This window comes from Bradyrhizobium murdochi (assembly GCF_000472965.1).
In the GTDB taxonomy this organism is placed as follows: Bacteria; Pseudomonadota; Alphaproteobacteria; order Rhizobiales; family Xanthobacteraceae; genus Bradyrhizobium; species Bradyrhizobium murdochi.
On the sequence record NZ_AXAU01000005.1, the window covers coordinates 56,043 to 283,090 of the forward strand.

A 227,048-nucleotide genomic window follows, 5' to 3' on the forward strand; every position below is an offset into this window, starting at 1 on the left:
AAAAGTAACGCGGTGGCCGGGCCCGCCGCCTTCGCTAAAGCTTCGGCGGCCGAGCGCATTCTTGGCCCGGCGAAGCGTTAGCGGAGACGGGTCCCGGCCATTTGCTTTTGGTGCACCTCTCGCCCGACTTGCCCTCCGCATGACGTGATGTTGGGCACGGCCATTCCGCTTGCCTGCGCCGGGAACTGCCCCTATCTGAATCCCATGATTCAGTCGATTTCCACGCGAGTCCGAATGATGGCGGCGGCCCCGCATCAGGGCAGGCTCGCGTCCGTGATCGTCTGGAGCGCTGCCGGCCTCGGTGCGCTGGCCGTGCTCGGCGCGGCTGCATTGTGGTTCCATTACGGCACCACGGTGTTTTTCGAAATGATCGCCGCCGGCATCTCGGCCTGCTTCTGACCGGGCAATAAGGAATTCCTGACATGGACCGGACCATTCGCCCGCTGGTGATTATCGCTGCCTTCGCCGCGAGCCTCTTGGTCGGGCTGGTGATCATGCTGTGGGTGCTCGGTGGCTTGCGAACCGTCACGGCGCCGGCTGCGATCGGCGGGCCGTTTCAACTGACCGACCAGGCCGGCCAGACCGTCACCGAGCAGAATTTGAAGGGCAAGCCGACGCTGATCTTCTTCGGCTTCACCCATTGCCCCGATGTCTGTCCGACCTCGCTGTTCGAGATTTCGGAAGTGCTGAAGGCGATGGGCAAGGACGCCGATCGCGTCAACGCCTGGTTCGTCTCCGTCGATCCCGAGCGCGACACGACGGCCGCGATGAAGGACTATCTCTCCAGCTTCGACCCGCATTTGAAGGGGCTGACCGGCCCGCCGGACGCGGTGGCAAAAGTGCTCTCGGCCTACCGGGTCTATGCCCGGAAAGTCCCGCTCAAGGACGGCGATTACACCATGGATCACACCGCGCTGATCTATCTGATGGATCGCGACGGCAATTTCGTCGCGCCCTTCAACGTGAAACGGACACCCGAGGAAGCCGCCAAGGATCTGAAGCGCTATCTCTGAGCGGCAAGCTGGCCAAAGGTCGAAAACGGCCTCGCATCGCGGGCCGGATGGTCTATAAGGCCGTGAAATTCCGCAAAGCCATTGCCGAAGATGCCTTATCTTAACGTCCAGTTAACCAATGCAAGACTGCATCGAACCATCAGCACGTGGCTGGTCGGGCTGTCGATCGTGTCTGCATTGACGGTTCTCGGCGGTAATGCGGCGCTGGCGCAAACCCAACCGCGTCCGGCGGTCGAGGCGGCCCCGCAGGCGGTGCCCGGCTTCTGGGACCCGCGGCGGCGCCCGGACCGGCCCGACATGTCGCGCCTGACCGTGATCCGGTTCCTGACCGAGACTGACTATCCGCCGTTCAACTTTACCGGCCCCGACGGCAACCCCGCCGGCTTTAACGTCGATCTGGCGCGCGCGCTGTGCGACGAGATCAAGATCTCCTGCACCATCCAGATGCGCCGGTTCGAGACGCTGGTCGATGCGATCACAAGCAATCGCGGTGACGCCATTATCGCCTCCTTGGCGGTGACGCCGGCCTTGCGCGCAAGGCTCGATTTCACCGATCCCTATTACCGCGCGCCGGCGCGCTTCGTGTCGCGGCGTGACGCCGTGATGCCGGAGGTCCGCCCGGAATATCTCGAAGGCAAGAAGGTCGGCGTCATCGCGGGCACTTCGCACGAGGCCTATCTGAAGGCGATGTTCACCGACGCCGAGATCAAATCCTACCCGAACGACGACGCGCTGCGGCTGGCACTCAGGCGGAGCGAGGTCGACTTCATCTTCGGCGATGCGATCTCGCTGGCGTTCTGGATTAACGGCACCGATTCCGCCGAATGCTGCGCCTTTTCCGGCGGGCCCTTCGTTGAGAGCCGCTATTTCGGCGAAGGCATCGGCATCGCCGTCCGCAAGGGCAACGATCTGCTCCGGACCTCGCTGAACTGGGCGCTGTTCCGGATCTGGGAAAAAGGCCGCTTCACCGATCTATGGCTGAGGTATTTTTCGATTAGTCCGTTTTGACCGCTTCGTGGCTGTGTAGGGTGGGCAAAGCGAAGCGTGCCCACCATTCGAGCCGCAGGGTCGGTGAGATGGTGGGCACGGCGCAAGGGCGCCTTTGCCCACCCTACGGCTTGCGCACCATCCCGGAATGACGGCTCTGCCGTCATTTTGCATTTTGCCTCGGAAGCGCTAGTTTCCGCGGCCTCTGGAGAGCCTTTGAATGTCCGTCATCGACCTTGCCGCCAGCCCGAGCGATTTGCGCGCGCTCGCCGAACAATCCAACGCCTGGCCGTTCGAGCAGGCCAAGGCCATTGTCGCGCGGCTGAAGAAGAATCCGAAGGACGAGGTGCTGTTCGAGACCGGCTACGGCCCGTCGGGCCTGCCGCATATCGGCACCTTCGGCGAGGTCGCGCGCACCACCATGGTGCGCCACGCCTTTCGCGTGCTGACCGAGGACAAGGTCAAGACCCGGCTGCTCGCCTTCTCCGACGACATGGACGGCCTGCGCAAGGTGCCGGACAATGTGCCGAACAAGGAGATGCTGGCGTCACATCTCGGCAAGCCGTTGTCGCGGATACCGGATCCGTTCTCCAACGAGCACCCGTCGTTCGGCGCGCACAACAATGCTCGGCTACGCGCGTTCCTCGATACTTTCGGCTTCGACTACGAATTCGCCTCGTCGACTGACTACTACACCTCGGGCCGGTTCGACGCCGCGCTGCTGCGCATGCTGGAGCGCCTCGACGCCGTCATGAAGATCATGCTGCCCAGCTTGCGCGAGGAACGCGCGGCGACCTATTCGCCGTTCCTGCCGATCTGTCCGCGCACCGGCATGGTGTTGTATGTCCCGATCATCGAGCACGATGTGAAGGCCGGCACCGTCTCCTATGACGATCCCGAGACCAAGGAGCGCGTCACGGTCCCCGTCACCGGCGGGCATTGCAAGCTGCAATGGAAGCCTGACTGGGCGATGCGCTGGTTTGCGCTTGGCGTCGACTACGAAATGGCCGGCAAGGACCTGATCGACTCCGTGAAGTTGTCTGGCAAGATCTGCTCGGCGCTTGGCGGCACTCCGCCGGAGGGCTTCAATTACGAGCTGTTCCTCGACGAAAAGGGTCAGAAGATCTCGAAGTCGAAGGGTAATGGGCTGACCATCGACGAATGGCTGCGCTATGCCTCGCCGGAATCGCTGTCGCTGTTCATGTATCGTGAACCGAAGGCGGCGAAGCGGCTCTATTTCGACGTGATCCCGCGCAATGTCGACGACTATCAGCAATTCCTCGACGGCTTCCCGCGTCAGGATGCCAAGCAGCAGCTCGCCAATCCGGTCTGGCACATCCATTCCGGCAAGCCGCCGAAGGCGGACATGCCCGTCACCTTCCAGCTCCTGCTGACCTTGGTGTCGTCGTCGAATGCGGAGAACGCCGAAACGCTGTGGGGTTTTATCGGCCGCTATCGTCCGGGTGTCACGCCGCAGACGCATCCGAAGCTGGACGCGATGGTCGGCTACGCTATCAACTACTATCGCGACTTCGTGGCGCCGACCAAGAAGTTCCGCGAGCCGATCGCCAGCGAACGCGCTGCGCTGCAGGATCTGCGTGACGCTCTGTCGCAATTGCCGGCGGGATCGAGCGCCGAAGAGATCCAGAACGTGGTCTATGAGATTGGCCGCCGCGAGCCGTTCCTCGATCCTGTCAAGAAGGGCAAGGACGGCCGGCCCGGCGTCTCCCTCGACTGGTTCAACATGCTCTACCAGGTGCTGCTCGGCCAGGAGAAGGGCCCGCGCTTCGGCTCGTTCGTCGCGGTGTACGGCGTATCGAATTCGGTCGCGATGATCGACGGCGCGCTGGCAAGGAGTGCGTAACTCTTTCCGTCGCCCCTGCGAAAAGCAGGGACCTATAGCCACAGGCCGATGTTATCGGCTTCGCCGTGGCTCCAGCTTGATGCAAGCAACGAACGCCTGTGGTTATAGGTCCCGGCTCAAGGCCGGGACAACTCCGGGGGGCTTGGCTGCGGCTCGGACCTGCAAACCGGGATGGCAGGCCCGCCGCAATTTCAGCCATGGCGGCGCCGGATTGCGCTACACTGCTGTGCATAACAGTCGTCGAAGCCTCCACCGAGGGGCCGGCAAATAAGCGGATCAGGGAGAAAGCTCATGCAGTTCAGGGTTTCGCCACAGACGCTCAGCGAGTACGGCGCCGAGGAATGGCAGGCGCGGGTCGATCTCGCGGCCGCGCACCGGCTGGCCTTCATCCAGGGATTTTCCGAAGGCATCTTCAACCATCTGACCTTCGTGGTGCCGGGCAAGAGCGACCGCTACTACCAGATTCCGTTCGGCACGCACTGGTCCGAAGTCACCGCGTCCTGCTTCATGGAAGTCGGCATCGACGACGGCGAGGTTAAAAGAGGCGAAGGCGAGGTGGAGCGGTCCTGCTATTGCATCCATGCGCCGATCCACAAGGCGCTGCCGCAGGCGAAGGCGGTGTTTCATACCCATATGCCGCATGCCAGCGCGCTGACGCGGCTGGAAGATCCCCGCATCAAGGAAATCGGCCAGACCGAGGTCGGGCTGTCGGGCGCCATTGCCTATGACGACGAGTACACTGGACCGGCGCTCGATCCCGCCGAAGGCGCGCGGCTTGCAAAAGTCATCGGCGACAAGACCGTGCTGTTCATGGCCAATCACGGCATCTCCACCGTGGGCGCGACCATCGCGGAAGCCTATGATATGCTGTATTACGTCGAGCGTGCCGCCCAAGTGCAGATCTACGCGATGTGGACCGGGCAGAAGCTAAAACAGTTGCCGGCGCCTGTGGTGGAGAAAACCAAGCGCGATTACAAGGACGAGCATCTCTACAAGGGCCCGACCCCGGCGCAGCGGCATTTCGATGCGTTGAAACGGATGCTGGATCGCAAGGAGCCGGATTACGCGACGTAATTCTCCGTCGTCCCTGCGAACGCAGGGACCCATACGCCGCGGCCTGCGGAAAGGGCAGGCTGGGAGACGTTATTTTTCGCCACGAGCATTTGTGGTTATGGGCCCCTGCGTTCGCAGGGGCGACGCTGTGGTGAAGTTAGTGGCTCGCCGCCCTCACAGCATCCGCAAACTGGTGCCAGATCTCCGGGCGCCAGCTTCCATTTGCGGCACCTGAAGTCGACGGCAGTATCCATACCCTGGTATCGCCGATCAGCTCCAACTGCTCGCCATAGTCCCGCTTGCCGTCGAAGAATTTCTGCCCCGCCGTCTTGCTGGTGAACGCAAGGAATTGCGGACGGAATGTCGCGATTGCATTGCTCAGCCGGGCGCGATCCGCTGCCGTCAATTTGGGAAGCGCGGCGCGGTCCATCCCCGCGCCCGCTTTCACCAGATCGGTCAGGCCGATCCCATGTCGCAGCAGGCTGCGATATTGATGCGGCTGCAGTGGCTCCGACGTCAGCCCCGTCTCGTGCAAGATCGCCCAGAACTTATTTTGCCGGTGCGCGTAGTAGGCCCGCTGGGCAGCGGACGTCGTCCCGGCGGCGGTTCCGCACAACACGATGCGAAGAGAATGTTGCAGCAGGTCGCTCAGCACGTCCGTCACGGAAGGCAATCCTACTGGCTCACCCATACGATCCGGGCGATCCAGGCGACGTCGTCGGCGTCAAGCGTGCGATCGGCATGCGCTGGATTGAGCGACTGCAATTCCAGGGTCTTGGTGGTCCGGCGCTTCAATTCCTTGACCATCACTTCGCCGTCTGACGTCTTGAGCACCACGCGGTCGCCGCGCCGGATCGGCGTGGCCGGCGACACCACGATGATGTCGCCGTCGCGATAGATCGGCTTCATCGCGTCGCCAGAGATTTCCAGTGCATAGGCATGCTCGTCCGTGGTCGATGGCAGCGCCACCTCGCTCCAGCCCTTGCCGGCGGGAAAGCCGGAATCGTCGAAATGGCCGCCGTCGGCTTGCGCCAGGGCGAGCAGCGGCACCGACTGCTGGCTGCGCGCGCCGTCGCCGATCAATTGCACGAAGGTCTCGACCGACGAATTGGTCGCAGCCAGGGCCTTGGAAACGGATTCCGTCGACGGCCAGCGTTCGCGGCCGTCGGCGGCGATGCGCTTAGACTTGTTGAACGTGGTGGGATCGAGGCCGGCTTGCTTGGCAAGACCCGAGGGTGACATGCCGGCACGTTCCGCCAGCCGGTCGAGCGCGGTCCAGATCTGGCTGTGGGTCAGAATGCGTTGCGCCTTGGCCTGTCTGGCCATCGAAAATCCCTGAAGCGATCTAGGAATTATTGCCTCATTTGGCCGGTTCGCGCAATTCTTCCAGCCGAAGTCTGTGACCGCAGCGCTTGAGTTAGGCGCGGGCCGCCTTTACGGTCGGCCGCAACCCGGCCATTTCCGGGAAAATCCCAAGAGACTCAACGACAAGCAGGAAGTCCGGAAAGCCGTGCCCACGATCTATAAAATCACTCCCGCCTCGGCTTGGCGCGAGGCCGAACGGCAGGGCGTCTACCGGGGAAGTAGCGACGATCTGCGCGACGGCTTCATTCATTTTTCGACCGCGTCCCAGGTCGCCGAGACCGCACGCAAGCATTATTTCGGCCAGACCGGGCTGTTCCTGGTCGCGGTCGACGCCGACGCGCTGGGGGATGCGCTGCGCTGGGAGCGTTCGCGCAACGACGAACTGTTTCCGCATCTCTACGGCGAACTCGATCTCGGTGCGGTGACCGGCATTCTCGACATGCGCGCGCGGTCCGACGGCACGCACGACATTCCGGAGTTGCTCCCGTGATCCGCGCCTTCGACGCCTTCTCGCTACCGCTGTTGCGCTGGTTCGATCCGGAGGACGCGCATCGCATGGCGATCCAGGGCCTGCGGCTGCTGCCGTCGGTCAAGCCGCGCGCCGACGATCACAAACTGGCGGTGCGCGCCTTCGGCCTGAATTTTCCCAATCCGATCGGCATGGCCGCGGGCTTCGACAAGAGCGCGGAAGTGCCCGACGCGCTGTTGCGGCTCGGGTTCGGCTTCGTCGAGATCGGCACCGTGACGCCGAAACCGCAGGGCGGCAATCCGCGGCCGCGGCTGTTTCGGCTCGAGCGGGATGAAGCCGTTATCAACCGCATGGGCTTCAACAATGACGGCGCCGAAGCCGCATTGCGCCGGCTGGCGGCGCGCGCCCATCATGGCGGCATTATCGGCGTCAATGTCGGGGCGAACAAGGATTCGCCCGACCGCATCGCCGACTATGTCAAACTGATCGAGATCTTTGCACCCGTCGCGAGCTATTTCACCGTCAACGTCTCCTCGCCGAACACGCCGGGCCTGCGCAATTTGCAGCAAGCGGCTGCGCTCGACGAGTTGCTTGCCAAGGTGATCGATGCGCGCGAACGGGTGCGGAAGAATGCCGGCGATTCGCCGGTGCTGCTGAAGATCGCGCCCGATCTCAGCCTCGCCGAACTCGACGACGTCGTGCATATCGCGCGCTCGCGCGGGGTCGACGGCATGATCGTCGCCAACACCACGCTGGCGCGCCCTTCGATCCTGCGTGAACAGGCCCGCGCCAAAGAGCAGGGCGGATTGTCGGGACGGCCGCTGTTTCGACTATCGACCCGCATGGTGGCGGAGACCTATGTCCGCACCGAAGGCGCGTTTCCGTTGATCGGCGTCGGCGGCATCGATTCCGGCGGCGCGGCGCTGACCAAAATCCGCGCCGGCGCAAGCCTGATCCAGATCTATTCGTCGCTGGTCTACAAGGGCCTTGGGCTGGTGCACGACATCAAGAACGATCTTGCTTCCACTCTGCTCCGCACCGGACGCGACTCGCTCTCGGAAATCGTCGGCGCAGATGCCGCGACGATCACGGCCGAGGACTGGCCGGTGAGATAGGCTCTTCGCGCGCGCAAGCGCCTCCCTAGTCACCTCGCCCCGCTCTTCGCGGGGAGAGGTCGGATTGCGAAGCAATCCGGGTGAGGGGAGTTTCCGCATACTAAGTTCTATCGAATTCGCGGAGACAGCCCCTCACCCCGACCCTCTCCCCGCAAGAGCGGGGCGAGGGAGAAGAGCGTCGCCCGTCTCATCCAAACGACTTCCTCAACAGTGCCGGATACCGCAGCGCCTCTAACCCACCGCGCGCGGCGTAATGAACCAATAGCGCGCCCCACAGTCCGGCATTGCCAAACGACCGCAGCGCAAACCACGCGGTGAGGAAGATGACCAGCGAAGCCACCATGAGATTGCGCATGTCGCGCGCCCAGGTGGCGCCGATATAGATGCCGTCAAAGGCAAAGGCGAACACGCCGAGCAACGGCGCAAAAATCACGAACGGCAAATAGTCGCGCGCGATGCGCCGCACCTCCGCGCTTGCCGTCATGATGTCGACAACCGCAGGCCCGAACAGCAGGAAACAGGCGGCGACCGCGAGCGCGAAGCCAAAACCCCACATCACGACCAGCTTGACCGCTCCGGCGAAGGCCGCCTTATTGCGGGCGCCATAGGCCCGGCCGCAAAGCTGCTCGGCGGCGTTGGCGAGGCCATCGAGGAAAAAGGCGCCGAATAGCAGAAAATTGTTGAGCACGGCATTGGCGGCGAGCGTCAGGTCGCCGGCACGCGCGCCCTGTGCGGTGAAGAACAAAAACGCCGCGATCAGCGAGGCGGTGCGGATCATGATGTCGCGGTTGACCGAGAGCATGCGCATCAGCTTGGCAGGATCGAACAGCATCGCGCGGGAAACGCCGAGTTGCCCTTTCGAAAGGAGGCGGGCGATCTGCAATCCGAGCATCAGGCCTGCCGCTTCCGCGATCAGCGCGGCGATTGCAGCGCCGGCAATTCCGAAGTCGAGCGCCAGCACCAGCACGACGGTCGCCGCCACGTTGATGAGGTTGATCGTGATCTGCGTGCCGAGCGCCAGCTTGGCCCGGGCCTGCCCGACCAGCCATCCCAGCACCACGTAATTGCCGAGCGCCAGCGGCGCTGACCAGATCCGGATCGCGAAGTACGTCTTTGCCGCCTGTGTAACGCTGTCGCTGCCCCCCATTACGCCCAGCAGAATCGATGCCAGCGGCATCTGCAGGGCAATCAAGGCCGCGCCGACCAGTGCCGCGACGATCAGCCCGCGTGCCAGGATGGCGCGCAGTTCCGACGTCTCGCCGGCGCCGAGCGATTGCGCCGTAAAGGCGACCGTGCTCATGCGCAGGAATCCGAACAGCCAGAACATGCAGTCGAACAGCACTGAGGCCAACGCCACGCCGCCGAGCAGCGTGGCGTCGCCGAGCCTGCCGATAGCGGTGGTCGAGACAATGCCGATCAGCGGCGTGGTCAGGTTTGCGACCATCGCGGGACCGGCGATGGCAAACACCTGTGCCGTCGTGACTTTCGATGGAGCTAGCGGCGAATGCATGCCTAGAGCTCGACGACCATGCCGTCATGGGCGGCGGTGTAGGGCAGTTCGCCCAGTCGCCCGAGCATGTCGTCGCTCATATGCGTCAGCACCAGCCGTTTCGGGTTGATCTCGGGCAGATGCGCTGCGAGCGTTTTCAGGCTCAGATGGTTCTTGATGACCTTGTCAAAGTAATAAGCCTCGGCGACGAACAGGTCGGCGTCGCGCCCCGCCGGGATCAGCGTCTCCGTCCACTCGGTGTCGGCGCTATAGGCAATGACGCGGCCCTCCGCCTCGACGCGATAAGCCAGGAATGGTCCACCGGATTCGCCATGGACGACGGGATAGGGCGTGACCTTGACCTCCCCGAATGTGCGGCTTTGCTCCGGTTCAAGCGCGACGACTGAGAGATCAAAACGCTGTTTGGTCTTCGATGAGTGCTCGAACAGCGCTTCCATCAGGCTAGCGAGTTTTGTCTCGATCCCTTGCGGGCCGGCAATGACGAGCGGGCGCGAACGTCGCGTGAATTGCGCATCCAGCAGCAGGAACGGCAGGCCGCCAAAATGGTCGCCGTGGAAATGCGTGATCAGGATCAGGTCGATCTCGTCGCGCGCAATGCCGAGCCGCTTCAGCGCCGGCAGCGATGATGCGCCGCAATCGATCAGGAAGTTAACGCGGCTACCCGTGACGTGGAAGCAGGTGTTGTACCTGCCACCGGAGCCGAGCGCATCGCCGCAGCCGACAAATCGCAATTGCATCGGCTGCCACCGCCCAACGAGTAACTATCGCCCGCGCGGGGCGCCGAACAGCCGCGACAGCAGCCAGATCGGGACCACGATCACAGCGCCGAGCAGGAAGTAGCGCCACAGCCAGTTGATGGCGTCGAAGCCGAGATCCCACAGCCGCTGGAACAGCATGCGGATGCTGTGCAGGATATTCCAGGGATCGAACCCGATCGCGGCGAGCACCACGCCGACCAGGATCGACAACAGGATCAGCCGGAACGCCACCGACAGCGGCGAGCCGCCGAGAAAGCGATACAGGCCGTCATTGTTGGCCGGCAGGTCTCTGACGTCGTTGGGCATCGGTTTCTCCTCGCGGGTCGTGCGCATTATAGGCACGGCGGGGCACATGGGAAACCCGCTCATATCAGTCAATGGCCGCCATGCGCCTGCGGAATGTTAATTTGCCGTCACGTCCTTCAACATCCGTTCCAGCGTCTCCAGCCGGTCGGCCTCGCGCGGTGGCTTGTCCCAGCGCAGCCGGCTGATGCGCGGAAACCGCATCGCGACGCCGGATCTATGCCGCGGCGAGCGCGCCAACCCCTCGAACGCCACTTCCAGCACCAACCCCTGGTCCGGCTCATGCACGACATGGCGGACCGGGCCGAACTTTTCGGTCGTGTTGCGGCGGACGAAACGGTCGATCTGCAACAGCTCTTCATCGGTGAACCCGAAATAGGCCTTGCCGACCGGCACCAGTTGCTCGCCGTCCTCGCCCGAGGTCCAGACACCGAAGGTGTAATCCGAATAATAGGACGAGCGCTTGCCGTGGCCGCGCTGCGCATACATCAAGACGGCGTCGATGATGTGCGGATCGCGCTTCCATTTCCACCACTGGCCCCTGGGCCGGCCCGGCAGATAGGGCGCGTCGCGGCGCTTGAGCATCACGCCCTCGACGGCATCGGCATCTTCGCCGGCGCCGGCACTGGCGGGATCGGCGCGCGCGGCTATCAGCGCCTGCCAGCTATCGAAGGCAATGGTCGGTGACAGGTCGATGCGCGGATCGTCCAGCTTCCGGACGAATACTTCGAGATGCGCGCGGCGCTCGACAAACGGCAATTCGCGCAGGTCGTTCTCATCGTCGCCGAGCAGGTCGTAGGCGCGCAGGTGAATCGGAAAGTCCTTGGTCAACTTCGGCGAGACGACTTTTCGATTGAGCCGCTGCTGCAATACGTTGAAGGTCTGCACGCGGCCATCGCGCAGCACCAGCAGTTCGCCGTCAATCGCGCCGGGCAGATGCAGCGACGGCAGGAGGTCGGGAAAGCTGTTGGTGATGTCCTCGCCAGTGCGCGAGTAGAGCCGCGCCTGGGTGTGCCCGCGCTCATCGCGACCGCTTACTGCCTGCACGCGAATGCCGTCCCACTTCCATTCTGCGATGTAGTCAGCCGGATCGAGACTGGCGAAATCCGTATCCTCGATCGCATGCGCCAGCATCACCGGGCGGAACGGCGCCGGATCGCGGTTGACCGGCTTGTCGCCGCGGCCTTCCAGCCAGGCGAACAATTCGAGATAGGGTGGGGCGAGCCCCGGCCAGATCAGCTCGATCTCGTGCGGGTCCTTGTCGCCCAACGCCGCTGCGGCCGTTTTCGCCAGCCGCGCCGAAATCCCGATCCGCATCGCGCCGGTGACCAGCTTTAGCAGCGCCCAGCGGCCGGTCTCGTCGAGCTCGTCGAGCCATCGCGCGAGCTGGCTTGGCAGTTCGGTCTTGCCGAGCGTGCGAAGGGTAACGACGACTTCGGAGAGGGTGGGGGGAGGCGGATTGTTGTGGCGTGAGTCAATATTGAGACCACCCGTGTGGTACCCCTCTCCCTGGCCCTCCTTTGCGGGTGAGAGCGGGAGAGAGGCGTGGCCCAGCAAAGACTCGCGGTAATTTGCTCCGCCCTTCGGCCACATCAGCGCGACCGTCTCGGATAAGTCGCCGACATAATCATAGGACAATCCGAACAACACCGGATCAGTCCGATCCATGATCAGGTCACGAACAAGTCCCGGCTTGGCGTGCTTGAACGACAGCGCGCCGGTCAGCGCCGCCAGCGCGTAGCCGCGGTCGGGATCGGGCGTGTCGCGGAAATAGGCCGTGATCAGCCGCAGCTTGTTGTTGCGGCCGGGCTCGTAGGCTAGGCGGTCCAGCAGTTCGGCAAAGCGGTTCATGTCTCGGCCTCGTCGGCCGCGACCACCTCGTGTTCCTCCTCATCGCCGTAGCCGACCAGATCGAGCGGCCGCGCGGCAAGCCCGCGCGCCCTGCACCAATGCACCAGCGCGTCTTCCTGGCCGTGCGTGACCCAGACCTCGCCGGCGCCGGTGGCCGAGATGGTCGCGGTCAGCCCGTCCCAGTCGGCGTGGTCGGATATCACCAGCGGCAGTTCGACGCCGCGCTGGCGGGCGCGCGCCCGCACCCGCATCCAGCCCGAGGCAAACGCCGTGACCGGATCGGGGAATCGCCGCGTCCAAATGTCAGAGGTAGCCGTCGGCGGCGCCAGCGTGATGGTGCCCGCAAGATCGGCCTTCTTCATGCCCTTCACCAGCCGCAGCTCGCCGAGCGCTATGCCGCGGCTCTCATAGTAGCGCGTGATCCCTTCCATCGCGCCATGCAGATAGACCGGCGCGTCATAGCCCTGCTCGCGCAACAACGCGATCACGCGCTGCGCCTTGCCGAGCGAATAGGCCCCGACCAGATGCGCGCGTTCTGGAAACAGCGCGACGGAGGCGAGCAGCTTTTTCACTTCATCCGCCGCATCGCCATGGCGGAACACCGGCAGGCCGAAGGTGGCCTCGGTGATGAAGACGTCGCAGGGCACGACTTCGAATGGCGTACAGGTCGGATCAATCGCGTCCTTGTAATCGCCGGACGCAACGATGCAGAGGTCCTTGCAGGAAACGGCGATCTGTGCCGAGCCCAGTACGTGGCCCGCGGGGTGAAACTTGATCTTGACGTCGCCGAGGCGGATCTCTTCGCCATAGCGAATCGCCTGCGTGCTGCGCGCAAAATTGTCGCCATAGCGCAGCCGCATCATGTCGAGCGTTTCCTGCGTGGCGAGCACGGCGCCATGGCCGGGCCGGGCGTGGTCGGAATGGCCATGGGTAATCACGGCGCGCTCGACCGGGCGAACGGGATCGATATGGAAGCCGCCCGGCTTGCAGCACAGGCCGGCAGCAACTGGCAACAGGATGTCGTGCGGACGCATCCGGATTATATAGGGCGTCTCCCCGCAATGTTCAGCCGTGTGATGTTTAGCCGTCATGCGCGGGCTTGACCCGCGCATCCATCTTTTGAAGAGTCGCCCTTTATTGATGGATTGCCGGGTCCCGGCTCCGCCAAGGCTTCGCCGGGCCAAGCATGCGCTCGGCCGGCGTAGCTCCAGCGAAGCCGGCAAGCCCGGCAACGACAAGTTTCGGAACCCATGCCTGCCCGCCTGTTTCTCTCTTCCGGCGATCTGATGGCCGACCGCAGGTTCGAATTCGCGCGCGATCTGCAATTGAAGGGCGATCTGGCGGCCGCCGCCGATCTGCTGATGCAGGCGATCGAACTGGCGCCGAATTTCACCTCCGCCTGGTTCACGCTCGCCGATATCCGCGAGCAACTCGGTGAGCGCGACGCGGCGATCTCGGCGTTTCGCCAGGCCCAGGCCAGCGATCCCGGCGACCGCCGTGGCGCCGGACTTAGGTTGATGCGGCTCGGCGCCGAACCATTGGCCGGCATGCCGCAGGCCTATGTGCAAACGCTGTTCGATCAATATGCGCCGCGATTTGAATCCTCGCTTGTGGGCGATCTCGGTTATCGCGGCCCGGCACTGTTGTTCAAGGCGGTGCTGGCGGTGCGATCAGCCGCGCGCAAGCCGGCGTTCTTCAAGCGCGCGATCGACCTCGGCTGCGGCACCGGGCTGGCGGCGTCGGCGTTTGCCAGGGAGGTCGATCATTTCATTGGCGTCGATCTGTCGCCGCGGATGATCGAGCGGGCGCGCGCCACTGGCCTCTATGCGGAGCTGGAAGTCGCCGACATGCTGCAAGGCCTGCGCGCGAGGAGGGAGGCCAGCGCCGACCTCATTCTTGCCGCGGACGCCATGGTTTATGTCGCCGACATCGCTCCCGTGCTGGCGGAAGCAGCGCGCGCGTTGGTGCCGGGCGGTCTCATCGCCTTCACCACCGAGACCCATGACGGTGAGGGTGTCAGGCTCGGGCGGGGCCTTCGCTACGCGCACGCCACAGCTTACGTGCGCGCGGCAGTCGAGGGGGCCGGTCTGCAATTATCCCGCCTCGAAGAATTATCCGCCCGCAATGAGGATCATGCGCCGGTTCCTGGCCTGGTCGCCGTCGCCGCGAAAACTTGACTGCTCTTCCATTCTCCCCTTGTGAGAGAAGGTGGTGCGGATGCAATCCGCGCCGGATGAGGGGTTCTTTCCGCGGACGCAGACCCCTCACCCGTCTCGAATGAGCTGGCGCTCATTCGATCCACCCTCTCCCACAAGGGGAGAGGGTGAAACTTGAGTCTAGGCGCTACGCGCACCGCGAATGGCGGGATTGCGTGCGACATGTCAGCTATTGCCAGGGACACTGGAATGCCTGATCAAAGCTCCCATAAGGGAGAAACAACAATGAACAAGAAACAGAGTCGTCGTGAATTCGGCGCCACCGCGCTCGCTACCGCTCTTGCATCAACGCTGCCCGCGCCGTTCGTCTGGGCCGCGGAGAAAAAATATGATCCCGGCGCCAGCGACACCGAAATCAAGATCGGGCAGACCGTGCCGCATTCCGGTCCCGGCTCGCTCTACGGCGTACTCGGCCGTGTCGGCGAAGCCTATTTCCAGATGCTGAACGAGAAGGGTGGCATCAACGGACGCAAGGTGAAATTCTTCACCATGGACGACGCCTACAGCGCGCCGAAATGCGTCGAGGCGACGCGGCGGCTGGTCGAGCAGGAGGAAGTGCTGGCGCTGTACGGCTCGCTCGGCACCGCGCCGCAGACTGCCGTGCACAAATATCTCAATTCAAAGGGCGTGCCGCAATTGCTGCTCAATACCGGCGCGTCGAAATGGAACGACCCCAAAAACTTCAAATGGACCATGGCGGGCCTGCCGCTCTATCCGACCGAAGCGCGCATTCTCGCCAGGCATGTCGTGAGCGTGAAGCCGGACGCGAAAATCGGCATCCTCTACCAGAACGACGATTTCGGCCGCGATTTCCTCGGTCCATTCAAGAAGGTGCTGGCGGATGCTGGCGGCACCGCCAAGGTGATCATGGAGCAGACCTACGATCTGACCGAGCCGACGATCGATTCGCAAATCATCAATCTCTCTAAATCCGGCGCTGACGTCTTCTACAATATCTCGACCGGCAAGGCGTCATCGCAGTCGATCCGCAAAGTGGCTGAACTCGGCTGGAAGCCGCTGCATCTGTTGTCGGCGGGATCGACGGGCCGTTCGATTCTCAGCGCCGCCGGTTTCGAGAATGCTACCGGCATCGTCGCGATCAGATACGCCAAGGAAGTCGGCGTGCCGCGCTTCGAAAAGGACCCTGACGTGCTGGCGTTCGAGGAATTGCGCAAGAAATATCTGCCGAACGTCGACCCCGACAACACCATCGCCTTTGCCGGCTACGGCCAGGTCGCGTCGATGGCGGAGATCCTGCGCCGCTGCGGCGACGAACTCACCCGCGCCAATGTGCTCAAGCAGGCGACGACGCTGGCGGGCTTCCATTCGCCCTACTTCCTCGATGGCGTGAACTACAGCTACACGCCGGAGGACTACACGCCAATGAAGACGCTCTACATCTCGATCTTCAACGGCAAGGACTGGGACATTTCGGATAAGCCGGTGACGGAGTAGGGGGCACCTCCCTCTCCCCGTTCTTCACGGGGAGAGGGTCGGGGTGAGGGGCTCTTTCCGCGTGCACTCTGGAAGAGAGGTGTTCGCGGAAAGAGCCCCTCACCCGGATTGCTTCGCGATCCGACCTCTCCCCGCGAAGAGCGGGGCGAGGTGACCTCCAAGCCTCTCGACGAACCCCTTCCGACGGCTTACCTCTTCTCCGTGCCGTCGCCTCAACCTTTGCCCTTCACGCCGCTCGAAACGGCTGCGCTCTTGCCCGACCGCTTCCGGCGCTGGTTCGCCACGCGGGGCTGGTCGCCGCGCGAGCATCAGCTTGCGCTACTGGCAAAGGCCAGCGACGATCGTTCGGCACTGCTGATCGCCCCAACGGGCGCCGGCAAAACGCTGGCCGGCTTCCTCCCGACGCTGGTGGAGCTTTCTCGCCCTTCCGTCCAACGGCGCGAGGGCACGAAAAGCCTCATGTCCACCGGCCGCAGCGTCAAACGCACCGGCGGCCTCCACACGCTCTACATCTCGCCGCTGAAAGCGCTCGCGGTCGACATCGCGCGCAATCTGGAGACACCGATTGCCGAGATGGGTTTGCCGATCAAGGTCGAGACCCGCACCGGCGATACGCCGGTGTCTCGGCGGCAACGGCAGCGACGCTATCCGCCGGATGTTCTGCTGACCACGCCGGAGCAACTGGCGCTGCTGCTGTCGTCCGACGATGCACCGTTTCTGTTTTCGTCGCTAAAACGCATCGTGCTCGACGAGCTGCACGCGCTGGTGACGTCAAAGCGCGGCGATCTGTTGTCGCTTGGCCTGGCGCGGTTGTGGCGCCTGGCGCCGGAGATGCGCGCGATCGGGCTATCCGCGACGGTGGCCGAGCCGGAATCGCTGGCGCGGTTTCTGATGCCGCAGCACGACGGCAAGGACGTGTCAGCCGATATCGTCGTGGCCGGCGGCGCGGCGGCGCCCATCGTCGAGATGCTCGACACCAAGGAGCGGCTGCCCTGGGCCGGCCATACCGCGCGCCATGCGCTCGGCGAAATGTATGATCTGATCCGGCGCAACAAGACCACGCTGATCTTCGTCAACACCCGCAGCCAGGCTGAAATGCTGTTCCAGGAATTCTGGCGCATGAACGACGACGGCCTTGCCATTGCCCTGCATCATGGCTCGCTCGACGTCGCCCAGCGCCGCAAGGTCGAGGACGCGATGGCGGCGGGAAAGCTGCGCGGCGTGGTCTGCACGTCCTCGCTCGATCTCGGCATCGACTGGGGCGATATCGATCTCGTCATCAATGTCGGCGCGCCGAAGGGGGCCTCGCGGCTGATGCAGCGTATCGGCCGCGCCAATCACCGACTGGATGAACCCTCGCGCGCGGTCCTGATCCCGGCCAACCGTTTCGAGGTGCTGGAGTGCCGTGTCGCGATCGATGCCATTGCGGAGAATGCGCAGGATACGCCGCCGTTACGCACTGGCGCCCTCGACGTGCTGGCGCAGCACGTGCTCGGCTGCGCCTGCGGCGAGCCGTTTTTTTCAGATGATCTCTATGCGGAAGTCCTGACGTCGGCGCCTTATTCCTTGCTGACGCGAACCGATTTCGACGATGTCGTCGATTTCGTCGCCACCGGCGGTTATGCGCTGAAGACCTATGAGCGTTTTGCGCGCATCAAGCAGGACAAGCAGGGTCGCTGGCGCGTCGCCAATCCAAAAGTGCGGCAGAGCTATCGCCTCAACGTCGGCACCATCGTCGAAGAGACCATGCTGAAGGTGCGTCTGGTGCGCTCGCGCAGCGGCGGGTCCGGCTCGACCGGCGCGCTCGGCCGCGGCGGGCGGATGCTGGGTGAAATCGAGGAAGCCTTTATCGAAGGCCTCGTGATCGGCGACACGTTTGTGTTCGGCGGTGAAGTCGTGCGCTACGAGGCGCTCGCCGAGGACGTGGTCTATGTCTCGCGCGCCAACGACAAGGACGCGAAAGTGCCGTCCTATGCGGGCGGCAAGTTTCCGCTTTCGACCTATCTCGCCGAGCGCGTCCGCAAATTGCTCGACGACCGCCGCGCGTGGAATGCGCTGCCCGATCAGGTACGCGACTGGCTCTCGCTGCAGAGGGATTTTTCCCGCGTGCCGGCGGTGCAAGAACTGCTGATCGAGACCTTTCCCCGCGGCAACAAGCATTACCTCGTCTGCTATCCCTTCGAGGGCCGGCTGGCGCACCAGACGCTCGGCATGCTCTTGACGCGGCGGATGGAGCGGGCGCGGGTGCGGCCGCTCGGCTTCGTCGCCAACGAGTATGCACTGGCCGTATGGGGCCTCGGCGATATGTCGTTCATGATCCGGCACGGCAAGCTCGATCTCAACGCGCTGTTTGACCCGGACATGCTGGGCGACGATCTCGAGGCGTGGCTTGCCGAATCCGCGTTGATGAAGCGTACCTTCCGCACCTGTGCCATCATCTCCGGCCTGATCGCGCGGCGCTTCACCGGCGAAGAAAAATCTCGCCGCCAGGTGCTGTTCTCGACCGATCTGATCTACGACGTGCTGCGCAAGCATCAGGCCGACCACGTGCTGTTGCGCGCCGCCCGCGCCGATGCCGCGACAGGCCTGCTCGATCTCAAGCGTCTGGGTGATATGCTCTCGCGTATTCATGGGCGAATCAGCCATCGGGAACTCGAACACGTTTCGCCGCTCGCCGTTCCCGTGATGCTGGAAATCGGCCGCGAGTCAGTTTATGGCGAAGCAGGCGACGAGTTGCTGGCGGAGGCCGCCGACGAACTCGTCAAAGAGGCGATGGGATAAGCGGGAAGGCACGTGACGGCAGGGGCGCAGTCTTCGGGAGACGATCAACAGATGCGCGCCTCGAAGGTCATGGTTGCCGACGTGACGTTCCGCGCCGACCTCTCCGGCGCGCTGTTCTGGCAGGAGCAGCGCCTGCTCGTCGTCTCCGACCTGCATCTGGAAAAAGGCTCCAGCTTCGCCGCGCGCGGCGTGCTGCTGCCGCCTTACGATACCGTGGCGACGCTGAGCCGGCTCGCCGCCGTCATTGCCCGGCACGACCCGCGCACGGTGATTGCGCTCGGCGACAGTTTTCACGATCACGACGCGCATCGGCGGCTGTCGGCGCCGGATCGCGACGCGCTGTCAGCGATGCAGGCGCGGCGCGACTGGATCTGGATATCGGGCAATCACGATCCGGCCCTGCCGGGCGACCTCGGCGGCACGGTGGCGAACGAAGTCGCGATCGGGCCGATCGTGTTCCGCCATGAGCCGACGGGGGCGGCGGGTGAAATCGCCGGCCATCTGCATCCCAAGGCGCGCGTCACCACCCGGGGACGATCGATGGAACGGAGGTGCTTTGCCAGTGACGGCGAGCGCGCCGTGATGCCCGCCTTCGGCGCCTATGCCGGGGGCCTGAGCATCCGCGATCCCGCGTTTGCGAAGATTTTTCCGACGCCGAGCCTGATGGCGCATGTGCTCGGCGACAACCGGCTGCACGCGATAGCCGCGTCAAGGTGTTATTGAGAATCTAGATAGCCGTTGGACTGTAGGGTGGGCAAAGCGCAGCGTGCCCACCATTCACGCTGGCGTGGTTGATAGATGGTGGGCACGGCGCTGCGCGCCTTTGCCCACCCTACGGATCTCTACATCTACGCCGCCTTCACGTCGACGCTGTCGCAGAACTCGGCGAGGCGGTCGGCGAGCCGCAGCGTTGCGGGGCTGGCGTCGGGTGAGGCCACCAGCGCCAGCTCGGTCTTGTCGATCGGCGCAAAGCCGTCCTTCGCCGTGAGCACGCGATGACCGGCCTGGATCGCGATGTCGGAGAGAATGCTCAATCCCAATCCGGCGGCGACCGCGGCCTGGATGCCGGCAAGGCCGGAAGAAGTATAGGCCATGTGCCAGAAGCGCCCGGCGCTTTCCAGCGCATGGATCGCGCGCGCACGATAGAGGCAGCCGGCGGGAAAGCCGATCAGCGGCACCGAGCCAGCGTCGATATCGACCGGATGGGTTTTGCTGGTGACCCAATGCACTTTCTCCGGCCACACCGCGATCGCGCCTTTCTCGCCGGCGTCGCGCTTGAGCAGCGCCAGATCGAGATCGCCGCGTTCGATGTCGCGCCTGAGATACGTGCTCTGGTCGGCACGCACATCGAGCCGCAGGCCCGGGCGCGAGCGCGAAAACGTCGCCAGCAACTTGGTAAGACGATAGGCGGCGAAATCCTCGGGGATGCCGAGCTTGATCGTGCCTTCGCTTTCCGGCCGCGCCACCACGTCGCGGGCTTCCTCAGCGAGCGATAATAGCCGACGCGCATAGGAAAGCAGCCGCTCGCCGGCCTCCGTCGGCGTCACATCCTTGCCGTTGCGGTTCAACAGCGGCTGGCCGACATCATCCTCCAGCCGCTTGATCTGCTGGCTGACGGTCGATTGTGTGCGGTGAACGCGCTCGCCGGCGCGGGTGAAGCCGCCGGCATCGACCACGGACACGAAACTGCGCAGCAGCTCCAGATCGAGCATGTGAGCGCTCCATTTATAAATCCACTGGTCACCAGTTTATCATTTAATTTCCAAATATCAAGGCGCGGCCCTAGATCAGGGGTGCAAGGAGACTATCCATGTCGCTCGCCCCTTCGGTCGCGGTCCCCCGCGCCGGCCTCAATCTGTTACCGCTCTATATCGGCCTGTTCTGTCTGCTCTGGAGCTTTGCCTTCGTCGCCGGCAAGGTCGGCGTCACCGACTGCCCACCGCTGATCCTGCTCACAGCGCGATTTTCGCTCGCGGGAATCCTGATCCTCGGCATCACGGCGCTGCGCGGCGAGGCATGGTCCTCGCTGACCTGGCGCGACGCCGGAATCTTCGCCATCCTCGGCGTCGCCAACAACGCGCTCTATCTCGGTCTCGGTTATACCGGGCTGCAGACGGTATCGGCCGGTCTCGGCGGCCTGATTGTCAGCGCCAATCCGGTTTTCACTGCTGTGCTTGCGGCATTGTTTCTCGGCGAGGCGCTGACTTGGCGCAAGGTGACGGGACTTTTGCTCGGCATCTCCGGCGTCGCCTTCATCGTCTGGCACCGCATGTCGGTCGGCACGGATAGCTTTCACGGCATCCTGTTCACGCTGGCCTCGCTAGCCTCGATCGTCGTCGGCACCATCCTGTTCAAGGTGCTGGCGCCGAAAGGAAGTCTCTGGGTCGGCAATGGCGTGCAGAATCTCGCCGCGGGCATCGTGTTGCTGCCGTTTGCATTCACGCTCTCCAGCCTCAGTGACATCGTGCCGAGTGCGCGGCTCGCCGGCGCGTTCGCTTTCCTCGTGCTCGGCGGATCGATCCTGGCTTACCTGCTCTGGTTTCACCTCTTGAAGGTCTGCGGCGCGACGGCCGCGAGCGCCTATCACTTCCTGATGCCGCCGCTCGCCATGCTGTTCGCCTTCCTTGTGCTCGGCGAGCACATGGAGTTGCGCGACCTGCTTGGCATCATTCCCGTAGCCCTCGGCATTTATCTGGTGACCCGTCCCGCTGCGGCTGGTCAACCTTCGTAGAAGGAGCAAGTCAATGACAGTTACCATCACCCTGATCGGCGGCCCGACGGCGCTCATCGAAGTCGACGGCTTCCGGCTGCTGACCGATCCGACCTTCGACGAGCCCGGCGCCTATCAACTGCCGCATGTGAAGCTGGAAAAACTGGTCGGCCCCGCGGTCAGCGCACAAGCGATCGGCGAGGTCGATGCCGTGCTGCTCAGCCACGACCAGCATTCGGATAATCTCGATCATTCGGGGCGCGATTTTCTCAAATCCGCCAAGCGCGTGCTGACGACGGAGGTTGGCGCAAAGCGGCTCGGCGGCCATGCCGAAGGCTTTGCGCCGTGGGCGTCGACCGAGCTGGCCGGCAGGAACGGTCATTCGCTGACCATCACGGCGACGCCGGCGCGTCACGGCCCGGCGGGAATCGAACCACTCGCGGGAGACGTGATCGGCTTCGTGGTTTCGTCGAACAAGCCGGGCAGCCGTCCGATCTACATCAGCGGCGACACCGTCTGGTACGACGGCGTTGCCGAAGTGGCGAGGCGGTTCAAGGCCGGCGTGGTGCTGCCGTTCGCGGGCGCGGCGCAAACCCGCGGCCCCTTCCACATCACGATGGACACCAACGACACGATCGAAACCGCGCGCGCATTCCCTGATGCGGTGATCGTGCCGGTACATACGGAAGGCTGGAAGCACTTCCGCCAGAGTGCGGACGATCTGCGCGCCACCTTCGACACGCTGGGGTTTGGACCGCGTTTACGCATTCTGGAGCCGGGCGTAGCGACGGTTATCGAGCCGCTGCGCGTCGCGTGACGGAGGGCCAGGAGGCAACGGACAAGCTCGTGGTCCGGAACCTGTGCTCGTCAGGTTCGTTGTCGCCGGGGCTGGACCCTTGGCATGTCAGTTCGCAACAAGTCGCATCGGAAGCGCCACGCGCATACAGGCTCCGGAAATAACAAACCGGCAGCGCAGGCCAAGGCACATCATTCGTTTCGCGTCCGCGATGCGCTGAGAGCACTCGGGCCCGGCCTGATCACGGGCGCGTCCGACGACGATCCGTCGGGAATTGGCACCTATAGCCAGGCCGGCGCACAGCTCGGTTACGGCATCGGCTGGACCATGCTGCTGACATTTCCGCTGATGGCGGCGATCCAGGAAATCTCCGCGCGCGTCGGCCGCGTCACCGGGCATGGAATCGCGGGCAACGTGAGCCGGCATTATTCGCCATGGCTGCTCAACGTGGTGGTGGCGATGCTGTTCATCGCCAACACCATCAACATCGGCGCCGATCTCGGCGCCATGGCGGACGCCACCAAACTGCTAATCGGCGGCCACAGCATCTTCTATGTACTGCTGTTCGGCGTGACCTCGGTCGCAGCGCAGATCTTCCTCGACTACAGGCGTTACGTGTTGGTGCTGAAATGGCTGACGCTCAGCCTGTTTGCCTATGTCGCCGCGGTCGCATTTGCTAAGGTTTCGTGGAGCGACGCGCTTGCCGGCATTCTCATTCCGCGCCCGGCCTGGAGCCTGGAATATTTCACAACCATCGTCGCCATTCTTGGCACCACGATCTCGCCCTATCTGTTCTTCTGGCAAGCCTCGCAGGAAGCCGAGGACCAGCGAGTCGACAAGGCGAAGCGGCCGCTGGTCGAAAAGCATTACGGCGCTCAGAAGGAATTCAATCGCATTCGCGCCGACACCATCGTCGGTATGGCGTTCTCCAACCTGATCGCATTGTCGATCATCGTAACCGCCGCGGCGACGCTGCATGCGGCCGGAAGGACCGATATCAAGAGCTCGGCGGACGCGGCCGAAGCCCTGCGTCCGATCGCCGGCGCATTCGCTGAAACGATTTTTGCGCTCGGTATCGTCGGCACAGGACTGCTGGCAGTTCCGGTGCTCGCCGGCGCCGCCGCCTATGCCGTCGGGGAGGGACGGCGATGGCCGGTCGGGCTCGCGCGCAAGCCCAAGGCCGCCGCCGCGTTCTACGCGGTGCTGACGCTCTCGGCTGGCATAGGCATCGCGTTGAACTTCACGCCGATCAACCCGATCTCGGCGCTGTATTGGAGCGCGGTCATCAACGGGGTGCTCGCCGTGCCGGTGATGGTGCTGCTGATGCTCATGGCCCGCCGCAGGGACGTGATGGACCGCTACGTCATCAAGGGTCCACTCTATTGGCTCGGATGCCTGTCCACCGCGGCGATGCTGCTCAGCGTCGTCGCGATGGGGATGGGGTTTTTTGCTGGGAAGTTGTAGCGCCACACCACCGACCTCATCCTGAGGAGCGCGTCTTCGCGCGTCTCGAAGGATGGGCCGCGGGCCTCATGGTTCGAGACGGCGCTTCGCGCCTCCTCACCATGAGGGCTTGAACTCAATCCTTCCGGAACACGATCGATGCCATCCATCCCGTCATCAGCGCCATGAACGCAGTGACGAGCCCATAGACAAACCCGTTCTGGCGCGCGGTCGTCGCGACGAATTGTTCAAAGCCGACTTTCACGATTTCAAACGCAGTGTCGGTTTTGGCCACCAGCGCGCCTTCGGCGAACAGCTTGATCTCGACATTATAGAGGCCGATCGGCACTTCCGCAGGCAGCGGAATGCCGGTGCGGAACAGTGTCGGCGTCAGGAACGTCACCGCCGAGGTCTCCTCGCGATAGAGGCCGTGCTGCTTGCGCAGCCGCACGAAGGCACTGCGGAACGCATCGTCCGGCACGACGTCGGCATAGTCGGGCCCGACGCGCTGGGTGAGCAGCACGTTGTTCAGCCCGAGCTGCTGCCGTCGCTGCACCTCGGGCGAAGCGATGGCGTCGAACGGGCGGTTGGAAAATAGCGCCAGGTAGGTCGGCACCTGGAGGAACTGCCGGGAGTCGGTGTTGATCCAGATCCCGAACCGGCGCTCCTTGCGGCGCGTCACCATATCGGCGCGCGGGCCGGCAACCGTCACCACGAGATCGTAGCTGCGATTGGCCGGCGTGGTGGCGTCCTTCTCGACCGAACCGAACAGCACCAGCTCCTCGCCGGAATAGTTCGGCGTCACGGTGACGCGATGGTTCGATACCGACACGATCAACCGCTCCGCCTGCGCGGGCGAGGCCGCGAGCAGAGCGCCCAGCGCAAGGCTTACGAGGATGAGCGGGGCGCGCGCGATCATCCGGTGCCCCCCGTTTCGCGGATGGTGAAGAGATCCTCAGGCCGGATCACCAGCTCGACGGCAAAACGGACGCCGACGGCGAGCACCAACAGGCCGAGCAGCAGCCGCAAATGCTCGCCGCGGATCTTCTGCCCCGCGCGGGCGCCGAACTGGGCGCCGGTGACGCCGCCGACCATCAGGATCAGCGCCAGGACCGCATCGACCAGATGATTGGTGACCGCATGCAGCATGGTGGCGAACACCATCGTGACCAGGGTGAGCACCATCGAGGTACCGATCACGGTCGAGGTCGGCACCCGCAGCACATAGATCAACAGCGGCACCAGGATGAACCCGCCGCCGATCCCCATCACGGCGCCGATGAAGCCGATGACCAGGCCGATCACGACGACCGGAATGACGGATAGATAGATTTTCGAGCGCTTGAAGCGCATCTTCAACGGCAGGCCATGAATCCAGACATGGCTGCCCGGGCGGCGCGTGGTGACCGGGCCGCCGCGGCGGGCCCTGAGCAGCGCCCGCAGGCCTTCCCAGAACATCAGGGCGCCGACGGTGGTCAGCAGGATCACGTAAGACGTCGCGATCATAAGATCGAGCTGACCGAGCGAGCGCAGCAGCGTGAAGGTCCAGACCCCTAGCGCCGTGCCTAAACCGCCGCCGCTTAGCAGCACCACCGCCAGGACCGGATCGATGGCGCGCCGCCGCCAGTAGGAGATCGCGCCGGAGAACGAGGACGCCGCGATGTGGCTGGCGACCGAGGCGACCGCGACCGCGGGCGCAATGCCGACGAAGATCAATAGCGGCGTCATCAGGAAGCCGCCGCCGATCCCGAACATGCCGGAGACGAACCCAACCGCCGCGCCCATCGCCAGGATGAGGAAAACATTGACCGGAATGTCAGCGATCGGGAGGTAGAGCTGCACGCGCGTCTGCTTTTGTAGCTTTGCCGCAAGAGACGGCCGGGGGGCCACTCAGGGCATGGTTTGTCTTGTATTTGCCGGCAGTGGAATCCGGTTCGCGCATGCACCTTTGCGTGCGCAGGGCCGGTTCCCGCGCCTTTGCATAACTGAATTCGGCAGCGTGAGGGACTAAAAATGCCCGGCAAGGCAAATTTTTGCCGTACGTGCGCGTGTCCCAGGACGTTGAAACGCTGTTACAAAATCCGGAAAGCCAGTCGGTTCGTGGGACTGGCACTTGGCCGGGCTCAGGGCTTTCCGAGCGGCTCGGTGACAAGGTTCATCGCCAGCGCCTGCTTGGGGCTGAGCCAGCGAATGTCCCTGGTCTCGGACATCGCTTCCACGATCGAGGATGAAACCCCCATTTTGGTCATGTAGCCCAACACCGCGCCCGATATCCGCTGGGCCTCTGCGACGGGATCGCCCAAGGGCCTGGTCGTGACAAACCGATGAACGCCCAATGCCGAGCCCAATACGCCAAAGCGGGTCTTGCCCCCGGCATAGGCCAGCACGCAGGCGCTGGCGCAGTAACCGGGCTTGATGCGGCCCGCAGCGTCGGCGCTGCCGACAGCGGTCGCTAGCCCCCGCGATCGGATGATCTCGCCCATGATCACGGCCTGGTTCAAATCACCGCCGGGGGAGGCCAACAGGACGATGTCACCGGGGGCGAGGTTGGCCTGGTCCAGCCTGCTGCGAAACCAGCTCGCCGCGGCGGGGCCGATCGTGCCGCTGACGAACAGGGCGCGGCGCCCCTGGCTCGAACCGTCGAGGTGGAGCGTATCGATCACCTGGGATGTCAGGCTTGGCGAGACGTACTGGTCCTTCCAGTAGTGCCACGCCTCCGGTTGCGACAGGTCCCGGTAGGCGCGAATGCAGATGCCGGCAACCAGCAGGATGAAGATCGCCACCGTCCAAAACTGCCATTGGCGCCGGGGTGGCTGGGGCGGCGGCGCCTGACCGGGCGGGAGGCGCGGTGGCGCAACCGCAGGGCCCGTCGGCGAGCGGCGGAGGCGATTTTCCCCGTTCTGGCTGTCGTCGGCTGACAATCGATCCTCTTTGCAAGCCGGATCCGTTCAGGATCAGGCTGACCAGAAGCACTAATACGAATTTATGGCCGAGGATATGGCAGCGATGGCGGCGGTAAGCGCTTAGTGAAAGGCGGCAGTGCGCTTGGTCGCAACCGGCTTGGCGGCGGGCTTGCCCGTGGCAGGTGCGGGGACCGAATCCCAGCCGCCGGCGGGTGACGCTACGTTTACGGCCTCGTCAGGCTGCGGCTCGACGGTGAAGGTCTGGATCGCAAGCTTGGCCGCTGCCAGCGACTGGGCGTCGAGGCGCTTGGCAACATCGTCGCACTTGCGGCCGGCATCCGCATCGCCCTGGGCGGCTGCGAGGCTGAACCATTTGAAGGATTCGGCGAGGTTCTGTTCGACGCCGATGCCGCGGGCATAGAGGATGCCGAGGTTGAACTGGCTGTCGGCGACGCCGCGATCGGCGGCTTTGCGGAACCAGATCGACGCGCTCTTGTAATTGGCGCCCTTGCCGCCGCCATCGGCGTCGAGCACCGCCAGGTTATGCATCGCCTTGGCGCTGCCGCGCTCGGCCGCCTGCAGGTAGTAACGCCGCGCGATATCCAGGTCCTTTTTCACGCTCATGCCCTTCTCGTAGAAGGTGCCGAGCCGAAACAGTGCGGGCACCACGCCGGCCTGCGCCGCGCGGTCATACCATTTAGCGGCCTCGTCGAGGTTCGAGGCGACGCCCTTGCCTTCGGCAAAGCGCACGCCGACCTCGTAAGCCGCGGCCGGGTCGCCCTTCAGCGCGGCGGCGCGCAGCACCGGGCCGCCGATAGCATCAGGCAACCGCTCGCTCGGCGGCACCGCGATCATCGCAAGCTTGCCGCCGCCGGCCGGCATTGCCTGGATCGTGCCGGTGATATCGCTGGCCGTAACCGGAGATGCCGTGGCCTGCGGCGGAGCTTCGACCCGCGCGCTATCCAGCGTGTTCGGTGCGGAAGAATTGTTCGATTGCTTCTCGACCGGCGTCGGCGAGATCATAGAGGGCGCCTGCGGCGCGGGCATCGCAGGAGCGGGCCTGGCGCCGCTCTCCGAGGATGCGGGGGCCTGCGCCGGTGGGGCCGGCTCTCTGGGCTGCTCCATCATCGGCAGTTGCAGCACGCTTCCGGTATCCAGCAGCGTCATCGCCATCTTGAAAGTGCCGAGCACGATCACGACCACGCTCGCGCCGACCAGCAGCGAGCGGATCTTGGAGGAAATGTTCGAGGCGTTCTTGTCGCCGGCCTTGGCCTTGTCGCCGCCCTTGTCCTTCGATACGGCCTTCGCAGCCGAACGTCCGGCTTTCTCGGGCGGGGGCGCGGCGGCTGCGGCCTGCGCGGCGCGGCGCGCGGCGGCAATGAAGCTCGATGAGCTGACCGGCTCCTTCGGTGCGGAAGCAATCTCGCTGATCGCGTTTTCGGAAGCGGCGATCCGTTCCGATGGCGAAGCGACGCGCGGCGGCGGCCGCGTGCCGGGCTCGAGCGGGTGATCCGGCGGCAATTCCGGCGCGATCGCGGCGCGCGGTGCGGCCGCATGCGGCTCCAGGATTTCGCTGATCGCGCGCGGCGGTAGTGGCGGCGCAACCGGCGCGGCCGGCTGCACGGCGTGGAATTCGCGCGGGGCGGCGGCAAAGGGCTCCGGAGCATTGCCCTGCAGCGCGGCAGGGTTGGGCAATTCCGGCTTCGTTTGCTGCGGATAGGTCATCAGCGGCGTGGTCGGGCGGGGCGCTTCCTCGCGCGTTTCGGCCGTTGCAGGCGGAGCGGCGGACGTAGCCGTCGCACCGCGAACCCCGCGCAGATCGCCTTCTATCATCGACAGGCGATCGACCACATGGCCGAGCGTGTTGTGAACGGTCTCCAGCGAGTCCTGCGTGCGGCGATCGGTTTCCGACTGGCTGAAGCGGATATCGGATAGTTCGCGCTTGACCAGATCGACGATGCCGGTGTCCGCCGGCTGCGATGCACTGCCGGAATTGCGGTTGGATTCGGCGAGCGCGACCAGGCTGGCGTGCTGGCGTTCGAGAGAGCGCAGAATGTCGTGCAGGCCTTCCTCGACCCGTCCGAGGTCGATGGCGGGTGTGGCGGCGGAACGATCGTTGGAGGCTTCCAGGCGCTCCAGGAGATACGAGACGCGCTGTTCGAGATGGGCAAATGCCGACGCATTGTCGTCGCCGGCCGGAATGCGGTCGAGCCGCTCCGACAGTGAGCGCAGCGCGTTTTCGACATATTCTGAATTCTCGCCTGCGGCCGGCGGCTGCCGGGATTCCAGCGTCGAGGTCAGCGCGGCCAGGCGCTGTTCGAGAATACCGAAGGCATCGCTGTTGCCGTCAAAGCGGGAAAGCTGGTCGACCTTGGCCGACAGCGCGTGCACGTCGTCGGCGAGCCGGGCGAGCGCGTCGTTGGAGGCGACGTTGGAGACGATCCCGCGCAGCGCCGCGATCGCGCTTTCGAGCTGCTGCACGGTCGAGGGATCGTCGTTCGAGCGGAGGATCAGATCGAGCTTGGCGCCGAGATTGTGGATCGCCTCGTCATAGCCGGTGAGCTGCTCGGCCGGCGTCAGCGAGCGCAACGCTTCGCGGATTTCGCCGAGCGCGCGCTCGATATTGGCCAGCATCTGGCCGTCGGTGCCATTATGGCGGCTATCGTCGATGCGGCGGGACAGCGAGCGGATTTCGTTCTCGAGCGATTCGATCTCCCGCCGCGGCACCGCCTCGGTGATGGCCTGACGGATTTCGGCAAGCTCGCTGCGGAACGCCGCGATCGACTGTTCGATATGATCGGGACGCTGCAGCGCCTCGATCTGGCTGGTGATCTTGATCAGGTGCCGTTCGAGCGAAGAAAAGTCCGGCCCCGCAGGCGCGGCCTGCGTCACTGGCTGCCCAGATTTGGGCTGCGCAGAATAGGGCTGGGCGGCGGAAGCCGTCGGCGCGGCATTGCGCGCCGGCATCTGGCGCGGCGGTGGCGTATCGAGTTCGTTCTGGCGCGCGGCGATTTCGGCGACCGCAAAATCCATCGAGGCCGGGCTGAGCGGCGGCGCCGGGCGATAGACCTGGGCCGCGGCACGCTCGACCAAATCGGTCTGACGCTGCCTTTCCTGCATCTGCGCCTGACGAACCGGCACGGGATTCGAAATCTGCGACAGCCGCGCGTCGAGGCGCGAAATGGCCTCGTTGAGCTGGCGGGCCACCGTCGGCTCGCCATGAGCGGCTTCGCCGCGGGCTGTCGGCCGCGAAATCTGCTCGATCTGTTTTGTGATCGAATCCAGCCGCTGGTGAATGTCGGCCACGTCGGGGATCTGCCGGCCCGGCGTCGCCGGCCGCTGACTGGAGGGCACGCCAAAACTGGGCGGGGCCGGTTCGCCGATGGTGGAATTCAGCCATTCGTTCAGCGACATGCCGGCGCGGCGCGCAGCCGCCTCGGCCCTGTCGCGGACCGATGGATCGATGCCGTCAACACTCCACGATACGCGCGAATTCATGCTCTCGTCCGGTTCCGCTACGGCGCCCCACCCGCGCCATCAGCCTCCCCGCACGTCCCACTGAAGAGACAATCGTATTTTCGCGCGGGTCGCCTGCCTCGGAACCGACTTTTCCGCGTTACGGTAAAGAAGGGGTTAAGGAATGGGGCGGTCGGCCCCAAAAGTTACCGGCCGGCCAAATCGGCGTTAGCGGTTGGTTTCGCGCTTGACGTCCTCGATCGGCACAACGTTCGTCCGCCCCGCGCCGGAAGATAGGGCCGACAATGCCTCGATCGCCTCTTCGCACCATTCCGCCACGGCGCGCTCGTGGGCGAGGCCGATGCGAAGTCCCAGCAATTTGCCGACGTCGGCCGGCGGTGCCGTGCCGTCAGGGAATCGCTTGTTGAGCAGGCGTTCGTAGCGGGCGAAGCGGTCGCGGTGGTGCTCTAGCCGCGCCATCAGGTCGGTGCGGAGCGGTTCGATGTCGACACTGTCCAGCGCGTAGAGCCGCACCAGGAGGTCGTCCTTGATCGAGGCCGGAACGCTCGGCCGCGCGGCCCAATGCCGAAGCGCGGCGCGCCCCTCCGGTGTGAGGGTATAGACCAGCTTGTTCGGCTTGCCGGATTGCACCACCTCGCGGCCCTGGATGTGGCCGCGGTCGCGAAGCTTTGTGAGTTCCCGGTAGATCTGCTGGTGGTCGGCCTTCCAGAAAAACCCGATCGAGTTGTCGAACGTCTTGGCGAGCTCATAGCCCGTCATCGGACGTTCGGTCAGGCAGGCAAGGATCGCGTCACCAAGCGCCAAGACGCCGGCCTCCGGCTTTCATGTGATTTGACATTATGCACAAAGTTGCATATGCGTCAACGCGCATAAGCTCCAGAGAAGCCCATTCACCGGCAACAGCCCGTCATCGGCCGCCAGAGGAGACATGATGACCATGAGCGGCCTCGACAAGTGGTACGGCTACATGAAGTCCCATGACACGGCGGCGTTATGGGATCTGTTGCACCCGGATGCGGTGTTTGAAAGCCCTGTCGTTCATACGCCGCAGCGCGGGCGCGACATCACCTTCAAATATCTGGCGAGCGCCGAGAAGGTGCTGGGTGGTCCCGGCTTCAAATACACTGGCGAATGGCGCAACCCGAACGGCGCGGTTCTCGAATTCGTAAACGAGATCGAGGGCGTCAAGATCAACGGCGTCGACATCATCACGTTCAGCGATGACGGTAAGATCACGCACTTCAAGGTGATGGTACGTCCGCTGAAGGCAATCAATCTGCTGCACCGCTTGATGGGGGAACAGCTCGCCAAGCAGTGACAAAGGCGAGAGATCAAGGCCGCCACCATTCCCGGCGCCGTTTATGTCGCAATGGCTGTCGGGATATTTGCTGGCCTGGTCACTCCCTAGGACATCGCGAACCGGATAAGGTCGCTTTCCGGAACGCCGCACAGTTTCAACTCAAGCGCCGCCGCCAGCATTCAAGCCTGCCCTGCCGGGAGAACATCATGCCGATCTACAAAGCCCCCGTGGAAGACGTCACCTTCCTGCTCAACGACGTGTTCCAGATCGACCGCTACGACAATCTGCCCGGTTTCACCGACGCTTCCGCGGATGTGCGCGAGGCGATTTTGGGCGAGGCCGCAAAACTCTCCGAAGAGGTGCTGCAGCCGCTCAACCGTGTCGGCGATCTCGAAGGCTGCAAGCGGCATGACGACGGCTCGGTGACGACGCCGAAGGGGTTCAAGGAAGCCTTCAAGCAGGTGGCTGAAGGCGGCTGGCTTGGACTGTCGGCGCCGGCGGAGTATGGCGGGCAGGGGCTGCCGGTGACGCTGAGCCAGGTCGTTACCGAATTCCAGAGCGCGGCAAACATGGCGTTCTCGATGTATGGCGGCCTGACCATGGGCGCGACGGCTGCGCTTCTGGTGCACGGCAAGCCTGAACAGAAGAAGATGTTCGTGCCGAAGATGGTGGCGGGTCAGTGGACCGGCACCATGAACCTCACCGAGCCGCAATGCGGCACGGATCTCGGCCTGCTGCGCAGCAAGGCGGTGAAGCAGGCCGACGGCAGCTACAAGATCACGGGCACCAAGATCTTCATCTCGTCCGGCGAGCATGACCTCGCCGAGAACATCATCCATCTGGTGCTGGCGCGCATCGAAGGCGCTCCCGCCGGCATCAAGGGCGTGTCGCTGTTCGTGGTGCCGAAATTCCTCGTCAACGCCGACGGTTCGCTCGGGCAGCGCAACGGCGTGTCCTGCGGCTCGATCGAGCACAAGATGGGCATCCACGGCAATTCGACCTGCGTGATGAACTACGACAACGCCACCGGCTGGCTGATCGGCGAAGAGAACAAGGGCATGCAGGGCATGTTCGTGATGATGAACGAGGCCCGCCTCGGCGTCGCCGTACAAGGTCTCGCGCAGTCCGAAGTCGCCTATCAAAACGCCGTCGCCTATGCGCGCGAGCGCCTGCAGGGCCGCTCGCTCACGGGCGCCAAGGAGCCCGAGAAGCCGGCCGACCCGATCATCGTGCACCCGGATGTTCGCCGCGTGCTGCTCACCATCCGCGCCTTCAACGAGGCGGCGCGCGCCATGGTGGTGTGGACCGCACTGAAGAGCGACGTCGCCCACCGCTCTTCCGATCCGAAGGATCGAGAGGCCGCCGACGACCATATGGGCCTGATGACCCCGGTCATGAAGGGCGTGATGACCGACGTCGGCTTCTCCAACTCGGTGCTGGCTCAGCAGATGTATGGCGGCCACGGCTATATCGCCGAGCATGGCATGGAGCAGTTCGTGCGCGACGCGCGCATCGCCATGCTCTATGAGGGCGCCAACGGCATCCAGGCGCTCGACCTGGTCGGCCGCAAGCTGCCGCGGAATGGCGGCCGCGCCGTGATGGCGTTCTTTGCCGAGGTCGCAGGCTTTGCCAAAGAGCACGGCGGAGATGAGGCGATGAAGCCGTTCGTCACGCCGCTCTCGACCGCGCTCGGTCACCTGCAGCAGGCCACCGGCTGGCTGATGCAGAACGCGATGACCAAGCCCGACAACGCCGGCGCCGCCGCCACCGACTACATGCAATTGTTCGGCCTCGTCGCCTTCGGCTACATGTGGGCGCGGATGGCGAAGGTGGCGCAGGACAAGATTGCGGCTGATGGCGCCACGCCCTATCTGACGACCAAACTGGTGACCGGCCGCTTCTTCATGGAGCGGATGCTGCCGGAAACCCACGTCCATCTGGCGCGCATTCAGTCCGGTTGCGCGACCACCATGGAATTGGCGGCGGAAGCGTTCTGATTTTTCGCCGTTTCCCGTTCGATCTGCCTATAATATTATGATCCTCATACCAGGAGGGCGTCATGCCTGAGGCATATATCTACGATCACGTTCGCACCCCGCGCGGCCGCGGCAAGCCCGATGGCGCGCTGCACGAGGTCACGGCGCTGGCGCTCGCCACCGTGCCGCTGCAGGCGCTGAAGGAGCGCAACAACCTCGCTGAAGACGTCGTTGACGACGTCATCCTCGGCGTGGTCGATCCGGTCGGCGAAGCCGGAAGCGACATCGCGCGCTTCGCGGCGTTGAAGGCGGGCCTCGGCGAAAGCGTTCCTGGCGTGCAGATCAGCCGGTTCTGCGCCTCCGGCCTCGACGCCGTGAATTTTGCCGCCGCCCAGATCATGGCCGGCCAGCATGAACTCGTAATCGGCGGCGGCGCCGAATCGATGAGCCGCGTCGGCATCGGCGCGTCCGGCGGCGCCTGGCCGATGGACCCCTCGATGGCGGTGCCGGCCTATTTCATGCCGCAGGGCGTCTCGGCCGATTTGATTGCGACGAAATATGGTTTTTCGCGCGACGACGTCGACGCCTATGCCGTGCAGAGCCAGCAGCGCGCGGCCAAAGCCTGGGACGAGGGTCGCTTCAACAAGTCCGTGGTTCCGGTGAAGGACGTCAACGGCCTCACCATCCTCGCCAAGGATGAGCACATGCGCCCGACCACGACCATGCAGTCGCTGGCGCAACTGCAGCCGTCGTTCACCGTCGTCGGGCAGATGGGCGGCTTCGATGCGGTCGCGATCCAGTCGCACCCCGAAATCGAGCGCGTCAATTACGTCCACCATGCCGGCAACTCTTCCGGCATCGTCGATGGCGCCGGCGCGGTGCTGCTCGGCAGCAAGGAAGCAGGCGCCAAGCACGGCCTGAAGCCGCGCGCAAAAATCCGTGCCTTCGCCAATATCGGGTCGGAGCCCGCGATGATGCTGACCGGCCCGGTCGACGTCACCGAAAAACTGTTCGAGCGTTCCGGCATGAAGAAGTCGGACATCGATCTGTTCGAGCTCAACGAGGCGTTTGCTTCGGTGGTGCTGCGCTACATGCAGGCGTTCGAGATCGATAATGCGAAGATCAACGTCAATGGCGGCGCGATCGCGCTCGGTCATCCGCTCGGCGCGACCGGTGCCATGATCCTCGGCACCGTACTCGACGAGTTGGAGCGCACCAACAAGCAGACCGCGCTGGTGACGTTGTGCATCGGCGGCGGCATGGGGACCGCTACGATCATCGAACGGGTGTAACTGCCGTAGGGTGGGCAAAGCGAAGCGTGCCCACCATGGAATTCGCCGCAAGTGATGGTGGGCACGGCGCAAGCGCGCCTTTGCCCACCCTACGAGATCACAGACACAACCGCCGCGCCTGAGATCGGCTGCCGGCACCGAGGGAGCAACCACATGGCCTTCAAGAATTTCAAGCTCGAGACCGACGCCGACGGCATTGCGCTCGTCACCTGGGACATTCCGGGACGTTCGATGAACGTGCTCGATGAAACCTCGACCACCGAGCTCGAGGAGATCCTGAAACAGACCACGGCGGACGCCGCGGTAAAGGGCGTCGTCATCACCTCCGCTAAGGAAGCGTTCTGCGCCGGTGCCGATCTTTCCATGCTCGAGGGCATGAACAAGGAATACGCGAAAGTCTTCAAGGAAAAGGGCGAGGTTGAGGCCAACCAGATGCTGTTCGACCAGAGCCGGCGCTTTTCGCTGGTGCTGCGCGGCATCGAAACCTGCGGCAAGCCATGGGCGGCGGCAATCAACGGGCTGGCGCTCGGCGGCGGTTTTGAGGTGACGCTGTCATGCCACTACCGCGTTGCGGCTGAAAATCCCAAGACCCGGCTCGGCCTGCCGGAAGTGAAGGTCGGCCTGTTCCCCGGTGCCGGTGGCACCCAGCGCGTGCCGCGCCTGGTGCCGCCGCAGGACGCGATGACGATCCTGCTCAAGGGCGATCCGGTCACCGTGGAGAAGGCCAAGTCGCTGAACCTGATCCACGCCATCGTGCCGGCGGCCGATCTGATCAAGGCGGCGAAGGACTGGATCAAGGGCGGCGGCAAGGCGGTCGCGCCCTGGGACGAGAAGGGCTTCAAGCTGCCGGGCGGACCGGTGTTCTCCAAGACCGGCATGATGATGTTCCCGGCGGGGAATGCGATCTACCGCCGCGAAACCTACGACAATTATCCGGCGGCGCGCGCCATCATGAGCTGCGTCTATGAGGGCCTGCAGTTGCCGATCGACGCCGCGCTCCGCGTCGAGTCGCGCTACTTCACGCAGGTGCTGCGCTCCAAGGAAGCCGCGGCGATGATCCGCAGCCTGTTCCTGTCGATGCAGGAACTGAACAAGGGCGCGCGGCGGCCTGCGAACGTGCCGCCGACCAAGGTGAAGAAGATCGCCGTGATCGGCGCCGGCTTCATGGGCGCCAGCGTCGGCTATGTCTCGGCCCGCGCCGGCCTCGACGTCGTCCTGATCGACCGCGACCAGGAAAGCGCCGACAAGGGCAAGGCGCATGCGCAGAAGGTGATCGACGAGCAGATCGCCAAGGGCCGCGCCAAGGCAGGCGATCGCGACGCGCTGCTGGCGCGCATTACCCCGACCGCGGATTACGCCGCGCTGGGGGATTGCGACCTCGTTATCGAGGCGGTGTTCGAGGACCGCAAGGTCAAGGCGGAAACCTTCGCCAAGGCGCAGCAATATCTCAAGCCTGACGCGATCTTCGCGTCCAACACCTCGACGCTGCCGATCACCTCGCTGGCCGAAAGCTTCAAGGAGCAGGGCAAGTTCATCGGCATCCATTTCTTCTCGCCGGTCGAGAAGATGATGCTGGTCGAGATCATTCTCGGCAAGAACACTGGCGATGTCGCGCTCGCCGCCGCGCTCGACTATGTGCGGGTGATCGGCAAGACGCCGATCGTCGTAAATGATTCCCGCGGCTTCTACGCCAACCGTTGCGTCGGCCGTTACATCGCCGAAGGCAATGAGATGTTCCTCGAAGGCGTGCCGCCGGCGATGATCGAGAACTGCGCCAAGATGGCCGGCATGCCGGTCGGTCCGCTGTCGCTGTCGGACGAAGTCGCTCTCGACCTCGGGCTGAAGGTCATCAAGGCGACCGAGGCCGATCTCGGCCCCAACGCCATCAACCCCGACCAGAAGAAGCTGATGGTGGAGTTGGTCGAAAAGCAGGGCCGCCTGGGGCGCAAGAATGCCAAGGGCTTTTACGATTACCCCGAAAAGGGCAAGGGCCAGAAAAGCCTGTGGCCGGGACTATCCGCGCTGCAGCCAAAGCAGCTCGACCCCGACACAATCGATGTAGAGGAACTGAAGCAGCGCTTCCTGGTGGTGCAGGCGGTGGAGGCCGCGCGCACAGTGGAGGACCATGTCATCACCGACCCGCGCGAGGCCGATGTCGGCTCGATCTTGGGCTTCGGCTTCGCGCCGTTCACCGGCGGCACGCTGTCCTATATCGACTTCATGGGCACGCGGAAGTTTGTCGAGCTCTGCCACAAGCTGGAAGCCAAATACGGCTCCCGCTTCACCCCGCCGAAGCTCCTCGAAGATATGGCGGCAAGCGGCGAGACCTTCTACGGCCGCTTCCCGCCGAAGAAGCAGGCGGCGTAGGCTGCTGTTACGGCGTCATTGCGAGGAGCAACGCGACGAAGCAATCCATCTATCCGTTATGCCGCGATATGGATTGCTTCGCTGCGCTCGCAAATGACGGAAAGAAAAAAGGGCCGGATCATCGATCCGGCCCTTTCGCATTCCCGTGCTGAACGTTCACGCCGCCTTCAGCAGCCCTTCCTTGGTCATCGCCTCCTGCACCTTCGGGCGCGCACCGACGCGGGCCTTGTAGGCAAGAAGGTTCGGCATATCGGAGAGATCGAACTTCAAGCGGTCGGTCGCCCACATCAGCATGGTGAACAGATAACCGTCGGCTACGGTGAATTGCTTGCCCATCAGGTAGTCGCGCCCGGCAAGCGCCGTTTCGAGGTACTTGAACTTGCTCATGACGCGGTCCTTGAAAAACGCCTTGGCGTCGTCGGCGAGCAGAGGTGAGAACATCGGTCCGAGATTCTTGTGCAGCTCGGTCGTGATGTAGTTCAGCCATTCCAGCAGCTTGTAGCGCTCGTCCGAATCGCGGGGCGGCGCCAGGTTCTTGCCCGCCTTGTCGGCGATCATCTGGACGATAATCGGCCCTTCGGTGACCAGTTCGCCCGAATCGAGGGCGAGGGCCGGCACCTGGCCCTTCGGGTTGACCTTCAAAAAGTCGTCACCATTCTCCAGCTTCTTGGCGCGCAGGTCGACCTTGACCAGGTCGTAGGGCAGACCGGCCTCGAGAAGCGCGATATGAGGGGACAGCGAACAGGCGCCCGGGGAATAATACAGTTTCATTGGATTTTTCCTTCCCTCGCAATTGTTGGCGGGCTGACTAAATGCATCTGCATGGAATAGTCAAGATTGATGCACCTGCATTTAGTGCGGTACACTGATGTGTGACAGATACGGATTAGGTTATGAAACGCAAACCATCGACCGAGGCGACCGCCGCCTGGATCCGCCTGATGCGGGTGCAGAGCCGGGTGCTCGATGCCGTCGAACAGGATTTGAAGAAAGCGGGCTTTCCGCCGCTCGCCTGGTATGATGCGCTATTGGAACTGTCGCGCGCCCCGTCCGGCGAAATGCGCCCGGTAGAGCTGGAAAAGCAGATGCTGATCCCGCAATATTCCACCTCGCGGCTGATCGACCGCCTGGTGGACGAGGGCCTGGCGGCGCGGCGCGAATGCAAGATCGACAAGCGCGGCCAGTTCGTGGAAATCACCGAAGCCGGGCGCGAGTTGCAGAAGAAGATGTGGGGCGCCTATTCGGCGGCGATCGAAAAGCACGTCGGCTCCAAACTGTCCGATGCCGACGCCATGAAGCTTTGCGGTCTGCTCGACCGGCTGGGCTGTTCGTGCTCCGACGTCAAAGCGGCCGCTGCCCGCGACGGCGTGCCGGCGCGATGACATCTTCGATACGTTTCGTTGGTGCGGACGTTGCTGCCCGCACCCCTTCAGCCACACGGCGCGTTCGGTCGAATCGCCAGATATCCGGATTTTTTCATGGCGCGTGACCAGATCGATATGACGCCGCTGCAATCGCGTGACGAACTCGTCGCGTGGTTCGAGGCCGGCATCAAACAGCCGTCCGAGTTCCGCATCGGCACCGAGCATGAGAAGACCCCGTTCACGCTGGAGGGCCGCCAGCCCGTGCCGTATGAAGGGGCGCGCGGCATTGGCGCGCTGCTCGAAGGGATGCAGCTTTTGCTCGGCTGGGAGCCGATCATGGAGAACGGCAACATCATCGGGCTGTATGACGTCACGGGGGGCGGCGCGATCTCGCTGGAGCCGGGCGGGCAGTTCGAATTGTCGGGCGCCCCGCTCGAGAACGTGCACCAGACCCAGTCCGAGCTGATGGCGCACCTGGCGCAGGTCCGCGAGATCGCGACGCCGTTGGGCATCGGCTTCCTCGGGCTTGGCATGACGCCGTCCTGGTCGCGGTCGCAGATCCCGGTGATGCCCAAGGGCCGCTACAAGATCATGACCAACTACATGCCGAAGGTCGGCCAGTACGGCATCGACATGATGTACCGGACCTGTACGGTGCAGACCAATCTCGACTTCTCCTCCGAAGCCGACATGGTCAAGAAGCTGCGGGTGTCGATCGCGCTGCAGCCGGTGGCGACCGCTTTGTTTGCCAATTCGCCGTTCACCGAGGGCAAGCCCAACGGCTTCCTGTCGTTTCGCTCCGAGATCTGGCGCGATACGGATAACGCGCGCGCCGGCATGTTGCCGTGGGTATTCGAGGACGGCATGGGATTCGAGCGCTGGGTCGACTACGCGCTCGATGTTCCCATGTACTTCGTCAAGCGCGGCGAAACCTATATTGATGTCGCCGGCTCGTCGTTCCGCGCCTTCTTCGAGGGCCGCAACAATTCGTTGCCCGGCGAGCGCCCGACGATATCGGATTGGGCCAATCATCTGTCGACGATCTTCCCGGAAGTCCGCCTGAAGCGCTATCTGGAAATGCGCGGCGCCGATGGCGTGCCGTGGGGCCGCCTGCCGGCGCTGCCGGCGTTCTGGGTCGGCCTGTTGTACGACAATGACAGCCTCGACGCGGCCTGGAATCTGGTCAGCCACTGGACCGCCGCGGAGCGCCAGGCGTTGCGCGACGACGTCCCGCGCTTCGGCTTCAAGGCCAGGATCAAGGACCGCTATCTGTTCGAGATTGCGAAGGAATGCCTTAAACTGTCGCATGCGGGCTTGCGGCGGCGCAACCGCGTCGACCATTCCGGCCGCGACGAGAGCCGCCACCTCGAACCGCTGGAGCGCATCCTCGAAGCGGGCCGCACGCCGGCGGAAGAGATGCTGGATAAATTCAACGGCGATTGGGGTGGTTCCGTGGAGCCCGTCTATCAGGAATACGCGTTCTGATTAAACGGGTTGCCTGGTCTTCGGGCCGTTCATCCGCCGTACAGGTTGATGGCGCTCAAATGACGGCCGATCCAGCATGATCCGACCGACCGCCTGCCGGTCCCTCGAAAAATCATGCTGAGTCAATGGGCTGAGGGTGGGACGACTTTTTCGAGGAAAGTCATCCCGCGCTGACAACGCGCATTCGAAAGCAACCGCAGATGGAGACTGGTCGCCTGCTCAGGGCGTGTATGGTGGCGCTCGCCTTCTTGGCGGCGGCCGTATGCGCGCGCCCGGCGCTGGCGCAGGCCAATTTCGACCGTCCCGGCGGCGACTATCTCAGCGCGCCCGTGGTCTCGGGCGATCCGGCGGAATGCGCACTGATCTGCGAGCGCGATCGGCGCTGCCGCGCCTGGAGCTTCAACTATCCGACCGGCTTGATCAAGGGCGCGGTCTGCTGGCTGAAGGGCAGCGTGCCGCCCCGAGTCAAGAGCGGCGATTGCTGCGTTTCTGGCGTGCGCGGCGCCGGCGTGGTCGAGCGCCGCAATGACAGCGTTGAAACCTCAATCGACCGCGTCGGCGGCGATTACAAGAATTTCGACCTCAAGGACGGCGACGGCGATGACGTCTGCAAGGCCGCCTGCGCCGCCGACAACAAATGCCGGGCCTGGACCTACGCGCGCCCCGGCTACGCCGGCAAAGACGCCCATTGCTTCCTGAAGAAAGACATCAAGCCGCCGCGAAGGAAGGCGGGATTTACCTCAGGCGTGGTGAGGTAGCGGCCGGCCGCCGCAGGGACGACGGTGACGGCTACGGCTTCATTCCGCCGCCAGTACCGTGAGCTCCGGCCACAACGCCTTCCATCGCGCCGCTTTCGCCGCGTAATTCGCCGCGGAAAAATTCGGTCCCCGGGTTGGGCCGCGCGATCATCCCAGCGGCATCATCAAAACCATTCGGCGCGTAAACCTCATAGCCATCCCGTGTGCGCCGGATTCCGATCTGGGTGTTCTTGGTCAGAAAACGACCGATGCCATCGGTCGAGCAACGCAACGGCGGGTAGGGCAGGCCATGTTTCTCCGGGTACCAGAGGTGCACGCGCGCCTGGTTGCGCGCCTCGACCGCGATGCCGCGGCTTGAAAAGCGCTGCGCTAGCGTGCGGATGATGGCATCCTCGGCTTCCCAGGACGTATCGGGATCGAAATAGAACACGTCGTAATCGTTGATGCCGTAATCGACCGCGTGCTTGGTCAGCACGTTCCACACCGTCTGCACGAGACAGCCGGAGACCAGCCACGCGTCCGGCAGCGACAGCCGAAACAGTTCCTCGGTGATGATTTCGTTGATGGGATTCTGTAAGGCGGCGGCGAGGAATTCGGCTTGATTCATGGGGGCCGCTTGCAAAGTTTTGAAACCCTCATGGTGAGGAGGCGCTTTAGCGCCGTCTCGAACCATGTGGCCCCGCTGGTGCCATTCATCCTTCGAGATGCATCGCTTTGCGATGCTCCTCAGGATGAGGTTTGACTGAAGCGGGATGGTGGGCACGGCGCAAGTGCGCCTTTGCCCACCCTACAAATTCCCGTCGAATTCTTTCACCGCCTTCTTCGACGCCAGCGTGCGCCAGTGCCGGCGCAACAGCGGCTCGACGGCGGCGCGGCTGGCCTTCGAGAGGCGGATCAGCACGATCGGATAATCGCGGTAGTGATCGGTGAAGTAAAATACCTTCGGCTGGCTTTCCACCAGCATCTCGCGCTCATCCCTTGGCACGCCCGGCATCACCAGGCTGTCGCCGTCCTCCTTCAGCCGCACGAGCATCTTCTTGCGCACCTTCAAGGCCGGCGTGCCGTAGGAAGTGCCGTCCTCGACCTCCGGCCAGGCCAACGCGATTTTTCGGACATCGTCGAAGGTCATGGCTGGCGCCGTATGGTGGGCAAACGGCGAGATGGTGGGCACGGCGCCAATGCGCCTTTGCCCACCCTACTTTCCGCTACGCCGTTCCGCTCAATGCACGGACGTAAAAAACCGCGCCAGCCGGAAACCCGACAGCCAGGTCCATACCGGCTGGTTGCGCATGCCGAGATCCCAGGAGCCGACCACGGCGTCGGCGCGGCCGATCAGATTGTCGATCGGCAACAATCCCACGCCGCCGTCGCGCACGGAGACGCGGCTGTCGGCGGAATTGTCCCTGTTGTCGCCGAGCACGAATAGTTTGCCCGGCGGCACGATTACCTCGGGCGTGTTGTCGAGCCTTCCATTGTCGCGCATCTTGAAGATGGCGTGGCTGACGCCGTTCGGCAGCGTCTCGACAAAGCGATAGGCCCGTTCGGTATTGCCGCGATCGTCTTCGGCCTGCGCCACGCCGTCCGGCTTCAACGTCGCGGCGTGGTTGTTGATGAAGAGCTGGCCCTGCCGCATCTGGATGCGGTCGCCCGGCAATCCGACCACGCGCTTGACCCAGGCCTGCGAGCGGTCGCCCGGCCAGCGGAACACGACGACGTCGCCGCGCTTCGGTGTCTCGCCGAACAGCCTGCCAGTTTCGGGCAGCGTGATCTGGATCGGCAACGACGCCGCGCCGTAGCCATAAGGATATTTGGAGGCGAGCAGCGCATCGCCGATCAGAAGCGTCGGCTCCATCGAACCGGACGGCACGTAAAACGGTTCGGCCAGCGCGCCCTTGGCGATGAAGACGACGGCAACGATCGCCGCCAGTTGCACGGCCTGGGCGCGCCAGCTCGCTACCTTGCCGAGAGAAGCGTCCTTTTGATCACCTACCAGTTTCTCGTCGCTCACTAGCCCGTTCCTCCGACCGTGATCCTTTCCATCCGCAGCGTCGGCTGGCCGACGCCGACCGGCACGCCCTGGCCGTTCTTGCCACAGGTGCCGATGCCGGTATCGAGCGCCAGATCGTTGCCGACCATGGTGATGCGGTGCAGGTCGGTCGGCCCGTTGCCGATCAGCATTGCGCCCTTCAAGGGCGCGCCGAGCTTGCCGTTCTCGATTTTGTAGGCCTCGGTGCACTGGAACACATACTTGCCCGAGGTGATGTCGACCTGGCCGCCGCCGAAATTCGCGGCATAGACGCCGTTCTTCACCGACGCGATGATCTCTGCCGGATCGCGATTCCCGGCCAGCATGTAGGTGTTGGTCATGCGCGGCATCGGCACATGGGCATAGCTTTGGCGACGGCCATTGCCGGTAGGCTTCATGTTCATCAGCCGCGCGTTCTGGCGGTCCTGCATGTAGCCGACCAGAATGCCGTCCTCGATCAGCACGGTGCGGTTGGTCGGCGTGCCCTCGTCGTCAATCGAGAGCGAACCACGCCGCGACGCGATGGTGCCGTCGTCGACGACGGTGACGCCCTTGGCCGCGACCTGCTTGCCCATCAGCCCTGCGAAAGCTGACGTCTGCTTGCGGTTGAAGTCGCCTTCGAGGCCATGACCGACCGCTTCATGCAGCATCACGCCGGGCCAGCCGGCGCCCAGCACCACGTCCATTTCGCCCGCGGGCGCAGGCACCGATTCCAGATTGACCAGCGCCTCGCGGATGGCGCCGTCGGCAGCCTCGCGCCACGCCTTGGTTTCGATGAAGCGCGCATAGCCCTCGCGGCCGCCATAACCCTTGCTGCCGCTTTCCTGCCGGTCGCCTTGTCCGGCGACCACGGAAATATTCACGCGCACCAATGGGCGGATGTCGCGATAGCTCTCGCCGTCGGGCCGCAAAATTTCCACCACCTGCCAGGTGGCGCCCAGGCTGATGGAAGCCTGCCGCACCCGCGGATCCTTGTCGCGGACATAGGCGTCGATCTCTGCCAGCAGCTTGACCTTGGCTTCGAACCCCGGCGCATCCAAAGGATTCTCGTCGCCATAGAGCCGCACATTAGTATGCGGCGGAGCAGCGGCAAAATTGCCGCTGTAGCCGCCGCGGACCGCGGCGACCGCGTCCGCCGCGCGGATCAGCGCCGGCAGCGACACGTCGGAGGAATGCGCGTAGCCGACCGCGTCGTCCTTCACCGCGCGCAGGCCAAATCCCTGCGAGGTGTCATAGGTCGCCTGCTTCAAGCGCCCATTATCGAAACCGAGCGCTTCGGTCTGGCCGTATTCCAGAAACAGCTCGCCGTCGTCGGCGCCCAAAAGGCCCCGCGTGATCTCGCGTCTGACGGCATCGCGGTCGAGATTGGCGCGGTCAAGCAGGGAGGTGGTGGCGAGATTGGTCATGCAGGCTCCGATGCGAATGTTTGCCGTCGTCCCCGCGAACGCGGGGACCCATAACCACAAGCGCCGATTGTAAGCGCAGACGTCCGGCGAGTTCACATTACAACGCGGACATCTGTGGTTATGGGTCCCTGCGTTCGCAGGGACGACGATCCCGGAAGATAGTCATGCCGCCGCAAAAGGGGAGGGTCCCTCACAGCCCTTTGTCATGTCCTTTGCCGGCCGCATCCGCAACATCCGGATCTGGATCCAGCCTGCCGTGCGCATTGGCCCAGCGCGACAGCTCTTCGAACACAGGTCTCAGGGCCTTCGCCGCGGGTGTCATCTCATATTCGACGCGGGGCGGCACTTCGGCGAACACCGTGCGTTTCACCAGGCCTTCGTTTTCGAGATCGCGCAATTGTGTGGTCAGCATGTGCTGCGTCACGTCGGGAATGGCGCGCCGCAATTGGCCGAAACGCTGCTTGCCCTCGACCAACTGCCATAGGATTTCGCCCTTCCACTTGCCGGAGAGCAGGCGAAGCGCGCGGTGAAGCTGGTGCCTGGCCCGCTCGGAGGGGCATTCCTCCGCACTATCTTCATTGGTCTGCTTTTTCATACTACACCAGAAAAATCATCCTACTTGTCAATTTCATCTTAGTACCGAATTTTGATTTTGAAAGCCTTGGGCGCCTTAAGTCTTGGACACCTGGGGACTGCTTCTCAACATTCGGGAGTATTCGATGTCGGACGTTGCTGTGCCTGCCGGGCGCCGTTGGACCCATGTTGGCGTGTGGATTGTCAGAGGATTGCTGGCGCTGGCGTTTCTGGGGGCCGGGGGCGCCAAGCTCTACGGCGTGCCGATGATGGTGGACGAGTTTCACCACATTGGGCTCGGCCAATGGTTTCGCTATTTGACCGGCAGTCTCGAGATCATCGGGGCAATCCTGCTGCTGCTTCCACGAAAGGCGGCTTTCGGCGCGCTGCTGCTGATCTGCATCATGATCGGCGCCGTGATCACGCATCTGTTCGTCATCGGCGGATCACCGGTACCGGCAATCGTCCTGCTCGTGTTGAACGCGCTCGTGGCCTATTCGCAGCGTGGGGCGATTGTCTCCCTCGCCAAGGCGTTTTGAAGCAGCGACAATGCATCTGTCTTTCCGCCGGGTAATTAAATGGGTCGGGCTGGCTCTGACCTTCATCGTGCCGCTGGTCGTGACGTTGTTGCTGACCGAGCCGGGCTCCGCTGTCTCGAAACCGGAGGCGAAGCGCACTTTGCCGCCGGTGCATCGGCTGGTGCTGCCGATCAATAGCGACGATCCCACCACGATGCGCGCCTTGATCTCGACCTCGCTCAACCTTCCGAAGTACTACCAGGAGCGCAACGAGCCGTTTATGATCGAGGTCGTTGCCTACAATGCCGGCGTTCACATGTTCCGTGCCGACACGTCGCCGGTGAAGGATATGCTGCAGGTGGTAAGGGCGGTGAATCCGAACATCCGCTTCGTGGTCTGCGATGCGACAAAGCAGGGCATGCAGCGCAGCGAGGGCCGTCCGATCACGCTGATCGATAATGTCGATCTGGTGCCGAGCGGGCCCGGACGCATCATCGAATTGCAGGAAGCCGGCTGGTCCTACATCCGGTCATGACAAACGGACACGAACCATGACGCCACATCGCGGGCCAACACGCCGCACGGTCGTTGCAGGGCTGCTCGGGGCCGGCGCCTCGGTTGCGATCCCGGCCGCATCAACGCGCGCCGCGGCCGCTGGTCCGCCGCCATTCGCCACCTCCCGGCATCAGTTCATCCAGCTTCGTGGCGCAAGGCCTGTCCCGTCTGTGCCGATCCCGCGTCTCTCCGGCGGCGCGATCGATTTGACCTCCTTGAAGGGAAAAGTGGTGCTCGTCAATTTCTGGGCGACCTGGTGTCCGGCCTGCCGGACCGAACTGCCGATGCTGGACAGTCTGGCGGCGAGTGACGTCAGGAATCTCATGGTGATCGCCGTGGCGACGGATCGCGACCGCTCGGTCGTCGCGCCTTTCGTAAAGGGGCTGAAGCTTCGGCGCCTTGCGATCGGGCTTGATCCGCAAGGACTTGTGGCAAGAGCCGGCGCCAGCGGCCAAGCCGACACGCCGTTCGCGCTCTATGGCATGCCCATTACCTTTTTGATCGGCATCACCGGGCAAGTCGAAGGCTATATCAGCGGTGAAGCAGACTGGCTTTCCATCGAGGCGCGCCGGCTGCTCGACTACTACGGCACTGCCGGTTAAGTCGATCAGTCGGACCTTGCGGAACTATCGGCTCGCCCTCACGGCAGCTTGTCATACCCCTCACCCAGCCCGTTCAGGCTGAGCGGAAACCCGATGCCCTCTTCGGGCGTCTCAAAGATAATAAAAGTCGCCGTCTTGGCGCCCCGGAGCTGGCCTAAGAGTTTCTCGTCCATCACCACCTCGGCGACGCAGCCATTCGGCAGGCAGCGGACAAACCCGGCGCGGCCGACGTCCTGGTTGTCGAGCTTGAGCCCAAGGCCGGAGGGCAAGAGCACGCCGAGGGGGGCGACCACCCGCATCAGCTTGCTCTTCTGGTCGGCGGTTTTCAGCACGATCACGGTCAGGCCGGCGTTGGAGCGGTCCTCGGCGACCACGCTCTGGATGAGCGCGCATTGCTCGCCTTGGGCGCCGGGCGGGGTGTCGCAGCGGATTTGCCAGTCGCCATGGACCGACCGTACCGCGCCTTGCGCGTTCGCCACCTGGGTCAGGCCGAGCAGGAAGGCCACGGCGAGCAGGCCGCCGAGCCAGCGGGCCGGTTCCAGACGATATCCTGCCTGATGTGGTCCCGCCCTATGTTTCGAACGCCCCATCCGGGTCGATCCTCTCACGATTTCCGGCAGCGCCGGCAGCACATATTTTGTAACTGGACTTACCCGGACTGATACGCAATGACGGCGCCTTGAAGGCAGTCCGGGAGCCAATCCACGCCATCGAGGACCATGGGCCCAGGCGAATCAGCTCGCTCGGGAGCGCCGTGACTGTGCCTACATCCGGCAATCGGGCTGTCAAGCGGTGCAGGGCTGCCAAACGGCAGGTTTTGCCTGATTTGTCAGGAAAATCCGACGTCCGGCGAATAGCAGGTGACGCATGGCTTTGCGCTCCACTACTGCATTGCGAGAGCCTTAGAATTATGGTTTGAGAGGCTGGATTTCGACGCGTTCTAACGATCTGGCCCGGGGTGCTGCAGCAATACTGTTGCAGGTACTTTCGAAGGTGTACTTCCAAAAGTACCTCCGGTAGGCCGTTTGTGAGGGCGGATCGTGCGGCATTTCCGGCCATCCGGCCGAAATGCTTTGGGGATTTTTTCTAAAGGAGCGCGAGCGGCATGAAGATGTCGAATGGCCCGATGGGCCGGCGGTTGCTGGGGTTGGCGGTAGCGGGCATGGCGCTCGTCTCCGGCGGGACGGCTTTTGGGCAGCAGCCAAAGCCGTGGGAAATCACGCTGCAGGAAGCCGCGACCCCGGTGATGGAAAACATCATCAGCTTCCACAATTTGCTGCTGGTGATCATCACGCTGATCACCCTGTTCGTGCTGGCGCTGTTGGTCATCGTGGTCGTGAAGTTCAACGCCAGGGCCAATCCGGTGCCCTCCCGGACCACCCACCACACGCTGATCGAGGTGGCCTGGACGCTGATCCCGGTGCTGATCCTGGTTGGCATCGCGGTGCCGTCGTTCCGCCTCCTGTTCCAGCAGCTCGACGTTCCCAAGGCCGACCTGACCGTCAAGGTCACCGGCAAGCAGTGGTACTGGAGCTACGCCTACCCGGATAACGGCAAGTTCGAGTTCGATTCGCTGATGGCGCAGGACAAGCAGCCGCGCCTGCTCGGCGTCGACAACGAAATGGTGGTGCCGGTCAACAAGGTGATCCGGGTCCAGACCACCGGCGCCGACGTGATCCACGCGTTTGCGGTGCCCTCGTTCGGCATCAAGATCGACTCGATCCCCGGCCGTCTCAACGAGACCTGGTTCAAGGCGACCAAGACCGGCATGTATTACGGTCAGTGCTCGGAACTGTGCGGCAAGGATCACGCCTTCATGCCGATCGCGGTCAAGGTGGTCAGCGATCAGGAATTCGCCGAGTGGGTTGAGGCGGCGAAGAAGAAGTATGCGGCCAACCCGGCGAACACCTACGCCTCGGCTGGTGGTCAGGTCGCGCAGTAAGGCGCGGGCCAAGGGACAAGCAAGGGACAAGGGCGACCGGACCTGAAAAGGTCCGAAAAGGGACTGCAAGGCAGGATTACAAAATGGCAACGACGGCAGCGACACACCACGATCACGCCCATGATGACCATGCGCATGCCAATCCGACGGGATGGCGGCGCTGGCTCTATTCGACGAACCATAAGGACATCGGCACGATGTACCTTATCTTCGCGATCTTCGCGGGCATCATCGGGGCTGCGATGTCGATCGCGATTCGCATCGAACTGATGTATCCCGGCGTCCAGTTCTTCCACGAATCCCACACCTACAATGTGTTCGTGACCTCGCACGGCCTGATCATGATCTTCTTCATGGTGATGCCTGCGATGATCGGCGGCTTCGGCAACTGGTTCGTACCGCTGATGATCGGCGCGCCCGACATGGCGTTCCCGCGCATGAACAACATCTCGTTCTGGCTGTTGCCGGCCTCCTTCGCGCTCTTGTTGATGTCCACCTTCGTTGAGGGTGAGCCGGGCGCCAACGGCGTCGGCGCGGGCTGGACCATCTACGCGCCGCTATCGACCTCGGGCCATCCGGGACCGGCGGTCGACTTTGCGATACTCTCGCTGCACATTGCCGGTGCCTCGTCGATCCTCGGCGCCATCAACTTCATCACCACGATCTTCAACATGCGCGCACCGGGCATGACCCTGCACAAGATGCCGCTGTTCGTGTGGTCGATCCTGGTGACGGTGTTCCTGCTGTTGCTGTCGCTGCCGGTGCTCGCCGGTGCCATCACCATGCTGCTCACCGACCGTAATTTCGGCACCACCTTCTTCTCCGCCGATGGCGGCGGCGATCCGGTGCTGTTCCAGCATCTGTTCTGGTTCTTCGGCCATCCCGAAGTGTACATCCTGATCCTGCCCGGCTTCGGCATGATCAGCCAGATCGTCTCCACCTTCTCGCGCAAGCCCGTGTTCGGCTACCTCGGCATGGCCTACGCCATGGTCGCGATCGGCGGCATCGGCTTCGTGGTGTGGGCGCACCACATGTACACGGTCGGCATGTCCAGCGCGACGCAGGCCTATTTCGTCGCCGCCACCATGGTGATCGCGGTGCCGACCGGCGTGAAGATCTTCTCCTGGATCGCCACGATGTGGGGCGGCTCGATCGAATTCCGCACGCCGATGCTGTGGGCGATCGGCTTCATTTTCCTGTTCACGGTCGGCGGCGTCACCGGCGTCGTGCTGGCGAATGCCGGCGTCGATCGCGTGCTGCAGGATACGTACTATGTGGTCGCGCACTTCCACTACGTGCTGTCGCTGGGCGCGGTGTTCGCGATCTTCGCGGGCTGGTACTACTGGTTCCCGAAGATGTCCGGCTACATGTATTCGGAAGCCATCGGCAAGCTGCACTTCTGGGTCACGTTCATCGGCGTCAACCTGGTGTTCTTCCCGCAGCACTTCCTCGGCCTGTCGGGCATGCCGCGCCGCTATGTCGACTATCCCGACGCGTTCGCGGGCTGGAACCTGGTGTCCTCGGTCGGCTCGTACATTTCGGGCTTCGGCGTGCTGATCTTCATCTACGGCGTGGTCGATGCCTTCGTGAAGAAGCAGGCGGCTGCCAACAATCCGTGGGGCGCCGGCGCCACCACGCTGGAATGGACGCTAACGTCGCCGCCGCCCTTCCACCAGTTCGAAGTGCTGCCGCGCGTGCAGTAAACGGTTGTTCGCGGCGCGCCATCGTTGCGCGCCGCGGCTTTAGTGAAGCGAGATAAATCTTGTCGGTAGTCGACCACAACGCCATCGATGCCCTGCCTCGGATTTCCGAGGCTGATGTCGGTGATTACTTCGCGCTGCTGAAGCCGCGGGTGATGTCGCTTGTGATCTTCACCGCGCTGGTCGGTCTCTTCATCGCGCCCGGCCACGTCCATCCGGTCATCGCCTTCACCTCGATCCTTTGCATCGCGGTCGGGGCCGGCGCCTCGGGCGCGATGAACATGGCCCTGGAGGGCGATATCGACGCTTTGATGTCGCGCACCGCCAACCGGCCGATCCCGCGGGGACGCATCACGCAGGGCGAGGCCATGGCGTTCGGCCTGATCCTGTCGTTCTTCTCGGTGATGACGCTCGGTACCCTCGTCAACTGGCTCGCCGGCGCGCTGCTGGCGTTCACGATCTTCTTCTACGTGGTGATCTACACGATGTGGCTGAAGCGCTCGACCGCGCAGAACATCGTGATCGGCGGTGCCGCCGGCGCGCTGCCCCCTGTCGTGGCGTGGGCCGCGGCCACCGGCTCGCTGTCGATGGAGCCGCTGCTCCTGTTCCTCATCATCTTCTTCTGGACCCCGCCGCATTTCTGGGCGCTGGCGCTGTTCCGCAGCGACGATTATGCCCGCGCTGGCATTCCGATGCTGCCCGTGGTCGCGGGCCCCGACGCGACGCGGCTGCAGATCCTGCTTTACACGATCGTGCTGGTCGCGATCGCGGCCGCGCCCTGGCCGCTCGGCTATTTCGACGCGGTTTACGGCGTCACCTCGCTGACGCTCGGTGCCGGCATGATGTGGCTTGCGATCGAGGTCTATCGTCACCGCGAGGGCAAGCAGGCGAGCCGCGCGACGCGCCGGCTGTTTGCCTTCTCGATCCTCTATCTGTTCGCGCTGTTTGCGACGCTCTTGCTCGAGGTCGTGATACGCGCCGTCGTAGCTATGGTCGGGTAGGGGGCGCATGGAACGCTCATGGACGACAAGCGCAAGCCAGATGGAATCGTCCTCACCGAGGCGCAGAAAAGAAGCCGCCGTCAGCGCTCGATCGCCATTGCGCTCGCGCTCGGCGTCCTCGTCGTACTGTTTTTCGCAGTCACCATGGTCAAGGGGCCGGGCGTTCTCGTCCGTCCGTTGTGATTGAGTGATTGAGATGCAGAACGAGCCGCAGGTCAGCGAGGGCAGGGCGGAAGGCGAGAGGGTTGCCTCGCGCCGTACCTTGACGCGCGATGCGGCCGTCGCCTCGATCTGCGGCTTCGTCGTGGTGTTGATGGTCGGCGCGTCCTATGCCGCCGTGCCGTTCTACAACTGGTTCTGCCGCGCCACCGGCTTCAACGGCACCACCCAGGTTGCGACCTCGGCACCGTCTGACGCGCCGCTGGAGCGCAAGATCGCGGTGCGGTTCGACGCCAATGTCGGTCCCGGACTGCCCTGGAAGTTCGTGCCCGAGCAGAACGAGATCGAAGTCCGCATCGGCGAGGTCGTCACCGTCTTCTATACCGTGACCAACCAGGCCGCGCGTGCCACCGCCGGCGTTGCCGCCTACAACGTCGCGCCGCTCACCGTCGGCGCCTATTTCCAGAAGATCAACTGCTTCTGCTTCACCGAACAGACCATGGGCCCCGGCGAGAAGCGCGAGATGCCCGTGGTGTTCTATGTCGATCCGGCGCTGGCGAAAGACAGCGAGAACGATGGACTGAAGACGATTACGCTATCCTACACCTTCTACCCCGTGCGCGAACCGGCGCCGAAGCCGCTTGCGGCCGGCGAAACCGATAAGCGCAAGGGAAACCTCTAACCTCGGAATTCCGTATCTGATCGGGATTTCGCGTTTTTGATTGTTGAGACGAATATGTGCCGAAGGGAACGGCACACCTAACGGAGAGAGACCGCAATGGCTACGGCGCACGCGAAGCACCACGACTACCACCTCGTCGATCCGAGCCCGTGGCCGGTCGTCGGCTCGATCTCGGCCTTCATCATGGCCGTGGGCGCGATCGCCTGGATGCATCACATGTTCGCCGCCGCCCCGATCATCTTCGGTGTCGGGACCATCGGCGTGCTCTACACCATGGCGAGCTGGTGGGGCGACGTGATCCGCGAAGCCCAGTACAAGGGCGACCACACCCGCGTGGTGCAGATCAGCCACCGCTACGGCATGATCCTGTTCATCGCCTCCGAGGTGATGTTCTTTGTCGCCTGGTTCTGGGCGTTCTTTAATTCCGCGCTGTTCCCTGCGGATGCGGTCCACGCCACCCGCGACGCGGTGTTCGGTTGCGGTCCGGGAACGGCTGCCGGTGCCTGCCCGGTGCCGGGTACCTGGCCGCCGAAGGGCATCGAGACCTTCGATCCCTGGCACCTGCCGCTGCTCAACACGCTGTTGCTGCTGACCTCGGGCACCACGGTGACCTGGGCGCACCACGCGCTGCTCGAGAACGATCGCCAGGGCCTGAAATACGGCCTGATCCTCACCGTCGTGCTCGGCGCCTGTTTCACCGCCGTGCAGGCCTACGAATATGCCCACGCCACATTTTCGTTCTCGGGCAACGTCTACGGCGCGACCTTCTTCATGGCCACCGGCTTCCATGGCTTCCACGTGCTGGTCGGCACTGTGTTCCTGTTGGTCTGCCTGTTCCGCGCCTATGCCGGCCACTTCACGCCGAAGCAGCACCTCGGTTTCGAATTCGCAGCCTGGTACTGGCACTTCGTCGACGTGGTGTGGCTGTTCCTGTTTGTCACCATCTACGTCTGGTTCCGCGGCCCGGGACCGGCAGCCGGCCACTGATGCAGGCTTGACGTGCTACAAGGGGCGGTCGGAAGGACCGCCCCTTTCTCTTGCCCTTCTCCCATCGAAGTCGGATTTATCCGACTTCGACAAATTGAAATGCCTAACTCGGGTAAACTCGAGTTAGGTTGGGAGAAGGTGCCCATAGGCGGCCTGCGGCCGCCGTTCTTCAGAACGCCGATGCTTTGCATCGGCTGCGGCGGAAGCGAAGGCGGATGAGGGGTCTGTCTCCGCGGAGAGAACCCCTCACCCGTCGCCTCACTTCGTGAGGCGCCACCCTCTCCCACAAGGGGAGAGGGAAGGAAAAGTCGATGGCTGACACTTCACCCACACTCACCCAGAGCGCGCTCCGCGGCCTCGCCTGTCGCTGCCCGCGTTGCGGCAAGGGCAAGCTCTATGCGGGCTTCCTCGACCTGCGCCCGAATTGCGAAGCTTGCGGGCTCGACTACGCCTTCATCGATTCCGGCGACGGCCCTGCGATCTTCATCATCATGCTGGCGGGCGCCATCGTGGTCACCGCCGCCCTGATCGTCGAAGTCAAATATCAGCCGCCGTTCTGGCTGCATGCGGTGTTCTGGCTGCCACTGATCGCAGCGACCACGCTTCTGCCGTTACGCTCGATGAAGTCGCTGCTGATCGCGCTGCAATTCCATCACAAGGCGGCGCCCGGCCGGCTGATCGACCGCGAGCCGAAATGACCGGCCTTTCGTCACGGCGGCGGCCGGTCGCCGGCTTTGCCGTCTTCACGCTGATCATGGTGGCGGTCTTCGCTGGCCTTGGCGTCTGGCAATTGCAGCGCCGGGCCGAGAAGCACGCGCTGATCGCCAGGTTGAACGAGCGGCTCACGGCCACGCCCGAGGCCCTGCCGGCGCAAACGCAATGGCATACGCTGACGCCGGCCAAGGACGAGTTCCGCCGCGTCAGCTTCACCGCGGTCTATGCGCGGCTGCCGGACGCGATGGTCTATAGCGCGGGCTCCGCGGTCCGCGCCGATGTCTCCGGTCCCGGCACCTGGGCCTTTCTGCCAGCACAACTCGCCGACGGCAGCACCATCGTGGTTAATGCCGGTTTTGTGCAAAACACGATGCAGGACCGCGGCCAGCAGGATCGCGCCATCAGTCGGTTGATCACCGGACAGCCCGCGACGCTCACCGGCTATATCCGTTTTCCCGAGGGCGCCGGCACGCTGACGCCGCCGGAGAGCGTGGCAAAACGACTTTGGTTCACCCGCGATCATCGCGCGATGGCGCGCGCGCTCGGCTGGGGCGAGGGCGGCAAGGCCGTCGCGCCGTTCTATGTCGATCTGGAACAACCGGTGCCCGAAAGCGGCATTCCAAAGCCCGGGCCGCTCTCCGTGCACCTCAAGGACGATCACTTGCAATACGCCATCACCTGGTTCACGCTCGCCTTTGCAGTCGTCGTCGCGTTCGGTGTGTGGTGGCGCGCGCAACGAGCGTGAGACCCCGTATTCGTCCGGACTATCCTAATGGAACCTTTGTTCCGCACAATCATTAGGTACCATGGTGAGTTCCGGAAGAAAGGCCGTTCAGTGTCCATTCACGACGATCGCCATACTCCGTCACCCGCGTCAGCACTCGGGACAAGGTATGGCAACGTGGATGGGATCGCTGAAATGGCTGATGATTTCGATCGGGTAGCATTGGTGGTCGACTGGCTGGACGCGTGCCGCAATCGCGACCTCGTGACATTGCTCGACCTCTATGCTGATGACGCGATGGCCGAATGCCGGTGCGGCGAGGCCAGGGTCAGTGAAGGCCGCGCCGGACTCGAATCCTACTGGCGGCCGCGCCTCGATGCGATCGCGCCCACCGCATTCGGGCTGGAGGAAATCACGCCGACCACTGACGGCGTCGTGCTCGACTATCTGAGCCACGAAGGTGCGCCCGTCCGCATCGCATTCACCTTTTCGCGCGACGCCAAGATCCTGCGGACCACCTGCGCCCCCTCGGGCCAGGCGTTGTGCCGGGAAGTTGCCGCCATTGGCGACTGATCGTTAACTCCGTTCTGCGTGTTGCGAATGTGAGGCGGAATCGCCTGCTGGAAGCCGGCAACGAATGCAGGTGCGCCCTGCCTCGCGCAGCAGCTCAAGCGTCCCGCTCAGCGCCCGAACGCGCTCCAGCATTCCCGTCAGTCCCCGGCCGAACATCCGATCTGCCGGAAAGCCGATGCCATCGTCGGATACTTCCACGGTCACTTCGCGCTCGTTGATGCCTGCCGCGACATGCATCGATCTCGCTTTGGCGTGACGGAGCACATTTGTCACCGCCTCCTGGATCACGCGATAGACCGTCTGCGACAGCAGGCCATCGACCTCGTTCAGATCAGCGTCGATCTGCGACGTCACTTTGAGATCAGGCGACTGCGCCTTCGCATTCCGCAGCAGCGTCTGGATGCTCTTCTCCAGGCCGAGCTCCTGAATGTAGAGCGGCCGCAGGCGGTCGAGGATGCGGCGGTTCGCCTGCTGCAAGGTTTCGACCGACTGCAGAATGCCATCGGCCGCACTCCTCAACTCCGCGTTAGCGGACGGGATGGTTTCCAAGAGCGCCACCGTGTTGGCGCGGATCCCGAACAGCAGCGGTCCGAGCTCATCATGGAGCTCGCGCGCCATGTCCTGCCGCTCGTCATCCTGTAGCGACACGATCCGGCGCAGCAGGCTACGATTATCCTGGCTGAGGCGATTGAGGGTGCGGGCGAGTTCGTTGGCTTCCTGCGCGCTCCTGCGGATCTCGGGCGGACCGGCAGGGGAAATTAGCTGTTCGTAATTCCCCGTTCGCATGCGGGTCAGGCCGTCACCCAGATTTTGCAGCGGCACCGATGCGGAGCGCACGGTGAAGTGGGCAATCGCCCCCGTCAGCAGCATCAGGACAGTTCCAGAGCAGGCGATCGCCAGAAATCCGATCCACTTTTCGTAAATGTCGGCGGACATGTCCGGCGCAAATACGATGTCGCCGACCTGCTTCCCCTCGACCATCACGGGGAAGGCTGTCCCGATTTCGGGGATGGCGAGGAGGTGGACGAACCACTCAGGCACCGTACCCAGGGGAGTCTGCACCTCGGGAGGGTAAACATCGAGATCAGTCCCGAGGCGCCGAAACCGGATTGTCTCCGACGTTCCAAGCGATTGCACGAACGCATCGAGGGTTGCTTGCGGATTGGCCGAGGCTCGAAGCGCAGCGTTGAGCGCCGTCGCGACCGTTTTGGCCGAGCGAGTCCCTGGTTCGGCTTCCTCCACAAGTTGCGCAGAGGCAAAGATCTGGAGCGAAACGGCTCCAGCCAGCAGGGCGGCCACGAACATCAGGCCGAGCGGCAGCAACAACCGCGTTCTAAGAGAAAGCCTTTCCCAGATTTGCACTATTCTAGTTCCCGCAACCCAAGATTTCTCTTTTCAAATACGGCCAACCGCTTATTTATCCCGGAAGGGGATGGATGATGCAAAATTCCGCCAGATCGGCAACGAAGGTATTGATCGTCGACGACCATCCGGTGGTCCTGTCCGGTTGCCGTTTGCTGTTCGCCTCGGACAATTCCGTCAAGATCGAGGAGGCCACCGACGCCAAGTCCGGCCACCGCGCCTATGTTGCCAGGAAGCCCGACGTCACGGTTATCGATATCAAGCTTCCCGACGTTTCCGGGTTCGAGCTGATGCGGCGCATCCGCAAGGACGATCCGGGCGCCAGGATCATCATGTTTAGCATGAATGACGATCCGGCGTTCGTCGTTCGCGCCATCGAGCTAGGCGCGCAAGGCTATGTTTCTAAGGGCGACGATCCCCGGATGCTGGTGAGGGCCGTCCGCAAGGTGGCCGCCGGCGAGAATTTCATCTCACCGCAACTGGCGGAGGCGGTGACGTTTTCAGGCGCGTCGATCAAGGCCAATCCGGCATCGCTGATGACGGCGCGCGAGCTGGAAATCCTGCGGCTGTTGGGCCGTGGTGACAAGATCGTCGAGGTCGCCGACGCGCTGGAGATTTCTTACAAAACGGTGGCCAACACCACCTCGCTGCTCAAGCAGAAGCTCGGCGCCAAGAACCATTCGGACTTGATCCGGATCGCGGTCGAGATGGGGCTCGGCTGAACGCCACTGGAGCGTTTTCCAGCGAAAGCCTGCCCCGGACTTGATCCGGGGTGGACACCGGTTCGCGTCAAGAAAACGCGTCAAAACAAGAATCCAGAGCCCGGTTCTGATTCAATCAGAACCGAAAAGGCTCTGGCATCCGCGTGGGCTAAGCCGGCCGCGCCGCGTGGGCGCGACCCGTTCGCGCCGCTGCGACCAGCAAGAAGCGGATAGTCTGCCGCCAGTTGACGGGAAAAATAGGCAAAGTAACCTTGCGGAGCATTTGCAAGGAGAGCTGGATGAACAGCCCCGATGTCGCAGAAGCCGCCTTTGCCCGGGCCTGGAGCGTCTACCTGCTGATCCACAGCGGTATCGACGAGAACGACGTGCGGCGTGCCAGTCTTCAACGCTTTATCCAACAGCGCTGTAGTGCGGGCGAGACCGACACGGAACTACTGGCGGTCGAGGGGCTCAAATATCTCAAGAGCCTGGAAGGACCCCAGGAGGACTAACTCACCGCCGCTTTGCCCGGCGGCTCATCCACGCTAGATCGGGAAAAACTGGAACAATCGATTCTCTCGCGCGTTGCCTGCATCATTGGATGGCTTACCCGGATGGCGGCCGAAACCAGTATGAAAACCATGAAGGTCTGCACAAGCAATTAAGACAGACCCTTCCAAGAGAGAGGGCCGCAGGTTCACCTGCGGCCTTCTTTGTTAGTCCGGCAACAAGCATCAGCGCCGGTAACGCAGCGCCTCAAGCGCAGACCGTGAAACTCCGAACTGCGCCCGCCCTGGTGAAGCTTCTTTCGCGCGCCACTGCAAGGAACGCGGTGAGATCGCTGATGTTTTGCTGCGCCATTCATGAATCCATTTCATAGGTCCAAGTTAATCCTACGATCTAATAGGACGCGCCTGCAGCCGCTAGATGTTGGGCCTGGCGTCGCTCGCACTGGTCGTCGCGCGCTCTATCAAACGTGAACGCTGGCCAGGAACAGCCGAAACGCGGCGCAGTTACAGGAGGGCAGCCGGATATTTCACGCGGGGCATCGGCAAAGACCGCGCCCTCTCTCGAACGTGATCCGGGTGAAAAGCACAAACGGGAACACGACATGAAAAGTCGGAGCGACTTCGAATTATCGCGGCGTAAACTGTTGGCGGGAAGCGCTGCATCAATAGCGCTGACGGCCGCGCCATCCATCGTCAGTGCCCAGGTGCCTGCCGTGGAGGCTGCCGTCGCTGATGTCTCTGCCGTATGGAAAGTCTCCTTCACCGTGAACGGAGCGGCGCGCGGCCTCACGCTTGACCCGAGAACCACGCTGCTCGACGCGCTGCGCGAGCACCTGCATCTCACCGGCACCAAGAAGGGCTGCGATCACGGCCAGTGCGGCGCCTGCACCGTGATTGTTGGCGGAAGGCGGATCAATTCCTGCATGACGCTCGCCGTGATGCACGAGGGCGAGCGCATCACGACGGTCGAGGGGCTCGGCACGCCCGAGAACATGCACCCGATGCAGGCCGCGTTCGTCAAGGATGACGGTTACCAATGCGGCTATTGCACGCCGGGACAAATTTGTTCGGCCGTCGCTGTGCTCGATGAGATCAAGGCCGGCATCCCGAGCCACGTCAGTGCCGACCTGAACGCGCCGCCGCAACTCAGCAATTCCGAGCTCCGCGAGCGCATGAGCGGCAACATCTGCCGTTGCGGCGCCTATTCCAACATCGCCGAGGCAATATCGGAAGTCGCCGGGAGGCCTGCATGAGATCATTCACCTACGAACGCGCCCGCACGCCGGCTGAGGCTGCCGCTTCCGCGATGCGCAAGCCGGATGCCAAATTCATCGCCGGTGGCACCAATCTCCTGGACCTGATGAAGCTCGAGATCGAGACGCCAGCCCATCTGATCGACGTCAACGGCCTTGCACTCGACAAGATCGAGCCGACGCAAGAGGGCGGACTACGCATCGGCGCGCTGGTGCGCAACACCGATCTCGCCGCGGACACGCGCGTGCGGCGCGACTACGGTGTATTGTCGCGCGCGCTGCTTGCGGGCGCCTCGGGGCAATTGCGCAACATGGCGACCACGGCAGGCAATCTGCTGCAGCGAACGCGCTGTCCTTACTTCTATGACACCAACCAGTCCTGCAACAAACGGAAGCCCGGCAGCGGCTGTGCGGCGATCGGCGGCTTCAGCCGCCAGCATGCCGTCGTCGGCGCAAGCGAAGCCTGCATCGCGACCCATCCGAGCGACATGGCGGTGGCGATGCGCGCGCTCGATGCCACCGTCGAAACCGTACGGCCCGACGGCCCGACGCGAACGATCCCGATTGCCGAATTTTACCGTCTGCCCGGCGATACGCCGCATATCGAGACGACGTTGATGCCGGGCGAGTTGATCACGGCGGTGACGTTGCCAAAACCCGTCGGCGGCAAACAGATCTACCGCAAGGTGCGCGACCGCGCCTCCTACGCCTTCGCGCTGGTCTCGGTGGCTGCGATCGTGCAGCGCGACGGAACGGGGCGTGTCGCGCTCGGCGGCGTCGCGCACAAGCCATGGCGTGTCGAGGCGGCCGAGGCCCAGATGCCGAATGGCGCCAAGGCGGTCGCCGAACGGTTGTTCGCCGACGCAAGGCCGACGCGGCAGAATGCATTCAAGCTGGCGCTGGCCGAACGCACGTTGGGCGCCGTGCTGGCTGAAGCGAAAGGCTGATCCGAAAGGTTGATCCATGAGATTCGAAACCCCCGCCACAATCAATCCGATCGACCAGCTCAAGGTGGTCGGTAAGCCCGCCGATCGCATCGATGGTCCGCTCAAGACCACGGGCACTGCGCGTTATGCCTACGAGCACCACGAGGGCATGCCAAGTCCGGCTTACGGCTACGTGATCGGCTCGGCGATCGCCAAGGGCCGGATCACCGGTATAGATCTCACTGCCGCCAAGTCCGCACCCGGCGTGCGCGCTATCGTCACGGCTGACAATGCCGGCAAGCTCGGCAAGGGTGACCGCAACACTGCAAAGCTGCTCGGCGGTCCCGACATCGAGCATTATCACCAGGCGATCGCGCTCGTGGTTGCCGATACCTTCGAGCAGGCCCGCGCCGCCGCGGAGCTCGTCCGCGTCGACTATGTCCGAACGGATGGCGCCTTCGATCTCGCGGCAGTCAAGGACATTGCCAAGCCCCGGGCCGTGTTCGGCGGTCCGGCCGATACCGCGGTCGGCGATTTTGCCGACGCATTCGCCGCAGCGCCGGTTCAACTCGACGCCAGCTACACCACGCCCGATCAGGCGCATGCGATGATGGAGCCGCATGCCTCGATCGCCACCTGGAACGGCGACAAGCTCACGCTCTGGACCTCGAACCAGATGATCGCCTGGGGAGTGGGGGAGGTAGCGAAGACGCTGGACATTCCGAAGGAGAACGTTCGCCTGATCTCGCCCTTCATCGGCGGCGGCTTCGGCTCCAAACTGTTCGTTCGTTCGGATGCATTGCTCGCGGCACTCGGTGCGCGCGCAACCGGGCGGCCCGTGAAGGTGGCGCTGCCGCGGCCCTTTGTCTTCAACAACACCACACATCGCCCCGCAACAATCCAGCGCATCCGCATCGGTGCGACCAGGGACGGCAAAATCGCGGCCATCGGTCATGAAGAATGGTCCGGCAATCTGCCCGGAGGCAGGCCCGAGGGCGCCGTCAGCCAGACTCGGCTGCTTTATGCCGGCGCCAACCGCATGACCGCCACGCGGCTCGCGGAGCTGAACTTGCCCGAAGGCAACGCCATGCGCGCGCCGGGCGAGGCATCGGGCATGATGGCGCTCGAAATCGCGGTTGACGAAATGGCCGAGCGGCTCGGAATGGATCCGATCGAGTTCCGTATCATCAACGATACCCAGGTCGATCCGGAAAAGCCCGAGCGGCCGTTCTCGCAGCGCCGCCTCACCGAGTGCCTGCGGACAGGCGCGGAGCGCTTCGGCTGGAACAAGCGCAACCCGCAGCCGGGCAGGGTCCGCGACGGGCGTTGGCTGGTCGGCATGGGCGTCGCTGCCGCGTTTCGCAACAATTTGCTGACGAAGTCGGCCGCGCGTGTGCGGCTCGACAACAACGGCGTTGTAACCGTCGAGACCGATATGACCGACATCGGCACCGGCAGCTACACGATCATCGCGCAGACTGCGGCCGAGATGATGGGTGTGCCGATGGAGAAAGTGGTGGTGCGTTTGGGAGACTCGAACTTCCCGGTGTCGTCAGGCTCCGGCGGACAATGGGGCGGCAACAACTCGACCGCAGGCGTTTATGCCGCATGCGTCAAGCTGCGCGAGGCGGTCGCACAGAAACTTGGTTTCAACTCGGCGGAAGCGGAGTTCGCCGATGGCGAGGTTCGCTTGGGTAACCGCCGCGTCCCGCTGGCGCAGGCCGCGGGCGATGGTGGCCTCCGTGCCGAGGACGGCATTGAGTATGGCGACATCGACAAGAAGTATCAGCAATCGACCTTCGGCGCGCACTTCGTCGAAGTCGGCGTCGATGCCGCCACGGCCGAGATCCGGGTGCGCCGGATGCTCGCGGTCTGTGCCGCCGGCCGCATTCTCAATCCGAAGACCGCGCGCAGCCAGGTGATCGGCGCGATGACCATGGGCGTGGGCGCGGCGCTGATGGAGGAACTCGTCGTCGACGAACGCGCCGGCTTCTTCGTCAACCATGATCTCGCTGGCTACGAAGTGCCGGTTCACGCCGACATTCCGCATCAGGACGCGATCTTCCTCGACGAGACCGATCCGATGTCGTCGCCGATGAAGGCCAAGGGCGTCGCCGAACTCGGCATCTGCGGCGTGGCGGCAGCGGTCGCCAACGCCGCCTACAACGCCACCGGCATCCGTGTGCGCGACTATCCGATCACGCTCGACAAGCTGCTGGAGGAAATGCCGGACGTCGGTTGAGCTTGAGCGAACGCGTATTGAACTTCGAGACTTGACCCAGGGCATCCGCAAGGGAAGCGCCACCTGATCTGGCATGGCAGGAATATGGCGGTGGATGAGAACCATTCTTCAAAGCTAGCGCGCCAATCGTTCCAAAAACGCGCTATGAATGGACCATGGAGAATCCGCGCCCCCTGCCGTTCTCGGCATTCGAATGGCTGCTGTCCGGGCGGTACTTGCGGGCGCGTCGCAAGGAAGGCTTCATTTCCGTTATCGCCGGTTTTTCCTTCCTTGGCATCATGCTCGGCGTTGCGACGCTGATCATCGTGATGGCGGTCATGAACGGCTTCCGCAAGGAGCTGGTGGGCAAGATCATCGGCCTGAACGGCCACCTCCTGGTGCAGCCGCTGGAGCAGCCGTTGACGGACTGGGAGGACGTCACCGAGCGCATCAGTCAGGTTCCAGGCATACGCCTCGCCGTTCCCGTGGTGGACGCTCCGGCGCTTGCATCGTCGGCGCATAACGCCTCCGGCGTGCTCGTTCGCGGCATTCGCTCCGACGACCTCAACAAACTTGCCGCGATTGCCGGCAATATCCAGCAGGGCTCGCTGGATGAATTCGATCAGGGGCGAGGGGTCGCGATCGGACGCAGGCTTGCCGATCAATTGTCGCTGCGTGCCGGCGACAACATCACGCTGGTCGCGCCAGATGGCGCAGCAAGGTCGAAGGCCACGACGGCGCGGATCAAGCCGTACAAGGTTGCAGCGGTGTTCAGCATCGACATGTCGGAATATGATTCCGTCATGGTCTTTCTGCCGCTCGCCGAGGCGCAGGCCTATTTCAACCGCGCCGATGACGTGAGCGCCATCGAAATTTTTATCGACGGCAGCCCCGACCGGGTCGACAGCTTCCGAAGGCCGGTAGCTGACGCCGCGGGACGGCCGGTGTTCCTCGTCGACTGGCGACGGCGCACCTCGGCCTTCTTCGCCGCACTTCAGGTCGAGCGCAATGTCATGTTCCTGATCTTGACCTTGATCGTGCTGGTTGCCGCGCTGAACATCGTGTCGGGCCTGATCATGCTGGTGAAGGACAAGGGCAGCGACATCGCGATTCTGCGCACCGTGGGCGCCTCGCGAGGGGCAATCATGCGGATATTCCTGATCGCAGGTGCTGCGATCGGCGTGCTCGGCACGGTGACCGGACTGCTCGTCGGTATGCTGGTTTGCCTGAATATCGAAACGATCCGGCAATTTCTGTCCTGGCTGACCAATACCGAGCTGTTTCCACCAAAACTCTACTTCTTGTCGAAGCTGCCGGCGGAGATCGATTTCGGCGAAACCGCCGCCGTTGTGGCGATGGCGCTGACGCTGTCATTCCTCGCAACGCTCTATCCATCTTGGCGCGCGGCACGGCTCGATCCGGTCGATGTGCTTCGATATGGGTGAGACCGGCGCGGGGGGCGCCACTCGTCATTGCGAGCGCAGCGAAGCAATCCAGTTCTCCACTTGCCGCGCGATGGATTGCTTCGCTCCGCTCGCAATGACGGGAGGGGGCCGCGGCGTACTGGAAGCTGCCTTCGGGAGGCGTGCGCAGCTTGCAGCCCTTCATGGTGAGGAGCGCGGCCGCGCCGCGCGTCTCGAACCATGAGGCCGCCGGCCCCCAAACCCGCACCTCGCTCCTTTCGCCCACGAGCCATTTCCCCTTCGCCTCAAAACCCATTATGGTGCGCCCTCGCTTCGCGCTTTGCGAAATCTAATTCATGACTAATATCAAAGGCTTGGCATAGGGCTTGCGCCTTTGGAGGGTGGTTTGACGCGCTATATTTCGACGCGGGGGGAGGCCCCCGTCCTGGGTTTCTGCGATGTGATGCTGACCGGGCTCGCCCGCGATGGCGGCCTCTACGTGCCTGAGGTCTGGCCGCAATTATCGAGCGAAACCATCGCCGCTTTCTTCGGCCGGCCCTATTGGGAAGTTGCCGTTGACGTCATCAAGCCGTTTGCCGCGGGCGAAATTTCCGACGCCGATCTCGGCCGCATGGCGAATGAGGCTTATGCGACGTTCCGCCATCCCGCGGTGGTGCCGCTGAAGCAGGTCAGTCCCCATCAATTCGTGCTGGAGCTGTTCCACGGCCCGACGCTGGCGTTCAAGGACGTCGCCATGCAGTTGATCTCGCGGCTCATGGATCACGTGCTGGCCAAGCGCAATCAGCGCACCACCATCGTGGTCGCGACCTCAGGCGACACCGGCGGCGCCGCGGTTGATGCGTTTGCCAATCTCGACAATGTCGACCTCGTCGTGCTGTTCCCGAACGGGCGTATCTCCGATGTGCAGCGGCGGATGATGACGACGACGGGCGCGTCCAACGTGCATGCGCTGGCGATCGAGGGCACCTTCGACGACTGCCAGGCACTCGTAAAGGCGATGTTCAACCATCACGGCTTTCGCGACGCGGTCTCGCTGTCGGGCGTCAATTCGATCAACTGGGCGCGGATCGTCGCGCAGGTGGTGTATTACTTCACGTCGGCGGTGGCGCTCGGCGCGCCCGCGCGTACCGTGGACTTCACGGTGCCTACGGGGAATTTCGGCGACATCTTTGCAGGCTACGTGGCGAAGAGGATGGGCCTGCCGGTGCGCTGGCTGCGCATCGCCTCCAACGTCAACGACATCCTGCCGCGCACGCTCAAGACCGGCATCTATGAAGTCCGCGAAGTTCACGCCTCCGCGTCGCCCTCGATGGACATCCAGGTCTCCTCGAATTTCGAGCGGCTGTTGTTCGAGGCGAGCCGCCGCGACGCCGACAGCGTCCGCCGGCTGATGGCTTCGCTAAAGCAGTCCGGACGATTCGTGCTGCCGGATGCCATGCTGGCCGCGATCCGCGAGGAGTTCGACGCCGGCCGCGCCGACGAAACCGAGACGTCGGCGGCGATCCGCGCCGCCTGGCGCGAGGCCGGCGACCTCGTCGATCCCCATACCGCGGTGGCGCTGGCGGTGGCCGATCGCGATACCTCGGATTCGAGGCTCCCCAACATCGTGCTGTCGACGGCGCATCCGGCCAAGTTCCCCGATGCGGTGGAAGCTGCGTGCGGCGTGCGGCCGCAACTGCCGGCCTGGCTCGACGGCCTCATGACCAAATCCGAACACATCACGGTGATGAAAAACGATTCAGCCGAGGTGGAGCGATTCGTGCGCTCGGTCAGCCGCGCCGCGAAGCAGGGAGTTGCCGGATGAGCGTTGATGTCACCAAGCTGCCGTCCGGCCTGACCGTCGTCACCGACACCATGCCGCATCTGGAAACCGCAGCGCTCGGCGTTTGGGCCGGTGTCGGCGGCCGCGACGAGAAGCCGAACGAGCATGGCATCTCGCATCTTCTTGAACACATGGCTTTCAAGGGTACGACGCGGCGCTCCTCGCGCGAGATCGTGGAGGAAATCGAGGCGGTCGGCGGCGACCTCAATGCCGGGACCTCGACCGAGACCACGGCCTATTACGCGCGGGTGATGAAGGCCGACGTGCCGCTGGCGCTCGACGTGCTCTCCGACATCCTCACCAATCCGTCCTTCGTGCCGGACGAACTCGAGCGCGAGAAGAGCGTCATCGTGCAGGAGATCGGCGCGGCGCAGGATACGCCGGATGACGTCGTGTTCGAGCACCTCAACGAGCTCTGCTTTCCGGACCAGCCGATGGGCCGGTCGCTGCTTGGTACGGCGAAGACGCTGAAGAATTTCGATCGCGACATGTTGCGCGGCTATCTGGCGACGCATTACCGCGGCCCCGACATGGTGGTCGCGGCCGCCGGTGCGGTTGACCACAAGCGCGTGGTGGAGGAAGCGGCGCAGAAATTTGCCAGCTTCGACGCCACGCCGGCGCCGAAGCCGCAACCGGCGATGTTCGGCAAGGGCGGCTCGCGCGTGGTACACCGCGATCTCGAACAGGCGCATTTGACGCTGGCGCTCGAAGGCGTACCGCAGACCGACCTGTCGCTGTTCTCGCTGCAGGTCTTCACCAACACGCTGGGCGGCGGAATGTCGTCGCGGCTGTTCCAGGAAGTGCGCGAAAAGCGCGGCCTGTGCTACTCGATATACACCTTCCACGCGCCCTATGCCGACACCGGGTTTTTCGGCCTCTACACCGGCACCGATCCCGGCGACGCCCCGGAGATGATGGAGGTCATCGTTGACGTCATCAACGACTCCGTGGAAACCCTGACCGAAGCTGAGATCGCTCGCGCCAAGGCGCAGATGAAGGCGGGACTGTTGATGGCGCTGGAAAGCTGCTCGTCCCGGGCCGAACAGCTTGCGCGGCACGTGCTGGCCTATGGACGGCCGCTGACGGTGGAGGAGCTGGTCACCAGGATCGATGCGGTTTCCATCGAATCGACCCGAAACGCGGCGCACGCGCTATTGTCCCGCAGCCGGCCGGCGGTTGTCGCGCTTGGTAGCGGAAGGGGTCTGGACACGGCGGTGTCTTTTGCGGAAGGATTGACGCGGTCGAAGGCGAAAACCCTTCTACATTGAGGTAGGGCTGGGGAGAGCGGGCATGGCCCTGTTTCGTTTGCCAACCAGCGGACCGGCTGCGCTCGTGCCGCGTGGCCACGGCCTCCTGCTGCGCGCTCCCCAGATGGCGGACTTCCCGCAATGGGCGCAATTACGCGAACAAAGCCGGACCTATCTGACGCCATGGGAGCCGATCTGGCCGTCGGATGATCTGACCCGCGCCGGGTTCCGCCGCCGGCTGCGCCGCTACGCCGAGGATATCGCCGCCGACCGCTCCTATCCCTTCATCATCTTCCGTGAGCGTGATGGCGCCATGATCGGCGGCATCACGCTCGCCAATGTCCGCCGCGGCATCGTGCAGGCCGGGACCATTGGATATTGGGTCGGCGAGCCTCACGCCTGCCGCGGCTACATGACCGCGGCGCTGCGGGTGCTGCTGCCGACGCTGTTCGGTGAGCTCAATCTGCACCGCATTGAGGCGGCCTGCATTCCTTCCAATACGGCGTCGATCCGGGTGCTGGAGAAATGCGGCTTCACCCGCGAGGGGCTGGCGCGGCGCTATCTCTGCATCAACGGCATCTGGCAGGACCATCTGCTGTTCGGCCTGCTGCATGAGGATTTCCGCGGCTGAATCGTTGATTTCTAAGCCTTTTGGGTGCCTTGGGTTCGCCGCCATTGGGCTGCTATAAGGCCGCGGGAATAGACGATGATGGGGATGGCAGGGACGTCGCATGGGTGACAATCGTTTGCTCAGGGTAGCGATCGCGGCTGCGGTCGCGGGCGGGCTGGCTTGCACGATGGCCACGCCGGCATCGGCGCAATCGCTGACCGACCGTTTCAAGAGCCTGTTCGGGGGAAAATCGGACGAGCCGGCCACAGACGCGCCGGCCCCGCCGGTACCGCAGGACACCGGCGATCTGACCTGTCCGCCGGTCACGGTCCGGTCAGGCGCTTCCACCTACGCCGTCGCTGCGCCCGGCAAGCAGCCGGTCGGCAACGACCTGCGGTTCCAGGCGACGATCAGCAAGATGGCCCGTGAATGCAGCCTCAATGGCGGCGTGATCACCGCCCGGATCGGCATTCAAGGACGCGTTATCGCAGGCCCCGCCGGCGCGCCGGCTTCGGTCCAGGTCCCCATACGTGTCGCAGTGGTACACGGCGGCGTATCTGAGAAGACCATTGCCACCAAGGCCTACCAGACCACGGTCAACATGACCGAAAGCGGCAGCGAACCGTTCACGCTGGTGGCCGAAGATCTCACCTATCCGGCGCCCCCCGGCGCCGACGGCGATCGCTACATCTTCTATATCGGCTTCGACCCGCAGGCCCTGAAGCCCGAACGCCCGGCGCCGAAAAAGAAGAGGCAATAAAAAAGCCGGCGCGATGGTCTCGCGCCGGCTTTTGATCGATGGTGGAAAGCGCTCAGTTCAGCTTGGCGCGAACTTCGGCAATGCCCTTGGCAAGCAAGTCGTCGGCGACCGAGCCCTTGACCGACTGCGACAGGATGGTCGAGGCGGCTTCGACCGCAGCGTTGGCGGCGGCGGCGCGGACGTCGGCCAGCGCCTGGGCTTCGGCAAGCGCAATCTTGCCCTCGGCAGTCTTGGTGCGGCGGGCGACGAAATCTTCCATCTTGGCCTTGGCTTCGGTGGCGATGCGCTCGGCTTCGGCCCTGGCGTTAGCGACGATCTCCTCGGCCTCACGCTCGGCGCTGGCGCGGCGGGTCTGATACTCGCCGAGCAGCTTGGCGGCCTCCTCTTTCAGACGGCGGGCGTCGTCAAGTTCGGCCTTGATGCGTTCGCCGCGATGATCGAGCGCCGTCAGTACCGTCTTGTGGATGCCGAGATAGGCAAACAGCACCAGCAGGATGACGAAGGCGATCGCGACCCAGGTTTCCGGTTCGGTGAACATCGGTCTATCCCTTCAACGAAGCATCGACGGCTTTGCTCACCGTCTTGCTGTCGGGCAGCACGCCGGTGAGGCGCTGGACGATCGCGCCGGCCGCATCCGCTGCGATGCCGCGGACATTGCTCATCGCGGCTTCCCGCGTCGCCGCGATCTGCTTCTCGGCGGCGGCAAGCTTGGCGGTGAGCTGGTCTTCCAGCGTCCTGCGCTCGGCTTCCGCGGCCACGTTCAGCTTCTCGCGGGTCTCGCTACCGATGGCCTGGGCGCGGGAGCGGGCGGCAGCGAGCTCGGTCTCATACGCTTTCAGCGCCGCGTCCGACTCGTCCTTGAACTTCTGCGCCGCCGCCAGATCGCCCTCGATCGCGTTCTGACGTGCGTCGATCACGCTTTCGACGCGCGGCAGCGCAAAGCGGGACACGATCACATAGAGCGCGACGAACGCGATGGCGAGCGACACCAGTTGCGAAGCAAACGTGCTCGACTCGAACGGAGGAAATCCTCCGCCGTGTCCGCCGTCGGCTTCGGTATGGGCACCGGTGCCCTTGGCCGGGGTACCAGGACTTTTTTCAGCCACGGGGGTCTCCTGTTGCCGTCAGCGCGCCGCCCGGAGGCGGCGCGAGTGGGTGCAGCTCAGAGCGGAACGAACAGCAAGAGCAGCGCGATCAGCAGCGAGAAAATGCCGAGCGCTTCGGTCACGGCGAAGCCGAAGATCAGGTTGCCGAACTGGCCCTGGGCTGCCGAAGGATTGCGCACCGCTGCGGCAAGGTAGTTGCCGAAGATGATGCCCACGCCGACGCCAGCGCCGCCCATGCCAATTGCCGCGATGCCCGCGCCGATAAGTTTAGCTGCTGCCGGTTCCATTTCTATAGCTCCTTTAGGGGGTAAGACAAAGGTGTGGGTGGAAATTCCCCGGACCGCTTAGTGTCCCGGATGAATGGCGTCGTTGAGATAGATGCAGGTCAGGATCGCGAACACGTAGGCCTGCAGGAACGCGACCAGGAGTTCGAGCGCGGTCAGCGCTACCGTGAGCGCCAGCGGCAGCACGCCGCCGATCCAGCCGACGGCGCCGAGCGACACGCCGAGCATCGCGACGAAGCCCGCGAACACTTTCAGCGCGATGTGGCCGGCCAGCATGTTGGCGAACAGACGTACGCTGTGGGAGACCGGCCGCAGGAAGAACGACAGGATTTCGATGAACATGACCAACGGCAGGATGTAGATCGGCACGCCGGAGGGCACGAAAATCTTGAAGAACTTGAATCCGTTCTTGTAGAGCCCGTAGATCAGGACGGTGAAGAAAACCAGGAGGGCCAGCGCCGCGGTGACGATGATGTGGCTCGAAACCGTGAACGTATAGGGGATGATGCCGATCAGGTTCGAGATGCAGATGAACATGAACAGCGAGAAGATCAGCGGGAAGAACTTCATGCCTTCCGCGCCGGCGGTAGAGCGGATCGTCGAGGCGACGAACTCGTAGGAGATTTCCGCGATCGACTGCAGCCGCCCGGGAACCAGTTGCCGTCCCGCCATGCCGCCGATCATCAGTAGCGAGATCACCGCTACCGAGAGGAACATGTAGAGCGAGGAGTTGGTAAAGGCGATCGTTTGGTTGCCGATATGGCCGATCGTGAAGAGGGGTTCGATATTGAACTGGTGGATCGGGTCGATTTTCATCCGCGCGGCTCTTTATCCACCGGCCTGGCCGGCAATCGAATTTCAAATGTCGTGACTTCCCGTCGATGCTCAGCGTCTGCGGGAAGCTACGCCTGCAGATCTCACCACGTTGACTACACCGGCGACGAAGCCGAGCAGCAAAAACACGATGAAACCGAACGGCGACGTCGACAACAAACGGTCGAACCCCCAGCCAATCGCCGCTCCGACGACAACGCCCGCAACCAACTCCGAGGAAAGCCGGAAACCCAGCGCCATCGCAGATGCTCTGGCAGCCCTGTCTCCGCTTTCAGTTCCGGGTTGATCAGTCCTGAGTTTCCGGCTGTCGCGAATTTCGGACAACCGTTGATCCAGACTTCCGAGCCTTGCGGAAAGCGCAGCTTCGTCGGAAGACGGCTGATCGCGATTCCCACTTGCGTTGTCGTTCTTGTCTTCGGCCATGCCCAAGACTCTAAACGATGCCAACGGTTGATGGAAATTACGCCCGTCACCCTTGAAAGCCGCGCGGACCATACTTACCGCGTCTAACCAAGTCAAGATTACGCCGTAACCAGCTAGTGCTTTGATTTTTCTGGAATTATTCGAATGTCGTCTGCTGCCCCGTGGACCTGCGATCGCAGTGCAGCAGTATTGCCACAGGGATCGATCTTGCGCGGATTTGGGCGGTCTGCTGGGATGTCCCGAGCGAAGCGAAAATCCTCGTCCCTGGAGCCCGCATGCCGCGTCAGGTCGATTACTACTTCTCGATCCAATCGCCGTGGGCCTATATCGGCCATCAGCCTTTTCGTGACCTGGTAAGTACTTACGATCTCAAGGTAAATCACAAGCCGGTGGTGCTGGTCGATCTGTTCTCGGAGACCGGCGGCTTGCCCTTGATGAAGCGCCATCCGGTGCGGCAGCGCTATCGGATGGTTGAATTGCAGCGCTGGCGCGACAAGCGCGGACTGAAATTCCACCTGCAGCCGGCGAACTGGCCATTCAATGCGCGTCTGGCCGATGGCGTCGTGATTGCGGCGCTGGAGGCCGGCCTCGATCCTGACCGATATCTGCGACGGGCCTTTGCCGGCGTCTGGCAAGAGCAGCTCAACCTCGCCGATCCCGCAACGATTGCGAAACTTGCCGATGAATCGGGGCTGCCCGGCAAGCAATTGGTGGAGCGATCGGGCTCGGAAGAAATCAGCGCAGCCTATGAGCAGAACCGGCAGGACGCGCTCTCGGCCGATGTGTTCGGCTCGCCGGTCTATGTGCTGGATGGCGAGGTGTTCTGGGGGCAGGACCGCATCGAATTGCTCGGAGACGCGTTGAAGTCCGGCCGCGCGCCCTATACTTCAAAGGTGTAGGGGCGCGCCTTGAAAGCGCCCGGACGGTCGAGGAAACCGGTGCTGTCCTGAGGCGGGAGCAAGCCCATGAGCAGAGCGAAATCGTCCTCGAAATTGGCCGGCGTCACTGTGCTGGCCGTTTGTCTCGCCGGCGCCGGTCAGGCGCTTGCGGGCCCGATGCCGGAGACCGAGAACGGCCGCTACACGCTGTCGCCGACGGGCGACGGCGTGCTTCGCCTGGATACAAGAACCGGCGCAGTCTCGACCTGCAACAATTCGGGTGCGGGCTGGGCCTGCTATGCCGTACCTGACGAGCGGGCGGCGATGGACGCGGAAATCGGCCGTCAGCAAGCCGACATCGTCCGGCTGCAGGCCGAGAATGAGCGGCTCAAGGCGGACCTCGTCTCGCGCGAACCGACCGTGCCGGGCAAGGTCGAGGAGCCGTTGCCGAAATCTGACTCGCTGAAGAAGAGCGAGCCGAAGGTTGCCGAGGGTGAGCGCAAGATCGAAATCCCGCTGCCGAGCGACCGCGACATGGATCGCATGATGTCATTCCTGGAGCGGGCCTGGCAGCGATTGATCGAGATCGCCAACCGGCTGCAGCGGGATTTCAGCGGCAAGATTTGACAGTCGCTGAATTTGTAGGGTGGGCAAAGCGAAGCGTGCCCACCATCATTATCGATGCAAGAACTGGTGGGCACGGCGCGAAGCGCGCCTTTGCCCACCCTACGAAGATCGCCCTTGATGACCGCACCCAAATCCCTTTCCCGCACTGCCCCATCCGCGGTCAGCGCCACCACCATCGTGTCCTCGCTCTTGACCGTGCAAACGCGAGGCGCGGGCTTCACCGACCTCACGGCTGAAGTCGCAAAATTCGTTCGCGACGCACATGCGCGCGAGGGCGCGGTGACGCTGTTCATCCGTCACACCTCGGCGTCGCTGACCATCCAGGAAAATGCCGATCCGACCGTGCTGGTCGACCTGACCACTGCGCTGAACCTGCTTGCGCCCGAAAACGCCGGCTGGCGTCATGACACCGAGGGGCCGGACGACATGCCGTCGCACATCAAGACCATGCTGACTGCGACCTCGCTGCACGTGCCGGTCTTGCAGGGCGCACTCGCGCTGGGTACCTGGCAGGCGATCTATCTGGTCGAGCATCGCGCCCGGCCGCACCGGCGCGAGATCGTGCTGCAGTTTACCGGTGCGACGAGCTAGGAACCGAAGCGCCGCAAAGCGACCGCAGCCGGATTGAGATCAGCGATTGGATTGCATATAGGCAAGCCCAGCAGCGCATGCACCGAAGGTAAGCGCCCAGATCAGGCTTGAATCAAGTGACGCGTTCAATCCATACCGCTGCAGCAAGAAAATGAAGGCAGCAGCAGCCGCGGTGTGCATAGCGATATAGCGCCAATGTTTCATTATCCTGGTCTGCCTTTTCGAGAGGCCATATCATCAACATCTAGCCTGATCACGGGTACCAAACAACGGCACTAAACCCAGTGAGTGGTCTCGCTGCGATGACGTTGGCCGAGATCAAAAACTAACCGGCCGCGGAGCGATCCGCGGCCGGCTTGGTTGGGAGTGTCGTATCGCCGCGGCTGTTGCCGTCGGCGACGCCGTTACTTCGTGATGTCGACGTCCTTGGTTTCCGGCAGGAAGAACAGGCCGACAACCACGGTGATCGAAGCGAAGATGATCGGATACCAGAGACCTGCGTAGATGTCGCCGGTCGAGGCCACGATCGCAAACGAGGTCGCCGGCAGCAAACCGCCGAACCAGCCATTGCCGATGTGATAGGGCAGCGACATCGAGGTGTAGCGGATCTTGGTCGGGAACAGTTCGACCAGCATCGCCGCGATCGGCCCGTACACCATGGTGACGAAGAGCACCAGGACGAACAGCAGTCCGATGATGGCAGCGACGTTCGGTTTGAAGATATCGAACGGGTGAGCCATCTTCACGATCTGGGCGTCGCCGGCCTTGGGGTAACCTGCGGCCTGCACCGCTGCCAGGACGGACGGATTGGACGTCTTGGCGTCGGTGTAAGCTACGTCCTTTCCGTTGACGACGACCTTCACGCCGGAGCCCGCAGCGCCATAGCTGGTCGAGTATTTGACCGACTGCTGTGCCAGGTAGGCGCGAGCGGTATCGCATGGTGCCGAGAAGACGCGGGTGCCGACCGGGTTGAACAGGTCGCCGCAGCCCTTGGCATCGGCCACCACCTCGACCTTGACCGATTCGATCGCCTTTTCCAGCGCCGGGTTGGCGTTGGTGGTGATCATCCGGAAGATCGGGAAGAAGGTCAGAGCCGCGATCAGGCAGCCCGCCAGAATGATCGGCTTACGGCCGATCTTGTCGGACAGCGCCCCGAACACGATGAAGAAGCCGGTGCCGAGCAGCAGCGACCAAGCGATCAGAAGATTGGCGGTGTAGCCGTCAACCTTGAGGATCGATTGCATGAAGAACAGCGCGTAGAACTGGCCGGTGTACCAGACCACGCCCTGACCCATCACGCCGCCGATCAGGGCGATGAGAACGAGTTTTGCATTGCTCCAGTTGGCGAAGGCCTCGGTCAACGGCGCCTTGGAGCCCTTGCCCTCGTCCTTCATCTTTTGGAACACGGGCGACTCGTTCAAGCGCAGCCGGATCCATACGGAGATGCCGAGCAGCACCACCGAGACGAGGAACGGAATGCGCCAGCCCCATTTGGCGAACTCGGCTTCGCCGAGCGCGGTGCGGGTGAACAGGATCACCAGCAGCGACAGGAACAGGCCGAGCGTTGCCGTGGTCTGGATGAACGAGGTGTAGTAGCCGCGTTTGCCCATCGGTGAATGTTCGGCCACGTAGGTCGCCGCTCCGCCGTATTCGCCGCCGAGCGCGAGGCCCTGCAGCAGGCGCAAACCGATCAGGATGATCGGTGCCGCAATGCCGATGGTGGCCGCGTTTGGCAGCACGCCGACGATGAAGGTCGACAGGCCCATGATCAGAATGGTGACTAGGAAGGTGTATTTGCGGCCGACGATGTCGCCGACACGGCCGAACACGATGGCGCCGAACGGACGAACGATAAAGCCTGCGGCGAACGCCAGCAGTGCGAAGATGTCACGCGTGGCCTGGTTGAACATCGGCTGATTTGTCGCGGGATCAATGACGCCGAAGAACTGCGCGCCGATGATGCTGGCAAGCGAACCGAACAGGTAGAAGTCATACCATTCGAAGACGGTGCCGAGCGAAGAGGCGAGAATGACGAAACGTTCGTCCTTCGTCATCCCGGCGGCCTTGCCGGACGTGACAGTCATTGTAGACATTTTTCGAATCGCTCCCCTTTTTTGTGATCGCAAAGATATGCGTTGCGCCAATCGGCGCATTATGAGTGGGGCTCACTACATGCTTGGAAGGCGCGGCCCAATAGTACTTTCGGCTGGCATAGAACCAGCCGAACGCGGCGATGCGTTTAAATGCATGAAATCTGCCGGCGATCGGCGCTGTCTGGAACTAAAGTCCAATAAGCGAGAACACAAGCGCGGCAGTCCACATCACTATGGAGATGAGGGCGGTCCAGCACGCGCACAACAAATACGTCTCGCGCATTATCGATGAAACCATCTTCTGCGCGATCGCCTGAGGCGGGCGATTTTCCTTGCGCAGATAGAGCCACATCTCAGTCCGGCGATGGTCTTTGGTTCGTGCTTCCCATGCCTTCAAAATGAGCACGAGCGTCATCGCCATGCTCAGGAAGCCCCCGGCCTGAAAGGCCGCGCGCGGAAGGAAGGACAGGCCGATCATGACGCAGAAAATGGCGAGCGATGCAAATCCGCAGGCGCGCAGCACCGTTTCATAGGCGATACGGCGCATCTCTTCCACGATCGGCTACTCCTCGGTTGCAGGCGATTGCGGCCAACGTAGCGGCAAGTTTTCGTGCCCTCAAACTCGACGCAAGGCTGAAGTCTCATTTGCCGAAATGTCATGCTCCATCAAAAAGATAGAGCTGGGTAGCGTTTCACAAAAAAGTCATCGGCTACTCGCTAGAGCGTTTTCAAGCGAAAGCCTGCCGCGAACTTGATCCGGGATGGACACCGGTTCGCGTCAAGAAAACGCGCGTCAAAACAAGAATCTAGAGCCCGGTTCTGATGCAATCAGAACCGAAGAGGCTCCTACATCTAGAGACCGATCTTGAGAAAATTGCCCGCGGCAGGCAGCGCCAGCAGCGCGGTTCCGGCGAGCCAGATCCAGAGCGATACATGGTTCGATTCTGTGGCGCCGGTGATGCGCTCGTAGACGGCTGCGGGGATTCCGCCGAGAACGATCGTCGCGGTCGAGACCATCAACGATGCGAACATCAGCGTCAACGAGATGTTTCCGAACAGCAGCGGCCCGGCCAGCGGCTTGACGTACAGCAGCGCGAAAATCAGCCAGAGCTGGTTGAATATGCCGTTGATCATTCCGAAGAACGCGATGCCGATGAAGAAGAAATTGCGATTCATGACGCCGCTCCCATACGGGGCGCCAGATTGAGCAACAGCAAGGTGTAGTGAAATGCGACTCGCAGCCAGAACAACCAGACGAAGCCGAAGAGCCACAGCAGGACCGGCGCGGTGATTTTCGGCGTGACCAGCGAGACGACCGCGACGACGGGATCGGTGATCCGGCAGAAAAATCGCCAGATGTAATTCGGCGAATCCGCATCGACCATGAGACCGAGCAGAACACGGCCGAGCATGGTGTACATCAAAGCCGCGAGCGCAAAATTCGGCAGGTGGAAATACCAGTAGGCGGCCAGTGAACTTGAAGTACTCAAAATCGGAGTCTCCTGGTCTGTCGAGCAATCGACGGTGCGGACCGATCGCTCGGCGCGCAACAATGGCAAGTGGAGGCTTTTCCCGCAAGCCGGGTTGGTCACGGCCTTCCCAAAACAAAAACGGGGCCTTGTGAGGCCCCGTTTGCCGAACGTGCGACAGCGTCGCTATGTCGTCTTTTCCTCGAGCACCGTCCTGCCGCGCGGCTTGCGGATGTCGTCGACATACGCCTGCATTTCCGCCGACGGCTCCCTGCCGAGCTTGCTGACGATGTAGATGACAGCAAAGCCGAGCGGGGCGCCCAACAACCCGCAGGCGATGTTGGTCAGGTTGAACCAGCCGACCTTGTTGGCCAGCGGGTGCGCGAGCGTCGGGAAGCTCTCCATGGCGTTGGGCAGCGCCATGGCCTTGGCTATATCGACCAGCGGGGCTCCCGTCGCCGGGTTCAGCAGCGACGTCATACCGAAGTACTTGACGCCCGCGCCCGGGAAGTACCGCGTGGTCACCAGATAGAACAGACACAGTCCGAACCCGGCAATGATGCCGCAGATCGCGCCCGTCGCCGTCGCGCGCTTCCACCAGACCCCCATCACGAGTGCCGGGAAGTTGCCCGCCATCGCCAGCGAGAATGCCCAGCCGACCATGGCCAGGATATCCCCGGGCTTGGTCGCGGCTGTTGCTGCCGCAACCACCGCGACGATCAGCAGCAGGACGCGGGCGACGATGAGCCGGCGCGCGGTCGGCGCGTTCGGGTCGATCATCTTGTAGTAGACGTCGTGGGACAGCGCATTGGCGATTGCGAGCAGCAGCCCGTCGGCGGTGGACAGTGCGGCGGCGAGACCGCCGGCGGCGACCAGACCCGAGATCACATAGGGGAGCCCCGCGATCTCCGGCGTGGAGAGCACGATCACGTCCGTGTTGATGACGAAGTCCTGCAGCCGGACCACGCCGGGGTGATCCGCAATGGCCTTGCACGCAGCGATAACCGCGTCGATGCTGGCTGCGTTCTTGCCGCAGATCTGGATCAGCCCGAGTTCGCCCCAGCTAAACAACCACGGGCGAATTGCCGACAGATCCCGTCCGATAATGTTGGTATACACCTCCAGCTTTGAGAACGCCGCGTAGGCCGGCGCCGAGAAATAGAGCAGGAAGATAAACAGCAACGACCATCCCACCGACTGACGCGCTTCCCGCACGGAAGGGGTGGTGAAGTAGCGCATCAGGATGTGCGGCAGCGAAGCCGTGCCGACCATCATGCACATGATAATCGCGAAGAAGTTGAGCGGAGTGTAGTTGATGAAGGGCTGGATGTGCGGCTTCAGCGTCGCAGCGGTCGTCAGGCCCGTCGCCAGCATCTGCTGCTCGCGCGCCGTGATGTCCGCGATGGCCTGTCCGTATGTGAGCTCCGGAATCGGAATGCCGTAGTTCTTGGTGGACAGGATCACGATCGGCGTCAGGTAGGCGATGATCAGCACGATGTACTGGGCCACTTGCGTCCAGGTCACCGCGCGCATGCCGCCCAGCATCGAGCAGACCAGAATGCCGACGAGCCCGGCGAACACCGCAAGTTCGAACTGCATGCCGAGGAAGCGCGAGGCGATCAGTCCGGTGCCGTAGATCTGTGCCGTCACATAGGTGAAGGAACAGGCGACCAGCACGATAACGCCGAGCGCCCGGGCGAAATTGCCGCCGTACCGGAACGCCAGAAAGTCGGGCACGGTATAGGCGCCGAACTTGCGCAGGTACGGTCCAATCAGGATCGACACCAGCACGAATCCGCCGGTCCAGCCGAGCACCCAGGCGAGGCCGTCATAGCCAAGCAGGAACAAGGTGCCGGCCATACCGACAAAGGACGCCGCGGACATCCAGTCGGCGCCCGTTGCCATGCCATTGTAAAATGCAGGCACGCTGCGGCCGGCCACGTAATATTCGGACACTTGCGCCGTTCGCGAGAGAATGCCGATGATCGCGTAGACCGCGAGGGTGAAAAACACGAAGAAGTAACCCAGGATCTTGTTCGGGACCCCGACCTGTTCGAGCACTGCGAGCAGGATCACGAAGGCGAGAAAACCGCCCGTGTAAAAACCGTAGATCTTCCCGAGATTACTAAGGAAGTCGGAGCTGCCGCCAGTTGATGTGGTTGCCATGGTGGATGCTCCCCTCAATCTTCCTCGGCAAAGCCGAATTCGCGGTCAATCTTGTCTTGCTGCTTTGCGAACATAAACAGCATGACCACGAACACGATGAGCGAGCCCTGTGCGGCCATGTAGAAGCCGAGCGGGAAACCAAGGATCGGGATGATGATATTGTTGAGCGGCTTCACGAACATGTGGATGACGAAGCCGAAGAAGAACCAGACGGCGAGATGCGTGAACATCAGGCGCGAGGTCTTCGCCCAGTGTGCTTCTTCTCTTGCTCTCAGATCTGTGGGGTTAGGCATGGGTCGCAAATCTCCCTCAAGACAACCGGTCAGCAAATGCAACCGGGATTGAATGATCGAGGGGATTGCAATCCCGTCAGCGCGGCACCCCCCTGCGCCGCAGTCCCGACCGCTCTTGTGCCGGTTTGGAACTAACGAAGGCTAACATCACGAATAGTCAGTTCTTAATAATACTTTCGGGGGGTAGAGTATGTTGCGACTGCTAACAGCGATGTCGCATTGGAATCATTGCGCTTTGCAGGTACCGGATAGTTGGACAAGCTGATCCGGGTCGCCGCGCGGGAAGAGACTGCAATGAAGCTGTTCGAAAAACTGTTTCGTCCTCGTCCGCCGATTCGCGACCGCGAGGCGCTCGCGGACTTCGTCGATGCGCAGTCGGCGTTCATCGTGCAGAAGGGCATTTACGAATATTCGCGCGCCCGCGCAGGCCATTACGCCAAGGTGCTGTTTGCCGAGGAGGGCTTCGCCAAATCGGTCGAACACGCACGCTGGCAGGCCTTTCCGCTCGGGCTGTCGATGGTCGGCGAGACGGTCGAGGTCGTATTGCGTCCGCACGCCGGAGAGGAGCGCCGGGCGGTGCTCGACCAGATCATCGCGGTCGTCCTTTCGGTGTTCGACCGTTATCCGGTGCCGCCCTCGATCGGCGAGGCCGCCTGGCAGGAAGCGCGGCGCGAACTGGCGCATCGGCTCGACCTGGTCGGCGGGCACGCGCCCAAGCGGGTGATGGACATTCCCGAACCGCTGGCCGAGAGTTATTTTGCCATGATGCCGATCCACGAAAAGCTGCGCGGGCGCGATTTCCAGACCACGCGCAACTACCTGCGTGTCAGCCTGTGCAACATCCATGACGAATTGGCGGACCGCATCGATGCGGCCGCGGTGATCGGTGCGCTTTTGAAATAGGACCGTCCGAAGCCTGCCGACGCCGGCACCGTCGAACGGCGTTGGAGGAGGCGGCGGGCGCGAGCGGGAGGGGTCGATGGACAGGACGACCGGCGGGGCCCTGCTTTTGTCGCTCGACGCCGTTGTCATCGATACGGAGACGACCGGGCTCGATCCGCGCAAGGCGCGGGTGATCGAGCTCGCAGGCGTGCGCCTCTCGGCCGGAAAGCTCGCACTCGGCGATACGTTTCGCCAATTGCTGCGGCCGGCGGGGGAATCGATTCCGGTTGCCGCCACCCGCATTCATGGCATCGACGACGCTGTCGTCGCCGGCGCGCCGCCGTTCGCGGAGGCCTGGTCGGGCTTCGAGGCGTTTCTCGGCGGATCCGTCGTGATCGGACACACGGTCGGCTTCGATCTGGCGGTCCTCAAGCGTGAATGCGATCTGGCCGGCATTCCCTGGTCGCGGCCGAGAACGCTCGACACCAGGTTGCTCGCGGAAATCGTCGCGCCCGAACTGGCGGGTTATGCACTGGAGAAGCTCGCACATTGGCTTGGGGTCGAGCTTTCCGAGCGCCATACCGCGCTCGGCGACGCGATCGCGACGGCGCAGATATTCCTGGCGCTGGTGCCGAAGCTGCGTGAACACGGCATCCGGACTGTTGCCGAAGCCGAACGCGCCTGTCGCGCACTCACCGCCGTGCTCGACGATCAGGTGCGCAGCGGCTGGATCGAGGCGGTCGACGCCACGGCCCGCGTCGATGCCGAGGAGACGCTGCAGCGCTTCGACAGCTATGCGTTTCGCCACCGCATCAGCGGCATCATGCGGACGCCGGCAATCTTCGTCCCGTCGGGCGCCACCGTCGGCGAGGCGCTGGCTCGAATGACGGACGAGAAGATATCGGCCGTCTACGTGCACGGTCGGCAGCCGGGCACCCCGGTTAAGGCGGCTGATGCGGGTATCCTCACGGAGCGCGACGTGCTGCGCGCCGTCGCCCGGCTCGGTGCCCCTGCACTGCAGCGCCCCGTCACCGAGATCATGAGCAAGCCGCTGGCGGCGGTCCCGGCGGATGCGTTTGTCTATCGCGCAATCGCCCGGATGAATCGTATCAAAACCCGCCATCTCGGTGTCGTCGACGAGGCCGGCTATGTCGCCGGCGCCTTGTCGACACGCGATCTGCTGCGCCTGCGCGCAGGCGATGCCATATCGCTTGGCGAGGAGATCGACGATGCGCTCGACGCGCATGCCCTGTCGGCGGCGTGGACGCAGTTGCCGCGGGTCGCGCAAATGCTGCTGGCGGAAGGATTGTCCGGCCGCGATATCGCCGAAATCGTTTCCCGGGAACTGGGAGCCCTTACCCTGCAGGCCGCGGTGATTGCCGAGCGGATCATGCGAGATAACGGCCGCAGCGAGCCGCCGTGCCCCTACGCCCTTTTGGTTCTTGGCTCGGCCGGACGCGGCGAAAGTCTCCTGGCGATGGATCAGGACAACGCCGTGATCTTTGCGCACGGCGACCCTGACGGCGAAGAGGATCGCTGGTTTGCCGAACTCGGAACGCATGTCGCAGATATCCTGCACGAAGTCGGGGTGCCGTATTGCAAGGGCGGCGTCATGGCGAAGAATGCGCTTTGGCGCGGCTCGGTGGCAACGTGGCGCGAGCGGATCGACAAGTGGATCACACGTTCCAGTCCCGCCGATCTGTTGTCCGTCGATATCTTCTTCGACCTGCGGGCGGTTCACGGCGACGGCAGCCTTGCCGTTGCGGTGCGTCAGGCGGCCTTCGCGGCGGCCGAAGGCCAGGTCGCGTTTATCAAACTGTTGGTCGAGAACGTCAGCGTTCCAGCGAGCCTGAAATTTTTCGGCGGGATCCGCACGGTCGCCGGCCGTATCGACCTCAAGGCAGCCGGACTGTTTGGTCTCGTTGCATGGGTGCGCGCGATGGCAATCCGCTATCACGTCATGGAACGGTCGACGTCGGCACGACTGGCCGGCGTGAAGGCGAAGGTTCGGGCCAGCGAGAGCGATCTCGATGCGCTTGGCGAAGCCCAGGGCACCTTTCTCGATCTCATCCTGTCGCAGCAGGTTGAGGACATCGCCCATGGCATCCCGCCTTCCAACGCGGTTGCCGTGAAGCGATTGTCGGGCCGTGACCTCGACCGGCTGCGTGCGGCACTCGATGCGGTCTCCACTATCGATGAGCTCGGCCGCGATCTCCTGTTCAAGGATTGACGCAACGCCTCTTTTCGAAAGCGAAGCATCTTTCTCCGAGTTCCCCGTGGGGCTGGCCGGCCCCGCCCAAATCCCCACTTGTTCATTTTTTTGCGTTGCACCATTCGAAGGAAATTGGTGCCGATTAACTGCTTTTACGCGACGCGGGAAAGGTTGCCTTGCAAGTCGCTTCCTGACAGTGGACAATCAAATTGCTGTCAATCAGCAATGACTTGCATGCTTTCCCGACCGCCCGGAACCGATGATCGCTGCTGCCAATACCCACCTCGTCATCGCCGATGACCATCCGCTCTTTCGCGACGCTCTGCGGCAGGCGGTTGCCAGTGTCGTGGCTTCGGCTGCCGTCAGCGAAGCCGGCACGTTCGATGAACTCACCGCGCTGCTCGAGCGGGATTCCGACGTCGACCTGATCCTGCTCGATCTCACGATGCCGGGGATTTCGGGCTTCTCGGGGCTGATCTACCTGCGGGCGCAATATCCGGCGATCCCGGTGGTGATCGTGTCGGCGAGCGACGATGCCGGTACGATCCGGCGGTCGCTCGATTTCGGCGCCTCCGGCTTCATTCCCAAGCGCTTCGGCGTCGAGACGCTGCGCGACGCCATCATGAAGGTGATGGAGGGCGACGTCTGGGTGCCGCCGGACACCGATCTCTCCTCGGCCACCGACCCCGACATGACGCGGCTGCGCGACCGCCTGGTGACGCTGACCCCGCAGCAGGTGCGGGTGCTGATGATGCTGTCGGAGGGACTGCTCAACAAGCAGATCGCCTATGAGCTCGGCGTCTCCGAAGCGACCATCAAAGCCCACGTCTCGGCGATCCTGCAAAAGCTCGGTGTCGAAAGCCGCACGCAGGCCGTAATCGCGGCGGCGAAAATCTCCGGCGGCCAATGGCGCCAGGGCACGCCGACGGGGTGACCATTCCACCTCCGCTATCCTGAGGCGCTCGCGGTGGGCCTCGAAGAATGAATGGCAGCGCCGGTGGCCGTGGTGCCGCGCGAGACGTCGCGGCGTACCCTGCGCGCCCTCATCGTGGCCGCCGCGTGATTCGGTACGCGCAGCGACGAGCGCCAGCGAGAATATGATCGATGCGCTCAACGGTCACGTCGGTCCCCAGCACAGCGCGGAAGACCGCAAGTTCCGAACGACAGAGACCTTGGCAAGCGGTCGCTGCCGCGCAAATCGGGCAGTGGTTCTCAATCAATAGAAAGCTGTCTCGGGTGTCTTTGGCCACGCTCGCCATGTAGCCTTCACGGCTTCGAATCCGTGCGAGGGCCGCCAGCTTTCGACGAAGCGAACCTTGCGCCCCGACGACTTTGCGGTAGCTGGCGACGGTCGCACGCTCGCGGTGCTCGATCAGCCTCTCCCGACCCTCGTCTCCAAAGATGTCGCGCATAGATTGCAATAAATCCAGGGTCAGATCGGAGTGACGGTCGGGGAACCGCTCGTGGCCGCGCTGCGTCAACCGCCAATATTTCCTTGGCCGCCCGCGCCCTTCGCGTTGGTCTTCGCTCTCCACCAGGCCTGCCGCTTCAAGCTTGAGGAGGTGCTGACGCGCGCCGGCCGGGGTCATGTCAAGGCGCGCGCCGACGTCGGCGGCGACCTGCGGTCCGCGCGTCTTCAGGTGAAACAGGATGCGATCCTGACTGCGGTCTTGGTCTTGACTCACGTGCCTATTTTAGAAATAAAATGCTATCTAAAATAACCCGACTGTCTATCGCTGGCAACTCCCAGCGCGTTCGTCCGGAGCGAGGCCGCCGACATGGACCAGGACTCAATCCGGGAAGGATGGCGATCACTCTTCAAACGGGAATGGATTCCGACACTCGCTATCCTGCTCGGCGGAGTGCTGCTGCAATCCATGAACGTCTTGCTGCTGACGACCGTGCTGCCATCCATCGTTGGTGAACTCGGTGGCGTCGCAATGTTGAGTTGGCCGACCACCGCCTATCTTGCCTCCTCCATTGTCGCGGCAAGTTGTGCCGGCGTGCTTGCGACCGCAGTTGGCTCCCGGACAGCCTATTGCGCGGGGGTAACGATATTCGGCTTCGGCGCGTTGCTTTGCGCATTGGCCCCGGCGATGGGCTGGATCGTTGTCGGCAGGCTCATTCAGGGATTCGGCGGCGGCCTGGAGGCTGCCGTCGCCTATGTGCTGGTCCGCGGAACGTTTCCGGAGTCGGCTTGGTCACGGACCATTGCGCTGATGTCGACCAGTTGGAGCATGTCGGTCCTGATCGGTCCCCTCGTCGGCGGGGTGTTCGCTCATTTTGGCAACTGGCGCAGTGCCTTTGTCGCGACCGCCGTTATTGCCGTTGTCCTGGCAATAAGCGCCTCCTTCATCTTGCCGTCGGTGACGGCCCGTGGAACGTCTCCCCTGCGCGTGCCCGCTGGACGGGTCGCGCTGATCTGCCTCGCGATTGCTGCAACGTCCGCCGCGTCTGTTGTGGCGCCGCTGCTGGCGAAATCGGGCCTGATCGTCGCGGCGGTCGTCTCGCTCGCAGTGATGTTGCGGCTTGACCGTCTGGCAACGACCCGGCTGCTGCCGAACGACGCGTTTTCATGGCGCACACAAACGGGTGTCGGGCTATGGCTTGCGCTGCTGCTCTGCATCACCTTCAGCCCGCTTCAGATCTACGTGCCTATGTTCCTGCAGCAGTTGCATGGCTTCGATCCGCTCTCGGCCGGCTTTGCCGTCGCCAGCGCCTCGCTGGCGTGGACCATTGCCTCGCTCGCAACCGCCGGGGCGTCGGCACGCTGGCCGGATCGATTGATGTTGACCGGGCCGGCAACCATGGGACTGAGCCTGATGGCCATCGGGCATCTCGTGCCTGACGCTACGGTCTCGGCATTCCTGCTGGTCCCGGCAATCGCCATGCTGGGGGCGGGCATCGGCCAATGTTGGCCCTTCGTCGCGCACCGGATTATGGACAGCGCAAAGGCGGGCAACGAGGTAGTCGCGGCATCGTCGGTCCCCACGGTCCAGCAGATGGGCTTTGCATTCGGTGCGGCAATAGCAGGGCTGATAGCGAATGCCAGCGGACTATCGGCTGCAATTCCGGACGAGGGAATGGCGCGCGCCGCTTTCTGGGTGCCAGCAGGCTTTGTCGTGTCCGCGATGCTCGCTTTCCTGACAGGGCTGCGCTTGCGCTCCTTGCGCGAGCCCTGGTTTGTCTCTCCATCCCGCCAATAGCGAACATCGAAAGAAAGTAGATCGCTACTCCGCCGCCACCAACTGTTGCGCGCGCCACTGGCCGAGCAGGGCGCGGAGTGAGGCCGGCTTTACCGGCTTGTTGAGGATCGCGATGTTTTCCTCGCGTGCGGCGGCGCGGACGTTGGGGCTGCGATCGGCCGTGATCAGGATGGCCGGAATGTTTTCGCCGAAGCGGCGACGGATCTCGCGGATCGCGGCAACGCCGTTGCCGCGGTCGAGGTGGTAGTCGACCAGAAGGCCGGTCACGCTGTGGCCGGACGATTCAATGGCAGCGATCGCGGCTTCCGGGTCAGCTACCGCGATCACCTCGGCGTTCCAGGCTGTCAGCAGCGTCTTCATGCCGTCGAGGATCGCCGGATCGTTCTCGATGCAGACGATCAAGGCGCCGCTCATAGGCATCTTGGAAAGCGGCGTCGCGCTGGTGACGGCGTGGGTGTAGTTGACCGCCTTGGCGACCGGCACGGTCACCGAAAATACCGAGCCGCCGCTGACGTTGGCGTCGATCGCGATGCCGTGGTTGAGCACGCGCGCCAGCCGCTCGACGATCGATAGACCAAGGCCGAGGCCGCGGGCGATCCGCGCGCCCTGCTCGAGGCGGTGGAATTCCTTGAAAATCTCGCCGCGCTTCATCACGGGAATGCCGACGCCGGTATCGTAGACGGCGATCTGCAGGGATTGTCCGTGGCGGCGGCAGCCGACCAGCACGCGCCCGCGCGGGGTGTATTTGATTGCGTTGGAGATGAAGTTCTGCAGCAGCCGCCGCAGCAGCGAGCGGTCGGACTGCACCGGCAGCGAGCAGGGAACGAAGGTCAGCTCCAGCCCCTTGGCGCGGGCGATCGGCGCAAACTCGATCTCCAGCGAGCGCATCAGGTCGGCCATCTTGAAGCTCGAGATCGAGGTCGTCATTGCCCCCGCATCGAGCCGTGAGATGTCCAGCAGCGCGCCGAGGATCTCCTCGATCGCCTCCAGCGAGTCGTCGATGTTCTCGACCAGGCGGGAATCCTCACCGCCGTTCTGCCGCTCGACGAGGCTGGTGACGTAGAGCCGCGCCGCGTTGAGCGGCTGCAGGATGTCGTGGCTGGCGGCAGCGAGGAATCGGGTCTTCGAGATGTTGGCATCCTCGGCGGTGCTCTTGGCCCGCGCCAGTTCGGAGTTCAGGCGGGTGAGTTCCTCGGTGCGGTCGCGCACGCGCTTTTCCAGCGTCGCATTGGCGCGCTCCAGCGCCTCGGCGGCCTCGAAGCTCGGGGTCACGTCGGAGAAGGTGATGACGAGGCCGCCGCCCGGCATCCGGTTGGAGCGGACCTCGATCACCATGTGGCGATCGGCTAAGCGCTCCAGATAGGGCTCGCCCTCGGTGGTGTAGGCCTCCAGCCGCCGCGCCAATAGCGTATCGGGATCGTCGGCGCCGGACGCGCTGACCGCGCCCATGAATTCGAGGATTTCCTGCAAGGGAATGCCGAGCTGCACAAGGTGCGGCGGCAGCGCGAGAATTTCGCCGAACTGCCGGTTCGAGCAGATCAGTTGCAGGTCGGCGTCGAACACCGCGATGCCCTGGCGCACATGGTTGAGCGCGGTCTGCAGGATCTCGCGGTTGAAATGCAGCGCGGCGTGCGAATCGTCGAGCAGCTTCAGCGCGGCCTTGGCGGAGACGGTGCGCTTGCGCAAGAGAAGCGACATCACGAGGCGCGAGGAGGCCGCGCCGATCGAGGAGGCGATCAGGCGCTCGGCGTATTGCAGCAACTCGAAATCGGCCGGTGCCGCGGGGTCGAGATTGCCGGGATGACCGGCCGCAAAGGTCTCGAAGGCCTGGGCCGCGCGCTCGGGGCCGAGATATTGCGCCACCGTGCTCTGGATGTCCTGCACGGTCACGGTGGTGCGCCAGCGCCGGAACGTCGGGGCGATCGGCGCCAGCGTGTTCGGCACGAACAGGTCCGCCTGCAGCCGTTCGATCGAGGACGGCTGGCGCGCGAGCGACATCACAACATAGGTCAGGATGTTGAGCGCGAGCGACCAGAACACGCCATGCATCAGCGGCGGCAGCTCGGTGCCGAGCAGCGCTTGCGGACGTAGTGCTGTGATGCCGAACGGCCCCTGCTGCAGCAACAGAAGGCCGGCCGTACTGCCCTCCAGAAAACTCGGCAGGAACAGCGTGTAGAGCCACACCGCGATGCCGACCAGCATGCCGCCCATCGCCCCGCGTGCGGTTCCCTGGCGCCACACCAGGCCGCCGAAGAAGGCCGGCGCGAGTTGCGCCAGCGCCGCGAACGACAGCAGGCCGATCGCCGCCAATTGGGTGTTGCCGAGCGCGCGGTAGTAGAAATACGCCATCACCATGATGGCGAAGATCGCCAAGCGCCTAATCTTGAGCAGGAAGTCGCCGAAATCCTTGCTGCCGTAGCGAGCCCCGGGACTTCCCTTCAGCACCATCGGCAGCACGATGTCGTTGGAGACCATGATGGAGAGCGCGACGCATTCGACGATCACCATCGCGGTCGCGGCCGACAGGCCGCCGACGAACACGGCGATGCTGAGCAGCGCGGAATTTGCCTCGATCGGCAGCGCCAGCACATACATGTCGCTGTCGACGGCGCCGAACGGGAAGGTGACGAGACCGGCGATCGCGATCGGAATCACGAACAGGTTGATGGCGACCAGATAGAGCGGGAACAGCCAGCGCGCGCGGCGGACCTCCTCAGGGCTGGAATTCTCGACCACGCTGACGTGGAACTGCCGCGGCAGCAGCATGATCGCGCAAAACGACAACAGCGTCATGGTCAGGAAATTGCCGATCGACGGCACGTAGCTGATGGCGCGCACTGCCTCCGGTGTCTTCATCGCGCGCTCGATCAGTTCGACGGGCGTGAACATCCAGAAGGTTACGAACGCGCCGGCGGCGATAAAGGCCACCAGCTTGACGATGGACTCGGTGGCGATCGCCAGCATAAGGCCGTGCTGATGCTCGGTGGCGTCGGTCTGGCGGGTGCCGAACAGCACCGCGAATGCCGCCATCGCCAAGGTGACGACCAGTGCGATGTCGCCGATCAGCGGAATCGAGGAGAACAGCTTGTCCTCGGTCAGGATCGTCTCCAGCGACGAGGCCACCGCCTTGAGCTGCAGCGCGATGTAGGGCACCGAGCCCACGATCGCGATGACAGCCACGGTGGCGGCGACCGCCTGGCTCTTGCCGTAGCGCGCCGCGATGAAGTCGGCGATCGAGGTGATGTTCTGCGACTTGGCGAGCTGGATCACGCGCCGCAGCAGCGGCGTGCAAAGCCCGATCATCAGGATCGGGCCGACATAGATCGCAAGGAAGTCGACGCTGGTGCGAGTGGCGAAGCCGACCGAGCCGAAGAAGGTCCAGGAGGTGCAGTAGATCGCGAGCGACAGCGGATAGATCAGCATGCTGGCGCGGCCGCGCTGGCTCGGCGACAGGCGGTCGCCGTAGCTGGCGACGACGAACAGCAGTCCGATATAGGCGAACGCGGTGGCGATTACGCCCCAGTCGTGCAGCATCGCTCTCGGGTCTCCCTCTCCCGGCGCTTGGATTGCGGACGTGTGTTCGTCACGCCAGCCGGACGTAAACGCCATGGCCGGAAGAGGCGAATATAGACGCTTTGGGCCGGCAGCGCACGGCGCCACCGGCCCAATTCGAAGGGATTAGGACGGGTAGGGTTACTCGGCCGCCAGCGATTTCTGCCTCACAGGCAGCCCGAGGCGTTCCCAGACCTGCAGCAGCGCTTCCGCGAGCCGATCGATCAGCCCGTCATCGTGGTAGGGCGAGGGCGTGATCCGCAGCCGCTCGGTGCCCTTGGCAACCGTCGGATAGTTGATCGGCTGGATGTAGATGCCGTGCTCTTCCAGGAGGATGTCGGAGGCCTGCTTGCACTTCTCGGGATCGCCGACGAACAGCGGCACGATGTGGGTGTCGCTCGACATGACAGGCAGCCCGGCAGCATTGAGGATCGCCTTGACCCGGGCGGCGCGGTCCTGGTGGCGCTCGCGCTCCCAGTTCGAGGTCTTCAAATGCCGGATCGCAGCCGTTGCGGCCGAGCAGATCGCCGGCGGCAGCGCGGTGGTGAAGATGAACCCCGGCGCGTAGGAGCGAACCGCGTCGATGATCTCGGCATTGCCGGCGATATAGCCGCCGAGGCAGCCGAACGCCTTGGCGAGCGTGCCTTCGAGCACGTCGATGCGGTGCATGACGCCGTCGCGCTCGGCGATGCCGCCGCCGCGCGGACCGTACATGCCGACCGCATGGACCTCGTCGACATAGGTCATGGCGCCGTATTTCTCGGCGAGATCGCAGATTTTCGAAAGCGGCGCGACGTCGCCGTCCATCGAATAGAGGCTCTCGCAGGCGATCAGCTTGGGCCGGTCGGGGCCTGCAGCGATCAAAAGTTCCTCGAGATGGGCGAGGTCGTTGTGGCGGAAGATCTGGCGCTCGCAGCCGGCCTGGCGGACGCCCTCGATCATCGAATTGTGGTTCAGCGCGTCAGATAGAATGAGGCAGTTCGGAATGAGCTTTGCGATCGTCGAAATGCCGGTCTGGTTCGACACATAGCCCGAGGTGAACAGCAGCGAGGCCTGCTTGCCATGCAGGTCGGCCAGTTCCTGTTCGAGCTGCACCAGCGGATGGTGGGTACCGGCGATGTTGCGGGTGCCGCCGGCGCCGGTGCCGACGCGGGTCGCGGTTTCGACCATGGCGCCGACCACTTTCGGGTGCTGGCCCATGCCGAGATAGTCGTTGGAGCACCAGATCACGACATCGCGCTTGCCCTTCGGCGAGTGCCAGACCGCATGCGGGAAGCGGCCCGCGATCCGCTCGAGGTCGGCGAAAACGCGGTAGCGCCGCTCATCATGCAGGCGGTTGAGGGCGGCGTGGAAAAATTTGCTGTAATCCATCACAAGACCTGGAACGGAACCGGCCGTATTGGCGTGGGGCCTTTTTAGAGCTTTTCCAGCTTTGATGTCTATGCGAATTCCCACATTTCGGCGAGCCTCCAGGACGCTACTTAGGCGGGGCGAAAATTGATCTAGATCAACATGCTAGGTGCGTTTCGCAGCCGTACCCGCGGCGCCGCGATCTGCGGATTGGACAAGCGAGGCCAGCGCCTCCGCCAGCGCCGCCGCAGCGGCGGCCGGGCGCGCACTTTCGAAGATCGCGAATTCGAGATCGGGCAGCGGCGGCAATCCATCGGCGACGCCGAGAACACGCAGGCCATTCGTGATCGCGCTGGACGGAAGTGGTGTGATGGCAAGGCCGGCCAGCGCCGCGGCGCGTACCCCGGTCAGGCTGGGGCTGGTGTAATTGATCTCCCAGGATGCATCGCTACCGCGCAGCGCTTGCAGCGCCGCCTCGCGCGATACCGAGTGTTCGCGATAAAGCGCCAACGGAAGCGGCGCGCCGGGAACGAGATCGAACGTCTCAGCGGCCGCCCACAACAGCGGTTCGCGCCAAGCCAGGCGTCCACGCGACGTCCCGAGCGGGCGCTTGGCAAGCACGACGTCGAGCCGTCCTCGGTCGAGCAATTCGATCAGTCCCGAGCTGACGCCGATCTGCACTTCGAGCTTCACATGGCGGTGCAGGCTGGCGAAACGGCCGAGCGCCGGAGGCAGCGATCCGCCGGCCACCTCCTCGACGGCGCCGAGGCGCACCGTGCCGGAGAGCTGCGGCGCGGTGAGACGATGACGAGCCGTCTCCTCAAGCTGCAGCAGCCGCCGCGCATCGCCCAGCAGCATCTCGCCGTCATCGGTCAGCGCCACCGCGCGCGTGGTGCGGCGGAATAGTGGGCGTTTGGCCTCGAGCTCCAGACGCTTGATGTGCTGGCTAACGGTGGACTGCGTGAGGTGGAGTTGCTCGGCCGCACGGTGGAAGCCGCCGCATTCAGCGACCGCGACGAAGGTTTTGAGCAGGTCGAGTTCGAGCACGGTCGATTGATCGAGTTTTGCGATCAGTCATATTACGAAATATTATTTTTATAATCAATTGGCCGCCCCTACGTCTCGGTCACAGGCAAGCCGGTGAGACAAACGGAAGGGCTGCAACCATGTCGGAACAACAAAACCCGCGAGCGGCCAGTCGCCGCGAGCGCCTGGCGCGGACGGTGTCCATCTGCGCTGATGGCAGAAAAATATGTCCATCCGGCCGTGCGACCGAGCTGCTCGAAGCGCTCATCGAACCCGCCGACCGCGTTGCCATCGAAGGCGACAATCAGAAGCAAGCCGATTTCCTCGCCGCGGCACTTGCCGATGTCGACCCGGCGCGCGTGCATAATCTGCACATGGTGCAGTCGGTCCTGGCACTGCCCGACCATCTGGCCGTGTTCGAGCGCGGCATCGCGAGCCGGCTCGATTTTGCCTTTGCCGGGCCGCAAAGCCGCAAGCTTGCCGAGCTGGTCGGCGCCGGCGCGATGAAGATCGGCGCGATCCACACCTATCTCGAGCTCTACGCGCGCATGCTGGTCGACCTCACGCCGCGCGTTGCGCTGATCGTCGCCGACAAGGCCGACCGGCACGGCAATCTCTACACCGGCCCGAACACCGAAGACACGCCGACGATTGCGGAAGCGGCCGCTTTCCGCGGCGGTATCGTCGTGGCGCAGGTCAATCAGATTGTCGACGTGCTGCCGCGGGTCGACATCCCCGGCGACTGGGTCGACGTTGTCGTGCCTTCTCCAAAACCCTACGCAATCGAACCCCTGTTTACCCGCGACCCCGCCAAGATCAGGGAGCAAAATATCCTGATGGCTATGATGGCCGTCGCCGCGGTCTACGAACCCTATCAGGTGCAGCGACTGAATCACGGGATCGGTTACGCCACCGCGGCGATCGAACTGATCCTGCCGACGTTCGCCGCCTCGCGCGGATTGAAGGGCACGGTCGCGAAGCAATTCGTCCTCAATCCGCACCCGACGCTGATCCCGGCGATCGAGGCCGGCTTTGTCGAGAGCGTGTACTGCTTCGGCTCCGAACTCGGTATGGAACGCTACATGTCGAGCCGGCCGGATGTTTTCCCTGTCGGCGCGGACGGCAATCTGCGCTCGAACCGTGCGCTGGCCCAGGTCGCCGGCCAATATGCCTGCGATCTTTTCATCGGCGGCACCTTGCAGATCGATTCCGAGGGCAACAGCTCGACGGCGACGAAGGGACGGATCACAGGGTTCGGTGGCGCGCCGAACATGGGTGCCGATGCGCGCGGGCGCCGCCACGACAGCCCGGCATGGCTGCGCGCGGGAAGGCAGGCCGGCGATCCGATGCGCGGGCGAAAGCTTGTCGTGCAGATGGTCCAGACCCGCCAGCCTGATGGCACGCCGAGCTTCGTCGAACGGCTCGATGCGTTTGACCTCGCCGCGAGCGCAGGCCTCGCGCTGCCGCCGGTGATGATCTACGGGGACGACGTCACCCACGTCATCACCGAGGAAGGCGTCGCAAACCTGCTGCTCTGCCGTTCCGCGGACGAGCGTGAGGCGGCGCTGCGCGCCATTGCCGGCAACACCGAATTCGCGTGCGCGGCCTCAGCGGACCGCACCGAGGATCTGCGTAGGCGCGGCATCGTGCTGCGGCCCGCCGACCTCGGCATCGATGCGCGGTCAGCGACCCGTGACCTGCTCGCTGCGCAGACGATCGACGATCTCGTCACGTGCTCCGGCGCCCTCTACGAGCCGCCGGCGAAGTTTCGCCGTTAATCCCGCGCCGCAGCCAAGGCAGGAGGTGCAAGCATGTCCCGGCACACGCAAGCAAATGACAGTTCTCTCGTTCCACGTTCAGCATCGCTTGGGGCCGATTCGCCTCCATGGCTCGATCGACTTCGCTTCTCTCTTGGTCTGCCGGACGAGGCCGGTGCCGCGTCAGGCGGTGAGACGGTCACCGCGCTCGAACGTACCGAGCGGCTCGCGGCAGCACTGCTATCGGAGCGCGGCGAAGCGTCAGGCGCGATTGTCGCGCGTGAGCTGCACGAGGCGTTGCGCGGTCTCGATGCGAGCGCTCGTCTGCGCTTTTACCGCTTCCTCGCGGAAAACTTTCGTCCTGACGTCACCGCGTTGCGGGAGGCCGCGCAAAGCTATCTTTCCAGTCCAACGATCGAGGGCGCGGCGCGGCTCGCGCAGGCCGCCGATCCGCCGCGGCAGGAAGTCTTACGTAGGATGAACACGGCGCCGGGCGGTACCAGCGCGCTGGTCGCGATGCGCAAGGAACTGGCGGTGCACCTTCGCGGCGAGCCGGTGTTGAACCTGCTCGACAGCGATCTCAAGCACCTGTTCGCCTCGTGGTTCAATCGCGGATTCCTCGAGCCGCGCCGCATCGACTGGCAATCGCCAGCGGCGGTGCTCGACAAATTGATCGCTTACGAGGCGGTGCACGAGATCGAAGGCTGGGACGACCTGCGGCGCCGGCTGGCGGCGGACCGGCGCTGCTTTGCCTTTTTCCATCCCGCGCTGCCGGGCGAACCGCTGATCTTTGTCGAGGTCGCGCTGGTCGAGGGTCTGGCCGGCGCCGTGCAGCCACTGCTGGCCCAGGACGGAGATGACGAAGCCACGCGGGCGCAACGCGCGGACACCGCGATCTTCTATTCGATCTCGAATTGCCAAGCCGGCCTGCGTGGCGTTTCGTTCGGCAATTTCCTGATCAAGCAGGTCGTCGAGGAACTCAAGGCCGAGCTGCCGCGGCTGACGCGCTTCTCGACGCTGTCGCCGGTGCCGGGATTTCGCCGCTGGCTGAAAAAGCGGCTGGGCACGGCTGATAACCCCGAGTCTGCGGAGTTGGCGCAGCTCGAGGCCGACGGATGGTGGTGCGACGAGGTGCGGAGCGAGGCGCTTCGGCCGGCGCTGATGCGCCTCTGCGCCATCTACCTCACGCGACAGGTTTTTTCATCGCAAGAGCCCGCCGATCCGGTGGCGCGCTTTCATCTGGGCAACGGCGCGCGACTGGAGCGGATCAATTGGCTCGGCAACGTCGCACCGCGCGGGATCGAGGAATCCTTCGGCATTATGGTCAATTATCTCTACGACCGTCACAGCATCGAGGCCAACCACGAGACCTTTGCCCATGACGGCACCGTGGTGCGTTCGCCGGAGGTCGATGCCTTGATGGCCGCAACTTAAGCTCGCCGGGTTGTTCGTCGCGGCCGGCGTGATCTGCGGTCCGGGCTCGTACGGCTGCATCGCGGCGACCGCGCAGATGCAGTGAGCGCGTCTTGCCGGATCAGGTCGCGCGGAACCGCAACACGCCGTCGCTGACCTCGCAGGTCAGACGGCCCTCGACCAGCATGTAATTGACGTGGGCGACCAGTTCGCCGGCGGCAAAGCCCATCTGGTGCTCGTCCAGCACGTGCTTGTGGAACACGACCGGCACCAGCTCCTTCGAGGTCTGCGGCACTTCGCGGCAGGCTTCCGCGATCAGCCGGCAGCGATCCTCGTGGTGGTCGGCGAGCTGCTTGATGCGGGTCTTCAGTCCGTAAAACGGCACGCCGTGGCCGGGCAGCACCATCACATCATAAGGCAGCGTGGTGGTGAGGCTCGCCAGAGACGCCAGATATTCTCCGAGCGAGTTCTGGTCGGGCTCGACCGCCCAGACGCTGACGTTCGGTGAAATCTTGCTCAGCACCTGGTCGGCGGAGAGGAATAGTTTGTCGGCGGCGCAGTACAGCATCACCTGGTCGAGCGCGTGGCCGCCGCCGGTGATCACCTTGAAGCGGCGCGCGCCGATCACGACCTCGTCGCCATGCGAGATGCGCCGGTAGGACGGCGGCAGCACCGAGACCCGCTTCAGATAGTCCTGGCCGCGGCCGAGCAGCCTGTCGGTCAGGTCCTCGTCCATGCCATGACGGCGGAAGAACAGGCGCTGCGCATTGCGCCGTTCCTCGGTGCCACGGTTCTGATGGTAGACCGACTGGAGGTATTCCACCTGCGACATATAGAGCGGGCAATTGAAGCGCTCGGTGATCCAGCCCGCCAGACCGACATGGTCGGGGTGCGAATGGGTCACGATCAGGCGCTTGACCCTGACATGGGCGAGCGGCCCCTCGAACAGCATGGTCCAAGCCGCAATCGATTCTGCGTTGCCGAAACCGGAATCGACCATGGTCCAGCCGTCACCGTCGGCGAGCAAATAGATGTTCACGTGATTGAGGCGGAACGGCAGTTTGAGGCGTGCCCAGAGCACGCCGGGCATGACCTCCACGACCTGGTCGTGGCCGGGGTGGCTCTCCCATGGGTATCGCAGGGTCTCCGCGATGGACTGGATGCTGTCGGTCTTCGAATGCATGCTACCGGCTTAGCGGGACGCGCGGCGCTGCGCCAGCCGAAAAAAGCGCTGGCGGTGTCCGCACGGCCGGGGAACGCAAGGCGTCGGGCTTCAAATGCATGAGTTTACGGCGCGATCCCCTGCCGCCGCGCCTGGCCGATGGTGACGCATGCCCCGATGCTGCGCAGTGCGCCCGGCAACTTTGCATGGGGTTGTTTTCGCATTTTTGTCGGCAGGCTCGCGGCCGCGGGGCCGCCGCCCGGCACATTTGGCTACGCCGCCCTAATGTTCGACAGGAACGCGTCGATCTCCTCGCGCAGCACGTCGGCCTCGCGGCGCAGCGCGTCGGAGGCGGTCAGCACCTGGCTGGCGGCGGTTCCGGCTTGCGCCGAGGCGCTGGAGACGCCGACGATATTGCTGGAGACTTCGCTGGTGCCGCCCGCGGCATGCTGGATGTTGCGCGCGATCTCGCGCGTCGCCGCACCCTGCTCCTCGACCGCGGCCGCAATCGCGGTGGTCACCTCGTTGATCTCGCTGATCGTGGTGCTGATGTTGCGGATCGCGGAGACCGCGGTCTCTGTCACCGTCTGCATGCTGACGATCTGCTGGCGGATCTCGTCGGTGGCCCTCGCGGTCTGGTTGGCGAGGCTCTTCACCTCGGAGGCGACCACGGCAAAGCCGCGGCCGGCATCGCCGGCGCGTGCCGCTTCGATGGTGGCGTTCAGCGCTAAAAGGTTGGTCTGCGAGGCGATGGTCTGGATCAGGTCGACGACCACGCTGATCCGCGCCGCGTTATCTGCGAGCCCCTGCATGGTGGCGTCGGTCGCACCGGCGTCGTCGACCGCCTTGCGGGCGATCTCCGCCGAGGTGATGACCTGACGGCCGATCTCTTCGATCGAGGAGGACAATTCCTCGGTGCCCGACGATACGGTCTGCACATTGGCCGAGGTCTGCTCGGCGGCGGTCGCAACCGCGGTGACCAGCGCGCTGGACTGATCGGCGGTCGCCGACATGCTTTGCGCGGTCGATTGCATCGAACCCGCCGCGGTCTGCAGGCTGTCGAGCGCGGTGCGGACGGTGCTTTCGAACTCGACGATGCGGGCTTCCATGCGGGAGGCGCGCTCTGACTTGGCGATGCGGTCCTTGTCCTGCTCGGCGGAGAGCGCGCGGCTCTGGATCATGCTCTCGCGGAACACCTGCAGCGAATCCGCCATGACGCCGATCTCGTCCTGGTGGTGGGTCTGATAGACCTCCGTTTCGAGGTCGCCGCTCGACAGCAACTGCATCGAGCGCTGCAGGTTGCTGATCCGCCGCAGGATGTTGCGGCCGACATAGAGCCAGACGAACAGGATCGAACCGACCAGCGTCGCCACGCCGAGGGCGAGCATGACCATGGTCCCGAACGAGATCTCCTGACGCGCCTGCCAGGCCGCAGCGTCGGTTTCCTTCTGCACGGCGTCGACCAATTGTTGCACGCTGATGCCGAGGCCGACATTGAGCTTGCGGGTTTCCTCCAGAATGGTCTGGCCGAAATCATCTGCATCAAGCTCCTGCTGGCGGACCTTGAAGACGCCGGTCTTGCCGTCGGCAAGTGCCAGCAAGTCCAGGGTCGCTTTGCGGACAACATTCATCGCCGTGGTCGTGGGTAGCTTCTCGACATTCGACTTCACGCGCGCCTGCGCGGTGCGGAATTCCTTCCCGATGGCCTCCAACGTATCGCCGCTGGTGGCCGACAACGCGGCGATCATGTCGAACGCCATCAGATTGCCGCTCGCGGCGATGTCGGCGAGCTGGTCGGCCGTCCTGTGGGCCTTGATGGCATCGGCCTGCGAGAAGTTAGGGGCGGCGTAGATGCTGTAGAGTTCGGTCTGGGCGTCGATCGCCGCTGGGCCGGCGGCGGCAATGAAGCGCCGTTGAGCCTTGCGCACCGCTTCGTACAGTCTTTCGTGCTGGGCGGCCAGTTCGAGCCGCTCGTGTGCAGCCGAGCCGAGGCTCTTGATCACCTCATCGATGTTCTTCATGTTCTCGGTGAGTGCGGCAACGACCGCCTTGTCGGCGCCGAGTTCGACGATCACGCCGAGCTTCTGCAGTGCGACCGCCTGGGTCTCCTTCATTTTCCTGGTGCGATCGTTCAGCGCCTGCTCGCTGCGCGCAGCCAGCAGCGCCGGCCCCTGGCTGGCGAGGCTCGCGCTCTGCGCCGAGAGCTGAAGGCTGGCGGCGAGGCGGGGAATATCCCGTCCGCTTAAATCCACCATGGTCCCGCCAAGCCGCCCGAGCATCAGTCCGGCGCCGGCAGAGATGATGATCGCCATACCGGCGATGACGGCGAAGGCGGCAAACAGACTGCCCCTGACGCCGAAGCGAATACCCTTGAGCCCTGAATTGAATAACGCCATCTGCCCGCTGCCCGTCCACGCTACCTTGGGATGTTTCGTGCGGCAGTATCGCGATACCCGGTTAACAAGTTTGGAAAAACGGAACTTTTTCGCCATAATTTTAGCGGCAGGCACTTGCTGTACTGGGTTTTTCCGTGAATCGGAAAATGCGGGGCGCAGAACCAAAACAAAAAAGGCCGGCGTGAAAGCCGGCCTTCTGCAGTTCTCAGTTGAATGCGCTCAGTAGCGCGCCACCACGGGGCTCGCGAAGTTGAAGCGATAATTGACGCCGAGCTTCAGCGTGTGGTCGTCATTATGGAAGCTTCCGAACGGCACCAGCGCCGCAGGGGAAACAAATCGGCTGCTGCCGAAGTCGTAGTACATGTACTCGCCTTTGACTGCCCAGTTCGGGGCGAACATGTATTCGACGCCGGCGCCGACGGTGTAGCCGTGGCTGTGGTTGCCATCGAGCAGGAAGGGAATCGGCGCGCCGGCGAGCGTCAGCCGCTCGCGGTTGTCGGAATAGGCATAACCGCCCTTGACGTAGAGCAGACCCGCACCCCAGGTGTAGCCGATGCGGGCAGTGACCGAGCCGAGGCCGCGCTGATCATTGGTGTAGACGTAGCCGCCGGGGAAGGTGGCGGTGAGGTTATTCTTGCCGAGCCAGGAATACTGGCCCTCGGTGCCGAGCACCCAGTTCGGCGCGAACTGCCAATCGAGGCCGGCCTGAACGCCGCCGAGCAGGCGGGCGCTGGAGTCGCTCAGCACCGCGCCGTTGAAGTCGTGGCTACCGCTGAAGGCGCCGCCGAGATGGCCGCCGATATAGAAGCCGGTCCAGTTGTAGATCGTCGGCGCATAAGCGGGCGCCTTGTTGTAGTAGCGGCCAGCGCCGAGGTCGGCACCAGACGCGGGCGCGGCGGCGGTGAGGGCTGCGAAGGCCACGAGGGCGGCGAGAATCTTCTTCATTTTTGCTGTCTCCGAAAACCGTTCGGCGACACCGCGTGCCGGCGTCATCCATGGCGACGCAGATAGACAGCTTTTATCTAAAATGCTGTCACTCCGAGGTGACAGCGCTCCATAACCCAACCCATTGGCAGACAAACGCTTTTTGTACTTAATGAAGGCCTAATCAAAGGTAAGGAAAGGCTTAATTTTCGGGCGCCCGCGCAAGTCTCAGGCAAGCTTTGCTTAACCAATGCGGCGGCGCACGTCGCTGCGCATCTGCTCGCGGAAGGCTTGCCGCCGCGCCGGGCGATCTTTCACCGGCACGTCGTGGCGGTCGAACACGTTGAACATTTCGAGGATCGGGTAGTGGTCGCTGGCCATCGCCAGGATGCGCAGCAGCTCCGCGACCGGGCCGGTCGGCCCGGTGACCTCCCATTTACGGATGGTGTCGGCGCCATCCGCGGCCGGCAATCCGCAGAGCTTGGCCATGTCGGCCACCGACAGCGGCTGGCCGATGGCCTCACCGAGATGCTCGCGAAGTTTCTTCAGTTCGGCTCCGGTCACGGGTTCTCCATTACAAATCGACATCTGTGAAGTGCGTCACACACCCGGTCAGGCCCGGGGTCTATAGGCAGCCTATTAGGTTTCCTGATGAGGAGGTAACCATGCGCCGATTACTTGAAAGCCTTACCCCCCAGGCCCGCCAGATGTATTGGAAATGGGTCGGCGGCATGTTCGCCCTTTATGTCGTGCTGATGCTTACGGCTGCAGGCGTATTCGTCAGTCACGATTCATCGCGAAAACTGGCGCATGAACTCGCCACGACTGTGGCAACCGACAGCAAGCAGCGGCCCATAACCGAGGTCCCGGCGTCAATCCGGCAGGCCGCGAGGTATTGAGGCCGGCTGCCGGCGTTCAGACGCCGATCGCGTTCCGCGCTACCACGTCGCGATAGAAGGCAACGCTCAGTTTCGGCGTCCGGCGCTGCGTCTCGAAGTCGACGTGGTAGAGCCCGAAGCGCTTCTCGTAGCCATAGATCCATTCGAAATTGTCCATCAGGCTCCAGAGGAAGTAGCCGCGGACAGGCACGCCCTCCGACGTCGCGCGCTGCAATTGCCGCAAGTAATTGCGCAGATACATGATGCGATCGAGGTCGTAGACTTGGCCGTCGGCGCGAAGCTTGTCTTCCGACGAGGTGCCGTTCTCGCTGATATAGATAGTCTCGATGTTCCAGACCTTTGCCGCCAGCCGCGGCGCCCAGTAGATCGTCTCCGGCCCCACGCGCAGCCATTCCGAATTCATGTGTGGGAATGAGCCGGGGAAGGGCAGCACGCTCCAGCCAGGCGGCTTGTCGGAAGCGGCGATATAGAACTGCGGCGCGTAGATGTTGAGGCCGACGAAATCGTTCGGCTGCGAAATGATCTTCAATTCATCTGCGGTGAATTTCGGCGCGTTCTTGCCGGCGAACTGCAGAAAGCCTTCGGTGTATTTGCCTTCCAGGATGACGCCGAGAAAGCCTGAGTTCAATTCGCGCGTCGCTATCTCGGCCGCGCGAACGTTTTCCGGCGTGTCGAACGCCGGCACGCAGGCCGCGATGTTTTCTGCCGGTCCCACCTTGGTGCCTTTGCGTCCATGGGCGCGGATCGCCTGCACGGCGAGGCCATGCGCCAATGCAACATGGTGGCGGACCTGGTTGACCTCCGCATCGGGCAGTTTGAGCCCGGGGGCATCGATGCCCCATCCATAGCCGAAATTCACGAACCTTCCGGCTTCGTTGATCGTGAAGATCGACCGGACGCGATCGGAAAGGCGCGCCGCCACATGGCCGGCATAGTCGCCGAACGCTTTTGAGGTTTCGCTGGATCGCCAGCCGCCGACCTTGTCCTCGAGCGTCTGCGGCAGGTCCCAGTGATAAAGCGTGCCGTATGGTTCGATGCCGTTCTTGAGGAGTTCGTCGACGAGGCGGTCGTAGAAGTCGAGGCCCTTCGGGTTCGGTTTGCCCGTTCCTTCCGGAAAAACCCGCGGCCAGGCGATCGAAAACCGGTAAGCCCTCGCGCCCAATTCCCTGATCAGGCCGATGTCTTCCTTGTAGCGGTGATAGTGTTCGTTGGCGCGGTCGCCGCTGGTGCCGTCCTCGATCTTGCCGGGCGTGTGCGAGAACGTATCCCAGATCGAGCGGCCGCGGCCGTCTTCGTTCACGGCGCCCTCGATCTGATAGGCCGACGTCGCGGTGCCCCAGACGAAGTCTTTCGGAAAGCTCGCCGGCGCGGGCCGGTCGGGTGCCGCTTGCGCGGCGGCATCGGCTTGCGCTGCGGCAACGCCCAGCGCGGATAAGCCCGCAAGCTTTGCAAAATGCCGGCGCGAGAATTTTCCGAACATCGTTGTCTCCGGTCAGCGTTCGTCGATTTGGTAAGCGGATATCCTGTCGATCTCGAATGCGACAATATTGGGAGATTCGCCATCGACGAATCCGACGCCCTCGAGAGTCTTCGAGCCCATCGCAAGGTTCACGATCATGTACATGGGTTCGTAGAAGCCGACCGGGACCTTGATCTCGGAGACCGGCTGTCGGTCGATGAAATAGGTTATGCGATCCGGCTGCCACAGCACGCCATAGTCGTGGAATGCGGTCGGGGCGTCCGGCACAATGAAGTCAAACCCGCAGCGTTCCACGCGCTGCGTCTCCGGTATCCGCCAATGCGTCGTCATCACGATGTCGCCCGGCCGTTGCCCGCGGCCCTCCATGATGTCGACTTCCGGCGGCCAGCCGCCGTCATCGGCGAGCATCCAGAATGCCGGCCACACGCCGGTGCCGACCGGCACCTTGGCGCGGATTTCGAAATATCCGTACTTCTGGGCAAACCGGCTCTGGGTCGTCAGGATGCCCGAGATATATTCATTATTGAACAGCACGGTCTTCAGCGCTGGCGGGGTCCGGCTGGCTATAATCGAGAGAACGCCGTCTTTGACCTTGAACGGATCGAGGCCGAGCGGCGTTGTTTCGCGCCCGCCATAACGCGGATCGACATAGATCTGCTGTTCGCCATTGTAGCTGGTCTTGCGCCTGAAGTCGGAGCCCTCGCCACCCCAGTAACGCGCTTCCGGCCAGGCAGCGCCGCCGGCGTAGTACGGCGCCCATCTATCATCCAGCAGCGGATGGGTATCGAAATCGTCGTGGAAGGTCCGGTGCAGCGATACCGATGCGAACGATGCGGGGTTCGGCGCCTCGACGCGGCGGCAGCGCTCGCCGAGCATGGCGGTCGCAACCTGCAGCGTGAGTTTGGTCGTCGCGCCGGCGAGATCGGCCTGCGCGAACGCCGGTCCGGCGGACAGGTAGCCTGTCAGCGCCAAAGCGCACAGCATCAATCTCTTGGTCCGCCGTTCGCTTCGCGCCGACAGGAGATCATTCACTGACGATACCCTCTGATGGCTTCGGACGAACGGTATGCATACCTCGTTTGAGGTACGTAGTTATACGGGGTGAATACTTAACGGCAAGGTAGCCCTGATGTCCAAGAATGTGGAGCGTTAGAGCGCCTGATGCCGACGGCGCCGAGTGCGGGCTCGGCCTTTCGAACCATCGATCGTTCAATTTGTTTTCAGTTCTTCAAGGTTGAGAGACGGTTTCTTCAATATTGGTGCGTACGGACTTTTCTCGAGATGCTCGTCTATTTTGTCACAGACGAACCGACGAAGTTGCCGGCGATTCGTGCGATGTTCGAGCCGCAGCACGCCGTGGTACCTTGGTTGCTGGGCGGCGACGGCACACGGATCAGGGCGCATGGCGTGCTGATGGTCGACGTTGACCTGCGGCAGATGTCACGCGTCGATCAGCTCAGGTTCATATTGCAGGACCTCACCGGCATCCCCGAGAAACTGTTCGTCGTTCACAATCTCCCGCGTTCGATGGTGTCGCAGGCCTATGCGCTCGGCGCGACTGCGGTCCTTTCACGCGCCAAGGAAGCAATTCCCAAGGTTGCGCAGATCGAAGCGGCGGAAGCAGCCGCCGAGGGCAATGCCGCAGTTCCGGCATCGGAGATGGACGAGGGTGTGGCCGCCTTCGCCTCGATGTTTTCGAATGTGCGTCTTGGCAGGCCGGTGAAAGTTGCGGATGCGAAGCGTGCGACGTCGAAGATCATCCAGCGCGTCGGGCAGGATGGCCTTTCGGCATGGCTCGACGAGGTGCGCCGCTATCACGAGGGCACGTTTCAGCATTGCCTGCTCGTCACCGGCGTCGCGGTCGGCTTCGCGCTTGATATCGGGTTCTCCGGCACAGATGTATCGCGGCTCGGAATAGCGGCGACCCTTCACGACATCGGCAAGGCGCGCATCCCGCTGTCGATTTTGGACAAGCCCGGACGCCTCGACCCTGACGAGGAGGAGATCATCAAGCGCCACCCCGCGATCGGATATGAACTGCTGAAGGGCGTATCCGGCATCAGCCCGGAGATTCTGGACGGCGTGAGGCACCATCACGAATATCTTGACGGCTCCGGCTATCCGGACGGATTGAAGGCCTCGCAGATTTCCGATCTGGTCCGGTTGCTGACGATCTCGGACATCTTCGCCGCGCTCATCGAGTCGAGGTCATACCGGCCGCCAATGCCGCGGCCCGCCGCCTACCAGATCCTGTGCGGCATGGAGGGCAAGCTGGAAGGATCGCTGGTCAGGGCGTTCCGCAACGTCGCACTCGGGGCGTGATCCACCGAGAAATAGCCGGAATCTCGAGGATGCTTCCCAAGCGAAGCTGGCGATTTTGTTGGACGGGATGGATGCTGCCAGACGCCGCTCCGTTAGATCGCTCTTTAATCGACGACACTCACCGCGTTGCTGTCGGCCCGTTTATGTCAAAAACAAAGCGGAACAAGGAACCGGTGGCCGACCTTGGCGGAACTCGACCAGCGGTCCTGAGGGCTGGTGTCGAAGCGGTTCCCCGATCGCCTGCGACGCCGCATCAAAGGTTCGCCGTACCTTTACCGGCGCGGCGCGGTAGGGTACTCAGCAAGTGTCGTATCCAAGAAGGCTGCTCAAAGCCGGCACGATACATGATGAAAGTGGGGCTAGTGTCGGCGCAGCGCAGAAGACATTCTTGCCAAATAGATTCCACGAGAGCTCCGTGTTCTTCTGAGGGAAGAAGTCGCTCGTGATGGGCCGTCCGGCGAGTGCCGGTAATCGTCTTCTCGCCGCGTTGCCTCCGGCAGACCTCGCGTTGCTCGCGCCTCATCTCCAAAAGGTGTCGCTCGAACAGGACGCCGTGGTGATACGAGCGGGCGATCGACGCCACCATGTTTACTTTCCCCATAGCGGGGCCATCTCCTTCATGCTCGGCCTTCCGAACGGAGAAACGATCGCAACCGCGGTAATCGGGCGCGAGGGAGCGATCGGCGCATTGTCGGTGCTGGGACCCTCTTTCTTGTCGTCCGTGACCGCGGTCGTGCGGGTGGGCGGCACCGCATCGCAAATCTCCGTGTCGCGGTTTCATGAAGCCTACATGAAGAGCGGCGCCATCAGACATGTGGTCGAGGCGCACACAAGGTCGATACTCATGCAGTTCCAGCACGTCTCAGCCTGCAACGGACTGCACTCGGTCGAAGCCCGCATGGCCCGGTGGCTGCTTCACCTGCACGATCGAACCGAGGGCAACAACATCCTATCATTAACGCAGGGGACACTTTCGCAGTTGCTCGGGGTGCGACGAACGACCGTGACGCAGGTGATTGCCAAACTCCGCGCCTTGGGTGCCATCAGATCCGCTCGGCGGGGCTTGGTCGAAATCGACAGGCCGCGGCTCGAGGAAGCAACGTGCGAATGCTACGACATCATACGTAGTGCAACCGATCGGATCGTCCCGGATGAAGCCGTGGGGTCGCACCCGCATTTTGCATCGGCCGACAAACTCCACGGTGTATGATCGGTTTCAAGCTTACATAAGCTCCTACAGACGGGCACGACGACGCGCAAGCAATCGCAATGTTTTCGAGGAAGCGAATGACCGCTCGCAACCCGACGCGCGGGGCCTTGTTGCTGATGTTTCAGAGGAAAAGATGGTGCTGCCAGACAGGATTGAACTGTCGACCTCTCCATTACCAATGGAGTGCTCTACCACTGAGCTACGGCAGCATGCCCGGTATTCAGGGAATCGGCCCTAAGGCCCCTACAGGCGGCCGGTTCTTGCCACAAGGGCCCTTCTGGTGCAAGCGCGCGGGTAGGCTGGGAAAGCACCAAAATGGGGTAAAAATCGTTCCAAGGATCAGGACCCGGCGCAATTGGGCAACTTCGGGCCTTGCTCTGGTTCCCGATCTTGCCTTGAGTGGCCGAATCCTGGCTTCCGCTACTTGCTGCGGCGGTTCGGGACCGTGGCCGGGCGCGATTGCGGCATGGCTGATCGAAAGCGACTATCTTCGAATGGCGGCGTTGCTGACGCCGTTTTGAGCAAGACATGTTCGGCGGACTGACGATGAAGGGTGATCAAGGCAAGGGCGCAGGAAAGACCGGCGCCGATATGAAGGATTCACGACGGGACCGGTTGAAGCTGGCGCTGCGCGAAAATCTCAAGCGGCGGAAGTCGCAGGCGCGCGGGCGCAGTGATCTCGGCGCATCTTCCGAAAGCCCCAATGCGTCCCTAGATGACGCCAGCGGAGAAAAGCCGGGCCAGTAGCGCAGACGGAATCCCGATCGCTCGCCGGGCGGCCTGACAATTCTTTGCAGTTGTTGTTTCCTGGGTGGCGATCATGAGTGCAGACATCACGGCCGGTCCGGCGACCGGCGCGGCTTCCACTGCGTTTCCACGTTACGAACAGACATTCCCGGCGCTCACCGATCACGAAATCGCGCGCATGCGCCGGTTCGGGGAGCTTCGGACCTACAAGGACGGCGAAACGCTGTTCGAGACCGGCAAGGTCGGCCCCGGCATGTTCGTGGTGCTGTCGGGCACGGTAGCGATTACCCAGCGCGATGGCCTCGGCCATATCACGCCCGTCATCGACCAGGGCCCGGGACAGTTTCTGGCCGAGATCGGACAGCTCTCCGGGCGCGTCGCGCTGGTCGACGGCCATGCCGAGGGCGATGTCGAAACGCTGCTGATCCAGCCGGACCAATTGCGCGCGCTTTTGGTCGCGGAGGCCGAACTCGGCGAGCGCATCATGCGCGCGCTGATCCTGCGCCGGGTCAGCCTGATCCAGGGCGGCGTCGGCGGGCCGGTGCTGATCGGCCCGGCCTCCCTCGGCGACACCGCGCGGTTGCAGAATTTCTTGGCGCGCAACGGCCAGCCGCACCACGTGCTCGATCCCGCAAGCGATAAGGACGCGGCCGATCTCGTCGCGCGCTATGCCACCTCGCGGGCCGATCTGCCGCTGGCGGTGTGTCCTGACGGTACCGTGCTGCGCAATCCGTCGGAGACGGAGCTGGCGCTGGCGGTTGGCATGATCACCAACCATGCGCATGAGAGGCTCTATGATGTGGCGGTGGTCGGCGGCGGTCCCGCCGGTCTTGCCACTGCGGTCTATGCCGCCTCCGAAGGATTGTCGGTGGCCGTATTCGACGCGCGGGCGTTCGGCGGCCAAGCCGGCGCCAGCGCGCGCATCGAAAACTATCTTGGTTTTCCAACCGGCATTTCGGGGCAGGCGCTCGCCGGTCGCGCCTACAATCAGGCGCAGAAATTCGGCGCCGAGATGCTGATCCCGGTTTCGATCCGGTCGCTGGATTGCTCGCAGCGCGACGGCGTGTTCGCGCTGGCCACCGAATGCGGGCAGTCGCTGCGCGCCAAATCCATCGTGGTGGCGAGCGGGGCGCGTTACCGGCGGCCGGAGATCGAAAATCTCGACGCGTTCGAAGGCCGCGGCGTCTGGTACTGGGCCTCGCCGATCGAGGCCAAGCTGTGCGTGGGCCAGGATGTCGTGTTGGTCGGCGGCGGCAATTCCGCCGGCCAGGCCGCGGTGTTTCTGTCCGGCCATGCGCGCAAGGTCTACATGATCATCCGCGGCGGCGGGCTGGGCGCCAGCATGTCACGCTATCTCATCGAACGGATCGAGGCGGCGCCCAATATCGAACTCGTCTTCAACGCCGAGGTGATTGCGGTCGAAGGCGGCGGCGACGGATCGCTCGAGCGCGTGCGCTGGAAGAGCCGGCTGGCGCCCGAACAGCACAGTTTTGATGTGCGTAACCTTTTTCTGTTCGTCGGCGCCGACCCGGCGACCCATTGGCTGGACGGCTGCGGCGTCACGCTCGACCGTGCGGGCTTTGTGGTGACGGGGGCGCAGTCCGAGCAGAATCTCGGCCGCCCGGTGCCGGCCCTGGAAACCTCGGTGCCCGGCGTGTTCGCGGTCGGCGACGTGCGCTCCGGCTCGGTCAAACGCGTCGGCGGCGCGATCGGTGAGGGCGCGCAGGTGGTGGCCGCGCTGCATGGCTATCTCGCCGACGCCGCGAAGCCGTCGCCATGATCCGGCGTGGCTGCTGTCATCTGCGACAGAAGTGCAAATATTTCGTGCGTGCATCAAATAATTTTTGTTGATGTGCCTTCAGTCACGCACATGCCTGCCTTGCCGAAGGCCGCACGCGATGCGTGTGGAAATTGTTCGCGCCGCGTCGTAACGTTTAGCTTACTGCGTCATAAGCCCCTCATGGTGAGGAGCGCGAAGCGCGTCTCGAACCATGAGGCCCTGACTGTGGCCTACATCCTTCGAGACGCTCGCTTCTCGCGGGCTCCTCAGGATGAGGGTTTGAGCGGCTATGACGCAGTAGAGCTAGGTGGTTTCCAACGAAGGGGGCGCATCATGATTTTAGGTATGAGTTTGGCGACATTCGTTCTCGTGCACGTCATCATCAGCCTGATCGCCATCGTTGCGGGAATCATCGTGATGTTCGGGATGCTCGGCTCGAAGCGGATGCCGGGCCTGACCGCGATCTTCCTGGTGTTCACGATCCTGACCAGCGCGTCAGGATTTCCGATTCCGCCTCTGCTGTCCGAAAAACTGCTGCCGTCGCATATGATCGGCATTCTCTCGCTGGTGCTGCTGGCAATCGCCTGTTTTGCGCTTTACGGCATGAAGCTCAACGGTGCCTGGCGCTGGATCTACGCGCTGACCGCGCTGGTCTCGCTCTATCTCAACGTGTTCGTGCTGGTGATCCAGTCCTTCCTCAAAGTGCCGGCGCTGCATGCGCTGGCGCCGAGCGTGCCGCCGGCCGAGCCGCCGTTCGCCATCGTCCAGGGCATCGTGTTGGTCTTCTTCGTCGTCGTGATCATCGGCGTGATCCGGAGATACCGGCCGACGCCGACATAGGCCGGGCTCTGGTATCATCTGCCGAGGCCAGTCCGCACATCGCAATAAACCAGGTCAGCTTCCCGGGCTACGCAATGACGCGTGCTCGGGGATGACGGCACAACAAGAGGAGAATTCGTAATGCCCACCATCACCACCAAAGACGGCGTCGAGATCTTCTACAAGGATTGGGGCAAGGGTCAGCCCATCGTGTTCAGCCACGGCTGGCCGCTGTCGGCGGACGATTGGGATGCGCAGATGCTGTTCTTCCTCAACAACGGCTTTCGGGTCATCGCCCATGACCGCCGCGGCCACGGCCGCTCCAGCCAGGTGGCCGACGGCCACGACATGGATCACTATGCCGACGACCTTGCGGCGCTGACGGCGCATCTCGATCTCAAAGGCGCCGTTCACGTCGGCCATTCCACCGGCGGCGGCGAGGTGGTGCATTACATCGCCCGCCACGGCGAGAGCCGGGTGGCAAAGGCGGCAATCCTCAGCGCCGTGCCGCCGCTGATGGTGCAGACCGCTAGCAACCCGGGCGGACTGCCCAAGGAAGTGTTTGACGGGTTTCAGGCGCAGCTCGCCGCGAGCCGCACGAACTTCTATCGCGACATCGCGGCCGGTCTATTCTACGGCTACAACCGGCCGGGCGCGAAGCCGTCGGAAGCGGTGATCGAGAACTGGTGGCGCCAGGGCATGATGGGCGGTGCGAAAGCGCACTACGACGGCATCGTCGCCTTCTCGCAGACCGACTTCACCGAGGACCTCAAGAAGATCAACGTGCCGGTCTTGGTGATGCACGGCGACGACGACCAGATAGTTCCTTACGAAGACTCCGCGCCGCTGTCGGCGAAGCTTCTGAAGAACGGCACGCTGAAGACCTACAAGGGTTTTCCGCACGGCATGCCGACTACGGAGGCGGCGACGATCAACGCCGATTTGCTGGCGTTTATCCGGTCGTGAAGCTTGGTCATTCCGGGATGCGCCTTTTGGCGCAGGCCCGGAATCCATTGGGCCGCAAGCGCTAGAGGAAAAATGGGGTTCCGGGCTCGCGCTTCGCGCGCCCCGGAATGACGACGGCTGTTTTGCCCACCCCATCAAATCGCCGCAAATATCGCCGCTTCTGCTGCAGACGTACCCGTTCATAAATTGTGCACAGCAGAGGGCATGGCATGGACCGCATTCGTATTGTCGGCGGCAGCAAGCTCAACGGCACCATCGAGATTTCGGGCGCGAAGAACGCTGCCCTGCCGCTGATGATCGCGGCGCTGCTCACGGAGGAAACGCTCATCCTCGACAACGTGCCGCGGCTTGCCGACGTCGCGCAGTTGCAGCGCATCCTCGGCAACCATGGCGTCGACATCATGTCGGCGGGCAAGCGGCAGGGCGACGGCCAGTATCAGGGCCAGACCCTGCACATCTCCGCCGCCAACATCATCGACACGACCGCGCCTTACGAGCTGGTGTCGCGGATGCGCGCCAGCTTCTGGGTGATCGCGCCGCTATTGGCGCGCATGCATGAAGCGAAAGTCTCGCTGCCGGGCGGCTGCGCCATCGGTACGCGGCCGGTCGATCTCCTGATCATGGCGCTGGAGAAGCTCGGCGCTGAACTCGCCATCGACGGCGGCTATGTGGTGGCGAAAGCGCCCGGCGGCCTGCGCGGGGCTGCGATCGATTTTCCCAAGGTGACGGTGAGCGGCACCCATGTCGCGCTGATGGCGGCAACGCTGGCCAAGGGCACGACTGTTATCACCAACGCCGCCTGCGAGCCCGAAATCACCGACGTTGCCGACTGCCTGAACAAGATGGGCGCGCGCATCACCGGCGCCGGCACGCCGCGGATCGTGGTCGAGGGCGTCGAGAAGCTGCATGGCGCGCGGCACACGGTGCTGCCTGACCGGATCGAAGCCGGCACCTATGCGATGGCCGTCGCCATGACCGGCGGCGACGTGCAGCTTTCCGGCGCCCGCCCCGAACTCTTGCAGTCGGCGCTCGACGTGCTGGCGCAAGCCGGCGCCAAGATTACCGTCAACAATGACGGCATTCGTGTCGCCAGAAACGGCGGCCCGATAAAGCCGGTGACGGTGTCGACCGCGCCGTTCCCCGGTTTTCCGACCGACCTGCAGGCGCAATTGATGGCGCTGATGGCCTGCGCCGGCGGTTCCTCGCAGATCACCGAAACCATCTTCGAGAACCGCTTCATGCATGTGCAGGAACTGGCGCGGTTCGGTGCGCGGATATCGCTGGACGGCGAGACCGCGACCATCGACGGCGTCGCAAAGCTGCGCGGCGCGCCTGTCATGGCGACCGATTTGCGGGCGTCGGTTTCGCTTGTTATCGCAGGCCTTGCCGCCGAGGGCGAAACCATGGTCAACCGCATCTATCACCTCGACCGTGGATTCGAACGGCTGGAGGAAAAACTTTCGGCCTGCGGTGCGTTGATCCAGCGCATCAGCGACTAAAGCATGATCCGGAAAAGTGGAAACTGGTTTTCCGAAGAGATCATGCTCAAACAAGGAGATGAGATCATGCTGCGATTTGCATAATCGCATCATGATCTAGATCGAGGATCTTATGCCGGCGGACCCGCTCAAAATGATTGCGCTCGACGCCGACGATCTCGCCGTCATATCGGCCCATGTGCAGGATGCCCGCGTGCTGGCCTCCGATATCGTCTGGCGGCAGGGCGAAAAGCGGCTGGTGGTCGGCATGAGCCGACTGGACTGGGAGCAGACGCTGTCGGGCGGAACCGAACCGCGCCGCCTGATCGCGGCATTGCGCTTCGACCGGGTGCTGGCCTGCAAATCGCGCAACATCGATCTGCAGCAGCCCACCGCGATGCTGGAACTGGTCGGGATCGAATTCCACCCGGGCGAGGCCCCTGGCGGCAGCGCGCTTCTCCTGTTCAGCCATGGCGAGGCGCTGCGGCTGGACCTCGAGTGCCTGGAATGCGAGCTGACCGACCTCGGCACCGACGATCTCGGCACCAGCGACCTGGCGATAGTGCCCCTGGGGCCGGAGGGGTGACTCCGCAGCCGTAGGGGTGGGCAAAGGCGCGTCTTCGCGCCGTGCCCACCATTTTCGATGCCGCAAGCCGCCATTTTGGTGGGCTCACTTCGCTCAGCACACCCTACGGCTCCGGTTTCCCGGTGAGCGAGGGTTGACGGCCCTTGGCCGCCGCGCCATTGAGCAGGGGCCTCCGATGTCTCTCAGAAAGCCGCCATGCCCGTCCGCCTGGATACCAGCAGCGCCGATTTCGGTTCACGATTCAAGCAATTCCTCGCCGCCAAGCGCGAGGTGTCGGCCGATGTCGAGCGCGCCACACGGGCGATTGTGGATGACGTGGCCGCGCGCGGCGACGCCGCCCTGATCGAGGCGACCAGGAAATTCGACCGGCTTGAACTCGATGCAGCCGGCCTGCGCGTGACCGCAGCCGAGATCGACGCCGCCGTGAAGGCCTGCGATGCCGCGACCGTCGACGCGCTGAAATTCGCCCGCGACCGGATCGAGGCGTTCCACCAGCGGCAGTTACCGAAGGACGAGCGCTTCACCGATGCGCTCGGCGTCGAGCTCGGCTGGCGCTGGAGCTCGGTCGATGCGGTCGGCCTCTACGTGCCCGGCGGCACCGCGGCCTATCCGTCCTCGGTGTTGATGAACGCGGTGCCGGCCAAGGTCGCCGGCGTGCCGCGCGTCGTCATGGTGGTGCCGTCGCCGGACGGCAAGCTCAATCCGCTGGTGCTCGCGGCCGCCCATCTCGGCGGCGTCTCCGAAATCTATCGCGTCGGCGGCGCGCAGGCGGTGGCGGCGCTGGCCTATGGCACGGCGACGATTGCGCCGGTGGCCAAGATCGTCGGCCCTGGCAATGCCTATGTCGCCGCCGCCAAGCGGCAGGTGTTCGGCAAGGTCGGCATCGACATGATCGCCGGCCCCTCGGAAGTGCTCGTCATCGCCGACGCGACCTCCAATGCCGGCTGGATCGCCGCCGATCTGCTGGCGCAGGCCGAGCATGACGCCAGCGCGCAGTCGATCCTGATCACCGACAGCGCAGACCTGGCCACCGAGGTCGAGCGCGCGGTGGAATCGCAACTCGCGACGCTGTCCCGCGCCGAGATCGCGCGGGCCTCGTGGAACGATTTTGGCGCCATCATCATGGTGAAACAGCTCGACGAAGCGGTGGAGCTGGCCAATGCGATCGCGGCCGAACATCTCGAAATCATGACCGCGGATGCCGAAGCGCTCTCCGCAAAGGTCCGCAACGCTGGCGCGATTTTTCTCGGCCCCCACACACCGGAAGCGATCGGCGATTATGTCGGCGGCTCCAACCACGTGCTGCCGACCGCGCGCTCGGCGCGGTTTTCGTCCGGGCTCGGCGTGCTAGACTTCATGAAGCGCACTTCGATTCTCAAATGCGGGCCGGACCAGTTGCGCGCGCTGGGGCCCGCCGCGATGACCTTGGGCAAGGCCGAGGGTTTGGATGCCCATTCACGCTCCGTCGGATTGCGCCTCAATTTGCCATGAACAAGCCGCCGCCAGACGATGACCAGCACAACCGCATCGTCGCGGTGACGCTCGACGAGGAATCGATCGGGCGTTCCGGCCCCGATATCGAGCACGAGCGGGCGATTGCGATCTACGACCTGATCGAGCAGAACCTGTTCGCGCCGGAAGGGACGGTGCAGGGGCCGTACACGCTGCACATCGCCATCACCGGCAACCGGCTGATGTTCGACATCCGCCACGAGGACGGCACGCCCGTGGTGGCGCATTTGTTGTCGCTGACGCCGTTCCGGCGGATCGTGAAGGACTATTTCATGATCTGCGACAGCTACTATCAGGCGATCCGCACCGCCACGCCTGACAAGATCGAGGCGATCGACATGGGCCGCCGCGGCATCCATGACGAAGGCTCGCGCACGCTGCAGGAGCGGCTGAAGGGCAAGGTCCGCATCGATTTCGAAACCGCCCGCCGCCTGTTCACGCTGATCTGCGTGCTGCACTGGAAGGGGCAGGACGCATGATGTCGCACGGCCGGATTTCCTGACGCATGGAGGCGCCGCCCCGCGCGCGCAATCCGCAGGCCGTGCTGTTCGCATGTGGGCTGAACAGCGTGCGCTCGCCGATGGCGGCGAGCCTGTTGCAGCAGATGTTTCCGCAAGGACTCTATGTGAAATCCGCCGGGGTCAAGAAGGGCGAGCTCGATCCGTTCGCGGTCGCCGTGATGGCCGAGCTCGGCCAGGATATTTCCGGCCACAAGCCGACGACGTTCGAGGAGCTCGAGGATTGGGAAGGGCTCAATTTCGACCTCATCATCACGCTGTCGCCGGAAGCCCACCACAAGGCGCTCGAGCTGACGCGCACGCATGCCGCCGATGTCGAATACTGGCCGACGCCGGACCCGACCGACGCCGAAGGCAACCGCGAGCAAAAGCTCGCCGCCTATCGCGATGTCTGCGACGGCCTATCGATGCGCATCCGCCGCCGCTTCGCCAAAGCAGGCGCCGCGAGCGGGTAAATGGTCGCCCGCGTTTCCCGGGTGGCTTCGTCTAAACCCTCCCCTGGAGGGGTCCGAGCGAGTTCTGCTCGTCTCGGACCCCTCCAGGGGAGGGTGAGCCCAGCGATTCGAGGAAGTGCCAGTCGCGGTCACTGTCATTCCTATGACAACCGCCTGTGGTTATGGGTCCCTGCGTTCGCAGGGACGACGGAAGAATCAAAGTCCTTACAATCACTTGTTCCCCGGTTGTGGAATGGAGTGCCTTCCGATAGGTTCCGCGCGCGCGATCCACCCGAATCCCTATCTCCCCGACAAACCAGCATGCTTGGCCGTCCCAAACTCGTTCTTGCTTCCGGTTCGCCGCGCCGGCTCAGCCTGCTCAACCAGGCCGGCATCGAGCCTGATGCGCTGCGCCCGGCCTATGTCGACGAGACCCCGAAGCGGGGCGAGCTGCCGCGCGCCTGCGCCAATCGGCTGGCGCGGGCCAAGGCCGATGCGGCGCTGAAATCGGTCCACCTTGACGATGAGCTGCGCGGCGCCTTCATCCTGGCCGCCGATACCGTGGTCGCGGTCGGCCGCCGCATTCTGCCCAAGGCCAATCTGGTCGACGAAGCCGCGCAGTGCCTGCGGCTGCTCTCGGGGCGCAATCACCGCGTCTACACCGCGATCTGCCTGGTGACGCCGAAGGAGGCGTTCCGCCAGCGCCTGATCGAAACTCGCGTGCGCTTCAAGCGTTTGAGCGAGGATGACATCCAGGCCTATATCGGCTCCGGCGAATGGCGCGGCAAAGCCGGCGGCTATGCCGTGCAGGGCATCGCCGGCTCCTTCGTGGTCAAGATGGTCGGCTCCTACAGCAACGTCGTTGGGCTGCCGCTCTACGAATCGGTCACGCTGCTCGGCGGGGAGGGCTTCCCGATCCGCTTCGGCTGGCTCAATGCCAGTTGACGGCCCCAAGGACGGCTCGAGGGACGGCCCGAAGGACACCGGCGCGCCCAAGCCGCCGAAACCTTGCCCGGTCTGCGGCAAGCCGGCCGACCCGGCCACGCTGCCATTCTGTTCCAAACGCTGCCGCGACGTCGACTTGAACCGCTGGCTCTCCGGCCGCTATGTCATCCCCGGCCGCCCGACCGATCCCGAAGACGCCGAATAGCCGAGTTCTGCCAAATATTTGGGGATGGATAAGAAGGCGGGCCGCGCCCAGCGAAGCCAACGGCGAAGCTGGGTGGACACAGCCCTCCGACCTCTCTATAAACCGCCCGCTCGGTGCGGCCCTTGGGCCTTCGAGTATGCCCAGGTAGCTCAGTTGGTAGAGCATGCGACTGAAAATCGCAGTGTCGGTGGTTCGATCCCGCCCCTGGGCACCATCAAGTTCCGTTTAGCCCGCTTCCTGAAAATGCTCGCCGAGCAAAGGCTCGTCCGGCGTGCTCGCAGAGCGAAGCCGCCCCTGGCACCAACCCGCCGCAGCCTCACTTCGACCGGTTGTGAGTTAGTCTCTGGGCTTGAGCTCGGACAACGAAATCCAACCATCATCAGCATGTGGCGGGTAGCGGAAGCGCTGGATGTCCCGATTGAATCATTCTTTGAGACAGAGCGGTCTCGCTCAAAGCTAACCGTCTCTTAGTTGCAGCGGCGCCCCCGCGCTTTGGTCCTGATCGCTACCGGACCCATAAGGCGACCAGGGCACACGCGAAACCTATCGCTAGGATGGCCGCAGCCGTTATGGTGACCAGGTCAACTGACCAGGGATGGGCCCGTCCGCCAATTAAGTCGAAGTGTCTGGAGTGTGCTTTGTCCCGGTATGTCTGAAGGCGCATGGCACGCACTCCTCTGCGCGTTGGATCGTCATTCAATCGGCGACTGCCAAGACAGTTCCTCGTGAGGCACCGCGGCCACCTGTCGCGAATCCGTCCGGATTACCCGACCAACGATTTGCACCGGGCCACTTGGCACGCACCGGTTCAATTTGGGCGTGCCCTAAGTGAATCGCCCAAGGCTTGGTTCAATAAATCTAACCCGCCCCTGGGCACCATCCAGTTCCGTTTAGCCCGCATCCTCAAAGTACCAGCCGCGCGAAGGCTCGTCCCGGCGTAGCCCGAAGGGGCGAAGCCGGATGGTTCGATCCCGCCCCTGGGCACTTTCTGTCTCTCGAAGCGATCAATAAAAGAACCGCTCCTCGACGATCTTGCCGTCCTTGACGGTGTAGAGGCCGATTTCGTCCATCTGCGTGCGCTGGCCGGTCGCCTTGGGCGTCACGTCGATCTTGAAGCGGAGGGCGAAGCGATCGCCGTTTACATAGGGTCCCTCGGCTTCGAAGCTGTGCACGTCATGATTGGCGGTCCACCATTCGCCCTTGCCGTGCACCGCCGCGCGGCCACGGACCTCGCGCATAGGCCCCTCCTGGGCCTCATAGCTCACGACGTCGTCCGACCAGAAGCGCTCCGCCTCGTCGAACTTGCCGGCTTTGAGTGCGGCAGTGAACTGCTTGGCGACCTCGGCGGTGCTCATGACGATTCCTCCCACGCTTGCTCTAGCTATATATCGTGAGATCTTGTCAATGATGTGGACCGCACGATCCTGCGGGGCAACAAGCGTGCCTCGGATGAGCGAAGCGACATCCGGGTTTTGGTTGGTGGCCACCAATCTCGATCACGGCGCAGAGGGGGGCGCAACCATCGCGGATTTCATGGATCGGCTCGCTTGATGTCAATCGCCACGCGCACGGGCGCGGCGCCATAGCAGGCAGTTGCCGAAATGGTGTAAACTTCCTCTGTCGTATCCGCCGCGGCCATGAGATTGGCTGCGGGACGATTCTTTCGGCAGAAGGCAAGCGCCCATGGCCAATGTCGATGCCGACCGCAAGCTAGTCGCAGTCCTTTGCGCCGATGTTGTCGGCTACAGCCGGATGATCGGGGAGGACGAAGAAGGGACGCTGGCGGCGCTTGCCGCACACATGAGCGAACTGATCGAGCCGGCGATGGCTCGTCACCATGGCCGTATCGTCAAGACGACGGGCGACGGAATCCTCGCCGAATTCGCGAGCCCCGTCGCCGCGGCCCGCTGCGCGTTTGAGATTCAGGAGGGCCTTCGAGGGCGAAATGCTGATGTCCCCGAGCCCAAGCGGCAGTGGCTGCGCATCGGGCTCAACCTCGGCGACGTCATTGTCCTCGGCGGCGACATTTTCGGCGATGCTGTCAATGTGACCGTACGTCTGCAATCACTCGCCGAGCCCGGGAGCGTGTATGCGTCCGCAGCGGTCGTCGACCAGCTGCGTGGTCATCTCGGATTCGCATGGGACGATCTTGGCGAGAAATCGCTGAAGAACATCTCGCGACCGGTCAAGGTATTTCGCCTGGCGCCGGCGAGCCCGACAACGACACCGCGGCCAGGCTTGGCGAAGATTTGGCAGCCCACGTTCCTGCATCCTAAGTTCTTGCATGTTGTCGGCGCGGCGGCGCTCGCCGCAATTGTCGTGGTCATGGCGTATGTCTGGTTGCGGGCGCCATCGCCGGCGACGATGCCGAGCTTGGCTGTGCTGCCGTTCGTGAACCAAACCGGGGATCCCGCCGACGACTATTTCAGCGATGGGGTCACTGGGGACGTCATCAACGCGCTTGGGCGCTTCTCGGCGCTGAGGGTCATGGCTTATGCCGCTGTGCTTCCGTACAAGCACAAAGGGGCAACGGCCGAGATCGGTCGCTCACTCGGCGTCCGGTACCTGGTCGAAGGGAACGTGCGGCGGGCGGCCGATCGCGTGCGCGTGTCCACCCGACTTACCGATGCCCAGCAAGGCATCTTGCTCTGGTCGGAGCAGTTCGAAAAGCCGCTCAAGGACGTCTTCGACGTCCAGGACGCTATTGCGCTGCGGGTCGCCGGGACCCTTGCTGCCAGCGTCTCCCGCATCGAACAGCAGCGCGCGCTTGCCAAGCGCCCCAACAATCTCGACGCCTACGACCAGGTGCTGCGTGGACGCGCAGCGCTGACGCGACTGTCACGAGCCACGAATCGCGAGGCGCGGCAGCTCCTCGAGCAGGCCTTGCAGCTCGACCCTAACTACGCAGCTGCATATGCTTTGCTTGGGCTTGCCTATCGCGATATGGCGGTTCACGGTTGGACCGAGTTTCCCGCCGAAACGGTCGCGCGGGCCGAGGAACTCGCCCGAAAGGCGTTGGCCATCGACCCGGATAATCTCGACGCTCACCGGCTGTTGAGCCAAGTGCACAACATTCAGTTCCAATACGAGCGGGCTCTGGTGGAAACTGACCGTGCCCTTGCGCTCAACCCGAGCGACGCGGTCAGCTACGGTGAGCGAGGCGAAACTCTCCTTTGGGTGGGTCGCTTCGAGGAGGCAATTGCCGCGCTCGAGATGGGGCTTACCCTTGATCCGAACCTGCCGGCCCAATACGTCGTCGCCCTCGGAACGGCCTATTACATCTCTCGCCGTCACAGCGACGCGGTGCGGTTTCTCGAGCGCGAAGCTTTGCGCATGCCGGAGAACGTCTTTATTCCAGTGGTTCTGGCAGCGGCCTATGGCCAACTCGGCCGCACCGCCGAGGCCCGGAGCGCGGCCGGGACGGTCAGACGCAAGTTACCCGTCTTCGAGCCGCAGACATTCGGTTCACGTTTTCAGAACCGGGAGCACCATGAGTATCTCACTGAAGGTCTGCGGAAGGCTGGCCTGACGTGAACCGCGCGGCGTGCCGGCCGCGGCGTCATTGAGTAAGCTTTGTGCCAATCGGCGCGTCTTTCAGCTTTTCCCAATTGGCCGCTCCCGCGGCGGCGGTCCCTTGCGGGTCAGCCTGAAAACGCGCCTGGGCTGCCGGAGTACGGAACACAAAGAGACGACCGTCATGAACGAGCCAATTCTCAGGGTTCGCCTCGACCTTCACGCCCATGGACATTCCCCCGGCACAATAGCCGGCAAACTGCGGGGCATAGCGGTCCGGCGCGGCGCGGAACAGCGTCATATGCTGAGCCGAGGCAAAGCGGTAGCGTGCCTCATCCCAGGCATACTCGAACTCAGACTTGCCGAGCGTCGGTCGCCCCTCGGTGAAATAGGCAACCGTATCGAAGCCCTTGAGCGCGAGCCGTAGCGTGTCCGTTTGACCGGAGACTTGCGCGTGCGCCAAGCTACCAGGGAAGGTTATGAAGGTTATGGTGAGAAGCAGCGCCGCGGTCATTACAGGCAGAACATTCCGTCGATTCAGCATGGAACTTCTCCCACTACGAGCGACGTACCGGTGGACGATAGCATCGGTTGCTTGAGTTCAGAAAACACAGCCCCGCGAGCTTCCCGAGCAGCTTATGGAATTACGGTGACAGTGCACTAATCATTCCTGTCTGATTAAGTATACTGTCGCTCTCACGCCGCCTTGTAAGACGCGATCTTCTTGATCTGCGGCGCGAGCGCGTCTTCGGCCGTTTCGAGATCGAAGTGCGCCTGAATGTTCATCCAGAACGCAGCGCCCGTGTTGAAGAACTTGCCGAGCCGCGGCGCGGTGTCGGCCGTAACGGGCTTCTCTTCGCCGCGATGCGCTCGATCCGGGTATGCGGCTAGGTGCGGTCGCAAGCCTTGCCCGGATGCGCGAAGCGATATTCGGCTTTAGTGCTGATCCCCGTATGTTGCTTCGCTCATACGCCTACTTGCTGCAGCGAGGCCATCGCGGAGCAAAGTCGGAGGCTTGGAACCAAACACAAGTTCAGCGTCGGCAACCGGACATTGCATCACAATGTCTCGATCGTGCTGAAAAATCACAATGGCGCCCGGTCAACGGTCTACAGCGGCGGACGCTAAGTTGGCGCGATCCAGCGATCCCTTGTTCTCGGCCGAAATACCGCGAGAAGGATAACGCGCCGATTCCGCGATAGCGGAGCGACGCGGCGCCTAATCCATGCCGGCGCGAGCCGGGTGCAACATCTGCCACATGTGCAGGCCGGCGTCGCTGGCCGCCAGACCTGCTGAGCAAAGAGCAGGAGGCTCTCATGTCCACAGCGTTCCGCGTGGTTCTCGAAGGCACTCAGGAAGTCCCCCCGAATAACTCGACTGCGAGCGGTCTTGGCACCGTCATCTTTGACAGCACGGAAGTCGCCGCGAGCTATACGTTTCAGATCGAAGGCGTCGATTATGGCCCGATTACGGGCGGTCCCGCCCAGACGCCGTCGACCGACGACGACGTCATCTCCACGCATTTTCACAATCAAGTGCGAGGAGCGAACGGGCCCGTTGTCTTCGGGCAGATCAACCCGGCACAGGACGAGGATGATCTCAACATCGCCCTGAATGTGGATGGCTCCTGGACGGTAAGTGGTCGATGGGAGACGACGGACCCCGCCAGCGTTCCGATCACCGACTTCGCCGACGAATTCGGCACAGCTACGGTGGGAACGGAGATCCCGATCTATTTCAACGTTCATACGAATCAATTTCAAGGGGGCGAGATTCGAGGTCAGTTGATCGCCATCGCGGATGACAACGACAACGTTGTCGTCGGAACGCCGGGCGACGATTTTCTTCCCGGGCTCGGCGGCAATGACATCATCCGTGGCCTTGCCGGCAACGACAGACTTGAAGGCGGCGACGGCGACGACATTATCAGGGGCGGCCAGGGAGACGACGATATCAATACAGGCGCTGGCAATGACCTGGTTTTCGGCGGTCAAGGCAACGATACCGTCGGCGGCATGGCCGGAAGCGATACAGTCTTCGGCGGTGCTGGCGATGACTTCATCGCCTGGAACGACCCTACGGGCGATGTCGTGTTTGGGGACGCCGGGAATGACACGCTGCGAGGCGGCGACGCTGCCGCGGACACGATCTTTGGTGGTGGGGGCGACGACCTCATCCGGGCGGTCGCTAACCAGCAGTTGGCGGATCATGCGCCCGACCGCCTGTTCGGAGACCGCGGCAATGACACCATCATCGGCGGCAATGCTGATGATACGATCGAAGGCGGCGCCGGTGACGACACCCTCGCAGGCTTCGGTGGGGCCGATCAGTTCATCTTTCGCGAGTCTGAACCAGGCAATGATCTCATCACCGACTTCGACGTAACGCAGGACGTCGTGGTGTTGGACGGCTTTGGAGCCGACTTCGATCCGCTGGACAATCTGAGTGCGGCAGCTTCGGGTACCACCCTTGATCTCGGCGAGGGCAATCAGGTGGTGTTCGTGGGTCTCCTTCCGACCGAGTTTGACGCCGCGAATTTCCTCGTGACCGCTTGAGGTCGCGGAGGCGGGCCGGATCTACGGCCCGCCTCCGGCATGCCTGTTGGGAATTACGGTGACAGTGTACCAAACACGGCTAGATTAAGTGCGCCATCGCTCTCACGCCGCCTTGTAAGACGCGCGAGATCTTCTTGATTTGCGGCGCGAGTTCATCTTCGGCCGTTTCGAGATCGCAGCGCGCCTGAATGTTCATCCAGAACGCAGCACCGGTGCTGAAGAACTTGCCGAGCCGCAGAGCGGTGTCGGCCGTCACGGGCTTTTCCTCGTGCGCGATGCGTTCGACCCGGATTGGAGCGCAGCGAACACGCTTTGCTCTAGCGGCCCGCTCCGCCAAGCACGAGATCGATCGTATGCCTCGCAATCTTCCGAAGCTGGGCCTCATCGCCAAAAGCGCGTTCGAGCACGGCCAAGCCGCGCGTCACGGTGACGATGTGTAGTGCAGCGGTTCCAGGGTCACCGTTGAACTCGCCTCGCTTGACGCCCCCTGACAAGGCTTCCTGAACGAGGTCGGTGATGCGCGCCACCAGATCCGCGAAGGTCTTGCGCGCGCTCTCATCCAGGCCTTCGCCTTCGACCGACGCCAGTTCCATCAGTCCTCGCGTGGTGGGGCATCCGCGGGGCGGCGAGCCGGAACGGAAGTTTTTTATGGTCAGATCGAAAAATGCCGTGAGGCGCTTTCGCAAGGTCCCGGAGCCGAGCGCCTTTTGGACAGAGCCGAGATACTCGCTCGCATAGCGCTCATAGGCGCAAAGAAACAGCGCTTCCTTGCTGCCGAAGGCATTGTAGAGACTGCCGCGCTGGACACCGGCGTCACGCGCAATGTCTGACAGAGACGTGCCGCGCACCCCCTTGCGCCAGAATTGATCGAACGCGATGCGCAGGACGTCGTCGTGGTCGAACTCTCGCGGTCTCATGTTTCTCTTCTCCACTCCATAGGTCCTATCGCGATCGCAAAAAATATTTGACATGGCGTCAATAATTGATATGGTTTTTAGGCATCGTGTCAAAAACTACCGGATAGCTCACTTCGTCAAGGAGGATCCGCGATGCCGCTCATTCACATCTCTCTGCGCGCCGGAAAGCCGGAAGCCTACCGGCAGGCGATCTTCGACAGCCTTTACCGCGCGATGCTGGACACGCTCAGTGTGCCCGAAGACGACCAGTTCATGACCATTACCGAGCATGACGCTGCGAACTTCCGCTACGGCGATGCCTATGGCGTCGCGCGGAGCGACGATGTCGTGTTCATTCAGATTACCATGTTCAACACCCGCGCCCTCGAACAGAAGAAAGCGCTGTTCCGACGGACGGCGGAGTTGCTCGCCGAAAGCCCCGGCATCCGGCCGGAGAACGTGTTCGTGAACGTTCTCGAGGCCGCGAAAGAGAATTGGTCGGTCGGCCACGGCCTCGCGCAATTCGCGTAAATGATGTGGCGAACTGGCTGCGACCTCCACCGCAGTCCAGCGCAGCAAGCGTAGCCGGGATGACTAGGAACTCCGTTCCATATCTCGCGTTGCATCGCGGGGCATCTGGAGGAAATGCGAAATGGCGAAGAAAGCGAAGAAGTCGCTGCGGGCACGCAATCAGGATCGTGCGCGCGTGGCCGGCGGGCAGGATTACGAGGTACGGTACATCGCAAAGAAGACTCGCAAGTCGGCCTCGGCGGTGAAGAAAGCGATCAGGAAAGTAGGTAGCAGCCGCAAGCGGGTGGTGAAGGCGCTGAGGGGGAAGAAAAGGTAAATTCCTTAAGGAACGGACACGCTCCAATCCGTTTGGTTCACCGGAAGATGGAGTTGGTGCATGCAGCAGCCTTCGAAAAGAGCCAGGATCGGCTCGGGGCAAATCGTACTGCTCATTGTGCTTGCTGCTCTGCTTGTCCTTACCGGCGTGTGGGCCGCGTACGTCTGGAACGCAAGCAGCGACGTTCCGATGAGCACGCACGGCTGGATCGCGCTTGGCCTTGGCACGTTCTTCTCGCTTCTGATCGGATGCGGCCTGATGGCGCTGATGTTCTTCAGCAGCCGAAGCGGTTACGACGAGGCCGCCAGTCCGCATCTCAAAGAGCGCAGCGAGAGCGAAGATCGGACGTGAGTCTGTTCGATCGAGACGTCCCGTCTTCTGCCGCACGCGTAGCCAGGATGAGCGACTTGTCCGCCGTAGCTCGAACAGCGTAGGCAGAAGCGACATCGGGTTTTGGTCGGTGCCCTCCCGCATATCGCTTTGCTTATGCGGGCTACTTGCTTGCTGCTTGCCGCCATCCTGCAGCGACTGCGCCTAAATCCCGAACACGCTGAAGATCGCGCCGACGATCGCCGCGATGACGGCCAGCACGCCGAAGATAACGGTGGCCACAGCATCGAGCAGCATTTCGACCAGATCCGACGCGGAGCTTGCTGCAACGATTACGATGCAGCAACCGGCTCCGATCAGCATCGATGTAACCATGCTGAACACCATGATCCACAGCACGGTAAAGACCAGCCCGCCGAGAATCACCGCCACGGCGATGCGGCGGAAAGGGCTGCTGCTCGATGCAGACCGTGCGGCTGGCTCTGGCGAATTCATGACGGGCAATCCTCTATCATCCGGATTGTCGTCGCCGGGCCGGAGAAGGTTCAACCGAACCTGAATGTCGCGCGCTCAGCGAAGGCTGTCAGCGCGTGTCGCCGTCCTGAGCGGCAGCGTCGCATGCGCGGACGCTGCACCTCATGCTGGCGCGGATGAAGCGTTTGCGAGCGCCAGCCCGAAGTCACGCCGCCAGCGCATCCGGATTGACCTCACCCTTGGCGATATCGGTGAGTAGCGCATCGATCTCTTTCTCTTCCATCAGGCTCTCGTGCAGCGTCGCCTGGTCGTTGCGCAATTCCAACTGGCCGGCCAGCGCGGCGGCCGAGCCGTAGGCGGCGATTTCATAGTGCTCGAGCTTCTGGACGGATGCGATCAGGCCGGCATCGCGAAGATCGTCGCCCTCCAGCATGCCGAGCATCTTCCGGCTCTCACGGATGAGCGCCTCCATGGCCTGGTCGACATGCGCTGTCGGGTCTGCGCTATGCTGGCGAAGGATCGCCACAAGGCGGTGCTTCTGCGTGACCGTCTCCGCGTGATGGTCCACCAGCGCATCCTTGAGCGCTGGGTGCGATGCCGCCGCCGCCGTCCGCAGCAGTGCTTCCGCGAGTTGGTCTTCGACGCTCACCAGTTCCTGCAATTCGGCAATGTACATGTCCTTGAAATTCTTGATCTCCATGACGAACTCCTTCTCTCAGGATGCGGATGAGGCTTCCGGCAGCAGCGCTGCACCGTCTTCGGAAGTAACCTGCACGAGCCGAGCGGCCTGTTTCGCTTTCGAGGCCTGCGATATCATCCAACGAGGCCACGACGCATCTGGTTCCGGTCCAAGACCTGATCGAAGAGACCCGATCGAAGAGGTCTGATCGAAGACCCAAGAGGTGCTGCGATGACGGAATGGTACTTCGTCTGGGTGGAAGGCCTGCGAGGGCCTGCGCCGCAGAAATGGTCATCGGATGGGCTTTGGGGGCAGGTCGGGCGTCAGGACGTCATCGTGCGTTTTGCGCTGAGCGACGAAGAAGCGCATCTGCCGCTCGACGAACTGGCAAGGCGCCATCCCATTCCCGACGGGAAATAGCCGGCGGTTCGCTGGAACTTTTCCGCATGGTTCCCTGCGGTGCAGCGGATGCGCGAGATTTCAGAGATCCTTTTTGCGGAACATTGCGAATTTAATTTTGTTGCCCGCTTGAAGCGGCGCCAAGAGGCACCACTGTCCCGACTTCAATTCGGCTTGCTTGCGGAATTGAAAGCGAAGCTGCGAACCGGCGCATGGCGCCGGTGGGGACGAGCGATCAGGATCCGACACGCTTGACGTCAATTCCCTCCGCAGAAAAGCCGCGCGCGGTCAAGGCCGTCGCGCGGTGCTCACCAACCAGAAGCCAAGTAAGGAGATCGTGCATGAAACTGAACTCGGCACAGGTGGAACGCGCTCTGACGCAATTCGAAGCCCAGGCGCTTCCCGACGATCATCCGGTGGTTCCGCAGCTAGCCAGCATGTTTGGGGATCATACATTCTTCCTCGACAGCGGCGGGCTCAACGTCCTGGAGCCGACCGAGGCCTCCGAGCGGGAGACCACAATCGGCATGATCGTAAACCTTGCTTACTGGAGCGATGAGACGCTGACGAAATTGTCGCCACACGAGCCCGAGCCCACAGGCGTGATCGTCAGCCTCGAATCCAGACACTGACTCTTCGAGTCCGCGACTCGGCGTGTGGTCAAATGATTTGTCGTGCGCGGTTGCGTGCCGCGCGCGATGATCGCTGGCGCGCGCCGGTCAGGTTTCGAAATGAACCCCGATCCGCGTCTCTTTGCGCCAGACGACGCGGCACGGCACATGGATGTGGTGGGCTTCGATCACCAGCGTGAAGCGTTCGGGAATGCCGACGGGAGAGCTCACCTCGAGCGCAGCGCCGGTTTCGGAGAGGTTGCGCACGGTGCAATCGATGACGGCGCCGCCGCCAAACGAAATCTTGCCCCCCTTTAGCAGCCGACGCCGTGGTGCAATTCTGTGCTCGTCCACCACATGGACCTCCCAATGGACCTCCCACCTGAACAGGGAACTTTCTACAGGCGAGGTTACTATCCCGTTATCGAGCGTTCCGGCCCGGGTACAGCGCCAGGTTGTGGGTTGCTGTGGAACCGGCTTTAGCTCATCGAGCTTGGGCCATCCGTCCGCGCCCGCCGCCCTTCGATCGGATAGGCCGGGTCGTTGAACCCCGGCGTCGAGGGATGGCCGCTCGCTACCAGCCGGTCGATCAGCGCCTCGTCCTCCGCCGTGAAGCGATAGTCCAGCGCCTGGATATAATCATCCCATTGCTGTTCGGTTCGGGGGCCCGCGATCACCCCGCTCACGAATGACGAATTCAGCACCCAGGAAACCGCGAACTGCCCGGCGGTGATGCCGCGCGCTTCGGCGTGCTGCTTGATATCCTGGGCGAGCTGCAGCGATTCCGCCCGCCATTCGGTCTGCATCATGCGCTTGTCGGCGCGCCCCGCGCGCGTGTCCTGGTCGGGTGCCGCGTCCGGCCTGTACTTGCCGGTCAGCACCCCGCGCGCCAAGGGGCTATAGGGCACGATGCCGAGGCCGTAATAGCCACAAGCCGGAAAGTGCTCGACCTCCGGCATCCGGTTCATGGCGTTGTAATAGGGCTGGCTGACGATCGGGCGATCGATGCCGTTGTTGTCGCAGATGTTGCAGATCTCGGCGACGCGCCAGGCACGGTAGTTGGAGACGCCAAAATAGCGGATCTTGCCCTGGCGTATCAAATCGCCCATCGCGCGCACCGTCTCCTCCAGCGGAGTCGCGTGGTCCTCCTTGTGCAGATAATAGATGTCGATGAAATCGGTGCCCAGTCGTTGCAGGCTTTCGTCTGCGGCCTGCATCACCCAGCGTCGTGACAGCCCGCCGCGATTGGGATCGTCGCCGATCTTGTTGGCGAGTTTGGTTGCCAGAATCCAGTTCGTGCGATTGTTTGAAATGGCGCGGCCGACCACCTGCTCGGACTGGCCGCCATTATAGGCATCCGCGGTGTCGATGAAGTTGACGCCGGCCTCGCGCGCTTTCGCAACGATCCGCGACGACGTCGCTTCATCGGTCGGGCCGCCGAACATCATGGTGCCCAGGCAGATCGGTGAAATCTTCAGGCCGCTGCGGCCGAGTTGGCGGTATTGCATTGGGGTGGGTCCTCCATCATGGGCCGTCATTCCGGGAGGGCGCGTTAGCACCAGACCCGGAATGACGGCGTCTAACCCTCGCTTTTCAATATCTTGAACACGCCGCTCGCCATCGCGATACAGCGTTTGTCGACCGTCACTTCGGTCGTGATGAAAATCAGGCTGCGGGTGGAGCGCACCACGTGCGGCCTCGACACCAATACCTCGCCGATCTTGCCGGCTTCAACAAAGTGCGTATCGAGCTGCACGGTCGCCAGCGTCGGCTTGCCGGAGACGAAGCGGGCGGTCATGCCGCAGGTGCGGTCGGCGAAGGTCATGATGACGCCGCCTTGCACCAGGCCGCGGCGGTTGTGGTGCTTGTCCTCGGTGGCAAGCGCGTATTCATGCACGCCGTCGACGACGCGCTGCCACAGCGGGCCGATCAGGTGCAGGAAGCCGGAGGTTTCGACGATCTTCCAGCCGTCGGATTTGAGCTTGTCCGCGGCCTTGGCTGTCATGTCGTGCTTTCCGTTTCCCGCGGGCTATCTTGCTGTCCGGGGTCATTTCATCTGATGCGCTGGTGTTGTAGTCAAGCGGGATGGCCAGGCCATTTGACGATACCACACGGCGGAATATTGCAGAGCTTTGCGCGGCATTTGCGCGGGCGCCCTCGGAGCGCGCAGAGCCTGAGCTGAAGCGCGCCGCAGTCGCCATCGCGCTGACGGAAGCCGAGAGCGGCCCGGGCACCACATTTCTGTTGACCCGCCGCGCTGCAAGCCTGCGCGCCCACGCTGCCCAATGGGCGTTGCCGGGCGGACGCTGCGACCACGGCGAGACGCCGGCGCAGGCCGCGTTGCGCGAGCTCCACGAAGAACTCGGCGTCGGCCTCGGCGAAAGCGATGTGCTGGGCCTGCTCGACGATTACCCGACGCGCTCAGGCTATCTGATCACGCCGGTGGTGGTCTGGGTCGGTACGAGCGCCGATATCATCCCCAATCCGGCGGAGGTCGCCTCGGTGCATCGCGTCGCGCTCGATGACATCGAGCGAGCCGACGTCTTCAGCTTCACCAGGATTCCCGAAAGCACGCGGCGCGTAATCCGCTTCCGCCATGCCGGCCAGCACATCCACGCGCCAACGGCGGCGCTGATCTATCAATTTGCCGAAGTGCTGGCGGGCCGCGCGACCCGCGTGGCCGAACTCGAGCAGCCGGTGTTCGCCTGGAAATAGAGTCGGCGCTAGCCGCCGAAACGGTTGCTCATCTCACCATGTGAGAGAGCGTGCTCACGCAGCGCGGGTTGCGGATGTCGGTGGTTTCGGAGACGATAGCTGCGTCAAAAAGAAGAACATATCCGGGAGTTGGCTCACTATGTCCATCGGGAGAAAGTGGTTTTGCCTTGCAGCCGCCATGCTCGGCTTGGGCGCAGCAACAGAGGTTTCGCACGCTCAAACCTATCCCGCCCGCGCCATCACGCTGGTCATTCCGTTCGCGCCCGGCGGCAGCACCTCGATCGTCGGCCGCGCCATTGCCGACAAAATGAGCGAGATGCTCGGCGAGAAGGTGGTGGTCGACAACCGTCCCGGCGCTGGCGGCACGGTCGGCACCAAGGCGGTCGCGAAAAGCGATCCCGATGGCTACACGCTGCTCCTGGGTTACACCGGCACGCTCGCGATCGGCCCCTCGCTCTACAAGAATCCCGGCTACGATCCGCGCAAGGATTTTGCGCCGATCGGCATGATCGGCAACGCACCGAATTCGCTGGTGGTGCATCCATCATTCCCGCCCAAGACCGTCGCCGAGTTGATTGCCTACGCGAAGGCCAATCCCGACAAGGTCAATTTCGGCTCGGCCGGCGCCGGCACCGCCAGCCACATCACCGGCGAATATTTCGCCCGCGCCGCCGGCATCAGGCTGGTGCATATCCCCTACAAGGGCACCGGCCCGGCGTTGACCGATCTCCTCGGAGGCCACATCCCGATGGCGTTTGCGCCGATCCCGGCCTCGCACGCCAATGTCTCCGCCGGCAAATTGCGCGCACTTGCGGTCACCAGCACCACGCGATCGAGCCTGTTGCCCGACGTGCCGACGCTGATGGAGGCGGGGCTAGCCGGCTTCGACGCTTCGCTCTACTACGGCCTCGTCGCGCCCGCCGGCACGCCGCGGCCGATCGTCGACCAGCTCAACAAGGCGCTGCGCGACGCGCTCGCCTCCAACGAGGTGAAGAAGCAGTTGGGCAATGACGGCACCGAAATCACCCCGGGCGCGCCAGAAGACTATGCGGCCTTCATCGACAAGGACGAGAGGAAGTGGTCGCAGCTAGTGAAGGCCAGCGGCGTCGAGCAGGAGTGACTTTCTCCCTTCTCCCCTTGTGGGAGAAGGCAAAAGAGTCGCTCCCTTTCGGGGCTGACATCGCGGCGGCGCTTGCTACAACCGTGCCATGCGCCTGCCATTGATTCGCATGGGTTCCGGATTAGCTGCGCTCGCGCTGCTCGCGAGTGCGCCGCCTGCCGTGGCGACGGAGCTGCTCCCTCCCTCAACCGCCGACGCCATGGCGCAAGCCGCCTCGCCGCAGGCGATGGCCGAATACCGTCGCAAGCTGAAAGAGTATCAGGAAGCCCGCGCCGCGTTCGAAGAGGAGGCAGGCGCCTATTGGACCTCAATCTCCGAGAAGCGAAAGGGCCGTAACGCCAAGCGCCGGGAACGCCAGGCCATCACGCTCAACGATTACGTGCTGACGCAGCCGCCGGTCTACACCGGTCCGAAGCGCCCGGTCAGTCCGGAAGAAGAAAAGCCGCCGCGCGAGCGCAAGCCGCTGCCGGTGGTCGCTGATTTTCTTAAAGCGGCCGCCGAGCATTTCCAGTTCACGCCGCAACGGCCGGCAACCGAGGTCGAGTTCAAGCGCGCCTATGCCCGCTACGCGTTGGCCGCGGGATTAACGCGCGAGCAGGCGGTGCGGGTCTACTCGTTCGAGACCGGCGGTAGCGGCAATTACGACATGCAGTCGGGGCTGAACCCTTCGAAACCGGGCTCGCGCGCGATCTCGACCGCGATCGGCTACAATCAGTTGCTCACCACCAACAGCGTCGAGCTTTTGGCCGAACAGGGCCACGAAATCATCAAGGAACTGACGGCAAGGGCCGCGACGCTGTCGGGCGCGCCGCGCAAGGCGATGGACCACAAGCTTGCCGTCTTGAAACGGATGGTGGCGTTTACGCGCACCGTACCGGATACCTGGTCCGAGCATGAGAAGCTCGCCAATACCCCGCAAGGCTGGGCTGTGCACGCTATGGTGCTCGATATCGACGTCGGGCCGATGTTGCAGACCCACAAGCTGCTGACATCGGTCCATTTCGCGCGCGCCAAGGGCTACAATCGTCCGCTGACGGCGGCAGAGCTCGAAATGATGAATCTGACCGGCGACGGCACCGGCCTCGACATGGTCACCATGCCGCAGGCGATACGCGAGCAGGTGCCGACCTCGAATTTTTTCCAGCGCGGCGGCTACGAGCGTAACCCGGTCGCAATCCGCCATAACACGGTGGCGAAACTATTGGCAATTACCGACGAGCGGATGGATTTCAACTCCAGCAAGCCCGGCGCAAAGGAGTTGGCGGGAGCGTTTTAGCTTTACCCTCCCTTGGATGGAGGGGGAGGGTAAGTAGCGCGAGCGCTCGCGCGTCACTCCGATCCGAACATGAACTTGCCGTCGCTTTCCAGATAGGGGCCTGAGCGCATGTAGAGCTGCCCGTTCTGGCCAAGGAAGAACAACGTGCCCCTCGGCACTTTCTTGGCGCCCTTCAATAGCAAGCCGGCATTATTGGTGCCCAGCTTGTAGGCTAGCGTCTTGCCGTCCCTGCCGTAGGCGTAACCCATGTCCGACTTCAATTCCCATGGAGTCGGTGCCGCGCCTTGCGCAAATGCCGATGTCGCCAGCCCCGTCAGCGCAGCCGCCATCACAACTGATTTTGTCGAAACGCTCGTCATCGTCATCCTCCCAGCGGCCTTAAGCGGCTTCTGTCCCACGTTTTGAACAAATCACGAACGGCATTGCGCCGTCAATTGCCACCTTCGACGCATCACACGGCCCTTGAGACTTTGTGATTTCCCGCGTCTGACTTCGCGACTATGTTCGCCATTCCGGCTACAAGCATGCATTGCGAAAAACGTCATAGGGATGGTTATGATGAACCACGTCATGAAGATCGGTCTTGGTGTTGCGCTATCGTTCATGACGCCGGCTCAAGCCGCCGAGGCTGACAATTTCAAGCTGTCCAACAACCAGCGGATCGCCTGCAGTCGGGGATTGAGCGCGGGTAAGCTCAACACCTCGACCTGCAAATCCTATGCTTACGTGTTCAACAGCAAGACGTCAGAGTATTTCCGCTGCCAGGTCTCGATGGCGCTGACGCGGGACAACAAGGAAGTCATCAACGTGCAGGCCGACGGCGGCTGCACCAAGAAGCCCCGCATCTTCGATACCGACGCGAACTATTCGTTCGATGCCACCGAGACCGAGCCGCCGAACACCAATTCGTTCTTCGGTCCCGGTGGCTATGCGGTGTGGGCCAGCGACAACAGTAATCTGAGGGTGCGCGGCTGCATCATCATCTCGTCCGGTCTCGGCTCCGACATCGCGAAATGCATCGACATGAAGTTCGAGTGAGCTTCGCTCAGGGAGCATTCTCGGGGTCGGCTGCAAGCTGAGGGCGTGACCGCGCGAATTTGCGCACGCCGACGGGCTTGCCGAACAGATAGCCCTGAATCAGATCGAACCCCATGTCGTGCGCGGCAAGGTAGTCGGCGCGCGTCTCGATGCCCTGGGCGACGGCGCGAGCGCCGTTGTCTCGGGCCAGTTCGACGATGCGTCGGCATACCGTCTGCTTCAGCCGATCGTCGGCGCAGCCCTTGACGTATTGCTGGTCGACTTTCAGTTCGACGAACGGGAAGCTCCGAAGCTCCAGCAGCGACGGCCATTCCGCGCCGACATTGTCGATGGCGATCGCGATATTGTGCAGGCGCAGCCGTCTTGCGGTGTCCACTGCGAGATCCGGATGGTCGACCACCTCGCTGCTGTTGATTTCGATCAAAAGTCCGCCGAACGCCGGGTGGGCGGGCATGGCGCGGCACAGATCGCGCACTGCCGCTGCGTCGTCGAAGAACGATATTGGCAGGTTGATCGAGAGGTCGACTGGACCCTGGCTCTCCAGCAGATAGCGCCAGTCCTCGATCGCGCGGCCGATCACGAATTCGGAAAGCTTGCAAAAATGCGGATCCTTGTCGTCGGGAATGAAGTAGGCCGGCGGGACGACGCCCCAGGCCGGATGCCGCATGCGGACCAGCGCCTCCGCTCCGCTGGGGACCAGCGTGCGGGTGTTGATCTTCTGCTGATACCACAATTCGAGCCAGCCAGCCTTCAACGCCTCGGCGACGTCGACGGCCGGGCTTGGCGCCGGCTCGGCAGGCAGCAGCGTCGCGAGGCTGGCGCGCAGGCTGGCTGCGCCGAATGGCGTGGGCAGGGAGGGCAGCATGGCAATGCCGTATTCTTCGCCAATCTGCCTGACCGCCTTAACCATGATCGTGTCGGGTTGACCGATCACGAGAACCTTGCCGCCGAAATCTTTCCGGACGATTGCCTCGAGAATTTCGCCGACATTGATCCCGTCGGCGCACACGCTGAGCACGATCAGGTCCGGCTGCTCCGCCTGCAGGATGCCTGCCAAATCGCCGGCCTGGCCGCATTCGCAGGTCACGAACCCGAGATCCTCGAGAGCGTCGGAAAGAAACAATCGCAGGTGCCTTTTGCTGTCGACGACGCACGCTCTGGGCGTCAGCTTCCGATGCCCAAAGTGCGCCGCGCGCGAATACTCGACTAAGTTGATTTGCTCCATGCCACCCTCCCGCTAGCTACCCCAACGCCAGTGGTACATCGGCGTTGCGGTCGCAATCATGGAATTTTGCGGCAGGTCACATGATTACTTCGGTAGGGTTAAAGCAGCCGACAAGAATAAAATTTTAGGGAAGCTGTTGCCGCGACGCAGCCAACCAGCGCTCCGGGCACTCGAGGGGGTCATTTCGTCGGCTTCAATGCGCTGATGCCCAGCTTGGGCAACATTTGATCAGCCTCGCGTGTTAACGCCTGTGGTTGCTCGCCGGCGCCGCGATGTTCGTGGCTCAGCGGACGTCGTCTGAACGCTCGCTCGCAGGCGCAGCAATGCCGAAATGCTCACGACCCTGGCCAAAAGAATGACCGCGGTCCTCGTCAGACCGCGGTCACTGATGATGCAAGCCGAACTAGCTTGAGCACGCTGCCTTAGCCGCCGATGCCCTTCTCCTTGAAGTACTTCAACGCGCCAGGATGGAATGGGATCGGCGAGCGGTCCTGCACCTGGTTGTCGAGCGAAAAACTCTCGGCTTCCTTGTGCACGGCAACAATGTCGGCCTTCTTCTCCACCAGCGTCTTGACGATGGTGTAGGCGTCCTCATTGCTCATCTTGTCGCCGGTGACGATCAGATTCCAGACTTCCGTGATGGAGTTGTCCTTGTCGTAGCCGGGATAGGAGCCCGCCTTGATCTTTCCGGGAGAATAGAGCTTACCGTATTTGGCATTCATCTTCTCGGCCAGATCGCCATGGTCGATCAGCTTCATCTTCAGGCCGGGCGTCGCCGCGAGATCAGTGACCGCAGCGGTCGGAATGCCGCCGACCCAGAAGAAGGCGTCGATCTTGCGGTCCTTGACCGCATTGACGGATTCGGCGACGCCGAGCCGCTCGCGCTTCATGTCCTTGTCCTTGTCGAGGCCGGCCGCCTCGATGACGCGAAATGCCATCACTTCGGTGGCGCTGCCGGGCGAACCGGTCGAAACGCGCTTGCCCTTGAGGTCTGCCATGGTCTGGATGCCGGTGCCTTCCACGGTCACCACATGCATGCGGTTCGGGTAGACCACGAGCAGCGCCTGCAGCGGCACCTTGCCGCTCTTGAACTTGTCCTGCCCTTGCAAAGCATCGAGCGCGGCATCGGCCATGGTGAAGGCAAGCTCGCTCTTCCCGGCGCCGATCAGCTTGAGATTGTCGACCGAGCCGCCGGTGACCTCGGCGGTGGCCTGCACGTTGGGCAGGTTCTTCGAGAGCACGTTGGCAACCGCGCCGCCGAGCGGATAGTAGACGCCGCCGGTGCCGCCGGTGCCGATCGACATGGTTTTCTGTTGCGCGTGGGCCGCGCCGGCAAAGGCGAGCCCCAGAGCCATCGCCAGCATCGCTGTGGTCTTTTTCATTTTTGTCTCCTCAATTGCTTCTTCTCTATGTTGTGACCGCAGGCCGCTCCGGCGACCGCGTTCTGGCCTGCCACAGCAATACGCCGAAACCGATGATCAGGCCCGGCACATAGGTGTAGCTGATATCACGTCCGGTGATCCATTCGACCATTGCCTCAATCAGGCTTGGGAACACCAGCAGCAATCCCGATAGCAGAAGCAGGCCGCGCTCGACCGCTGTATTTTGTCGCAGCGCCCAGTTCTGGGCAAACGCAGCCAGCGCCAGCAGCCCCAAGCTCGTCTTGATCGCGATTTCGAGAATGTCGACCCACGATCCGCCCTTGGGGATCGACATCAAGAGGCCGCCGCCCTGGGGATCGAGCACGAAGACGAACGGCACCAGGAACGCCGGTAGCGTGTATTTCCAGGATTGCAGCGTGGTCTTGTAGGGATCGCCGCCGGTGATGGCGGCCGCGGCGAACGGCGACAGCGCCGTCGGCGGCGAGACCTCCGACAGGACGGCATAGTAGAAGATGAACATATGCGCGGCGTAGTCAGGCACGCCGAGCTTGACCAGCGCGGGCGCGGCGATGACCGCGCAGATGATGTAGGACGCCGTCACCGGCACGGCGAGGCCGATAATCCAGACGATCAGCGCGGTGTAGATCGCGGTCAGCAACAGGCTGCCGCCGGCATAGGCGATGACGATCGACGAGAATTTGAGGCCGAGACCGGTCAGCGTCACGATGCCGACGACGATGCCGGCGCAGGCGCAGGTGGTCGCGGCATTGAGCGCGCCGATCGAGCCGTCGGCCAGCGCCTTCACCAGCTTGCTCGGCACCAGCGCGGTCTCCCGGCGCAGGAAGCTCAGCGCGAAGGTGACGAGGATGGCGTAGAACACCGATAGCGACGGCGAGTAGCCGATGACCATGAAAAAGACGACGGCGAGCAGCGAGATGAAGTGGAAGCCGTACCGCCTGGTCATTTGGCCGAGCGACATCTCGGGCGTGAAGGTCACGTTCTTGGCGTGGAATTTCTTGGCGTCCAGCTCGACCATGAACAAGAGCGACATGTAGTAAAGACAGGTCGGGATGGTCGCCATCCAGATGACGTCGAGATAGCTGATCTTGAGAAACTCGGCGATCAGGAACGCGGCGGCGCCGAGCACAGGCGGCGACAGGATCGCGCCCAGCCCGCCGGCGGCGAGCAATCCGCCCGCGGCGTTCCTCTCGAAGCCCGCCTTCGCCATCATCGGATAGGCCACCGTGCCGATCATCACGGTCGTGGCGACGCCCGATCCGGAGGGGCCGCCGAGCAGGAATGACGACAACACCACGGTACGGCCGGCGCTGTTCGGCTTGCCGCCCATCAAGGCCAGCGAGAAATCGATGAAGAATTTGCCGGCACCGGAATGCTGCAGGAATGCGCCGTAGATCGTGAACAGGATGATCAGCGTCGCCGACACGTCGACTGCGACGCCGAAAATGCCTTCCAGTGTGATAAAGAGGTGACCGACCAGGCGGTCCAGGTCGTAGCCGCGATGGGTCCAGGGCGCCGGCAAATAGGGGCCGAGCATCGCATAGGCGATGAACAGGATCGACACCACGGGCATGATTGCGCCGGTGGTGCGCCGCGTCGCCTCCAGCAGCATCACGATGAAAACGATGCCGACGATCACGTCCCAGCGATCGGGCGTGGTGGCGCGGTCGGTAAAATCCTCGCCACCCCACAGCGCGTAGATGACGGTCGCCACCGCGACGATCCCGGGAACGATGTCCCACCAGCGCACACGGTTGCGAAACCGCGTCGCCAGCGGAAACAGCAGGAAGCTCAAGATCAAGGTGAAGGCGACGTGGGTGTAGCGAAGCTCCTGGGTCGGAACGATGGCATAGGCCGCATAGAGGTGAAACAAGCTCATGACCACGGCAATCGTGGTCGAAATCCTTCCCGCCCACCCCATCAGGCGGTTGGTCGCGCCTTCTTCCGCCTCGATGTAGGCTTCCGCCTTGTGCAACGCTTCGTCCGAAACGGTGACGACCTCGTCATTGGGCGGCGTTGTCTTGTCTACGGCCATGCTTCCCCCGGGGACCGGTTAACTTTCCGGCCCGATTGCGGCGGGCCTCCTTCGCGGGCCGCATTCAGTCCGTTTTGGGTGGCGGTGGCAAGGGGCTTTTCGGCCTATGTCCAAGTCGCTGCTTTAGCTTTTCGGACAGGTTGACCCAGGGCCGCCGTCCGTCCAATTTCCCGCCCCAAAATTCGGATGCGCCGCGTTCGTGCGCGCTGCAATGCAACGACAACCCAAAGGAGAAGAAGTCGATGGAACGGCTCAAGGGCAAGGTGGCAATGGTGGTGGGCGCGGGATCGATCGGTCCCGGCTGGGGCAATGGCAAGGCGACCGCCGTCACTTTCGCGCGCGAGGGCGCCAGCGTGTTCTGCGTCGATCGCAATGCGGTTGCCGCAAAAGAAACCGTCAGCATCATCACGGGCGAGGGTGGCAAGGCGACCGCCTTCACCGCCGACGTCTCGCGTGAGACCGAGGTCGAGGCGATGGTGGCGGCGTGCCTGAAGGCCTATGGCCGCATCGACGTGCTCGACAACAATGTCGGCATCGCCGAAATGGGCAGCGTCGTCGAAGTGAACGAGGCAAGTTGGGACCACGTTTTCGCGGTCAATCTCAAGAGCGCCTATTTTGCCATGAAGCACGTCATTCCCGTGATGCAGAAGCAGGGCGGCGGCTCGGTCATCAACATCTCGTCGATCGCCTCGATCCGCCATCTCGGCATCTCCTACGTCACCTATGGCGCCTCGAAGGCGGCGATGAACCAGATGACGCGCACCACCGCCGTGCAATTCGCGAAAGACCATGTTCGCGTGAACTGCATCCTGCCGGGCTTGATGAAGACTCCGATGGTCGAGCATTCGGCCGGCCTTGCTGCAAGCTATTCGGCCGGCGACGTCGAAGCGATGTGGCGGGCGCGCGATGCGCAGGTGCCGATGGGGCACATGGGCGACGCCTGGGACGTTGCCAATGCGGCGCTATTTCTCGCTTCCGACGAATCCCGTTACGTCACCGGGATCGAGCTCGTGGTCGATGGCGGGATCACCGTGAAGTCGAGCTGACAGCGCTTCGGCGCTTACGTGAACGGCAGGATCATGATGGCGTTGTTGAGCCCCGCGCGCTCAATTCGGCCCAGTCCAGTTCCTCTTCGAGCTGATGAAATGCATCGTCGCCGATTTCCTCGGATTCCCTCAAATTGAGGATGGACTGCCGCGCAGCGTGGATCGCGCGGCGGCGCAGCGGGTCGGCCGGCAATTCGCCGCTGGCAAGGCCGCCATCGTCGCCGGCGCCGAGCAACAGCGCGCGGTATTCAAGCCGGAGCAACTCGGCTGCCTCGGATGGGTCGCCGTCGATTTCATCTAGCGCCGCCCGATAGGCTGCTGCCCGCGCGCGTGCGACTTCCGATGCCACCGGGTTCTCATCCCGCAACCGTAGCGCCGTGATCAGCGGCCGTAGTGTCAGGCCCTGAATCACAAGCGATCCCAGCACCGCCGTGAACGCCGTCAGCAGCATCAGATCGCGATAGGGAAAGTTTTCGGGCAGCGCGAATGCTGCCGCCAGCGTAACGATGCCGCGCATGCCGCACCAGGAGACGACTATGCCGCCCCGAACGGTGGGCGCGGTCATTGGCCGTTTCGAGCGGAAGCCGCGACGCGCGACCACGAGCCGCAGCGCCGCGCCGTACGACATCACCCAGGCGATGCGCGTCAGGATTACGATACCGAGCACGGCGGCGGCGACCAGACAATACTGCAACCGCACGGCATCATCGAGCCGTTCCCAAATCGGCCGCAACTGCAACCCGATCAGCACGAATGCCAGCACATTGAGGACAAAGACGGCGGTTTCCCACACCGCATAGGTGGGCACGCGCAGCCGCGCCGGCATTCGCGCCGGTGAGGTGCGCGCGAGCGTGATCGCATAGGCGACGATGGTGAGGATCCCGGACAGGCCGATATGCTCGGCGACGATCCATACCGTGAAGGTGCCGGCGAATTGCGTGATGATCGCGCTCGGTGCTTCCGTGATCCGCTGCGTCAACGGCATCCAAAGCCGAGCACACAGATAGCCAGCCAGCAGGCTTCCAACCAATGCGAATGCGATCGAGGGGGCGTGCTCACTCCATCTGAAATGATGGACCATCGCTACGCTAACGGCGACGCGATAGACCAACAGCGCGCTGGCGTCATTGAGCAGGCTCTCGCCTTCGAGGATCTTGAGCAGACGGTAGGGCAGGTTGACCTGACGCAGGATTGCCGTCGCCGCAGCAGCATCGGGCGGTGCGACGATGGCGCCAAGCGCGACCGCTGCGGCCCAGGGCATGTCGGGCAGAAGCCAGTGCACCAACACCGCGACCGACGCAGTGGTGAGGCCGACGGCAACGAGGACGAGCGTGGAGACCGGCAGCCAGTTGTTACGGAGGTCGCGCAGCGAGGTGTCGAAAGCCGCATCCAGCAACACCGGCGCCACGAACAGCGCCAGCGCCAGATCCGGCTCCAGTGTCCATTGCGGCCCCGAAGGCACGAATGCCAGGAGCATGCCGCCGAGCGCAAGAAATGTCGGGTAGGGTACCTTGAGCCGCCGCGCCAGCGCGGACAGCAGCACCGCGCCAAGCAGCAGCCCGATGATCCATTCAAATGCTTGCAATTCGGGATTCCCTGCCGGCCGAGATCAATGTCGCCATCAATCTAGCACCAAAACCGGCAGGTTTTCCCGGCTGAAGCTTGTCCTTGTTCGGAAGATCAGCTCAGCCTGGCAAGTTGTACTCGAAGCTACTGCGCCATCGCCAATATGCCGCCAGCAAAGGAATGCCACAGCGGCGTGACACTGATCGGCCAGTTCAGGAGTTTTACAGCGACTAGCGCAATGCCGCCGTAGACATAGACCGGATGCGGCCGGCCGCGCGTGCGCCAGTCGAAAATGATGGCGGCCACCAGCAGGAGATAGGCGACGAAGGCCGGCGGGATGGTCACGGGGACCGGCGGCGGGCCGAGTGACCCGGGAGGCGCCAGGAAAGTGAGAAACCAACGCGCGACCGCGGCGTCCAGGAGCGAAATGCTGGCCAGCAGCATCAGCCGCTTATGGGTTTCCGGCCGCCGGATGGCGGCAATCGCCAGCGTGAACACCACGGCAAAGAACAGAATTCCGCTGAGCGGGACGATCGCGAACGCGATTCCTTGGTCAGTCATTCCCGCCGCAGCGGAGCGCTTCATCGCGTTGACCGCGACCAGGAAGCCGAAAATTGTCATTGCGGTCGCCAGCGAGACGCCGATCATGCCGATGGCGCGGTGCCGGGCGACTTTGCCGGATGCGGCAAGCCAGCTCTGGAATGCAAAGTAAAGCGACCAGGCGAAAAACAGCAGGCCGTGAAAGTGCACGACGGGCGAGGCCGAGAACGATCGCTTCGCCATTGGCAGCCAGTAGGTCGGCGCGAAGCCGAGAAAGGCGACGGCCATGCAGGCTAGCGCCATGTAGAAGTAAAAGTAGCCGGTTTGGGATTGCGCGATGGCGCGCGACAGATTGAAGTCGGTCAGTGTGGTCATGGTTGTTGAGTCCGCGAGAACTGCAAAAGGTTCACAGCAGATTTTCTCACGGATCGTATTCTTCCGTCTGTGAAGAGGATTACGTTTCCCGCAGGGTCACGTTTCGGCCAAAATCCGTTCTCGTGCGAACAGGAAATTTGCAGGCAGCTTGTCGAAAACGCAGGTCGCTTGCTAGGATCGCGTAGCAATCGATAGTGCTTTTTCCGGATCAATTGATGCGAGGCAATCCCGATATCCGCAACCTGGTCGCGGCCTCTCTGCTGTGCATGGCGTTTGCGCATGATGCGTCGGCGACCGGGACCGAGCTGGCAAAGGATTTGCGGATCGATCCTGCGTCCTGTCTTGGCGCTGGCCTTGCGCATGATCACGACAGGACGGTGCATCTCTGCAGTGCGCTGATCGACAACGCAAAGACCGAAAAGGCCGACCGCATCAAGGCGCTGATTGCGCGTGCGACCGCCTATGAGCGCAAGGACATGATCGACCGTGCCATCGCCGATTATGATGGCGTGTTGCGGCTCGATTCTTCGCATGCCGATGTTCACAACGCGCGCGGCGAACTCTGGCGCAAGAAAGGTGATCTGCCCAAGGCGGTGGCCGATTTTGCCGCGGCAATCAAGCTGAACCCGGATCACGTCGTCGCAAGAGCCAACCACCGGGCGCTGGCGCAGGTGGCGGAGCGGCAGGGCGCGCTGAAGGCGGTCGCCGGCAAACCGAGCTTCAACTGTGCCACTGCCCGTCGGAAGGTGGAAAAGGCGATCTGCGACAATCCAGAACTCGCCGATCTCGATCGCGAGGTTCAAGCGGCCTATGTCAGGGCGGCCGCTGGAAAGATGACCCCACAGCAGGCACGCACGCTGCGGCGAGAACAGCAGGAGTATATCTCCCGGCGCAATGCGGAATACGGCCGGCCCGACTACGATCTGAAAAAGGCCATGCGCGACCGCCTGCAAAAGATTAATGGAATCGTCGGCTACTAGGTCGTTTGGCGGTCGAGCTATTCTTGGCTTGATCTGACGCGGCTTCCCGTGACAATGCGTTCAAGAAAACTGGCCTGCATTAGATCCCGGTCAGGGCAGGGCGCCTCGCGCCCGCCCATGTCTGGGGCCTGCGGAGCCAAGAATGCTTCGACCGGGAGTGCGCCATGAACACCCAGGACAACAGCCGTTACCACGAGGTCCATGCCCGCTCGTTGGCGGACCCGGAGGCATTTTGGGCCGAGGCCGCGCGCGAGATCGACTGGATCGAGCCGGCCAAGAAAATCTTCGACCCCTCGATGGGCGCGTATGGTAGCTGGTTCGCCGGAGGCGTGGTCAACACCTGCTACAACGCGCTCGACCGCCATGTCGCGGGCGGACGCGCCGACCAGGTCGCGCTGATCCACGATTCGCCGCTCACCAACACCATTTCGAAATTCACCTATGCCGAGATGCTGAAGGAGGTGCAGACGCTCGCCGCGGTGATGGCCGATTTCGGTGTCGCCAAGGGCGACCGCGTGATCATCTATATGCCGCTGGTTCCGGAAGCGGTGTTTGCGATGCTGGCCTGCGCGCGGATCGGCGCGGTGCACAGTGTAGTGTTCGGCGGCTTTGCCGCCAAAGAGCTCGCAACGCGAATCGATGACGCCAAGCCGAAACTGATCTTTTCGGCGAGCTGCGGGATCGAGCCCGGCCGCATCGTGCAATACAAGCCGCTGCTCGACGAGGCGATCAAACTCTCCAGTGTCAAACCGCAGGCCTGCGTCATCCTGCAGCGGCCGCAGCATCTTTGCGAACTCACGGCCGGCCGCGATCACGACTGGGCGGCGCTCCGCCGCGCGGCGCTCGACGCCGGCAAGGCCGCGCCGTGCACGCCGGTGCTCGCGACCGATCCGCTGTATATTCTCTACACGTCAGGCACCACGGGAATTCCGAAGGGCGTCGTGCGCGACAATGGCGGGCATCTGGTCGCGCTGAAATGGTCGATGTTCAATCTCTACGGCGTCAAGCCGGGCGAGGTCTGGTGGTGCGGCTCCGACATCGGCTGGGTCGTCGGCCACAGCTACATCGTCTACGGCCCGCTGATCCATGGCGCCACCTCGATCATGTACGAGGGCAAGCCAATCGGCACGCCCGACGCCGGCGCGTTCTGGCGCGTCATTTCCGAGCACAAGGCGGTCGCCCTATTCACCGCGCCGACCGCGTTCCGCGCCATCCGCAAGGAAGACCCGGACGGCGCCTTCATCCGCAAATACGATCTGTCGAAATTCCGCACGCTGTTTCTGGCCGGCGAGCGCGCCGATCCGCCGACGGTGGAATGGGCGGAAGCGCAGTTGAAGGTGCCGGTCATCGATCATTGGTGGCAGACCGAGACCGGCTGGTGCATCGCCGGCAATCCGGTGGGCCTTGGCATGTTGCCGGTCAAGCACGGCTCGCCGACCGTGCCGATGCCGGGCTATCAGGTCGACGTGGTCGACGAGGCCTCCAAGCCGGTCGCTGCGGGTACCATGGGTTCGATCGTGATCAAGCTGCCGATGCCGCCCGGCTGCCTGCCGACGCTGTGGCAGCAGGACGAGCGCTTCAGGGAAGCCTACCTCACCGAATTCCCCGGCTACTACAAGACCTCGGATGCCGGCTACAAGGACGAGGACGGCTATGTGTGGGTGATGGGTCGTACCGACGACATCATCAATGTCGCTGGCCACCGCCTTTCCACCGGCGGTATGGAGGAAATTCTGGCCTCTCACGATGATGTCGCCGAATGCGCCGTGCTCGGCATCAAGGACGCGATCAAGGGCGAGGTACCTTGCGGCTTCCTGGTGCTGAAGGCCGGCGTGACGCGAGCTCCGGCCGAGATCGAAAAGGAGATCGTGGCGCTGGTGCGCGAAAAACTTGGTCCCGTCGCAGCCTTCAAGCTGGCGATCACGGTGGGGCGCCTGCCGAAGACGCGCTCGGGAAAAATCCTGCGCGGCACCATCAAGAAGATCGCCGACGGCGAAAGCTGGACCATGCCGGCCACCATCGAGGACCCCAAAGTGCTCGACGAAATCGGCGACGCGCTGAAGGGCAGGGTGTGAGTGAACTCACCGTCGTTCCGGGGCGATGCGAAGCATCGAACCCGGAACCTCGAGATTCCGGGTCTGGTCCTTCGGACCATCCCGGAATGACGGTTCCTCGGGCTTGACCCGGGCATCCATCATCGTCAAAGCAGGCTGCCATTATTTCGATGGATTGCCGGCTCATCCCGATCAAATCGGGGACGCGTGCCCGGCAATGATGAAACCTGGAAGGGACAGAGCATGCGACGTAACCTGCCACTCGCATTCCTCCTCATCGCACCACTGCTCGCGGGCTGCCTCGAACGCGGCCAGCCGACCATGGTCGACACCAGCGCCGATGATGACGCGTTCTGTCGCTCCAACAATGTCGCGCCGGGCTCGAACGACTACGTCATCTGCCGCAAGAACCGCGACGTCCAGCGCGCCAATGCCAACGCGCGTACCGACCGCGCCCAGCGCAATCTCGCCGAGCAGATGCTGAACAATCCGACGAGGCCGTGATCAGGAGGTCCGTATGAACGAAGATGTCTTCAACGTCAGCCTGCGCAAATTTCTCAAGCAAGTCGGCGTCACCTCGCAGCGTGAGGTCGAAAAGGCCGTGCGCGATGCCATCGAGTCGGGAAAGCTGAAGGGCCATGAAAAGCTGCCGGCAAAGATGGTTCTCACGATCAGCGGCATCGGCCTGTCGCATGAGATTGACGACGAGATCGAGCTGGGCTGAGCGGTTTCTTCGGGACCTTGCCATTGCAGGCGAAGCCCCTGTTGGGGCAGCGCACGGCCGTTGCGCAAGAAAGATACCTTGCAGTAACGGCCTGTCCTGCCACCGCCGCGCACGTTTCGAATCGGTGCTATAAGAGCGGTATGGAACAACTTGCAATCAAACTGCTGGGGTTTGCCGCCGCAACCTGCACGACCCTCGCTTATGCCCCGCAGTTCATCAAGGTCTGGAGAACCCGCTCCACGGAGGACATTTCACTGGGCATGTTCCTCGTCATGCTGCTCGGGCTCGTGCTTTGGCTGCTGTACGGCCTGTTTTCCGGTGATGTCCCGCTCATCATCGCCAATGCGATCACGATCGTCCTGGCCGGCGGAATCCTGTTCATGAAGCTGAAATACGGCTGACCCCCAAACAAAAAACGCGGCAGGTTGCCCCGCCGCGTTCGACATCAGCCGTAGCCGATAACTTCTACTCTTCCTCGTCCTGCCTCTTGCCGCCGATATTTTTCAGCTTGGCGAACACGGCATCGACGTTGAGGTCGTCCTCCGACTTCTCGCTCGGCTCGAATTCCGGCTCCTTCTTCGTGGTCTCGGAGGCCGGCAGCAGGGTGGCGCCGCCGTAGGCTGCGGGCACCGGCTTCTCCTTCGCCGCGCGTTGCACCTCGAAATCGAGCTCGATCTGCGAGCACAGGCCGAGCGTCACCGGATCCATCGGGGTCAGCGTCGAGGCGTTCCAGTGGGTGCGGTCGCGGACTGAGGCGATGGTGGTCTTGGTGGTGCCGACCAGACGCATGATCTGCGCGTCCTTCAGTTCGGGATGGTTGCGGACCAGCCACAGGATCGCGCTCGGCCGCTCGTGGCGGCGCGACACAGGGGTATAGCGCGGGCCTTTCTTCTTGGCGGCCGGCGGCAGCACCACCTTGCTCTCGCCGAGCTTGAGGCGGTAGTTCGGGTCCTTTTCGCCCTTTTCGATCTCGTCGCGGGTCAATTGGCCGGTCGAAATCGGGTCCATGCCCTTGATGCCCTGGGCCGCATCGCCGTCGGCGATGGCGCGGACCTCAAGGGGGTGCATTTTGGTGAAATCGGCCACCTGGTCGAAGGTCAAAGCGGTATTATCAACCAGCCACACGGCCGTCGCCTTGGGCATCAGCGGTGCATTGCTCATGGCAAATCTCCTTTATGCCTCGCCCACCTCTTTCGGAGGCGAAGCCTGTGGTCATCGGTGATGACGGGAATTCAACGCCTATATAGGCCTTCCGGCCCCACTGGCGCAATGGTCTGCTAAAGTGCCTTGACACAGGCCGAAAGCAGTCCCAAGTCCTTATCCGAATTGGCCGTTCCCTGCCCGCCGGCAAGGGGTGATTCGGTCCCGAGATAGCGCCCCATGCCAGCCAAACCAGACCTCAGAATCGTGCTTTGTTCTCCCCGCGGCTTCTGCGCCGGGGTGGTGCGGGCCATCGATACCGTAGAGCGGGCGCTCGCCATTTATGGCGCCCCCGTCTATGTCCGGCACGAGATCGTGCATAACCGCTACGTGGTCGACAGCCTGAAGACCAAGGGCGCGATTTTCGTCGAGGAACTCGCCGAAATCCCCGACAATACCAATGCGCCGGTGGTGTTTTCGGCCCACGGGGTTCCCAAATCGGTTCCGGCGGACGCCCGCGCCCGCAATTTCTTCTCGCTGGACGCGACCTGCCCGCTGGTCACCAAGGTGCATCGCGAGGCAGCGATCCACTTCAAGCGCGGCCGTGAAATCCTGCTGATCGGGCATTCGCATCACCCCGAGGTGGTCGGCACGCTCGGCCAGTTGCCAACGGGCGCGGTGACGCTGATCGAGACCGCTGAGGATGCCAAGACGTTCGCGCCGAAGGATCCCAACAACCTCGCTTTCGTGACCCAGACGACGTTGTCGATCGACGACACCGCCGAGATCGTAGCTCTGCTCAAGGAGCGCTTCCCGAACATCAACGGCCCGCACAAGGAAGACATCTGCTACGCCACCACCAACCGCCAGCTCGCGGTGAAGAAGGTGGCGCCGGTGGTCGATGCCCTGATCGTGGTCGGTGCGCCGAACTCGTCGAACTCGCAGCGCCTGCGCGAGGTCGCCGAGCGCGAGGGCTGCCCGGTCTCGGTGCTGGCGCAGCGCGCCTCAGATCTGGACTGGTCTCGCTTCGAGGGCATCAAGAGCCTCGGCATCACGGCAGGCGCGTCCGCGCCGGAAGTAATCGTCGAGGAAATCATGGGCGCCTTCGCCGAGCGCTTCGAATTGCATGTGGAGACGGTGTCGGCCGCGGAGGAGAATGAATTCTTCCCGCTGCCGCGTTCGCTGCGGCCTGAAGCTGCCGCCGAGTAGTCGCGATGGCGGTTTATACCGACGTCGCCGCCGAAGACCTCGCGGATTTCCTCAAGGGCTACGAAATCGGCGAATTGCTCTCCTACAAGGGCATCGCCGAAGGCGTCGAGAATTCCAATTTTCTGCTCCATACCAGCAAGGGCGCGTTCATCCTCACGCTCTATGAAAAGCGCGTGGCGGTGGACGATCTGCCGTACTTCCTGTCGCTGATGGCGCATCTGGCCGAGCGCGGCGTGCGTTGCCCGCAGCCCGCCCGCAACCGCAAGGGCGAAGTCTACAGCGAACTGGCCGGGCGTCCCGCGGCGATCATCAACTTCCTCGAAGGCATGTGGCCGCGGCGGCCCAACGCCGCGCATTGCACCGGCGTCGGCGGGGCGCTCGCAAAGATGCATCTGGCGGGCCGCGACTTCCCGATGTTCCGCAAGAACCCGTTGTCGGTCGAGGGCTGGCGGCCGCTGTTCGATCTCGCTGCACCGCGCGCCGACAACGTCGCGCCTGGCTTGCAGGACTTCATCGCGCGTGAGCTCGATCACCTCGAGGCAAGCTGGCCGAAAGATCTGCCGCTCGGCGTCATCCACGCCGACCTGTTTCCCGACAATGTCTTCTTCCTCGGCGACAAATTGTCGGGCCTGATCGATTTCCCGTTTTCCTGCAACGACATCCTGGCCTACGACGTCGCGATCTGCCTGAACGCGTGGTGTTTTGAGCCGGATCATTCGTTTAACGTCACCAAAGCGCGGGCGCTGCTCAACGCCTATGGCCGCGAGCGGCAATTGTCTGATACCGAGCAGGAAGCGCTGCCGCTGCTCGCGCGCGGCTCGGCGCTGCGCTTCCTGCTGACGCGGCTGGTCGATTTTCTCAACGTGCCGCCGGGCGCGCTGGTAAAGCCGAAGGACCCGCTCGAATACGTCCGCAAGCTGCGCTTCCACCAGAGCGTTTCCAGCGTGCGCGATTACGGCCTGACCCACCCCGGATTTGCCGCTTGAGCGAATTGCCTCACGTGACGGTTTTCACCGATGGCGCCTGCTCGGGCAATCCCGGCCCCGGCGGTTGGGGCGCGATTCTGAGGTTCGGCGACAAGGAGAAAGAACTGAAGGGCGGCGAGCCGCACACCACCAACAACCGCATGGAGCTGATGGCGGCGATCTCGGCGCTGGAAGCACTGAAGAAGCCGTGCGTCGTCGATCTCACCACCGACAGCCAGTATGTCCGCCAGGGTATCAGCGGCTGGATCCATGGCTGGAAGCGGAACGGCTGGCGCACCGCAGACAAGAAGCCGGTCAAGAACGTCGATCTCTGGCAGCGCCTCGACGCCGCGCTGAAACCGCACCAGGTGCGCTGGCACTGGATCAGGGGCCACGCCGGCCACGCCGAAAACGAGCGCGCCGATCAATTGGCGCGCGAGGGCGTGGCGATGGCGAGGTTGCAGGAAAGAGTGGGGAAGTAGGGTGCCTCTTCCCCTCTCCCCTTGTGGGAGAGGGTGGATCAATCGCGCAAAGCGCGATTGAGACGGGTGAGGGGTTCTCTCCGCGGGTATGCGTCCCTAGTCTGAAACGTCTGCGTCCGCGGAGAGAACCCCTCATCCGGCGCTTCGCGCCACCTTCTCCCACAAGGGGAGAAGGGAAGAAGCCGTGCCACATCCTCCCGTCATCGTCACCCTCGAAGGCGGGTGACCTAGTATTCCAGCGATGTTGAGAAAGGCCGAGAAGCCGCGGCGTACTGGATCGCCCGGTCAAGCCGGGCGACGACAGCGTTGTTGTGGGGACTTCATTGCGACACGACGCGCTTCGGATTAGAGCTGCCCCAGCAGCGTATCGCCGCCGGAAACTTCGACCTTGCCCGGCGCGGGCTCGAGGTTGAGCTTCTTCACCACGCCGTCTTCCACCAGCATCGAATAGCGCTTGGAGCGGATGCCGAGGCCATTGCCGGAGGCATCGAGCTCCATGCCGATCGCCTTGGTGAAGTCGGCATTGCCGTCGGCGAGGAATACGGCTTCGTCGCGCTGGTCAGTGTCGCGCTTCCACGCATTCATGACGAAGGCGTCGTTGACGGAGACGATGGCGATCGTGTTCACGCCCTTGTCCTTGATGGCATAGGCGTTGAGGAAGATGCTCGGCAGGTGCATCTTGTGGCAGGTGCCGGTATAGGCGCCGGGCACCGCAAACAGCGCCACCTTCTTGCCCTTGAAAATGTCGTCGGTGGTTTTGACCTGCGGGCCTTCCGCCGTCATCACGCGAAACTTGGCTTCCGGCAGCTTGTCGCCAACTTGGATCGTCATCGTCTATTCTCCCTCAATGAGCGGGTATTTCTTAGACCGGGCAGGTAGCCGGCACAATATTCGTCAGGCTCGAAACGGCAACGGTTGAGACCGTTCACGCTTGCGTCATCACGGCGAAAAGCCGCCTTCATCGAGGAATGTCTGCTCCTCCGGCGTAGTAGCGCGGCCCAGAAGGTGGTTGCGGTGGGGGAAGCGGCCGAAGCGCCGGATGATATCGGCGTGGTGCTCGGCCCATTTCAGGCTTTCGGTATGGCCGGCCGCGCGTGACAGTTCGATGCAGCGCAACTGGTCGCCCAGGTGCTCCGAATGCATGAAAGGCAGATAGAGGAATTCGCGCAAAGCGGGATCGATCCGCGCGTCGACGCCGCGATCGACGGCGCGGTGCGCCACCTCGCGCGCGAGGCGGTCGCTGGCGTAGGTTCTCGCGTCGCCGCGGAACATGTTGCGGGGAAACTGGTCGAGCACGATGACGAGCGCCAGCGCGCCGTCATCGCTCGTTTCCCACGACGATAGCTCGCCCGCCGCCGCTCTCTGCCAAAGGCTGAGAAAGCGCCGGCACACCTCCGCATCGAAAGCGTCGTCGCGCGTGTACCAGCGATCAGGGCCGGCGTCGCGCCAGAAGGCCAGAATGTCGGCTGGTGCGACGTTAGTCTCCGTCATGTCAAGCGGTCCGCGTGCGCCTTACGCCGCGGCCTTCTTCTCGTCGCGCAGTTCGCGGCGCAGGATCTTGCCGACATTGGTCTTGGGCAAATCGGTCCTGAACTCGATCTGCTTGGGGACCTTGTAGGCGGTGAGCTGCGTGGTGCAGTACTTGATGACGTCATCGGCCGATAGGTTTGGGTCCTTCTTGACGATGAAGGCCTTCACTGCCTCGCCCGACTTCGAATCCGCCACACCGATCACGGCGCATTCGAGCACGCCTGGATGCCCCGCGATCACTTCCTCGATCTCGTTCGGATAGACGTTGAAGCCCGAGACCAGGATCATGTCCTTCTTGCGGTCGACGATCTTGGTGTAGCCGCGTTCGTCCATGACGCCGATGTCGCCGGTGCGGAAGAAGCCGTCCGCGGTCATCACGTTCGCGGTCTCTTCCGACCGATTCCAGTAGCCGGCCATCACCTGCGGTCCCTTGGCGCAGATCTCGCCCGGCTGGCCGAGCGGCACTTCCTTGCCGTCGTCGTCGCGGATCGAGATGTAGGTCGAGGGCACGGGAATGCCGATTGAGCCGGAGAACTGATCGGTGTCCGCGGGGTTGCAGGTCAGCACCGGCGAGGTCTCGGACAGGCCATAGCCTTCCGACAGCGCGCAGCCGGTGACCTTCAGCCATTTCTCGGCGACCGCCTTTTGCGTCGCCATGCCGCCGCCGAAGGAGGTCTTCAGCTTGGAGAAGTCGACCTTGTCGAAGCCGGGTGCGTTGAGCAGGGCATTGTAGAGCGTGTTGACCGCCGGGAAGCTGTTGACCTGGTATTTCATCAATTCCTTGATGAAGCCCGGTATGTCGCGCGGATTCGGGATCAGGAGGTTGACGCCGCCGGCCCGCACCGCCATTAGGAAGCACGCCGTCAGTGCGAAGATGTGATAGAGCGGCAGCGCACAGACGATGAAGAGCTGGTCGACATGCGGCGGCTTCTTCAGCGCCGGCTGCAGCCAGGCGTCGTTCTGCAGCACGTTGGCGAGAATGTTCTTGTGCAGCAACGTCGCGCCCTTGGAGACGCCGGTGGTGCCGCCGGTATATTGCAGGAAGGCGACGTCATCGCGATTGAGCTGCGGCTTATTGAGTTTCATGCTGCGGCCGGCGGCAAGCGCCTCGTTGAACGAGACCGAGCCTGGAAGCGACCAGGCCGGCACCATCTTCTTCACTTTTCGGACCACCAGATTGACGATCACGCCCTTGAAGCCGAGCAGGTCGCCCATGCTGCCGACGATCACGTGCTTGACCGAGGTCCGCGCGATCACCTGCTGCACCGTGGTGGCGAAATTCTCCAGCACGATGATCGCTTCGGCGCCGGAATCCTTGAGCTGATGCTCGAGCTCGCGCGGCGTGTAGAGCGGATTGACATTCACCACGGCATATCCCGCGCGCAGCACGGCGGCGGTCGAAATCGGATATTGCAGCACGTTCGGCATCATCAGCGCGACGCGGGCGCCCTTTTGCAGGCCCTTGCTCTGCAGATAGGCGCCGAGCGCGGCCGACATCTCGTCGAGGTCGCGGTAGCTGATCGACTTGTCCATGCAGATGAACGCCTTGCGATCGGCGAACTTCTTGAAGCTTTCTTCCAACAGCTCGACCAGCGACGAGTACTGGGTAACGTCGATATCGGCTGGCACGCCGGCCGGATATTGCTTGAGCCAGATCCGCTCCATGGTATCTCCCCTCTGCTTCCGAGCCCGGCTCTGATTGCATCAGATCCGTGCTCCAATTTTTGTTTGACGCGTTTTCTTCATGCGAACCGGTACCCACTTCGCTTGAAAACGCTATGGCTCCCTGTTTCTCGGCCGGGCATGCCTTGTTTTGGGCAGTATTGTGAATGCCGCCGCCGATGGCAAGCGGCTGCGCGCTATCGACGCATTTCGGCGATCTGGAATCGTTCGGCCGAACGGCAGGAAAGCTGCCTAATTACGTGGCTCCGCGGCCCGTTAACCAGCCGGCTTGTTTTCGCCTTTGGGTTTAGCGGCGGCGTTCGGCTTGGCCGGCTTCGGCGCGGGTTTGTCTCCGACGGCGACGGGCTTGGCGGCCGGCTTTTTGTCGGCGGAAGCTGCCGGCTTTTTCTCGGCCGTGGCCGTGGCGGCCGGCTTTCTCTCGGCAGTGGCGGCCGGCTTGGCGGCAGCCTCCGGTTTGGCGGTCGCATGCCGGACTGCAGCAGGCTTGGCTGCCGGCTTCGCGCTGGCTTCGGCCTTTGGTGCTGCGTCAGGCTTCTTCGCTGCAATCGTCGATTTCTTGCCGCGCTTGGCCGGCGTCTGCTTCTCGGCATCCGCCGCAACGGCGGCGATCAATGCCGGGCCGGTCTTGGTTGGACCGGTATAGACCGGAACAGGCTCGGACGGCTCTGCCGCGGCCGCCAGCAGATCCGCAGGTTTGACCGGGTGGTGCTGCAGCCCCGCCGTAAAGAAGTTCACCGCACTCTCGCCGGCCGATACATTGCCGTTGGAGGCCACGATGTCCGGGTCCTCGTCGGTGGCCGGCCGCTTGCGCTTGCCGTTGCACATCTCGTCGCGCAGGTTCGGCGGCGTCGCATCGACCGGAATCAGTTTGTCGACGGTGCCGAGCGCGGGCGTCAGCCAACCCAGTCCGTTGCCGAAGCCGCGCTCCAGCAATTGCGCTGCACGAATGGCCCGCGCCTGGCCTGAGGATGCGCCGAGCACGACGGCGATCAGCCGCTTGCCGTTGCGCGTGGCGGACGCGACCAGATTGTAGCCGGAAGCGCAGATGAAGCCGGTCTTGAAACCGTCGGCGCCGGGATAGCGCCCGATCAGCTTGTTGAAATTTTGGGTCACCCTGCGGCCGTAGCGGATCGAGGGGATCTGCATGAAGTATTCGTATTCGGGCAGGTCGCGAATGACGGCGCGTGCCAGGATCGCGAGATCGCGCGCCGAGGTGACCTGTCCGTCTGCCGGCAGGCCGTTGGGATTGACATAACTCGTCTGCGTCATGCCGAGCCGCAAGGCGGTCTGGTTCATGATCGCCGAGAAACCCTCGACCGAGCCGCCGACGCCTTCCGCGAGCACCACGGCCATGTCGTTGGCCGACTTCACCATCATCATCTTGAGCGCGTTGTCGATGGTGACCTGGGTGCCGGGAGGAAAACCCATCTTGGACGGCGACTGCGAGGCGGCGACCGGCGACACTGTCAGGAGCGTGTCGAGCGACAGTCGTCCTTCCTTGACCGCCTTCAGCGTGACGTAAGCCGTCATGATCTTGGTCACCGAGGCGGGATACCAGGGCATGGTGGCGTTGTCGGCCTGCAGCACCTTGCCGGTATCGGCTTCCACCACCAGCAGCGCTTCGGCGTGCACGGCGCGCGGCGTTATGACGGCAAGCGCCGTCGCCAGCAAAATCAGGTTCAATGAGGAAGCGCGAAGCAACGGGCGAAGAAGATGCACTTTTCCGTTCCGGTCCTTTGAGACCCGCCTTCGAAAAGGAGAGGTCCTTAAATCAAATGTTCGGGTTTCAAGCGTGTCCGGCGCCGTCGCATTGCGACAGCTCGCAAACCTATACCGGCTTGGCGATTCAGAACAGAGGCCCGGCGATTTAATCGTGGACGAAGTAGGCGCAATTTCGGCGATAATTGAACCGTAACAGATGCTTGCCGGCCTATTTTACCTTGATGCCGGCCTGCGCATTCTCCTGCACCATGAACTGGGCCTTGGCAAGTTCCGCGAAGCGACCGCCCATGGTCACCAGTTCATCGAAAGTTCCGCTTTCGATCACCCGCCCGTTGTCGAACATCAGAATGCGAGTCGCGTTGCGAATGGTCGAAAGCCGGTGAGCGATTACAAAGGTGGTGCGGCCTTTCATCACCTCGTCGAGCGCCGCGTTGACCTTGGCCTCGGTGACGGCGTCGAGCGCGCTGGTCGCCTCGTCAAGAATCAGGATCGGCGGGTCTTTCAGCAGCGCGCGGGCGATCGACAGGCGCTGCCGCTCGCCGCCGGACAGCATGCGACCGCGCTCGCCGGCATGGGTCTCGAATTTCTTCTCGCTGCGCTCGATGAATTCCAGCGCCTGCGCGCGGCTCGCGGCGATGCGCATTTCCTCGTCGGTCGCATCCGGCTTGCCGACGAGCAGATTGTCCGCGATCGAGCGGTTGAACAGCAGCGCCTCCTGGAACACCACGCCGATGTTTCGCCGCAGCGCCGTCAGCTTCAACGCGCGAATGTCCATGCCGTCGATCTTGATGATGCCGGACTGCGGATCGAAGGCACGGTGCAACAGCGCAATCGCCGTCGACTTGCCGGCCCCGGTCGGGCCGACCAGGGCGATGGTCTGCCCGGGCAGAGCGGTAAACGAAACGTCTTCGACCGCGGGCCGTTTGCCGTCATAGGAAAACGACACGTCGTGGAATTCGACGAGGCCGGAAAGCCGTCCGGTATCGACCGCTCCGGGCCGGTCGCGCACCGCGGGTACAGCATCCAGCACGTCGAAGAATTCCTGCAGCCTTGGGGCCTCCATGAACACGCTGTTGATGAAGCTCACCACCTGTTCCAGCTTCTGGATCAGCATGGTCGCGAAGCTGACAAACATCACGATCTCGCCGACCGTCGTCTGTCCCTGCGCGTGCAGATAGATGCCGACGGTAAAGATCGCGAGCACGGTGATGGTGGTGGAAGCGCGGGTGATGACGGTGACCAGCGCCCACCAGCCTAGCACCGGCATCTGCGCGGCGAGCAGCTTGTCGGCGACGAAGCGCAGGCCCTGAACTTCCGCATCGATCCGCACGAAGCTCTGCACCAGCGCGACGTTGCCGAGCGCATCGGACGCGCGCGCCGAGAGATCGCTGTACTGCGCCTCGACGTCACTCTGCATGCCGTAGGTCTTGCGCACGACAAACGTGGTCAGCACCGTGAACACCACGCACAGGACGAACAACAGGATCGCCAGCCGCCAGTTGATGTAAAGCGCCAGCGGCAGCAGCACGACCAGCGACAGAATCGCCGCAAAATGCTCGCGGAAGAAGGCGAGCCAGAGCCGCCACAGCGAGTCGGTGCCGTTCAACATCACCTTCATCAGCCGGCCCGAATGGGTGCCGGTATGGAAGGTCAGCGGCAGTTGCATGATGTGCTCGAAGTAATCGGTCAGCACCACTTGGCGCTGGCGGTGTGCCAGCTTGTCGGCATGGAGCGCGACGAGCGCGCTGCACGCGATGGTGAACAGGCCGAACGCCACCCAGGCGGCCAGCAGCGGCCAGGCCGAGTTCGAGGCCAGCATTCCGCTCTGCGGCTTGCCCGAGAGCACGTCGACGATCTTGCCGAACAGCACCGGCTCGGCGAATTGCGCCCCAGCCAGCAAGAGATTGGCAACGGCGAGAATCCAGCCCAGCCGCGCCTCCTTGCCGAGCAGCTCAAGGACACGGGTGTAAAGGCGCAGCATGGACATCAGATGAGGACTCGCAAGGCGATTCAATCGCCCATTGTAAACTGGGATCGCTCGGGACGACTAGTGAGGCAGGCGCATTCGTCAGGAGTGAGGTAGGCGACTTCGGCAGGCAGTTGAGCAAGCGGCACCCCTCTCCCTAACCCTCAAGGGGAGAGGGAACCCATCCGCCGGTGCTTCCCTTACGTGTTTGCAACTTCAGCACAGCAACGCGAAGTGAGGTGAGCACGCTGATCAGGCTCCCTCCCCCTTGCGGGGGAGACGACGCGGCGGTTCAATTAATCAACCGGTTGTTGAGCGGGGGCAAAAACTGGTCGTCGAAAATGTCGGACGCCTGCGGCCGCTTCTGAAACTTGAAGTCGTCCGCGACCTGATCGATCGAGCGTTCGAAGCGTGCCGGATCGATGGCGCCGATGCCGTTGCGTTTCACTTCGCTGGTGAGGACGTAGTCGCGCAGGATGCTTTGCAGCCGCTCGAGTTCGAGGTCCTTCGAGCCGCCGTCCATGCGATTTGCGACCTCGGTTGCGGCGCGTTCGGGGTCTTTGACCGTGAGATGCAACCCGCCGATGACGGCCCGCACGAATCCTTTCACTGCCTCGGGCTTGGCGGCCGCCAGCCCCGGATTGGCGATAATAGCGAAACCGTAGGCTTCACAGCCATAGTCGGCGAATTTCAGCACCGCCAGATCGTCGGCAGGCACGCCGCGATCCCTGAGATTGATCGCCGACAGATAGGAGAATCCGGTCACGGCATCGATCTGGCCCGCCGACAGCATCGGCTCGCGCACCGCGGCACTGATGCTGCTCTGCTTCACGCTCTTGATCTTGATGCTGTTCTGGTGCGCTACCGCCGGCCACAGCCGGCCCGACAGGTCGCCTTCGGCGACGCCGAGAGTCTTGCCCTCAATATCGGTCAGCGCGCGGATGCCGCGGCTCTTGCGAGCGATGATGGCATAGGGCGCCTTGTTGAACAGCACGAACACGGCCTTGATCCTGGGGCCGCCCTGCTTGTCCTTGTCGCGAAACCGCATCAATGCGTTGATGTCGACGACGGCAAAATCGCTGGTGCCTGCCGCGACCCGTGCAATCGCGTCCGGCGATCCGCTGGCGATGTTGATCGTGACCGCAAGCGCCTCAGCGCTGAACAGGCCGCCGGCGGCCGCCATCACGAACGGCGCCGCCGCGGCATCGATCGGACGATCCAGCGAAAACTGGATTGCGAGCGGAGGCCGAGGTTCGTCGGCGGCAAGGGCGCTATTCGCTGACAAGCCCGCAATGGCGCACAGCCCGGCAAGGAAAGCCAAGAGAACGCTCAGGCGAGAGCGGATGGCGTTGGTCCTGATCGCACGCATTGAGATGACATCAGCAAGAGGTGGGACAAGTTGCCGCTGCGGCGATGTCGGTTTCGTGACATCGCCGACGGCAGACTTGGCCTTTAGGCGAGCCATTGTGCAGCATCTAACCTGAATGGTCGATGACTGCCACGATTTTGCCAGGGATCGTTCAGCCGCCGTTCGGATTCGGGAACCTAGTATCCGTTCGGTGGTTAGCTATCGAAGGCCTGTCAGGCCAGCTTCCACGGAGGATGTCGAGATGTTTGCGCAAAAGGGTGTGTTTTCATCGATCGGCCGCGCCAGCGCGGTGGCGACGGTTGTGGCCGTTGCACTGACGGCAGTCGCGCCGACGACCACGGCATTCGCGGGCTCCGCACCGTCGAGCAAGGGCGTGACGGCCTCAACCGGGACCAGCGACGCGACCGATATTAGCGCCCGCCGCAGGTACTATCGCGGTGGCGGTGGCGCGGCGGCAGCGGCGGCCTTTGCCGGCATCGTCGGTACGGGACTTGCGATTGCGGCCACCCAGAACCGCCGCGATTACTACTATGATCGCGGCTATGGCTATTATGGTGGCGGCCCGGTCTATTACGGTAGCCCGTATTATTACCGGCCTCGCGCCTACTATTATGGCGGCGGCCCCTACTATGGCGGCTGGTAAACGCGACCGCTAAAATGTCATCCGTTCAATATGAATCCACCGGTCGCCCCCGGCCGGTGGATTTTTATGGTTGCAGAGGTGGCCGTTAACACGCCGGCCATGGCTTTGCATTAGGCTCGGAGAATGAGTGATTCGCTCGAACGGCTTTATCAGGCTGTCCTCGCGGCCAGGGATCTCGATCCGGCAACGTCGCGCACGGCCCGGCTGTTTCAGCGCGGCCCCTCCAAGATGGCCAAGAAGCTCGCCGAGGAAGCCATCGAAGTCGTGATCGATGCCGTCAACGGCAAGACCGACGCGGTGGTCCGCGAGAGCGCCGACCTGCTCTATAACCTGACCGTGCTGTGGGCATCGGCCGGCGTGAAGCCGGAGGACGTCTGGCGCGAAATGGAGCGGCGCGAGGACCTGCTCGGCATTGCCGAAAAGCTGCCAAAGCCCGTCAAGTCGCCGAAAACGGCGCCAACCAAGCCGCTGCCCAAGGCGGCGGCAGGCCCCGCAGTCCGGCGGCGAATTGTCGCGCTGGAAGGCCGTTCCTTACGCAAGCGGTAGCAAATCCTCTCAAATTCCGTCGTTTTCCGGCATGGACAAATCCGCTCCATGATGGTTGATGCGTCCATGCTCAAACGGACCTACGATTGGTGTATCAACGCCGCCGACAAGCCCTATGCGCTCTGGATCATGGCGGCGGTGTCTTTCGCGGAAAGCTCGTTCTTCCCGATCCCGCCCGACATCATGCTGCTGCCGATGTCGCTGGCGCAGCCGAAGAAGGCGTGGTGGTTCGCGACCGTCTGTACCATCGCATCCGTTGCCGGCGGCGTGGTCGGATACGCCATCGGTGCGTTGCTCTATGACTCGGTTGGGCACTGGCTGATCACGATCTACGGTCTCAGTGACAAGGTCGAAACCTTCCGCGCCTCCTATGCCGAATGGGGCGCGGTGATCATCCTGCTGAAGGGGCTGACGCCGATCCCCTACAAGCTCGTCACCATCACCTCGGGGTTTGCCGGCTACAACATCTGGCTGTTCATCCTGTGCTCGATCGTGGCACGCGGCGGACGGTTCTTCGTGGTCGCGGTCCTGCTCAACCGCTATGGCGACGCGATCCGGGCCGAGCTGGAAAAGCGCCTTGGCACCTGGGTGGCCATCGGTGCCATCGTCCTGGTGTTCGGTTTCTACGCCGCGTTCAAGCTGGTCTAGGCTTTGCCGGCATCCCGGCTTCAGGCTACGTTTCGTTCCATGCCCGATCGAATCGGCCGTTTGGTCAAGCTATTCGGGACGCAATGCGTGACCGTTGGCCTCGTTGCATCCGTGCTTGCGATCGCTCCCGATGCCGGCTGGTCGCAAGGCGCGCCGCAGCCCTCGCTCGGCCTGCAGTCGCCGGCCCAGCAGCCGGTGCGGGCGCAGCCCGAGCGGCAGCAGAGTGAGCCGCAGCAAGCGCCGCGCCAGGAAAATCCCGGCCTGATCAACGAAATCGGAAAGCTGTTCGAGAAATCCAAATCGCTGCTGCTGCCGCTGAAGAGCCCGGGCGAGACCATCGACGATCTCAACGCCGGCGCCAAGGGTGCCGGCGACAGCCTGTCGAATATCGCCAGGCCATCAGCCATGGTGAGTGGGCGGGCGGCGTGTCTGGTGGCGGCCAACGGCGCGCCGGACTGCAAGGCCGGCGCCGACCGGCTGTGCCAGAGCAAGGGCTACAAGGAAGGCAAGAGCCTCGATACTGACGCGGCCGAGAAATGCTCGCCGAAAGTGTTCCTGCCCGGCTACAAGCGGCAGTCTGGCGACTGCAAGACGGAAAATTACGTGACGAGGGCGCTCTGTCAGTAGCGGCCGTTCCGTCATCTGGCAGCGCCAAAACGCAATACTTGACACTGGAAAGATTGCCTTGTTGGTTGGTATGACGTCTGGCATCTCTAGAGCCAAATCGCTTGCCTGAATAACCAGAGGATCGCTTCGAATGTCCATGCCCGCGCTGTTCAAGGGCCGCTTGTCGATACCCGTGATCGGGTCGCCGCTGTTCATCATCTCCGTGCCCGATCTCGTGATTGCCCAGTGCAAGGCCGGCGTGGTCGGATCGTTTCCGGCGCTGAACGCGCGGCCGGCTTCGCTGCTCGACGAATGGCTGGCGCGGATCACCGAAGAACTCGCAGCCTACGACAAGGTGCATCCGGAGCGGCCATCGGCGCCGTTCGCGGTGAACCAGATCGTTCACAAGTCCAACAACCGGCTCGATCACGATCTCGCGGCCTGCGAGAAGTATAAGGTGCCGATGCTGATCACCTCGCTCGGCGCGCGCGAGGATCTGAACCAGGCGGCGCACAATTGGGGCGGCATCGTCTTCCACGACGTGATCAACCAGAAATTCGCGCACAAGGCGATCGAGAAGGGCGCCGACGGCCTGATCCTGGTTGCGGCCGGCGCCGGCGGCCATGCCGGCACGATCTCGCCGCTCGCCTTCGTCGAAGAAACGCGCGCCTGGTTCGACGGACCGATCGCGCTGTCGGGCGCGATCGCCAACGGCCGCGCCATCCGTGCGGCGCGCATCCTCGGCGCCGACTTCGCCTATATCGGCTCCGCCTTCATCGCGACCCAGGAAGCCAACGCGGTCGAAGCCTACAAGGAGATGATCACGTCGTCGTCGGCGGAAGACATCGTCTATTCGAACCTGTTCACCGGCGTGCACGGCAATTACCTCAAGCCGTCGATCGTCAAGGCCGGTCTCAATCCCGACGACCTGCCGACGTCCGATCCCTCGAAGATGAGTTTTGGCACCGACGCCTCCGGCGAGCGCGCCAAGCCGAAGGCATGGAAGGAGATCTGGGGCAGCGGCCAAGGTATTGGCGGCATCGGCAAGGTGGTGCCGGCCGCCGAGTTGATTGCGCGGTTCAAGAAGGAATATGACGAGGCGGTCGACCCCGCATTGTGAGGCATCTTGCGGAGCGCGCCCCGTCGTGGATGCGACGGAGGATCGGTGATGGCCGGACAGAACTTGAGCGCGCGGGTCGCCCTGGTGACGGGCGCGTCCCGCGGTATCGGCGCGGCGGTTGCCTTGACGCTTGCCGAGGCCGGCGCCGCGGTCGCGGTCAATTATCGCGAGCGCGCTGGTGATGCCGATGCCGTCGTCGCCGCCATCAAGGCCAATGGCGGCCGCGCCATCGCGGTCGGAGCCGATGTCTCGCAGGCGGCGGCCGTTGCCAACATGGTCGAGCAGGTTGCTTCCGCGCTCGGTCCGATCGACATTCTCGTCAACAATGCCGGCTTAGCTATCGTGCGTGGCGTCGACGATCTCACCGAGGACGATTTCGACCGCACCATCGCGGTAAACCTGAAATCGGCGTTCCTATGCACGCAGGCGGTGCTACCGGCGATGCGGGCGCACAAATGGGGTCGCATCGTCAATATTTCGTCGGGCGCGGCGCGCGGCGCCGGCGCGATCGGAGTGCACTACAACGCCTCCAAGGCCGGCATGGAAGGCCTCACGCGAGGCTATGCGGCGCGGCTGGTCAAGGACGGCATCACCGTCAACGCGGTGGCGCCGTCGCTGATCGAGACCGACATGTTGGGCGGCCGGACGGATCTGGCGCGCAACATCCCGCTCGGCCGGATGGGTCAGGCCGAGGAAGTCGCGCAAGCCGTCGCGATGGTGCTCGGCAACAGCTACATGACCGGGCAGACCATCGTCCTCAATGGCGGCATGGCGTTCATTTGACGCGCCGCCTTGCTCGCCGTCTCCCGCGAATGGCGCACGGTGCTCTGCCCGCCGCGGGCTCGACTCGCTCTGCCGAAGCAGGCAAGAAGCTCGTCCCTTGATCGATAGGACTTCTCATTCAATGGACGGCATTTTTCGCGTTGACGGCAACGACGTCGTCACCAGCCCCTTTGCGGCAGGTCCGTGGGACCCGAGCATGCAGCACGGTTCGCCGCCGGCGGCGCTGGTGGTGTGGGCGGCGGAGCGGATTCCGACGCCGGTCGCGATGCGGGTTGCGCGCGTCACCGTGGACCTGATGCGTCCCGTGCCGGTGGGGCCGCTGACCATCGAGAGCGAAGTCTTGCGCGAGGGGCGCAAGATCCAGCTCTGCGCGGTCAGGCTATTGGCTAACGGCGTCGTCGTGGTCGGCGCGACCGTGCTGAAGATCAAGGTGCAGGCCCAGGAATTGCCGCTAGAGGCCGCGATCCTGCCAGTCGAGCTGCCGGGGCCGAATCGATCGCGCGTCGAGCCCGCGGATTTTTCCTCCAGCCCATTCGTATCAGGCATGTCGCTGCGCGCCGCGCGCGGCCGCTTCGGAGAGCCCGGTCCCGGTGCGATCTGGTACCGCGTCGACCGGCCGATCGTGGAAGGCGCAGCCGTTTCGCAGGCGATGCGGGCGATGGCGGCGGCGGATTTCTGCAACGGCACCTCGGCCGTGCTGGATTTCCGCGCGTGGACCTTTCTCAATGCCGACCTGACCGTGAATTTTGCCCGTGAGCCGGTCGGCGACTGGATCCTGCTCGATGCCGAGTCCTGGATCGGTCCCGATGGCGCAGGGCTTGCAATGGCGCGGCTTGCCGACGAGCGCGGCTATTTCGGCCGCGCCATCCAGAGCCTTGTCATCGAGAAGCGCTGACTGCGCGGGGTCGGTACGTAAAGGGACCGCAATCACCGAGATTGCGGCCCCTTCAATCATTCGAGATCGATCGGCTGGTAACGCCCGCTTTCGTCGAGTGCCGTGCCCCACACCTTGTTCGAGGCTTGGTGCTCGGAGCGGCCGAAGCTGAGCTGGGTCCCGAGACCGAGGTCGAGATTGCGCATCGTCTCCAAGGTGTCGATCAGCTTCTCGGTATCGAGCTGCGGGCCGGTCCGCTTGATGCCCGCGATCAGGACGTTGGCTGCGACATAGCCCTCGAACGAAACGTAGTCGGGCGCTTCGCCCGGGAAATACTTGGCGAGCGCATTCTTGTATTCGAGCACGGCGGACGAATAGCCCGACACCGCCGGCACCACCTGCGTCACGATCACGCCGTTCGTGTAGCGCGGTCCCAAGAGTTTCAGTTCTTCGGCAAGCGCGGTGGAGCCGACGAACGAGACGTTGGAGTAGATCATCCCGGGATAGAGGTCGCGCGTCTTCTCGATGAACCGCGCCGCGGCCCGGTAGGTGGCGACCATGACGACGGCCTTGATCGGCGGCTTCGCGAGTTTCAACTGGTTGATCGCGTCGTCGACGTCGACGGTGTTGCGCGCATAATTGAGCCGGAGGATGGCGCCGTCGTTCACGCCCATGGAGCGAAACGCCTTGGCGACCCCGGCAAATCCGGCGTCGCCGTACGAATCCTGCTGCGCAAACACCGCGATCTGCCGAGGCTGCAGCCGGCGTATCTTGACGAGGTAGCGGACGACTGCGTCGGTTTCCTGAACATAGCTGGCGCGGTAGTTGAACACGTAGCGATCCGGCGGATCGTTGCGCAGGATGTTGGCGCCGGTGAAGGCCCCGAAGAACAGCATCCGGCGCTCGAGCGCATAGGGAATCGCCACCGCCGCGGTCGGCGTGCCGACATTGCCGACGATGCCGAACACCTGGTCCTTTTCATAGAGCTGCTTCATCGCGTCCGCGGTGCGCGAAGGCTCGTAGCCGTCGTCGGCGGCGTGCAGTTTGAGCATCCGCCCGTCGACGCCGCCGGCATCGTTGATCCGGTTGAAGGCGGTTTCAATTCCGAGCTTCATCTGGCGTCCCAGCTCACGCGCCGAGCCGGAGAAGGGCGCGGCGATGCCGAAGCGGATTTCCTTTTCGCCGATGCCGCGTGGCAACGGCCCGGTCGGGACCGGGGCGGTCGGCGCGGTCGCCGCGTTCGCGGCCGTTGCCGCGGCGGCAGGGGACGGGCCGATGACGCTGGAAAGACTAGGGCCCGCGATCGAGCGTTCGAGATCGGCAAGCTGACGATCGGCCCGGATGCAATCGATTTTGCCCGAGCTAACGGCGGCGCGGCCGTCGGCCACGCTGCGATCGAACGTCTGGGTGAGATCAGAACGCTCGGCCTCGTTCGACGAGGCTTCGCGGATCACCTGTGAAAACTTGTCGACGATGGTCTGGATGCGGGGACGCGCAATGTCGCGGCAGGCCTGGGCCGAGCCGATCACGGGGCCGACGCGGCCGGCAAGGTCGCGCACGATCGCAATGTCGCCGGCAGCCTGGGCGCTGCCTGCGATTCCGAAGAGCACGGCCCCGACCAGCAAGGAGATCCGGTGCGAGGTCATGGCAAACTCCTTGAGAACAAGATGGCGGAAAAGTCGGTTCTCAGGCATTGTCATTCCTCCATCTGGATCATGGGTTGGCGCGTTGTGGCGTCGCCGGATCCGGCTTCTCGCGCCACTGCATGAATTGCTTGAGCAACTGCGACTGCTCGGACGCAGGCGGGGCGCTCGGTGGCGTGGAGGCGAGAACGGCCTGGAATTCGCTGATTGCAGGCTTTGGCGAAGCCTCTCCGGATTGGAACAGGGCAGCCTTGATCGACTGCACGATTCCGGAGGACGCCGACGGCCCACTGTCGCTCTGCCGCGACCCCGGCACGGCGATGACGAAGAACAGCGCCACCACAGCCGCGACGCCGATCGCGGCACCAAAGCGCGCTGCGACGCTCCACAACGCCTTCTTCGATTCCAGTTGAGGTTCGCGCATGATCTCGGGATCGAGGGGATGGCGCAGCGCATCGGATACGGCGCTCTCGAGTTGGGAGTCGAACGACGCCGGAGAGAACGGTGTCGTTGCGGGGCTGGCGTCGCGCATGGAAGCCGACCGCTCACGTAGCGAGCGCGGCGCGTAGTACAGGGGATCGCGGGGATTGATGTGGTCCTGCTCACTCACACTACTCATACGCTCACTCCTCTTGTCGCTTGGCGGATTGACCGGCGGATTGCTCGGCGGCGGAACGGCAGGTGACGTACCGATCAGGAGTTCCAGGTCGCGGAAGAGGCGCGCGGGATCATCGACGTCCGCTTGCTGTCCGCTGTCGAGCTTGCTTGGAAGATTTGAATCAAGGTGTTCGGCGTCGTCCCTGCGTCCGACGACACCTGCCTGCGAGATCGAATCTCGCGACCACACAACGCTAACGGCTTCCACTGCCTCGTCCCCTGCCGGCAAATGTTCCGTCTGCTGCCCGACGGATTGAGCTGCCAGACCGCGAGGATCTGCCAGCACACATAGGTTTGTTGGAGCCGCGCGAGGACTAATTTAGGTCGGAAACGTGACAAAAGTAAGTTGAGCTCGCGTTAACTACAACTCACGTGACCCCTGTTTTCATAGGCTTTTCCGCGCCCTCGCTGCATTCAGCAGCAAGAATCGGCCATAAATGCGCCGGATTCGCCGCCCGTTGCGCTGTTTTCTGCGCGTAGCGCGGGTTGTCACATTAATTACTCGTTAACCAAGTTCGTCGATTGTTAACCATTCAATAAGAAAGGCGAGTCGAACATCATGGACGTCCGAGCGGATCCCACGCGTCAATTGGTCCGGCTGCGCGGCCGGTCCTATGTCGCGTTCGTATTCAGCCCTGTCGTGCCGATCGTGGAATGGCTCGCCGAGATCGACGCCACGCTGGCGCGGTCGCCCGGATACTTCGTCGGCAAGCCGATCGTGCTCGATCTCTCAGCCGTCGACCTCTCAAGCTCCGCCATCGCCCATCTCGTCGGCAGTCTCAACGAGCGCAACATCCGCGTCCTCGGCATCGAGGGGGTGGAGGAAGACCGCCTCGCGGCGAACATGCCGCCCTTGCTGACTGGCGGCCGTGCCTGCGTGATCACGCGAAGCGAGTCAACGCAGAAATCGGAGCCCGAGCCGAAGAAGCCGACCTCGCTGCTGCTGGAGAACCCGGTACGTTCGGGCCAGTCCATCGTTTTCATGGAAGGCGATGTCACGGTTTTGGGCTCGGTCGGGTCGGGCGCGGAGATCGTCGCCGGCGGATCGATCCACATCTACGGCACGCTGCGCGGCCGCGCGATGGCCGGCGTCAACGGCAATTCAGCCGCACGGATTTATTGCCAGAAGATCGAGGCCGAGCTGCTTGCGATCGATGGCTATTACCAGACCGCAGAAGAAATCGATGTCGCGCTCCGCAGCCGCCCGGCGCAAGCCTGGCTGGAGGGCGACACCATGAAAATTACCCCGCTGAATTAACCGGCTAAGGAGATCAAGTATGGCCAAGGTCCTGGTCGTTACCTCGGGCAAGGGAGGCGTTGGAAAAACCACCTCGACGGCCGCGCTCGGCGCGGCGCTTGCGCAGAGCGGGCAAAGTGTCGTGGTGGTCGATTTCGATGTCGGCCTGCGCAACCTCGATCTGGTGATGGGCGCCGAACGCCGCGTGGTGTTCGACCTCATCAACGTGGTGCAGGGCGTCGCCAAGCTGCCGCAGGCCCTGATCCGCGACAAGCGGCTGGAAAATCTCTGGCTGCTGCCGGCCTCGCAGACCCGCGACAAGGATGCGCTGACCGACGAGGGCGTCGGCCGCGTTATCGCCGAGCTCAGGAGCCGGTTCGACTGGATCCTGTGCGACAGCCCGGCCGGCATCGAGCGCGGCGCGACACTCGCCATGCGCTATGCCGACGAAGCCGTCATCGTCACCAATCCCGAAGTGTCCTCGGTGCGCGACTCCGATCGCATCATCGGCATGCTCGATTCGAAGACGGTGAGGGCGGAGCGCGGCGAGCGGGTAGAAAAGCATGTTCTGATCACCCGCTACGATCCGGCGCGTGCAGCGCGCGGGGAGATGCTCAACATCGACGACATCTTGGAAATCCTCGCGACGCCTCTGCTCGGCATCATTCCCGAGAGCCAGGATGTCCTGAAGGCGTCCAACGTCGGCACGCCGGTGACGCTCAACAACGCTGAGAGCGCGCCGGCCCGTGCCTATATCGACGCGTCGCGCCGCCTGATGGGCGAGGAAGTCGCGATGGTCGTGCCGGCCGAGCGCAAGGGCTTCATGAACCGGCTGCTGGGACGGAGGGCTGCATGAGCTTGAACTTGCTGCGGCTATTCGGTGGCCGCAATGCAACCGCCCCGGTCGCGCGGGAGCGGCTGCAAATTCTGCTGGCACATGAGCGCGGCTTGCTCGGCCAATCCGACCTTTTGGTCACGCTGCGGGAGGAGATTCTCGCTGTTGTATCGAAGCACGTTGCGCTCGATCCAGACAAGGTGATGGTCAAGCTGGAGCGTGGCAAGACGGTGTCGACGCTCGAAGTCGATATCGAAGTGCCCAATAATTTCGACAAGAAGGCCCCCGCCGAACGTCGCATGGCCGGCTGAAAGGCGCGGTGCCGACCGAGCTAATTGATCGCTACCCCACCATCCGCTCGCGGCCGGTCCAGAAGCCTGCCTTCAGCGCCTTCTTGTCGACCTTGCCGACGCCGGTCATCGGCAACTCGCCAACGAACTTGATGTGCTTGGGCGCGTGCGCCGAGCCTTTCTTCGCCTTCACGAGGTTGATCAGCTCGTCCGGATTCGGTCGCGCGCCTTCGCGGGCGACGATCACGGCGGTGACGGCCTCGCCCCATTTGTCGTCGGGCACGCCGACCACGGCGACCATGGCGACGTCGGCATGTTGCGACAAGACATCCTCGACCTCGCGCGGAAAGATGTTGAAGCCGCCGGAGACGATCATGTCCTTCTTGCGGTCGAGAATGAACATGTAGCCGCGTTCGTCCGATCGCGCGATGTCGCCGGTGTGCAGCCAGCCGTTCTTCAGCGTCTCCGCGGTCGCGTCGGGCCGTTTCCAATATTCGGCCATCACATGCGTGCCGCGCACGCAGATCTCGCCGGCCTCGCCGGTTGCGACTTCCCGGTCGTCATTGTCGAGGATCTTCATCTGGCAAGCGGCGATCGGGAATCCGCAGGACAGGAACAGCTCCGGCGTCCTGGGATCGTGGTCGGCCTTGCGCAGCACGGATACCGGATAACATTCGGTCTGGCCGTAGAGCTGCGAGAACACCGGCCCGATTCGCTCGATGCCCTCGACCAGCCGGCTCGGCGACATCGCGGACGCGCCGTACAGCAAGAGTTCGAGCGAGGAGAGGTCGGTCTTGTCGAGTGAGGGATGATCCAGCATGACGTAGATAATCGTCGGCACGAACAGCGTGAAATTGATCTTCTCGCGTTCGATGGTCTTGAACACGGCTTCGGGATCAAAGCCTTTCAGCATATGCACGGTGCCGCCGCGCATCAGCGTCGGCAGCACTTTCGTCCCCGCGACATGGCTGATCGGCGCGACGGTGAGATAGCGCGGCGTATCCGGAATTTCGAAATCGGCCAGGATCGCACTGGCCCAGCCGCCATATTCCCGGTGGTGCCGCAGCGCGCCCTTGGATTTGCCCGTGGTGCCGCCGGTGTAATTGAGCGTGGCGATGTCGTCGGGTCCGGCAAAGCTGCGTGCCGTGGCGCTGCCGGCGGCTTCAATCGTTTGCAAGAGGTCGGTGCCGTAGCCGGCGGGGCCGAGCGTGAACACCGTTTTCACGCCGGTGGCTTTGGCCGCGAGTTCGCCGCCGCGGTCGCGGAAGGTAACGCCGTCGACCACCAGCATCTGTGCGTCGGAATCCTCGAGCTGAAACAGTTGGTCGTCCAGTGAACCCAGTGGATGCAGCCAGGTGATCGCCAATCGCGAGAGCTGCGCAGCGACGCCGGCGCACCAGGTGTCGGCGCGGTTGGCGGTGAGAAACGCGACGCGGCTGCCGGGCTGAAGGCCCAGCTTCATGAACACGGCCTGCATGCGCCCGATCATGTCGGTCGCGCCGCGATAGGTGAGCGATCCGCCCGGCCAGGCGAACGCCGTGCGCTCCGGGTAGCGCGCCAGCGCCAGCAAGGTCTGCTCGCATGCCGCCGGGAACGCGTAGAGCGGATTGCCCATCCTTCTTCCTCCTGCCTGTTTTGTAATTGGCCTTCGCCCGTGCCAATGTTGGGTGAACGCTAGCACAACAGGCACACTGCTCAAGCTTGGATGATGCAACCAACCGATGCTCTTGCGCGCTTTCGCGACCGCCTCAGCCTGCCGCTGATTGCAGCGCCGATGTTTCTCGTCTCCGGCGTCGAGTTGGTGGTAGCTGCCTGCCGCAACGGCGTGATCGGTTCGTTTCCGACCGTGAATTGCCGCAGCCCCGAACAACTCGATCAATGGCTGACGGACATCGATGACCGGCTGAAGCAGCACTCGGATGCAAGCGGCAAGCCCGCAGCGCCTGTATGCGCCAATCTGATCGTGCATCGCTCCAATGCGCGGCTGGAGCAGGATCTGCAGGTGCTGCTGCGTCACCGGCCGGAAATGATTATTACCTCCGTCGGCTCGCCGGCGCCGGTATTGAAGCCGTTGCGCGATGCCGGCGCGCTGGTGTTTGCCGACGTCGCATCCATCCGCCACGCCGAGCGCGCGGCGGCTGCCGGTGCCGATGGGCTGGTGCTGCTAACGGCAGGCGCGGGCGGCCAGACCGGCTGGCTCAATCCCTTCGTGTTCGTGCGCGCGGTACGCGCTTTCTTCGACGGACCCCTGGTGCTGGCGGGCGGCATCGCGGATGGTCACGCCCTGCGCGCGGCCGAGGCGCTCGGCTGCGATCTCGCCTATATGGGTACCAAATTCATCGCCACGCGGGAAAGCATGGCGGACACGCGCTACAAGGAGATGCTGGTCGCCAGCAGCGCCGACGACATCCTGCTGACCAAGGCATTCACGGGCCTGCAGACCAACATGCTGCGCCCCTCGATCGAGGCCGCCGGTCTCGATCCGGACGATCTTCCCGAGCGGGGCGCGATCGATATCGCCAAGGATATCGACATCGGCGCGCGCGAGAACCGCCCGAAACGCTGGAAGGATATTTGGAGTGCGGGACATGCCGTTTCGGGCGTGACGCACATTCTTTCGGTTGATGAGATGGTTGCGCGCACAGCGGCGGAATATCGGGACGCTGCCACGCGCCTGCAAATTAGCTAGCGCGCAAAAGGTTCCCGGCAATCCAGCCACCGCATTTTTGTCATGCAGCAATGCTAGGGCGCGCCCAACGGCAAATGCCAAGAGAAAGCCGCCGCGCTGGCAAACTTCCGACACAGGATGACGGCGAAAACAGGCAATCCGACATGACGCACGCGCGAAGGCGAGACCGATTCCAGGTTTCGCCGCCGGGCGCATTTTATTCAGCGAGGCCTTCGTGTCGCACAAGCTCTTCCCCGCGATCCTGCTCATCTGCGCGCTGTTTACCTTCCCGGTTGTCGCGCAGCCCGGCGCTGCGCCTGCCGCCCCTACCGATAAAGCTGACGTCCTGACGCCCGATCAGGCGAAGCGGGCGCTCGATACGCTTTCAGATGACAAGAAGCGCGCGCAAGTCATCGAGACGCTACGTGCGATCGCCAATGCCTCGCCGCCACCGCAAGGCGCGGCTCCCGCGCCCGAACAGCAATCCGCGATGCCGCTCACCGCCGACAGCCTCGGCGCACAGCTCCTGCTGACGGTATCCGAGCGGGTCGGCGAGATCTCGCGCGAGGTCGCCGATGTGGCTCGGACGCTGACGGACTTTCGGGCGTTCTATTACTGGTTCGTGCGGACCGCCAACGATCCGTCCGCCTATCACCAGTTGTTCGACATCGCGTGGAAACTGGCGCTGGTGTTTCTTTGCGCCCTCGCTGCCGAGTGGCTGGTTTTCCGCCTGATCAAGCGCCCGGTGGCGCTGTTGGAAGCGCGCCTGCCGCAAGCGGCGCGCGCGCCGGTGCCGACTTTGGCGGTGGCCGATCCGCCATCCTCCGTGGCTGACGTCACGGCCGCGCCCGAGCTGCATCGGCGCCGCCTCAGTCTGGCGCGCACCTGGCAGTCGATGGTCAGGTTGCCCTTCGTGCTAGGACGGCTCGCGCTCGAATTGTTCCCGGTGCTTGTCTTTATTGGTACCGCCACGACGTTGCTGGGAACCGGGATCGGCGATCTCGCAACCACCCGGCTCGTGATCCTCGCGGTGGTGAACGCCTATGCACTGACGCGCGGGCTGATCTGCGTGGTACGGGCGTTGGCCGGACCTTTCGGCCTGTTTCGCGTTCGCGCCGAGACCGCAGCCTATATCGAGATCTGGGCGCGGCGCATCGTCACCGTCGGTGTCTCGGGCATTGCCTTCGCCAATGTGGCGTTGCTGTTGGGCTTGCATCGCGGCGGCTACATGGCGTTGCTGCGCCTGGTGATGCTGGTCGTCCATCTCTTCATTGTCGTCATCATCCTGCAGTGCCGCCGCCAAGTTGCGGATGCTATTCGCGCGCCGGCCGGCCGCGACGGCACAGCCGCCAGGGTGCGCAACCGCGTCGCCGGTCTGTGGCACTATCTTGCGATCGCGCTCGACCTCGCCTTGTGGGCAGTGTGGGCGCTCAACATCCGCAACGGTTACGCGCTGCTGCTGCAATATTTCGTCGGCACCGTCGCGGTTGCGCTGATCGTGCGTCTTTCCACCATGCTGGTGCTGAGCTTGATCGATCGTGGCTTCCGCATCAGCCCGGATCTGCTGCGCCGCTTTCCGGGCTTGGAGAACCGCGCCAACCGCTATCTGCCGCTGTTGCGCAACGTCATCTCGGCCGCGATCGCCTTCATCGGCTTTGTCGCGCTGCTGGAAGTCTGGGGCATCGACGCCATCGTCTGGTTCTACGGCGGCCAGATCGGCAGCCGGCTGTTGTCGGCGGTGGTTACCGTCGGCATTGCAGCACTCGCTGCTGCGGCGATCTGGGAAATCAGCAACGCGTTGCTGGACCGCAAGGTAACCGCATTGTCGCGCGACGGTCACTACGCCCGCGCGGCGCGGCTGCGCACGTTTCAGCCGATGCTGCGAACGGCACTGTTGTGCCTCATCGTCGTCGTCGTTGGCCTCACGGCGCTCAGCGAGATCGGCGTCAATGTCGCGCCGCTGCTCGCCGGCGCCGGTATCGTCGGTATCGCCATCGGCTTCGGCTCGCAGAAACTGGTGCAGGACCTCATTACCGGGCTGTTTCTCCTGATCGAGAACACGGTGCAAGTCGGCGACACTGTCACGCTGTCGGGCCTGTCAGGGGTCGTGGAAAATGTTTCGATCCGCACCCTTCGCCTGCGCGCCGGCGACGGCTCCGTGCACATCGTGCCGTTCAGTGCGGTGACGACGATCACCAATTCAAGCCGCGGCGCCGGCAATGCAGCCGTCAGCGTCAACGTGGCCTACAAGGAAGACACCGACCGAGCCGGCCAGATCCTGAAGGACATCGTAGCCGAAATGCGCCGCGAGCCCGAATTCCAGCACCTGATCCGCGGCGATCTCGAACTCTGGGGCGTCGACAAGGTAGACGGCTCGATGGCTTCGATCGTCGGCCAGATCCGCTGCAGCGACGCCGGCCGCTGGCCGGTGCAGCGGGAATTCAACCGCCGCATGAAGCGGCGATTCCAGGAGTGCGGCGTGGAAATCGCGCCCGCTAGCCAAACCATTCTGATGCAGGTTCCGGCGCCCGCCGCTGCCGCCGCGAATGCGAAGCCCAGGCGGGCGGCAGGCTAGTTCGTCACGCAATGTCCTCAGCGCGTGTCAACGCAGGATTCGACCAAGGATGCGCGCCGCCTGATCGATCTCTTTTTCATTCCATGCCGCAAAGCCGAGAAACAGGCCCTGCTCATCGGTCTTGTGATACAGCATGCTCGATAGAGGCCGGCTGGCGACGTCGGCGTCAAGCAGGCGCGCCGACAATTGCCGGTCGTTTGCCGGTCTGCTGCACCTTGCCAGCAATTGCATGCCGCCGGCCGGCGCTTCGATCGCGAGACAGTCGCCGGCTGCAGCGGCAAGCGCCTGCAGCATGCGGTCGCGCCGGCCCTTGTAGAGGCGCGTCATCCTTCTGATGTGGCCGAGATAGGCGCCGGATGCGATGAACTCGGCCAGCGCATCCTGCATGGCGATTGACGTCAGCATTCCCATGTGGCGCTGCGCCAGCTCGAAGTGACCAATCAGCGCTTCCGGGACGACAAGGTAACCGAAGCGAATGTCCGCATACGTCGCCTTCGAAAACGTGCCGAGATAAAACACGCGCGGCGACGTTGCGAGCCCCTGCAGGGCGGCCACCGGGCGGGCCTCATAGTGAAATTCGCCGTCGTAGTCGTCCTCGATGATGCAGGCGCCCGTGGCTTCGGCGAAACGCAGCAGTTCGAGGCGGCGGCCGATCGGCATCAGCCGCCCGGTCGGATATTGATGCGACGGCGTGACGAAGATCAGCCGCGGCGCCTCCTTGCGGGATGGGACGGCCATGCCTTGTGCATCGAGCGGTATGGCGGAAACGATCGCGCCGGCGGCATGCAATGCGACGTTGGCGCCGCCATAGCCCGGGCTTTCGATCCAGGCGTGATCGCCGCGCTCGAGCAGCGCATCTGCGATCAGCGTCAGGCCGGATTGCGCCGTCGGCACGATCAATATCTGATCGGCCTTGGCTTTGATTCCGCGATGAACCACGAGATGCCCGAGCAGCGCTTCTTGCAGCGGTCGATGGTTGATGGGCCGGTCGCGGCGTAGCGGTGCGGTTCGCGCCGCGCGCCGCAGGCAGCGGCTCCACACATCGTGCGGAAACTCGCGCTCGTCCGCCAGCCCGGGCTGAAACGGTCGCGGCCGCCCGTCATGAACAGGCGGCCAGCCCGCCCGCTGCAGGCCGCGCGCCCAGGACGATAGGCCTATCCGCTCGCTTCCGGCCCGGCTGCTTCGCGGCGACATCTTGCGGCGATCGAGCGACAGGCCTTCGGCGACCACCGGACGGCGTCCGGCGGAGAGCGAGAGATAGCCTTCCGCGGCCAATTGTTCGATCGCAAACGAGACGGTGTTGCGTGAGAGGGCGAGCGATTGCGCCAGTTGCCGGCTCGAGGGCAGGCGCTGGCCAGGCGCGAGGCGTCCTTCCGTGATGAGATGCCGCAACTGGTCGGTGAGCTGGCGCGTTAGCGTCGCGCCGCTGTCGCGCGCCAGATGCAGCATTCCAGGAAGCAGGTCGTCCACAACTGGCACCAGCAAATCGTCAAAACTGGTTCTTTCATTAGAGCCAGTTGAAAGGCTAGGCAACGCCGATCGACTCATGACGGGACCAGTTCGAGATGGCCAGTGGACTTTCAACCCGCAGCGCGGCGGCGTTGCTTGCCGGCGTCGTGTTGGCGTGGGGGACCAACTGGCCGGTGACGAAGGTGGTCGTGCATGACGTGTCCCCGCTATGGGCGACGGCACTGCGTTGCGTGATCGCCGCCGCGACGCTGGCGCCGATGTTGTGGGCGCAGGGGACGTTCATCGTTCCGAAGCGCGGCGATCTGCCGGTCGTGTTCTGCACCTCGATCCTGCATCTGGTGGCGTTTTCCGCGCTGGTGGCGGCCGGGCTGCAATTCGTGCCGGCCGGTAGGGCGATCGTGCTCGGCTATACGACGCCGCTATGGGTCGCGATCGGGGCAGCCATGTTTCTGTCGGAGCATATCACGCGCCGGCGCGCGATCGGTATCGGCTGCGGCCTGGCGGGCCTCGCGGTCATCTTCAATCCGCAGACGCTGAACTGGGGTGACCGCAACGCGCTGTTCGGCAGCGGCCTGATTCTGATTGCCGCGTTCTGCTGGGCCGGCAACATCGTCTACGTCCGCGCGCACAAATGGATCTCGACACCCTTCCAACTCGTGTTCTGGCAGGTGTTGCTGGCGGCGGCGCTGCTGTCGACCATCGCGTGGCTCGTGGAAGGCCTGCCACGTATCGCGTGGACGGCGCGTCTCGCCGGCCTGATGCTCTATAGCGCTATCGTCTGCACCGCATTCGCCAACTGGGCGATGACCATGGTGAACCGCAGCCTGCCGGCAGTCACCACCTCGCTGTGCCTGCTCGCGACGCCACTGCTCGGCATCGTCAGCGCCACCGCCATCCTGAACGAGCCGCTCGAGCCGTCGCTGTTTCTGGCGATGGCGCTGATCATCGGCGGCATCGCGCTCGGCACCATCGCCGGCGGCTCGCTTCGAGAAAAGACGGCCTAGTTCGCCACGAAATACCAATTCTCGTCATAGCGCTCGAGCCGGCTCGGCGGCTTGTCGGCGAACTCGAAGAAGTCTTTGGGATCACCGCCCGGCGGCACGTGCAGGAAGCCGGTGAAATAGTGCTTCAGGCCGCGTGAGGTCAAAAACAGCACATAGGTGCCTTCTTCCGTCTCGTCGACGACGATGTCGTTGCCGACGGAAACATTGCGCTCGCGGTCGCCGAGCGCGATCAGGTTCTTGTTGTAGGAGACGTTAGGTTTCAGTTCGCCGGCTTCGACCCGCGCCACGATCCGTTCGCGGTCAGCCCGATGCCATCGGAAATTCTGCTGGAGGGCGACCTGGTGCAGCGGGGCGTAGGCGAGAATGACAAACGTCAGCGCGCAGATCAGGAAGGGGAGGGCGAACTTCGCGCCACTGGTTCGGATCTTGGGGAGCAGCGAAGCCGACCACACGATGCAGCCGAAGAAAACCAGCGCGACCAGCGGCACGACGACAAGCAGGACGAAGCCGGAGGGCCAATCCGCCATCGACAGTTCGAACGTCGCGATCGACAGCGTGAAGGCGGAAATCGCGATCGCCGCCACCAGCGCGGCGCGAACCGATGGCCCGGTGGCGACTGACGTCGTCTGGGATGTCGCTTCAGCCATGCCGGGCTGTTCCGCTCCGCAGTTTGCTCGCGTTCCGGCCCTTGCCATTCCGAAGGCTTAACGCGCCGTTAACCATATCAGCCCCAACAATAGCCCCGACGATGATCCGCCGCCACGGTCGGACCGACGGCAAATCGAAAGGGGTATGGAATGGATTTCGACCGGTATTCTGCCAAAACCCCGGCGACTCTCGAAGAGATCCGGCGCCGGGTGATGTTTGCGCTCGACCGGCATCCGCTGTGCCGCGGCATCGAGTTCGACGTCGTCAGCATGCCGCGCAACCGCAAGTGCAACTGGACCGTCACCCTGCAGCAGGTCGCCCCCAACGCCCTGTGGGAAGCCTCCGATATCGTTGCCGATATCCAGGAGGCCTATGAATTGGCCGCAGCGGCCTGATTCCGGGGCCATTTCGGGATTTTTTCCCATCTTTTCGACCGTGTCCGCGCGGCGATTGGCATCGTATAGCCTCAATTATCATCCAGTTTTTCGGCAAAAGGGCCAAACGTCGGCGGGAATGGAGACCTTTTTGACCAAGACTATGACGATTGTCGCGCTGATCTGTTTTCTCGTGGCCGGCGCCGCCGTCACCGCCATTGTCGGCCGCGACAGCGTGCCTGCCACCCGGTTCGAACTGGCGTCGGCTTCCTCCGTCCAGGCGCCGGTCTCGAACAAGGAAGGCAAAAAGGATCGCCTGGCGGTCCTAAGTTACGCCACCGCCGCGGTTGAGCCCCAGCCCAGGGATCCCGCGCTGAACGAATCGCTGCGCCGGGCCTATGCCTCGACCTCGCCCGTCGATATGGCCATGCCGAAGGAAATCGCGGCGCCCACCGTCCCGCCCACGACGTCCACCGCCGCGCCGAGCACGGCGCCGGTGCAGGCGCCTGCGCCCGTCAAGCCCAAGGCCGCAGCCAAGCCCCAGCCGCAGAAAAGCTACACGCTGTTGAGCGATGGCCAGATCGCCGGCATCAAGGACCGCCTGAAACTGACGGCGTCGCAGGAGTACTACTGGCCGCCGGTGGAGACTGCGCTGCGTGCTGTCGCCCGCAAGATTCATGCGGGCCGCCAGGCCAACCCGAATGCGACGGGCGTGCCGATCGATCCAGAGTCCGCAGAAGTCCAGCAATTGAAATCGGCGGCGATGCCGCTGCTATTCCAGTTGCGTGAGGACCAGAAGAGCGAAGTGCGCTCGCTTGCCCGCATCATCGGGCTGGAAAAAGTCGCCGCAATGATCTGAGTGGCGCTCTGCGCCGCTGGTTCCGACCCTTACACAGAACTCCTACACACACACACACACACGGCGCCGCACCGGAACATCGCCCTACCCCACGCGTTGCCCGCGTCGATGAGGGAGTTTGCCGATGCGCGCATCAACCGCCTTTTTTGCGGGGGCAGGAACCGTGGTCGTCGCGGTCGCCGCCGGTCTTGGCGGTGGATATCTGGCTGCCAACATCGTCAGCCCGCCGACGCAGATGCTCTCGAAACTGGAACGCCGGATGTCAGCGGAGCCGATACCCGTCTCGACGGAGCCATCGGAGCCGGTGCCCTATGTCGCGGCGACGGTGGCTGCGGCCAACACCGCGCCCGCCCACGAGCAGCCGCAAACGCAGCCCCAACAGACGCAGCCACAGCCGCCAACGCCACCACAGCCGCAAACGGCGGCAGCGCCGTCCGCCAATAATGCTTCCACCGAAGAGAAGACGGCCAATAACGCAGCGGCCGCTCAACCTGTAACGCCACCGCCGAAACCCTCGAAGCCCGCCGAACAGGCCAGCGAAAAGACTGCTGCGCCGGAGAAGGCGGCTGCGCCCCAGGAGGCGTTTGCCAAGGCGCGTGATGCCGATCTCAAACGGGCTGCCGCCGGACAGCGACGCGCCGAGCGGCGTCAGCGCTGGGCCGACAAGCGCCGTTTCCAGCAGCCCCGCGAGCAGGACCTCGAGGCGGTCGAGACGCAGGTCCGGGAAGCGACCGAGCCGCAGCGCATCATCATCCGCGAAGAAGCGTTCGCTGGCGAGCCGGCACGGATTGAAATGCCGCGCATCAGGTTGTTCGATCAGGATTGATCGATCGGGCATGCGTGTCCCGGACGCGGTGTAGCGCGTGGCGCTGCACCGCGTCGAAGACGCGCGTGAACGCGCTGATGGCGCTGCGCAGCATCCGGGGAACGCAGGCCCGATCGCGCCGCTTCAATCAAATCAAACGCTACGTCTCAGCTAGCCGCCGCGCGATTCCACCACCTTGCGGCAGCCGTCCGACAGCTTCGTCTTGTTCGCTTTCAGGCAGGCATTCATCTGCGGCGGCTTGCCGATATGCTCGGCACAGAATTTTCCGGCATCCGAGCGGCAGGCCATTTGCTCCTGGGGAGTGGGGCCGGATTGCGCCTGAGCCAGCGAGCCGGCGCCGAGCGACAGGATCAGCGCAGTGGCCGCGGCCACGACATGAATGGATTTCATCATGGATCACCTTTTGACGAGAATGGGAGATTGAAAGCGCGCGAAAACTCGTCGAGGTTGCGCCCGCGGTCCATGCCATGTTCATGGCGTCGGAAGCGGGCCGTAAATCACCCCGCGCGCACCCACACCATTTTCATGGGATGTTGCCGGGCATCTCGATAGACCATGTACATCTCGCGTCGGCTGCGGTGACCGATCGGCACATCGCAAAGAGCTGCACGCCCAATTCGGGAGAGATGACACATGTTGAAGAAGACAGGTTGGCTGAGCGCAGGTCTGATGCTCGCGGCGTTTTCGGCCGTGGCTTCCTTTGCAGTCGGCGGCGTAGGCTCTGCCCAGGCTGCAGTGGTTTATTGCAAGACGGTTGGCGTGCCGAAGGGCTGCGTCGCGCGCCCGACGCCGGTCGCGGCGGCTGCGGTCGTGACACCGGCCGTGGGCGTTGCCCGTGTCGGCGTCGGCGCTGTGGGCGTCGGAGCTCGGGGCGTCGGTGTTCGTCCCGGCACGCCGATGAACCGCGGTGGCCCGGTCAACCGCGTCGGCCGCCGCTGAAGCAAGGCGCTTTCAGGCGAAGCATGCCCTCGGACTCGATCTCTGGGGGTGGGCACCGGTTCGCGTAAAGAAAAGGCGTAAACTGAAAATGTGCATGCTAACCGGCAGCGCCGTCGCTGTCGGGAAAGCGGTGGGGCAAGGTCAGCCTCACGCGTGTACCTTTGTGGGTCCCTTGGGCGCTGGAGCTCAGTTCCAGCTCCGCGCCACAGCGCGCGGCGCGGCTTCGCATGTTGCGCAGGCCGCGCGCCGTTTTCGCAGCTCCGGCGGCTCCGCCGTCAGGCGCGATCTCAAACCCCCTGCCGTCATCCTCGACGGTGATGCAGCCGCGCTCGAGGCCGTCGGCGTCCACCAGCGTCTCGATCCTCACCGTAATGCGCCGCGCCTCGGCGTGCTTGACCGCATTGGTCACCGCTTCATCCAACAGCCGCACGATCTGGATGACGTGCCATGGCCGCAACTCGGGATGAACCGGCAGGCCCTGCGCCGTGACCGCGCGCCAGTCCAGCGCGATGTCATGCGGGCGAAGCTGCGCCATGGCGCGTTCGCGCCATGAGCCCAGCGCCAGCATCAAATCGCCGCCGATGTCGTCCATGGAGTCGATGACGAGGCGCAGATCCTTTAGCGCAGCGCGCGCCGCATCGCCGATCCCCGCGCTGCCATTGCCGCGCTCGCTGAGCGCCACGATGCTGACGAGTTGGCCGCCGAGCCCGTCATGCAGGTCGCGCATCAGCCGCGTGCGCTCCCGCGCCAGCGCCGCGGCGCGGGCGCGCTCCTCCTCGCGGGCGAAACTGGCCTTCAGCTTCTCCTCCGCCTCGCGCACCTGGGTGACGAGGCGGCCGGCAAAGCCATCGACCTGGTTCAGCGCCCGGGCGAACCGCCAGGTGAGCCCCGCGCCGATCGCGACCAGCATCGCCGAATAAGACAGCCGCGCGGTGAAGATGCGGTTGGGCATCATCTGAAACACCGAGAGCAGGTCGACGATCCAGCAGGTCAGCATGATCGTGACCGCGCAGCCGAGCAGGAAGCTCGCGACGTTCTGCCGTTGCAGCGCCGATCGCGCAGTAACGACGGCCATGATGAGAAGGGAGATACCGACCATCGGTACGGCGAGAATCAGGAAGAGGGCGCGCACCAGCGCCTGATTTCCGAACAGGCCGGCCAGCGCCAAGGCGATGCCCGGAATGAAGATGATCCAGGCGTAGCGCTGCCACTTCCAGCCCGAGAGCAGCAGCGCAAAGACCAGCACCAGTGCGCTTTCGATCGGCGCGGAGGAAATCAGGATCACATTGAATCTGGAAAACGGCGTCTCATCCATCGGCGTTTGCAGGAACGCCTGGCCGACACCCACGGCCATCGCCGCCGCCAGAACGCCGTAGGCCGGCTCGTGGCGACGCATCACCCACATGATGCCGAGGATCACCGCCAGAATCGCCTGCCAGGATGAGAACACCACCGGCAACGTCACGAACACCAGCGTTCTGAGATTATACGTCGGGCGCAACGCTTCATCCGGGCCGACCCAGATGCGATCGAGAAAGCCGGTGATCGGACCCCAGATGAACAGCCGGATCGAGATGGCGTTGTCGCCATCTCGCAGCACGGAAGCGGGGATCACCGCAATCGCCGGCGTGTTGCGGTCGGGGCGGTTGGCGGCAGGATCGCGCCGGCTATCGAGGATCACGACATCGTTGACGGTGACCTCGACCCCGTTGGTGAAGCGCGGCAGGAACACCGACCATGCCCGCGAGGCCTCGCCGGCCGGGCGCACGAAGTGTCCCCTGAAGCGGGGCGGATCGTTCATCGCATTCCGCAACGGTGAGAAGTACGGCAGCGTCACCGCCCGCTCGGCGCCGGCTTCGGTGAGCTGAAAGGCCGTCACCTGATACTGCGTTGGAGGTCCAGGCAGCGATTGCAGAAGCACCGCGACGCCGGCGACGGTGATCGCCGCCTGCAGCAGCAGATACTGGATGAGACGGGACGATCGCAGCCGGCGCCGCGCGCGGCCGCGCAGCTCCGGTTGCACGTCGTCGCCGTGATCGTTCACAACTTGATCAAGCCCTGCTGGACCGCCTCGAACACCGCCTCGCCCCGGGTATGAACTTCGAGCTTGCGATAGATGCTCTTGATATGCCCGGGCACGGTCTGACGCGACAGGCCGAGATGGCTGGCGATCTCGGCATAGCTGAAGCCCTTGGCGATGCCCCAGAGAATGTCGATTTCGCGCGGCGTCAGTTTGGTGGTGTTGAGTGCTGGGCCTGGCGGTGGCTCCGGCGTGCTCTGGGTCCGGCGCACGATGAAACGCGCGATCGAGGCCGAGATCGGCGAATGGCCGGCGACAAGATCGCGCACGGTGGCGGCGATGTCGGTCGGGAACGCGTCCTTGAGCAGATAGCCCGTCGCGCCGACGGTGATCGCCGAAATCACGCTTTCTTCGTCGCCCAGGATAGAGATCACCATGATCTCGGTATCGGGAAAGCGCCGGCGGGTCTCGCGGATCAGGTCGACGCCATGGCCGTCCGGCAACTGAAGATCGGTCAGCAGCACCTTTGGCGCGCCTTGCGCGAGACAGGCGCGGGCTTCCGCGAGCGTGCCGGCGGCCCTGACCTGATACCCGGCCTTGGCGAGCGCGTCCTGCAGCCGCCACAGCGTCGGCGCGTCGTCCTCGACCAGCACGACCGTGATGGCTTCCGCCTTGGGCCCGTCGCTCAATGAATTCATCTGAAAACTCCGGCTGCTTTGTCCCTGCAGCCCGCGCAAGTGTAACCCCGTGGCAGTTTTTTGCGACACCCATGTTCATGGGGCGGGATTTTTACGAGATTCGAGGGAGGCGAAAGGAGCGGAAAAGGCCTATACGATTGCCTCTCAACGAGGCCACCGAAATGCCGAATCCTCCTAAAAATGTACCGCCGACGAAAGTCGGTTCCGAACCCGCCCGCCTTGCCGTCATACCGGAGGACATCACGGCCGCGGGCGCGTCCATTGCCGGGGCGGTCCTCGTTACCGAATGCGACCAGAGCCGGACGCTGAGCGAGATCTGCGGCTGCAACCTTTGGCTCAAATTCGAGAACCTGCAGTTCACCTCGACCTTCAAGGAGCGTGGCGCGCTCAACCGGCTGCTGGCGCTGTCGCCGGAGGAGCGGCGGCGCGGCGTGATCGCGATGTCAGCCGGCAATCACGCGCAGGGCGTGGCTTATCATGCGAGCCGGCTCGGCATTCCCGCAGCCATCGTGATGCCGATCGGCACCCCGATGGTGAAGATCGAGAACACGCGGCGTCACGGCGCGAACACGATCATCTCCGGCAAGACACTGGAAGAGGCCGGCGAATTTGCGCGCACGCATGGCGAGGCGCACGGCATGATCATGATTCACCCTTACGATGATCCCTTGATCATTGCGGGGCAGGGCACCATCGCGGTCGAAATGCTGCGGGCGGCGCCGCAGCTCGATACGCTGGTGGTTCCGATCGGCGGTGGCGGGCTGATCTCCGGCATGGCGGTTGCGGCCAAATCGCTGAAGCCGGATCTGCAGATCATAGGCGTACAGGCGCAGCTCTATCCTTCGATGTACAACGCCATCCGCGGCGATCATCTGCCGATGCGCGGCGATACACTCGCTGAGGGTATTGCGGTGAAGGTGCCGGGCCGGATCACCACCGAGATCATCCGCCATCTCGTCGACGACATCGTGCTCGTCACCGAGGACCAGATCGAGCGCGCGGTGACGATGCTGATCGCGATCGAAAAGACCGTGGTCGAGGGCGCCGGCGCGGCCGGCCTTGCCGCGGTGCTGGCCACGTCGGAGCGTTTTTCCGGCCGCAATGTCGGCCTTGTGCTAACCGGCGGCAACATCGACACACGGCTGATCGCTTCCGTGCTGACCCGCGAGCTCGCGCGCGAGGGCCGGCTGACCCAGATCGCGATCGACATCGTCGACCGGCCCGGCCAGCTCGCCGCCGTCTCGGCGCTACTCGCCGAAGCCGGCGCCAACATCATCGAAGTCTCACACCAGCGCACGTTCTCCGATCTGCCCGCCAAGGGCACCCTGCTCGAAGTCGTCATCGAAACGCGGGATCGCGTGCATCTGGATGATGTGATGAAGCGGCTCGGCGAGGCGGGGTTTGTCGCGTGGCTGCCGGGACGGCGGTGAGCGTCGCGTTTTCGAGCAAAGCATGTCGCCCGAGAAGAGCCACAAGCAGGAGCCGCAATGACCCGATCAGTACACGTTTCTTCCGAACTCTTTGACAGCCGGCGCTACGGTTTTGCGCAGATAGCAGTCATCCCGACACCTGTCGGCAACGCTGTACACGTATCTGGTCAAGTTGCTTGGGATGCAGATCGAAACATCGTCGGTGCTGGCGATGTCGGTCGCCAACTCCAGAAGAGCCTTGAAAACCTTGCTGTCGCACTGGCATCGGCCGGCGCGAGACTCGATCAGGTCGGTGCGTTACGCCTCTACATCAAGCAAAGCCACATGCATGAAAGCGACGCAATCAGTGGCGCTCTCAAGGCGACGTTCGGCGACAATCCACCGTGTGCAACTTGGATTGGGGTGGCGAGCCTCGCCAACGATGAATTCCTCGTCGAGGTAGAACCTTCCGTGGTTTTCCTTGCACGAGAGTAGATGGCAAAACGGCCTTTCCAGGCCAAAAGCAGCGAGGGACTCGTTCGCGCCCCCTCAATTCACTAGCCGCACCGCGCCGGCCTCGCTGACGTCATAACCACCAAGCTCGCCTGCGCGATCGCGGAAGCTCGGCCCGCGCATGAACTCGAACAGCGCCTGCGGTCCCTTCATAAAGTAGTCGCGCTGCCGCATCACGAGATCAAAACGCTCCCAGACAAGCGGCAGGAAATCGAGTCCCGCCGCTTTCGCCACGCTTCGCGTCGCGATGCCGCAATCGATGCGGCCGGCGCGGATGGCTTGCGCAATATCGGGTCCGGTGGGGAAGGCGGGTCTTGCAAGTTTCAGATCCTCGAGCGTGATGCCCGCGCGAGCGAGCAGGGCGAGCAGCAGCAATTGCGCGCCGGCACCGGGCGGGCGTTGCGCCATCCGTGCTTGTGATGTCGCGATCGACGTCATATCGCGAAGCCCCATCGGATTGCCTGAGGCGACCAGAATGCCCTGCTCACGCCGCGCAAAGCCGAGCACGACCGCATCGTGCAAGCCCGGCGCATCGGCGACCGCCTCGACATTAGCTCTCTCGTCATCGCCGTCGAGCCGGTGCAGATGGATCGCCGCGATCATCACCTCGCCACGCGTCAGCCGCCGCAGGCCTTCCTCGCTGCCTTCGGCCAGGCTGGCGAGGCCGGAATTGCTCTCACGTAAGCCCCATTCCAGCAGCGGATCGTGGCTGCCGCCGAGGATCGGCGATGCGACCTGTGCCAGGCCAGCAGGCGCAATGAGTCCGGCGGACACCCAGCGATCCAGCGCCGTGCGCGGAAACAGCCAGCGGCCGGTCACCTTGCTGCAGGGAACTTCGCGGTTCGCCACCAGCTCATAGAGCTTGCGCTCGGAGAGGCGAAGATAATCGGCTGCTTCGTCGGTCGTGAGGAGCTCCGGCATCGGCACTAACATGCATTGGGGTGCAAATATTACAGAAATTGACCATATCGTTGCTATCTGCGCAAGATGCCCCCGGCTAGTGGAATTACAAATGCCAGACGGCCCGTCCGCCCTTCAACTTGTGCTCTCCGGCGATCCCGCGCTGTTCGCGATCGTGCGGCTGTCGCTGTATGTGAGTCTTTCAGCGGTGGCGCTGGCCGCGCTGATTGGCATTCCCTTGGGCGCCTGGATCGCGCTGACGAGATTCCCCGGCCGCCAGGGCGTCATCGTCCTGCTCAATGCGCTGATGGGCCTGCCGCCGGTCGTCGTCGGTCTCGCGGTGTATCTCGCGCTGTCGCGCTCCGGGCTGCTCGGCGCGTTCGGCCTGTTGTTCACCCCGAGCGCCATGATCGTCGCGCAGACCGTGCTGGTCGCGCCGATCATCGCCGCGCTGACGCGGCAGACCATCGAGGATCTCTGGCTCGAATACCGCGACGAACTCACCGCGATGAACCTCGGGCCGCTCGGCCGCGTCATGGCGCTGATCTGGGACGCGCGCTTCAGCCTGGTCACGGCGCTGCTCGCCGGCTTCGGCCGCGCGGCGGCGGAGGTCGGCGCCATCATCATCGTCGGCGGCAACATCGAAGGCTTCACCCGCACGATGACGACGGCGATTGCCCTGGAGACTTCCAAGGGCGACCTGCCGCTCGCGATCGGTCTCGGCCTCGTGCTGATTTCGATCGTGATCGCGGTCAACGCGCTGGCCTGGAGCGTGCGCCGCGCCGGCGAGCGATTGGCGGGATGATCATGCGCGCGCCTTCGAGCGAACTGCCGATTGAATTCGATCGCGTGACGGTTACGGCCGGTGGGATCACGATCCTCGACGACGTAGCGCTCACGCTGGCGCCGGGCCCGCCCACGGTATTGATCGGCCCCAACGGCTCGGGAAAATCGACGATGCTGCGCCTGGCGATGGGGCTGCTGGCACCTTCGCGCGGGCGCATCACCTGGGGCGGGCTCGAACATGTGCCGCCGCTGAAGCGCGCGATCGTGTTTCAGCGCCCGGCGATGCTCCGGCGCAGCGCTAGCGCCAATCTCCGTTTTGCGCTGCGCGCCGCCGACATTCCGCGCGCGGAGCATGCGCGACGCGTCGCCGAGTTGCTCGAACTGGTCGGCTTGCACGCGCTCGCCGACCGCGCGGCGCGAAGGCTCTCCGGCGGCGAGCAGCAGCGGCTGGCGCTGGCACGCGCGCTCGCGCGCGATCCGGCGGTGCTGTTTTTGGACGAGCCGACCGCGAGCCTCGACCCCATCGCCACCAAGGCGGTGGAAGACATCATCCGCACTGTGAGCGAGCGCAACATCAAGGTCGTGATGGCGACCCATGATCTCGGCGAAGCGCGCAGGCTCGCCGGCGAGATCGTCATGCTTCACCGCGGCCGTATTGTCGAAACCAGTGCAGCCGCATCGTTCTTCGACGCGCCGCAGACCGCCGAGGCGAGGGCGTTCCTCGCCGGCGAACTATTGATTTAGCGCATGATCCGGACCCGGAGGGCCACGTTAGTGCAAAGTGGTCACCGGTTTTCCGAAAAGATCATGCGCAAACAAAAGAAGGAGAACCTATGACCATACTCACCCGCCGCTTGCTGATTGCGGCGACCACCGCCCTCGCATTCTCAAGCCACGCCATCGCTCAGGATAAATCGATCGTGGTGGCTTCGACCACCTCTACGCAGGATTCCGGATTGTTCGGCTATATCCTGCCGATGTTCAAGGTCAGGACCGGCATCGACGTGAAGGTGGTAGCGCAGGGCACGGGACAGGCGCTCGATACCGGCCGCCGCGGCGATGCCGACGTCGTGTTCGTCCACGCCAAACCTGCGGAAGAAAAATTCGTGTCCGAAGGGTTTGGCGTCAGGCGCCATCCCGTGATGTACAACGACTTCATCCTGATCGGCCCGAAGAGCGATCCGGCCGGCATCAAAGGCTCGAAGGACATTGTTGCTGCGCTCTCCGCGATCAAGGCGAAGGGAGCCGATTTCATCTCGCGCGGCGACAAGTCCGGCACGCATCAGGCCGAGCTCAATCTCTGGAAGATCGCCGGCATCGACATCGCAAAGGACAAGGGCCCCTGGTACAAGGAGATCGGGCAGGGCATGGGCGCTGCGCTCAACACCGCCTCGGCCTCGAACGCCTATGTGCTCGCCGATCGCGGCACCTGGTTGTCGTTCAAGAATCGCGGCGACCTCGGAATTGCCGTCGAAGGCGACAAGCGCCTGTTCAACCAGTACGGCGTCATGCTGGTGAATCCGGAGAAACATCCGAGCGTCAAGAAGGATCTCGGCCAACAATTCATCGACTGGCTGATATCATCAGAGGGCCAGAAGGCGATCGCCGGCTACAAGATCAACGGCGAGCAGTTGTTCTATCCCAACGCCAGCGATTCCGGCGCGTGATGCGAGACTGCGATCAGTCGTCGAAAGGAACCACCACCGTTCATATTCATGAATGTTTGTTCAAGTAGCTATCGCAGCCTTAATGTCGCAGACGGAACGTGATCGCGGCGCGGTGATTAGACTCCGTAGAGTGGACACAATCACTGGAGTTCGATGATGAAGAAACTAGCCATCGCATTTGCCGTTGGTGCTGCTGCGCTGATCGGCGGTTCCGCCGCCAACGCCGCCGACAATTCGGTGAAGGCGAAACCTGCGACGGATACTGTGCAGTCTTCCACTGACTTCAGTGCCCATCGTCGCCACTGGCGTCATCGGCACTGGGGTTACCACCGGCACTATCGCCCGTACTACGATAGCTACGGCTATTACGCGCCGCGCCGGTACGGGTACTACGGTCCCCGCTATTACGGCGGCGGTCCCGGTGTAACCTTCAGCTTCGGCACCGGCCGCTGGTAAGACAGGCCGGCGAGAAAAAAGCCCGCAGCAATGCGGGCTTTTTTGCGTGCCAATTGGCGGGTCGATCCGAGCCTACAATTCCCGCGATGCTTTCGACGACTTTGTCCGGCTGCCGCTGCCGGCCGCCGACGCAATGCGCATGCCGGATTGCTTGCCGGGCTTCCGTGTCGCAGCCTTTGCTGCCAGCCGGGTTACTCGGGCATGCGCATTCCGGGAGGCCGTACGTACGGCCCTTGTGGTTCGGCTTGCAACAACTCGCCGCTTCTTGAGAGCCGCGTGGCTCTCTTCGGCAATATCAACCTTTCGCACCATTCCGCTGATGGAAGGCGCCAGATCGACCGGAATTTCGGCGATCTGGTCTTCCTTCGACAGGCCACCGACGCCTTCACATGGTGCCTTATCCGGCAGGTCCGTCGGCATATGGACAGTGTTGTTTGCGTCCGTCCAGGCCTCCGCCTTGTTGCCGGTGATGATCTTGACGTAAGCGCGCGTTTCGTTCGGCAACCCGCCGCGTCGCGATAGCCACTTCTCGATCCTGCCGCCGCCCGCGTTGTACGCCGCCGCCGCAAGCCCGAGATTTCCGAACTGATCATGAAGCTTGCGAAGAAATCTTGCCGACGCAGGAATCGCCTGCAGCGGATCGAACGGGTCTTTCAAGCCCATTTCGACCGCCGTTCGCGGCATGAATTGCGCAATGCCCTGCGCGCCTGCAGAGCTGACCACTGCCGTTCGAAACCTGCTTTCCTGCCAGAGCAGGCGCGCGAGAAACCCGATCGGAATATCGTGTTCCTCAGCGGCGCTTCTGACCGCTTCACAGATCGGATTCGCTGGCGCCTCCTCCTTTATCGAGGCGACCGCATGAGCCGCGGCATCTGCCGTCGTTGCCGGTTGGTTCGGCGCGACGACACTTGCTGCGTCCGGTTCTTGCGAATGCGCAACCGATGCGGTCACAGTTCCTGTGTGAGAATTCGATGTCGCGGCGGGTTCCGATTGCGCTTCAGCGACAACAAAAGATGGTTCCATCCATGCTGACCTGACTCCGGAACTTTCAAAATCCACCGCGACTACGAACACAGCAATCACGGCGGCGAAAAGATATCGCATCAACTTCCATCCATTTGTGTGAAGGCCGGTCGGATAGAAGTTGGATGTGGAGATTTCGCGGATGAACTACGGCAGAGCGGTGTTCTTCTCGTCCGTAATTCTACCGAATGGAACTTTCAAAAGAATGCGCGTTCCCGGGCCGGTCGCCTACATCGCTCTTTACGCCGCGTTGTACGCGGCGTTCGGCGTGGCATCGCCGTTCTGGCCGAAGTTTTTTGAAACCAGAGCGCTCACGTTCGAGCAGATCGGCTTGATACTGGCGGCTGCGTTGCTGGCGCGTCTTGTCGCCGGTCCGCTCGTCGGGATGTTTGCAGACTTCCTGCAATCGTTGCGCCTCGTGCTCGCATTCTGCGCCGCCCTGGCCGCCGCAACGGCTGTGGCGTTGCTGTCAGCCGAAGGCTTTTGGCTGTTGCTGTTTCTGGCGCTGGTTCAAGCCGTCGCACTGGCTCCTACGACGTCGATAGCCGACGCGTTGTCAGTCAACACGGCCAGGCCGCAGATCGCGGGGCGGCCGTTCGAATACGGCTGGATCCGCGGTTCGGCATCGGCGGCTTTCGTCTGCGGCACGCTGATCATCGGGCAACTCATCACGTCCACTGATCTGACGCGCGTGGTCTGGTTGAACGCAGCCCTGCTCGTCGCTGCCGCTGGGGCAACCGCGCTGGTGCCCAAGGTTTCAGCTCCACCAGCGCCGCATGCCGGCGCCTCGCAGCTTGCGAGCGCGGTACGTGGACTCCTTGGAATTGCGCAGTTTCGAATCCTGATCCTCGTCTCGGCTCTGATCTATGGCAGCCACGCCATGCATGACGCCTTTGCGGTGATCCGGTGGAGCAATGCCGGAATAGACACCTTCGTCATAAGCGTCTTGTGGTCGGAAGCCGTCGCCGCAGAAGTCATCGTATTCTTTCTGATCGGACCGGCCTTGCTCAGTCGGCTCGGCGCGCGTGGTGCGGCGGCGTTGGCGGCAGCAGCCGGAATCATCCGCTGGTCGGTTGCGGGGACCACGACGTCCGTTGTGGCGCTCGCGATGGTGCAGCCGCTGCACGGATTGACGTTCGCGCTGCTGCATCTTTCTTGCATGCGGTTGATGGCAGCTCTTGTCCCCGCCAAATTGGCCGCAACGGCTCAAGCCATCTACGCGTTTGGTTCAGGCGTAGTGACGGCCGCACTGACGCTGCTTTCAGGGCTTTTCTATGCCAGGTATGGCGGAGGGGCGTTCGTTGCGATGGCGGTGCTCTGCGGCCTCGCGTTGCCGCTCGCCTGGTTTGGCTTTACCAATGCTCGGGATATCTCTGCCCGCGCACGCTGAGTTACGGTAGAATCGCCTCGCGAAAAACCAGCTCGATCTCTCTCGAAGGTTTGCCAATTGGTCTCGGAAAGCGATCTAGACGCTACTCTCGATGCCGTCAGGGCCGGCGCCGCCGGGCCGGCTGAGGGCATTTTTGGCCCGGCGTCGATGACGTGGCGGATCGACAGGGAAGCCGTGATCTTTCTGGGAGCCGGGCGCGCCTTGCTGCTTCAACTGGCGCATCCCTGGGTCGCGACCGCCATTGCCGAGCACTCGCACACCTTTACCGATCCGGTCGGCCGCTTTCATCGAACCTTTGAGCTGATGTTCACAATGGTGTTCGGTTCGCTCGATGGCGCGACTGCCGCGGCCCGGCGTCTGCATCGGCGGCACGCGATGATCTCCGGCGCGTTACCCGAGGCGAGCGGTCGCTTCGCCCAAGGTTCATCCTACAGTGCCAACGACATCGCCGCGTTGCGCTGGGTTCACGCCACCCTCGTCGAAACTGCCGCCATCGCGCACGACCTCGTGTTGCCTCCGCTGTCGCCCGAACAGCGCGAGCAATATTGGGCCGAAAGCCGGCTGTTCGGCGCATTGTTCGGGCTGAGACCCGCGGACCTGCCGGCGGATTGGTCATCCTTCGCCGATTACAACGCCGCGATGGCTCAATCGGATACCTTGTCCGTCAGCACTGCAGCGCGTGACGTGGCCCACCACATCTTGACCGGTGCACGTCCGTGGTTGCGGCCGCCGCGCTGGTACGTGGCCCTGAGCGCACAGATGTTGCCCGAGCGGCTGCGCACAGGCTTCGGCCTCGATTTCGACGAACGCGATCAGAGAGCCGCGGATCGCGCGCTCAAGTGGATACGCCGCCTATATCCCCACCTGCCGACCCGCCTCCGCTACGTAGGCCCCTATCACGAAGCGCAGGCGCGGCTGCAGGGAAAGCCGCGGCTCGAGCTGGCTACCCGGTGGCTCAATCGGGCGTGGACCGGACGACCGCGGCTGGATGATCGTCGGGAGAGGTGAGGCCGATGGGCATCGGCCTGTCATTTGCGGTAAGAGATCTGCCCGCCGACGATTCTTGAAACGAAACCTGCAAAACCGGATTTTGATATTGATGGACGACGACGACCCGATTGACGAGATTTCGCGGATCGAAGCGCGGCTCGAGGAGCTGGCCGAGGTCGCCGAGCGGTGCCGCAAGATCACGCTGGTCTCGAAGTCGGTGATCGCGCTCGGCGCCGGATTGATGCTCGTCACGATGCTTGGCCTGCTCGGGTCCAATCAGGTCGCCGCCCTCGGCTCGATTGCCGCGGTGCTGGGCGGCATCGTGTCGCTCGGCTCGAACATCAGTACTTTGCGGCAGACCATGGCCGCCATCAGCGAAGCCGAGGCGCTTCGTTCCGATCTGATCGGCAGGATCGACCTTCGCGTGGTCGGCGACGAAATGAGGAAACGGATTTGAGTTGGTCGGCGCCGCAGCTCATCGGCGGGCGTCCAACTCGCCCGCGCCGCAGGGCGGCTCGGGCATGGCGCGAGGCCGATCTTCCCGACGACAGTCATAGGCTCAATGCCGCAGCTTCCCGTGCGACTACGGAGCGCTTACTCTGATGCGCGAATTTAATTGCGGCGGCCCCGCGCGAGTGATTGAATCTCCAGCAATCCGACTCGACCAATGACGGAGACAAATTCGCCAGCGAGGTCATCGCCATGCTTGCCGAGAAGTTTTTTCTGGTGCTGGAGACACTCAAAAGTCACGCTTCCGATGATAGATCATCTCCAGTCGTGACCAGTACTGCGCCGCATATTCCGATCAAACTGCCGCGTAGAAAGTAAATTAAGGGCCGCTCGATTGAGGCGGCCTCTTTTTTCGCGGATGCGGCATTCTCATCATCCGAACAGCCTCCCGCGTCCCGCTGGTCCGCGGCCTCCGCTCGGTAAGTTTTTTCCCACTCCCGACTGGTTTCATGCCCGAACAGAGGCGACCCAAGGCCTCGGCACCGGAACTGCCCAAGCCATTTGCAGAGTTTTCCAGTAGACTGTTTGTGTATATTTTTCGGTTGTCATAAAATATTCATACGTCTCCCCCTGCCAATGGAGTCTCCGTTGAACGGCCCAATCGTGCACGATTCCGGCAGCGCGATTGCTGTGCGACCGGCTGAGCAAGCGGAAATCGAACTTAAGCTGCTGGCGCCGCAGGGTGTCCTGGAGAAGCTGCGCGAAATGCCCGTCATCGCACAGCATGCGCGCAATCGCGGCGTCGTCCGCCGGCTGGAAACGGTTTATTACGACACGCCGGAACGAGTGCTGTTCCAGCGCGGCATGTCGCTGCGCGTGCGCCGCTGCGGCAAGCATTTCATTCAGACGCTGAAGTTTCCGCCCGACAGCGGACGGCCGTTGGCGCGACGGCAGTGGGAAACGCCGGTTGACGGCATCACTCCCGACCTGGCGCGGCTTCCCGCCGCCGAGATCGGCGATCCCGTAACGACGCTTGCCCCCGATGCGCTCGTGCCGGCGTTTGCGACCAAGGTTCGCCGGCATGCTCGGCAGCTCAATCTGCCCGATGCGTCGGTCGAAATCGCGTTCGACGAGGGGATCATCGAGGCCGGTACGCGTCAGGAACTCCTGTCCGAAATCGAACTCGAATTGAAGAGCGGCAACGCCGGCGCGTTGTTTGATCTTGGAGCGCAGTTGCTCGACACCGCGCCGTTGCAAATCGGCACGCGGAGCAAGGCAGAACGCGGCTATGCGCTGGCGTTCGACGTCGTGCAGCCGGCGGTGAAAGCCGAACCGGTAGTCGGCATCACCGCTGAACACGCGGTTGATGACGTGATTGCGCTGCTGGCGGGGAGCTGCTGGCAGCATCTTCTGAATAACCACGCGGTGGCGAGAGAGGGATCCGACCCTGAAGGCGTGCACCAGATGCGGGTCGCATTGCGCCGTCTGCGCACAATCTGCGCGCTGTTCCGGCGGGAGATCCCATCGCCATCGTTCGAGGCGATCAACGGCGAGGCAAGATGGTTGATGCAGCAACTCGGTCCGACTCGCGATTGGGATGTGTTCGCAGTCACGACCGTCTCTCGCCTTGCGACGGCGGCTCCCGAGGTCGACCTGGTCGACCTGCGTGAGGTGGTCCAGCTACAGCGCAAATCGAACTACGCTGTCCTGCAAGCGGTTCTTGTCGATCCGCGTTGCAGCCGCTTCCTGCTGTCGTTGGGGAATTGGGTCGAACGCCGCGGCTGGCGCAACGAGATTGAAAGCGAGGCGTTGGCCGTGCTGTCACAGCCGATGCCGACGCTCGCGGATAAAATTCTCGCGAGATGGCACCATAAGGTGCTCAAGCGTGGCGCGCACTTCCGGCGACTTGACGCCGATGCGCAACACGATCTCAGAATCGATCTCAAGAAGCTGCGTTATGCGGCGGAATTCTTCTCGCCGCTTTACGCCGACCGTGCGCGCGCCAAGCGTTACGTGGCGCGGCTCGCCAGGCTTCAAAACAGTCTTGGACGCGCACGCGACATCGCAAATATCAGCGCATTGCTCGATACCATCGGGCAGGACAATCGGCCCGCGCTTCGTTTTGCCGTCGGCGCAATGACCGGCTGGCGAGCGCGCGACCAGATTGCAGTAGCGAAGAAGCTGCGCCAGAGATGGCGGCGGTTCAAGGCCACGTCGGCATTCTGGGGCCGGTAAGTTCGTCGTTTTTGCAAATCACTTGCCAGCCAGCGTAAACGCCTCGTGCACGGACGACTGGACCGCACCGCCCGTCACCGCGCCTCCGCCCGCAACATAGATGGTATCGCCGATCGTGGTGGCGCCGACCGCGTGCCGCGGTGTCAGCATCGGCGCATGAGATTGCCAGCTATTGGTCTTCGGATCGTGACTCTCCATCTGACCGAATACGGCGCCTTGCGAGATCTGGCCTCTGTCCTGCACACCGTATTCGCCGCCCATCGCGAACAAGCGGTCGCGGTAGACGACGAGGCCATGGCCCGACCGCGCGGTAGGCAGCGGCGCGCGCTCCTTCCAGGTGTCTGATGCGGGCAGATAAACGTGGTGAAGATCGGTGTTGTATTCGAAGGTGTTGAAGCGGCCGCCGATGATGTGGATCATGCCGCTATAGGCGACCGCGCCGACATGGTCGCGCGCGGCGGGGAGCGCTTTCCGGATTTCCCACTTGTCAGTTTGCGGGTCATAGACCTCATGCCAGCCGACGCTGGCGCGCTCGTTAGTGGGGGCGCCGGCGCCACCGATCAGATGGATCTTGCCATCAAGCGCCACCGCCGCGGCCGCCCCACGCGGGCGTGACAATGGCGCGATCGTCGTCCAGTTGTCGGACGCCACGTCGTAGAAAAACGCATTCGGGTCGGGATTGCGGTTCTGCTCGATGAAGCCGCCGAGCGCGTAGACGCGCCCTGCATCTGCCACGACGGCAACATGGTTGGCGCCACGCGGCAATGGCGCGGCGTTGAACCATCGATCGTCCTTTGGATCGTAAACATGATGATAGGCGCGATCGACGCGGCCTTCGCCATAGCCGCCCACGATATGCATGCGTCCCGCCCAGGCGGTGGCCCAGGCCATTTCGCTCCGCGGCAGCGGCAACGCCGCCTTCGGTGTCCAGCGCCCCTGCGGGCCTTTCGGCGCCGGACTGTCAACCTTTCGCTGGGCAATCTGCTCGGTGGTGAGGTGATGCGGCGTGCCGCCCTGAAGCCGGGCGAACGGATCGGAGGAGGGCGCTGCTTCAGGCAGCGCCGTGCCTGACGGCGTGCCATGGCCCGCATGCTGGGCGAGCGCCGGCGCGCAACCGACTGTCGCGCCGGCAGCCACGGCAACGAAAGCTCTCCTGTTCAGACGCGGCAGATCGGATGTCGACGACATGAGAGCACCTCAGCTAAAGTGGCTGGATCATTCAATGGTTGTAATAAAGGCGAGCGCGGTCAAGACAACAAAGCCGGGAACTGTCGCGCCGATGCACTCAATTGCAGGTGATGCTTGACGGGACTTGGCTGACGGGACTTGGCATGACGGCATGGCCCGGATCCTGCTTTGACAGGTTCGCGCTGACCTGATCCATTTCCAGAATCGGAAGTGACGAGGCATTCAACGACGAAGCATCCAACACCAGTTAGGGAGTCGGCCCATGAAAGAACGGGAACTTCGAGACCTGATTGCAGACGTCAAGACCGGTCGGTTGTCGCGGCGGGCCTTTGTCCAGCGAATGATCGCGGTCGGCCTTACGGCGCCGATGGCCGGGATGATGCTGAGCCGGTCCGGTGTCGCGATGGCTGCGACCGCGCTTCCCTACAAGCCGACCAAGGCCGGCGGCGGGGGCGTGCTGAAGCTGCTGTATTGGCAGGCCATAACCCTGCTCAATCCCCATTTCGCCGTCGGCACCAAGGATCAGGAAGGCTCCCGGATCTTCTACGAGCCGCTGGCGGGATGGGATGGCGACGGCAACCTGGTTCCGATCCTCGCTGCCGAGGTTCCGAGCAAGGAGAACGATGGATTGTCCGAGGACGGCCGCTCCGTGGTCTGGAAGCTGAAACGCGGCGTCAAATGGCATGACGGCATGCCGTTCACGGCCGACGATGTCGTCTTCACCTGGGAATATGCCAAGACACCGGAGACCGCAGCGGTCTCGATTGCCAACTTCAAGGACATCACGGTCGAGAAGATCGACGACTTCACCGTCCGCCTGACTTTTGCCAAGCCGACGCCGTTCTGGGCCGATGCCTTTGTCGGCAATTACGGCACGATCATCCCGAAGCATCTGTTCAAGGATTACGTCGGCGCGAAATCGCGCGAGGCGCCGAACAATCTGAAGCCGGTCGGCACCGGCCCTTATCTGTTCGTGGATTTCAAGCCGGGCGACATGCTTCGCGCCAAGATCAATCCCAACTACCACGTTGCCAACCGGCCGCAGTTCGATGAGCTGGAGGTCAAGGGCGGCGGCGACGCGGTATCGGCGGCGCGCGCGGTGCTGCAGACCGGCGAATATGACTATGCCTGGAACATGCAGGTCGAAGACGAGATCCTGCTGAGGCTCGAGGCTGCCGGAAAGGGCAAGGTGAGCATCACTCCGTCAGGCAATGTTGAATTCATCCAGCTCAACTCGACTGATCCCGCGGTCGAGGTCGACGGCGAGCGCGCCAGCATCAAGACCAAACATCCGCTGTTCAGCGATCCGGCCGTGCGCCAGGCCATCAATCTCCTGATCGATCGCACGTCGATCGAGAAACACATCTATGGCCGCACGGCGCTGGCCACCGCGAACTTCCTCAACAACCCGGAACGCTTCCGCTCGAAAAACACCAAATTCGAGTTCAACATCGAGAAAGCCAACCAGATCCTCGAGGCCGCCGGCTGGAAGAAAGGCGGCGACGGCATTCGCGCCAAGGACGGCAAGCGGTTGAAGTTCGTGTTCCAGACCTCGATCAATGCGCCGAGGCAGAAGACCCAGGCCATCGTCAAGCAGGCATGCCAGAAAGCGGGCATCGACGTCGAACTGAAGTCGGTGGTGGGATCGGTGTTCTTCTCCTCCGACACCGCCAATCCCGACACCTACACGCATTTCTATTGCGACGCGCAGATGTACAACACCACCATGCCGCAGGCCGATCCGCAGTTCTTCATGAACCAATACACGTCGTGGCAGGTGGCGAACAAGGACAACAAGTGGCAGGGGCGCAATGTCTCGCGCTGGCAAAGCAAGGAATATGACGAGATCTACAAGCAGGTCGAACGGGAGCTCGACGCAGTGAAGCGCGCGGCGCTGTTCATCAAGCTCAACGACCTCGTCGTGTCGGACAACTACATCCAACCCATCGTCTCCCGCAGCCGTGTCGCCGCGCTCGGCGGCAAGCTGACCGCGCATATCTCGGGCTGGGACAACGATCTGTGGCAGCTCGCGAGCTGGTACCGGGAGGCGTGAGAGCGAAACGTCGGATGTGCCAGGCATTACGGTGACGGTGTCACCGTAATGCCGACGGACTGCCATGGTCCGCCGCCGGCGCGCGGTGGACTGTCGCGCCGGCAGCCGCGACAATGAACGCTCTCCTGTTCAGTGCGGCAGATGCGATGTCGAATTGCAGGTGACCTGCATCGCAACTGTTAGCTAGCTCACACGTGAAGGCTGCAGAACGCTGTAGGCTCTTCACGGTTCGCCGTGAGCGGTAATGCTCCGGCTGCGCAAGCGAATATCGATAGTGCGGACAGCGCGTCCGGCCGGTTGTCACTGGCCGCGACGATCGGATCATCGTGCCGAAAGGGCAGATCTGGGCCGGCCAATGAGCAGCAAACCGAGGCCGAGGACGCAGCGATCGGCGAAGAGGAAACTGGCAACAGGCACACCAACGGGGGAGCGCGCAATGGGTCAAATCGGCAGGTCTACCGACCCCTCAACGGCTGACAATCGCGACGACGTTGCAGGCAGCGAGGTCGCTTCGTTCCGCTACAACAATCCCGGCGCTCAATATCCGAGCGCCCGGGCCGCGCGCTTCGGCCAGACCGGCTATGGCATCATCGGCGGTGGCCACAAGATCGCGCGCTTTCCCTCGCCGGTGAACGGCGCAGCCTCGAACTTCGATCTGTTGTCGCGCAGCTATGTCGGCATGCGGATCGGCGAGGCCGGAACGAAGTGGACCGGCGCCCACGGCTTCGGTGTGCCCGGCTATGACGCGAACGCCATCCTGACAAAGGAGATGGTCGACGATCCCGTGCAGGCTATTGCCCTGCTGAAAGCCATCGCCGGCCGCGAGTCGGGCAAAGGCAATAACCTGACCGAGGAGCAGTGGCGTCAGGCCCATCGCATGTACAAGGCCGGCAGCGCCGACGCTTTCTTCGACGGTCTGCCAGCCATAGCCGTTGCCCAGCCGCCCGCAAACGGTGTGCCCTCGGGTGCGGGCCTGGTGCAGCGCGCCCGCGCGCATATCGGCGAGCAATACGTCAACACCCGGGTGCCGAAGGACGATCCGCATTGGCACGGCCCATGGGATTGCGCCGAGTTCGTCTCATGGCTGGTCTATCAGGAGGCCGGCACGCTTTACGGCTGCGTCGACCACACGGCACAGCCGGCCAAGGCCGATGCCTATACCGGTGCCTGGAAGGCCGACCTCGAGCGGCTGGGAAAACGCGTTTCGGTGGAGGAGGCGGCGGCGACCGTCGGCGGCATCGTGCTCCGTTATCCGCCGGGTCCGGGCAAGATGGGCCACATCGCCGTATGCGACGGCAATGGCGGCACCATCGAGGCAAAGGGACGGCGTTACGGCGTGGTGGCCGACACGGTGCATGGCCGCGGCTGGCACACCGGCATCCTGATTCCCGGCATCTCCTATGACAATGCCGCGCCGATCAAGGTCAACCCGCCAGCCGTCATCTACGAGGTCGGTGCGCCGAACATGGATATGGCCGTGGTTGCGCGCATCCAGGCGGCGCTGGCCGCCAAAGGCTTCGATCCCGGCCTGATCGACGGCGAGTTCGGATTGAACACGCAAGCCGCCGTGCTGCGTTTCCAGGAAGCCGAGGGCATGGTCGTCGATGGCGCGGTCGGGCCGGAGACGGCGGCGGCGCTCGGCATCTCGCTCGGGGCCAAAGCCGCAATGCCTGTCGCGGTGGCGGAGACGAGTCCCGCCGCTGGCGCTCCCGCGCTCGACCTGCAGCAACTGCTTCCGCTCATTCTCATGTTGCTATCGAAGGAGAAACCGATGGCCGCCGATCCTGCCAAGCCGGGCCAAGGCCTCGAACTGCTGCTGCCGCTGATTCTGCAGTCAGCGCTTACCGGCAAGCAGCTCGACATCACGCAGCTTCTTACCGTGCTTGCGACCGGCAAGCCGGCGCCGGCGGTGACGCCAATTGCCAACGCACCGGTGCTCGCGCAGCCGGTCAATACCATCCCGGCGCCGGTCGTCTCGCATCCGGCAACGCCGCAACAGCCTGGTGCCGCGGCGCCGGTCGATCTCATCACCGTGCTGATGCCGCTGCTCTACGAGCGCCTGACCGGTAAGCCATTCCCGGGCACCGAAAAGCCGGACAAGCCCGCCGAGCCGCTCGCGCCGGCCATGTCGCGGCCGAGCGTACAGCTTTCTGCCGGCATGCTCGGTATCGTCACGCTGCTGCAGTCGGCAGGCATTCTCAATTTGCCCTTCAATCTTGGAGCGATCGCCGGTCAGGCGCCAACCACAACCGCGCCGGTTTCAGGCTCGACCATGGCGACCTTGATTCCGATCATCACCGGCGTAATCGGCGCCACCGGCGGCTTCGGCGCGCTGGGTGGGATCGCGTCGAAGCTGTTGGGCGGACTGCTCAGCGCGTTCGGGAAGAAGTGAGGGAAGGCCGGAGGTTGGAAGAGCAAACCTCGGTGCGTCCGCGACGCGCTGTCCGGGAGTTGTGCTCGCCGCTGGTGCCATAACACCTGCGTGGCGATTGAACCTTTCGGTCCACGCCAAGACACATCCACGCCTACAATAGTGTTTGCCGCAGGGCGCGTCTTTTTATGGAAGATCCTGCCGTTTTTCTCAGCCGTCTCGCGAGGTTCGCGCTGATACCGATCGGGCTGCTGCTGCTGCTCGGCGCGGGCTTTAGCGTCTGGAGCACGAAAGCGTGGCTTGCCCGCGCCGTTGAAACACAGGGTACCGTGATCGAGATGCTGCGCGTGCGCGACAGCGAGAACAAGGGCTATCTCTTTACGCCAATTGTGCGTTTCGACACCATTGACGGCAGGACCGTCGAATTCCAGTCCGGCCTGCGAACCAATCCGCCCCTTTACCGCACCGGGCAGGAAGTGCCTGTTGTTTACGATCCCGGCGTGCCGGAATCGGCCGCCATCCTGGGCGTGCTGCCGCTTTGGATGATGCCGATCATCCTGGCTTTCATCGGGTCGATTTTCCTGTTCGTCGCAACGGTCATGATCGTGCTGACCAAGAGGGTGGCGCGGGCTCTCGACCAGCCATCGCATCTCGCGGATGTGGTTGGTTCGCCGGGGCGGAGGCAAGTCGCCGTTCTCAATAGGACACGTTCATGATCGCGCTTCCGTTCGCTCATCGGCAGGCCGCCTGGTCGGGCCATGCCATGGTGCTAGCGCTTGCGCTGATGTTGCCTGGTGCCGGCGCATCCGAGGCCGCACCTTCCGACAATCGCGCAAAGCTCTGGCAGACCTGCCAGGCGAACGACGCCGAGGCCGGGCTCACAGCCTGTATGGCGATCATCAACACGCGCGGCATTCCAAAACGCGAGCGCGCTACTGCCTACTACAATCGGTGCTACAAGTTCATCATGCGGCACGACTACAGCAATGCACTGGCGAACTGCGACCGGTCACTTGAAGATAACCCATCCTTCGTCGACGCGTGGCTGAACCGGAGCACGATCCGCAGTGGACTCGGCCAATTCGATCTTGCCATCAAGGACGCCACTCAGGCGTTCGCCATGGCGAACAGCGATTCGGATCGCGCCGGCGCGCTGCGCAACCGCGCCGCGGCGTTCGTCCGGCGTGGCAACATCGCGGAGAGTCGGGCCGACCTCGACCAGGCGGCCAGGCTGCAACCTGGCGATGTCTACAATTTCATCAATCAAGCCGACTTCCTGCTGCAACTCGGCCGTCCCGATGAGGCGCTCCAACAGGTTGCGCGGGCTCGCGCCACCCGGGCGACCAGCAATTTTTCGCAGCAAAAGATGTACTCCGACATTGGCCTGCTGCACGGCAAATCCCTCGTGGCGATGAAGCGCTATTCGGAATCCCTTCCTGTGCTGGGTGCGCTGCTCAAGATCGACCCGAACAATGCGGAAGCGTTTGCTCTTAAGAGCGTGGCATTGGCCCGAACGAACAATGTCACGGCCGCGCGCGATGCGCTGTCCACCGCGCGCCGGCTGCCGCTGTCCAGCCCCGACGCCGCCGACGTGTTCCGCGAGGCGGAGCAGCTTGTGCGCGAGGTGGATAGCGCAATGGCGCCGCCCCGCGGCGAACCGGTCGCGCCGGGCGCAACGCCGTCGCGCGAGCGCAACAATCGGGTTGCGCTGGTGATCGGCAATGCCGCCTATCAGAACGTTTCACCCCTCAAGAATGCGGGCCGCGACGCCGAAGCGCTGGCGGCGGAATTCGACTCGCTTGGCTTCCGCAAGGTGACGCTGCTGCGCGATCAGACGCGCGAACAGATGTTTGCCGCCCTGCGAGCCTTCGCCAGAGAGGCAGAAACGTCTGACTGGGCCGTCATCTATTTTGCCGGCCACGGACTCGAGATGGGCGGAATCAACTGGCTCGCACCTGTCGATGCGCAGTTGAAGACCGATCGCGACGTGCGCCTCGAAGCAGTGTCGATCGATGAGCTCAGCACCGCGATCGAAGGCGTGCGGGGATTGCGGCTCATCGTGCTGGATGCATGCCGGGACAATCCGTTCGCGCCGCAGATGCGCTTCACCAACAGCACGCGCTCGCTCGGAACGGGGCTGGCGCGCGTGGAGCCCGAGGGCGGGACCATGATCGCCTATGCAGCGAAAGCCGGTCAGGTGGCGCATGACGGGAACGACGACAACTCTCCGTTCATGAAAGCGCTGCTCAATCGGCTGAAGCAGCCGGGGCTGGAGATCTCCATGCTCTTTCGCTTCGTCCGCGATGATGTGATGGCCGCAACCGGACGGCAGCAGGAGCCTTTTGTCTACGGCTCGCTGCCGAGCGAGCCCTTTTATTTCCGTACCGCAGCGACAGCTTCGCGGTGAGGCGGATCAATCGCGGACAGAAAACTCAACACGTCCGAGTTGGGCACGTAGCTCGTCATGCGGAAAATACAGCCGATGGAGGGACGATGTCGCTCGCTTTGGCCCGTCGCCCTTCGGGCTGTGCCGGGCACGCTTCGTCTGCAGCGCCGCGGCTGCGCCACGCGTAGCCCGCGAGGGCGAAGCGTGGTGCCCCTGGCCGGAATCGAACCAGCACTCCTTGCGGAACTCGATTTTGAGTCGAGCGCGTCTACCAGTTCCGCCACAGGGGCCTTCGGACGCGAGGCCGTGAGGCCGGTGCGGCGAAGCCGGCGGAATATAGCGGGCGGCGCTTCCGGGTCAACCCGCGCGGAAGTGATTGTGGTGTTCTCGACACCTGGGCGGTGGCGGGATAGGAGGCTGATGCCTATTTTGAGCATGAACCCATGCTCCGGAGCACATCCGTGACGTCAGATGCCCTCCATTCGTCGCACGCGCGCCATCCCGCCGATCCCGTCGTCGTTGCGGCATTGGCGATCGCGGTCGTCGCCGCGGCGACGCTGGCAGGCGCCTGGTTCTTCCAGCTCGTGCTGGATATCCGCCCCTGTCCGCTGTGCCTCGAACAGCGCTACGCCTATTATCTGGCGGTCCCGCTCAGCCTCCTGGTCGCCTTTGCCGCCTCGCGCGGGGCGCCGCGGCAGGTGGTGCTGGCCGGGTTTGCGGTGCTGCTGCTCGCGGCGCTCGCCAATGCCTGGCTCGGCGGCTATCACGCCGGCGTCGAATGGCAATTCTGGCAGGGCCCGACCGATTGCTCCGGCCCGCTGGCCGATCTCGGCAGCGCCGGCACGCTGCTGCAGCGTCTCGACACGGTGAAGGTGATCCGGTGCGACGAGGTGCAGTGGCGCTTCCTCGGGCTCTCCCTTGCCGGCTACAACGTGCTGATCTCGCTGGCGATGGCGGTGATCGCCGTGTGGGGCATCGTGTCGGCCAAGCGGGCAGCCTCGTAGGGTGGGCAAAGGCGCGATAGCGCCGTGCCCACCATTCATCATCGAGCACGCTTCGTGATGGTGGGCACGCTTGCGCTTTGCCCACCCTACGAACTCCGAGCTGATTTGCCGGGCGCGCAAGCGCAATCTCGATGCACCGCTGCGACAGATCAACAGGGGTGGGCAAATCACTTCTGATTTTCCGAAATCGTGTCAAGCCCGGGAATCAAAAATATTCCGCTTTCGTTCTTACCCAAATCAGTCGCATAACTCCGCCCGTCTCACCGCGGATGAGGGGCGCTTCGCGATCGTCACGAACGTGCGGTGAGATGCGGTGGACGCTGAATGCGCAAGACGTAGGCGCAGGAAGCGTACGGCGAAGTCGTGTGGTTCTGATGCCGCGGTGCTGGCATTAAGTCCTTTGGAAGCGAAGCTTCTCGGGGGCGACGGTGGCAAGAAAGCCGTTCGCCGGGAAGAGCACGAAGTAAGCCGTAAAGCCATTGCGCAGGGAAGGCCGGAGTGTTTCCGCTGAACCTGTATGCTCGTGTGCGTTTTTCTTTGCGCACTTTGCACACGAGACCGCGGGTGCAGCGCGCACCCGGTCTTCCCTGCGCCCTCTGATCAAGCGGGCGGGAAGTTAGTAGTAAACCTCGGGCAGTTCATGTCGCGAGATCGCGAACTCGTATTCAGTGCGTCGTCCCGGCGAACGCAGGGACCCATAATCACAAATGCGGATTGGGACATGAAGCCGGAGCCGCGATCCCGTCGACAATCGCGAGCGGTGGCTATGGGGCCCTGCGTTCGCCGGGACGACGAGTGGATAGGCCGCAAAAATCGACCTCGTCTAATCGTCCACGTCCTCCTGCGGGCGGCCGAACAGGTGCACGATGCCGGGCGTCGTGATCGAGACGAACACGAAGCGCGACATATGATGGGCGCCGACGAAGATCGGATCGATATGCAGCGTGAGCGCCAGCGCCAGCATGGCGTCCATCGCGCCGGGTGCAAACGCCACGACGACGTCGGCGAAGCGCACATCGGTGGCCAGCATGATCACCGTGACGAAAATGGCGGAGATGAGGATCGCGACCGCAAACGAGCCGAGCCCGGCATTGATGTGGCTGAGCAGCGTCGACTTGCTGATGCGCGCAAAGCGCGTGCCGATCACGGCGCCGATGCCGACCAGCGCCACGCCGCGCATCCAGGGCGGCAGGCCGCCCTCGATCAGGCCGGTGCCGTGCAGCGCGGCGGAAGCGATCATCGCGCCGAACATCCAGCTCGCCGGAAATTTGGCGAGCCGCAAAAGCAGTGCGACGGCAATGGCCGCGGCCGCCAGCACGGCGAGTTCGAGCGGCGAAGCGATGAGGCTCGCCACTTCCGTCGGCGTGCTCGACGCAATGCCAGTGAAGGCCAGCAGCAGCGGCAGGGCGGCGGTCAGGATGATCACGCGCATGGTCTGCACCACGGCGATTGCCGCGACATCGGCGCCCCTCTCGGCGGCGAGCATGGTGATCTGCGACAGCGCACCGGGGCTTCCCGCCAGCAGCGCCGAGGTCTGGTCCCAGCCGTGCACGCGCTGCAGATAGAAACTCGAGCCGAAGGTCGAGCAGAACGTCGCCAGCGCCAACAAGCCGATGGTCAGGGGATAGGCGCTCATGTGCTGGATCAGTTGCCGCGATACCAGCGAGCCCAGCGTGATGCCGAGCAGCACCAAAACGCTCTGCGTCAGGATCGCCGGCATGGTGACTGGCCGCCCTGCCAGCGCGGCGATGCCCACCGCGGCCATCGCGCCGGAAATCAACCCGCCCGGCAGGTTGAGCCACAGAAACAGCAAGCCGCCGGCGGCGCCGATGACGAGCGTCTCCAGCGTGCCGAGAATCTTGGCACGGTCGGCCATGGCGGAAGAAATCGAGGCGGGGATTAGGCTCACGCCGCCTTATGGCAAATCCGCTTGCGCCGGACAAATGCGTCACGCGATTGCAGCAATGCATGGCTAGCGTCTGCACAATGCCTGCACAAACGTCCCGTAGCCTTGGCTGAATGCGGGCTGAATGCGACGGCGGATCGCGCCTCTTCGCCGTCAGAAAATTTTTACCGCAGGGATCGTCCGATGCGTTGTCGCAAGCTGGGGTTGCGCTAGGATGGTCGCCGCAGATGACTACTGCCCTAAGGAGACCAGGGATGACTATTCAAGCAAAAATACTGGGCGCGTGCGCGCTGTCGGCATTGGCTGCGTTTGCGATGACCTCGCAGGCGAATGCCCTGACGGCGCAGGAATGCAGCGCCAAATACCAGGCCGCGAAGGCTGCCGGCACGCTCGGTGGCCAGAAGTGGAACGACTTCCGGAAAGCCCAATGCGGCGCCGACGCCGCGCCCGCTGCCGCCGCTGCGGCTCCGGCCGCCGCGCCGAAGGAAGAGAAGGCGGCTGCCAAGAAGGATGCCGCACCTGCGGCTACGCCATCCGGCCCCGCGACTTTTCCGAGCGCTGTCGACGCAAAATATTCGAAGGAGACGGCGACGAAGCAGCGCTTCCACACCTGCCTCGATCAGTACAACGCCAACAAGGCCAGCAACGCCAATGGCGGGATGAAGTGGATCCAGAAGGGCGGCGGCTATTACAGCGAATGCAACAAGAAGCTGAAGGGCTCGGCCTAACCAGCAATCGACGTGGGCGCGGCCGGAGGTTTCGGCCGCGCCTATATTTCGCGGAGCAATGTTTCGGCCGACTTCGCCACCAGTTGCGCGCGCTTGCGCTGGCCATGTTCGAGAAACAGCAGGCTCTGGCCGAACACGAAGCAGTAGAACAGGAAGGCCTGTGCGTCGGCCTCCTCGGCCGCCAGTCCCGTCGCGCGATAGAGATGCCCGACATTCTTCAGCCGCGCGGCGTCCACGCTCGCCACCGCATTGGCCGCCAGCTCGTCGGATCGTGCCCATTGCCGGATCGCCAGTTCGACCGCCATGGCCTCGGTGTTCATGCGCTCGGAATAGAGCGCGATCAGCGCCTTCAGCCGCTCGCGCGCGGTCGCGCCGTCGAGGCTGGCCTGTTTCTCGATCGCGGCGATGCGGCCCGCGCTCCAGTGCTGCAGCATGGCGTCCAGCAGGGCCGCGCGGTCGCGGAAGCGGCGGTAAAAGCCGCCCTTGGTGACGCCGAGGTTCTTGGCCAGCACCTCGACCCGTACGCCCTCGATGCCGGTCCGGGCGCTTTCCTCAAAGCCGGCTTCGATCCAGCTCTCGTGACGAACCTCGCCGGCGCGCGCCTCTGCGGTTCGCGCCTCTCCTTTGGCATCGCTCATGGTCCGGTCCCACCGAGTGTCGATACGGTACCGTATTGCTAACCCGGAGAGAGTCTGATACGCTACCGTATCAAGAAGCAAAAGAGCGGGAGCAAACGATGGAGACGGACGCGACCTATCGCGGCACGGTCTATCCGTGGCAATGCGATCATGTCGGGCACATGAACATCATGTGGTATGTCGGCAAGTTCGACGAGGCGAACTGGAATCTGTTCGCCCGGCTCGGGCTGACGCCGTCGTACTTGCGCACCTCCGGCCGCGGCATGGCCGCTGTGCAGCAAAACATCACCTACAAGCGCGAACTGCTCGCCGGCGACATCGTCGAGGTCAGGAGCCGGCTCCTCGAGGTTCGCGACAAGTCGATCCGCTTCGTCCACGAGATGCGCAACGCCGAGACCAGCGAGATCGCAGCGACTTGCGAGATCACCGGCGTGCACATGGATCGACAGGCGCGGAAATCAACGCCGTTCGCCCGAGCCATCCGCGACGCCGCGATGCGGCATCTCGAACCGGCGATGGCGTGACCGATGCCGCGCTTCGAGCCGAAGAACCCGGATTATCGCGCGGTCGCGACCGACATGTTCGAGCAGCAGCGCGCGATGAAGACACTCGGCATTTCGATCGCGCGGCTGGAGCCCGGCGAGGCCGATCTCGCGATGGATTATTCGCTCGACCTCACCCAGCAGCACGGCTTCATCCACGCCGGGATCATCACGGCCGCGCTCGACAATGCCTGCGGCGTCGCCGCCTTCACGCTGATGCCGCCGGGCGCGGGAATCCTCACCGTGGAATTCAAGACCAACTTGCTGGCGCCGGCGCGCGGCGAGCGGTTCGCGTTCCGCGCCAACGTCGTCAAGCCCGGCCGCACGCTGACGGTGTGCGAGGCCCGCGCCTATGCGGCGCATGACGGCAAGGAGACGCTGATCGCGACCATGACCGGCACGCTGATGGCGCTGACCAGCCGCGAGGGCGCGTCGCCAGACACGGGGCATGTTCGCAGCCTGATCGGCTGATGTGTATTGCAGTGCAGCTTTGTGCTGCGGCCATGGCGATCTGCAGAAAATCCTTCTATGGTCGCGCCGTGCAACTGAGTCTTTCAACTTGATCATCTCCACCGCGCAAGGCGTGCTGGGACTGGCGTCTGGGATGCTGGTTGGGTTCTCGCTTGGCCTGGTCGGCGGCGGCGGCTCGATCCTGGCGGTGCCGCTGATGGTCTATGTGGTCGGCGTGGCGGAGCCCCATATGGCGATCGGCACCAGCGCGATCGCGGTGGCCGCCAACGCCGCGCTCAACCTGTCCAACCATGCGCGCGGCGGCACCGTGATCTGGTCCTGCGCGCTGATCTTCGCCGCGGCCGGCATGGCCGGCGCCTTCGGCGGTTCGATCCTCGGCAAGATGATGGACGGTCAACGGCTATTGGCGCTATTCGCGCTGGTGATGATCGTCATCGCGCTGTTGATGCTGAAGACGCGCTCGCGGATCGGCCTGCCTGACGTCAAGGTCTCGATGGCGAACATGCCGGCTATCGTCGGCCTCGGTCTCGCCACCGGAACGGTGTCGGGATTCTTCGGCATCGGCGGCGGATTCCTGATCGTGCCGGCCCTGATGCTGGCGACCGGCATGCCGATCATGAACGCGGTCTCCTCCTCGCTGGTCGCGGTCACCGCGTTCGGCCTGACCACGGCCGCCAGCTATGCCTGGTCCGGGCTTGTGTCGTGGGCATTGGCGGGACTGTTCGTGGCGGGCGGCCTCGCTGGCGGATTGGCCGGCACGCGTTCGGCGCGGCACCTCGCCGAGCGCCGCGGCGCGCTCAACATCGTGTTCGCCGTGGCCATTATTGCCGTGGCGCTCTATATGCTGGCGCGTAACATATCCCTATCTCAGCCGTAGACAGGAAATGCAGCCCTTGGCGAGACCCAGATGAAGCGATTGAATAATCCGGCCGGGACGATCCCAGGCCCGACGCGGCGCGAAGCGCTTGGCTTGCTCGGCGCGGGCGTGGCCCTGTTCGGCGCGGGCATGACGCGTCCGGCGTTCGCGCAAGGCGATGACGTCCTGACCGAAGCCCTGGTGCTCCGCGACCCCGACGCTCCCGCGACCGGCAATCTCGACGGCGACATCAACATCGTCGAATGGTTCGACTACAACTGCCCGTATTGTCGCAAGATCGCGCCTGAGATCCAACAGGTGGTGCAGGACGACGGCAAGGTCCGCCTGGTGCTGAAGGACTGGCCGATTCTGGGCGACGTCTCGAGATACGCCGCGCGGGTGGCGCTCGCCGCCAAGTATCAGGACAAGTACCTTCCGGCGCACGAGGCGATGATCGGCGTCAGTTCGAAATTGACCGAACCGCGCATCCGCGAACTGGTGGCAGGCGCCGGCATCGACATGGATCGCCTCAACCGCGACCTCACGACGAATGCGAAGGCAATCGACATCATTCTCGCCCGCAACCACGATCAAGCGGTGGCCTTCGGATTCAAGGGAACGCCGTCCTTCATCGTCGGCAAGTTCCGCGTGCCGGGAATCCTGACCATGGCGGAATTCGAGATGGTGATTGCCGACGCGCGCAAGGCGAAGAAGAGCAATTAGTCTAGAGCGTCAAAACGCCGTCGTGCGGGACGACGGCGTTTGAATGTTGCGACTGATCTCGCCAGGAAACTATCGAGGAATTATCGCGACGAGAGCTTGACCCAATCGTCGTGGGCGCGCGCTTTCAGCGCCTTCCAGTCTTCTGCCACGACATCCCAGTTGACGAGGGTGCGATTAGCCTGTGCGACCTGGCCGCTGGCGACGCTCGATGTCCGCATGGAATCGTAGACATAGACGCCGAAAACCAGCAGCAGCGCGCCCAAAATCATTCCGACAAACGTCCGCATGCGATACCTCCGTGACCGCTCACTAACGCGGAAGGCGAGGGATGGTTCCCCGATCTAGGATCGCGCCTTCGGCGGCGCCGGGCGGGGAGCCGAGGCGGAAGGTGCCGCCCCTGTGGCTGTCGCCAGGTTGAGCGACTTCAATTCATCGGGCTTGAACACGAAAAGCTTGTCGTGCGGCGTCTCCATCGCATGCACCCAGACCTGGAGGTTCACACCCATGTCGCCGAGATAGCGCTGGCACCGCGCCGAGATATTTTGCGCCACGTTCATCTCGTCGCGCGGCAGGCCGGCTGTGGTGCCCAGCGCCGCCACCTGATGCACGCCGACGATGGCCTTGTCGCCGACCCGGCGCTCGACGCCGCCGGCTAACACCAGCGGGCAAGATGAGGCGCAGTATTTGCCGGCCTCGATCTCGGTCGCGAAATTACGCTCTCGAATGAGCCGTCCCATCGCCAACGCATCGCTGACCGAGCCGCCCGGCGAGTTGAGCACCACCGTCTTGATGTAATCGCCGCGCTTGGCGACCTCGGCTGCAAACGCATCCGAAATCCCTGGCGTAATGGTGCCGGTCGCCATCAGCTTGCCGCCACCCACCAGCTCGAAGGTCATCGGCTTGGCCATCACGCCATCTGCTTGCGGCCGCGGCGTCAGGCGCTTGTCGTCGCCGGGTGCCAGCGGCCCCAGAATGGATGGCACCGCATTGGGAAGGTTCAGCGAAGGCGTGTCCTGCCTAAGCTCGACGGCAGGACCGGCAGCGCCGATCCATCCGTTCATGCCGGCGAGATCGGCCGCCAGTACAGCGATCGTGATCGTGACGATGCTGCGGAACAGCCAACGCAGGATCGCTTCGTCCGGATTGGCCGCCAGGAACGCTTGAACGCGCTGTTGAAGCGTTGCGGATCGCTGCATGGCGAAACCTACTTGGTATGCCGCGCCGACGATAGCGAGGTAACGTTTTCGTCCGTCTCCGCCGCTTGATCGGCCACAGGCTCTTCAGTGCGGGCCTTGCTCCCGGACTCACGTGGCGCCACCCGGCGCGCGTCCTCGACTTCGCGGGCCATCTGCAGGGCCGCAACCAGTTCGCCCGCGGTCATGTCAGAGGCGCTGAACGCGGGAAGCCCCTCGCGCCGGATCGCGGCGTGCACGACACACAGGATCAAGACCAGCACCGCCGGCATCAAATCGATCGAGATCGCGCCGGCCCAACTCGGAATGAAATCGCCGGCGTAACGAAGCACGGCCTCGGCAGGCGACATGGTCTGGAATCGGGCCGGCTCGACCCGTGGTAAAGCCAGGATCTTGTCGGCCGCCTCGGCGAGCGAAGCCGCCTGTGTCGCGATCGAGCTCTCGACCTTGCCGACCATGGCAGTTTGCCGGTCGGCGAGATCGGCCGTGCGGCCGCCCGCGGCGGGCGCGATGAAGCCTGACGACAGCGACGCCGCCGCGCGCTTGACGGCGGGCGCCACCGAGGTCTGCTGCAGGTTGGCGATCACGCCGGAGAGCGCCAGCGATTCCGTCGCAAAGGCGTCGCTGCGCGTCGAGATCGGCCCCCGGTCGGAAATCAGTTCGCGCATCTTCGCCAGATGCTTGCCGCCCTGCTCGAACAGGGTCGAGACGCGCTTGGCCGATGCCTGGACTTCCTGCCCGAGACTATCGAGCTGTCCGGACATCTGCGTCAGAAGCTGCACGACGGTGCCGGATCCGGAAGTGCCGGTCAGTGATCCCGCGCGTTCGGCGTCTGCCAGCTTCGCAAACCGCGATGACGCCAACTGAATGTCCGGCAACAGCCCTTGCGCGGCGATAGCGTTGCTGTTGGCGGTATCGAGGTCGCGGGTGTAATTCTGCACAGTGATGGCGAGATGCTGCTGGATCGCGGCCGCGCCTGCCAGCGCCGAAGCGTTGAGCCAGGATGACATCGCCACGATCATCAGCGAGCCCAGCAGCATGCAGCCGAACATCAGGCCGCGGCCGGTGCGGTCCACCACGTGGGGCATGAACTGCATCAGGAAGATCCAGAACGCGTAAATGCCGACCGATACCGCAACCGAATAGATCACAGCGGCGAAGAACACCGTAGTCGGGTTGCCGTTGAGCAGCTCACGGACGCCGAGATAAGTGTAGACGCCGGCGGCCAGCGCGAGAATCGCAGTCGTCAGCTTCAGCGTGACTTCGAGGCGCGTGACGCCTTTCGAGAGCAACAGCGAATTGGAGGCAGGCGCAGTAGCCGCGGGAGCGCCGGGGCCGGTGTTCGAGGGCATGACGTATCCTCTCGCGGTTCCAATGAACCGGCTGATCAACGCCCCCACGTTGTTGGCTAAGTTGTTCTGCTCATAGGGATAAATTCAGACGAGATTGTGTCGGCAGCATCATCGGTGGTCAGGCTTGGCCGTTCAGCCATTGCAATATCTCTACATTCATCTCGCGCGGATAGGTGTGGCTGAGATCGTCGAGCTCGCGATAGATGACGTTGGCACCCGCGGCCGACAGCGCTTGGGCGGTCTGCCGCGCCACCTGTACAGGAAACATCCAGTCCAGCCGGCCGTGCACGATATGAACGGGCAGGCCACGCAACCTGTCGGCGTCGGCCATTTCTGCCATCAGCGGATGAAACGTTGCCGAGACCGGCGCGAGGTGAGTGAACGGCGAGGCGCTCTCGAATCCCGTGACATAGCAGAACGTGCCGCCATCGCTTATCCCGGTCAGCAGCATCCGCCTGGGATCGACGTTCCAGCGCGAGCGCACAGCGTCCAGGATGTGCATCAAATTCGGCGTGTCGGTGTCCTCGCCCATCAGTGCCCAGGTCGAGCCGGTCGCGGTCGGGGCGACCAGGATCGCGCCGCGGCTACGGGCGTCGCGCAGCCAGCTCCACAGAAAACCGCGGCCATTGCCGCTGCCGCCATGCAGCGCCATCACCAGCGGAAGCGCGCGGTCGGGGGCGTAATATTCCGGTACGTAGGCGGAGAAGCCGCCACGGCTGCCCGGCTCGTCATGGTCGTGAAAGACGCCGGTGTTTGGATTGGCTGGCGCCGCCAGCCGCGCCGCGAGATCGTCGTCGTCGCGCAGCGACGGTTCGACGAAGAACTCACTCACCGGCGGCAATTTTGCAGCCAGCGCATATAGCGCCTCCTGCGCACGCGGAGCGTAGCGAAGTGCGCGAAACACGCTGACGAGATCGCCATTGCCATTTTGCACGACGCGCAGAGCAGCGAACGCGGCGAGCGTCGCATCGCTCGCCGTTTCGAGGGAGGTCTTGATATCTGCGAACTCCGCCGGCCATTCTGCGAGCTTCGAGCGGACTGCGCGCAAGGCCTCGTCAGGCTGGCCTGCGGCCTCCATCACGCGGTCGAAGTCGGGCGGGTTCAGGTAGCGCGCGATAAAGCCGAGGGCTTCCAGCGATTGCAATAGCGGCGGCAGCACGGCCACGATGTCGTCCACCACGGCCTCACTCATCACGCCATCCCCTATTTCAATGCAGCCTCAATCCAGTGAAATCTTGATCGAGTGAAGTCTGATCTAGTGAAGTATTGGCGTCTTCAATAGCTTGGCACGGTCGGTCGAAGCCAGCACGACGTCGAAGGTGAGGCCCTCGTGGTAGACCGTGAGCGGTACGTCGACGCCGGCGCTGCCGAGCGACCAGAGCTTGCGATAGAAGCCGATCTGGCTGGTGATCTTGTCGCCGTTGACAGCGAGAATGACGTCGCCGGTCTTTAGTTCGGCAAGCGCCGCGGGTCCCTTGCCGGCGATGCCGACCACCACGACGCGGTTGTCGATTTCGGTGGTGAACATGCCGAGCCACGGTCGCGCCGGCTTGTTGGCGCGGCCGAATTTCCTGATGTCGTCGAGTACGGGCTTCAGCAGATCGATCGGCACGATCATGTTGACGTGCTCGGCCTTGCCCTCGCGCTCGCGTTCGAGCTGCAGCGAGCCAATGCCGATCAGTTCGCCGCGGCTCGAGATCAGCCCGGTGCCGCCCCAATTGGGATGCGCGGGATGGGTGAAGATCGCCTCATCCAGCAGATATTCCCAATAGCCCGCGAATTCCTGCTTGGCCACGATCTGGCTGGCGACCGAGCGCGTGCGCCCGCCGGCGCCTCCGACCACGACGCGGTCGCCGATTGCAGCAGTGGCGGAAGAACCGAAAGGCAGCGGATCGAGGTCGAGGTCGCCGAGCGCTTGCACCAGGCCGAAGCCGGACTCGAAGTCGAAGCCGAGCGCGTGGCCCTCCACCACGCGGCCGTCGCCGCGGTGCAGCCAGACGGCCTCCGCCTCGGTGATGAGATAGCCGATCGTCAGCACCAGCCCGTCATCGATCACGACGCCATTGCCGGCGCGTTCGGTGCCGAGCGTCTCGGCGCTGAACGCATCGGGTGGAATGATCGAATGCAGCCCGACCACCGACGACAGGGCCTTGTCGAGGTCGAAGGCGTAATCGCCCGGGCGCGGCTGGTTTGCGGGCGGCACTCTCCATTCGGTCAAAGAAGGCATGGATGGTCTCCTGGCAAACCGGCGCGCGTTCGGGCGAAAGCGCGGGAAATTCGTCACAGTCTATGCTGCAAACGGCCGTCTTGAAAGTGTCCCCCCAAATGGGCCGGCATGCGACTCATAAGGGGGCAGATTCACAATTGTTCCAGGGCCAGTTAAGGTCATTCCACATTTGCCCGCGCGCGGGCCGGCATGATCCGGAATTCGCGGTTCTCCTTCAACCAGCCGGCGCGTTCGTCGCGCAGCAACGTCCGGCGGACCTTGCCGGAATCGTCGCGCAGGCCGACATCGACGGCCTCGAAACTTTCCGGGTGTTTGTAGCGGCTGAGCCGGTCGGCCAGGAACGCAGCCATGCCGTCGGCGATAGCCTTCGCGTCTGTGCCCCGGTCGAGTTCGAGAATAGCGTGCACGCGCTGCCCGAATTCGGGATCGGGCAGGCCGACCACGACGCAGGAGCGCACATCGGGATGTGCCGATACCGCAGCCTCGACTTCGGCCGGATAGATGTTGGCGCCGCCGCGCAGGATCATGTCGGCGAGCCGATCGCCGAGATAGAGATAGCCTTCCGCGTCGAGCCGGCCGATATCGCCGAGCGATTCCCAGCCGTCAGGCCGGCGTTTCGGCTCGGCGCCGAGATAGTGATAGGTGGAGCCCGGGCCGTCATTGGGCAGGAAATAAATCTCGCCGGTCTCGCCCGGCGCTACATCGTTGCCGTCCTCGCCGATGATCCTTAAGCGACAGGTGTCGCCGATCTTGCCGACCGAGCCATGGTGTTCGAGCCATTCAACGCCCGATATGATCGTGGCGCCCTGTGCTTCGGTGCCGCCATAGAGCTCGTAGATGCGCTCCGGTCCCAGCCACTCGATCCATTTCTCCTTCAGCCATGGCGGCATCGGCGCGGCCATGTGAAATACGATCTGCAGGCTCGACAAGTCGTAGCAATTGCGCACCTCCTCGGGCAGCGCCCAGATCCGGTGCATCATGGTGGGCACGAAATTGACCCACTGTACCCGGCTGGCCTCGATCAGGCGCAAGCATTCCTCGGCGTCGAATTTGACGAGGCCGGTGACGCGTCCACCGTGGAACAGCGCGGTGTGCGAAACGATGAAGGGCGCGTTGTGGTAGAGCGGGCCAGGGTTGAGCAGGGAAGCGCCGAGTGGCATGCCGAGCGCCGCCGGTCCGGCGGTATCGATCACGGCGGGCCGGTGATCGAGGATCACTTTCGGCCGCCCGGTCGAGCCGCCGCTGGTCATCGCCTTCCAGTAGCGCGCCACCGGATTGTTCACCGGCTCGTCCGAAAAACCTTCGGGGGTGAAATCGGCGGGCAGCGAATTCGGCGCATTCCAGTCCGCCTGGCCGCCGACCACCAGCGATGGCTTGAGAATATCGAGCACGGCTGCGGCCTCGCCGCGCGGCAATCGCCAGGTCAGCGACGTCGGCGTCGCGCCGCACTTCCATACCGCAAACGTGGTTTCGAAAAACACGTTGCTGTTGGGAAGCCCGATCGCGACGAAATCGCCGGGCTTCACGCCCTTGGCGGCGAAAGCGCGGGCGCGGCGGTTGGCGTTGCGTTCGAGCTGCTCCCAGGTGATGGCGTCCGTGCCGTGACTGACCGCGATCGTGTCCTTCGGTTTCCGTTCGGCATACCAGCGTGGCACGTCGGCGATGGGAATGAGCATGGGGCGTTTCCGTTGGAGCGTTGATGCCGCTCTTAATTTCTGACGAGGCGGGCGCCTCAAAAGCTACCGTGGCAGAATTGGATGGCGGCGTGAAGGGAGACCGGAGCATGCAAGGCAGACTTTGAAAAGAAAAGGCCCCGCCTCGGCGGGGCCTTTTCCAACGCCGGCGTCGGGCGTCTACGCGATAGGCTCACCAGTCGGAAATGCCATAACCGACTTCCGTGGTGTAGCCGTAGGGTCCGTAGTCGACAGGCACCGGCGCGCCAAACGCAGGGGTCGGCACATAGGCCCGACGGCTGACCACGACGGTGCGTGGCCGCACAATCGGCGGTGCCGTGACAACCGGCGCCGGTGCGACGTAAACGCTGCCGGGAGCCACTGCCACGGGATAGGGGTCGACGTACGAATCGACATAGATTGCCTGCGCGGATGCGCTGGTGACGCCGAAGGCCAACGAGCCGGCGACTGCTACGCCGGCCATCGAGCAAATGCGCGATTTCATTGTCATGTTCCGCAATCTCCTTTGCTGCTTGTTACGGCTTCCAACGAACCCACACCACGCACGGTCGTTCCTGGCGCTCACGAAGTTGTTGGCCGCAAGCTCCGTAATGACACCTCCGCTTACGGACCGGTCAGGATATCGGTATCCAGCGGGCTGTCGCGAGAAGCAAACCACTCGGCGCGCAGCGCCACGCGGCGGCGGCCGCGATCGTTGACCGGCAGTTTCAACCCCTCGATCAGGTCCTCAATCTCGCGGCACGCGGGGCGGCGAGAGACATCCACGTCGATGCCGGGCACTGTCTCGCATAGCTCGTCCAGCGCGGTGAGCCCGCGGGGAAACAGGTCGCGATAAATCGGGCGGTCGTGAAAGCCGGTTACAACCCGGAAACCTGCATTGAGGGCCAGCTCCTGCAGGCAGCCGCAAACAACCTGGGCGGTAGATGATCGTTGCGGCGAAATCCGGTTGCGCAGGACTACCCAATCGATGGGGGCGCCATCGAGCGGCCGGCGATGGCGACGCGTCTCGCGGACCAACTCGCCGTAATGGCTGATCCCGGTGACCGTCAACGTCACCGGATCGAGCGACGCCAGCACATCGAGGTCGACAAAACTGTCGCTAAGCGGCGTCACCAGGGTGTCGGTGATCGAATGCGCGAGCCGCATCAGATAGCTGTCATGTGGCGGCGTATCGATCACGACGAAGTCATGGCGGTCCTGCGCTGCGGCGGCAATGGCTCGCTGAAAATCGGAGCATTCGGCGGCCTCGTTTTGCGCCACCATGACACCTTCGACGGGGGCGATGCAGAAATGCGTCGGCAGCTCCAGATCGACCTGGCTCCGCCGCGCCCAGCCGCGTCGGCTCTCGACATAGTGCGTGAGGGTCCGCTGCCGGCCGTCGAGGTCGACGGTTGCGACACGCTGGCCGGCCTTCAGCAGCGCAACGGCGACGTGCATTGCGATGGTGGTTTTGCCCGAGCCGCCCTTCTCATTACCAACCACGACGACATGGGGCGGGGGACGCAATTGATGTACGGGCGCGGTAAGCACGGCTGCGCCTTAACCATCGGTTGCTTCAAGCCTGCTCAGGAGGAACATGATCCGCAAGGCGGCAGCCGCCCCTGCAGGCCAAGGGATTGGATAACTGCGCGAGCAGCCGGTTTGTTCCTGGAACGGCCAGGCGGGCGCGATGCCCGGTGATTCTTGCAAGCCCCCTTGCGGCGCAATCCTGACCCACCTAGGTCGCATGGTGTAGGTTCCGATCGACGTTCGGGTGGGCGATCGCGTGCTGTTCGGCAAACGATCGGCACCGAGCAAGATCGATGGCACCGGTTTGATCTTGAAAGACGGCATTATGGGCGTGCTGGTGGGAGGCCGGCGCCAGTCGTAAGCCCGCTTGAAAGCCCGCCCGATGTGATGAGCAACCGAGGAACAGTATCTTAGGAGCAAGACCATGGCTGCCAAGGAAGTCAAATTTTCGGTCGATGCCCGCGAGAAGATGCTGCGCGGCGTCGACATTCTCGCCAATACGGTGAAGGTCACGCTTGGTCCGAAAGGACGAAACGTCGTTATCGAGAAGTCGTTCGGTGCGCCACGCATCACCAAGGATGGCGTGACCGTCGCGAAAGAGATCGAGCTTGACGACAAGTTCGAGAACATGGGCGCGCAGATGGTGCGCGAGGTGGCGTCGAGAACTTCGGATCGCGTTGGCGACGGCACCACGACTGCCACCGTGCTTGCGCAGGCGATCGTGAAAGAGGGGGCGAAGGCCGTCGCCGCAGGCGTGAATCCGATGGACCTCAAGCGCGGTATCGACCGCGCGATCGATGCGCTGATCAGTGATATCGAGAAGAACTCGAAAAAGATCACGTCGAATGACGAGATCGCGCAGGTTGCAACCATTTCGGCCAACGGCGACGCTGAGATCGGCCGCTTCCTCGCCGACGCCATGAAGAAGGTCGGTAACGACGGTGTCATTACCGTGGAGGAGGCCAAGTCGCTGCAGACAGAACTCGAAGTGGTGGAGGGAATGCAGTTCGACCGCGGCTATATCTCGCCCTACTTCGTTACCAACGCTGAGAAGATGCGGGTCGAGCTCGAAGACTCCTACATTTTGATTCACGAAAAGAAGCTGTCGGGATTGCAGCCGCTGCTGCCGCTGCTTGAATCGATCGTGCAGTCAGGCAAGCCGCTGCTCATCATTGCCGAGGACGTGGAGGGCGAAGCGCTTGCCACCCTTGTCGTGAACCGGCTGCGGGGCGGACTGAAAGTCGCGGCAGTGAAGGCGCCCGGCTTCGGCGATCGCCGCAAGGCGATGCTTCAGGATATCGCCATCCTTACCGGCGGCACCATGATCTCAGAGGATCTCGGCATCAAGCTGGAGAGCGTAACTATCAATATGCTTGGCCACGCCAAGAAGGTGAGGATCGAGAAGGAGAATACGACGATCGTCAGCGGCGGTGGCAAGAAAGCCGATATCGAGGCTCGCATTGCCCAGATCAAGACCGAGATAGAGAAGACCACCTCCGACTATGATCGTGAGAAACTCCAGGAGCGGCTCGCCAAGCTCGCAGGCGGCGTCGCGGTGATCCGCGTCGGCGGGGCCACCGAGGTCGAGGTAAGGGAGCGCAAGGATCGCGTCGACGACGCGCTGCATGCCACCCGCGCTGCAGTCGAGGAAGGCATTTTGCCCGGCGGCGGCGTTCCCCTGCTCCGTGCCGTCAAGGCGCTCGATAGGCTGAAAGCAGCCAACGAGGATGAGCGCTACGGCGTCGAGATCGTGAAGAAAGCGCTGTCGTGGCCGACGCGCCAGATTGCCATCAACGCGGGCGAGGATGGCTCACTCGTGGTCGGACAAATCCTGGACAAGGATACATACGCCTTCGGCTTTGATGCCCAGACCGGCGAGTTCTGTAACCTGATCGCAAAGGGGATTATTGATCCTACCAAGGTGGTGCGGACGGCACTGGAGGACGCCGCCTCGGTGGCGGGCCTGCTGGTCACTACGGAGGCAATGGTCGCTGAACTCCCGAAGAAGAAGTCCCCGCCGACAGCTCCGGGCGCGAGCATGGCCGACATGGACTATCAAATCTGAATAGACCTCAAGGTGACTGGCGGGCCCGGAATGGCGCGCCGGTCACCGGAGATTCAATTTCACTTTGACGCGTGTGCCTCGGGGGCGGGACGCATTTGTCTTGATGTCGGTGCCAGTTTGAACCGAAGGCCAACCGATCGAAGGTACGGATAAATCCGCGCGGATCCTTATGGATCGAGTTCGGTGTCCCAATAAAGATAATCCAGCCAGCTATCGTGCAGATAGTTCGGCGGAAATAATCGGCCGTTGCGATGCAGTTGATGTACCGTCGGCGCGAAGGGCGTTTGCCGCGGAAACATCTTCGCCTGCTGCGGGGTCAGATTGCCCTTGCGCAAGTTACATGGCGAACAGGCCGCGACCACGTTCTCCCAGGTGGTCTGACCGCCCTTGCTGCGCGGAATGATGTGGTCGAAGGTCAGGTCGTCATGCGCGTTGCAGTACTGGCAGACGAAGCGGTCGCGCAGGAAAACGTTGAATCGGGTGAAGGCGGGATGCGTGCTCGGCTTGACGAAGGATTTGAGCGACACCACGCTCGGAAGCTGCATCTCGAAGCTCGGGCTGTGTACCGCGCGGTCGTAGTGCTCGACGATGTTGACGCGATCGAGAAACACCGCCTTGATCGCGTCCTGCCACGACCAGAGAGACAGCGGGTAGTAGCTCAGCGGCCGGAAATCCGCGTTCAGCACCAATACCGGCCAACCGCCCTGCGAGACATGTGCGTTCAAGTAACGCTCCTGACCCCCATGTTAGCTGCGAAGCAGCGTGTGTCCTGCATACTACAGGCAGCGTGACGGGATTGTGAAGAGCGTTCCGGGGCTTATCCGCTGATGCCGCCGTTCCGCCCCGATTTGCATCATGGCCGAGAAGACCGCTAAATCGGGACCTGACGGGCATTGCTCAGCCGCTGGCGGACCCAGGAATGGCCCACCCCTTCACGTTATCTTGAGGCGCCACGCCGGTTGCGGGCATTCGTTCGCGCCCATGAAACGAGCCTGGTGGTTCTGGCAGCGATGATCGGAACCGTCGGCGGGTTGGTGGTGCTGGCGATGAGTGTGGCGGTGGCCGCCCTCCACGCGCTGCTGTTCAACATCGGCCTTACGGAGCGGCTTTCCAGCCAGCCTAGTATCGAGATGTTGCGTGCCGTGCTGGTTCCAAGCCTCGGCGGCTTGCTGCTGGGGGTGGCCTTCCTGCTGCTGCTGCGCTGGCGACCTGCGCGCGAGATCGATCCCATCGAAGCCAATGCCCTGCATGGCGGGCGTATGTCGTTTCGCGGCAGCGTCATCGTGGCGCTGCAGACCACCTGGTCCAGTGGTGTCGGAGCATCGGTCGGCCTTGAAGCGGGTTATACACAGCTTGCGAGCGGCCTTGCCGCTTCGCTCGGCCGTGGGTTTCACCTGCGCCGCGCCGACCAGCGCATCATGGTCGGTTGCGGGGCGGCGGCTGCGATCTCGGGCGCGTTCGGCGCTCCGCTCGCCGGCGCCTTCTATGCTTTCGAGCTTGTGATCGGAGGCTATACGTCGGCCAGCCTGACGCCGGTCGGCGTCGCCGCCGTGGCGGGTTATTTCGTCACCCACGGATTTGAGGAACTGTCGTTCGGCATCAGCGTCGGCCCGGTCGGCAATGTGGTCGGACGCGATCTTGCCGTTGCCGCGCTGCTCGGGGTTCTGGCGGCGTTGTTCGGCATCCTCATCATGCGCGGTGTGGCCTTGTGCGAGATGGGGCTTGCGAAGATCCGTCTTTGGCCGCCGTTGCGCCCGGCGCTCGGCGGCCTCGGGGTCGGTCTGTTCGCGCTGCTGACGCCTCAGGTGATGTCGTCCGGGCATGGCGCGCTGCATTTTTCCGGCCTCGTCTCGATGCCGTTGCAGATGATCGCTGGCGTCTTCGTTCTGAAAGCGCTGGCCTCGATTGTCTCGCTCGGCTCCGGCTTCCGTGGCGGATTGTTCTTCGCTACTCTGCTGATGGGCGCGCTCGGTGGCCGCCTCTACGCCGCCGGCGTCGATCTGCTCTGGCCGGGTCTTGCGCTGGATCCCAATGTCTATGCCGTGATCGGGATGAGCGCGCTGTCGGCATCCGTGATCGGCGGCCCCCTGACGATGTCGTTTATCGCGCTGGAATCGACCGGCAATCTCTGGCTCACCACAGTGGTGCTCGCCGCAGTCATCATATCCACCCAGATTACCCGTGAATTGTTCGGCTACTCGTTTGCGACCTGGCGCCTGCATCTGCGCGGCGAGACCATCCGCAGTGCCGCCGATGTCGGCTGGATCCGTGATCTCACCGTCCGGCGCCTGATGCGGTCGGACGTCGCCACGGTTGACGCCGGTGTCGGCATCGAGCAGTTCCGGCTGAAATTTCCATTGGGGTCCAAGACGCAGGTCGTGGCGGTCGATGCCATGGGACACTACGTGGGGTTGGCGCTGGTGGCCGAGGCGCATGCACCGGATATCGATTTCACGCGCGGCCTCGCTGGCATCCTGCATCATCGGGAGGTCGTGCTGTATCCCGTCATGAACATTCAGGAAGCCATCGCGGTCTTTGACGCCGCCGAAGCGGAATCGCTGGCGGTCGTCGAAACCGATGGCGAACGCCGGCCGATCGGGATTCTCACGGAAGCCCATGCCATGCGGCGCTATGCGGAAGAATCCGACAAACGCAGGCGGGAGGCAATCGGCGAGGTCTGAGCGACATGGCGTTCGAGCCAAGTGGCTGCCGGTTCGCGTAGCAATCAACTTCAGGCTGATTGCGTAAACTCCGTCTGCGAAAAAAACGGATCAAGACAGGCAATGCATGGTGTCTACGGCTTGGCGGCGCTGGTCACGAGCCTCAGGCCCAGGCCGAACATGACGGCGCCGGCCGCGCGATCGATCCAGGATTTGTACGACAAATAGGCCCGTTGCGGCCCTGACGACGAGAAGAGAACGGCGACCAACGCATACCAGGCGGACTCAACAAGAAACACCATGGCAAGCAGCGCGGCGGCGAACCCCAGCGAGAAGGACGCGGGGAGAAAAGCGGCGAACACGCTTGCGTAGACGATGGCTGCCTTCGGGTTGCTCACCTGTGTGGTGACGCCCAGCCAGAACGCGCGGAAGGGCCGGGAGCTGGCTTCGCCGCCGGCCGCGACCATCGTGACAGGCTGCCGCGCCGATCTGAAGATGAGGAAGCCGAGGTAGCAGAGATACAGGCCTCCCAGCACCCTGAGTGCTGCATAGAGCGCGGGCACCGCCAGCAAGACGCTCTGGAGTCCGAGCAGCGCCGCCGCGCCGAAGATCGCACCGCCTGCACCCATGCCCAAGGCTGTAGCAAGCGCTCGAATTCTGCTTGATGCGACAGCGACGCGCGCCACCATCACGAAGCTGGGGCCGGGGCTGATCACCCCGACGCTGAGCGCGGCGACGATGCTGGCGAGCGTGGCAAGTTCTTGCATTGCAGACCTCCGAGTTGGTAACGCGGCCGACTATTCGGTGTGCGGCGGAGCTTCGACCGCCCAGCTCGGATCGGCACCGAACGGGTGATCCATGAAGAATACCCATGTGCCGTCGGGCATCCTGCGGTGAACCTCCATACCATGGTGATGCACCTCGGTGGGCTTGCCGTTTTCGTCGGTGCCCTTGATCAACCACTGCGACCGCGTCATCGCGAAGTCGCCGGAAACCGTCGTGTGATGGGTCACGACATCCATGTGCGGCTTCAATCCGACATAGGCCGCCATCGTCTTGCGGATGCCGTCGGCGCCGCGCACGACGGTGCTGCCGCCATGGACCTCGTCGACCTGAACGATCGAGGCGTCGGGGTGGTACATCGCTGCCGCGGCGTCAACGTCCTGCGCATTGAACGCGCGTGCCAGCCAGAGATTGCAAAGTTCGGGGGACGGAGCACCCATTTCTCGGACTCCCATGTGTTGAAGGTTGTCGATGCGAGGAGGCCGTGGCCTGACGCTCCGGTGCAAGGCCGGATCGGTGTCACCTTAAGTTCCTCATCTCGCTTCCCGTTGCGGTAGGTAACGTTTGGCGCGGCGGAAAGCACGTTGGGAATACGCCAGCGTCACTTGCGAAACTGCAAGCGGCGCTTACGTCTGCGCCATGGAGGACTGGAACGAGCCCCAACTCGTGTTGGCGGTGCATCGGGCAAGCAGCCTTACCGGCGCCGCCAAAGCGCTCGATATTGATCACTCGACCGCGTTTCGGCGCCTGAATGCCCTGGAAACGCGGCTCGGCGTGCGTCTGTTCGAGCGTCTTCCCGGCGGAGCGTATCAAGCAACGCCTGCCGGCGAGCGGATGGCGGCAGCGGCCGAGCGGATGGAAGATGAAGCGATCGCCATCGACCGCGACATTGCGGGGCGCGACCACCGTCCCTCCGGCCGCCTGCGCGTAACCTCCTCGGAGACGCTCGCCTATCGAAAACTGACCAGCCATCTCGCCGCGTTCCGGCGAACCCATCCCGGTATCGTCGTCGAGCTCGTGGTCGACAACCGCGTCCTCAATCTCTCGCGCCGCGAGGCTGATATCGCGCTTCGTCCGATGCGGCCGAAGGAGGGCGATCTCTGGGGTCGCAAACTCGCCGACGTCGCATGGACGGTTTACGGTGCAACCGCCTATCTCAAAGAAAGAGGCGGGGCCGTTTCCTCTCCCGAAGATCTCGGCCGCCACGCCCTGATCGGATGGGAAGAAACCGCAGTCGGCATCATGGCGGCCGACTGGCTCAATCGAATGGTGCCAGATGATGCCTTCGTCTACCGGACCAACAGCCTCGTCAATCAGTTCATCGCCGCGAAGGCCGGCATCGGTCTCGCACTGCTGCCTTGCTATCTCGGGGACGAGGATCGCGATCTCGTCCGTGCGCTGCCGGATGCGGTGTCGGATCTGGTTGGCGAATTGTGGATCGTGACACATGCTGATCTGAAGAAGACGGCGCGCGTGCGTGCCTTCTTCGATGTCGTCGGAGAAGGCCTCGCGCGTGAGCACATGCTGTTTGACGGGCGAGGCCGGTCCCGCGCTTCCGGCCTCCGGCGCTAGCAAGGCCGTGCCCCTAGCACCGGTCTAGATCTTCTCCAGCTTCTGCAGGCAACGCGCTACCCCGACTTCCGGCGGCATCGGCGTATCCGGAAAGCTGGTCTTCCAGTCGGTGACGCCGACCTCGCCGATATAGATGTCGCCCCTGGAATCCAGCGCGATGCCGTGCGGGGCGAGGAATTTGCCGGCTTCCAGCCCCGGGCCGTTTTCGCCGCCGAGGCGGGCAATCCGCTTGCCCTTCGAATCCACGATCGAAAGCCGCGGACCGAGATTGGGCACCTTACGATTGACGGCCATGCCGGGGCCGAGTTCGCCGACGATGAATGTCGGCTGTTTGCCGCCGCAGCAGCACAGTGCGCACGGCCGGTGCAGATAATTCCACTGCGTCTCGTATTTGCCGTTACCGTCGAACACCTGCACGCGATGGTTCTCGCGGTCCGCGACATAGACCCAGCCGTCGGCGTCGGTGGCGATGTTGTGAACGATATTAAACTGGCCGGGATCGGTGCCCGGCTCGCCCCAGGTCTTCAAGAGCTTGCCGTCCGGCGAATATTTGTGGACGCAGGCATTGCCGTAGCCGTCGGAGACGTAGATCTCGCCCTTCGGCGACAGCGCGGTATGCGTGCAGCGATGAAACGGCTCGCCGCTCATGAACGGCGCGGGCTTGTTCGGGATGCCGATGGTGAGCAGCACCTTGCCGTCGGTCGTGCACTTGCGCACGGTGTGATCGCCATCGTCGGTGCAATAGAGATTGTCGTCGATATCGATGTGCAGGCCGTGGGCGCGGTTGAACAGCCCTTCGCCCCAGCTCTTGATGAAATTGCCCTCGCGGTCCAGCACCACCATCGGATGGGCGCCGCGGTTGAAGACGTAGATGCGGTCCTTGCTGTCGACGGCGACCGAAGCGACGTCGGTCAGGCTCCAGCCGTCCGGCAGCTTCGCCCAATTCTCCACTACGCGGTATCGATGCTCGCCCGAGCCGAGAATGACCGACATGCGCTTCTCCCCAATCCGATATTTTGTTGGCCAGGAGTGTTGCAGAGACCTGCCCGAAGCACGAGGGGGATTTGCGCATGGCACGTTTCTTCCAGCCTAGCTTCCCATATCCTCCGCCGCGATGATCCGCTGGCGAAGCGCCAGGCGTACCAATTCGATGTCGGAGGCGACGCCGAGCTTGGCGCGGATCTGATAGCGCGTGTTGGCCGCGGTCTTCACGCTGATATGCAGCGTGTTTGCGATCTCATCCACGGATTTCTCCGCCAGCAGCATGCGCAGGATTTCGAATTCCCGTGGGCTCAGTGCGTCGACTGCCGAAGGCTCGTCGGCGAGCCTGGCGATGGCGAGTTCGTGGTCGATGTCGGGGCTGAGCGCGATGCGTCCGGCCATGACTTCGGCAATCGCGCGCAGCAGCGCGTCGGGCGGATTGCTTTTGGTGACAAAGCCACACGCGCCCGCCTTGATCGCCTGGACCGCATAGGCCGCGCTCTGGTGCATCGTAAAGACCAGGATGCGCGCCGACCTATCCCATTGCCGGATGCGCCTGATAGCCTCGACCCCGCCAATTCCCGGCATCGACAGGTCCATGATGACGAGGTCGGGCTTGGCTTCCTTGTAGACGCGATAGGCGTCGGCCCCATTGTCGGCTTCAGCGACGACTTGCAGGCGATCCTGCTTCTGCAGCAGCGAGCGATAGCCCTCGCGCACGATGGCATGGTCGTCCACCAGCATCACGCGCGTGCGGCCACCGGCATCCGCCATGTCTAAGACTCCATCCGCATCGTGGGAATGCGCGCGACAAGTCGGGCGCCGCCCGCCTCTCGCCGCTCGAATTGCAAGGTCCCTCCGAGCGAAACCACGCGCTCTTGCATGCCGAGCAGTCCCATGCCGGCCTTCGGCGTCAGGCTGGCGCTGGCCGCTTCGCCGTCGTCCTCGACGGTCAGGACGATCTCGGCGTCTCCGGCCTCGAGACGCAATTGCACGCACCTAGCCTGTGCATGCTTGGCAGCATTGGTGATCGCTTCCTGCGCGATGCGATAAAGACTGGCGCTGACACCGGGCGGCAAGGCGTCGGCGCTGCCAGTGACGGCGATCTCGAACCGGGTGCGGCCCTTCTCAAAGCCATTCCAGCCCGCAACTAGGCTTTCGAGGCTGACGGTGAGGCCGAGTTCCTCGACGTCGGGCGGCCGCAGGCGCACCAGCGCGCCGCGCAAGGTTTCCATCATATGCGCGGTCGTACGCGAGATGCCCCGGCATTCCTCGCATAGTGGCGGGCATTGGCGCTCCGCGGTGTGAGCGGCGGCGGCGGCCTGCGCCGCGATGGCGGAAAGCGACTGGCCGAATTCGTCGTGCAGCTCGCGCGCAAGATGGCGCCGCTCCTCGTCCTGCACTTCGATCAGTTTTCGCGTCAGAGCGTTGCGTTCGGCAAGCGTTGCCTGCAGCCGCTGTGCAAGGGTGTTGAAGACGCCGGAAATTGCCGACAATTCCGCAAGGTCGAAACGCGGCAGGCGCGCAGAAAGATCGTTAGCCGCCAGTTGCCGCAGTCCTGTGGCAACGGCCTGGGTCGGCCGCAGCGCCCGCGCCAGCGCGGCATAGACCGCAATACAAAGCCCGGCCAGCGCGAACGCCATGATGGAGAGCAGCCGGCTCACCTCGCGCCAGCTCTGGCCGATCTGCGTGGCGGGGTCGAAGGTTGCGACCGCCATGCCCCGAGCACTGCCGGCAACGAGGACCGGCATCGAGACCGGTTCACCCGGACGAAAGACGGTGCGATAGAGGGAGGCGAAGCTTTCGGGCGCGGCCAATTCGTCTGCGGGCGCTCCACTGCAGACGCCCTGGCGAAACGCGCCGGTAGTGTCGCGGTAGGCAATGCAAAGGCCCGGCTCCATCAGCGCCGCAATTCCCTGCAAATCCGGCGTTGCGTTGATGGAGACGGAGAGCCATTGCGCCTGCGATTGCTGCAACGAGAGATCCCGGGCCACGATCTCGGCGATTCGGCTCGCTTTGGCCTTCGCGGCACGGTCGCTGTCGAATAAGGCGTAGGCCGCGACGGCGATGAAGCAAACTGCCGCAAGCGCCGCGACGCGTAACGCCAGCCGCAGCTTCAGATCGATGGCGGGCACAGGGCTCGCCACGGAGTTGGATGCCTGTCGCAAGCTCCCTCCCATAGGCTTAGACTATAGAAGCAAATTTCCACGGGAAGAAAGCGCGGGAAGCCAAGATCGGGTATTTCACCCGGCTGATGCAGGGAAAGCTGCCGTTTCGGCGGGGCAGCAGATCGGGCGAAATCGCGGCGACTAAGGCAGCTCCGATTTAGCAGTTCCGAGGTGATCCATGCGCTCCATCGCCACTATCCTCGCTCCGGCCATTGTGCTGGCCGCGCTCGCGACGGCTGCGGCCGCTGAAACGCCCGCGCCGCCTCCGATCAAAATCGCAGTCTTTCCCTTCGAACTGGAGGATTTCAGTGCCGGGGCCGCCTATGTCCCTCCTGATGATATCGATCGCGAGCAATTGCGGCTTTCGACGGAGGAAGCGCGCCGGCTGATCGCGGCGTCCGGGCGCTACAATATCGTCGACCTCAGCGCCGTGAACGACCAAGCGGCGAAAGCAGGCAAGTTGAGGGACTGCCAGGGCTGCGAAGCCAGGATCGCCGCCGGCCTCGGTGCAGATCAGTCGATGATCGGGATCGTCACGCGAATCACCCGAACGGAATACGCGGTCACCTTCAAGATACGCGACGCCAGATCCGGGGCGATCGTCGTGGTCGAGCAGACGGATCTGCGCATGGGCGCAAATGTGGCCTGGGGCCGCGGGGCGCGGTGGCTGATCCAGAACCGTCTGCTGGATCGGGCGCAGGACAAGCCGCTCATCTTCGCAGTCGCCGAAATCGAATATATCGACACCTCGGGCGAGGTCATCGATCAAAGCGCCGATCATTTGCGGCGCCTGCGCACTTTCGAGGCCTCGCTGCGTACCGATCTGGCGGCGAGCGGAAAGCTGCGAAGCGCCGATCTCGATTGTCCGGCAACCGCCTGTTCTGTCGGAGACCTCACCGTCGCTCAGTTGCTCGGCAAGGCGCAGGCGGCCGGCGCCGACCTTCTGCTGATCGGCAGCGTTCACAAGATGAGCACGCTCGTGCAATGGGCGAAATTCGACATCATCGACGTGAAGGCGCGGAAGGTGGTGTTCGAGCGCCTCGTCAGCTTCCGCGGCGACAACGACGAGGCCTGGCGCCGCGCGGCAGCTTTCATCATCAGGCAAATCAGCGATCGCGAGGCAGAACTCACGCGCCTCGCGGCAACAGCCCTTCCTCGATCGCCTTGATCTGCAGCGCCAGATGTTTTGAGCCGATGCGGCATTGCGCGAGGCCGCCGGCGATGAACCACAGGCCGGGCTGGCCGGTCCGCCTGTACATGTTGCGCAGTTCCTGCTCCTCGCCAAATCCCCAGATCGTGCCGACGCGCTTTTCCACCGCCTCGCCGAACAGTTTTCGCACCAGCTCTTCCTGGCGCTTGTAGCCGGTCGCGAGCACCACGAGATCGGCGGCGATTGTCTCGCCGCTCTTCATCTTGGCGCCAGTGGCCGTGAACGTGGCGAGATCGGCAAACTGCTTCAGCGCGATATCGCCTTTGACAATAAGATCGGAGCAGCCGACGTTGAAATAATAGCCGCCGCCGCGGGTGAGATATTTGAACTGCCAGCCGGTGTTGTCTTCGCCAAAATCGAGCTTGAAGCCGACGCCCTCCAGGCCATCGAGCAATTCCTTATCGAGCGCCTTGGACTTCTCCGCGGTCAATGCGTGGCTCTTGCGCGCCAGCTTCAACGGCATCGAGGTTACGATCAGGTCGTTATCCTCGAGCGTGCCTTCATTGTAAGGCGCGTAGACCAGTTGCGCCGATGGCTCGATGCTGACGACCAGCGTCGAAGAGCGCTGGAACAGCGTGACTTTTGCGCCGCTGGAATGCAGGTCCTGCGCGATGTCGTGGCCGCTGTTGCCGGTGCCGATCACAATGGCGCGCTTGCCCTTCCAGTTCTCACCATCGTCATACTGGCTGGAATGCATCACCTTGCCGGCAAAGTCCTTCAATCCCGGAATGTCGGGCACGCTCGGAATGCCGCTGACGCCGGTCGCCAGCACGACATGGCGTGGATGCATGCTGCGCTGGCTGCCGTCGGCACAGCGCAGCGTCACCGTCCAGCGGCCTTCCTTCTCGTTATAGCTGCCGCCCTCGAACTCGGTCTCGGTCCAAAAATTCAGCTCCATGGCCTCGACATAGGCTTCGAACCAGTTGGCCAGCTTGTCCTTCGGAATATAGGTCGGCCAGTTCGGCGGGAAGGGCATGTAGGGCAGGTGATTGACCTGCACCTGGTTGTGCAGCGTCAGCGCGTGATAGCGCTTGCGCCAATTGTCGCCGATGCGTTTTTCGCGATCGACGATCAGCGTATCGACGTTCAATTGCTTCAGCCGCGCGGCGATCGAGAGCCCGGATTGCCCGCCGCCAATGACGAGAACGGCGGGATCGTGGTCGGCATATTCAGCCGATGCCTTGCGCAGGTCGAGCCAGTTCGGCCCGCGAAAGTCCCGCGAATAGGAGTTGCCGCGCGGGCGGTTCACGCCGAGCTGTTCCTCAAAACCTTTGAGTTCGCCAAGCTCGGTCAGCAGTGTCCAGGCCTTCAACCGGTTGCCATCGTCGCATCTGATATCAGGCGGATGATGCCGTTGCCGCGCCCGACCTTGGTTTCGAACTTGAAGATCGCCTCGATCGCGTTGGTGCCCGCCCGCATCACCTTGCGCGGCGCAGCGCGATCGGGAGCGATGGCAAAGCCGGTCGGCGCCGCGCTGCGAGCGAGAGGGCGAAGCGCCTTCAGAATGGCGTCGGCGCCATTCAGCGTCTGGATGTTCCAACTCAGCGCCAGCACATCGCGCCAATAGCTGTCGGGATGGAACAGCGTCTTCAACAACCCTTCGTCGGGTTTTCCGAGCGCTTCTTCAAACTGCGCAAGCCAAGTGTCGGCGGCTAGCGAACTGTCGTCCGTCCTGTCGAGCATGGGCGTTTCCCATCACCGGCCGTCTTCGCGGCGTTTCCTTGGGGGCGAGCCTATACCTATTACGGACGGCGCGGAAAGGGCGTGAGGAGATGCCGCCTATTCCGAGAGCGAAAGTATCAGCCCGTGATCCGGCGGGACGCGGCCGTTAAGGGTGTCGAGATAGGCGCGTTGAACCGCCGCGGGCCCATGGTTCTCGGTCACCTTCATCCAACGTTCCAGGTTCGGGACGAAGCCGGACCATGCAGCGCCGAACCGCATGTCGACGCCGCCCGGTCCCCACTCCTTGGCGCGCTTGCGGATGTGGTCCGGCGCGAAGAAGAATTGCGGCTTGGCGCCGGGTAGTGCCTGTGCCGAATCAGCGGGCAACGACTTGCGATGCGTCAGCCCAACGATTCCGCTGTATTTCATTTGGTCGCCGAAGTGCTGGTGCAGCGTTGCACGTAATGGAGTATTGCCGGCCATGTCCACATAGGCGACCGCAGAGTTCGTCGGCAGCGAGCTTACGTCCTCATAGGTCACGACCTCGTCGTAACAGCCAAGCGATTTGACGAAGGTCGTGTTGCCCGGCGAAGTCAGGCCGATCGTCTTGATGCCGTTATCTCTCGCATCCAGGAGGTGCGCGAGCCCGTAGGCGGTCTTGCTGGAGGCCGACGACAGCACTACGCCTTTTGCGCCATAAAATTCGT

General features: G+C 63.5%; 219 protein-coding genes, 3 tRNA genes and 4 pseudogenes (1 of these 226 only partly in view). 129 read left to right on the forward strand and 97 right to left on the reverse strand.

Features of this window, described 5'->3' with window-relative positions; translation table 11 throughout:
• The first annotated feature begins 234 nt into the window (after positions 1-234).
• The 5 genes from YUO_RS40755 (at position 235) to YUO_RS0114850 (ending at position 4,938) form a co-directional block, all read left to right on the forward strand.
• A complete protein-coding gene (locus YUO_RS40755; protein ID WP_347335931.1) occupies positions 235-399 on the forward strand; it encodes a hypothetical protein in 165 nt (54 codons plus the stop codon).
• Positions 400-422: 23 nt separating this feature from the next.
• On the forward strand, positions 423-1,013 hold the full coding sequence (locus tag YUO_RS0114835) for an SCO family protein (RefSeq protein ID WP_028347978.1): 591 nt from the start codon (positions 423-425) through the stop codon (positions 1,011-1,013).
• 168 nt (positions 1,014-1,181) lie between these two features.
• Positions 1,182-2,021 carry a transporter substrate-binding domain-containing protein gene (locus YUO_RS0114840; RefSeq protein WP_430649539.1) on the forward strand — a complete coding sequence of 280 codons (840 nt, stop codon included), beginning with the start codon at positions 1,182-1,184 and terminating at the stop codon, positions 2,019-2,021.
• A 199-nt stretch (positions 2,022-2,220) separates the two neighbouring features.
• Complete coding sequence (locus YUO_RS0114845; RefSeq protein WP_028347980.1) at positions 2,221-3,864, forward strand: lysine--tRNA ligase; 1,644 nt, start codon at positions 2,221-2,223, stop codon at positions 3,862-3,864.
• A 291-nt stretch (positions 3,865-4,155) separates the two neighbouring features.
• A complete protein-coding gene (locus YUO_RS0114850; protein WP_028347981.1) occupies positions 4,156-4,938 on the forward strand; it encodes a class II aldolase/adducin family protein in 783 nt (260 codons plus the stop codon).
• A 136-nt stretch (positions 4,939-5,074) separates the two neighbouring features.
• Here YUO_RS0114850 and YUO_RS0114855 read toward each other — a convergent pair whose 3' ends face one another.
• Positions 5,075-5,581, reverse strand: coding sequence for a mismatch-specific DNA-glycosylase (locus YUO_RS0114855; protein ID WP_198028035.1), 507 nt, complete (start codon positions 5,579-5,581; stop codon positions 5,075-5,077).
• A gap of 11 nt (positions 5,582-5,592) precedes the next feature.
• Positions 5,593-6,243, reverse strand: coding sequence for a S24 family peptidase (locus tag YUO_RS0114860; RefSeq protein ID WP_198028036.1), 651 nt, complete (start codon positions 6,241-6,243; stop codon positions 5,593-5,595).
• Positions 6,244-6,427: 184 nt separating this feature from the next.
• On the opposite strand from YUO_RS0114860, the gene YUO_RS0114865 reads away from it, so the two are divergent.
• Both YUO_RS0114865 and YUO_RS0114870 read left to right on the forward strand, forming a co-directional pair.
• Positions 6,428-6,772 carry a DUF952 domain-containing protein gene (locus YUO_RS0114865; RefSeq protein WP_028347984.1) on the forward strand — a complete coding sequence of 115 codons (345 nt, stop codon included), beginning with the start codon at positions 6,428-6,430 and terminating at the stop codon, positions 6,770-6,772.
• Positions 6,769-7,866, forward strand: coding sequence for a quinone-dependent dihydroorotate dehydrogenase (locus YUO_RS0114870; protein WP_028347985.1), 1,098 nt, complete (start codon positions 6,769-6,771; stop codon positions 7,864-7,866). Before YUO_RS0114865 ends, YUO_RS0114870 begins: the two co-directional genes overlap by 4 nt.
• A gap of 187 nt (positions 7,867-8,053) precedes the next feature.
• Here YUO_RS0114870 and YUO_RS0114875 read toward each other — a convergent pair whose 3' ends face one another.
• From YUO_RS0114875 to YUO_RS0114895, 5 genes are all read right to left on the reverse strand, one after another.
• Positions 8,054-9,376 (reverse strand): MATE family efflux transporter, encoded by a 1,323-nt coding sequence (locus YUO_RS0114875; RefSeq protein ID WP_028347986.1) that lies wholly within the window; start codon positions 9,374-9,376, stop codon positions 8,054-8,056.
• A 2-nt stretch (positions 9,377-9,378) separates the two neighbouring features.
• Complete coding sequence (locus YUO_RS0114880) at positions 9,379-10,113, reverse strand: MBL fold metallo-hydrolase (protein WP_028347987.1); 735 nt, start codon at positions 10,111-10,113, stop codon at positions 9,379-9,381.
• Positions 10,114-10,137: 24 nt separating this feature from the next.
• On the reverse strand, positions 10,138-10,440 hold the full coding sequence (locus YUO_RS0114885) for a DUF6460 domain-containing protein (protein WP_028347988.1): 303 nt from the start codon (positions 10,438-10,440) through the stop codon (positions 10,138-10,140).
• 96 nt (positions 10,441-10,536) lie between these two features.
• The gene (locus YUO_RS0114890; protein WP_028347989.1) at positions 10,537-12,288 is read right to left on the reverse strand and encodes a cisplatin damage response ATP-dependent DNA ligase; all 1,752 of its coding nucleotides are present in this window, start codon (positions 12,286-12,288) and stop codon (positions 10,537-10,539) included.
• A complete protein-coding gene (locus YUO_RS0114895) occupies positions 12,285-13,322 on the reverse strand; it encodes a ligase-associated DNA damage response exonuclease (RefSeq protein ID WP_028347990.1) in 1,038 nt (345 codons plus the stop codon). The genes YUO_RS0114890 and YUO_RS0114895 overlap by 4 nt, the downstream gene beginning before the upstream one ends.
• Before the next feature lie 216 nt (positions 13,323-13,538).
• Between YUO_RS0114895 and YUO_RS0114900 the strand changes: the two genes are divergently transcribed.
• The 4 genes from YUO_RS0114900 (at position 13,539) to pdeM (ending at position 19,463) form a co-directional block, all read left to right on the forward strand.
• Positions 13,539-14,465: a class I SAM-dependent DNA methyltransferase gene (locus YUO_RS0114900; protein ID WP_028347991.1), complete on the forward strand. Its 927-nt coding sequence runs from the start codon at positions 13,539-13,541 to the stop codon at positions 14,463-14,465.
• A gap of 264 nt (positions 14,466-14,729) precedes the next feature.
• Positions 14,730-15,959, forward strand: coding sequence for an ABC transporter substrate-binding protein (locus tag YUO_RS0114905; RefSeq protein WP_028347992.1), 1,230 nt, complete (start codon positions 14,730-14,732; stop codon positions 15,957-15,959).
• A gap of 201 nt (positions 15,960-16,160) precedes the next feature.
• Positions 16,161-18,740 (forward strand): ligase-associated DNA damage response DEXH box helicase, encoded by a 2,580-nt coding sequence (locus YUO_RS0114910; protein ID WP_198028042.1) that lies wholly within the window; start codon positions 16,161-16,163, stop codon positions 18,738-18,740.
• Between the two features lie 51 nt (positions 18,741-18,791).
• Positions 18,792-19,463 carry a ligase-associated DNA damage response endonuclease PdeM gene (gene pdeM, locus YUO_RS0114915; RefSeq protein ID WP_028347994.1) on the forward strand — a complete coding sequence of 224 codons (672 nt, stop codon included), beginning with the start codon at positions 18,792-18,794 and terminating at the stop codon, positions 19,461-19,463.
• Between the two features lie 125 nt (positions 19,464-19,588).
• On the opposite strand, the gene YUO_RS0114920 is transcribed toward pdeM, so the two are convergent.
• Entirely contained in the window at positions 19,589-20,452 is an 864-nt protein-coding gene (locus YUO_RS0114920; protein WP_028347995.1) for a LysR family transcriptional regulator, read from the reverse strand.
• A gap of 98 nt (positions 20,453-20,550) precedes the next feature.
• Here YUO_RS0114920 and YUO_RS0114925 point away from each other — a divergent pair, with 98 nt between their 5' ends.
• From YUO_RS0114925 to YUO_RS40760, 3 genes are all read left to right on the forward strand, one after another.
• Positions 20,551-21,471, forward strand: a complete 921-nt coding sequence (locus YUO_RS0114925; RefSeq protein ID WP_028347996.1) for a DMT family transporter — start codon at positions 20,551-20,553, stop codon at positions 21,469-21,471.
• A gap of 13 nt (positions 21,472-21,484) precedes the next feature.
• The gene (locus tag YUO_RS0114930) at positions 21,485-22,267 is read left to right on the forward strand and encodes an MBL fold metallo-hydrolase (protein WP_028347997.1); all 783 of its coding nucleotides are present in this window, start codon (positions 21,485-21,487) and stop codon (positions 22,265-22,267) included.
• Positions 22,268-22,351: 84 nt separating this feature from the next.
• Positions 22,352-23,710, forward strand: a complete 1,359-nt coding sequence (locus YUO_RS40760) for an NRAMP family divalent metal transporter (RefSeq protein ID WP_051379444.1) — start codon at positions 22,352-22,354, stop codon at positions 23,708-23,710.
• 115 nt (positions 23,711-23,825) lie between these two features.
• Here YUO_RS40760 and YUO_RS0114940 read toward each other — a convergent pair whose 3' ends face one another.
• From YUO_RS0114940 to YUO_RS0114960, 5 genes are all read right to left on the reverse strand, one after another.
• Positions 23,826-24,608, reverse strand: a complete 783-nt coding sequence (locus YUO_RS0114940; protein WP_035726766.1) for a TIGR02186 family protein — start codon at positions 24,606-24,608, stop codon at positions 23,826-23,828.
• The gene (locus tag YUO_RS0114945) at positions 24,605-25,531 is read right to left on the reverse strand and encodes a sulfite exporter TauE/SafE family protein (RefSeq protein WP_028347999.1); all 927 of its coding nucleotides are present in this window, start codon (positions 25,529-25,531) and stop codon (positions 24,605-24,607) included. The genes YUO_RS0114940 and YUO_RS0114945 overlap by 4 nt, the downstream gene beginning before the upstream one ends.
• A 281-nt stretch (positions 25,532-25,812) precedes the next feature.
• A complete protein-coding gene (locus tag YUO_RS0114950; RefSeq protein ID WP_235782719.1) occupies positions 25,813-26,472 on the reverse strand; it encodes a COG3904 family protein in 660 nt (219 codons plus the stop codon).
• A 240-nt stretch (positions 26,473-26,712) separates the two neighbouring features.
• A complete protein-coding gene (locus YUO_RS0114955) occupies positions 26,713-30,090 on the reverse strand; it encodes a tetratricopeptide repeat protein (protein WP_028348001.1) in 3,378 nt (1,125 codons plus the stop codon).
• 186 nt (positions 30,091-30,276) lie between these two features.
• Positions 30,277-30,873, reverse strand: coding sequence for a PadR family transcriptional regulator (locus YUO_RS0114960; protein ID WP_028348002.1), 597 nt, complete (start codon positions 30,871-30,873; stop codon positions 30,277-30,279).
• Positions 30,874-31,000: 127 nt separating this feature from the next.
• On the opposite strand from YUO_RS0114960, the gene YUO_RS0114965 reads away from it, so the two are divergent.
• The 4 genes from YUO_RS0114965 to YUO_RS0114980 all read left to right on the forward strand — a co-directional run bounded on the left by YUO_RS0114965 (position 31,001) and on the right by YUO_RS0114980 (position 37,004).
• Complete coding sequence (locus YUO_RS0114965; RefSeq protein WP_028348003.1) at positions 31,001-31,387, forward strand: nuclear transport factor 2 family protein; 387 nt, start codon at positions 31,001-31,003, stop codon at positions 31,385-31,387.
• Between the two features lie 188 nt (positions 31,388-31,575).
• Positions 31,576-33,366, forward strand: a complete 1,791-nt coding sequence (locus tag YUO_RS0114970) for an acyl-CoA dehydrogenase C-terminal domain-containing protein (protein ID WP_028348004.1) — start codon at positions 31,576-31,578, stop codon at positions 33,364-33,366.
• A gap of 62 nt (positions 33,367-33,428) precedes the next feature.
• The gene (locus YUO_RS0114975; RefSeq protein ID WP_028348005.1) at positions 33,429-34,637 is read left to right on the forward strand and encodes an acetyl-CoA C-acetyltransferase; all 1,209 of its coding nucleotides are present in this window, start codon (positions 33,429-33,431) and stop codon (positions 34,635-34,637) included.
• Between the two features lie 153 nt (positions 34,638-34,790).
• Complete coding sequence (locus YUO_RS0114980) at positions 34,791-37,004, forward strand: FAD-dependent oxidoreductase (RefSeq protein ID WP_028348006.1); 2,214 nt, start codon at positions 34,791-34,793, stop codon at positions 37,002-37,004.
• Positions 37,005-37,160: 156 nt separating this feature from the next.
• On the opposite strand, the gene gstA is transcribed toward YUO_RS0114980, so the two are convergent.
• Positions 37,161-37,775, reverse strand: a complete 615-nt coding sequence (gstA, locus tag YUO_RS0114985) for a glutathione transferase GstA (protein WP_028348007.1) — start codon at positions 37,773-37,775, stop codon at positions 37,161-37,163.
• Positions 37,776-37,897: 122 nt separating this feature from the next.
• Between gstA and YUO_RS0114990 the strand changes: the two genes are divergently transcribed.
• The 3 genes from YUO_RS0114990 to YUO_RS0115000 all read left to right on the forward strand — a co-directional run bounded on the left by YUO_RS0114990 (position 37,898) and on the right by YUO_RS0115000 (position 40,611).
• Positions 37,898-38,386 carry a MarR family winged helix-turn-helix transcriptional regulator gene (locus tag YUO_RS0114990; protein WP_028348008.1) on the forward strand — a complete coding sequence of 163 codons (489 nt, stop codon included), beginning with the start codon at positions 37,898-37,900 and terminating at the stop codon, positions 38,384-38,386.
• A 96-nt stretch (positions 38,387-38,482) separates the two neighbouring features.
• On the forward strand, positions 38,483-39,853 hold the full coding sequence (locus YUO_RS0114995) for a glutamate--cysteine ligase (protein ID WP_028348009.1): 1,371 nt from the start codon (positions 38,483-38,485) through the stop codon (positions 39,851-39,853).
• 230 nt (positions 39,854-40,083) lie between these two features.
• The gene (locus YUO_RS0115000; RefSeq protein WP_156908648.1) at positions 40,084-40,611 is read left to right on the forward strand and encodes a PAN domain-containing protein; all 528 of its coding nucleotides are present in this window, start codon (positions 40,084-40,086) and stop codon (positions 40,609-40,611) included.
• Positions 40,612-40,650: 39 nt separating this feature from the next.
• On the opposite strand, the pseudogene YUO_RS40765 reads toward YUO_RS0115000, so the two are convergent.
• The 5 genes and pseudogenes from YUO_RS40765 to YUO_RS40770 form a co-directional block, all read right to left on the reverse strand.
• Positions 40,651-41,218: pseudogene (locus YUO_RS40765) on the reverse strand (nucleotidyltransferase family protein).
• Positions 41,219-41,398: 180 nt separating this feature from the next.
• Positions 41,399-41,740, reverse strand: a complete 342-nt coding sequence (locus tag YUO_RS0115010; protein WP_028348011.1) for an MmcQ/YjbR family DNA-binding protein — start codon at positions 41,738-41,740, stop codon at positions 41,399-41,401.
• A 90-nt stretch (positions 41,741-41,830) separates the two neighbouring features.
• Positions 41,831-42,619 (reverse strand): signal peptidase I, encoded by a 789-nt coding sequence (lepB, locus tag YUO_RS0115015; RefSeq protein WP_028348012.1) that lies wholly within the window; start codon positions 42,617-42,619, stop codon positions 41,831-41,833.
• Positions 42,619-44,043, reverse strand: coding sequence for a metalloprotease TldD (gene tldD / locus YUO_RS0115020; protein WP_028348013.1), 1,425 nt, complete (start codon positions 44,041-44,043; stop codon positions 42,619-42,621). The genes lepB and tldD overlap by 1 nt, the downstream gene beginning before the upstream one ends.
• Before the next feature lie 190 nt (positions 44,044-44,233).
• Positions 44,234-44,638, reverse strand: coding sequence for a winged helix-turn-helix transcriptional regulator (locus YUO_RS40770; protein WP_051379445.1), 405 nt, complete (start codon positions 44,636-44,638; stop codon positions 44,234-44,236).
• 124 nt (positions 44,639-44,762) lie between these two features.
• On the opposite strand from YUO_RS40770, the gene YUO_RS0115030 reads away from it, so the two are divergent.
• Genes YUO_RS0115030 through YUO_RS0115040 form a run of 3 tightly spaced genes read left to right on the forward strand, consistent with a single transcriptional unit; the run spans position 44,763 to position 46,291 of the window.
• Positions 44,763-45,155 carry a DoxX family protein gene (locus YUO_RS0115030; RefSeq protein WP_035726822.1) on the forward strand — a complete coding sequence of 131 codons (393 nt, stop codon included), beginning with the start codon at positions 44,763-44,765 and terminating at the stop codon, positions 45,153-45,155.
• 10 nt (positions 45,156-45,165) lie between these two features.
• Positions 45,166-45,669, forward strand: coding sequence for a DsrE family protein (locus YUO_RS0115035; RefSeq protein WP_028348015.1), 504 nt, complete (start codon positions 45,166-45,168; stop codon positions 45,667-45,669).
• A 16-nt stretch (positions 45,670-45,685) separates the two neighbouring features.
• The gene (locus YUO_RS0115040; RefSeq protein ID WP_028348016.1) at positions 45,686-46,291 is read left to right on the forward strand and encodes a TlpA family protein disulfide reductase; all 606 of its coding nucleotides are present in this window, start codon (positions 45,686-45,688) and stop codon (positions 46,289-46,291) included.
• Between the two features lie 38 nt (positions 46,292-46,329).
• On the opposite strand, the gene YUO_RS0115045 is transcribed toward YUO_RS0115040, so the two are convergent.
• On the reverse strand, positions 46,330-46,881 hold the full coding sequence (locus YUO_RS0115045; RefSeq protein WP_028348017.1) for an invasion associated locus B family protein: 552 nt from the start codon (positions 46,879-46,881) through the stop codon (positions 46,330-46,332).
• 515 nt (positions 46,882-47,396) lie between these two features.
• On the opposite strand from YUO_RS0115045, the gene coxB reads away from it, so the two are divergent.
• The 9 genes from coxB (at position 47,397) to YUO_RS40775 (ending at position 54,773) form a co-directional block, all read left to right on the forward strand.
• Complete coding sequence (gene coxB, locus YUO_RS0115050; RefSeq protein WP_028348018.1) at positions 47,397-48,233, forward strand: cytochrome c oxidase subunit II; 837 nt, start codon at positions 47,397-47,399, stop codon at positions 48,231-48,233.
• An 83-nt stretch (positions 48,234-48,316) separates the two neighbouring features.
• Entirely contained in the window at positions 48,317-49,936 is a 1,620-nt protein-coding gene (gene ctaD / locus YUO_RS0115055; RefSeq protein ID WP_028348019.1) for a cytochrome c oxidase subunit I, read from the forward strand.
• A 59-nt stretch (positions 49,937-49,995) separates the two neighbouring features.
• Complete coding sequence (locus tag YUO_RS0115060) at positions 49,996-50,934, forward strand: heme o synthase (RefSeq protein ID WP_028348020.1); 939 nt, start codon at positions 49,996-49,998, stop codon at positions 50,932-50,934.
• A gap of 18 nt (positions 50,935-50,952) precedes the next feature.
• Positions 50,953-51,117: a hypothetical protein gene (locus tag YUO_RS0115065; RefSeq protein ID WP_028348021.1), complete on the forward strand. Its 165-nt coding sequence runs from the start codon at positions 50,953-50,955 to the stop codon at positions 51,115-51,117.
• A 13-nt stretch (positions 51,118-51,130) separates the two neighbouring features.
• Positions 51,131-51,775 carry a cytochrome c oxidase assembly protein gene (locus YUO_RS0115070; protein ID WP_028348022.1) on the forward strand — a complete coding sequence of 215 codons (645 nt, stop codon included), beginning with the start codon at positions 51,131-51,133 and terminating at the stop codon, positions 51,773-51,775.
• A 96-nt stretch (positions 51,776-51,871) separates the two neighbouring features.
• A complete protein-coding gene (locus tag YUO_RS0115075) occupies positions 51,872-52,762 on the forward strand; it encodes a cytochrome c oxidase subunit 3 (protein ID WP_028348023.1) in 891 nt (296 codons plus the stop codon).
• Positions 52,763-53,073: 311 nt separating this feature from the next.
• Positions 53,074-53,460, forward strand: coding sequence for a DUF983 domain-containing protein (locus YUO_RS0115080; RefSeq protein ID WP_028348024.1), 387 nt, complete (start codon positions 53,074-53,076; stop codon positions 53,458-53,460).
• On the forward strand, positions 53,457-54,221 hold the full coding sequence (locus YUO_RS0115085) for an SURF1 family protein (RefSeq protein WP_028348025.1): 765 nt from the start codon (positions 53,457-53,459) through the stop codon (positions 54,219-54,221). The genes YUO_RS0115080 and YUO_RS0115085 overlap by 4 nt, the downstream gene beginning before the upstream one ends.
• Positions 54,222-54,395: 174 nt before the next feature.
• Complete coding sequence (locus tag YUO_RS40775; protein ID WP_035726771.1) at positions 54,396-54,773, forward strand: nuclear transport factor 2 family protein; 378 nt, start codon at positions 54,396-54,398, stop codon at positions 54,771-54,773.
• A 3-nt stretch (positions 54,774-54,776) separates the two neighbouring features.
• Here the strand turns inward: YUO_RS40775 and YUO_RS0115095 are convergent, their stop codons facing one another.
• Positions 54,777-56,099 (reverse strand): histidine kinase, encoded by a 1,323-nt coding sequence (locus YUO_RS0115095; RefSeq protein WP_347335932.1) that lies wholly within the window; start codon positions 56,097-56,099, stop codon positions 54,777-54,779.
• A 113-nt stretch (positions 56,100-56,212) separates the two neighbouring features.
• On the opposite strand from YUO_RS0115095, the gene YUO_RS0115100 reads away from it, so the two are divergent.
• Together YUO_RS0115100 and YUO_RS40780 are read left to right on the forward strand one after the other, a co-directional pair.
• Complete coding sequence (locus YUO_RS0115100; RefSeq protein ID WP_028348027.1) at positions 56,213-56,857, forward strand: response regulator transcription factor; 645 nt, start codon at positions 56,213-56,215, stop codon at positions 56,855-56,857.
• Between the two features lie 278 nt (positions 56,858-57,135).
• Positions 57,136-57,348, forward strand: coding sequence for a hypothetical protein (locus YUO_RS40780; RefSeq protein WP_035726826.1), 213 nt, complete (start codon positions 57,136-57,138; stop codon positions 57,346-57,348).
• Positions 57,349-57,594: 246 nt separating this feature from the next.
• Here YUO_RS40780 and YUO_RS48915 read toward each other — a convergent pair.
• A pseudogene (locus YUO_RS48915) lies at positions 57,595-57,697 on the reverse strand (LysR family transcriptional regulator); the annotation flags it as partial.
• Between the two features lie 250 nt (positions 57,698-57,947).
• Between YUO_RS48915 and paoA the strand changes: the two are divergent.
• From paoA to YUO_RS0115145, 8 genes are all read left to right on the forward strand, one after another.
• The gene (paoA, locus tag YUO_RS0115110) at positions 57,948-58,598 is read left to right on the forward strand and encodes an aldehyde dehydrogenase iron-sulfur subunit PaoA (protein ID WP_028348028.1); all 651 of its coding nucleotides are present in this window, start codon (positions 57,948-57,950) and stop codon (positions 58,596-58,598) included.
• Positions 58,595-59,545: an FAD binding domain-containing protein gene (locus tag YUO_RS0115115; RefSeq protein ID WP_028348029.1), complete on the forward strand. Its 951-nt coding sequence runs from the start codon at positions 58,595-58,597 to the stop codon at positions 59,543-59,545. The genes paoA and YUO_RS0115115 overlap by 4 nt, the downstream gene beginning before the upstream one ends.
• 16 nt (positions 59,546-59,561) lie before the next feature.
• On the forward strand, positions 59,562-61,766 hold the full coding sequence (gene paoC / locus YUO_RS0115120) for an aldehyde oxidoreductase molybdenum-binding subunit PaoC (RefSeq protein ID WP_028348030.1): 2,205 nt from the start codon (positions 59,562-59,564) through the stop codon (positions 61,764-61,766).
• Between the two features lie 155 nt (positions 61,767-61,921).
• Positions 61,922-63,190 carry a lipoprotein-releasing ABC transporter permease subunit gene (locus tag YUO_RS0115125; protein WP_028348031.1) on the forward strand — a complete coding sequence of 423 codons (1,269 nt, stop codon included), beginning with the start codon at positions 61,922-61,924 and terminating at the stop codon, positions 63,188-63,190.
• Positions 63,191-63,554: 364 nt separating this feature from the next.
• Positions 63,555-64,973, forward strand: a complete 1,419-nt coding sequence (gene thrC / locus YUO_RS0115130) for a threonine synthase (RefSeq protein ID WP_028348032.1) — start codon at positions 63,555-63,557, stop codon at positions 64,971-64,973.
• Positions 64,970-66,259, forward strand: coding sequence for a M16 family metallopeptidase (locus YUO_RS0115135; RefSeq protein WP_028348033.1), 1,290 nt, complete (start codon positions 64,970-64,972; stop codon positions 66,257-66,259). Before thrC ends, YUO_RS0115135 begins: the two co-directional genes overlap by 4 nt.
• 22 nt (positions 66,260-66,281) lie before the next feature.
• On the forward strand, positions 66,282-66,869 hold the full coding sequence (locus tag YUO_RS0115140) for a GNAT family N-acetyltransferase (protein WP_028348034.1): 588 nt from the start codon (positions 66,282-66,284) through the stop codon (positions 66,867-66,869).
• A gap of 100 nt (positions 66,870-66,969) precedes the next feature.
• Positions 66,970-67,608: a hypothetical protein gene (locus tag YUO_RS0115145; RefSeq protein ID WP_028348035.1), complete on the forward strand. Its 639-nt coding sequence runs from the start codon at positions 66,970-66,972 to the stop codon at positions 67,606-67,608.
• 52 nt (positions 67,609-67,660) lie between these two features.
• Here the strand turns inward: YUO_RS0115145 and YUO_RS0115150 are convergent, their stop codons facing one another.
• The 5 genes from YUO_RS0115150 to YUO_RS0115170 all read right to left on the reverse strand — a co-directional run bounded on the left by YUO_RS0115150 (position 67,661) and on the right by YUO_RS0115170 (position 70,255).
• On the reverse strand, positions 67,661-68,146 hold the full coding sequence (locus tag YUO_RS0115150; RefSeq protein ID WP_028348036.1) for a F0F1 ATP synthase subunit B family protein: 486 nt from the start codon (positions 68,144-68,146) through the stop codon (positions 67,661-67,663).
• Between the two features lie 4 nt (positions 68,147-68,150).
• Positions 68,151-68,714 carry a F0F1 ATP synthase subunit B family protein gene (locus tag YUO_RS0115155; protein WP_028348037.1) on the reverse strand — a complete coding sequence of 188 codons (564 nt, stop codon included), beginning with the start codon at positions 68,712-68,714 and terminating at the stop codon, positions 68,151-68,153.
• A gap of 56 nt (positions 68,715-68,770) precedes the next feature.
• Entirely contained in the window at positions 68,771-69,001 is a 231-nt protein-coding gene (locus YUO_RS0115160; protein ID WP_028348038.1) for a F0F1 ATP synthase subunit C, read from the reverse strand.
• A gap of 57 nt (positions 69,002-69,058) precedes the next feature.
• Positions 69,059-69,814, reverse strand: a complete 756-nt coding sequence (locus YUO_RS0115165; protein WP_028348039.1) for a F0F1 ATP synthase subunit A — start codon at positions 69,812-69,814, stop codon at positions 69,059-69,061.
• A gap of 69 nt (positions 69,815-69,883) precedes the next feature.
• Complete coding sequence (locus YUO_RS0115170) at positions 69,884-70,255, reverse strand: AtpZ/AtpI family protein (protein WP_028348040.1); 372 nt, start codon at positions 70,253-70,255, stop codon at positions 69,884-69,886.
• Between the two features lie 275 nt (positions 70,256-70,530).
• Between YUO_RS0115170 and YUO_RS0115175 the strand changes: the two genes are divergently transcribed.
• From YUO_RS0115175 to YUO_RS0115185, 3 genes are all read left to right on the forward strand, one after another.
• On the forward strand, positions 70,531-71,154 hold the full coding sequence (locus YUO_RS0115175) for a 2-hydroxychromene-2-carboxylate isomerase (RefSeq protein ID WP_028348041.1): 624 nt from the start codon (positions 70,531-70,533) through the stop codon (positions 71,152-71,154).
• Positions 71,155-71,220: 66 nt separating this feature from the next.
• A complete protein-coding gene (locus tag YUO_RS0115180) occupies positions 71,221-71,760 on the forward strand; it encodes a hypothetical protein (protein WP_028348042.1) in 540 nt (179 codons plus the stop codon).
• Positions 71,761-71,877: 117 nt separating this feature from the next.
• On the forward strand, positions 71,878-72,351 hold the full coding sequence (locus YUO_RS0115185) for a secondary thiamine-phosphate synthase enzyme YjbQ (protein WP_028348043.1): 474 nt from the start codon (positions 71,878-71,880) through the stop codon (positions 72,349-72,351).
• Between the two features lie 404 nt (positions 72,352-72,755).
• Here the strand turns inward: YUO_RS0115185 and YUO_RS0115195 are convergent, their stop codons facing one another.
• The 6 genes from YUO_RS0115195 to YUO_RS0115220 form a co-directional block, all read right to left on the reverse strand.
• Positions 72,756-74,444 carry an MFS transporter gene (locus tag YUO_RS0115195; RefSeq protein WP_035726776.1) on the reverse strand — a complete coding sequence of 563 codons (1,689 nt, stop codon included), beginning with the start codon at positions 74,442-74,444 and terminating at the stop codon, positions 72,756-72,758.
• A gap of 187 nt (positions 74,445-74,631) precedes the next feature.
• Positions 74,632-75,000, reverse strand: a complete 369-nt coding sequence (locus YUO_RS40785) for a hypothetical protein (RefSeq protein ID WP_035726778.1) — start codon at positions 74,998-75,000, stop codon at positions 74,632-74,634.
• Positions 75,001-75,296: 296 nt separating this feature from the next.
• Positions 75,297-75,620, reverse strand: coding sequence for a hypothetical protein (locus YUO_RS0115205; RefSeq protein WP_028348045.1), 324 nt, complete (start codon positions 75,618-75,620; stop codon positions 75,297-75,299).
• Positions 75,617-76,036: a hypothetical protein gene (locus YUO_RS0115210; RefSeq protein WP_156908635.1), complete on the reverse strand. Its 420-nt coding sequence runs from the start codon at positions 76,034-76,036 to the stop codon at positions 75,617-75,619. The genes YUO_RS0115205 and YUO_RS0115210 overlap by 4 nt, the downstream gene beginning before the upstream one ends.
• Before the next feature lie 63 nt (positions 76,037-76,099).
• The gene (locus tag YUO_RS0115215) at positions 76,100-78,079 is read right to left on the reverse strand and encodes a sodium:solute symporter family protein (protein WP_028348047.1); all 1,980 of its coding nucleotides are present in this window, start codon (positions 78,077-78,079) and stop codon (positions 76,100-76,102) included.
• Between the two features lie 14 nt (positions 78,080-78,093).
• The gene (locus tag YUO_RS0115220; RefSeq protein WP_028348048.1) at positions 78,094-78,372 is read right to left on the reverse strand and encodes a DUF4212 domain-containing protein; all 279 of its coding nucleotides are present in this window, start codon (positions 78,370-78,372) and stop codon (positions 78,094-78,096) included.
• 294 nt (positions 78,373-78,666) lie between these two features.
• On the opposite strand from YUO_RS0115220, the gene YUO_RS0115225 reads away from it, so the two are divergent.
• The 3 genes from YUO_RS0115225 to YUO_RS0115235 all read left to right on the forward strand — a co-directional run bounded on the left by YUO_RS0115225 (position 78,667) and on the right by YUO_RS0115235 (position 82,400).
• Entirely contained in the window at positions 78,667-79,275 is a 609-nt protein-coding gene (locus YUO_RS0115225; protein ID WP_156908636.1) for a hypothetical protein, read from the forward strand.
• 76 nt (positions 79,276-79,351) lie between these two features.
• On the forward strand, positions 79,352-81,484 hold the full coding sequence (locus tag YUO_RS0115230) for a DUF294 nucleotidyltransferase-like domain-containing protein (protein ID WP_028348050.1): 2,133 nt from the start codon (positions 79,352-79,354) through the stop codon (positions 81,482-81,484).
• A 244-nt stretch (positions 81,485-81,728) separates the two neighbouring features.
• Positions 81,729-82,400 carry a response regulator gene (locus YUO_RS0115235; RefSeq protein ID WP_028348051.1) on the forward strand — a complete coding sequence of 224 codons (672 nt, stop codon included), beginning with the start codon at positions 81,729-81,731 and terminating at the stop codon, positions 82,398-82,400.
• A gap of 109 nt (positions 82,401-82,509) precedes the next feature.
• Here YUO_RS0115235 and YUO_RS0115240 read toward each other — a convergent pair whose 3' ends face one another.
• Positions 82,510-83,151, reverse strand: a complete 642-nt coding sequence (locus tag YUO_RS0115240) for a helix-turn-helix transcriptional regulator (RefSeq protein ID WP_028348052.1) — start codon at positions 83,149-83,151, stop codon at positions 82,510-82,512.
• A gap of 93 nt (positions 83,152-83,244) precedes the next feature.
• On the opposite strand from YUO_RS0115240, the gene YUO_RS0115245 reads away from it, so the two are divergent.
• Entirely contained in the window at positions 83,245-84,672 is a 1,428-nt protein-coding gene (locus YUO_RS0115245; protein ID WP_028348053.1) for an MFS transporter, read from the forward strand.
• 24 nt (positions 84,673-84,696) lie between these two features.
• Here YUO_RS0115245 and YUO_RS0115250 read toward each other — a convergent pair whose 3' ends face one another.
• The 3 genes from YUO_RS0115250 to YUO_RS0115260 form a co-directional block, all read right to left on the reverse strand.
• Positions 84,697-88,206: a hybrid sensor histidine kinase/response regulator gene (locus YUO_RS0115250; protein ID WP_028348054.1), complete on the reverse strand. Its 3,510-nt coding sequence runs from the start codon at positions 88,204-88,206 to the stop codon at positions 84,697-84,699.
• Between the two features lie 159 nt (positions 88,207-88,365).
• Positions 88,366-89,595 carry a 5-aminolevulinate synthase gene (gene hemA / locus YUO_RS0115255; RefSeq protein ID WP_028348055.1) on the reverse strand — a complete coding sequence of 410 codons (1,230 nt, stop codon included), beginning with the start codon at positions 89,593-89,595 and terminating at the stop codon, positions 88,366-88,368.
• A 144-nt stretch (positions 89,596-89,739) separates the two neighbouring features.
• A complete protein-coding gene (locus YUO_RS0115260; protein ID WP_028348056.1) occupies positions 89,740-90,621 on the reverse strand; it encodes a LysR substrate-binding domain-containing protein in 882 nt (293 codons plus the stop codon).
• Positions 90,622-90,740: 119 nt separating this feature from the next.
• Here YUO_RS0115260 and mdcA point away from each other — a divergent pair, with 119 nt between their 5' ends.
• Positions 90,741-92,378 (forward strand): malonate decarboxylase subunit alpha, encoded by a 1,638-nt coding sequence (gene mdcA, locus YUO_RS0115265; RefSeq protein WP_028348057.1) that lies wholly within the window; start codon positions 90,741-90,743, stop codon positions 92,376-92,378.
• Positions 92,379-92,411: 33 nt separating this feature from the next.
• Positions 92,412-93,791 (forward strand): malonyl-CoA decarboxylase, encoded by a 1,380-nt coding sequence (locus YUO_RS40790; RefSeq protein WP_051379448.1) that lies wholly within the window; start codon positions 92,412-92,414, stop codon positions 93,789-93,791.
• A 100-nt stretch (positions 93,792-93,891) separates the two neighbouring features.
• On the opposite strand, the gene YUO_RS0115275 is transcribed toward YUO_RS40790, so the two are convergent.
• The 4 genes from YUO_RS0115275 to YUO_RS0115290 form a co-directional block, all read right to left on the reverse strand.
• The gene (locus tag YUO_RS0115275; RefSeq protein WP_028348058.1) at positions 93,892-94,953 is read right to left on the reverse strand and encodes an MBL fold metallo-hydrolase; all 1,062 of its coding nucleotides are present in this window, start codon (positions 94,951-94,953) and stop codon (positions 93,892-93,894) included.
• A gap of 251 nt (positions 94,954-95,204) precedes the next feature.
• Entirely contained in the window at positions 95,205-97,328 is a 2,124-nt protein-coding gene (locus YUO_RS0115280; protein ID WP_028348059.1) for a methyl-accepting chemotaxis protein, read from the reverse strand.
• Positions 97,329-97,547: 219 nt separating this feature from the next.
• Positions 97,548-98,273 carry an outer membrane protein gene (locus YUO_RS0115285; protein WP_028348060.1) on the reverse strand — a complete coding sequence of 242 codons (726 nt, stop codon included), beginning with the start codon at positions 98,271-98,273 and terminating at the stop codon, positions 97,548-97,550.
• A gap of 222 nt (positions 98,274-98,495) precedes the next feature.
• Positions 98,496-98,816 (reverse strand): helix-turn-helix domain-containing protein, encoded by a 321-nt coding sequence (locus YUO_RS0115290; protein ID WP_028348061.1) that lies wholly within the window; start codon positions 98,814-98,816, stop codon positions 98,496-98,498.
• Positions 98,817-98,917: 101 nt separating this feature from the next.
• Between YUO_RS0115290 and YUO_RS0115295 the strand changes: the two genes are divergently transcribed.
• A complete protein-coding gene (locus tag YUO_RS0115295) occupies positions 98,918-99,151 on the forward strand; it encodes a hypothetical protein (RefSeq protein WP_156908637.1) in 234 nt (77 codons plus the stop codon).
• Between the two features lie 16 nt (positions 99,152-99,167).
• Here YUO_RS0115295 and YUO_RS0115300 read toward each other — a convergent pair whose 3' ends face one another.
• Together YUO_RS0115300 and YUO_RS0115305 are read right to left on the reverse strand one after the other, a co-directional pair.
• Positions 99,168-100,631 (reverse strand): GH1 family beta-glucosidase, encoded by a 1,464-nt coding sequence (locus tag YUO_RS0115300; RefSeq protein WP_028348063.1) that lies wholly within the window; start codon positions 100,629-100,631, stop codon positions 99,168-99,170.
• Positions 100,632-100,643: 12 nt separating this feature from the next.
• Positions 100,644-101,615 carry a glycoside hydrolase family 16 protein gene (locus YUO_RS0115305; protein WP_035726835.1) on the reverse strand — a complete coding sequence of 324 codons (972 nt, stop codon included), beginning with the start codon at positions 101,613-101,615 and terminating at the stop codon, positions 100,644-100,646.
• A gap of 297 nt (positions 101,616-101,912) precedes the next feature.
• Between YUO_RS0115305 and YUO_RS0115310 the strand changes: the two genes are divergently transcribed.
• Both YUO_RS0115310 and YUO_RS40795 read left to right on the forward strand, forming a co-directional pair.
• The gene (locus YUO_RS0115310) at positions 101,913-102,953 is read left to right on the forward strand and encodes an HD-GYP domain-containing protein (protein ID WP_028348065.1); all 1,041 of its coding nucleotides are present in this window, start codon (positions 101,913-101,915) and stop codon (positions 102,951-102,953) included.
• 445 nt (positions 102,954-103,398) lie between these two features.
• The gene (locus YUO_RS40795; protein ID WP_063830297.1) at positions 103,399-104,163 is read left to right on the forward strand and encodes a Crp/Fnr family transcriptional regulator; all 765 of its coding nucleotides are present in this window, start codon (positions 103,399-103,401) and stop codon (positions 104,161-104,163) included.
• A 134-nt stretch (positions 104,164-104,297) separates the two neighbouring features.
• On the opposite strand, the gene YUO_RS0115320 is transcribed toward YUO_RS40795, so the two are convergent.
• Positions 104,298-104,372 (reverse strand) — tRNA-Thr (locus YUO_RS0115320).
• 319 nt (positions 104,373-104,691) lie between these two features.
• Here YUO_RS0115320 and YUO_RS40800 point away from each other — a divergent pair.
• From YUO_RS40800 to YUO_RS0115380, 12 genes are all read left to right on the forward strand, one after another.
• Positions 104,692-104,910 (forward strand): hypothetical protein, encoded by a 219-nt coding sequence (locus YUO_RS40800; protein WP_051379449.1) that lies wholly within the window; start codon positions 104,692-104,694, stop codon positions 104,908-104,910.
• 73 nt (positions 104,911-104,983) lie between these two features.
• Positions 104,984-106,690 carry an FAD-dependent oxidoreductase gene (locus YUO_RS0115330; RefSeq protein WP_028348066.1) on the forward strand — a complete coding sequence of 569 codons (1,707 nt, stop codon included), beginning with the start codon at positions 104,984-104,986 and terminating at the stop codon, positions 106,688-106,690.
• A gap of 333 nt (positions 106,691-107,023) precedes the next feature.
• The gene (locus tag YUO_RS0115335) at positions 107,024-107,530 is read left to right on the forward strand and encodes a hypothetical protein (protein WP_028348067.1); all 507 of its coding nucleotides are present in this window, start codon (positions 107,024-107,026) and stop codon (positions 107,528-107,530) included.
• Positions 107,531-107,650: 120 nt separating this feature from the next.
• Positions 107,651-108,475: an alpha/beta fold hydrolase gene (locus YUO_RS0115340; RefSeq protein WP_028348068.1), complete on the forward strand. Its 825-nt coding sequence runs from the start codon at positions 107,651-107,653 to the stop codon at positions 108,473-108,475.
• A gap of 209 nt (positions 108,476-108,684) precedes the next feature.
• Complete coding sequence (murA, locus tag YUO_RS0115345) at positions 108,685-109,974, forward strand: UDP-N-acetylglucosamine 1-carboxyvinyltransferase (RefSeq protein WP_028348069.1); 1,290 nt, start codon at positions 108,685-108,687, stop codon at positions 109,972-109,974.
• A gap of 133 nt (positions 109,975-110,107) precedes the next feature.
• Complete coding sequence (locus YUO_RS0115350) at positions 110,108-110,539, forward strand: DUF2948 family protein (protein WP_235782720.1); 432 nt, start codon at positions 110,108-110,110, stop codon at positions 110,537-110,539.
• Positions 110,540-110,734: 195 nt separating this feature from the next.
• Positions 110,735-112,030 carry a histidinol dehydrogenase gene (hisD, locus tag YUO_RS0115355; protein WP_028348071.1) on the forward strand — a complete coding sequence of 432 codons (1,296 nt, stop codon included), beginning with the start codon at positions 110,735-110,737 and terminating at the stop codon, positions 112,028-112,030.
• On the forward strand, positions 112,027-112,530 hold the full coding sequence (locus tag YUO_RS0115360) for a UPF0262 family protein (protein ID WP_028348072.1): 504 nt from the start codon (positions 112,027-112,029) through the stop codon (positions 112,528-112,530). The genes hisD and YUO_RS0115360 overlap by 4 nt, the downstream gene beginning before the upstream one ends.
• A 26-nt stretch (positions 112,531-112,556) precedes the next feature.
• Entirely contained in the window at positions 112,557-113,024 is a 468-nt protein-coding gene (locus YUO_RS0115365; protein WP_028348073.1) for an arsenate-mycothiol transferase ArsC, read from the forward strand.
• A gap of 300 nt (positions 113,025-113,324) precedes the next feature.
• Positions 113,325-113,948 (forward strand): Maf-like protein, encoded by a 624-nt coding sequence (locus tag YUO_RS0115370; protein ID WP_028348074.1) that lies wholly within the window; start codon positions 113,325-113,327, stop codon positions 113,946-113,948.
• Positions 113,938-114,153: a DNA gyrase inhibitor YacG gene (gene yacG / locus YUO_RS0115375; protein ID WP_028348075.1), complete on the forward strand. Its 216-nt coding sequence runs from the start codon at positions 113,938-113,940 to the stop codon at positions 114,151-114,153. The genes YUO_RS0115370 and yacG overlap by 11 nt, the downstream gene beginning before the upstream one ends.
• A gap of 138 nt (positions 114,154-114,291) precedes the next feature.
• Positions 114,292-114,367: transfer RNA gene (locus tag YUO_RS0115380), tRNA-Phe, on the forward strand.
• A 790-nt stretch (positions 114,368-115,157) separates the two neighbouring features.
• On the opposite strand, the gene YUO_RS0115385 is transcribed toward YUO_RS0115380, so the two are convergent.
• Positions 115,158-115,508, reverse strand: a complete 351-nt coding sequence (locus YUO_RS0115385; protein WP_028348076.1) for a nuclear transport factor 2 family protein — start codon at positions 115,506-115,508, stop codon at positions 115,158-115,160.
• 328 nt (positions 115,509-115,836) lie between these two features.
• Between YUO_RS0115385 and YUO_RS40805 the strand changes: the two genes are divergently transcribed.
• Positions 115,837-117,687 carry an adenylate/guanylate cyclase domain-containing protein gene (locus YUO_RS40805; protein ID WP_035726781.1) on the forward strand — a complete coding sequence of 617 codons (1,851 nt, stop codon included), beginning with the start codon at positions 115,837-115,839 and terminating at the stop codon, positions 117,685-117,687.
• Between the two features lie 25 nt (positions 117,688-117,712).
• Here the strand turns inward: YUO_RS40805 and YUO_RS40810 are convergent, their stop codons facing one another.
• On the reverse strand, positions 117,713-118,210 hold the full coding sequence (locus YUO_RS40810; protein WP_156908638.1) for a YHS domain-containing (seleno)protein: 498 nt from the start codon (positions 118,208-118,210) through the stop codon (positions 117,713-117,715).
• A gap of 152 nt (positions 118,211-118,362) precedes the next feature.
• On the reverse strand, positions 118,363-118,569 hold the full coding sequence (locus tag YUO_RS40815; protein WP_051379451.1) for a helix-turn-helix transcriptional regulator: 207 nt from the start codon (positions 118,567-118,569) through the stop codon (positions 118,363-118,365).
• 413 nt (positions 118,570-118,982) lie between these two features.
• On the opposite strand from YUO_RS40815, the gene YUO_RS43785 reads away from it, so the two are divergent.
• Positions 118,983-120,221 (forward strand): CHRD domain-containing protein, encoded by a 1,239-nt coding sequence (locus YUO_RS43785; protein WP_051379452.1) that lies wholly within the window; start codon positions 118,983-118,985, stop codon positions 120,219-120,221.
• Positions 120,222-120,300: 79 nt separating this feature from the next.
• Here the strand turns inward: YUO_RS43785 and YUO_RS40825 are convergent, their stop codons facing one another.
• Together YUO_RS40825 and YUO_RS0115420 are read right to left on the reverse strand one after the other, a co-directional pair.
• Positions 120,301-120,606, reverse strand: coding sequence for a HigA family addiction module antitoxin (locus tag YUO_RS40825; RefSeq protein ID WP_063830298.1), 306 nt, complete (start codon positions 120,604-120,606; stop codon positions 120,301-120,303).
• Positions 120,539-121,138, reverse strand: a complete 600-nt coding sequence (locus YUO_RS0115420) for a TetR/AcrR family transcriptional regulator (protein WP_028348077.1) — start codon at positions 121,136-121,138, stop codon at positions 120,539-120,541. Before YUO_RS0115420 ends, YUO_RS40825 begins: the two co-directional genes overlap by 68 nt.
• Before the next feature lie 132 nt (positions 121,139-121,270).
• Between YUO_RS0115420 and YUO_RS0115425 the strand changes: the two genes are divergently transcribed.
• The 3 genes from YUO_RS0115425 to YUO_RS0115435 all read left to right on the forward strand — a co-directional run bounded on the left by YUO_RS0115425 (position 121,271) and on the right by YUO_RS0115435 (position 122,315).
• Positions 121,271-121,648: a tautomerase family protein gene (locus tag YUO_RS0115425; protein ID WP_028348078.1), complete on the forward strand. Its 378-nt coding sequence runs from the start codon at positions 121,271-121,273 to the stop codon at positions 121,646-121,648.
• A 121-nt stretch (positions 121,649-121,769) separates the two neighbouring features.
• Positions 121,770-121,964 carry a DUF3606 domain-containing protein gene (locus tag YUO_RS0115430; RefSeq protein ID WP_028348079.1) on the forward strand — a complete coding sequence of 65 codons (195 nt, stop codon included), beginning with the start codon at positions 121,770-121,772 and terminating at the stop codon, positions 121,962-121,964.
• A gap of 60 nt (positions 121,965-122,024) precedes the next feature.
• Complete coding sequence (locus tag YUO_RS0115435) at positions 122,025-122,315, forward strand: hypothetical protein (RefSeq protein ID WP_051379454.1); 291 nt, start codon at positions 122,025-122,027, stop codon at positions 122,313-122,315.
• A gap of 183 nt (positions 122,316-122,498) precedes the next feature.
• Here the strand turns inward: YUO_RS0115435 and YUO_RS0115440 are convergent, their stop codons facing one another.
• Entirely contained in the window at positions 122,499-122,789 is a 291-nt protein-coding gene (locus YUO_RS0115440) for a hypothetical protein (RefSeq protein ID WP_028348081.1), read from the reverse strand.
• Between the two features lie 184 nt (positions 122,790-122,973).
• Positions 122,974-123,468, reverse strand: coding sequence for a YciE/YciF ferroxidase family protein (locus YUO_RS0115445; RefSeq protein ID WP_028348082.1), 495 nt, complete (start codon positions 123,466-123,468; stop codon positions 122,974-122,976).
• Between the two features lie 210 nt (positions 123,469-123,678).
• On the opposite strand from YUO_RS0115445, the gene YUO_RS0115450 reads away from it, so the two are divergent.
• Both YUO_RS0115450 and YUO_RS0115455 read left to right on the forward strand, forming a co-directional pair.
• Positions 123,679-123,867, forward strand: a complete 189-nt coding sequence (locus tag YUO_RS0115450) for a hypothetical protein (protein WP_028348083.1) — start codon at positions 123,679-123,681, stop codon at positions 123,865-123,867.
• Between the two features lie 320 nt (positions 123,868-124,187).
• Positions 124,188-124,478: a hypothetical protein gene (locus tag YUO_RS0115455; protein WP_028348084.1), complete on the forward strand. Its 291-nt coding sequence runs from the start codon at positions 124,188-124,190 to the stop codon at positions 124,476-124,478.
• A gap of 87 nt (positions 124,479-124,565) precedes the next feature.
• Here YUO_RS0115455 and YUO_RS0115460 read toward each other — a convergent pair whose 3' ends face one another.
• The 3 genes from YUO_RS0115460 to YUO_RS0115470 form a co-directional block, all read right to left on the reverse strand.
• Positions 124,566-124,811, reverse strand: coding sequence for a PilZ domain-containing protein (locus tag YUO_RS0115460; RefSeq protein ID WP_028348085.1), 246 nt, complete (start codon positions 124,809-124,811; stop codon positions 124,566-124,568).
• A 125-nt stretch (positions 124,812-124,936) separates the two neighbouring features.
• Complete coding sequence (locus tag YUO_RS0115465; RefSeq protein ID WP_028348086.1) at positions 124,937-125,965, reverse strand: aldo/keto reductase; 1,029 nt, start codon at positions 125,963-125,965, stop codon at positions 124,937-124,939.
• Positions 125,966-126,036: 71 nt separating this feature from the next.
• Entirely contained in the window at positions 126,037-126,462 is a 426-nt protein-coding gene (locus YUO_RS0115470; protein ID WP_028348087.1) for a PaaI family thioesterase, read from the reverse strand.
• A gap of 80 nt (positions 126,463-126,542) precedes the next feature.
• Here YUO_RS0115470 and YUO_RS0115475 point away from each other — a divergent pair, with 80 nt between their 5' ends.
• The 3 genes from YUO_RS0115475 (at position 126,543) to YUO_RS0115485 (ending at position 129,568) form a co-directional block, all read left to right on the forward strand.
• Entirely contained in the window at positions 126,543-127,172 is a 630-nt protein-coding gene (locus YUO_RS0115475; protein WP_028348088.1) for an NUDIX hydrolase, read from the forward strand.
• A 139-nt stretch (positions 127,173-127,311) separates the two neighbouring features.
• A complete protein-coding gene (locus tag YUO_RS0115480) occupies positions 127,312-128,292 on the forward strand; it encodes a Bug family tripartite tricarboxylate transporter substrate binding protein (protein ID WP_028348089.1) in 981 nt (326 codons plus the stop codon).
• Between the two features lie 88 nt (positions 128,293-128,380).
• On the forward strand, positions 128,381-129,568 hold the full coding sequence (locus YUO_RS0115485; protein ID WP_028348090.1) for a hypothetical protein: 1,188 nt from the start codon (positions 128,381-128,383) through the stop codon (positions 129,566-129,568).
• A 53-nt stretch (positions 129,569-129,621) separates the two neighbouring features.
• Here the strand turns inward: YUO_RS0115485 and YUO_RS0115490 are convergent, their stop codons facing one another.
• Entirely contained in the window at positions 129,622-129,927 is a 306-nt protein-coding gene (locus YUO_RS0115490; protein ID WP_028348091.1) for a hypothetical protein, read from the reverse strand.
• 199 nt (positions 129,928-130,126) lie between these two features.
• Here YUO_RS0115490 and YUO_RS0115495 point away from each other — a divergent pair, with 199 nt between their 5' ends.
• Entirely contained in the window at positions 130,127-130,606 is a 480-nt protein-coding gene (locus tag YUO_RS0115495) for a hypothetical protein (protein WP_028348092.1), read from the forward strand.
• A 7-nt stretch (positions 130,607-130,613) separates the two neighbouring features.
• Here YUO_RS0115495 and YUO_RS0115500 read toward each other — a convergent pair whose 3' ends face one another.
• From YUO_RS0115500 to YUO_RS0115510, 3 genes are all read right to left on the reverse strand, one after another.
• The gene (locus YUO_RS0115500) at positions 130,614-131,831 is read right to left on the reverse strand and encodes an EAL domain-containing response regulator (RefSeq protein WP_028348093.1); all 1,218 of its coding nucleotides are present in this window, start codon (positions 131,829-131,831) and stop codon (positions 130,614-130,616) included.
• A gap of 422 nt (positions 131,832-132,253) precedes the next feature.
• Positions 132,254-133,213 (reverse strand): TAXI family TRAP transporter solute-binding subunit, encoded by a 960-nt coding sequence (locus tag YUO_RS0115505; RefSeq protein ID WP_028348094.1) that lies wholly within the window; start codon positions 133,211-133,213, stop codon positions 132,254-132,256.
• Positions 133,214-133,238: 25 nt separating this feature from the next.
• The gene (locus tag YUO_RS0115510; RefSeq protein ID WP_028348095.1) at positions 133,239-135,266 is read right to left on the reverse strand and encodes a TRAP transporter permease; all 2,028 of its coding nucleotides are present in this window, start codon (positions 135,264-135,266) and stop codon (positions 133,239-133,241) included.
• A 242-nt stretch (positions 135,267-135,508) separates the two neighbouring features.
• Here YUO_RS0115510 and YUO_RS0115515 point away from each other — a divergent pair, with 242 nt between their 5' ends.
• Complete coding sequence (locus YUO_RS0115515; RefSeq protein WP_028348096.1) at positions 135,509-136,312, forward strand: SDR family NAD(P)-dependent oxidoreductase; 804 nt, start codon at positions 135,509-135,511, stop codon at positions 136,310-136,312.
• Positions 136,313-136,343: 31 nt separating this feature from the next.
• Here YUO_RS0115515 and YUO_RS0115520 read toward each other — a convergent pair whose 3' ends face one another.
• A complete protein-coding gene (locus YUO_RS0115520) occupies positions 136,344-137,897 on the reverse strand; it encodes a cation:proton antiporter (RefSeq protein ID WP_028348097.1) in 1,554 nt (517 codons plus the stop codon).
• Positions 137,898-138,022: 125 nt separating this feature from the next.
• On the reverse strand, positions 138,023-138,793 hold the full coding sequence (locus tag YUO_RS0115525) for a hypothetical protein (protein WP_028348098.1): 771 nt from the start codon (positions 138,791-138,793) through the stop codon (positions 138,023-138,025).
• A gap of 215 nt (positions 138,794-139,008) precedes the next feature.
• On the opposite strand from YUO_RS0115525, the gene YUO_RS0115530 reads away from it, so the two are divergent.
• From YUO_RS0115530 to YUO_RS0115550, 5 genes are all read left to right on the forward strand, one after another.
• A complete protein-coding gene (locus YUO_RS0115530) occupies positions 139,009-139,773 on the forward strand; it encodes a tetratricopeptide repeat protein (RefSeq protein ID WP_028348099.1) in 765 nt (254 codons plus the stop codon).
• Between the two features lie 164 nt (positions 139,774-139,937).
• Positions 139,938-141,848 carry a propionyl-CoA synthetase gene (locus tag YUO_RS0115535; RefSeq protein WP_028348100.1) on the forward strand — a complete coding sequence of 637 codons (1,911 nt, stop codon included), beginning with the start codon at positions 139,938-139,940 and terminating at the stop codon, positions 141,846-141,848.
• A 222-nt stretch (positions 141,849-142,070) separates the two neighbouring features.
• Positions 142,071-142,331: a hypothetical protein gene (locus YUO_RS0115540; protein WP_028348101.1), complete on the forward strand. Its 261-nt coding sequence runs from the start codon at positions 142,071-142,073 to the stop codon at positions 142,329-142,331.
• 13 nt (positions 142,332-142,344) lie between these two features.
• Positions 142,345-142,551: a DUF6494 family protein gene (locus YUO_RS0115545; RefSeq protein ID WP_028348102.1), complete on the forward strand. Its 207-nt coding sequence runs from the start codon at positions 142,345-142,347 to the stop codon at positions 142,549-142,551.
• A gap of 140 nt (positions 142,552-142,691) precedes the next feature.
• Positions 142,692-142,952: a SemiSWEET transporter gene (locus tag YUO_RS0115550; protein WP_028348103.1), complete on the forward strand. Its 261-nt coding sequence runs from the start codon at positions 142,692-142,694 to the stop codon at positions 142,950-142,952.
• A 64-nt stretch (positions 142,953-143,016) separates the two neighbouring features.
• On the opposite strand, the gene YUO_RS0115555 is transcribed toward YUO_RS0115550, so the two are convergent.
• Positions 143,017-143,712, reverse strand: a complete 696-nt coding sequence (locus YUO_RS0115555; RefSeq protein WP_028348104.1) for a DUF1013 domain-containing protein — start codon at positions 143,710-143,712, stop codon at positions 143,017-143,019.
• A gap of 219 nt (positions 143,713-143,931) precedes the next feature.
• On the opposite strand from YUO_RS0115555, the gene ispH reads away from it, so the two are divergent.
• From ispH to rnhA, 3 genes are read left to right on the forward strand one after another with little or no spacing between them, the layout of a single operon-like run.
• Positions 143,932-144,900 carry a 4-hydroxy-3-methylbut-2-enyl diphosphate reductase gene (ispH, locus tag YUO_RS0115560; RefSeq protein ID WP_028348105.1) on the forward strand — a complete coding sequence of 323 codons (969 nt, stop codon included), beginning with the start codon at positions 143,932-143,934 and terminating at the stop codon, positions 144,898-144,900.
• Between the two features lie 5 nt (positions 144,901-144,905).
• A complete protein-coding gene (locus YUO_RS0115565; RefSeq protein WP_028348106.1) occupies positions 144,906-145,886 on the forward strand; it encodes a homoserine kinase in 981 nt (326 codons plus the stop codon).
• Positions 145,883-146,347, forward strand: a complete 465-nt coding sequence (gene rnhA / locus YUO_RS0115570; protein WP_028348107.1) for a ribonuclease HI — start codon at positions 145,883-145,885, stop codon at positions 146,345-146,347. Before YUO_RS0115565 ends, rnhA begins: the two co-directional genes overlap by 4 nt.
• Positions 146,348-146,692: 345 nt before the next feature.
• On the opposite strand, the gene YUO_RS0115575 is transcribed toward rnhA, so the two are convergent.
• From YUO_RS0115575 to YUO_RS0115600, 6 genes are all read right to left on the reverse strand, one after another.
• Positions 146,693-147,178, reverse strand: a complete 486-nt coding sequence (locus YUO_RS0115575) for a peroxiredoxin (RefSeq protein WP_028348108.1) — start codon at positions 147,176-147,178, stop codon at positions 146,693-146,695.
• A gap of 108 nt (positions 147,179-147,286) precedes the next feature.
• Entirely contained in the window at positions 147,287-147,838 is a 552-nt protein-coding gene (locus tag YUO_RS0115580) for a DUF924 family protein (protein WP_028348109.1), read from the reverse strand.
• A gap of 21 nt (positions 147,839-147,859) precedes the next feature.
• The gene (locus YUO_RS0115585; RefSeq protein ID WP_028348110.1) at positions 147,860-149,542 is read right to left on the reverse strand and encodes a long-chain fatty acid--CoA ligase; all 1,683 of its coding nucleotides are present in this window, start codon (positions 149,540-149,542) and stop codon (positions 147,860-147,862) included.
• A gap of 273 nt (positions 149,543-149,815) precedes the next feature.
• Positions 149,816-151,279 carry a serine hydrolase gene (locus YUO_RS0115590; protein WP_028348111.1) on the reverse strand — a complete coding sequence of 488 codons (1,464 nt, stop codon included), beginning with the start codon at positions 151,277-151,279 and terminating at the stop codon, positions 149,816-149,818.
• Between the two features lie 211 nt (positions 151,280-151,490).
• Positions 151,491-153,269, reverse strand: a complete 1,779-nt coding sequence (locus YUO_RS0115595) for a glucan ABC transporter ATP-binding protein/ permease (protein WP_028348112.1) — start codon at positions 153,267-153,269, stop codon at positions 151,491-151,493.
• Positions 153,270-153,540: 271 nt separating this feature from the next.
• Complete coding sequence (locus YUO_RS0115600) at positions 153,541-154,617, reverse strand: ABC transporter substrate-binding protein (protein WP_035726783.1); 1,077 nt, start codon at positions 154,615-154,617, stop codon at positions 153,541-153,543.
• A 241-nt stretch (positions 154,618-154,858) separates the two neighbouring features.
• Here YUO_RS0115600 and YUO_RS0115605 point away from each other — a divergent pair, with 241 nt between their 5' ends.
• From YUO_RS0115605 to YUO_RS0115635, 7 genes are all read left to right on the forward strand, one after another.
• Positions 154,859-155,260 (forward strand): hypothetical protein, encoded by a 402-nt coding sequence (locus YUO_RS0115605; RefSeq protein WP_028348114.1) that lies wholly within the window; start codon positions 154,859-154,861, stop codon positions 155,258-155,260.
• A 123-nt stretch (positions 155,261-155,383) separates the two neighbouring features.
• Complete coding sequence (gene hisE / locus YUO_RS0115610; protein ID WP_028348115.1) at positions 155,384-155,806, forward strand: phosphoribosyl-ATP diphosphatase; 423 nt, start codon at positions 155,384-155,386, stop codon at positions 155,804-155,806.
• Positions 155,807-155,872: 66 nt separating this feature from the next.
• A complete protein-coding gene (locus YUO_RS0115615; protein ID WP_028348116.1) occupies positions 155,873-156,454 on the forward strand; it encodes a YqaA family protein in 582 nt (193 codons plus the stop codon).
• Positions 156,455-156,541: 87 nt separating this feature from the next.
• On the forward strand, positions 156,542-157,081 hold the full coding sequence (locus YUO_RS0115620) for a hypothetical protein (RefSeq protein WP_028348117.1): 540 nt from the start codon (positions 156,542-156,544) through the stop codon (positions 157,079-157,081).
• Between the two features lie 130 nt (positions 157,082-157,211).
• The gene (locus YUO_RS0115625; RefSeq protein ID WP_028348118.1) at positions 157,212-158,180 is read left to right on the forward strand and encodes an NAD(P)H-dependent flavin oxidoreductase; all 969 of its coding nucleotides are present in this window, start codon (positions 157,212-157,214) and stop codon (positions 158,178-158,180) included.
• Between the two features lie 48 nt (positions 158,181-158,228).
• Positions 158,229-158,963 carry an SDR family NAD(P)-dependent oxidoreductase gene (locus YUO_RS0115630; protein WP_028348119.1) on the forward strand — a complete coding sequence of 245 codons (735 nt, stop codon included), beginning with the start codon at positions 158,229-158,231 and terminating at the stop codon, positions 158,961-158,963.
• Between the two features lie 121 nt (positions 158,964-159,084).
• On the forward strand, positions 159,085-159,858 hold the full coding sequence (locus tag YUO_RS0115635) for a thioesterase family protein (protein WP_028348120.1): 774 nt from the start codon (positions 159,085-159,087) through the stop codon (positions 159,856-159,858).
• Positions 159,859-159,914: 56 nt separating this feature from the next.
• Here YUO_RS0115635 and YUO_RS0115640 read toward each other — a convergent pair whose 3' ends face one another.
• Together YUO_RS0115640 and YUO_RS43790 are read right to left on the reverse strand one after the other, a co-directional pair.
• Positions 159,915-161,483: an ABC transporter substrate-binding protein gene (locus YUO_RS0115640; protein WP_198028037.1), complete on the reverse strand. Its 1,569-nt coding sequence runs from the start codon at positions 161,481-161,483 to the stop codon at positions 159,915-159,917.
• A 67-nt stretch (positions 161,484-161,550) separates the two neighbouring features.
• Positions 161,551-162,099: a hypothetical protein gene (locus YUO_RS43790; protein WP_063830301.1), complete on the reverse strand. Its 549-nt coding sequence runs from the start codon at positions 162,097-162,099 to the stop codon at positions 161,551-161,553.
• A 597-nt stretch (positions 162,100-162,696) separates the two neighbouring features.
• On the opposite strand from YUO_RS43790, the gene minC reads away from it, so the two are divergent.
• From minC to minE, 3 genes are read left to right on the forward strand one after another with little or no spacing between them, the layout of a single operon-like run.
• Entirely contained in the window at positions 162,697-163,395 is a 699-nt protein-coding gene (minC, locus tag YUO_RS0115650; RefSeq protein ID WP_028348122.1) for a septum site-determining protein MinC, read from the forward strand.
• A gap of 19 nt (positions 163,396-163,414) precedes the next feature.
• Positions 163,415-164,230: a septum site-determining protein MinD gene (minD, locus tag YUO_RS0115655; protein ID WP_028348123.1), complete on the forward strand. Its 816-nt coding sequence runs from the start codon at positions 163,415-163,417 to the stop codon at positions 164,228-164,230.
• On the forward strand, positions 164,227-164,520 hold the full coding sequence (minE, locus tag YUO_RS0115660) for a cell division topological specificity factor MinE (protein ID WP_028348124.1): 294 nt from the start codon (positions 164,227-164,229) through the stop codon (positions 164,518-164,520). Before minD ends, minE begins: the two co-directional genes overlap by 4 nt.
• Before the next feature lie 31 nt (positions 164,521-164,551).
• Here the strand turns inward: minE and YUO_RS0115665 are convergent, their stop codons facing one another.
• Entirely contained in the window at positions 164,552-166,114 is a 1,563-nt protein-coding gene (locus tag YUO_RS0115665; RefSeq protein WP_028348125.1) for an AMP-binding protein, read from the reverse strand.
• Between the two features lie 93 nt (positions 166,115-166,207).
• Between YUO_RS0115665 and YUO_RS0115670 the strand changes: the two genes are divergently transcribed.
• Together YUO_RS0115670 and YUO_RS0115675 are read left to right on the forward strand one after the other, a co-directional pair.
• On the forward strand, positions 166,208-167,188 hold the full coding sequence (locus tag YUO_RS0115670; protein ID WP_028348126.1) for an NAD(P)H-dependent flavin oxidoreductase: 981 nt from the start codon (positions 166,208-166,210) through the stop codon (positions 167,186-167,188).
• A 214-nt stretch (positions 167,189-167,402) separates the two neighbouring features.
• On the forward strand, positions 167,403-169,742 hold the full coding sequence (locus YUO_RS0115675) for a mechanosensitive ion channel domain-containing protein (RefSeq protein WP_028348127.1): 2,340 nt from the start codon (positions 167,403-167,405) through the stop codon (positions 169,740-169,742).
• 27 nt (positions 169,743-169,769) lie between these two features.
• On the opposite strand, the gene pdxR is transcribed toward YUO_RS0115675, so the two are convergent.
• Positions 169,770-171,221, reverse strand: coding sequence for a MocR-like pyridoxine biosynthesis transcription factor PdxR (pdxR, locus tag YUO_RS0115680; protein ID WP_035726856.1), 1,452 nt, complete (start codon positions 171,219-171,221; stop codon positions 169,770-169,772).
• An 86-nt stretch (positions 171,222-171,307) separates the two neighbouring features.
• Here pdxR and YUO_RS0115685 point away from each other — a divergent pair, with 86 nt between their 5' ends.
• Positions 171,308-172,216, forward strand: a complete 909-nt coding sequence (locus YUO_RS0115685) for a DMT family transporter (protein WP_028348129.1) — start codon at positions 171,308-171,310, stop codon at positions 172,214-172,216.
• Here YUO_RS0115685 and YUO_RS0115690 read toward each other — a convergent pair.
• Positions 172,213-172,863, reverse strand: a complete 651-nt coding sequence (locus YUO_RS0115690) for a hypothetical protein (protein WP_028348130.1) — start codon at positions 172,861-172,863, stop codon at positions 172,213-172,215. The genes YUO_RS0115685 and YUO_RS0115690 overlap by 4 nt on opposite strands.
• A gap of 150 nt (positions 172,864-173,013) precedes the next feature.
• On the opposite strand from YUO_RS0115690, the gene YUO_RS0115695 reads away from it, so the two are divergent.
• From YUO_RS0115695 to YUO_RS0115705, 3 genes are all read left to right on the forward strand, one after another.
• A complete protein-coding gene (locus tag YUO_RS0115695; protein WP_028348131.1) occupies positions 173,014-173,259 on the forward strand; it encodes a hypothetical protein in 246 nt (81 codons plus the stop codon).
• Between the two features lie 130 nt (positions 173,260-173,389).
• Positions 173,390-174,097 carry a hypothetical protein gene (locus YUO_RS0115700; RefSeq protein ID WP_028348132.1) on the forward strand — a complete coding sequence of 236 codons (708 nt, stop codon included), beginning with the start codon at positions 173,390-173,392 and terminating at the stop codon, positions 174,095-174,097.
• Positions 174,098-174,221: 124 nt separating this feature from the next.
• Complete coding sequence (locus YUO_RS0115705) at positions 174,222-174,923, forward strand: hypothetical protein (protein ID WP_028348133.1); 702 nt, start codon at positions 174,222-174,224, stop codon at positions 174,921-174,923.
• Positions 174,924-175,073: 150 nt separating this feature from the next.
• On the opposite strand, the gene YUO_RS0115710 is transcribed toward YUO_RS0115705, so the two are convergent.
• The gene (locus YUO_RS0115710; RefSeq protein WP_235782721.1) at positions 175,074-175,316 is read right to left on the reverse strand and encodes a cysteine rich repeat-containing protein; all 243 of its coding nucleotides are present in this window, start codon (positions 175,314-175,316) and stop codon (positions 175,074-175,076) included.
• Positions 175,317-175,556: 240 nt separating this feature from the next.
• Between YUO_RS0115710 and YUO_RS0115715 the strand changes: the two genes are divergently transcribed.
• Positions 175,557-175,862 (forward strand): hypothetical protein, encoded by a 306-nt coding sequence (locus YUO_RS0115715; protein WP_028348135.1) that lies wholly within the window; start codon positions 175,557-175,559, stop codon positions 175,860-175,862.
• A 97-nt stretch (positions 175,863-175,959) separates the two neighbouring features.
• Here the strand turns inward: YUO_RS0115715 and YUO_RS0115720 are convergent, their stop codons facing one another.
• Positions 175,960-177,906 (reverse strand): sensor histidine kinase, encoded by a 1,947-nt coding sequence (locus YUO_RS0115720; RefSeq protein ID WP_235782722.1) that lies wholly within the window; start codon positions 177,904-177,906, stop codon positions 175,960-175,962.
• A complete protein-coding gene (locus YUO_RS0115725) occupies positions 177,903-178,580 on the reverse strand; it encodes a response regulator (protein WP_028348137.1) in 678 nt (225 codons plus the stop codon). Before YUO_RS0115725 ends, YUO_RS0115720 begins: the two co-directional genes overlap by 4 nt.
• 161 nt (positions 178,581-178,741) lie before the next feature.
• Between YUO_RS0115725 and YUO_RS0115730 the strand changes: the two genes are divergently transcribed.
• Together YUO_RS0115730 and YUO_RS0115735 are read left to right on the forward strand one after the other, a co-directional pair.
• Positions 178,742-180,010, forward strand: a complete 1,269-nt coding sequence (locus tag YUO_RS0115730) for a threonine ammonia-lyase (protein WP_051379456.1) — start codon at positions 178,742-178,744, stop codon at positions 180,008-180,010.
• A 57-nt stretch (positions 180,011-180,067) separates the two neighbouring features.
• On the forward strand, positions 180,068-180,484 hold the full coding sequence (locus YUO_RS0115735; protein WP_028348139.1) for a RidA family protein: 417 nt from the start codon (positions 180,068-180,070) through the stop codon (positions 180,482-180,484).
• 54 nt (positions 180,485-180,538) lie between these two features.
• Here the strand turns inward: YUO_RS0115735 and YUO_RS0115740 are convergent, their stop codons facing one another.
• Positions 180,539-181,423, reverse strand: a complete 885-nt coding sequence (locus YUO_RS0115740; protein WP_035726786.1) for a substrate-binding domain-containing protein — start codon at positions 181,421-181,423, stop codon at positions 180,539-180,541.
• Between the two features lie 91 nt (positions 181,424-181,514).
• Here YUO_RS0115740 and YUO_RS0115745 point away from each other — a divergent pair, with 91 nt between their 5' ends.
• From YUO_RS0115745 to YUO_RS0115760, 4 genes are all read left to right on the forward strand, one after another.
• Positions 181,515-182,207 carry an ABC transporter permease gene (locus tag YUO_RS0115745; RefSeq protein ID WP_028348141.1) on the forward strand — a complete coding sequence of 231 codons (693 nt, stop codon included), beginning with the start codon at positions 181,515-181,517 and terminating at the stop codon, positions 182,205-182,207.
• A 2-nt stretch (positions 182,208-182,209) separates the two neighbouring features.
• Entirely contained in the window at positions 182,210-182,932 is a 723-nt protein-coding gene (locus YUO_RS0115750; RefSeq protein WP_028348142.1) for an ATP-binding cassette domain-containing protein, read from the forward strand.
• Positions 182,933-183,021: 89 nt separating this feature from the next.
• Positions 183,022-183,855 (forward strand): ABC transporter substrate-binding protein, encoded by an 834-nt coding sequence (locus YUO_RS0115755; protein WP_035726788.1) that lies wholly within the window; start codon positions 183,022-183,024, stop codon positions 183,853-183,855.
• Between the two features lie 153 nt (positions 183,856-184,008).
• On the forward strand, positions 184,009-184,311 hold the full coding sequence (locus tag YUO_RS0115760; RefSeq protein WP_430649540.1) for a hypothetical protein: 303 nt from the start codon (positions 184,009-184,011) through the stop codon (positions 184,309-184,311).
• Between the two features lie 72 nt (positions 184,312-184,383).
• On the opposite strand, the gene YUO_RS48920 is transcribed toward YUO_RS0115760, so the two are convergent.
• Positions 184,384-185,415, reverse strand: a complete 1,032-nt coding sequence (locus YUO_RS48920; protein WP_063830299.1) for a lytic transglycosylase domain-containing protein — start codon at positions 185,413-185,415, stop codon at positions 184,384-184,386.
• A 124-nt stretch (positions 185,416-185,539) separates the two neighbouring features.
• On the opposite strand from YUO_RS48920, the gene YUO_RS0115770 reads away from it, so the two are divergent.
• The 4 genes from YUO_RS0115770 (at position 185,540) to YUO_RS40845 (ending at position 190,399) form a co-directional block, all read left to right on the forward strand.
• The gene (locus YUO_RS0115770; RefSeq protein WP_028348145.1) at positions 185,540-186,724 is read left to right on the forward strand and encodes an MFS transporter; all 1,185 of its coding nucleotides are present in this window, start codon (positions 185,540-185,542) and stop codon (positions 186,722-186,724) included.
• Positions 186,725-186,781: 57 nt separating this feature from the next.
• Complete coding sequence (locus tag YUO_RS0115775) at positions 186,782-187,732, forward strand: oxygenase MpaB family protein (RefSeq protein WP_028348146.1); 951 nt, start codon at positions 186,782-186,784, stop codon at positions 187,730-187,732.
• Between the two features lie 91 nt (positions 187,733-187,823).
• Positions 187,824-188,171 carry a hypothetical protein gene (locus YUO_RS0115780; protein WP_028348147.1) on the forward strand — a complete coding sequence of 116 codons (348 nt, stop codon included), beginning with the start codon at positions 187,824-187,826 and terminating at the stop codon, positions 188,169-188,171.
• Positions 188,172-188,812: 641 nt separating this feature from the next.
• Positions 188,813-190,399, forward strand: coding sequence for a CYTH and CHAD domain-containing protein (locus tag YUO_RS40845; protein ID WP_198028038.1), 1,587 nt, complete (start codon positions 188,813-188,815; stop codon positions 190,397-190,399).
• A gap of 18 nt (positions 190,400-190,417) precedes the next feature.
• Here the strand turns inward: YUO_RS40845 and YUO_RS0115795 are convergent, their stop codons facing one another.
• Positions 190,418-191,587 (reverse strand): Kelch repeat-containing protein, encoded by a 1,170-nt coding sequence (locus tag YUO_RS0115795; protein WP_083754593.1) that lies wholly within the window; start codon positions 191,585-191,587, stop codon positions 190,418-190,420.
• A 262-nt stretch (positions 191,588-191,849) separates the two neighbouring features.
• Here YUO_RS0115795 and YUO_RS0115800 point away from each other — a divergent pair, with 262 nt between their 5' ends.
• The 4 genes from YUO_RS0115800 (at position 191,850) to YUO_RS40855 (ending at position 198,418) form a co-directional block, all read left to right on the forward strand.
• Positions 191,850-193,640 (forward strand): peptide ABC transporter substrate-binding protein, encoded by a 1,791-nt coding sequence (locus tag YUO_RS0115800; RefSeq protein ID WP_028348149.1) that lies wholly within the window; start codon positions 191,850-191,852, stop codon positions 193,638-193,640.
• Between the two features lie 436 nt (positions 193,641-194,076).
• A complete protein-coding gene (locus YUO_RS47155; protein WP_028348150.1) occupies positions 194,077-196,032 on the forward strand; it encodes a peptidoglycan-binding domain-containing protein in 1,956 nt (651 codons plus the stop codon).
• A gap of 167 nt (positions 196,033-196,199) precedes the next feature.
• Positions 196,200-196,727 (forward strand): DUF3592 domain-containing protein, encoded by a 528-nt coding sequence (locus YUO_RS0115810; protein ID WP_028348151.1) that lies wholly within the window; start codon positions 196,200-196,202, stop codon positions 196,725-196,727.
• The gene (locus tag YUO_RS40855; protein WP_051379459.1) at positions 196,724-198,418 is read left to right on the forward strand and encodes a caspase family protein; all 1,695 of its coding nucleotides are present in this window, start codon (positions 196,724-196,726) and stop codon (positions 198,416-198,418) included. Before YUO_RS0115810 ends, YUO_RS40855 begins: the two co-directional genes overlap by 4 nt.
• 184 nt (positions 198,419-198,602) lie before the next feature.
• On the opposite strand, the gene YUO_RS0115820 is transcribed toward YUO_RS40855, so the two are convergent.
• A tRNA-Leu gene (locus YUO_RS0115820) sits at positions 198,603-198,687 on the reverse strand.
• Between the two features lie 171 nt (positions 198,688-198,858).
• Here YUO_RS0115820 and YUO_RS0115825 point away from each other — a divergent pair.
• Positions 198,859-199,401: a disulfide bond formation protein B gene (locus YUO_RS0115825; protein ID WP_028348152.1), complete on the forward strand. Its 543-nt coding sequence runs from the start codon at positions 198,859-198,861 to the stop codon at positions 199,399-199,401.
• Between the two features lie 823 nt (positions 199,402-200,224).
• Here the strand turns inward: YUO_RS0115825 and YUO_RS0115830 are convergent.
• Positions 200,225-201,310: an AbrB family transcriptional regulator gene (locus YUO_RS0115830; RefSeq protein ID WP_430649541.1), complete on the reverse strand. Its 1,086-nt coding sequence runs from the start codon at positions 201,308-201,310 to the stop codon at positions 200,225-200,227.
• 251 nt (positions 201,311-201,561) lie between these two features.
• Here YUO_RS0115830 and YUO_RS0115835 point away from each other — a divergent pair, with 251 nt between their 5' ends.
• Complete coding sequence (locus YUO_RS0115835) at positions 201,562-202,035, forward strand: hypothetical protein (protein WP_028348154.1); 474 nt, start codon at positions 201,562-201,564, stop codon at positions 202,033-202,035.
• Between the two features lie 41 nt (positions 202,036-202,076).
• On the opposite strand, the gene YUO_RS0115840 is transcribed toward YUO_RS0115835, so the two are convergent.
• On the reverse strand, positions 202,077-202,673 hold the full coding sequence (locus YUO_RS0115840) for a TetR/AcrR family transcriptional regulator (RefSeq protein WP_083754596.1): 597 nt from the start codon (positions 202,671-202,673) through the stop codon (positions 202,077-202,079).
• Between the two features lie 98 nt (positions 202,674-202,771).
• Here YUO_RS0115840 and YUO_RS0115845 point away from each other — a divergent pair, with 98 nt between their 5' ends.
• The 4 genes from YUO_RS0115845 to YUO_RS0115860 all read left to right on the forward strand — a co-directional run bounded on the left by YUO_RS0115845 (position 202,772) and on the right by YUO_RS0115860 (position 205,265).
• A complete protein-coding gene (locus YUO_RS0115845; RefSeq protein ID WP_028348156.1) occupies positions 202,772-203,197 on the forward strand; it encodes an acyl-CoA thioesterase in 426 nt (141 codons plus the stop codon).
• 3 nt (positions 203,198-203,200) lie between these two features.
• Positions 203,201-203,686, forward strand: coding sequence for a PaaI family thioesterase (locus YUO_RS0115850; protein WP_028348157.1), 486 nt, complete (start codon positions 203,201-203,203; stop codon positions 203,684-203,686).
• Positions 203,687-203,777: 91 nt separating this feature from the next.
• Positions 203,778-204,563, forward strand: coding sequence for a sulfite exporter TauE/SafE family protein (locus YUO_RS0115855; protein ID WP_028348158.1), 786 nt, complete (start codon positions 203,778-203,780; stop codon positions 204,561-204,563).
• A 30-nt stretch (positions 204,564-204,593) separates the two neighbouring features.
• A complete protein-coding gene (locus YUO_RS0115860; RefSeq protein WP_028348159.1) occupies positions 204,594-205,265 on the forward strand; it encodes a DsbA family protein in 672 nt (223 codons plus the stop codon).
• An 80-nt stretch (positions 205,266-205,345) separates the two neighbouring features.
• Here the strand turns inward: YUO_RS0115860 and YUO_RS0115865 are convergent, their stop codons facing one another.
• The 8 genes from YUO_RS0115865 to YUO_RS0115900 form a co-directional block, all read right to left on the reverse strand.
• Complete coding sequence (locus tag YUO_RS0115865; RefSeq protein ID WP_028348160.1) at positions 205,346-205,552, reverse strand: hypothetical protein; 207 nt, start codon at positions 205,550-205,552, stop codon at positions 205,346-205,348.
• A 54-nt stretch (positions 205,553-205,606) separates the two neighbouring features.
• Complete coding sequence (locus YUO_RS0115870) at positions 205,607-206,461, reverse strand: COG3904 family protein (RefSeq protein ID WP_028348161.1); 855 nt, start codon at positions 206,459-206,461, stop codon at positions 205,607-205,609.
• 8 nt (positions 206,462-206,469) lie between these two features.
• Positions 206,470-207,810 (reverse strand): hypothetical protein, encoded by a 1,341-nt coding sequence (locus YUO_RS0115875; protein WP_028348162.1) that lies wholly within the window; start codon positions 207,808-207,810, stop codon positions 206,470-206,472.
• Positions 207,811-207,928: 118 nt separating this feature from the next.
• Positions 207,929-209,002 carry a carboxylesterase family protein gene (locus tag YUO_RS0115880; protein WP_028348163.1) on the reverse strand — a complete coding sequence of 358 codons (1,074 nt, stop codon included), beginning with the start codon at positions 209,000-209,002 and terminating at the stop codon, positions 207,929-207,931.
• 63 nt (positions 209,003-209,065) lie between these two features.
• Positions 209,066-210,037 (reverse strand): S1C family serine protease, encoded by a 972-nt coding sequence (locus tag YUO_RS0115885; RefSeq protein WP_028348164.1) that lies wholly within the window; start codon positions 210,035-210,037, stop codon positions 209,066-209,068.
• A gap of 158 nt (positions 210,038-210,195) precedes the next feature.
• On the reverse strand, positions 210,196-211,713 hold the full coding sequence (locus YUO_RS0115890; protein WP_028348165.1) for an AMP-binding protein: 1,518 nt from the start codon (positions 211,711-211,713) through the stop codon (positions 210,196-210,198).
• Between the two features lie 190 nt (positions 211,714-211,903).
• Entirely contained in the window at positions 211,904-212,221 is a 318-nt protein-coding gene (locus tag YUO_RS40860) for a hypothetical protein (RefSeq protein ID WP_156908639.1), read from the reverse strand.
• A gap of 113 nt (positions 212,222-212,334) precedes the next feature.
• A complete protein-coding gene (locus tag YUO_RS0115900) occupies positions 212,335-213,261 on the reverse strand; it encodes a division plane positioning ATPase MipZ (RefSeq protein WP_051379461.1) in 927 nt (308 codons plus the stop codon).
• Between the two features lie 205 nt (positions 213,262-213,466).
• Between YUO_RS0115900 and YUO_RS48925 the strand changes: the two are divergent.
• A pseudogene (locus YUO_RS48925) lies at positions 213,467-213,611 on the forward strand (co-chaperone GroES); the annotation flags it as partial.
• Positions 213,612-213,664: 53 nt separating this feature from the next.
• Positions 213,665-215,305, forward strand: coding sequence for a chaperonin GroEL (gene groL, locus YUO_RS0115910; protein WP_028348167.1), 1,641 nt, complete (start codon positions 213,665-213,667; stop codon positions 215,303-215,305).
• A 167-nt stretch (positions 215,306-215,472) separates the two neighbouring features.
• Here groL and YUO_RS0115915 read toward each other — a convergent pair whose 3' ends face one another.
• On the reverse strand, positions 215,473-216,030 hold the full coding sequence (locus YUO_RS0115915) for an HNH endonuclease (RefSeq protein WP_028348168.1): 558 nt from the start codon (positions 216,028-216,030) through the stop codon (positions 215,473-215,475).
• 285 nt (positions 216,031-216,315) lie between these two features.
• Between YUO_RS0115915 and YUO_RS0115920 the strand changes: the two genes are divergently transcribed.
• The gene (locus YUO_RS0115920) at positions 216,316-217,986 is read left to right on the forward strand and encodes a chloride channel protein (RefSeq protein WP_235782737.1); all 1,671 of its coding nucleotides are present in this window, start codon (positions 216,316-216,318) and stop codon (positions 217,984-217,986) included.
• Positions 217,987-218,099: 113 nt separating this feature from the next.
• Here the strand turns inward: YUO_RS0115920 and YUO_RS0115925 are convergent, their stop codons facing one another.
• Both YUO_RS0115925 and YUO_RS0115930 read right to left on the reverse strand, forming a co-directional pair.
• Positions 218,100-218,732, reverse strand: coding sequence for a LysE family translocator (locus tag YUO_RS0115925; RefSeq protein WP_028348170.1), 633 nt, complete (start codon positions 218,730-218,732; stop codon positions 218,100-218,102).
• A gap of 30 nt (positions 218,733-218,762) precedes the next feature.
• Positions 218,763-219,188 (reverse strand): YybH family protein, encoded by a 426-nt coding sequence (locus YUO_RS0115930; protein ID WP_028348171.1) that lies wholly within the window; start codon positions 219,186-219,188, stop codon positions 218,763-218,765.
• Positions 219,189-219,387: 199 nt separating this feature from the next.
• Here YUO_RS0115930 and YUO_RS0115935 point away from each other — a divergent pair, with 199 nt between their 5' ends.
• Entirely contained in the window at positions 219,388-220,320 is a 933-nt protein-coding gene (locus tag YUO_RS0115935) for a LysR family transcriptional regulator (protein ID WP_028348172.1), read from the forward strand.
• Positions 220,321-220,344: 24 nt separating this feature from the next.
• On the opposite strand, the gene YUO_RS0115940 is transcribed toward YUO_RS0115935, so the two are convergent.
• The 3 genes from YUO_RS0115940 to YUO_RS0115950 all read right to left on the reverse strand — a co-directional run bounded on the left by YUO_RS0115940 (position 220,345) and on the right by YUO_RS0115950 (position 223,469).
• The gene (locus YUO_RS0115940; RefSeq protein ID WP_028348173.1) at positions 220,345-221,313 is read right to left on the reverse strand and encodes a peptidyl-alpha-hydroxyglycine alpha-amidating lyase family protein; all 969 of its coding nucleotides are present in this window, start codon (positions 221,311-221,313) and stop codon (positions 220,345-220,347) included.
• A 96-nt stretch (positions 221,314-221,409) separates the two neighbouring features.
• Entirely contained in the window at positions 221,410-222,075 is a 666-nt protein-coding gene (locus tag YUO_RS0115945; RefSeq protein WP_028348174.1) for a response regulator, read from the reverse strand.
• Between the two features lie 2 nt (positions 222,076-222,077).
• Positions 222,078-223,469: a sensor histidine kinase gene (locus YUO_RS0115950; RefSeq protein ID WP_235782723.1), complete on the reverse strand. Its 1,392-nt coding sequence runs from the start codon at positions 223,467-223,469 to the stop codon at positions 222,078-222,080.
• A 178-nt stretch (positions 223,470-223,647) separates the two neighbouring features.
• Between YUO_RS0115950 and YUO_RS43800 the strand changes: the two genes are divergently transcribed.
• Positions 223,648-224,637, forward strand: coding sequence for a DUF2380 domain-containing protein (locus YUO_RS43800; protein ID WP_051379463.1), 990 nt, complete (start codon positions 223,648-223,650; stop codon positions 224,635-224,637).
• Here YUO_RS43800 and YUO_RS40875 read toward each other — a convergent pair.
• Both YUO_RS40875 and YUO_RS0115965 read right to left on the reverse strand, forming a co-directional pair.
• Positions 224,597-226,362, reverse strand: a pseudogene (locus tag YUO_RS40875) (flavin-containing monooxygenase). The gene YUO_RS43800 and the pseudogene YUO_RS40875 overlap by 41 nt on opposite strands.
• Before the next feature lie 96 nt (positions 226,363-226,458).
• Positions 226,459-227,048: the 3' portion of a DUF2855 family protein gene (locus YUO_RS0115965; protein ID WP_028348176.1), read on the reverse strand. 508 nt of this gene lie beyond the right edge of the window; 590 of the gene's 1,098 nt are visible here — the last part of the coding sequence; its start codon lies off the right edge, out of view; the stop codon is at positions 226,459-226,461.

Coding starts and splice junctions, on each gene's coding strand:
- YUO_RS40755 (WP_347335931.1), top strand. CDS start 235: ATGATGGCGGCGGCCCCGCATCAGGGCAGGCTCGCGTCCGTGATCGTC.
- YUO_RS0114835 (WP_028347978.1), top strand. CDS start 423: ATGGACCGGACCATTCGCCCGCTGGTGATTATCGCTGCCTTCGCCGCG.
- YUO_RS0114845 (WP_028347980.1), top strand. CDS start 2,221: ATGTCCGTCATCGACCTTGCCGCCAGCCCGAGCGATTTGCGCGCGCTC.
- YUO_RS0114850 (WP_028347981.1), top strand. CDS start 4,156: ATGCAGTTCAGGGTTTCGCCACAGACGCTCAGCGAGTACGGCGCCGAG.
- YUO_RS0114860 (WP_198028036.1), bottom strand. CDS start 6,243: ATGGCCAGACAGGCCAAGGCGCAACGCATTCTGACCCACAGCCAGATC.
- YUO_RS0114875 (WP_028347986.1), bottom strand. CDS start 9,376: ATGCATTCGCCGCTAGCTCCATCGAAAGTCACGACGGCACAGGTGTTT.
- YUO_RS0114880 (WP_028347987.1), bottom strand. CDS start 10,113: ATGCAATTGCGATTTGTCGGCTGCGGCGATGCGCTCGGCTCCGGTGGC.
- YUO_RS0114885 (WP_028347988.1), bottom strand. CDS start 10,440: ATGCCCAACGACGTCAGAGACCTGCCGGCCAACAATGACGGCCTGTAT.
- YUO_RS0114890 (WP_028347989.1), bottom strand. CDS start 12,288: ATGAACCGCTTTGCCGAACTGCTGGACCGCCTAGCCTACGAGCCCGGC.
- YUO_RS0114895 (WP_028347990.1), bottom strand. CDS start 13,322: ATGCGTCCGCACGACATCCTGTTGCCAGTTGCTGCCGGCCTGTGCTGC.
- YUO_RS0114900 (WP_028347991.1), top strand. CDS start 13,539: ATGCCTGCCCGCCTGTTTCTCTCTTCCGGCGATCTGATGGCCGACCGC.
- YUO_RS0114905 (WP_028347992.1), top strand. CDS start 14,730: ATGAACAAGAAACAGAGTCGTCGTGAATTCGGCGCCACCGCGCTCGCT.
- pdeM (WP_028347994.1), top strand. CDS start 18,792: ATGCGCGCCTCGAAGGTCATGGTTGCCGACGTGACGTTCCGCGCCGAC.
- YUO_RS0114920 (WP_028347995.1), bottom strand. CDS start 20,452: ATGCTCGATCTGGAGCTGCTGCGCAGTTTCGTGTCCGTGGTCGATGCC.
- YUO_RS0114925 (WP_028347996.1), top strand. CDS start 20,551: ATGTCGCTCGCCCCTTCGGTCGCGGTCCCCCGCGCCGGCCTCAATCTG.
- YUO_RS0114930 (WP_028347997.1), top strand. CDS start 21,485: ATGACAGTTACCATCACCCTGATCGGCGGCCCGACGGCGCTCATCGAA.
- YUO_RS40760 (WP_051379444.1), top strand. CDS start 22,352: ATGTCAGTTCGCAACAAGTCGCATCGGAAGCGCCACGCGCATACAGGC.
- YUO_RS0114940 (WP_035726766.1), bottom strand. CDS start 24,608: ATGATCGCGCGCGCCCCGCTCATCCTCGTAAGCCTTGCGCTGGGCGCT.
- YUO_RS0114955 (WP_028348001.1), bottom strand. CDS start 30,090: ATGAATTCGCGCGTATCGTGGAGTGTTGACGGCATCGATCCATCGGTC.
- YUO_RS0114965 (WP_028348003.1), top strand. CDS start 31,001: ATGACCATGAGCGGCCTCGACAAGTGGTACGGCTACATGAAGTCCCAT.
- YUO_RS0114970 (WP_028348004.1), top strand. CDS start 31,576: ATGCCGATCTACAAAGCCCCCGTGGAAGACGTCACCTTCCTGCTCAAC.
- YUO_RS0114975 (WP_028348005.1), top strand. CDS start 33,429: ATGCCTGAGGCATATATCTACGATCACGTTCGCACCCCGCGCGGCCGC.
- YUO_RS0114980 (WP_028348006.1), top strand. CDS start 34,791: ATGGCCTTCAAGAATTTCAAGCTCGAGACCGACGCCGACGGCATTGCG.
- gstA (WP_028348007.1), bottom strand. CDS start 37,775: ATGAAACTGTATTATTCCCCGGGCGCCTGTTCGCTGTCCCCTCATATC.
- YUO_RS0114990 (WP_028348008.1), top strand. CDS start 37,898: ATGAAACGCAAACCATCGACCGAGGCGACCGCCGCCTGGATCCGCCTG.
- YUO_RS0114995 (WP_028348009.1), top strand. CDS start 38,483: ATGGCGCGTGACCAGATCGATATGACGCCGCTGCAATCGCGTGACGAA.
- YUO_RS0115000 (WP_156908648.1), top strand. CDS start 40,084: ATGGTGGCGCTCGCCTTCTTGGCGGCGGCCGTATGCGCGCGCCCGGCG.
- YUO_RS0115010 (WP_028348011.1), bottom strand. CDS start 41,740: ATGACCTTCGACGATGTCCGAAAAATCGCGTTGGCCTGGCCGGAGGTC.
- tldD (WP_028348013.1), bottom strand. CDS start 44,043: ATGACCAATCTCGCCACCACCTCCCTGCTTGACCGCGCCAATCTCGAC.
- YUO_RS40770 (WP_051379445.1), bottom strand. CDS start 44,638: ATGAAAAAGCAGACCAATGAAGATAGTGCGGAGGAATGCCCCTCCGAG.
- YUO_RS0115030 (WP_035726822.1), top strand. CDS start 44,763: ATGTCGGACGTTGCTGTGCCTGCCGGGCGCCGTTGGACCCATGTTGGC.
- YUO_RS0115035 (WP_028348015.1), top strand. CDS start 45,166: ATGCATCTGTCTTTCCGCCGGGTAATTAAATGGGTCGGGCTGGCTCTG.
- YUO_RS0115040 (WP_028348016.1), top strand. CDS start 45,686: ATGACGCCACATCGCGGGCCAACACGCCGCACGGTCGTTGCAGGGCTG.
- YUO_RS0115045 (WP_028348017.1), bottom strand. CDS start 46,881: ATGGGGCGTTCGAAACATAGGGCGGGACCACATCAGGCAGGATATCGT.
- coxB (WP_028348018.1), top strand. CDS start 47,397: ATGAAGATGTCGAATGGCCCGATGGGCCGGCGGTTGCTGGGGTTGGCG.
- ctaD (WP_028348019.1), top strand. CDS start 48,317: ATGGCAACGACGGCAGCGACACACCACGATCACGCCCATGATGACCAT.
- YUO_RS0115065 (WP_028348021.1), top strand. CDS start 50,953: ATGGACGACAAGCGCAAGCCAGATGGAATCGTCCTCACCGAGGCGCAG.
- YUO_RS0115070 (WP_028348022.1), top strand. CDS start 51,131: ATGCAGAACGAGCCGCAGGTCAGCGAGGGCAGGGCGGAAGGCGAGAGG.
- YUO_RS0115075 (WP_028348023.1), top strand. CDS start 51,872: ATGGCTACGGCGCACGCGAAGCACCACGACTACCACCTCGTCGATCCG.
- YUO_RS0115080 (WP_028348024.1), top strand. CDS start 53,074: ATGGCTGACACTTCACCCACACTCACCCAGAGCGCGCTCCGCGGCCTC.
- YUO_RS0115085 (WP_028348025.1), top strand. CDS start 53,457: ATGACCGGCCTTTCGTCACGGCGGCGGCCGGTCGCCGGCTTTGCCGTC.
- YUO_RS40775 (WP_035726771.1), top strand. CDS start 54,396: ATGGCTGATGATTTCGATCGGGTAGCATTGGTGGTCGACTGGCTGGAC.
- YUO_RS0115100 (WP_028348027.1), top strand. CDS start 56,213: ATGCAAAATTCCGCCAGATCGGCAACGAAGGTATTGATCGTCGACGAC.
- YUO_RS40780 (WP_035726826.1), top strand. CDS start 57,136: ATGAACAGCCCCGATGTCGCAGAAGCCGCCTTTGCCCGGGCCTGGAGC.
- paoA (WP_028348028.1), top strand. CDS start 57,948: ATGAAAAGTCGGAGCGACTTCGAATTATCGCGGCGTAAACTGTTGGCG.
- YUO_RS0115115 (WP_028348029.1), top strand. CDS start 58,595: ATGAGATCATTCACCTACGAACGCGCCCGCACGCCGGCTGAGGCTGCC.
- paoC (WP_028348030.1), top strand. CDS start 59,562: ATGAGATTCGAAACCCCCGCCACAATCAATCCGATCGACCAGCTCAAG.
- YUO_RS0115125 (WP_028348031.1), top strand. CDS start 61,922: ATGGAGAATCCGCGCCCCCTGCCGTTCTCGGCATTCGAATGGCTGCTG.
- YUO_RS0115135 (WP_028348033.1), top strand. CDS start 64,970: ATGAGCGTTGATGTCACCAAGCTGCCGTCCGGCCTGACCGTCGTCACC.
- YUO_RS0115140 (WP_028348034.1), top strand. CDS start 66,282: ATGGCCCTGTTTCGTTTGCCAACCAGCGGACCGGCTGCGCTCGTGCCG.
- YUO_RS0115145 (WP_028348035.1), top strand. CDS start 66,970: ATGGGTGACAATCGTTTGCTCAGGGTAGCGATCGCGGCTGCGGTCGCG.
- YUO_RS0115150 (WP_028348036.1), bottom strand. CDS start 68,146: ATGTTCACCGAACCGGAAACCTGGGTCGCGATCGCCTTCGTCATCCTG.
- YUO_RS0115160 (WP_028348038.1), bottom strand. CDS start 69,001: ATGGAACCGGCAGCAGCTAAACTTATCGGCGCGGGCATCGCGGCAATT.
- YUO_RS0115165 (WP_028348039.1), bottom strand. CDS start 69,814: ATGAAAATCGACCCGATCCACCAGTTCAATATCGAACCCCTCTTCACG.
- YUO_RS0115170 (WP_028348040.1), bottom strand. CDS start 70,255: ATGGCCGAAGACAAGAACGACAACGCAAGTGGGAATCGCGATCAGCCG.
- YUO_RS0115175 (WP_028348041.1), top strand. CDS start 70,531: ATGCCGCGTCAGGTCGATTACTACTTCTCGATCCAATCGCCGTGGGCC.
- YUO_RS0115180 (WP_028348042.1), top strand. CDS start 71,221: ATGAGCAGAGCGAAATCGTCCTCGAAATTGGCCGGCGTCACTGTGCTG.
- YUO_RS0115185 (WP_028348043.1), top strand. CDS start 71,878: ATGACCGCACCCAAATCCCTTTCCCGCACTGCCCCATCCGCGGTCAGC.
- YUO_RS0115195 (WP_035726776.1), bottom strand. CDS start 74,444: ATGTCTACAATGACTGTCACGTCCGGCAAGGCCGCCGGGATGACGAAG.
- YUO_RS0115205 (WP_028348045.1), bottom strand. CDS start 75,620: ATGAATCGCAATTTCTTCTTCATCGGCATCGCGTTCTTCGGAATGATC.
- YUO_RS0115215 (WP_028348047.1), bottom strand. CDS start 78,079: ATGGCAACCACATCAACTGGCGGCAGCTCCGACTTCCTTAGTAATCTC.
- YUO_RS0115220 (WP_028348048.1), bottom strand. CDS start 78,372: ATGCCTAACCCCACAGATCTGAGAGCAAGAGAAGAAGCACACTGGGCG.
- YUO_RS0115225 (WP_156908636.1), top strand. CDS start 78,667: ATGAAGCTGTTCGAAAAACTGTTTCGTCCTCGTCCGCCGATTCGCGAC.
- YUO_RS0115230 (WP_028348050.1), top strand. CDS start 79,352: ATGGACAGGACGACCGGCGGGGCCCTGCTTTTGTCGCTCGACGCCGTT.
- YUO_RS0115245 (WP_028348053.1), top strand. CDS start 83,245: ATGGACCAGGACTCAATCCGGGAAGGATGGCGATCACTCTTCAAACGG.
- YUO_RS0115250 (WP_028348054.1), bottom strand. CDS start 88,206: ATGCTGCACGACTGGGGCGTAATCGCCACCGCGTTCGCCTATATCGGA.
- hemA (WP_028348055.1), bottom strand. CDS start 89,595: ATGGATTACAGCAAATTTTTCCACGCCGCCCTCAACCGCCTGCATGAT.
- mdcA (WP_028348057.1), top strand. CDS start 90,741: ATGTCGGAACAACAAAACCCGCGAGCGGCCAGTCGCCGCGAGCGCCTG.
- YUO_RS40790 (WP_051379448.1), top strand. CDS start 92,412: ATGTCCCGGCACACGCAAGCAAATGACAGTTCTCTCGTTCCACGTTCA.
- YUO_RS0115275 (WP_028348058.1), bottom strand. CDS start 94,953: ATGCATTCGAAGACCGACAGCATCCAGTCCATCGCGGAGACCCTGCGA.
- YUO_RS0115280 (WP_028348059.1), bottom strand. CDS start 97,328: ATGGCGTTATTCAATTCAGGGCTCAAGGGTATTCGCTTCGGCGTCAGG.
- YUO_RS0115285 (WP_028348060.1), bottom strand. CDS start 98,273: ATGAAGAAGATTCTCGCCGCCCTCGTGGCCTTCGCAGCCCTCACCGCC.
- YUO_RS0115295 (WP_156908637.1), top strand. CDS start 98,918: ATGCGCCGATTACTTGAAAGCCTTACCCCCCAGGCCCGCCAGATGTAT.
- YUO_RS0115300 (WP_028348063.1), bottom strand. CDS start 100,631: ATGTTCGGAAAATTCTCGCGCCGGCATTTTGCAAAGCTTGCGGGCTTA.
- YUO_RS0115305 (WP_035726835.1), bottom strand. CDS start 101,615: ATGCTGTGCGCTTTGGCGCTGACAGGCTACCTGTCCGCCGGACCGGCG.
- YUO_RS0115310 (WP_028348065.1), top strand. CDS start 101,913: ATGCTCGTCTATTTTGTCACAGACGAACCGACGAAGTTGCCGGCGATT.
- YUO_RS40795 (WP_063830297.1), top strand. CDS start 103,399: ATGGGCCGTCCGGCGAGTGCCGGTAATCGTCTTCTCGCCGCGTTGCCT.
- YUO_RS40800 (WP_051379449.1), top strand. CDS start 104,692: ATGTTCGGCGGACTGACGATGAAGGGTGATCAAGGCAAGGGCGCAGGA.
- YUO_RS0115330 (WP_028348066.1), top strand. CDS start 104,984: ATGAGTGCAGACATCACGGCCGGTCCGGCGACCGGCGCGGCTTCCACT.
- YUO_RS0115335 (WP_028348067.1), top strand. CDS start 107,024: ATGATTTTAGGTATGAGTTTGGCGACATTCGTTCTCGTGCACGTCATC.
- YUO_RS0115340 (WP_028348068.1), top strand. CDS start 107,651: ATGCCCACCATCACCACCAAAGACGGCGTCGAGATCTTCTACAAGGAT.
- murA (WP_028348069.1), top strand. CDS start 108,685: ATGGACCGCATTCGTATTGTCGGCGGCAGCAAGCTCAACGGCACCATC.
- YUO_RS0115350 (WP_235782720.1), top strand. CDS start 110,108: ATGATTGCGCTCGACGCCGACGATCTCGCCGTCATATCGGCCCATGTG.
- hisD (WP_028348071.1), top strand. CDS start 110,735: ATGCCCGTCCGCCTGGATACCAGCAGCGCCGATTTCGGTTCACGATTC.
- YUO_RS0115360 (WP_028348072.1), top strand. CDS start 112,027: ATGAACAAGCCGCCGCCAGACGATGACCAGCACAACCGCATCGTCGCG.
- YUO_RS0115365 (WP_028348073.1), top strand. CDS start 112,557: ATGGAGGCGCCGCCCCGCGCGCGCAATCCGCAGGCCGTGCTGTTCGCA.
- YUO_RS0115370 (WP_028348074.1), top strand. CDS start 113,325: ATGCTTGGCCGTCCCAAACTCGTTCTTGCTTCCGGTTCGCCGCGCCGG.
- yacG (WP_028348075.1), top strand. CDS start 113,938: ATGCCAGTTGACGGCCCCAAGGACGGCTCGAGGGACGGCCCGAAGGAC.
- YUO_RS0115385 (WP_028348076.1), bottom strand. CDS start 115,508: ATGAGCACCGCCGAGGTCGCCAAGCAGTTCACTGCCGCACTCAAAGCC.
- YUO_RS40805 (WP_035726781.1), top strand. CDS start 115,837: ATGGCCAATGTCGATGCCGACCGCAAGCTAGTCGCAGTCCTTTGCGCC.
- YUO_RS40810 (WP_156908638.1), bottom strand. CDS start 118,210: ATGCTGAATCGACGGAATGTTCTGCCTGTAATGACCGCGGCGCTGCTT.
- YUO_RS43785 (WP_051379452.1), top strand. CDS start 118,983: ATGTCCACAGCGTTCCGCGTGGTTCTCGAAGGCACTCAGGAAGTCCCC.
- YUO_RS40825 (WP_063830298.1), bottom strand. CDS start 120,606: ATGAGGCCCAGCTTCGGAAGATTGCGAGGCATACGATCGATCTCGTGC.
- YUO_RS0115420 (WP_028348077.1), bottom strand. CDS start 121,138: ATGAGACCGCGAGAGTTCGACCACGACGACGTCCTGCGCATCGCGTTC.
- YUO_RS0115425 (WP_028348078.1), top strand. CDS start 121,271: ATGCCGCTCATTCACATCTCTCTGCGCGCCGGAAAGCCGGAAGCCTAC.
- YUO_RS0115430 (WP_028348079.1), top strand. CDS start 121,770: ATGGCGAAGAAAGCGAAGAAGTCGCTGCGGGCACGCAATCAGGATCGT.
- YUO_RS0115435 (WP_051379454.1), top strand. CDS start 122,025: ATGCAGCAGCCTTCGAAAAGAGCCAGGATCGGCTCGGGGCAAATCGTA.
- YUO_RS0115440 (WP_028348081.1), bottom strand. CDS start 122,789: ATGAATTCGCCAGAGCCAGCCGCACGGTCTGCATCGAGCAGCAGCCCT.
- YUO_RS0115445 (WP_028348082.1), bottom strand. CDS start 123,468: ATGGAGATCAAGAATTTCAAGGACATGTACATTGCCGAATTGCAGGAA.
- YUO_RS0115450 (WP_028348083.1), top strand. CDS start 123,679: ATGACGGAATGGTACTTCGTCTGGGTGGAAGGCCTGCGAGGGCCTGCG.
- YUO_RS0115455 (WP_028348084.1), top strand. CDS start 124,188: ATGAAACTGAACTCGGCACAGGTGGAACGCGCTCTGACGCAATTCGAA.
- YUO_RS0115465 (WP_028348086.1), bottom strand. CDS start 125,965: ATGCAATACCGCCAACTCGGCCGCAGCGGCCTGAAGATTTCACCGATC.
- YUO_RS0115470 (WP_028348087.1), bottom strand. CDS start 126,462: ATGACAGCCAAGGCCGCGGACAAGCTCAAATCCGACGGCTGGAAGATC.
- YUO_RS0115475 (WP_028348088.1), top strand. CDS start 126,543: ATGGCCAGGCCATTTGACGATACCACACGGCGGAATATTGCAGAGCTT.
- YUO_RS0115480 (WP_028348089.1), top strand. CDS start 127,312: ATGTCCATCGGGAGAAAGTGGTTTTGCCTTGCAGCCGCCATGCTCGGC.
- YUO_RS0115485 (WP_028348090.1), top strand. CDS start 128,381: ATGCGCCTGCCATTGATTCGCATGGGTTCCGGATTAGCTGCGCTCGCG.
- YUO_RS0115490 (WP_028348091.1), bottom strand. CDS start 129,927: ATGACGAGCGTTTCGACAAAATCAGTTGTGATGGCGGCTGCGCTGACG.
- YUO_RS0115495 (WP_028348092.1), top strand. CDS start 130,127: ATGAACCACGTCATGAAGATCGGTCTTGGTGTTGCGCTATCGTTCATG.
- YUO_RS0115500 (WP_028348093.1), bottom strand. CDS start 131,831: ATGGAGCAAATCAACTTAGTCGAGTATTCGCGCGCGGCGCACTTTGGG.
- YUO_RS0115505 (WP_028348094.1), bottom strand. CDS start 133,213: ATGAAAAAGACCACAGCGATGCTGGCGATGGCTCTGGGGCTCGCCTTT.
- YUO_RS0115510 (WP_028348095.1), bottom strand. CDS start 135,266: ATGGCCGTAGACAAGACAACGCCGCCCAATGACGAGGTCGTCACCGTT.
- YUO_RS0115515 (WP_028348096.1), top strand. CDS start 135,509: ATGGAACGGCTCAAGGGCAAGGTGGCAATGGTGGTGGGCGCGGGATCG.
- YUO_RS0115525 (WP_028348098.1), bottom strand. CDS start 138,793: ATGACCACACTGACCGACTTCAATCTGTCGCGCGCCATCGCGCAATCC.
- YUO_RS0115530 (WP_028348099.1), top strand. CDS start 139,009: ATGCGAGGCAATCCCGATATCCGCAACCTGGTCGCGGCCTCTCTGCTG.
- YUO_RS0115535 (WP_028348100.1), top strand. CDS start 139,938: ATGAACACCCAGGACAACAGCCGTTACCACGAGGTCCATGCCCGCTCG.
- YUO_RS0115540 (WP_028348101.1), top strand. CDS start 142,071: ATGCGACGTAACCTGCCACTCGCATTCCTCCTCATCGCACCACTGCTC.
- YUO_RS0115545 (WP_028348102.1), top strand. CDS start 142,345: ATGAACGAAGATGTCTTCAACGTCAGCCTGCGCAAATTTCTCAAGCAA.
- YUO_RS0115550 (WP_028348103.1), top strand. CDS start 142,692: ATGGAACAACTTGCAATCAAACTGCTGGGGTTTGCCGCCGCAACCTGC.
- YUO_RS0115555 (WP_028348104.1), bottom strand. CDS start 143,712: ATGAGCAATGCACCGCTGATGCCCAAGGCGACGGCCGTGTGGCTGGTT.
- ispH (WP_028348105.1), top strand. CDS start 143,932: ATGCCAGCCAAACCAGACCTCAGAATCGTGCTTTGTTCTCCCCGCGGC.
- YUO_RS0115565 (WP_028348106.1), top strand. CDS start 144,906: ATGGCGGTTTATACCGACGTCGCCGCCGAAGACCTCGCGGATTTCCTC.
- YUO_RS0115575 (WP_028348108.1), bottom strand. CDS start 147,178: ATGACGATCCAAGTTGGCGACAAGCTGCCGGAAGCCAAGTTTCGCGTG.
- YUO_RS0115580 (WP_028348109.1), bottom strand. CDS start 147,838: ATGACGGAGACTAACGTCGCACCAGCCGACATTCTGGCCTTCTGGCGC.
- YUO_RS0115585 (WP_028348110.1), bottom strand. CDS start 149,542: ATGGAGCGGATCTGGCTCAAGCAATATCCGGCCGGCGTGCCAGCCGAT.
- YUO_RS0115595 (WP_028348112.1), bottom strand. CDS start 153,269: ATGTCCATGCTGCGCCTTTACACCCGTGTCCTTGAGCTGCTCGGCAAG.
- YUO_RS0115600 (WP_035726783.1), bottom strand. CDS start 154,617: ATGCGTGCGATCAGGACCAACGCCATCCGCTCTCGCCTGAGCGTTCTC.
- YUO_RS0115605 (WP_028348114.1), top strand. CDS start 154,859: ATGTTTGCGCAAAAGGGTGTGTTTTCATCGATCGGCCGCGCCAGCGCG.
- hisE (WP_028348115.1), top strand. CDS start 155,384: ATGAGTGATTCGCTCGAACGGCTTTATCAGGCTGTCCTCGCGGCCAGG.
- YUO_RS0115615 (WP_028348116.1), top strand. CDS start 155,873: ATGCTCAAACGGACCTACGATTGGTGTATCAACGCCGCCGACAAGCCC.
- YUO_RS0115625 (WP_028348118.1), top strand. CDS start 157,212: ATGTCCATGCCCGCGCTGTTCAAGGGCCGCTTGTCGATACCCGTGATC.
- YUO_RS0115630 (WP_028348119.1), top strand. CDS start 158,229: ATGGCCGGACAGAACTTGAGCGCGCGGGTCGCCCTGGTGACGGGCGCG.
- YUO_RS0115635 (WP_028348120.1), top strand. CDS start 159,085: ATGGACGGCATTTTTCGCGTTGACGGCAACGACGTCGTCACCAGCCCC.
- YUO_RS0115640 (WP_198028037.1), bottom strand. CDS start 161,483: ATGACCTCGCACCGGATCTCCTTGCTGGTCGGGGCCGTGCTCTTCGGA.
- YUO_RS43790 (WP_063830301.1), bottom strand. CDS start 162,099: ATGAGTAGTGTGAGTGAGCAGGACCACATCAATCCCCGCGATCCCCTG.
- minC (WP_028348122.1), top strand. CDS start 162,697: ATGGACGTCCGAGCGGATCCCACGCGTCAATTGGTCCGGCTGCGCGGC.
- minD (WP_028348123.1), top strand. CDS start 163,415: ATGGCCAAGGTCCTGGTCGTTACCTCGGGCAAGGGAGGCGTTGGAAAA.
- minE (WP_028348124.1), top strand. CDS start 164,227: ATGAGCTTGAACTTGCTGCGGCTATTCGGTGGCCGCAATGCAACCGCC.
- YUO_RS0115665 (WP_028348125.1), bottom strand. CDS start 166,114: ATGGGCAATCCGCTCTACGCGTTCCCGGCGGCATGCGAGCAGACCTTG.
- YUO_RS0115670 (WP_028348126.1), top strand. CDS start 166,208: ATGCAACCAACCGATGCTCTTGCGCGCTTTCGCGACCGCCTCAGCCTG.
- YUO_RS0115685 (WP_028348129.1), top strand. CDS start 171,308: ATGGCCAGTGGACTTTCAACCCGCAGCGCGGCGGCGTTGCTTGCCGGC.
- YUO_RS0115690 (WP_028348130.1), bottom strand. CDS start 172,863: ATGGCTGAAGCGACATCCCAGACGACGTCAGTCGCCACCGGGCCATCG.
- YUO_RS0115695 (WP_028348131.1), top strand. CDS start 173,014: ATGGATTTCGACCGGTATTCTGCCAAAACCCCGGCGACTCTCGAAGAG.
- YUO_RS0115705 (WP_028348133.1), top strand. CDS start 174,222: ATGCGCGCATCAACCGCCTTTTTTGCGGGGGCAGGAACCGTGGTCGTC.
- YUO_RS0115710 (WP_235782721.1), bottom strand. CDS start 175,316: ATGATGAAATCCATTCATGTCGTGGCCGCGGCCACTGCGCTGATCCTG.
- YUO_RS0115715 (WP_028348135.1), top strand. CDS start 175,557: ATGTTGAAGAAGACAGGTTGGCTGAGCGCAGGTCTGATGCTCGCGGCG.
- YUO_RS0115725 (WP_028348137.1), bottom strand. CDS start 178,580: ATGAATTCATTGAGCGACGGGCCCAAGGCGGAAGCCATCACGGTCGTG.
- YUO_RS0115730 (WP_051379456.1), top strand. CDS start 178,742: ATGCCGAATCCTCCTAAAAATGTACCGCCGACGAAAGTCGGTTCCGAA.
- YUO_RS0115735 (WP_028348139.1), top strand. CDS start 180,068: ATGACCCGATCAGTACACGTTTCTTCCGAACTCTTTGACAGCCGGCGC.
- YUO_RS0115740 (WP_035726786.1), bottom strand. CDS start 181,423: ATGCCGGAGCTCCTCACGACCGACGAAGCAGCCGATTATCTTCGCCTC.
- YUO_RS0115745 (WP_028348141.1), top strand. CDS start 181,515: ATGCCAGACGGCCCGTCCGCCCTTCAACTTGTGCTCTCCGGCGATCCC.
- YUO_RS0115750 (WP_028348142.1), top strand. CDS start 182,210: ATGCGCGCGCCTTCGAGCGAACTGCCGATTGAATTCGATCGCGTGACG.
- YUO_RS0115755 (WP_035726788.1), top strand. CDS start 183,022: ATGACCATACTCACCCGCCGCTTGCTGATTGCGGCGACCACCGCCCTC.
- YUO_RS0115760 (WP_430649540.1), top strand. CDS start 184,009: ATGATGAAGAAACTAGCCATCGCATTTGCCGTTGGTGCTGCTGCGCTG.
- YUO_RS48920 (WP_063830299.1), bottom strand. CDS start 185,415: ATGCGATATCTTTTCGCCGCCGTGATTGCTGTGTTCGTAGTCGCGGTG.
- YUO_RS0115770 (WP_028348145.1), top strand. CDS start 185,540: ATGCGCGTTCCCGGGCCGGTCGCCTACATCGCTCTTTACGCCGCGTTG.
- YUO_RS0115780 (WP_028348147.1), top strand. CDS start 187,824: ATGGACGACGACGACCCGATTGACGAGATTTCGCGGATCGAAGCGCGG.
- YUO_RS0115795 (WP_083754593.1), bottom strand. CDS start 191,587: ATGTCGTCGACATCCGATCTGCCGCGTCTGAACAGGAGAGCTTTCGTT.
- YUO_RS0115800 (WP_028348149.1), top strand. CDS start 191,850: ATGAAAGAACGGGAACTTCGAGACCTGATTGCAGACGTCAAGACCGGT.
- YUO_RS47155 (WP_028348150.1), top strand. CDS start 194,077: ATGGGTCAAATCGGCAGGTCTACCGACCCCTCAACGGCTGACAATCGC.
- YUO_RS0115810 (WP_028348151.1), top strand. CDS start 196,200: ATGGAAGATCCTGCCGTTTTTCTCAGCCGTCTCGCGAGGTTCGCGCTG.
- YUO_RS40855 (WP_051379459.1), top strand. CDS start 196,724: ATGATCGCGCTTCCGTTCGCTCATCGGCAGGCCGCCTGGTCGGGCCAT.
- YUO_RS0115835 (WP_028348154.1), top strand. CDS start 201,562: ATGACTATTCAAGCAAAAATACTGGGCGCGTGCGCGCTGTCGGCATTG.
- YUO_RS0115840 (WP_083754596.1), bottom strand. CDS start 202,673: ATGAGCGATGCCAAAGGAGAGGCGCGAACCGCAGAGGCGCGCGCCGGC.
- YUO_RS0115845 (WP_028348156.1), top strand. CDS start 202,772: ATGGAGACGGACGCGACCTATCGCGGCACGGTCTATCCGTGGCAATGC.
- YUO_RS0115850 (WP_028348157.1), top strand. CDS start 203,201: ATGCCGCGCTTCGAGCCGAAGAACCCGGATTATCGCGCGGTCGCGACC.
- YUO_RS0115860 (WP_028348159.1), top strand. CDS start 204,594: ATGAAGCGATTGAATAATCCGGCCGGGACGATCCCAGGCCCGACGCGG.
- YUO_RS0115865 (WP_028348160.1), bottom strand. CDS start 205,552: ATGCGGACGTTTGTCGGAATGATTTTGGGCGCGCTGCTGCTGGTTTTC.
- YUO_RS0115870 (WP_028348161.1), bottom strand. CDS start 206,461: ATGCAGCGATCCGCAACGCTTCAACAGCGCGTTCAAGCGTTCCTGGCG.
- YUO_RS0115875 (WP_028348162.1), bottom strand. CDS start 207,810: ATGCCCTCGAACACCGGCCCCGGCGCTCCCGCGGCTACTGCGCCTGCC.
- YUO_RS0115880 (WP_028348163.1), bottom strand. CDS start 209,002: ATGAGTGAGGCCGTGGTGGACGACATCGTGGCCGTGCTGCCGCCGCTA.
- YUO_RS0115885 (WP_028348164.1), bottom strand. CDS start 210,037: ATGCCTTCTTTGACCGAATGGAGAGTGCCGCCCGCAAACCAGCCGCGC.
- YUO_RS0115890 (WP_028348165.1), bottom strand. CDS start 211,713: ATGCTCATTCCCATCGCCGACGTGCCACGCTGGTATGCCGAACGGAAA.
- YUO_RS40860 (WP_156908639.1), bottom strand. CDS start 212,221: ATGACAATGAAATCGCGCATTTGCTCGATGGCCGGCGTAGCAGTCGCC.
- groL (WP_028348167.1), top strand. CDS start 213,665: ATGGCTGCCAAGGAAGTCAAATTTTCGGTCGATGCCCGCGAGAAGATG.
- YUO_RS0115920 (WP_235782737.1), top strand. CDS start 216,316: ATGATCGGAACCGTCGGCGGGTTGGTGGTGCTGGCGATGAGTGTGGCG.
- YUO_RS0115925 (WP_028348170.1), bottom strand. CDS start 218,732: ATGCAAGAACTTGCCACGCTCGCCAGCATCGTCGCCGCGCTCAGCGTC.
- YUO_RS0115930 (WP_028348171.1), bottom strand. CDS start 219,188: ATGGGTGCTCCGTCCCCCGAACTTTGCAATCTCTGGCTGGCACGCGCG.
- YUO_RS0115935 (WP_028348172.1), top strand. CDS start 219,388: ATGGAGGACTGGAACGAGCCCCAACTCGTGTTGGCGGTGCATCGGGCA.
- YUO_RS0115940 (WP_028348173.1), bottom strand. CDS start 221,313: ATGTCGGTCATTCTCGGCTCGGGCGAGCATCGATACCGCGTAGTGGAG.
- YUO_RS0115945 (WP_028348174.1), bottom strand. CDS start 222,075: ATGGCGGATGCCGGTGGCCGCACGCGCGTGATGCTGGTGGACGACCAT.
- YUO_RS43800 (WP_051379463.1), top strand. CDS start 223,648: ATGCGCTCCATCGCCACTATCCTCGCTCCGGCCATTGTGCTGGCCGCG.